The sequence below is a fragment of the Mesorhizobium loti genome, assembly GCA_014189435.1.
Classification (GTDB): Bacteria; Pseudomonadota; Alphaproteobacteria; order Rhizobiales; family Rhizobiaceae; genus Mesorhizobium; species Mesorhizobium loti_G.
Genome location: CP050293.1, coordinates 1,611,698 through 1,840,002, shown reverse-complemented (window position 1 = coordinate 1,840,002; position 228,305 = coordinate 1,611,698). Strand labels below are relative to the sequence as shown.

208 protein-coding genes, 1 tRNA gene, 2 other RNA genes, 10 pseudogenes and 1 riboswitch (2 of these 222 running past the window's edge) are annotated in these 228,305 nt (G+C 63.5%); of the genes and pseudogenes, 80 read left to right on the top strand and 141 right to left on the bottom strand.

Features of this window, described 5'->3' with window-relative positions; genetic code table 11:
* The 21 genes and pseudogenes from HB777_08875 to HB777_08775 form a co-directional block, all read right to left on the bottom strand.
* Positions 1 to 685, bottom strand: the 5' portion of a protein-coding gene (locus HB777_08875) for a proline--tRNA ligase (protein ID QND64009.1). 644 nt of this gene lie to the left of the window's left edge; 685 of the gene's 1,329 nt are visible here — the first part of the coding sequence; the start codon lies at positions 683 to 685; its stop codon lies beyond the left edge, outside the window.
* A gap of 537 nt (positions 686 to 1,222) precedes the next feature.
* Positions 1,223 to 1,507 (bottom strand): DUF1467 family protein, encoded by a 285-nt coding sequence (locus HB777_08870; protein QND64008.1) that lies wholly within the window; start codon positions 1,505 to 1,507, stop codon positions 1,223 to 1,225.
* Entirely contained in the window at positions 1,504 to 1,908 is a 405-nt protein-coding gene (gene mce / locus HB777_08865; protein ID QND64007.1) for a methylmalonyl-CoA epimerase, read from the bottom strand. The genes HB777_08870 and mce overlap by 4 nt, the downstream gene beginning before the upstream one ends.
* Positions 1,909 to 2,018: 110 nt before the next feature.
* Positions 2,019 to 3,689 (bottom strand): ribonuclease J, encoded by a 1,671-nt coding sequence (locus HB777_08860; GenBank protein QND64006.1) that lies wholly within the window; start codon positions 3,687 to 3,689, stop codon positions 2,019 to 2,021.
* A gap of 118 nt (positions 3,690 to 3,807) precedes the next feature.
* Positions 3,808 to 4,628 (bottom strand): annotated as a pseudogene (locus HB777_08855) (biotin--[acetyl-CoA-carboxylase] ligase).
* A gap of 5 nt (positions 4,629 to 4,633) precedes the next feature.
* A complete protein-coding gene (gene nuoN / locus HB777_08850; protein ID QND64005.1) occupies positions 4,634 to 6,070 on the bottom strand; it encodes an NADH-quinone oxidoreductase subunit NuoN in 1,437 nt (478 codons plus the stop codon).
* A gap of 19 nt (positions 6,071 to 6,089) precedes the next feature.
* The gene (locus tag HB777_08845) at positions 6,090 to 7,595 is read right to left on the bottom strand and encodes an NADH-quinone oxidoreductase subunit M (protein QND64004.1); all 1,506 of its coding nucleotides are present in this window, start codon (positions 7,593 to 7,595) and stop codon (positions 6,090 to 6,092) included.
* A complete protein-coding gene (gene nuoL, locus HB777_08840; protein QND64003.1) occupies positions 7,595 to 9,568 on the bottom strand; it encodes an NADH-quinone oxidoreductase subunit L in 1,974 nt (657 codons plus the stop codon). Before nuoL ends, HB777_08845 begins: the two co-directional genes overlap by 1 nt.
* Positions 9,569 to 9,578: 10 nt before the next feature.
* A complete protein-coding gene (nuoK, locus tag HB777_08835; protein ID QND64002.1) occupies positions 9,579 to 9,887 on the bottom strand; it encodes an NADH-quinone oxidoreductase subunit NuoK in 309 nt (102 codons plus the stop codon).
* A gap of 1 nt (position 9,888) precedes the next feature.
* Positions 9,889 to 10,509 carry an NADH-quinone oxidoreductase subunit J gene (locus HB777_08830; GenBank protein ID QND64001.1) on the bottom strand — a complete coding sequence of 207 codons (621 nt, stop codon included), beginning with the start codon at positions 10,507 to 10,509 and terminating at the stop codon, positions 9,889 to 9,891.
* Positions 10,510 to 10,633: 124 nt separating this feature from the next.
* The gene (gene nuoI / locus HB777_08825) at positions 10,634 to 11,125 is read right to left on the bottom strand and encodes an NADH-quinone oxidoreductase subunit NuoI (protein QND64000.1); all 492 of its coding nucleotides are present in this window, start codon (positions 11,123 to 11,125) and stop codon (positions 10,634 to 10,636) included.
* Complete coding sequence (gene nuoH / locus HB777_08820; protein QND63999.1) at positions 11,125 to 12,168, bottom strand: NADH-quinone oxidoreductase subunit NuoH; 1,044 nt, start codon at positions 12,166 to 12,168, stop codon at positions 11,125 to 11,127. The genes nuoI and nuoH overlap by 1 nt, the downstream gene beginning before the upstream one ends.
* Before the next feature lie 2 nt (positions 12,169 to 12,170).
* A complete protein-coding gene (locus HB777_08815) occupies positions 12,171 to 14,252 on the bottom strand; it encodes an NADH-quinone oxidoreductase subunit G (protein ID QND63998.1) in 2,082 nt (693 codons plus the stop codon).
* 73 nt (positions 14,253 to 14,325) lie between these two features.
* The gene (locus HB777_08810) at positions 14,326 to 15,018 is read right to left on the bottom strand and encodes an NADH-ubiquinone dehydrogenase (protein ID QND63997.1); all 693 of its coding nucleotides are present in this window, start codon (positions 15,016 to 15,018) and stop codon (positions 14,326 to 14,328) included.
* A gap of 110 nt (positions 15,019 to 15,128) precedes the next feature.
* Entirely contained in the window at positions 15,129 to 16,433 is a 1,305-nt protein-coding gene (nuoF, locus tag HB777_08805; protein ID QND63996.1) for an NADH-quinone oxidoreductase subunit NuoF, read from the bottom strand.
* Positions 16,423 to 17,067 carry a hypothetical protein gene (locus HB777_08800; protein QND63995.1) on the bottom strand — a complete coding sequence of 215 codons (645 nt, stop codon included), beginning with the start codon at positions 17,065 to 17,067 and terminating at the stop codon, positions 16,423 to 16,425. The genes nuoF and HB777_08800 overlap by 11 nt, the downstream gene beginning before the upstream one ends.
* A 13-nt stretch (positions 17,068 to 17,080) precedes the next feature.
* Entirely contained in the window at positions 17,081 to 18,205 is a 1,125-nt protein-coding gene (nuoE, locus tag HB777_08795) for an NADH-quinone oxidoreductase subunit NuoE (protein QND63994.1), read from the bottom strand.
* On the bottom strand, positions 18,206 to 19,396 hold the full coding sequence (locus tag HB777_08790; GenBank protein QND63993.1) for an NADH-quinone oxidoreductase subunit D: 1,191 nt from the start codon (positions 19,394 to 19,396) through the stop codon (positions 18,206 to 18,208). It abuts the gene before it with no gap.
* Positions 19,397 to 19,999, bottom strand: a complete 603-nt coding sequence (locus HB777_08785; GenBank protein QND63992.1) for an NADH-quinone oxidoreductase subunit C — start codon at positions 19,997 to 19,999, stop codon at positions 19,397 to 19,399.
* A 4-nt stretch (positions 20,000 to 20,003) separates the two neighbouring features.
* On the bottom strand, positions 20,004 to 20,585 hold the full coding sequence (locus tag HB777_08780) for an NADH-quinone oxidoreductase subunit B (protein QND63991.1): 582 nt from the start codon (positions 20,583 to 20,585) through the stop codon (positions 20,004 to 20,006).
* A complete protein-coding gene (locus HB777_08775; protein QND63990.1) occupies positions 20,576 to 20,941 on the bottom strand; it encodes an NADH-quinone oxidoreductase subunit A in 366 nt (121 codons plus the stop codon). The genes HB777_08780 and HB777_08775 overlap by 10 nt, the downstream gene beginning before the upstream one ends.
* A gap of 331 nt (positions 20,942 to 21,272) precedes the next feature.
* Between HB777_08775 and HB777_08770 the strand changes: the two genes are divergently transcribed.
* From HB777_08770 to HB777_08735, 8 genes and pseudogenes are all read left to right on the top strand, one after another.
* Positions 21,273 to 22,472 (top strand): winged helix-turn-helix domain-containing protein, encoded by a 1,200-nt coding sequence (locus tag HB777_08770; GenBank protein ID QND63989.1) that lies wholly within the window; start codon positions 21,273 to 21,275, stop codon positions 22,470 to 22,472.
* A gap of 29 nt (positions 22,473 to 22,501) precedes the next feature.
* Positions 22,502 to 22,706: riboswitch (cobalamin riboswitch) on the top strand.
* A gap of 38 nt (positions 22,707 to 22,744) precedes the next feature.
* Positions 22,745 to 23,173, top strand: a complete 429-nt coding sequence (locus HB777_08765; protein QND63988.1) for a DUF1636 family protein — start codon at positions 22,745 to 22,747, stop codon at positions 23,171 to 23,173.
* 2 nt (positions 23,174 to 23,175) lie between these two features.
* Positions 23,176 to 24,213 (top strand): cobalamin biosynthesis protein CobW, encoded by a 1,038-nt coding sequence (cobW, locus tag HB777_08760; GenBank protein ID QND63987.1) that lies wholly within the window; start codon positions 23,176 to 23,178, stop codon positions 24,211 to 24,213.
* A gap of 18 nt (positions 24,214 to 24,231) precedes the next feature.
* Positions 24,232 to 27,787: pseudogene (locus HB777_08755) on the top strand (cobaltochelatase subunit CobN).
* Positions 27,784 to 29,298: pseudogene (cobG, locus tag HB777_08750) on the top strand (precorrin-3B synthase). Before HB777_08755 ends, cobG begins: the two co-directional pseudogenes overlap by 4 nt.
* Positions 29,299 to 29,300: 2 nt before the next feature.
* Positions 29,301 to 29,933, top strand: coding sequence for a precorrin-8X methylmutase (locus HB777_08745; GenBank protein QND63986.1), 633 nt, complete (start codon positions 29,301 to 29,303; stop codon positions 29,931 to 29,933).
* Entirely contained in the window at positions 29,930 to 30,688 is a 759-nt protein-coding gene (locus HB777_08740; GenBank protein QND63985.1) for a precorrin-2 C(20)-methyltransferase, read from the top strand. Before HB777_08745 ends, HB777_08740 begins: the two co-directional genes overlap by 4 nt.
* The gene (locus tag HB777_08735) at positions 30,685 to 31,449 is read left to right on the top strand and encodes a precorrin-3B C(17)-methyltransferase (protein ID QND63984.1); all 765 of its coding nucleotides are present in this window, start codon (positions 30,685 to 30,687) and stop codon (positions 31,447 to 31,449) included. The genes HB777_08740 and HB777_08735 overlap by 4 nt, the downstream gene beginning before the upstream one ends.
* Here HB777_08735 and HB777_08730 read toward each other — a convergent pair.
* Entirely contained in the window at positions 31,413 to 32,192 is a 780-nt protein-coding gene (locus HB777_08730) for a cobalt-precorrin-6A reductase (GenBank protein QND63983.1), read from the bottom strand. The two genes, HB777_08735 and HB777_08730, sit on opposite strands and share 37 nt — an antisense overlap.
* Before the next feature lie 154 nt (positions 32,193 to 32,346).
* Here HB777_08730 and cbiE point away from each other — a divergent pair, with 154 nt between their 5' ends.
* From cbiE to cobT, 7 genes are read left to right on the top strand one after another with little or no spacing between them, the layout of a single operon-like run.
* Positions 32,347 to 33,576 (top strand): precorrin-6y C5,15-methyltransferase (decarboxylating) subunit CbiE, encoded by a 1,230-nt coding sequence (cbiE, locus tag HB777_08725; protein QND63982.1) that lies wholly within the window; start codon positions 32,347 to 32,349, stop codon positions 33,574 to 33,576.
* On the top strand, positions 33,573 to 33,959 hold the full coding sequence (locus HB777_08720) for a cobalamin biosynthesis protein (protein QND68712.1): 387 nt from the start codon (positions 33,573 to 33,575) through the stop codon (positions 33,957 to 33,959). The genes cbiE and HB777_08720 overlap by 4 nt, the downstream gene beginning before the upstream one ends.
* A complete protein-coding gene (cobM, locus tag HB777_08715) occupies positions 33,956 to 34,720 on the top strand; it encodes a precorrin-4 C(11)-methyltransferase (protein QND63981.1) in 765 nt (254 codons plus the stop codon). Before HB777_08720 ends, cobM begins: the two co-directional genes overlap by 4 nt.
* Entirely contained in the window at positions 34,717 to 35,523 is an 807-nt protein-coding gene (gene cobA / locus HB777_08710) for a uroporphyrinogen-III C-methyltransferase (GenBank protein ID QND63980.1), read from the top strand. Before cobM ends, cobA begins: the two co-directional genes overlap by 4 nt.
* Complete coding sequence (locus HB777_08705; protein ID QND63979.1) at positions 35,520 to 36,833, top strand: cobyrinate a,c-diamide synthase; 1,314 nt, start codon at positions 35,520 to 35,522, stop codon at positions 36,831 to 36,833. The genes cobA and HB777_08705 overlap by 4 nt, the downstream gene beginning before the upstream one ends.
* A gap of 3 nt (positions 36,834 to 36,836) precedes the next feature.
* A complete protein-coding gene (gene cobS, locus HB777_08700; GenBank protein ID QND63978.1) occupies positions 36,837 to 37,613 on the top strand; it encodes an adenosylcobinamide-GDP ribazoletransferase in 777 nt (258 codons plus the stop codon).
* A 39-nt stretch (positions 37,614 to 37,652) separates the two neighbouring features.
* Entirely contained in the window at positions 37,653 to 38,663 is a 1,011-nt protein-coding gene (gene cobT / locus HB777_08695) for a nicotinate-nucleotide--dimethylbenzimidazole phosphoribosyltransferase (protein QND63977.1), read from the top strand.
* Between the two features lie 41 nt (positions 38,664 to 38,704).
* Here the strand turns inward: cobT and HB777_08690 are convergent, their stop codons facing one another.
* From HB777_08690 to HB777_08680, 3 genes are all read right to left on the bottom strand, one after another.
* The gene (locus tag HB777_08690) at positions 38,705 to 39,547 is read right to left on the bottom strand and encodes a hypothetical protein (protein QND63976.1); all 843 of its coding nucleotides are present in this window, start codon (positions 39,545 to 39,547) and stop codon (positions 38,705 to 38,707) included.
* A gap of 268 nt (positions 39,548 to 39,815) precedes the next feature.
* Positions 39,816 to 39,891 (bottom strand) — tRNA-Lys (locus tag HB777_08685).
* A 345-nt stretch (positions 39,892 to 40,236) separates the two neighbouring features.
* Positions 40,237 to 41,145 (bottom strand): PhzF family phenazine biosynthesis protein, encoded by a 909-nt coding sequence (locus HB777_08680; GenBank protein ID QND63975.1) that lies wholly within the window; start codon positions 41,143 to 41,145, stop codon positions 40,237 to 40,239.
* A 101-nt stretch (positions 41,146 to 41,246) separates the two neighbouring features.
* On the opposite strand from HB777_08680, the gene HB777_08675 reads away from it, so the two are divergent.
* From HB777_08675 to HB777_08665, 3 genes are read left to right on the top strand one after another with little or no spacing between them, the layout of a single operon-like run.
* The gene (locus HB777_08675) at positions 41,247 to 42,539 is read left to right on the top strand and encodes an efflux RND transporter periplasmic adaptor subunit (protein ID QND63974.1); all 1,293 of its coding nucleotides are present in this window, start codon (positions 41,247 to 41,249) and stop codon (positions 42,537 to 42,539) included.
* A 4-nt stretch (positions 42,540 to 42,543) separates the two neighbouring features.
* Positions 42,544 to 43,254 carry an ABC transporter ATP-binding protein gene (locus tag HB777_08670; protein ID QND63973.1) on the top strand — a complete coding sequence of 237 codons (711 nt, stop codon included), beginning with the start codon at positions 42,544 to 42,546 and terminating at the stop codon, positions 43,252 to 43,254.
* Positions 43,251 to 44,468, top strand: a complete 1,218-nt coding sequence (locus HB777_08665) for an FtsX-like permease family protein (protein ID QND63972.1) — start codon at positions 43,251 to 43,253, stop codon at positions 44,466 to 44,468. The genes HB777_08670 and HB777_08665 overlap by 4 nt, the downstream gene beginning before the upstream one ends.
* Positions 44,469 to 44,580: 112 nt before the next feature.
* Here HB777_08665 and HB777_08660 read toward each other — a convergent pair whose 3' ends face one another.
* Complete coding sequence (locus HB777_08660; protein ID QND68711.1) at positions 44,581 to 45,069, bottom strand: SRPBCC family protein; 489 nt, start codon at positions 45,067 to 45,069, stop codon at positions 44,581 to 44,583.
* Positions 45,070 to 45,082: 13 nt separating this feature from the next.
* Positions 45,083 to 45,445 carry a helix-turn-helix transcriptional regulator gene (locus HB777_08655; GenBank protein ID QND63971.1) on the bottom strand — a complete coding sequence of 121 codons (363 nt, stop codon included), beginning with the start codon at positions 45,443 to 45,445 and terminating at the stop codon, positions 45,083 to 45,085.
* Between the two features lie 169 nt (positions 45,446 to 45,614).
* Between HB777_08655 and HB777_08650 the strand changes: the two genes are divergently transcribed.
* Positions 45,615 to 45,857, top strand: coding sequence for a hypothetical protein (locus tag HB777_08650; protein QND63970.1), 243 nt, complete (start codon positions 45,615 to 45,617; stop codon positions 45,855 to 45,857).
* Here the strand turns inward: HB777_08650 and HB777_08645 are convergent.
* Together HB777_08645 and HB777_08640 are read right to left on the bottom strand one after the other, a co-directional pair.
* Positions 45,854 to 46,570 carry a hypothetical protein gene (locus HB777_08645; protein QND63969.1) on the bottom strand — a complete coding sequence of 239 codons (717 nt, stop codon included), beginning with the start codon at positions 46,568 to 46,570 and terminating at the stop codon, positions 45,854 to 45,856. The two genes, HB777_08650 and HB777_08645, sit on opposite strands and share 4 nt — an antisense overlap.
* Before the next feature lie 16 nt (positions 46,571 to 46,586).
* Positions 46,587 to 47,699, bottom strand: coding sequence for an endonuclease (locus tag HB777_08640; GenBank protein QND63968.1), 1,113 nt, complete (start codon positions 47,697 to 47,699; stop codon positions 46,587 to 46,589).
* 189 nt (positions 47,700 to 47,888) lie between these two features.
* Between HB777_08640 and HB777_08635 the strand changes: the two genes are divergently transcribed.
* Positions 47,889 to 48,455 carry a BA14K family protein gene (locus HB777_08635; protein ID QND63967.1) on the top strand — a complete coding sequence of 189 codons (567 nt, stop codon included), beginning with the start codon at positions 47,889 to 47,891 and terminating at the stop codon, positions 48,453 to 48,455.
* A 251-nt stretch (positions 48,456 to 48,706) separates the two neighbouring features.
* Here HB777_08635 and ilvC read toward each other — a convergent pair whose 3' ends face one another.
* The 3 genes from ilvC to HB777_08620 form a co-directional block, all read right to left on the bottom strand.
* Positions 48,707 to 49,726, bottom strand: coding sequence for a ketol-acid reductoisomerase (gene ilvC / locus HB777_08630; protein QND63966.1), 1,020 nt, complete (start codon positions 49,724 to 49,726; stop codon positions 48,707 to 48,709).
* Positions 49,727 to 49,749: 23 nt separating this feature from the next.
* Positions 49,750 to 50,403, bottom strand: coding sequence for a TetR/AcrR family transcriptional regulator (locus tag HB777_08625; protein ID QND63965.1), 654 nt, complete (start codon positions 50,401 to 50,403; stop codon positions 49,750 to 49,752).
* Positions 50,404 to 50,554: 151 nt separating this feature from the next.
* Positions 50,555 to 51,013, bottom strand: a complete 459-nt coding sequence (locus tag HB777_08620) for a winged helix-turn-helix transcriptional regulator (GenBank protein ID QND63964.1) — start codon at positions 51,011 to 51,013, stop codon at positions 50,555 to 50,557.
* A 95-nt stretch (positions 51,014 to 51,108) separates the two neighbouring features.
* On the opposite strand from HB777_08620, the gene HB777_08615 reads away from it, so the two are divergent.
* A complete protein-coding gene (locus tag HB777_08615) occupies positions 51,109 to 51,834 on the top strand; it encodes a glutathione S-transferase family protein (protein QND63963.1) in 726 nt (241 codons plus the stop codon).
* 36 nt (positions 51,835 to 51,870) lie between these two features.
* Here HB777_08615 and HB777_08610 read toward each other — a convergent pair whose 3' ends face one another.
* From HB777_08610 to HB777_08600, 3 genes are all read right to left on the bottom strand, one after another.
* Complete coding sequence (locus HB777_08610; protein QND63962.1) at positions 51,871 to 54,681, bottom strand: CHAT domain-containing protein; 2,811 nt, start codon at positions 54,679 to 54,681, stop codon at positions 51,871 to 51,873.
* Positions 54,682 to 54,718: 37 nt separating this feature from the next.
* A complete protein-coding gene (locus HB777_08605; protein QND63961.1) occupies positions 54,719 to 56,005 on the bottom strand; it encodes an FAD-dependent monooxygenase in 1,287 nt (428 codons plus the stop codon).
* 62 nt (positions 56,006 to 56,067) lie between these two features.
* On the bottom strand, positions 56,068 to 56,478 hold the full coding sequence (locus HB777_08600) for a helix-turn-helix transcriptional regulator (protein QND63960.1): 411 nt from the start codon (positions 56,476 to 56,478) through the stop codon (positions 56,068 to 56,070).
* Positions 56,479 to 56,613: 135 nt separating this feature from the next.
* Between HB777_08600 and HB777_08595 the strand changes: the two genes are divergently transcribed.
* Entirely contained in the window at positions 56,614 to 57,507 is an 894-nt protein-coding gene (locus tag HB777_08595) for an SDR family oxidoreductase (GenBank protein ID QND63959.1), read from the top strand.
* A gap of 44 nt (positions 57,508 to 57,551) precedes the next feature.
* Here HB777_08595 and HB777_08590 read toward each other — a convergent pair whose 3' ends face one another.
* The 3 genes from HB777_08590 to HB777_08580 form a co-directional block, all read right to left on the bottom strand.
* Positions 57,552 to 58,589: an aldehyde reductase gene (locus HB777_08590; protein QND63958.1), complete on the bottom strand. Its 1,038-nt coding sequence runs from the start codon at positions 58,587 to 58,589 to the stop codon at positions 57,552 to 57,554.
* A 33-nt stretch (positions 58,590 to 58,622) separates the two neighbouring features.
* Entirely contained in the window at positions 58,623 to 60,542 is a 1,920-nt protein-coding gene (locus HB777_08585; GenBank protein QND63957.1) for a potassium transporter Kup, read from the bottom strand.
* Positions 60,543 to 60,645: 103 nt separating this feature from the next.
* On the bottom strand, positions 60,646 to 61,386 hold the full coding sequence (locus HB777_08580; protein ID QND63956.1) for a pyridoxine 5'-phosphate synthase: 741 nt from the start codon (positions 61,384 to 61,386) through the stop codon (positions 60,646 to 60,648).
* Between the two features lie 135 nt (positions 61,387 to 61,521).
* Between HB777_08580 and HB777_08575 the strand changes: the two genes are divergently transcribed.
* On the top strand, positions 61,522 to 61,926 hold the full coding sequence (locus tag HB777_08575; protein ID QND63955.1) for an STAS/SEC14 domain-containing protein: 405 nt from the start codon (positions 61,522 to 61,524) through the stop codon (positions 61,924 to 61,926).
* Here HB777_08575 and HB777_08570 read toward each other — a convergent pair whose 3' ends face one another.
* A complete protein-coding gene (locus tag HB777_08570) occupies positions 61,927 to 63,054 on the bottom strand; it encodes an AAA family ATPase (GenBank protein QND63954.1) in 1,128 nt (375 codons plus the stop codon).
* Positions 63,055 to 63,487: 433 nt separating this feature from the next.
* Between HB777_08570 and HB777_08565 the strand changes: the two genes are divergently transcribed.
* On the top strand, positions 63,488 to 64,207 hold the full coding sequence (locus tag HB777_08565) for an alpha/beta hydrolase (GenBank protein QND63953.1): 720 nt from the start codon (positions 63,488 to 63,490) through the stop codon (positions 64,205 to 64,207).
* Between the two features lie 112 nt (positions 64,208 to 64,319).
* Here the strand turns inward: HB777_08565 and HB777_08560 are convergent, their stop codons facing one another.
* The 9 genes and pseudogenes from HB777_08560 to HB777_08520 all read right to left on the bottom strand — a co-directional run bounded on the left by HB777_08560 (position 64,320) and on the right by HB777_08520 (position 75,230).
* Positions 64,320 to 64,670 carry a nitrile hydratase accessory protein gene (locus HB777_08560; protein QND63952.1) on the bottom strand — a complete coding sequence of 117 codons (351 nt, stop codon included), beginning with the start codon at positions 64,668 to 64,670 and terminating at the stop codon, positions 64,320 to 64,322.
* Complete coding sequence (nthB, locus tag HB777_08555; protein QND63951.1) at positions 64,657 to 65,316, bottom strand: nitrile hydratase subunit beta; 660 nt, start codon at positions 65,314 to 65,316, stop codon at positions 64,657 to 64,659. The genes HB777_08560 and nthB overlap by 14 nt, the downstream gene beginning before the upstream one ends.
* Positions 65,313 to 65,918: a nitrile hydratase subunit alpha gene (nthA, locus tag HB777_08550; GenBank protein ID QND63950.1), complete on the bottom strand. Its 606-nt coding sequence runs from the start codon at positions 65,916 to 65,918 to the stop codon at positions 65,313 to 65,315. Before nthA ends, nthB begins: the two co-directional genes overlap by 4 nt.
* Before the next feature lie 78 nt (positions 65,919 to 65,996).
* The gene (locus HB777_08545; GenBank protein ID QND63949.1) at positions 65,997 to 69,158 is read right to left on the bottom strand and encodes an efflux RND transporter permease subunit; all 3,162 of its coding nucleotides are present in this window, start codon (positions 69,156 to 69,158) and stop codon (positions 65,997 to 65,999) included.
* Positions 69,155 to 70,413: pseudogene (locus HB777_08540) on the bottom strand (efflux RND transporter periplasmic adaptor subunit). The gene HB777_08545 and the pseudogene HB777_08540 overlap by 4 nt, the downstream one beginning before the upstream one ends.
* Before the next feature lie 229 nt (positions 70,414 to 70,642).
* Positions 70,643 to 71,238, bottom strand: a pseudogene (locus tag HB777_08535) (LysE family translocator).
* Between the two features lie 133 nt (positions 71,239 to 71,371).
* Complete coding sequence (ilvN, locus tag HB777_08530) at positions 71,372 to 71,944, bottom strand: acetolactate synthase small subunit (protein ID QND63948.1); 573 nt, start codon at positions 71,942 to 71,944, stop codon at positions 71,372 to 71,374.
* An 84-nt stretch (positions 71,945 to 72,028) separates the two neighbouring features.
* Positions 72,029 to 73,810: an acetolactate synthase 3 large subunit gene (locus tag HB777_08525; GenBank protein QND63947.1), complete on the bottom strand. Its 1,782-nt coding sequence runs from the start codon at positions 73,808 to 73,810 to the stop codon at positions 72,029 to 72,031.
* Positions 73,811 to 74,081: 271 nt separating this feature from the next.
* The gene (locus HB777_08520) at positions 74,082 to 75,230 is read right to left on the bottom strand and encodes a hypothetical protein (protein QND63946.1); all 1,149 of its coding nucleotides are present in this window, start codon (positions 75,228 to 75,230) and stop codon (positions 74,082 to 74,084) included.
* Between the two features lie 411 nt (positions 75,231 to 75,641).
* On the opposite strand from HB777_08520, the gene HB777_08515 reads away from it, so the two are divergent.
* Positions 75,642 to 77,444, top strand: coding sequence for an NAD(P)/FAD-dependent oxidoreductase (locus HB777_08515; GenBank protein ID QND63945.1), 1,803 nt, complete (start codon positions 75,642 to 75,644; stop codon positions 77,442 to 77,444).
* A gap of 253 nt (positions 77,445 to 77,697) precedes the next feature.
* Here the strand turns inward: HB777_08515 and HB777_08510 are convergent, their stop codons facing one another.
* Positions 77,698 to 78,282, bottom strand: coding sequence for an HD domain-containing protein (locus HB777_08510; protein ID QND63944.1), 585 nt, complete (start codon positions 78,280 to 78,282; stop codon positions 77,698 to 77,700).
* On the bottom strand, positions 78,279 to 79,433 hold the full coding sequence (locus HB777_08505; GenBank protein QND63943.1) for a gamma-butyrobetaine dioxygenase: 1,155 nt from the start codon (positions 79,431 to 79,433) through the stop codon (positions 78,279 to 78,281). The genes HB777_08510 and HB777_08505 overlap by 4 nt, the downstream gene beginning before the upstream one ends.
* Positions 79,434 to 79,551: 118 nt before the next feature.
* Between HB777_08505 and HB777_08500 the strand changes: the two genes are divergently transcribed.
* Complete coding sequence (locus HB777_08500) at positions 79,552 to 80,436, top strand: LysR family transcriptional regulator (GenBank protein ID QND63942.1); 885 nt, start codon at positions 79,552 to 79,554, stop codon at positions 80,434 to 80,436.
* Between the two features lie 4 nt (positions 80,437 to 80,440).
* Here the strand turns inward: HB777_08500 and HB777_08495 are convergent, their stop codons facing one another.
* The 3 genes from HB777_08495 to HB777_08485 are packed head-to-tail and all read right to left on the bottom strand — an operon-like array spanning position 80,441 to position 81,890.
* Positions 80,441 to 80,968 (bottom strand): GNAT family N-acetyltransferase, encoded by a 528-nt coding sequence (locus HB777_08495; GenBank protein ID QND63941.1) that lies wholly within the window; start codon positions 80,966 to 80,968, stop codon positions 80,441 to 80,443.
* A 45-nt stretch (positions 80,969 to 81,013) separates the two neighbouring features.
* Complete coding sequence (locus tag HB777_08490) at positions 81,014 to 81,322, bottom strand: hypothetical protein (protein ID QND63940.1); 309 nt, start codon at positions 81,320 to 81,322, stop codon at positions 81,014 to 81,016.
* Between the two features lie 4 nt (positions 81,323 to 81,326).
* Complete coding sequence (locus HB777_08485) at positions 81,327 to 81,890, bottom strand: helix-turn-helix transcriptional regulator (GenBank protein ID QND63939.1); 564 nt, start codon at positions 81,888 to 81,890, stop codon at positions 81,327 to 81,329.
* Positions 81,891 to 82,045: 155 nt separating this feature from the next.
* Between HB777_08485 and HB777_08480 the strand changes: the two genes are divergently transcribed.
* Positions 82,046 to 83,878 (top strand): ATP-binding protein, encoded by a 1,833-nt coding sequence (locus HB777_08480; protein QND63938.1) that lies wholly within the window; start codon positions 82,046 to 82,048, stop codon positions 83,876 to 83,878.
* A gap of 226 nt (positions 83,879 to 84,104) precedes the next feature.
* Here the strand turns inward: HB777_08480 and HB777_08475 are convergent, their stop codons facing one another.
* Positions 84,105 to 84,896, bottom strand: a complete 792-nt coding sequence (locus HB777_08475) for a GGDEF domain-containing protein (protein ID QND63937.1) — start codon at positions 84,894 to 84,896, stop codon at positions 84,105 to 84,107.
* 105 nt (positions 84,897 to 85,001) lie between these two features.
* Positions 85,002 to 85,985, bottom strand: coding sequence for a tRNA (adenosine(37)-N6)-dimethylallyltransferase MiaA (miaA, locus tag HB777_08470; GenBank protein QND63936.1), 984 nt, complete (start codon positions 85,983 to 85,985; stop codon positions 85,002 to 85,004).
* Between the two features lie 64 nt (positions 85,986 to 86,049).
* On the opposite strand from miaA, the gene serB reads away from it, so the two are divergent.
* Entirely contained in the window at positions 86,050 to 86,871 is an 822-nt protein-coding gene (serB, locus tag HB777_08465; protein ID QND68710.1) for a phosphoserine phosphatase SerB, read from the top strand.
* Positions 86,868 to 87,440: a GNAT family N-acetyltransferase gene (locus tag HB777_08460; GenBank protein QND63935.1), complete on the top strand. Its 573-nt coding sequence runs from the start codon at positions 86,868 to 86,870 to the stop codon at positions 87,438 to 87,440. The genes serB and HB777_08460 overlap by 4 nt, the downstream gene beginning before the upstream one ends.
* Positions 87,441 to 87,479: 39 nt before the next feature.
* Here the strand turns inward: HB777_08460 and HB777_08455 are convergent, their stop codons facing one another.
* From HB777_08455 to HB777_08430, 6 genes are all read right to left on the bottom strand, one after another.
* Complete coding sequence (locus HB777_08455) at positions 87,480 to 88,997, bottom strand: DegQ family serine endoprotease (protein QND63934.1); 1,518 nt, start codon at positions 88,995 to 88,997, stop codon at positions 87,480 to 87,482.
* Between the two features lie 202 nt (positions 88,998 to 89,199).
* Positions 89,200 to 89,388 carry a DUF2065 domain-containing protein gene (locus HB777_08450; GenBank protein QND63933.1) on the bottom strand — a complete coding sequence of 63 codons (189 nt, stop codon included), beginning with the start codon at positions 89,386 to 89,388 and terminating at the stop codon, positions 89,200 to 89,202.
* 6 nt (positions 89,389 to 89,394) lie between these two features.
* The gene (locus HB777_08445) at positions 89,395 to 90,363 is read right to left on the bottom strand and encodes a protease modulator HflC (protein ID QND63932.1); all 969 of its coding nucleotides are present in this window, start codon (positions 90,361 to 90,363) and stop codon (positions 89,395 to 89,397) included.
* On the bottom strand, positions 90,363 to 91,490 hold the full coding sequence (hflK, locus tag HB777_08440) for an FtsH protease activity modulator HflK (GenBank protein QND63931.1): 1,128 nt from the start codon (positions 91,488 to 91,490) through the stop codon (positions 90,363 to 90,365). Before hflK ends, HB777_08445 begins: the two co-directional genes overlap by 1 nt.
* Before the next feature lie 169 nt (positions 91,491 to 91,659).
* Positions 91,660 to 92,178, bottom strand: a complete 519-nt coding sequence (locus tag HB777_08435; GenBank protein QND63930.1) for a dihydrofolate reductase — start codon at positions 92,176 to 92,178, stop codon at positions 91,660 to 91,662.
* Positions 92,178 to 93,179: a DUF4424 domain-containing protein gene (locus HB777_08430; protein QND63929.1), complete on the bottom strand. Its 1,002-nt coding sequence runs from the start codon at positions 93,177 to 93,179 to the stop codon at positions 92,178 to 92,180. Before HB777_08430 ends, HB777_08435 begins: the two co-directional genes overlap by 1 nt.
* Before the next feature lie 143 nt (positions 93,180 to 93,322).
* Between HB777_08430 and HB777_08425 the strand changes: the two genes are divergently transcribed.
* The gene (locus HB777_08425) at positions 93,323 to 94,099 is read left to right on the top strand and encodes a precorrin-6A synthase (deacetylating) (protein ID QND63928.1); all 777 of its coding nucleotides are present in this window, start codon (positions 93,323 to 93,325) and stop codon (positions 94,097 to 94,099) included.
* Between the two features lie 105 nt (positions 94,100 to 94,204).
* Here HB777_08425 and HB777_08420 read toward each other — a convergent pair whose 3' ends face one another.
* From HB777_08420 to modA, 4 genes are all read right to left on the bottom strand, one after another.
* Positions 94,205 to 94,546, bottom strand: a complete 342-nt coding sequence (locus HB777_08420; GenBank protein QND63927.1) for a LysR family transcriptional regulator — start codon at positions 94,544 to 94,546, stop codon at positions 94,205 to 94,207.
* 80 nt (positions 94,547 to 94,626) lie between these two features.
* On the bottom strand, positions 94,627 to 95,739 hold the full coding sequence (gene modC / locus HB777_08415) for a molybdenum ABC transporter ATP-binding protein (protein ID QND63926.1): 1,113 nt from the start codon (positions 95,737 to 95,739) through the stop codon (positions 94,627 to 94,629).
* Positions 95,736 to 96,440 carry a molybdate ABC transporter permease subunit gene (gene modB, locus HB777_08410; protein QND63925.1) on the bottom strand — a complete coding sequence of 235 codons (705 nt, stop codon included), beginning with the start codon at positions 96,438 to 96,440 and terminating at the stop codon, positions 95,736 to 95,738. The genes modC and modB overlap by 4 nt, the downstream gene beginning before the upstream one ends.
* Positions 96,441 to 96,465: 25 nt before the next feature.
* A complete protein-coding gene (gene modA / locus HB777_08405) occupies positions 96,466 to 97,260 on the bottom strand; it encodes a molybdate ABC transporter substrate-binding protein (protein ID QND63924.1) in 795 nt (264 codons plus the stop codon).
* Positions 97,261 to 97,419: 159 nt separating this feature from the next.
* Here modA and HB777_08400 point away from each other — a divergent pair, with 159 nt between their 5' ends.
* A complete protein-coding gene (locus HB777_08400) occupies positions 97,420 to 97,629 on the top strand; it encodes a TOBE domain-containing protein (GenBank protein QND63923.1) in 210 nt (69 codons plus the stop codon).
* 101 nt (positions 97,630 to 97,730) lie between these two features.
* On the opposite strand, the gene HB777_08395 is transcribed toward HB777_08400, so the two are convergent.
* Positions 97,731 to 98,525: a thymidylate synthase gene (locus HB777_08395; protein ID QND63922.1), complete on the bottom strand. Its 795-nt coding sequence runs from the start codon at positions 98,523 to 98,525 to the stop codon at positions 97,731 to 97,733.
* 158 nt (positions 98,526 to 98,683) lie between these two features.
* Positions 98,684 to 98,995, bottom strand: coding sequence for a DUF2853 family protein (locus tag HB777_08390; protein QND63921.1), 312 nt, complete (start codon positions 98,993 to 98,995; stop codon positions 98,684 to 98,686).
* Positions 98,996 to 99,165: 170 nt separating this feature from the next.
* Between HB777_08390 and ssrA the strand changes: the two genes are divergently transcribed.
* Both ssrA and HB777_08380 read left to right on the top strand, forming a co-directional pair.
* Positions 99,166 to 99,525, top strand: a transfer-messenger RNA (tmRNA) gene (ssrA, locus tag HB777_08385).
* 113 nt (positions 99,526 to 99,638) lie between these two features.
* Positions 99,639 to 100,193: an AAA family ATPase gene (locus HB777_08380; GenBank protein QND63920.1), complete on the top strand. Its 555-nt coding sequence runs from the start codon at positions 99,639 to 99,641 to the stop codon at positions 100,191 to 100,193.
* Between the two features lie 45 nt (positions 100,194 to 100,238).
* Here HB777_08380 and HB777_08375 read toward each other — a convergent pair whose 3' ends face one another.
* On the bottom strand, positions 100,239 to 101,444 hold the full coding sequence (locus HB777_08375) for a multidrug effflux MFS transporter (protein ID QND63919.1): 1,206 nt from the start codon (positions 101,442 to 101,444) through the stop codon (positions 100,239 to 100,241).
* Positions 101,445 to 101,631: 187 nt separating this feature from the next.
* On the opposite strand from HB777_08375, the gene HB777_08370 reads away from it, so the two are divergent.
* The 6 genes from HB777_08370 to HB777_08345 all read left to right on the top strand — a co-directional run bounded on the left by HB777_08370 (position 101,632) and on the right by HB777_08345 (position 104,832).
* Positions 101,632 to 102,321 (top strand): TetR/AcrR family transcriptional regulator, encoded by a 690-nt coding sequence (locus HB777_08370; protein ID QND63918.1) that lies wholly within the window; start codon positions 101,632 to 101,634, stop codon positions 102,319 to 102,321.
* Positions 102,322 to 102,439: 118 nt separating this feature from the next.
* The gene (locus HB777_08365; protein ID QND63917.1) at positions 102,440 to 102,979 is read left to right on the top strand and encodes a hypothetical protein; all 540 of its coding nucleotides are present in this window, start codon (positions 102,440 to 102,442) and stop codon (positions 102,977 to 102,979) included.
* A gap of 16 nt (positions 102,980 to 102,995) precedes the next feature.
* Entirely contained in the window at positions 102,996 to 103,193 is a 198-nt protein-coding gene (locus HB777_08360; protein ID QND63916.1) for a DUF4169 family protein, read from the top strand.
* Positions 103,190 to 103,414, top strand: a complete 225-nt coding sequence (locus HB777_08355; GenBank protein QND63915.1) for an aryl-sulfate sulfotransferase — start codon at positions 103,190 to 103,192, stop codon at positions 103,412 to 103,414. Before HB777_08360 ends, HB777_08355 begins: the two co-directional genes overlap by 4 nt.
* 195 nt (positions 103,415 to 103,609) lie before the next feature.
* Positions 103,610 to 103,915: a hypothetical protein gene (locus tag HB777_08350; protein ID QND63914.1), complete on the top strand. Its 306-nt coding sequence runs from the start codon at positions 103,610 to 103,612 to the stop codon at positions 103,913 to 103,915.
* A gap of 35 nt (positions 103,916 to 103,950) precedes the next feature.
* On the top strand, positions 103,951 to 104,832 hold the full coding sequence (locus HB777_08345) for a sigma-70 family RNA polymerase sigma factor (protein ID QND63913.1): 882 nt from the start codon (positions 103,951 to 103,953) through the stop codon (positions 104,830 to 104,832).
* 76 nt (positions 104,833 to 104,908) lie between these two features.
* Here the strand turns inward: HB777_08345 and HB777_08340 are convergent, their stop codons facing one another.
* The 3 genes from HB777_08340 to HB777_08330 form a co-directional block, all read right to left on the bottom strand.
* A complete protein-coding gene (locus tag HB777_08340; protein QND63912.1) occupies positions 104,909 to 108,877 on the bottom strand; it encodes an AsmA family protein in 3,969 nt (1,322 codons plus the stop codon).
* A gap of 84 nt (positions 108,878 to 108,961) precedes the next feature.
* On the bottom strand, positions 108,962 to 109,384 hold the full coding sequence (locus tag HB777_08335) for a hypothetical protein (protein QND63911.1): 423 nt from the start codon (positions 109,382 to 109,384) through the stop codon (positions 108,962 to 108,964).
* A 207-nt stretch (positions 109,385 to 109,591) separates the two neighbouring features.
* On the bottom strand, positions 109,592 to 109,870 hold the full coding sequence (locus tag HB777_08330; protein ID QND63910.1) for a hypothetical protein: 279 nt from the start codon (positions 109,868 to 109,870) through the stop codon (positions 109,592 to 109,594).
* A gap of 113 nt (positions 109,871 to 109,983) precedes the next feature.
* Here HB777_08330 and HB777_08325 point away from each other — a divergent pair, with 113 nt between their 5' ends.
* On the top strand, positions 109,984 to 110,967 hold the full coding sequence (locus tag HB777_08325; GenBank protein ID QND63909.1) for a Dyp-type peroxidase: 984 nt from the start codon (positions 109,984 to 109,986) through the stop codon (positions 110,965 to 110,967).
* Between the two features lie 31 nt (positions 110,968 to 110,998).
* Here the strand turns inward: HB777_08325 and HB777_08320 are convergent, their stop codons facing one another.
* Together HB777_08320 and HB777_08315 are read right to left on the bottom strand one after the other, a co-directional pair.
* Entirely contained in the window at positions 110,999 to 111,520 is a 522-nt protein-coding gene (locus HB777_08320) for a hypothetical protein (GenBank protein ID QND63908.1), read from the bottom strand.
* Positions 111,521 to 111,637: 117 nt separating this feature from the next.
* Positions 111,638 to 113,050, bottom strand: coding sequence for an FAD-binding protein (locus HB777_08315; protein ID QND63907.1), 1,413 nt, complete (start codon positions 113,048 to 113,050; stop codon positions 111,638 to 111,640).
* Positions 113,051 to 113,217: 167 nt separating this feature from the next.
* Between HB777_08315 and HB777_08310 the strand changes: the two genes are divergently transcribed.
* Together HB777_08310 and HB777_08305 are read left to right on the top strand one after the other, a co-directional pair.
* A complete protein-coding gene (locus HB777_08310; protein QND63906.1) occupies positions 113,218 to 113,697 on the top strand; it encodes a thioesterase in 480 nt (159 codons plus the stop codon).
* A gap of 225 nt (positions 113,698 to 113,922) precedes the next feature.
* Positions 113,923 to 114,120, top strand: a complete 198-nt coding sequence (locus tag HB777_08305; GenBank protein ID QND63905.1) for a hypothetical protein — start codon at positions 113,923 to 113,925, stop codon at positions 114,118 to 114,120.
* A gap of 27 nt (positions 114,121 to 114,147) precedes the next feature.
* Here HB777_08305 and HB777_08300 read toward each other — a convergent pair whose 3' ends face one another.
* Positions 114,148 to 114,639, bottom strand: a complete 492-nt coding sequence (locus tag HB777_08300) for an Lrp/AsnC family transcriptional regulator (GenBank protein QND63904.1) — start codon at positions 114,637 to 114,639, stop codon at positions 114,148 to 114,150.
* A gap of 89 nt (positions 114,640 to 114,728) precedes the next feature.
* Between HB777_08300 and HB777_08295 the strand changes: the two genes are divergently transcribed.
* The gene (locus tag HB777_08295; GenBank protein QND63903.1) at positions 114,729 to 115,631 is read left to right on the top strand and encodes a DMT family transporter; all 903 of its coding nucleotides are present in this window, start codon (positions 114,729 to 114,731) and stop codon (positions 115,629 to 115,631) included.
* 22 nt (positions 115,632 to 115,653) lie between these two features.
* On the opposite strand, the gene HB777_08290 is transcribed toward HB777_08295, so the two are convergent.
* The gene (locus tag HB777_08290) at positions 115,654 to 116,547 is read right to left on the bottom strand and encodes a dienelactone hydrolase family protein (protein QND63902.1); all 894 of its coding nucleotides are present in this window, start codon (positions 116,545 to 116,547) and stop codon (positions 115,654 to 115,656) included.
* A 201-nt stretch (positions 116,548 to 116,748) separates the two neighbouring features.
* Here HB777_08290 and HB777_08285 point away from each other — a divergent pair, with 201 nt between their 5' ends.
* From HB777_08285 to HB777_08270, 4 genes are all read left to right on the top strand, one after another.
* Positions 116,749 to 118,122 (top strand): cytochrome P450, encoded by a 1,374-nt coding sequence (locus HB777_08285; GenBank protein QND63901.1) that lies wholly within the window; start codon positions 116,749 to 116,751, stop codon positions 118,120 to 118,122.
* 32 nt (positions 118,123 to 118,154) lie between these two features.
* A complete protein-coding gene (locus HB777_08280) occupies positions 118,155 to 118,949 on the top strand; it encodes a methyltransferase domain-containing protein (protein QND63900.1) in 795 nt (264 codons plus the stop codon).
* Positions 118,950 to 119,105: 156 nt separating this feature from the next.
* Positions 119,106 to 119,255, top strand: a complete 150-nt coding sequence (locus tag HB777_08275) for a hypothetical protein (GenBank protein QND63899.1) — start codon at positions 119,106 to 119,108, stop codon at positions 119,253 to 119,255.
* A gap of 9 nt (positions 119,256 to 119,264) precedes the next feature.
* A complete protein-coding gene (locus HB777_08270; GenBank protein ID QND63898.1) occupies positions 119,265 to 119,702 on the top strand; it encodes a hypothetical protein in 438 nt (145 codons plus the stop codon).
* A 274-nt stretch (positions 119,703 to 119,976) separates the two neighbouring features.
* Here HB777_08270 and HB777_08265 read toward each other — a convergent pair whose 3' ends face one another.
* Positions 119,977 to 122,292 (bottom strand): glucose/quinate/shikimate family membrane-bound PQQ-dependent dehydrogenase, encoded by a 2,316-nt coding sequence (locus HB777_08265; protein QND63897.1) that lies wholly within the window; start codon positions 122,290 to 122,292, stop codon positions 119,977 to 119,979.
* A gap of 198 nt (positions 122,293 to 122,490) precedes the next feature.
* Between HB777_08265 and HB777_08260 the strand changes: the two genes are divergently transcribed.
* The gene (locus HB777_08260; GenBank protein QND63896.1) at positions 122,491 to 123,318 is read left to right on the top strand and encodes a DUF2059 domain-containing protein; all 828 of its coding nucleotides are present in this window, start codon (positions 122,491 to 122,493) and stop codon (positions 123,316 to 123,318) included.
* A 79-nt stretch (positions 123,319 to 123,397) separates the two neighbouring features.
* A complete protein-coding gene (locus HB777_08255; protein QND63895.1) occupies positions 123,398 to 126,010 on the top strand; it encodes a UvrD-helicase domain-containing protein in 2,613 nt (870 codons plus the stop codon).
* Between the two features lie 279 nt (positions 126,011 to 126,289).
* Here the strand turns inward: HB777_08255 and HB777_08250 are convergent, their stop codons facing one another.
* From HB777_08250 to HB777_08230, 5 genes are all read right to left on the bottom strand, one after another.
* Positions 126,290 to 127,339 carry an ABC transporter permease gene (locus HB777_08250; protein ID QND63894.1) on the bottom strand — a complete coding sequence of 350 codons (1,050 nt, stop codon included), beginning with the start codon at positions 127,337 to 127,339 and terminating at the stop codon, positions 126,290 to 126,292.
* Complete coding sequence (locus HB777_08245; protein QND63893.1) at positions 127,336 to 128,133, bottom strand: sugar ABC transporter ATP-binding protein; 798 nt, start codon at positions 128,131 to 128,133, stop codon at positions 127,336 to 127,338. Before HB777_08245 ends, HB777_08250 begins: the two co-directional genes overlap by 4 nt.
* Before the next feature lie 70 nt (positions 128,134 to 128,203).
* On the bottom strand, positions 128,204 to 129,211 hold the full coding sequence (locus HB777_08240; GenBank protein QND63892.1) for a sugar ABC transporter substrate-binding protein: 1,008 nt from the start codon (positions 129,209 to 129,211) through the stop codon (positions 128,204 to 128,206).
* A 98-nt stretch (positions 129,212 to 129,309) separates the two neighbouring features.
* Positions 129,310 to 130,218, bottom strand: coding sequence for a sugar phosphate isomerase/epimerase (locus HB777_08235; GenBank protein ID QND63891.1), 909 nt, complete (start codon positions 130,216 to 130,218; stop codon positions 129,310 to 129,312).
* Positions 130,215 to 131,246, bottom strand: coding sequence for a Gfo/Idh/MocA family oxidoreductase (locus HB777_08230; GenBank protein ID QND63890.1), 1,032 nt, complete (start codon positions 131,244 to 131,246; stop codon positions 130,215 to 130,217). Before HB777_08230 ends, HB777_08235 begins: the two co-directional genes overlap by 4 nt.
* A gap of 197 nt (positions 131,247 to 131,443) precedes the next feature.
* Here HB777_08230 and HB777_08225 point away from each other — a divergent pair, with 197 nt between their 5' ends.
* Positions 131,444 to 132,469: a LacI family transcriptional regulator gene (locus tag HB777_08225; GenBank protein QND63889.1), complete on the top strand. Its 1,026-nt coding sequence runs from the start codon at positions 131,444 to 131,446 to the stop codon at positions 132,467 to 132,469.
* Between the two features lie 184 nt (positions 132,470 to 132,653).
* Here the strand turns inward: HB777_08225 and HB777_08220 are convergent, their stop codons facing one another.
* The 4 genes from HB777_08220 to HB777_08205 are packed head-to-tail and all read right to left on the bottom strand — an operon-like array spanning position 132,654 to position 137,853.
* On the bottom strand, positions 132,654 to 132,968 hold the full coding sequence (locus tag HB777_08220) for a hypothetical protein (GenBank protein ID QND63888.1): 315 nt from the start codon (positions 132,966 to 132,968) through the stop codon (positions 132,654 to 132,656).
* Between the two features lie 54 nt (positions 132,969 to 133,022).
* Complete coding sequence (locus tag HB777_08215) at positions 133,023 to 133,826, bottom strand: DUF4239 domain-containing protein (protein ID QND63887.1); 804 nt, start codon at positions 133,824 to 133,826, stop codon at positions 133,023 to 133,025.
* Between the two features lie 48 nt (positions 133,827 to 133,874).
* On the bottom strand, positions 133,875 to 135,428 hold the full coding sequence (locus tag HB777_08210; GenBank protein ID QND63886.1) for a trimethylamine methyltransferase family protein: 1,554 nt from the start codon (positions 135,426 to 135,428) through the stop codon (positions 133,875 to 133,877).
* A 13-nt stretch (positions 135,429 to 135,441) separates the two neighbouring features.
* Positions 135,442 to 137,853 carry an FAD-dependent oxidoreductase gene (locus HB777_08205; protein QND63885.1) on the bottom strand — a complete coding sequence of 804 codons (2,412 nt, stop codon included), beginning with the start codon at positions 137,851 to 137,853 and terminating at the stop codon, positions 135,442 to 135,444.
* A 310-nt stretch (positions 137,854 to 138,163) separates the two neighbouring features.
* On the opposite strand from HB777_08205, the gene HB777_08200 reads away from it, so the two are divergent.
* Entirely contained in the window at positions 138,164 to 139,642 is a 1,479-nt protein-coding gene (locus tag HB777_08200) for an esterase-like activity of phytase family protein (GenBank protein QND63884.1), read from the top strand.
* Between the two features lie 58 nt (positions 139,643 to 139,700).
* On the opposite strand, the gene HB777_08195 is transcribed toward HB777_08200, so the two are convergent.
* On the bottom strand, positions 139,701 to 140,492 hold the full coding sequence (locus HB777_08195; protein ID QND63883.1) for a L,D-transpeptidase: 792 nt from the start codon (positions 140,490 to 140,492) through the stop codon (positions 139,701 to 139,703).
* A gap of 269 nt (positions 140,493 to 140,761) precedes the next feature.
* Between HB777_08195 and HB777_08190 the strand changes: the two genes are divergently transcribed.
* Both HB777_08190 and HB777_08185 read left to right on the top strand, forming a co-directional pair.
* Positions 140,762 to 142,234 carry an MATE family efflux transporter gene (locus HB777_08190; GenBank protein ID QND63882.1) on the top strand — a complete coding sequence of 491 codons (1,473 nt, stop codon included), beginning with the start codon at positions 140,762 to 140,764 and terminating at the stop codon, positions 142,232 to 142,234.
* A gap of 163 nt (positions 142,235 to 142,397) precedes the next feature.
* Positions 142,398 to 142,973, top strand: a complete 576-nt coding sequence (locus HB777_08185) for a DUF1211 domain-containing protein (protein QND63881.1) — start codon at positions 142,398 to 142,400, stop codon at positions 142,971 to 142,973.
* Between the two features lie 3 nt (positions 142,974 to 142,976).
* Here HB777_08185 and HB777_08180 read toward each other — a convergent pair whose 3' ends face one another.
* Positions 142,977 to 143,258 (bottom strand): hypothetical protein, encoded by a 282-nt coding sequence (locus HB777_08180; protein ID QND63880.1) that lies wholly within the window; start codon positions 143,256 to 143,258, stop codon positions 142,977 to 142,979.
* A 157-nt stretch (positions 143,259 to 143,415) separates the two neighbouring features.
* Between HB777_08180 and HB777_08175 the strand changes: the two genes are divergently transcribed.
* Positions 143,416 to 144,282: an SDR family NAD(P)-dependent oxidoreductase gene (locus tag HB777_08175; protein QND63879.1), complete on the top strand. Its 867-nt coding sequence runs from the start codon at positions 143,416 to 143,418 to the stop codon at positions 144,280 to 144,282.
* Between the two features lie 3 nt (positions 144,283 to 144,285).
* Here HB777_08175 and HB777_08170 read toward each other — a convergent pair whose 3' ends face one another.
* From HB777_08170 to HB777_08160, 3 genes are all read right to left on the bottom strand, one after another.
* Complete coding sequence (locus tag HB777_08170) at positions 144,286 to 144,711, bottom strand: low affinity iron permease family protein (GenBank protein ID QND63878.1); 426 nt, start codon at positions 144,709 to 144,711, stop codon at positions 144,286 to 144,288.
* Positions 144,712 to 144,977: 266 nt separating this feature from the next.
* Entirely contained in the window at positions 144,978 to 145,619 is a 642-nt protein-coding gene (locus tag HB777_08165) for an antibiotic acetyltransferase (GenBank protein QND63877.1), read from the bottom strand.
* Positions 145,620 to 145,769: 150 nt separating this feature from the next.
* A complete protein-coding gene (locus tag HB777_08160; GenBank protein QND63876.1) occupies positions 145,770 to 146,288 on the bottom strand; it encodes a CreA family protein in 519 nt (172 codons plus the stop codon).
* Positions 146,289 to 146,476: 188 nt separating this feature from the next.
* Here HB777_08160 and HB777_08155 point away from each other — a divergent pair, with 188 nt between their 5' ends.
* The 3 genes from HB777_08155 to HB777_08145 all read left to right on the top strand — a co-directional run bounded on the left by HB777_08155 (position 146,477) and on the right by HB777_08145 (position 149,926).
* Positions 146,477 to 147,055 (top strand): SCO family protein, encoded by a 579-nt coding sequence (locus tag HB777_08155; protein ID QND63875.1) that lies wholly within the window; start codon positions 146,477 to 146,479, stop codon positions 147,053 to 147,055.
* A 10-nt stretch (positions 147,056 to 147,065) separates the two neighbouring features.
* Complete coding sequence (locus HB777_08150) at positions 147,066 to 147,938, top strand: 50S ribosomal protein L11 methyltransferase (protein ID QND63874.1); 873 nt, start codon at positions 147,066 to 147,068, stop codon at positions 147,936 to 147,938.
* 143 nt (positions 147,939 to 148,081) lie between these two features.
* On the top strand, positions 148,082 to 149,926 hold the full coding sequence (locus HB777_08145; GenBank protein QND63873.1) for an aminopeptidase P family protein: 1,845 nt from the start codon (positions 148,082 to 148,084) through the stop codon (positions 149,924 to 149,926).
* A gap of 218 nt (positions 149,927 to 150,144) precedes the next feature.
* Here HB777_08145 and HB777_08140 read toward each other — a convergent pair whose 3' ends face one another.
* From HB777_08140 to mraZ, 23 genes and pseudogenes are all read right to left on the bottom strand, one after another.
* A complete protein-coding gene (locus tag HB777_08140) occupies positions 150,145 to 150,441 on the bottom strand; it encodes an AzlD family protein (GenBank protein QND63872.1) in 297 nt (98 codons plus the stop codon).
* Positions 150,438 to 151,166, bottom strand: coding sequence for an AzlC family ABC transporter permease (locus HB777_08135; GenBank protein ID QND63871.1), 729 nt, complete (start codon positions 151,164 to 151,166; stop codon positions 150,438 to 150,440). Before HB777_08135 ends, HB777_08140 begins: the two co-directional genes overlap by 4 nt.
* A gap of 116 nt (positions 151,167 to 151,282) precedes the next feature.
* Positions 151,283 to 151,972, bottom strand: coding sequence for a TIGR02453 family protein (locus HB777_08130; GenBank protein ID QND63870.1), 690 nt, complete (start codon positions 151,970 to 151,972; stop codon positions 151,283 to 151,285).
* Entirely contained in the window at positions 151,972 to 154,176 is a 2,205-nt protein-coding gene (gene ligA / locus HB777_08125; GenBank protein ID QND63869.1) for an NAD-dependent DNA ligase LigA, read from the bottom strand. The genes HB777_08130 and ligA overlap by 1 nt, the downstream gene beginning before the upstream one ends.
* Positions 154,177 to 154,288: 112 nt before the next feature.
* A complete protein-coding gene (recN, locus tag HB777_08120; protein ID QND63868.1) occupies positions 154,289 to 155,962 on the bottom strand; it encodes a DNA repair protein RecN in 1,674 nt (557 codons plus the stop codon).
* Positions 155,963 to 156,081: 119 nt separating this feature from the next.
* The gene (locus HB777_08115; GenBank protein ID QND63867.1) at positions 156,082 to 156,951 is read right to left on the bottom strand and encodes an outer membrane protein assembly factor BamD; all 870 of its coding nucleotides are present in this window, start codon (positions 156,949 to 156,951) and stop codon (positions 156,082 to 156,084) included.
* Between the two features lie 215 nt (positions 156,952 to 157,166).
* A complete protein-coding gene (locus tag HB777_08110; protein ID QND63866.1) occupies positions 157,167 to 158,153 on the bottom strand; it encodes a UDP-3-O-acyl-N-acetylglucosamine deacetylase in 987 nt (328 codons plus the stop codon).
* Positions 158,154 to 158,446: 293 nt separating this feature from the next.
* Complete coding sequence (gene ftsZ / locus HB777_08105) at positions 158,447 to 160,129, bottom strand: cell division protein FtsZ (GenBank protein QND63865.1); 1,683 nt, start codon at positions 160,127 to 160,129, stop codon at positions 158,447 to 158,449.
* 68 nt (positions 160,130 to 160,197) lie between these two features.
* Complete coding sequence (ftsA, locus tag HB777_08100; GenBank protein ID QND63864.1) at positions 160,198 to 161,505, bottom strand: cell division protein FtsA; 1,308 nt, start codon at positions 161,503 to 161,505, stop codon at positions 160,198 to 160,200.
* Positions 161,502 to 162,443, bottom strand: a complete 942-nt coding sequence (locus tag HB777_08095) for a cell division protein FtsQ/DivIB (GenBank protein QND63863.1) — start codon at positions 162,441 to 162,443, stop codon at positions 161,502 to 161,504. The genes ftsA and HB777_08095 overlap by 4 nt, the downstream gene beginning before the upstream one ends.
* On the bottom strand, positions 162,431 to 163,357 hold the full coding sequence (locus tag HB777_08090; protein ID QND63862.1) for a D-alanine--D-alanine ligase: 927 nt from the start codon (positions 163,355 to 163,357) through the stop codon (positions 162,431 to 162,433). The genes HB777_08095 and HB777_08090 overlap by 13 nt, the downstream gene beginning before the upstream one ends.
* A gap of 301 nt (positions 163,358 to 163,658) precedes the next feature.
* Positions 163,659 to 164,624, bottom strand: coding sequence for a UDP-N-acetylmuramate dehydrogenase (gene murB, locus HB777_08085; protein QND63861.1), 966 nt, complete (start codon positions 164,622 to 164,624; stop codon positions 163,659 to 163,661).
* Positions 164,621 to 166,027 carry a UDP-N-acetylmuramate--L-alanine ligase gene (locus tag HB777_08080; GenBank protein ID QND63860.1) on the bottom strand — a complete coding sequence of 469 codons (1,407 nt, stop codon included), beginning with the start codon at positions 166,025 to 166,027 and terminating at the stop codon, positions 164,621 to 164,623. The genes murB and HB777_08080 overlap by 4 nt, the downstream gene beginning before the upstream one ends.
* Positions 166,024 to 167,151: an undecaprenyldiphospho-muramoylpentapeptide beta-N-acetylglucosaminyltransferase gene (gene murG, locus HB777_08075; protein ID QND63859.1), complete on the bottom strand. Its 1,128-nt coding sequence runs from the start codon at positions 167,149 to 167,151 to the stop codon at positions 166,024 to 166,026. Before murG ends, HB777_08080 begins: the two co-directional genes overlap by 4 nt.
* A gap of 1 nt (position 167,152) precedes the next feature.
* Positions 167,153 to 168,304, bottom strand: a complete 1,152-nt coding sequence (ftsW, locus tag HB777_08070; protein QND63858.1) for a putative lipid II flippase FtsW — start codon at positions 168,302 to 168,304, stop codon at positions 167,153 to 167,155.
* Positions 168,304 to 169,704, bottom strand: coding sequence for a UDP-N-acetylmuramoyl-L-alanine--D-glutamate ligase (locus HB777_08065; protein ID QND63857.1), 1,401 nt, complete (start codon positions 169,702 to 169,704; stop codon positions 168,304 to 168,306). Before HB777_08065 ends, ftsW begins: the two co-directional genes overlap by 1 nt.
* Positions 169,705 to 169,712: 8 nt before the next feature.
* A complete protein-coding gene (locus HB777_08060) occupies positions 169,713 to 170,795 on the bottom strand; it encodes a phospho-N-acetylmuramoyl-pentapeptide-transferase (protein ID QND63856.1) in 1,083 nt (360 codons plus the stop codon).
* 19 nt (positions 170,796 to 170,814) lie between these two features.
* Complete coding sequence (locus HB777_08055; GenBank protein QND63855.1) at positions 170,815 to 172,272, bottom strand: UDP-N-acetylmuramoylalanyl-D-glutamyl-2,6-diaminopimelate--D-alanyl-D-alanine ligase; 1,458 nt, start codon at positions 172,270 to 172,272, stop codon at positions 170,815 to 170,817.
* Positions 172,269 to 173,722: pseudogene (locus tag HB777_08050) on the bottom strand (UDP-N-acetylmuramoyl-L-alanyl-D-glutamate--2,6-diaminopimelate ligase). The gene HB777_08055 and the pseudogene HB777_08050 overlap by 4 nt, the downstream one beginning before the upstream one ends.
* A 54-nt stretch (positions 173,723 to 173,776) precedes the next feature.
* Positions 173,777 to 175,486: a penicillin-binding protein 2 gene (locus tag HB777_08045; protein ID QND63854.1), complete on the bottom strand. Its 1,710-nt coding sequence runs from the start codon at positions 175,484 to 175,486 to the stop codon at positions 173,777 to 173,779.
* Entirely contained in the window at positions 175,483 to 175,878 is a 396-nt protein-coding gene (locus HB777_08040; protein ID QND63853.1) for a hypothetical protein, read from the bottom strand. Before HB777_08040 ends, HB777_08045 begins: the two co-directional genes overlap by 4 nt.
* A 4-nt stretch (positions 175,879 to 175,882) precedes the next feature.
* Positions 175,883 to 176,902, bottom strand: coding sequence for a 16S rRNA (cytosine(1402)-N(4))-methyltransferase RsmH (gene rsmH / locus HB777_08035; GenBank protein ID QND63852.1), 1,020 nt, complete (start codon positions 176,900 to 176,902; stop codon positions 175,883 to 175,885).
* Complete coding sequence (gene mraZ, locus HB777_08030; GenBank protein QND63851.1) at positions 176,899 to 177,357, bottom strand: division/cell wall cluster transcriptional repressor MraZ; 459 nt, start codon at positions 177,355 to 177,357, stop codon at positions 176,899 to 176,901. Before mraZ ends, rsmH begins: the two co-directional genes overlap by 4 nt.
* Positions 177,358 to 177,767: 410 nt before the next feature.
* On the opposite strand from mraZ, the gene HB777_08025 reads away from it, so the two are divergent.
* Together HB777_08025 and HB777_08020 are read left to right on the top strand one after the other, a co-directional pair.
* A complete protein-coding gene (locus tag HB777_08025; protein QND63850.1) occupies positions 177,768 to 178,883 on the top strand; it encodes a cystathionine gamma-lyase in 1,116 nt (371 codons plus the stop codon).
* 42 nt (positions 178,884 to 178,925) lie between these two features.
* Positions 178,926 to 179,069: a hypothetical protein gene (locus HB777_08020; protein QND63849.1), complete on the top strand. Its 144-nt coding sequence runs from the start codon at positions 178,926 to 178,928 to the stop codon at positions 179,067 to 179,069.
* A 31-nt stretch (positions 179,070 to 179,100) separates the two neighbouring features.
* On the opposite strand, the gene rnpB is transcribed toward HB777_08020, so the two are convergent.
* The 5 genes and pseudogenes from rnpB to HB777_07995 all read right to left on the bottom strand — a co-directional run bounded on the left by rnpB (position 179,101) and on the right by HB777_07995 (position 182,322).
* Positions 179,101 to 179,510: RNase P RNA component class A (gene rnpB / locus HB777_08015), an RNA gene on the bottom strand.
* Between the two features lie 50 nt (positions 179,511 to 179,560).
* A pseudogene (locus HB777_08010) lies at positions 179,561 to 180,266 on the bottom strand (lytic transglycosylase domain-containing protein).
* Positions 180,267 to 180,474: 208 nt separating this feature from the next.
* Positions 180,475 to 181,230: an N-acetylmuramoyl-L-alanine amidase gene (locus tag HB777_08005; GenBank protein QND63848.1), complete on the bottom strand. Its 756-nt coding sequence runs from the start codon at positions 181,228 to 181,230 to the stop codon at positions 180,475 to 180,477.
* The gene (locus HB777_08000) at positions 181,227 to 181,946 is read right to left on the bottom strand and encodes a DnaJ family molecular chaperone (GenBank protein ID QND63847.1); all 720 of its coding nucleotides are present in this window, start codon (positions 181,944 to 181,946) and stop codon (positions 181,227 to 181,229) included. The genes HB777_08005 and HB777_08000 overlap by 4 nt, the downstream gene beginning before the upstream one ends.
* Before the next feature lie 175 nt (positions 181,947 to 182,121).
* Entirely contained in the window at positions 182,122 to 182,322 is a 201-nt protein-coding gene (locus HB777_07995) for a hypothetical protein (protein ID QND63846.1), read from the bottom strand.
* 179 nt (positions 182,323 to 182,501) lie between these two features.
* Between HB777_07995 and HB777_07990 the strand changes: the two are divergent.
* Positions 182,502 to 186,250: pseudogene (locus HB777_07990) on the top strand (5-oxoprolinase).
* Between the two features lie 110 nt (positions 186,251 to 186,360).
* Here HB777_07990 and HB777_07985 read toward each other — a convergent pair.
* Positions 186,361 to 188,313, bottom strand: a complete 1,953-nt coding sequence (locus tag HB777_07985) for an acyltransferase (protein ID QND63845.1) — start codon at positions 188,311 to 188,313, stop codon at positions 186,361 to 186,363.
* 183 nt (positions 188,314 to 188,496) lie between these two features.
* On the opposite strand from HB777_07985, the gene HB777_07980 reads away from it, so the two are divergent.
* The 4 genes from HB777_07980 (at position 188,497) to HB777_07965 (ending at position 191,199) form a co-directional block, all read left to right on the top strand.
* Positions 188,497 to 189,795, top strand: a complete 1,299-nt coding sequence (locus HB777_07980) for a DUF3419 family protein (GenBank protein ID QND68709.1) — start codon at positions 188,497 to 188,499, stop codon at positions 189,793 to 189,795.
* Positions 189,792 to 190,475 carry a class I SAM-dependent methyltransferase gene (locus HB777_07975; protein QND63844.1) on the top strand — a complete coding sequence of 228 codons (684 nt, stop codon included), beginning with the start codon at positions 189,792 to 189,794 and terminating at the stop codon, positions 190,473 to 190,475. The genes HB777_07980 and HB777_07975 overlap by 4 nt, the downstream gene beginning before the upstream one ends.
* Before the next feature lie 110 nt (positions 190,476 to 190,585).
* Complete coding sequence (locus tag HB777_07970) at positions 190,586 to 190,882, top strand: type II toxin-antitoxin system RelE/ParE family toxin (GenBank protein ID QND63843.1); 297 nt, start codon at positions 190,586 to 190,588, stop codon at positions 190,880 to 190,882.
* An 8-nt stretch (positions 190,883 to 190,890) separates the two neighbouring features.
* Positions 190,891 to 191,199: a HigA family addiction module antidote protein gene (locus tag HB777_07965; protein ID QND63842.1), complete on the top strand. Its 309-nt coding sequence runs from the start codon at positions 190,891 to 190,893 to the stop codon at positions 191,197 to 191,199.
* 600 nt (positions 191,200 to 191,799) lie between these two features.
* Here the strand turns inward: HB777_07965 and HB777_07960 are convergent.
* Positions 191,800 to 193,180, bottom strand: a pseudogene (locus HB777_07960) (serine hydrolase).
* A gap of 229 nt (positions 193,181 to 193,409) precedes the next feature.
* On the opposite strand from HB777_07960, the gene HB777_07955 reads away from it, so the two are divergent.
* Together HB777_07955 and HB777_07950 are read left to right on the top strand one after the other, a co-directional pair.
* The gene (locus HB777_07955) at positions 193,410 to 194,210 is read left to right on the top strand and encodes a glycoside hydrolase family 25 protein (GenBank protein QND68708.1); all 801 of its coding nucleotides are present in this window, start codon (positions 193,410 to 193,412) and stop codon (positions 194,208 to 194,210) included.
* 410 nt (positions 194,211 to 194,620) lie between these two features.
* Positions 194,621 to 195,799 (top strand): lytic murein transglycosylase, encoded by a 1,179-nt coding sequence (locus tag HB777_07950; GenBank protein ID QND63841.1) that lies wholly within the window; start codon positions 194,621 to 194,623, stop codon positions 195,797 to 195,799.
* Positions 195,800 to 195,879: 80 nt separating this feature from the next.
* Here the strand turns inward: HB777_07950 and HB777_07945 are convergent, their stop codons facing one another.
* Positions 195,880 to 197,100, bottom strand: coding sequence for an ornithine decarboxylase (locus HB777_07945; protein ID QND63840.1), 1,221 nt, complete (start codon positions 197,098 to 197,100; stop codon positions 195,880 to 195,882).
* Positions 197,101 to 197,307: 207 nt separating this feature from the next.
* On the opposite strand from HB777_07945, the gene HB777_07940 reads away from it, so the two are divergent.
* Positions 197,308 to 198,225 (top strand): DMT family transporter, encoded by a 918-nt coding sequence (locus HB777_07940; protein QND63839.1) that lies wholly within the window; start codon positions 197,308 to 197,310, stop codon positions 198,223 to 198,225.
* 475 nt (positions 198,226 to 198,700) lie between these two features.
* Here the strand turns inward: HB777_07940 and metF are convergent, their stop codons facing one another.
* Both metF and HB777_07930 read right to left on the bottom strand, forming a co-directional pair.
* Complete coding sequence (gene metF, locus HB777_07935; protein QND63838.1) at positions 198,701 to 199,618, bottom strand: methylenetetrahydrofolate reductase [NAD(P)H]; 918 nt, start codon at positions 199,616 to 199,618, stop codon at positions 198,701 to 198,703.
* Complete coding sequence (locus HB777_07930; protein ID QND68707.1) at positions 199,615 to 200,637, bottom strand: metalloregulator ArsR/SmtB family transcription factor; 1,023 nt, start codon at positions 200,635 to 200,637, stop codon at positions 199,615 to 199,617. Before HB777_07930 ends, metF begins: the two co-directional genes overlap by 4 nt.
* Positions 200,638 to 200,823: 186 nt before the next feature.
* Here HB777_07930 and tsaA point away from each other — a divergent pair, with 186 nt between their 5' ends.
* Positions 200,824 to 201,363, top strand: a complete 540-nt coding sequence (gene tsaA, locus HB777_07925) for a tRNA (N6-threonylcarbamoyladenosine(37)-N6)-methyltransferase TrmO (protein ID QND63837.1) — start codon at positions 200,824 to 200,826, stop codon at positions 201,361 to 201,363.
* Positions 201,360 to 201,674: a DUF2293 domain-containing protein gene (locus HB777_07920; protein ID QND63836.1), complete on the top strand. Its 315-nt coding sequence runs from the start codon at positions 201,360 to 201,362 to the stop codon at positions 201,672 to 201,674. The genes tsaA and HB777_07920 overlap by 4 nt, the downstream gene beginning before the upstream one ends.
* Positions 201,675 to 201,680: 6 nt before the next feature.
* Here HB777_07920 and HB777_07915 read toward each other — a convergent pair whose 3' ends face one another.
* Entirely contained in the window at positions 201,681 to 202,184 is a 504-nt protein-coding gene (locus tag HB777_07915) for a hypothetical protein (GenBank protein QND63835.1), read from the bottom strand.
* A gap of 156 nt (positions 202,185 to 202,340) precedes the next feature.
* Between HB777_07915 and HB777_07910 the strand changes: the two genes are divergently transcribed.
* Complete coding sequence (locus HB777_07910) at positions 202,341 to 203,306, top strand: D-amino acid aminotransferase (GenBank protein ID QND63834.1); 966 nt, start codon at positions 202,341 to 202,343, stop codon at positions 203,304 to 203,306.
* 127 nt (positions 203,307 to 203,433) lie between these two features.
* Positions 203,434 to 204,273, top strand: a complete 840-nt coding sequence (locus HB777_07905) for an SDR family oxidoreductase (GenBank protein QND63833.1) — start codon at positions 203,434 to 203,436, stop codon at positions 204,271 to 204,273.
* Positions 204,274 to 204,336: 63 nt separating this feature from the next.
* Here the strand turns inward: HB777_07905 and HB777_07900 are convergent, their stop codons facing one another.
* The gene (locus tag HB777_07900) at positions 204,337 to 204,954 is read right to left on the bottom strand and encodes an MOSC domain-containing protein (GenBank protein QND63832.1); all 618 of its coding nucleotides are present in this window, start codon (positions 204,952 to 204,954) and stop codon (positions 204,337 to 204,339) included.
* A 4-nt stretch (positions 204,955 to 204,958) separates the two neighbouring features.
* Positions 204,959 to 205,600: a TetR/AcrR family transcriptional regulator gene (locus HB777_07895; protein QND68706.1), complete on the bottom strand. Its 642-nt coding sequence runs from the start codon at positions 205,598 to 205,600 to the stop codon at positions 204,959 to 204,961.
* Positions 205,601 to 205,725: 125 nt separating this feature from the next.
* Between HB777_07895 and HB777_07890 the strand changes: the two genes are divergently transcribed.
* From HB777_07890 to HB777_07880, 3 genes are all read left to right on the top strand, one after another.
* The gene (locus tag HB777_07890) at positions 205,726 to 206,148 is read left to right on the top strand and encodes a hypothetical protein (GenBank protein ID QND63831.1); all 423 of its coding nucleotides are present in this window, start codon (positions 205,726 to 205,728) and stop codon (positions 206,146 to 206,148) included.
* Positions 206,149 to 206,179: 31 nt separating this feature from the next.
* On the top strand, positions 206,180 to 206,578 hold the full coding sequence (locus HB777_07885; GenBank protein ID QND63830.1) for a glyoxalase/bleomycin resistance/extradiol dioxygenase family protein: 399 nt from the start codon (positions 206,180 to 206,182) through the stop codon (positions 206,576 to 206,578).
* Positions 206,579 to 206,692: 114 nt separating this feature from the next.
* A complete protein-coding gene (locus HB777_07880; GenBank protein ID QND63829.1) occupies positions 206,693 to 207,259 on the top strand; it encodes an isoprenylcysteine carboxylmethyltransferase family protein in 567 nt (188 codons plus the stop codon).
* Between the two features lie 10 nt (positions 207,260 to 207,269).
* Here HB777_07880 and HB777_07875 read toward each other — a convergent pair whose 3' ends face one another.
* From HB777_07875 to ettA, 4 genes are all read right to left on the bottom strand, one after another.
* On the bottom strand, positions 207,270 to 208,391 hold the full coding sequence (locus tag HB777_07875) for a beta-ketoacyl-ACP synthase III (protein QND63828.1): 1,122 nt from the start codon (positions 208,389 to 208,391) through the stop codon (positions 207,270 to 207,272).
* Between the two features lie 132 nt (positions 208,392 to 208,523).
* Positions 208,524 to 208,859 (bottom strand): hypothetical protein, encoded by a 336-nt coding sequence (locus HB777_07870; GenBank protein QND63827.1) that lies wholly within the window; start codon positions 208,857 to 208,859, stop codon positions 208,524 to 208,526.
* Positions 208,860 to 208,963: 104 nt separating this feature from the next.
* A complete protein-coding gene (tam, locus tag HB777_07865) occupies positions 208,964 to 209,731 on the bottom strand; it encodes a trans-aconitate 2-methyltransferase (protein QND63826.1) in 768 nt (255 codons plus the stop codon).
* 41 nt (positions 209,732 to 209,772) lie between these two features.
* Positions 209,773 to 211,422: an energy-dependent translational throttle protein EttA gene (ettA, locus tag HB777_07860; protein ID QND63825.1), complete on the bottom strand. Its 1,650-nt coding sequence runs from the start codon at positions 211,420 to 211,422 to the stop codon at positions 209,773 to 209,775.
* 256 nt (positions 211,423 to 211,678) lie between these two features.
* Between ettA and HB777_07855 the strand changes: the two genes are divergently transcribed.
* A complete protein-coding gene (locus tag HB777_07855; GenBank protein ID QND63824.1) occupies positions 211,679 to 212,965 on the top strand; it encodes a diguanylate cyclase in 1,287 nt (428 codons plus the stop codon).
* A 4-nt stretch (positions 212,966 to 212,969) separates the two neighbouring features.
* Here the strand turns inward: HB777_07855 and HB777_07850 are convergent, their stop codons facing one another.
* On the bottom strand, positions 212,970 to 213,572 hold the full coding sequence (locus HB777_07850) for a hypothetical protein (GenBank protein ID QND63823.1): 603 nt from the start codon (positions 213,570 to 213,572) through the stop codon (positions 212,970 to 212,972).
* 81 nt (positions 213,573 to 213,653) lie between these two features.
* Positions 213,654 to 214,661: a ribonuclease gene (locus HB777_07845; GenBank protein QND63822.1), complete on the bottom strand. Its 1,008-nt coding sequence runs from the start codon at positions 214,659 to 214,661 to the stop codon at positions 213,654 to 213,656.
* 184 nt (positions 214,662 to 214,845) lie between these two features.
* Here HB777_07845 and HB777_07840 point away from each other — a divergent pair, with 184 nt between their 5' ends.
* The 3 genes from HB777_07840 to HB777_07830 all read left to right on the top strand — a co-directional run bounded on the left by HB777_07840 (position 214,846) and on the right by HB777_07830 (position 218,699).
* Positions 214,846 to 215,778 carry an alpha/beta hydrolase gene (locus HB777_07840; GenBank protein QND63821.1) on the top strand — a complete coding sequence of 311 codons (933 nt, stop codon included), beginning with the start codon at positions 214,846 to 214,848 and terminating at the stop codon, positions 215,776 to 215,778.
* A gap of 99 nt (positions 215,779 to 215,877) precedes the next feature.
* Complete coding sequence (locus HB777_07835; protein ID QND63820.1) at positions 215,878 to 217,053, top strand: CoA transferase; 1,176 nt, start codon at positions 215,878 to 215,880, stop codon at positions 217,051 to 217,053.
* Positions 217,050 to 218,699, top strand: a complete 1,650-nt coding sequence (locus HB777_07830; GenBank protein ID QND63819.1) for a thiamine pyrophosphate-binding protein — start codon at positions 217,050 to 217,052, stop codon at positions 218,697 to 218,699. The genes HB777_07835 and HB777_07830 overlap by 4 nt, the downstream gene beginning before the upstream one ends.
* Positions 218,700 to 218,929: 230 nt before the next feature.
* Here the strand turns inward: HB777_07830 and HB777_07825 are convergent, their stop codons facing one another.
* Both HB777_07825 and HB777_07820 read right to left on the bottom strand, forming a co-directional pair.
* On the bottom strand, positions 218,930 to 219,370 hold the full coding sequence (locus tag HB777_07825) for a CHRD domain-containing protein (protein ID QND63818.1): 441 nt from the start codon (positions 219,368 to 219,370) through the stop codon (positions 218,930 to 218,932).
* A gap of 165 nt (positions 219,371 to 219,535) precedes the next feature.
* Complete coding sequence (locus HB777_07820; GenBank protein QND63817.1) at positions 219,536 to 220,819, bottom strand: cystathionine gamma-synthase family protein; 1,284 nt, start codon at positions 220,817 to 220,819, stop codon at positions 219,536 to 219,538.
* Positions 220,820 to 220,942: 123 nt separating this feature from the next.
* Here HB777_07820 and HB777_07815 point away from each other — a divergent pair, with 123 nt between their 5' ends.
* Positions 220,943 to 221,401, top strand: coding sequence for an Lrp/AsnC family transcriptional regulator (locus tag HB777_07815; GenBank protein ID QND63816.1), 459 nt, complete (start codon positions 220,943 to 220,945; stop codon positions 221,399 to 221,401).
* Between the two features lie 50 nt (positions 221,402 to 221,451).
* Here HB777_07815 and HB777_07810 read toward each other — a convergent pair whose 3' ends face one another.
* The 4 genes and pseudogenes from HB777_07810 to HB777_07795 all read right to left on the bottom strand — a co-directional run bounded on the left by HB777_07810 (position 221,452) and on the right by HB777_07795 (position 225,739).
* Positions 221,452 to 222,423 carry an ABC transporter substrate-binding protein gene (locus HB777_07810; protein ID QND63815.1) on the bottom strand — a complete coding sequence of 324 codons (972 nt, stop codon included), beginning with the start codon at positions 222,421 to 222,423 and terminating at the stop codon, positions 221,452 to 221,454.
* Positions 222,424 to 222,464: 41 nt separating this feature from the next.
* Complete coding sequence (locus tag HB777_07805; protein QND63814.1) at positions 222,465 to 223,619, bottom strand: ABC transporter permease; 1,155 nt, start codon at positions 223,617 to 223,619, stop codon at positions 222,465 to 222,467.
* Positions 223,616 to 224,493, bottom strand: a pseudogene (locus HB777_07800) (ABC transporter permease). The gene HB777_07805 and the pseudogene HB777_07800 overlap by 4 nt, the downstream one beginning before the upstream one ends.
* Positions 224,494 to 224,947: 454 nt before the next feature.
* Positions 224,948 to 225,739 carry an ABC transporter ATP-binding protein gene (locus tag HB777_07795; protein ID QND63813.1) on the bottom strand — a complete coding sequence of 264 codons (792 nt, stop codon included), beginning with the start codon at positions 225,737 to 225,739 and terminating at the stop codon, positions 224,948 to 224,950.
* A 145-nt stretch (positions 225,740 to 225,884) separates the two neighbouring features.
* Between HB777_07795 and HB777_07790 the strand changes: the two genes are divergently transcribed.
* On the top strand, positions 225,885 to 226,289 hold the full coding sequence (locus tag HB777_07790) for a cupin domain-containing protein (GenBank protein QND63812.1): 405 nt from the start codon (positions 225,885 to 225,887) through the stop codon (positions 226,287 to 226,289).
* Positions 226,290 to 226,306: 17 nt separating this feature from the next.
* Here HB777_07790 and HB777_07785 read toward each other — a convergent pair whose 3' ends face one another.
* The 3 genes in view from HB777_07785 to hydA are tightly spaced (at most 22 nt apart) and all read right to left on the bottom strand, a layout consistent with a single transcriptional unit that may run on beyond the window.
* Complete coding sequence (locus tag HB777_07785; GenBank protein QND63811.1) at positions 226,307 to 226,684, bottom strand: hypothetical protein; 378 nt, start codon at positions 226,682 to 226,684, stop codon at positions 226,307 to 226,309.
* Between the two features lie 22 nt (positions 226,685 to 226,706).
* Positions 226,707 to 227,078: a hypothetical protein gene (locus tag HB777_07780; GenBank protein QND63810.1), complete on the bottom strand. Its 372-nt coding sequence runs from the start codon at positions 227,076 to 227,078 to the stop codon at positions 226,707 to 226,709.
* 2 nt (positions 227,079 to 227,080) lie between these two features.
* Positions 227,081 to 228,305: the 3' portion of a dihydropyrimidinase gene (gene hydA / locus HB777_07775; GenBank protein ID QND63809.1), read on the bottom strand. Its footprint extends 227 nt past the window's final position; only the last 1,225 of its 1,452 coding nucleotides appear in the window; its start codon lies beyond the right edge, outside the window — the gene reads right to left on this strand; its stop codon occupies positions 227,081 to 227,083.

The following is a 228,305-nucleotide window of genomic DNA, read 5'->3' as shown; positions in this document are numbered from 1 at the left end:
AAAGATAGTCGCGGTGGCAGAAGACCTGGCTCTCGCCTGTGTCGGCGAGGATGATGAATTCATGGCTGAGATCGCCGCCGATCGGCCCGGTGTCGGCCCGCATCGGTATGGCCTGCAGCCCCATGCGCGTAAAAGTCCTGAGATAGGACACGAACATCCTGTTGTAGGCCGCCTTGGCGCCCTCGAAGTCGAGGTCGAAGGAATAGGCGTCCTTCATAAGGAACTCGCGCGAACGCATGACGCCGAATCGCGGCCGCACTTCGTCGCGGAACTTCCACTGGATGTGGTAGAGATTGAGCGGCAGGTCCTTGTAGGACTTCACATAGGCGCGGACGATCTCGGTGACCACTTCCTCGTTGGTCGGGCCGTAGAGCATGTCACGGTCCTGCCGGTCCTTGATGCGCAGCATCTCCTTGCCGTAGTCGTCATAGCGGCCGCTTTCGCGCCACAGGTCGGCCGACTGGATGGTGGGCATCAGGATTTCCTGCGCACCGGCGCGATTCTGCTCCTCGCGGATGATGCGGCAGACCTTGTCCAGCACACGCTTGCCGAGCGGCAGCCACGAGAAACTGCCCTGCCCCTGCTGGCGGATCATGCCGGCGCGCAGCATCAGCCGGTGCGAGACGATTTCAGCCTCGCGCGGATTTTCTTTGAGGATGGGCAGGAAAAACTGCGACAAACGCATGGACAGGTCCGTGAGTGAGGATGGCCGCGTCAGAATCGGCGCGGCTTTGGCTTGCTTGACCCGGCTTCATAGCCATTTCATGGCGGAATGGGAACCCAAACCCGGCGTCGCAGTGCCGCACGCGTCTTACTGGACGTTTCGAAAGCAACGCCTGCCGCACTATTGTGCAGTGCAGCACGAGAATGCCCGTTTCGAGGCAAAATTCTTCGTGACATTTTCATTCGCGTTAGGCTAATGTGCCCCGATAACCGAGAGGGCAGAAAAAATCTGCTCTCCTACGCGGTCAAAGTCTTGGGAGGATGCGATCTAGGCGCGGTTACTCGCTGCCGCCGGAAACCGGAAACAGATCGGACGCGTTTAAATTGCAAGGCCTTGTGCCTTGCATTTTTTTGTGCAATCATCCGCTTAGCGCAACGAATTGCCAAACCACCTTACCCTGCGTCAGCGCTCCCCCAACCGCAAAACGGCACCGCATTCCCGTCCGAAACCGCAGGGTTTCGACGGATCAAAACACCGTTGTCGGACAGTCTATTTGGACTATTTGGCTGGCGTCTGGCCGAAATCCGGTACGATGTGCGGGATGTCGTTGAGGCTGTATCCCAGGCCGTGCGTCAGGCCATAGAAAATGCCCATGAGGATCGCGGTGGCGACGGTGGTGCGGATCACGGCGCGCAGCATGTGGGGGCCGCGCGGCGCGCTCGGAACCGTGCCCAGCGTCACATCGTGATCGTCGTCCTGCGTCTTCACGCTGAACGGCAGCACGGCAAACAGCACCACCCACCAGGTCGCGAAGAACAGGGCGGTGAACGAAACCCAGCTCATGATTGCTCCAGTTCGATCAGCGTGCCGAAGAAATCCTTCGGATGCAGGAACAGCACCGGTTTGCCATGGGCGCCGATCTTCGGGTTGCCGTCGCCCAGCACACGGGCGCCGGCAGCCTTGAGCTGATCGCGCGCGACCAGGATGTCATCGACTTCGTAGCAAAGATGGTGCATGCCGCCGGAAGGGTTCTTCGCCAGGAAAGCGGCGATCGGCGACCCCTCGCCCAAAGGCTCCAGAAGTTCGATCTTGGTGTTGCCGACATTGACGAACACCACCGTGACGCCATGCTCCGGCAGCGCCTGCGGCTCCGTCACCTCGGCGCCCAGCGTGTTGCGATAGGCGGCGACGGCAGCTGTCAGCTCCGGCACCGCAAGCGCGACATGGTTCAGACGTCCGAGCATAGGTTTTTCCTCAGGGCAGTAAGGCAGTATGGCAATAGGGGGAAAGCTGACCGTGCCTCGTATCGAAATCCCTACTGCCCTACTCCCTTATTCCCCTACTCCCTTGTTCGTCACCTCGTGACGAACACCGTCACCAGCGGCTTCTTGCCCCAGGCTTCGTTGGCGGCGCCACGCACCGCGCGCCGTACCGCTTCCTGCACCAGGTCGAGGTCTTTTCGGCGCTGGCGGGGGATCGAGTCCACCGCGCCGATTGCCGCATCGATCATCAAATCTTCCAGCGTCTCGCCACGGCCATCGGCCTCGGCGACGCCGATGGCGACCAGATCGGGGTCTCCGGCAAGTTCATATTTGTCGTCGAGCACGACATTGACCGCGACATGGCCGGCAAAGGACAGTTTGCGCCGGTCGCGGATGCCCATAGCCTGATCGGTGCCGATCAGTCTGCCATCCTTGTAGATGCGGCCGAACGGCACCTGGTCGATGATGGTGGCGGGGCCGGGAGCGAGCCGCAGCATGTCGCCGTCGCGCACCTGCGCCACCTGGCCGATGCCCGATGTCGACATCAGCGATCCCTGCGCCACCAGATGCGCCGCCTCGCCATGCACGGGAACGCCGATCTGCGGGCGCACCCATTCATACATCTTGCGCAATTCGCTGCGCCGAGGATGGCCGGAGACATGCACCAGCGCATCACCATCCTCGATGATCTTGACGCCGAGATCGATGAGGCGGTTCTTGATCTCGAGGATCGCCTTCTCGTTGCCGGGAATGGTACGCGAGGAAAACACCACTGTGTCGCCTGCCGTCAGCGACACTGACTTCATCTCCTCGCGCGACAGCTTGGCCAATGCGGCCAGCGGCTCGCCCTGGCTGCCGGTGCAGATGATGACCAGGTTTTCGCGCGGGATGAAGCCAAAATCCTCTTCGGCGATGAACTCCGGCAGACCGTCCATGTAACCGAGTTCGCCAGCCACATCGATGACCCGCTTCAGCGAGCGGCCGAGCACCAGGCACTGGCGGCCGGCATCGCGTGCCGCCCTGGCTATGGAGACGATGCGTCCGACATTGGAGGAAAACGTGGTGACGGCGACGCGGCCCTTGGCAGCCTGGATGACGCCCTTGAGGCCCTCGCCAACGGCCACTTCCGAAGGCGACTCGCCTTCGCGCAGCGCATTGGTCGAATCGCAGATCAGCGCCAGAACGCCCTTGTCGCCATAGGCGCGGAAACGCGCCTCGTCGGTCTTCGGCCCGATCGTCGGCTCCGGATCGATCTTCCAGTCACCGGTGTGGATGACGGTGCCGGCCGGCGAGGTGATCGCCAGCGACATCGGTTCGGGAATCGAGTGCGCAACCGGAATGGCTTCGATCTCGAAGGGGCCGACGGTGAATTTCTCGCCCGCTTTGTAGATCGTCACCGGTATTTTCGGCGCGCCCTGCTCGCCTTGCCGCTTGGCTTCGAGCAAGCCGGCGCTGAACGGCGTCATCCACACCGGCGCCTTCAGCTTCGGCCAGGTGTCGAGCAACGCGCCGTAGTGATCTTCATGCGCATGCGTGATGATGATGCCGCGCAGATTGGCGAGGTTCTCCTCGATGAAGCGCGTGTCGGGCAGCACCAGGTCGACGCCGGGCAGGCTGGCATCGGGGAAGGTCACGCCGACATCGATGACAATCCATTCGCGCGCACTGGGCGGGCCGTAGCCGTAAAGAGCGAAGTTCATGCCGATCTCGCCGACGCCGCCGAGCGGCACGAAGACGAGTTCGGCGTTTTCCGCTTTCGCCATGATTTTTCCCTTCCTGGCCCTCAGGCCAAGTCCATAAAGCAATTCCAGGAAAAGTGTCTAACGGTTTTCCCACCAGAATTGCGCAAAAACAAACACTTAGAGCCGTTTGCGAACAGCTCTAGGCTCTGGCCGAAGCGACCGCGCCGAAATGCACGTCGCCGGCGGCGATCGTCAGAACCGAACCTTCATCGTCGCGGATCACGAAACGGCAGTCTTCGTCAATGGTTTCAAACACCCCACGCACCACATTACCGTCAATCCTGACAGCAACCTCGCCGCCGAGCCCCGCCGCGCGAGCCAACCACCGTCGCCTGACGGCGGCAAGTCCGCGCCCCTCATCCCACACCCTTGCATTCTCGCTCCAGGCATCCGACAGCGCCAGGAATAGTGTTTCCGCGTCGCATGCCGCACCCAGCGCGCCGAGTGATGTTGCGGGATAAGGCAAATCCTCGGGGTATGCCACCACATTGACGCCGATGCCGACCGCCACCGCGAAACGGCCGCCTTCCAGGATGGCCGACTCCAGAAGGATGCCGGCCAGCTTGGCGCCGGAGGCAAGCACGTCATTCGGCCATTTCAGCTCGAAACGGTTTTTTCCTCACTGGCGCCGTCGAGGCCGATGGCGATCCGGCCCTTCGGCACCACGGCGTCGAGCGCATCGGCCAGCGCCAGTCCTGCGACGAAGCCCAGCGTCGCGGCAAGGCGAAGCTCTGCCTTGGTGATGACAAGCAGCGTCGCCGCGAGGTTGCCTTCAGGCGTCGCCCAGACACGGCCGCGCCGGCCACGCCCGCTTTCCTGCTTCTTGGAAACGACCCACAATTTGCCCGGGTCGCCTGCCCTTGCGTGATCCAGCGCCAGCGCATTGGTGGAGCCGACGCTGTCATGCGCCTCGAGCCGGAACCCTTCCGACGCCGAGGTTGGAGCCAGCCGAAATCCCATGCCGTCTAGAAAAACGTCTTGGCGGCGGCTTCGGCATAGGTGCCGATCGGTCCGCCGATCAGCACATAGAACAGCACGAAAGCGCCGGAGACGCCGAGCACGACACGCAATTCCGTCGCCATCGGCACAAAGCCGCCGACCGGTTCGTCGAACCACATGATCTTGATGATGCGCAGATAGTAATAGGCGCCCACCACCGAGGCCAGCACGCCGATGATCGCCAGCGCATAGAGGTTGGCGTTGATGGCGGCGAGGAAGACGTACCATTTCCCCCAGAAGCCGGCGAGCGGCGGGATGCCTGCCAGCGAGAACATCAGGATGGTCAGGATCGTCGCCATGATCGGATTGGTCGACGACAGGCCGGCCAGGTCGCTGATCTGCTCGACATTGCCTTCCTTGCGCCGCATGGCGAGGATGAAGGCGAAAGTGCCGAGCGTCATCACCAGATAGATCAGCATGTAGATGGCAACACCGCGCACGCCAGCCTGGCTGTTGGCGGCAAGGCCGACCAGTGCGTAGCCCATATGGCCGATCGAGGAATAGGCCATCAGCCGCTTGATGTTGGTCTGGCCGATGGCCGCGAAGGCGCCCAGCGCCATCGAGGCGATCGAGATGAAGACGATGATCTGCTGCCAGTCGGAGGCGATCGGCTTGAACGCGCCCATGGTGACGCGCACCATCAGCGCCATAGCCGCCATCTTGGGCGCCGCCGCCAGGAAGGCCGTCACCGGCGTCGGCGCGCCCTCGTAGACGTCCGGCGTCCACATGTGGAAGGGCACCGCCGAGATCTTGAAGGCAAGGCCGGCCAGAACGAAGACGAGGCCGAAAACGAGGCCGAGCTGGCGCTCGCCGCTGCCGAGCGCGGACGCGATCTCCTGGAAGCCGGTGTTGCCGGTGTAGCCGTAAACCAGGCTGATGCCATAGAGCAGCATGCCCGACGACAGCGCGCCGAGGACGAAATATTTCAAGCCCGCCTCGGTCGAACGCAGGTTGTCGCGATTGATCGCGCACAGCACGTAGATCGCCAGCGACTGCAGTTCGAGGCCGAGATAGAGCCCGATCATGCTGTTGGCCGAGATCATCAGCATCATGCCGAGCGTGCTGAGCAGGATCAGCACCGGATATTCGAACTTGTCGAAATGCTCCGCCTTGGCAAAGCGCATCGACATCACCAGCGTCACCGCCGAGCCGACCAGCGCCAACACCTTCATGAAGCGGGCAAAGGAATCCTGGATGAAGGCGTTGCCGTAGGCGCTGCCCTGCCCGGTTTGGAAGATGAGCCAGGCGCCCGCGACCACGAGCACGGCGACCGCAAGGCCGGTCACCGTGTTGGCGGTGTTGGCGCGCGAATAGGCGCCCACCATCAGCAGCGCCAGCGCGCCGACGGCAAGGATCAGCTCTGGCGTCGAGAGCGACAGGCTGGAGAGAAGGTCCGGCGTCATGGTTCGCAAAACCCTTGGGTTAATTCGCCGCCGCGGTCTGCGCGGCGCCGATGGATGCAGTGACATTGGTGACGAGCGATTTGACCGATTCGGCCGTCGCGTCGAAGACGGGTGCGGGATAGACGCCGAAGAAGATGACCAGCACGACCAGCGGGTAGATGATCACCTTCTCGCGCGGCGACAGGTCGAGCAGGCCCTTCAGGCTGTCCTTGGTCAGCGCGCCGAAGATCACCCGGCGATAGAGCCAGAGCGCGTAGGCCGCCGACAGGATGACGCCGGTGGCGGCGAAGAACGCCACCCAGGTGTTGACCCGGAACACGCCAAGCATGGTCAGGAATTCGCCGACGAAGCCGCTGGTGCCGGGCAGGCCGACATTGGCCATGGTGAAGATCATGAACACGGTGGCGTATTTCGGCATGTTGTTGACCAAGCCGCCATAGGCCGCGATCTCGCGTGTGTGCATGCGGTCGTAGATGACGCCGACGCACAGGAACAGCGCACCGGAGACGAGGCCGTGGCTGAGCATCTGGAAGATCGCGCCCTGCACGCCTTCCTGGTTCATGGCGAAGATGCCCATGGTGACGAAGCCCATATGGGCGACGGACGAATAGGCGATCAGCTTCTTCATGTCCTCCTGCATCAGCGCCACCAGCGACGTGTAGATGATGGCGACGACGGAGAGCGTGAAGACCAGCGGCGCGAACATCTCGGATGCCAGCGGAAACATCGGCAACGAGAAGCGCAGGAAGCCGTACCCGCCCATCTTCAAGAGGATGGCGGCCAGGATGACCGAACCGGCCGTCGGCGCCTCGACGTGCGCGTCGGGCAACCAGGTGTGCACCGGCCACATCGGCATCTTCACCGCGAAGGAGGCGAAGAAGGCAAGCCATAGCCAGGTCTGCATGCTGGCCGGGAAGTTGTGCGTCAGAAGCGTCGGGATGTCGGTCGTGCCGGACTGGTAGAACATCGCCATGATGGCGAGCAGCATCAGCACCGAGCCGGCCAGCGTGTAGAGGAAGAACTTGAACGAGGCATAGACGCGCCGCTTGCCGCCCCAGACGCCGATGATGATGAACATCGGGATCAGGCCGGCTTCGAAGAAGACGTAGAACAGCACGATATCGAGTGCGCAGAACACGCCGATCATCAGTGTTTCGAGCAGCAGGAAGGCGATCATGTAGGCCTTGACGCGCTTCTCGATCGATTCCCACGAGGCCAGGATGCAGAGCGGCATCAGGAAGGTCGTCAGGATGACGAACAGCATGGAGATGCCGTCGACGCCCATATGGTAGGAGATGCCGGAGTCGAGCCAGGCCACCTTCTCGACGAACTGGAAGCCGGCCTGCGAATTGTCGAAGCCGGTCCAGATGAACACCGAGATGATGAACGTGAACGTCGTCGTCAACAGCGCGATGGCGCGGATGTTGCGGCGTGCATTTTCGCTGTCATCGTTGATGAACAAGATAAGCAGCACACCAACCAACGGCAGGAAGGTGACCAGCGAGAGGATTGGCCAGGCGGTCATCAGAGCATCATCCAGGTGACGAGTGCGGCAACGCCGATCAGCATGGCGAAGGCATAATGGTAGAGGTAGCCGGTCTGCAGCTTGACGACCCGGTTGGTGACATCGACGACGCGCGCCGAAATGCCATCAGGGCCAAGGCCGTCGATGATGGCGCCGTCGCCGGTCTTCCACAGGAAATGGCCGAGGCGCTTGGCGGGCCGCACGAACAGGAAATCGTAGAGCTCGTCGAAATACCACTTGTTGAGCAGGAAGGCGTAGAGCAAGCGATGGTTGGCGGCGACGCTTCGGGGCAAATCCGGTGACCGGATGTAGAACTTCCAGGCCAGCGCGAAGCCGATCAGCATGGCGATGAAGGGCGACAGCTCGACCCACAGCGGCAGTTCGTGAATCTCGTGCAGGATGTGGTTTTCCGGCAGCGTGAACAGGGACGCCTTCCAGAACTCGGCATAGCCCTCGCCGATGAAGGCGCCGTGGAAGATGATGCCGGCAAACAGTGCGCCTGCCGCCAGGATGAACAGCGGCACCAGCATCACCGGCGGCGATTCATGGACATGGTGCATCACCTCGTGGCTCGCCCGCGGCTTTCCGTGGAAGGTCATGAAGATCAGCCGCCATGAGTAGAAGGAGGTGAAGCAGGCGGCGATGACCAGCAACACGAAGGCCATGCCGGCAACCGAATTGTGGCTGGCAAAGGCGCTTTCGATGATGGCGTCCTTGGAGAAGAAGCCGGCGGTGCCGATAACCGTCACCGGGATGCCGACGCCGGTCAGTGCCAGCGTGCCGATCACCATCATCCAGTAGGTGGTCGGGATCAGCTTGCGCAGGCCGCCCATCTTGCGCATGTCCTGCTCGTCGGAGACGGCATGGATGACCGAGCCCGAGCCGAGGAACAGCAGGGCCTTGAAGAAGGCATGCGTGAACAGGTGGAAGATCGCCGCGCCATAGGCGCCGACGCCGAGCGCGACGAACATGTAACCGAGCTGCGAGCAGGTCGAATAGGCGATGACACGCTTGATGTCGTTCTGGACGAGACCGACCGTGGCCGCGAAAAAGGCGGTGAAGGCGCCGATGAAGGTCACCACTGTCAGCGCCGAATGCGACAGTTCGAACAGCGGCGACAGACGCGCCAGCATGAACACGCCGGCCGTCACCATGGTGGCGGCATGGATCAGTGCCGAAACCGGCGTCGGGCCTTCCATGGCATCCGGCAGCCAGGTGTGCAGCGGCACCTGCGCCGACTTGCCCATGGCGCCCATGAACAAGAGCAGGCAGACGACCGTCATGGCCGCCTGCTTGTCCAGCGCATGACCAAGGAAGGTCAGCACGGCGGCGCCCTGTGGCGAGCCTTCAGCGGGAATGAACGTTGCCGCATTGGCGAAGATGGTGCCGAGATTGACCGAGCCGAACAGCACGAACAAGCCGAAGATGCCGAGGGCGAAGCCGAAATCGCCGACGCGGTTGACGACGAAGGCCTTGATTGCCGCGGCATTGGCCGACGGCTTCTTGTACCAGAAGCCGATCAGCAGGTAGGAGGCGAGACCAACCCCTTCCCAGCCGAAGAACATCTGCACGAGGTTATCCGCCGTCACCAGCATCAGCATGGCGAAGGTGAACAGCGACAGATAGGCGAAGAAGCGCGGCCGGTTCGGATCGTGGTGCATGTAGCCGATCGAATAGATATGAACCAGCGCCGACACGGTGTTGACCACCACCAGCATCACCACCGTCAACGTGTCGATCCGCAGCGCCCAGGACGCTTCCAGTCCGCCTGACTGGATCCAGCGCAGCACCGGCACGGTGAACACCTCGCCATGGCCGAAGCCGACGGTGAAGAAAGCGACCCACGACAGCACCGCCGCGATCACCAGGAAACCGGAGGTGATGTATTCGGACGCCTTGGCGCCGAGCGACGTGCCGAACAGGCCGACGATCAGGAAGCCGAGCAGGGGAAGGAAGACGATGGCCTGATACATGGTGGTTCCGTCAACCCTTCATCATGTTCACGTCTTCGACCGCGATCGAGCCGCGGTTGCGGAAGAAGACGACGAGAATGGCAAGCCCGATGGCGGCCTCAGCCGCCGCGACCGTCAGCACGAACAGCGCGAACACCTGGCCGACCAGATCGCCGAGTGCCGCCGAAAAGGCGACGAAATTGATGTTGACCGCAAGCAGGATCAGCTCGACCGACATCAGGATGACGATGACGTTCTTGCGGTTCAGGAAGATGCCGAACACGCCGAGCGTGAACAGAACAGCCGATACGGTCAGATAATGCGCGATGCCGACAACCATCTCAGAGTCCCTCGCCTGTCTTGACCTTGCGGATTTCCATGCCGGTCGCCGGCGTGCGGCCGACCTGGGCTGCGATCGACTGCCGCTTGACGCCAGGTTTATGGCGCAGCGTCAGCACGATGGCGCCGATCATGGCCACCAGAAGCACGAGGCCCGAAATCTGGAAGTAGTAGAGGTAGTCCGTATAGAGGATGTCGCCGAGCGCGGCCGTGTTGGTCCGCGTCGCGAGATCCGGAATGGGCTTGGAGATCGTCGAGGCAAGCTGCGGTGCGAAGGTGTAGCCGCCCAGCACGACGATCAGCTCCGCCGCCAGGATCAGACCGACCAGCGCGCCGATCGGTGCATATTGCAGGGCGCCTTCCTTCATCTCGGCGAAATCGACGTCGAGCATCATGACGACGAACAGGAACAGCACCATCACCGCGCCGACATAGACGACGAGCAGGATCATCGCCAGGAACTCGGCGCCGGTCAGCATGAACAGCCCGGCGGCATTGAAGAAGGTCAGGATCAGGAACAGCACCGAATGCACGGGGTTGCGCGACGAAATGACCATGAACGCCGACGCCACCGCGACAAAGGCGAAGAGGTAGAAAAAGGCCGCCTCTAGTCCACTCAGCATGGGGTTCCCCCGGGTTCCTATCCGAAACAGGACGTTCGTCCTGTTCGATTTTTGCGACCGCCTCCGGTCGGCAAGTTGCGTGTTTCCTTAGACGAGGCCCCTCGCCCCGTCCATGCGTCAAATATCAGCGGTACGGCGAGTCCAGCGAGATGTTGCGCGCCAGTTCGCGCTCCCACCGGTCGCCATTCGCCAACAGCTTGTCCTTGTCGTAGTAAAGTTCCTCACGCGTCTCCGTCGCGAATTCGAAATTCGGCCCCTCGACGATGGCGTCGACCGGGCAGGCTTCCTGGCAGAAGCCGCAATAGATGCACTTCACCATATCGATGTCGTAACGCACCGTGCGGCGCGTGCCGTCATTGCGGCGCGGGCCGGCCTCGATGGTGATGGCCTGCGCCGGGCAGATCGCCTCGCACAATTTGCAGGCGATGCAGCGTTCCTCGCCATTGGGATAGCGGCGCAGCGCGTGCTCGCCCCGGAAGCGCGGGCTGGTCGGCCCCTTCTCGTGCGGATAGTTGATCGTCTCCTTCGGCGCGAAGAACTGGCGCATCGACAGGAAGAAGGCGCTGACGAAATCCTGCAGCAGCAGCGATTTTGCGGCTTGGGACAGAGCGGACATCACGCAAACCCCGTGATCTTGAGGAAGGCTGCGGTGGCGACCACCATGAACAGCGAGATCGGCAGGAACACTTTCCAACCAAGCCGCATCAGCTGGTCGTAACGGTAGCGCGGCACGAAGGCCTTCACCATGGAGATGCCGAAGAACACGAAGCAGACTTTCAGCACGAACCAGATGACGCCCGGCACCCAGGTGAACGGCGCGAAGTCGAAGGGCGGCAGCCAGCCACCGAGGAACAGGATGGTGGCCAGCGCGCACATCAGCACGATGGCGACATATTCGCCGAGGAAGAACAGCAGGAACGGTGTCGACGAATATTCGACCATGTGGCCGGCGACCAGTTCCGATTCGGCTTCCACCAGATCGAAGGGCGGGCGGTTCGTCTCGGCCAGCGCCGAGATGAAGAAGATAATGAACATCGGGAACAGCGCCAGCCAATTCCAGTCGAGGAAGGTGTTGGGCAGGCCAAGCCGCGTACCAATTCCATCATGCTGCGACAGCACGATATCGGTCAAGTTGAGCGAGCCGGCGGTGAGCAGCACGGTGACGATGACGAAGCCGATCGAGACTTCGTAGGACACCATCTGAGCCGCCGAACGTAACGCGCCGAGGAACGGATATTTCGAGTTCGACGCCCAGCCGCCCATGATGACGCCATAGACCTCGAGCGAGGAGATGGCGAAGACATAGAGGATGCCGACATTGACGTTGGCGATCGCCCAGCCCTCGTTGACCGGAATGACCGCCCAGGCGGAGATCGCCAGCACCGCCGAGACCAGCGGCGCCAGCAGGAAGACGCCCTTGTTGGCGCCCGAGGGAATGATCGGTTCCTTGAAGACGAATTTCAACAGATCGGCGAAAGCCTGCAGCGTACCCCAGGGGCCGACGACGTTCGGGCCGCGGCGCAGCTGCACCGCCGCCCAGATCTTGCGATCGGCGTAGAGGATGTAGGCGACGAAGACCAAAAGCACGACGATCAACACGACCGACTTCAAGAGGATCAGCAGCGCCGGCAGCACGTAGAAGGAGAAGAAAGTGTCCATGCTTATTCCGCCGCCTGCTTGAAGCCGCTCTTGGCCAGCGCCGAGCATTCCGCCATCACGGCCGATGCCCGCGCGATCGGGTTGGTCAGGTAGAAATCCGTCACCGGCGAGGTGAAGGTGCCCTTGTTCAGCCGCCCGCCGAGCTTCGCCACCCTGGCGATGTCCTCGGCATTGCCGGTCGCGACCTGATCGATGCGGGCCAGATGCGGGTATTCGCCATAGAGCTTGGCGCGCAGCTGCGACAGCGAATCGAACGGCAGTTTCTTGCCCAGCACATCCGACAGCGCCCTGAGAATCGCCCAGTCCTCGCGCGCATCGCCCGGCGCGAAACCGGCGCGGTTGGTCTGCTGCACGCGGCCTTCCGTGTTGACGTAGGTGGCCGACTTTTCGGTGTAGGCAGCCGCCGGCAGGATGACGTTGGCGCGGTGTGCGCCCTGGTCGCCATGCGTGCCGATATAGACGACGAAGGCGCCGCCGGTCTTAGCCATGTCTAGCTCGTCGGCGCCGAGCAGGAACAGCAGTTCCATCTCGCCCAGCATGCCGGCGACATCCTTGCCGCCCTCGCCCGGCACGAAGCCGAGATCGAGGCCGCCGACACGTCCGGCCGCATTGTGCAGCACGGCAAAGCCATTCCAGTCCGCGCGGGCAGCGTTGACGGCGGCGGCGAGCTTGGCCGCCTGGCCGAGCACGGCCGCGCCGTCTGCACGCGCCAAAGCGCCCTGGCCGACAATGATCAGCGGATGCGTCGCCTTCTTCAGCGTCTGGAAGAACTTGCCATTACCATCGGCCAGATCCTTCAGCGATTCCGGCCCGGCGCCCAGCTGTTCGTAGTCGTAGCGCGTATCGCCGACATCGCCGATGACGCCGACCGGCAGATTGCCGATCCGCCAGCGCTTGCGAATGCGGGCGTTGAGCACCGAAGCTTCATAGCGCGGGTTGGCGCCGATGATCAGCACCGCATCGGCCTGCTCGATGCCTTCGATGGTCGGGTTGAAGATATAGCTGGCGCGCCCGAGCGCCGGATCGAGTGCGGCGCCATCCTGGCGGCAATCGGTATTCTTCGAACCGAGCGAAGCCATCAGCAGCTTGAGCGCGTAGATTTCTTCAACGGCGGCGAGATCGCCCGATATGGCGCCGATCTTTTCGGGTGCCGCCTTCGAAGCCGCGTCCTTGATCGCGGCAAAGGCCTCGGCCCAGCTCGCGGGAACCAGCTTGCCGTCCTTACGCACATAGGGTCGGTCGAGGCGTTGCGTGCGCAATCCGTCCCAGATGAAGCGGGTCTTGTCGGAAATCCACTCCTCGTTCACCGCTTCGTTGACGCGCGGCAGGATGCGCATCACTTCTCGGCCCCGGCTGTCGACGCGGATCGCCGAGCCAACGGCATCCATCACGTCGATGGATTCGGTCTTGGTCAGTTCCCACGGCCGCGCCTGGAAGGCGAACGGCTTCGAGGTCAGCGCGCCGACCGGGCAAAGGTCGATGACATTGCCCTGCAGCTCAGAGGTCATTGCCTGTTCGAGATAGGTGGTGATCTCGGCATCCTCGCCGCGGCCGATCAGGCCAAGCTCGGAAATGCCGGCGACTTCCGTGGTGAAGCGGACGCAGCGCGTGCAATGGATGCAGCGGTTCATCACCGTCTTGACCAGCGGTCCGATGTATTTGTCTTCGACCGCGCGCTTGTTCTCATGATAGCGCGAGGAATCGACACCGAAGGCCATCGCCTGGTCCTGCAGGTCGCATTCGCCGCCCTGATCGCAGATCGGGCAATCCAGCGGATGGTTGATCAGCAGGAACTCCATCACGCCTTCCCTGGCCTTCTTGACCATCGGCGTGTTGGTGAAGATTTCCGGCGCCTCGCCATTCGGTCCGGGACGCAGGTCGCGCACGTTCATGGCGCAGGACGCCTGCGGCTTGGGCGGCCCGCCCTTCACCTCGATCAGGCACATGCGGCAATTGCCGGCGATCGACAGCCGCTCATGGAAGCAGAAGCGCGGCACTTCCGCGCCCGCGTCTTCCGCCGCCTGCAGCAGCGTATAGTGGTCGGGTACAGTGATCTCTTTCCCGTCGACCTTGAGCTTTGCCATTCGCCTCAAACCCCTGCGGAGTGCCCGCAATCTCTTTTTCCGGGCGCGGTCGAGACCACGTCAGGCATTTCATTCACTTGACGGCGAGCGCCGCCGCTTGGGCTGTCCAATCGTCGCGGCCGATGCGGCCGGTGAGCGACAGATAATCCTCGACCCAGGCAACCTCTTGCGGCGTCCATGCCGCGATCTGGGTATAGGTCCAGATGCCGAGGCCGTTGAGAACCTTTTCCAGCTTGGGCCCGATACCCGATATCGCCTTGAGATCCGCCGGTTTCGCCGGCTTCTCCATGGCATTGGGCTGCCTGAAATCCTCGGGCATCAGCACACCGGCGGCGTCGCCGTCTGCCGGACCGGCATTTGCCACCGGTGCCATGGTGGCGGCTTCCTTGGCGGCAATATCGGTGACTTCCTGCGCAAAGGACTGCGCCTCGGCAATCATGGTTTTCGCCGTCGCCCGCGCCCTGGTGGAGGAAGAGTTCGGGTCGTCGAACTGCGCGATGCGCGCCTCGAAATCATCGACGATCGGCTGCAGCAACCGTTGCGAAGCCTCCGCCGCGCCTGAAATCGCGCCGAGCCAGACGCCGAAAGCGTGGTTGGCGAGCCCGAGGCCAAGCGCCGACATCGCCGCCGCACCCGCCACGGGATGCACGAGAAGGTTGACGGCGCTGGCCATCTCCTTCGGCATCATCCTGGTCAAGTCCTGGTTCATCTTCTCGATCTGGTCCAAATTGGGCATTAGCGGGTTGGGTGTCGAATACGGCGCCATAGAGTTCTCCTCGTCGTTTTTTCGTTCGCCCCGCCCCGGTTGTCCCGTATTTCAAATCGGGCACTTGCCCGTATTTCGCTTCGGGCTTTCGCCCACATTCACAAATTCGTCTATTCCGCCGCCACCATCACCGGCTCGGCCCGGTGCGCGTTGCGCGAAAACTCGTCGATGCGCCGCTCCACCTCGCCGCGGAAATGCCGCATCAAGCCCTGGATCGGCCATGCCGCCGCGTCGCCCAGCGCGCAGATCGTGTGGCCCTCGACCTGCTTGGTCACGTCGAGCAGCATATCGATCTCGCGCTTCTGCGCCTCGCCGCGCACCAGCCGCTCCATCACCCGCCACATCCAGCCGGTGCCTTCGCGGCACGGTGTGCACTGGCCGCAGCTCTCGTGTTTGTAGAAGTAGGAAAGCCGCGCGATCGCCTTCACGATATCGGTCGACTTGTCCATGACGATGACAGCCGCCGTGCCGAGGCCGGATTTGAGGTCGCGCAGCGCGTCGAAATCCATCGGCGTGTCGATGATCTGCTCGGCCGGCACCAGCGGCACCGAAGCGCCGCCCGGAATGACCGCCAAGAGATTGTCCCAGCCGCCGCGAATGCCGCCGCAATGCGCCTCGATCAGTTCGCGGAACGGGATCGACATCGCCTCTTCGACCGTGCACGGATTGTTGACGTGGCCGGAGATGCAAAACAGCTTGGTGCCGACATTGTTGGGACGGCCAAAGGACGAGAACCAGGCCGCACCGCGGCGCAGGATGGTCGGCGCCACCGCGATCGATTCGACATTGTTGACGGTGGTCGGGCAGCCATAGAGGCCGACATTGGCCGGGAATGGCGGTTTCAGCCGGGGCTGGCCCTTCTTGCCTTCGAGGCTTTCCAGCAGCGCCGTCTCCTCGCCGCAGATATAGGCGCCGGCGCCGTGATGCATGTAGATGTCGAAATCATAGCCGGACGTGTTGTTCTTGCCGATCAGCTTGGCCTCGTAGGCCTCCTCGATGGCCCGCTGCAACGCCTCGCGCTCACGGATGAACTCGCCGCGCACATAGATGTAGGCGGCAATCGCGCCCATGGCGAAACCGGCAAGCAGCGCACCTTCGACCAAAGTATGCGGGTCATTGCGCAGGATGTCGCGGTCCTTGCAGGTGCCGGGCTCCGATTCGTCGGCATTGATGACCAGATAGCTCGGCCGGCCGTCGCTCTGCTTGGGCATGAACGACCATTTGAGACCCGTCGGGAAGCCGGCGCCACCACGGCCGCGCAGGCCAGACGCCTTCATCTCGTTGACGATCCACTCGCGCCCCTTGGCGACGATGCCGGGCGTGTTGTCCCAGGCGCCGCGCGCCATCGCGCCGGCCAGCGACTTGTCGAACAGGCCGTAGATGTTGGTGAAGATGCGGTCTTTGTCAGCCAGCATTGTTGGCACTCCCGGCTTCTTCGCCAAGCAGCCGCCTGGCAATCATTCTTACAATCACACCGCCCGCGACCATCATGCCTGCGGCCTTGAGGATCAAGGTCGCAACCGCCGACAGATCCCGCTGCTGAAAGCCGTCACGGAAAGGCGTCAGCGGGTCCGTATAGTCGAACACCGCCTGCGCTATCTCGCTGTCGTAGACAGCCGGGCTGCGCAGGAACGTCGAATAGACGAAATAGCCGAAACCGAGCGCCGCGCCGACAGCGAAACGCGGCGATCTGAATATCTCGGTCCGCGCCGTGTGCACATCATTGACCGACTTGCGAAACATGCTGAGCACAAAATAGCTGATTGCGCCGCCGAGCAGCGAGGCAAGCAGGATCGTCGCCGGGTCGCGGTTTTCATAGATCAGCGAGTAGACAACCATGAACAGCGCGAATGCCGCTGCCCCGAACTTTGGCCAATGCCGTTCGGCGAAAGAGCCGTGGAAAGTGGGGCGCTCGGTCTCGCCTTCGCGATAGATCACATAAGGGCTGGGCTGCTGGCTTACGGCCGGACGAGCTGGGCTTCCGGCGAGCGGACGCCCAGCGTTCGCCGAACGCTGTGTATCCTGCTCTTTTTTGCCGAAGACGCTCATTGGTTGCCCACCTCTAGACCGGCTTTTTGCCGAAGACGCGGATGTATTCGGCGACGCCGCCCTTGGCGAGCGCCTTGGCCTGCTTGACCCAGTCATCGCGATCGATGCGGCCATGGAAGGAGAGATAGCCGTCCACCCACTCGCGCTCGGCCTTCTTCCACGACGCAACCTGCGCGAAAGTGTAGATGCCGAGCGTATGCAGGATGCCCTCGATCTTCGGCCCGACGCCGGAGATCAGCTTGAGGTCGTCGACAAGCGCCGGCTTGGCGATCCCGGCTGGACGGTTCTTGTCTTCCAGCGATGGCTTGGCCGGCTTGGCAGCAGCCTTCGCGGCCGGCGCCTTGGTTTCCGGCGCCTTGAAAGCAGTCGCCGGCTCGACCTTGGTCTCCGGCTTGCTGGCACTGGACGGCGCGACTGGGGCGGTGGCGGGTGCCGGAACGGGCGCAGCGACGATCGCGTCGGGCGCCGCCTGGGCGGCCTTGGTCGCTGCCTTGGCTTCCCTGTCACGGGTCGATTTGAGGATCGCCTTTTCGCTCTTCAGCGTGGTGAGGCCGGAGGCCGGCTCCGAACCGGTGCGGCCGTTCTGCGGCCCCGCCGGCACTGAAGCACCCTTGCCGGCGCCGTAGAGATCGATGATTTCGGCCAGCCGTTCCGGCGTCAGGTCTTCAAAAGTGTCCTTGAAGATCATGACCATCGGCGCGTTGACGCAGGCGCCGAGGCATTCGACCTCTTCCCACGACAGCGTGCCCTTGTCGTTGGTGTGGAACTGGTCGTGATGGATCTTTGACCGGCACACATCCATCAACGCTTCCGAGCCGCGCAGCATGCAGGGCGTGGTGCCGCAGACCTGGATGTGGGCGCGGGTACCGACCGGGTTCAGCTGGTACTGCGTGTAGAAGGTCGCGACCTCGAGGCCGCGGATCCGCGGCATGCCGAGCATGTCGGAAATCGTCTCGATCGCCGCCTTCGTCACCCAGCCTTCCTGCTCCTGTGCGATCATCAGAAGCGGAATGATGGCCGACTGCTCACGGCCCTTCGGGTATTTCTTGATCCATTGCTTCGCGGCCGCGGCATTCGCCCGGTTGAAGGCGAAGGATGCTGGCTGGACGCTGGCTTCTGCGAGACGGCGGACTGACATTTAGCGATCGACCTCACCAAACACGATGTCGAGGGAGCCGAGAACGGCGGTGACGTCGGCCAGCATGTGGCCGCGGCAGAGGAAATCCATCGCCTGCAGATGCGCGAAACCAGGTGCGCGCAGCTTGCAGCGGTAGGGCTTGTTGGAGCCGTCGGAGACCAGATAGACGCCGAACTCGCCCTTCGGTGCTTCGACCGCCGCATAGACCTCGCCGGCCGGCACGCGATAACCCTCGGTGTAGAGCTTGAAGTGATGGATCAGCGCTTCCATCGAGCGCTTCATCGCCTGGCGCTTGGGCGGCACCACCTTGCCGTCGAGGTTCGACACCGGGCCGGTGCTTTCCTTGCCGAGCAGAAGGTCGACGCACTGGCGCATGATCTTCGCCGACTGGCGCATTTCTTCCATGCGCACGAGGTAACGGTCGTAGCAGTCGCCGTTTTTGCCGATCGGAATGTCGAAATCCATTTCCGAATAGCATTCATAGGGTTGCGACTTCCGCAGGTCCCAGGCCGCGCCCGAGCCGCGCACCATGACGCCGGAAAAACCCCAGGCCCAGGCATCGGCCAGCGACACGATGCCGATATCGACATTGCGCTGCTTGAAGATGCGATTGCCGGTCAGCAGTTGGTCAAGGTCGTCGATCGACTTCAGGAACGGGTCGATCCACTTGCCGATGTCCTCGACCAGCTTCTGCGGCAGGTCCTGATGGACACCACCGGGGCGGAAATAGGCGGCATGCATGCGCGAGCCGGAGGCGCGCTCATAGAACACCATCAGCTTTTCGCGCTCGACGAAGCCCCACAGCGGCGGCGTCAGCGCGCCGACGTCCATCGCCTGCGTCGTCACATTGAGGATGTGCGACATGATGCGGCCGATTTCGCAGTAGAGCACGCGGATCAGCTGGCCGCGCTTTGGCACGTCGATGCCGAGCAGGCGCTCGGCGGCGAGCGCGAAGGCGTGCTCCTGGTTCATCGGCGCGCAATAGTCGAGCCGGTCGAGATAAGGGATCGCCTGCAGGTAGGTCTTGGCCTCGATCAGCTTTTCGGTGCCGCGATGCAGCAGCCCAATATGCGGATCGACGCGATCGACGACTTCGCCGTCAAGTTCAAGAACCAACCTCAAAACACCATGCGCTGCAGGGTGTTGAGGTCCAAAGTTGATGTTAAAATTGCGGACGGAGGTTTCAGCCATTTACTGCTTTGCCTTCTCGTCACCCGGCAGGACATAATCCGTACCTTCCCACGGGGACAGAAAATCGAAATTGCGGAATTCCTGCTTGAGCTCGACCGGCTCGTAGATGACGCGCTTGGCCTCGTCGTCGTAGCGCACCTCGACGAAGCCGGTCAGCGGGAAATCCTTGCGCAGCGGATGGCCTTCGAAACCATAGTCGGTCAACAGGCGGCGCAGATCGGGATGGCCCGAGAACAGCACGCCATAGAGATCGTAGGTCTCGCGCTCGAACCAGTCGGCACCGGGGAACACGCCGGTGATCGACGGCACCATGGTTTCCTCGTCGGCCTGCACCTTGACGCGGATGCGCACATTCTGCTTCGGCGACAACAGGTGGTAGACGACGTCGAAGCGCTTGGCGCGCGACGGATAGTCGGCGCCACAAACGTCGATGATCGAGATGAACTGGCAGCGCGCATCGTCGCGCAGGAAGGTCATCACCTCGACCAGATCGCGCGGCTCGACGTGAACGGTGAGCTCGCCATAGGCAATCGCCGCCTCATTCACGCGGCCGATCAGCTTCTCGCCGAGATAGGTCGACAGTTCGCTCAGGGATGCGGTCATGGATTTACCGTTCGATCGTGCCGGTGCGGCGGATCTTCTTCTGCAGCAGAAGAATGCCATAAAGCAGCGCTTCGGCGCTCGGCGGACAGCCGGGCACGTAGATGTCGACCGGCACGATGCGGTCGCAACCGCGCACCACCGAATAGGAATAGTGGTAGTAGCCGCCGCCATTGGCGCAAGAGCCCATCGAGATGACGTAGCGCGGCTCCGGCATCTGGTCGTAGACCTTGCGCAGCGCCGGCGCCATCTTGTTGGTCAGCGTGCCGGCGACGATCATGATGTCGGACTGGCGCGGCGACGCGCGCGGCGCGACACCGAACCGCTCCGAGTCATAGCGCGGCATCGAGGTGTGGATCATCTCGACCGCGCAGCAGGCGAGACCGAAGGTCATGAACATCAGCGAGCCGCTGCGCGCCCAGGTGATGAGCGCTTCCGTCGAGGTGACGAGAAAACCCTTGTCGGCGAGTTCATTGTTGATCTCGAGGAAGAACGGATCGTCCGCCCCCACCGGCCTGCCGGTGTTGGGATCGATCAGGCCCTTGGGCTTCGGCGCGACGAGCGTGCCGGAACTGTCGTTCAATCCCATTCCAGCGCTCCTTTTTTCCATTCATAGGCAAAGCCGATGGTCAGCACCGCCAAAAACACCATCATCGACCAGAAGCCGAGCATGCCGATCTTCGAGAACGACACCGCCCACGGAAACAGGAAGGCCACTTCCAGATCGAAGATGATGAACAGGATCGACACCAGGTAGAAGCGGATGTCGAATTTCATGCGGGCGTCGTCGAACGAGTTGAAACCGCACTCGTAGGCGGAAAGCTTTTCAGGATCGGGATTGCGGTAAGCCACCAGGAAGGGCGCGGCCAGCAGCGCCAGGCCGACAACCAGCGCCACGCCTATGAACAGGACGATGGGCAGGTATGAGCTTAGAAGTGCGTTCATGCTCGGCTTTCCGTTGGCGCCAATCCACTTTGATTACAGCACCGGACCCTAATGCGGAAGCGTGACAGTTTAACCGCTGAACCGTTTTAAGGGCCTATGCTGCAACGCGGCGAGGGTTAGCGCAGCACTTCCAGCGAAGCAAGTCAAACCTTGTTCAAAACACTGACCTGGACGGCATATCCGGGGAAACTGGTCCGATCCGCTCCTGTTTGATTTCCTTCGCTTTTCACTCCACTTTTCTCTCCTGACATGGTTGCCGCCAAAACCCTGCTAGCATGGCCCGGAATCACCCATCCAACCCCCGGTCAAAACACTTCAAAGTGATGCTTGCATGAAGGAAAAGATCTCGCTCCCCACGGCCCGGCGCATCGCACTTGCCGCCCAGGGGTTCCTCGATCCCCGCCCGACCGGCACGCCGGACCGCAGGCATTTTGCCCGCACGCTCTCCCGCACCGGCCTGTTGCAGATCGATTCCGTCAGCGCGGTGGTGCGCGCTCATTATATGCCGCTCTATTCGCGCCTGGGCCCCTACCCGCTCTCGCTGCTCGACAACGCTGCCGTGACGCGCAAGCGCACGGTGTTCGAATACTGGGCCCACGAGGCCTCCTTCCTGCCGGTCGAGACCTACCCGCTGATGCGCTGGCGCATGCAGCGCGCCGAGCGCGGCGACGAGATGTATCTGGGCCTCGCCAAATGGGGCCGCGAACACGCCGCCTATATCGAAGAGATCTACCGCCAAGTCGCCACGCGCGGCCCGATTGCCGCTTCCGCGCTCGAAGGCCAGAAAGGCTCGGGCGGCTGGTGGGGCTGGAGCCACGCCAAGCATGCCTTCGAATGGCTGTTCTGGGCCGGGCGCATCACCACGGCGCACCGCCGTGGTTTCGAGCGCTTCTATGATCTGCCCGAACGCGTGCTGCCGCAGGCGATCCTCGATCTGCCGGTGCCGTCAGCCGAGGACGCGCACCGCGAACTGCTGCGTATCTCCGCCCGCGCCCACGGCGTGGCGACATCAGGCGATTTGCGCGACTATTTCCGCCTGTCGCCGGCCGACATGAAGGGCCGGCTGGAAGAGCTGGTCGAACTGGGCGAGCTGTTGCCGGTGCGCGTCGAAGGCTGGGACAAGCCGGCCTATCTTCATAAAGACGCCCGTCTGCCGCGCAAGATCGAGGCTCGCGCCCTGCTGGCGCCGTTCGATCCTGTCGTCTTCGAACGCTCGCGCAGCGAGCGGCTGTTCGATTTCCACTACCGCATCGAGATCTATACCCCTGCCGACAAACGGCAATACGGCTATTATGTCCTGCCGTTCCTGCTCGGCGACCGGATCGTCGCGCGCGTCGATCTCAAGGCCGACCGGCCGGCCAGCGTGCTGCGCGTCCATGCGGCCTATGCGGAGCCCGGCGCACCGCCTGAAACCGCTGCTCAGCTGTTCGAGGAATTGAAGCAGATGCAGGGCTGGCTCGGGCTCGAACGCATCGAAGTGACGCCTGCCGGCGATCTGGGTCAGCCTTTGGCCGACATTGCTGTGTCGTAGCCGTGCGTTGACACCGCCGCCCGCAAAAGCCTAAATCCCGTCCAGATGGTCCCTTGCCCGCAACGGCAAGGGCTAAGAGGGAATGCGGTGCGGGATTTCGATCCCAAATCCGCGGCTGTCCCCGCAACTGTAAGCGAAGAGCCAAGGCCGAAAGCCACTGGGAGTTCCCGGGAAGGCGGCTACCAAGGCGATGACCCGCGAGCCAGGAGACCTGCCGTCTGCGACTGTAGAATCCGATCGCCCGGCGGGTTTCCGGGCAAGGAGCCCGATTTTTGGACCACGACAGCAGTTTTTCGGCTGGCACAGCGGATGTTTCGTCCGGCCATGATGATGCCTTGGCCGGCGTCACCGTCATCGTCTGCGCCTCCTGCCGCGACGAGACCGGCTCCGACGCCCATCCCCGCGCCGGCGAACTGCTGGCGGACGACACGCGCCGCGCCGCATCCGGCGACAATATCCGCATCCGCAGCGTCGAATGCCTCGGCAATTGCAAGCGGCGCCTGAGCGCCGCCATCCTGCGCGACGGTTGCTGGAGCTATGTCTTCGGCGACCTGACCGCGACCAGCGGCGCTGACCTCGTCACCGGCGCCAAGCTTTTCGCCACCTCGACGGACGGCCTGATTCCGTGGCGCGGCCGACCCGATAGCCTGAAGCGTGGCCTCGTTGCCCGCATCCCTCCCCTCGACCTGCTGAAGGATTGACCATGACCGCTTCCGTGTCCCGCGTTCCCTGCACCGTCGTCACCGGCTTCCTCGGCGCAGGCAAGACGACGCTGGTCCGCCATCTCCTGGAAAACGCCGGCGGCAAGCGTATTGCCATCATCGTCAATGAATTCGGCGACATCGGCATCGATGGCGAGATCCTGAAGGGCTGCGGCATCGACACCTGTCCGGAGGAAAACATCGTCGAACTGGCCAATGGCTGCATCTGCTGCACCGTTGCCGACGACTTCGTCCCGGCGCTCGACAAGATCCTGTCGCTGACACCGAGGGTCGACCACATCCTGATCGAGACCTCGGGCCTCGCTTTGCCCAAGCCGCTGGTCCAGGCTTTCCAGTGGCCGAGCGTGAAAAGCCGGGTCACGGTCGATGGCGTCATCGCCGTGGTCGACGGGCCGGCGCTGGCCGAAGGCCGCGTCGCCAACGACATGGACGCCCTGCAGGCGCAGCGCGCTGAGGACGAGACGCTCGATCACGACGATCCGGTGGAAGAAGTGTTCGAGGACCAGATCGCCTGCGCCGACCTGATCATCCTGTCGAAAAGCGATTTGATGGACGCCGCCGGCACCGCCCGCGCCAACGCCATCATCAACGAACACTCGGCCCGCGCGGTGAAGATCGTGCCGACGTCGCATGGCAAGGTCGATCCCTCGGTGCTGCTCGGGCTCGGTCTGGCCGTCGAGGACGACATCGAGAACCGCAAATCCCATCATGACGGCGCCTTCGACCATGAGCATGACGACTTCGACACGTTCATCGTCGACATTGCCTCGGTCGCCAATCCCGACGAACTGGCAAAACGCGTCGCCACCGTCGCCGAAGAAGAGAATGTGTTGCGCGTAAAAGGCTTCGTCGAGGTCGGCGGCAAGCCGATGCGGCTCTTGCTGCAGGCGGTCGGGCCGCGCGTCAATCATTACTATGACCGCGCCTGGACCGCCACGGATGACCGTCGCTCGCGCCTCGTCGTCATCGGCCTCAAAGGGCTGAACCGTCCGGCGATCGAGCGTATACTCGCCGGCTGATTTCGGACACGGGTCGCGATGCACATCCTCACCACGACATCCGCCTCGCTCGACGACCTCGCCGAGCCGGTCGATCTGCGGCAGACGCCGGCGGATATCGTGGCCCTGTCCTTCACCGACAGCGATCTCGCCGGACTGGCGGCGGCATGGAAGGCCGACGCCGGCCGCCTGCCCTCGATGCGGCTGGCGGCGCTTCGCGATCTGCGCCACCCCATGTCGGTCGACCTCTGGGTCGACAGCGTCGCCCGTCACGCCAAGATCATCCTCGTGCGCATCCTCGGCGGCTACGACTGGTGGCGCTACGGCTGCGACCAGCTCGCCTCGACCGCCCGCGCACGCGGCATAAAACTGGCGCTGCTGCCCGGCGAATGCCGCGACGAGGACCTGCGCCTGATCGAAGCCTCGACGCTGCCCCGCGAGGAGCTGGACGGCCTGCTTGATTATTTTCGCGAGGGCGGCCCGGTGAATATGAGCGCGCTGATGCGGAGGTTGGCGCGGCTGGCGGGACAGGATGCGGACGTTGTTGATCCGGTAGCTGTACCGAAGGCGGGCTACTACGAGCCGGGCCGCGGTGTCGTAGAAAGGCCGGACCTTTCAAACGTCCGCGTTCCTGACAACCTCGGCGTCCCCATCATCCCCATCCTGTTCTACCGCTCGATGCTGCTGGCCGTCGATGTCGCGCCCATTGACGCGCTTTTTGAAGCGCTCAGCCAGCGTGGCATCAACCCGGTCCCCATCTTCGTCTCCAGCCTCAAGGATCCGGCGTCCCTGGCCTTCGTGCAAACGGCGCTCGCCACGCTGAAACCCGCCGCCATCATCACCGCGACTGCTTTCGCGTCCGGCGCCGAACCCGGCATTGAAACCCTGTTCGACCGCGCCGGCGTGCCCGTCTTCCAGGTCATCGTCGCCACCACCCGCCGCGACGTCTGGGAAAAAAACCAGCGCGGCCTGGCGCCCGCCGACCTCGCCATGCATGTCGTGCTGCCCGAGCTCGACGGCCGCATCCTGGCCGGCGCCATTTCCTTCAAGGGCGAGAGCGAGACCGATCCGGCGCTCGGCCACCGCGCCTTCGCCAACCGGCCGGAGCCCGATCGTGTAGCGCAGGTGGCCGACCGCGTCGCGGCCTTCATCCGTCTGCAGGAGACGCCCCGCGCCGAGCGTAAGCTGGCCATCCTGATCCCGGATTACCCCAGCGCCCCCGGCCGCACAGGCTACGCCGTGGGCTTGGATGTGCCGTCCAGCGTGCTCGCCATGCTGCAGGACCTCAAGGGACAGGGCTATGGCGTTGAGGGGATTCCGGAGACGCCGCGAGAATTATTGAATTTGCTGGAGCGTAGCAGTGATGGGCTGGGGCTGGAGGACTATCTCGCCTTATCGAAAGAGTTGCCGACAGCAGCACTAGCTGCGGTAGAAGCTGCTTGGGGGAAGGCGGAAGATGACACAGGTTTGCGCGAGGCGCCCCCTCTGTCCTGCCGGACATCTCCCCCACAGGTGGGGAGATTGGCAGCTTCAGCGCTTCGCCCCCTCTCGCATCGTTGGAGATTGGCGAAAGCGGAGATAAGGGCGCAATCTCCCCACCTGTGGGGGAGATGTCCGGCAGGACAGAGGGGGCGCCTCGCGCCAACCTTCGCTATCAAGCAAACAACACTTCCCCTTCCGCGCCGCCACCTTCGGCAACATCACCGTCGCACTCGCCCCCGATCGCGGCCGCTCCGCCGACCGCCGCGCCGATTACCACGATCCGACGCTCCCCCCGCGCCATGCATTGCTCGCCTTTGGCCTGTGGCTGCGCAAATCGCTCGGCGTCCACGCGCTTGTCCATGTCGGGGCGCATGGCACGCTGGAATGGCTGCCCGGCAAAACCGTTGCGCTGTCGCAAAACTGCTTTCCCGAGATCGTCACCGGTCTCCTGCCCGTCATCTATCCCTTCATCGTCTCCAACCCAGGCGAGGCTGCACAGGCCAAGCGCCGCATTGCCGCTGTCACGCTTGGCCATTTGCCGCCGCCGCTGACCGGCGCCGGGTTGGATGAGGATCAGCACAGACTCGAGCGGCTGGTCGACGAATACGCCCAGGCCGACGGGCTCGACCGTCGCCGCCGCGACCGCCTGGCCAAGCTGATCGTCGACACCGCGCAGAAGACCGGCCTCGCCACCGAAGCCGGCGTTGCCAGGACCGACGCGCCGGACGAGGCGCTGCGCCGCATCGACGCCTGGCTCTGCGACCTCAAGGATTTTGCCATCAAGGACGGGCTGCATATCTATGGCCGCGCTCCGGAGGATGAGCCTGACGCCATGCGGCGACAAAGCGCTGAAGCTGAGAAGACGGCGCTGCTCGCCGCGCTCGATGGCCGCCACGTCAAGGCCGGTCCGGCCGGCGCGCCCGCGCGCGGCCGATCCGACGTTCTGCCCACCGGCCGCAATTTGTTCACATCCGACCCGCGCACCATGCCGACGCCGACCGCCTATGATCTGGGCAAGGCGGCAGCGGAAGAGGTCGTGCGCGGCTACATGCAATCGCATGGCGACTGGCCGCGCTCGCTGGTCATCGATCTCTGGGGCTCGGCATCGCTGCGCACCGGCGGCGAGGAGATCGCTCAAGGCCTGGCGCTGATGGGCTGCCGGCCGCAATGGGATTCGGCGACCGGCCGCATCATCGGCATCGAAGTCCTGCCTCCGGCCACGCTCGGCCGCCCGCGCGTCGATGTCACCTGGCGCATATCAGGCCTGTTCCGCGACATGTTCCCAACCCAGATCGCGCTGATCGATGCCGCAGCCAACGCCGTTGCCGCCCGCGACGAGGACGATTCGGAAAACCCGCTCGCGGCCAAAACCCGCGCTGACGGCAAGATCAGCCCGCGCATCTTCGGCACCTCGCCCGGCACGTACGGCGCCGGCGTCGAGGATCTCATGTCCTCCGGCGACTGGGCGGTGCGCGAAGAGATCGGCCGCGCCTATCTCGACGCCACATCGCATGCCTATGGCGGCGCGGAGGGCGAAGGCATCTCGGCGCCCGGCGCGTTCGAAACCCGCATCGCCGAGGCTGATCTTCTCGTCCACACCGGCGACGACCCCGGCCGCGACATTCTCGAAGGCTCCGCCGACGTCGCCTTCATCGGCGGCTTTTCCGCAGCACTTGCGGCGCTCGGCAGGAATGCCGACGTCATCGTGCTCGACACCACGGACCCGCAAAAGCCGAAGCCGCGCTCGGTCAGCGAGGCCGTATCGCGCGTCGTGCGTGCTCGCGCCGTCAATCCGCGCTTCATATCAGGGCAAATGCGCCACGGCCCGCGCGGCGCCTCGGAATTCGCCGAAACCGTCGACCGGCTGGTCGGCTTTGCCGAAACCACGCATGCCATATCGGGCACGTTGATCGAGGCGGTGCATGACGCTTATCTCGGCGATCCCATGGTCCGGGCCTTCATCCTGCGCGAAAACCCCGCCGCTGCCAAAGTCATCGCCGAGCGTTTGCTGTCAGCGCGCCGGCGTGGCCTCTGGCATCCCCTGCGCAATTCCATCGACGACGATTTGACGGCCCTGATTGCCGAAGCAGAAGCACTTGGGGTGGCCGCATGAACGCCTTCTCGCGCCGCGGCGCTTGTCCGGCCCTGTCGGCGCCGATGCAAACCGGCGACGGCCTGCTGGTGCGGCTCAACCCGGTCGCGGGAAGCCCATCTTCTGGAGGCCGGCCTTCTGGAGGATTGTCGCCGAAGCTTTTGATCCGACTCGCTGAGTCCGCCTTGCGGCACGGCAACGGCATTATGGAAGTGACGGCGCGCGGCAGTTTGCAGATACGCGGGCTGACGGCGCAAAGTGCTGCGCTGCTGGCGGCGGAGGTCGATGCGCTGGGCATCGCGGTGCGTACCGGCGTGCCGGTCGAGACCGGGCCGCTGGCCGGCATCGACCCGCAAGAGATTGCCGATCCCCGGCCACTGGCGGAGCGGATCAGGGCAGCGGTTGAAGAGGCTGGGCTGACGCAACGGCTGGGGCCGAAGGTTTCCGTGATTGTCGATGGCGGCGGGCAGTTGACGATGGATGCGGTGACGGCCGATGTCAGGCTGAAGGCGGTGCGAGCCGACAACGACATCGTTTGGAGAGTATCGGTTGCCGGCGACGGCCAAAACGCGAAGGTTTTGGCAAAGGTCGATGCGGATGCCGCGAGAGACATAGCCGTCGCTGCACTCAGGATGGTTGCTGAAAAAGGCCGCGAAGCGCACACGCGGGATTTGTCGGAGAGGCAATTGATATCTCTCGCAGGTTGGCATTCTGTGGCGCCCCCCTCTGTCCTACCGGACATCTCCCCCACGAGGGGGAGATTGCTCATTCACGCCCGCCTTCGCCAATTTCCACGGTTGAAGGGGGAAAGCCGGCGCCGAACCTGCCAATCTCCCCCCTCGTGGGGGAGATGTCCGGCAGGACAGAGGGGGGCGCCGTAGAGCGCAATCGCCGGCCAATTGGCCTTTTCAACCTCAACGCCTACATCGCCCTCGGCATTGCCCTCCCCCTACGGCAGCATACCGGCCGACAAAATCATCGCCCTCACCCAAAGCGCCCTCGCCCTCGGCACAGCCGAAATCCGCCTCGCCCCGGGCCGCGCCTTGCTTTTCCTCGGTCAACCAACCGCCGCCAACCCCCCGCTTCAGCGCACCGCAGCCACCCTCGGCTTCGTCACCGCCCCCACCGACCCGCGCACGCGCATTGCCGCTTGCCCGGGCACACCAGCCTGCGCCTCCGGCCGCATCGCCACCCGTGACATCGCCGAGACGATTGCCGCTGAAACAGCTGACATCCTCGACTTCACGCTGCACATTTCAGGCTGCGCCAAGGGCTGCGCGCATCCCGGCCCGGCGGCGCTGACGATCGTCGGCGGCGAAAACGGAGCCGGACTTGTCGTGAACGCGACGGCAAAGGCCCTTCCTGCCGGCTACAGGCCGGGCTATGACGCCGCGCGCGGCATCGGTCGCGTCGCGGCGATGATCCGCAGCACACGATATCAAGGCGAGACTGCCGCGGCCTGCCTGACAAGGCTCGGGCCGGCCGGTGTCGCCGAGGCTTACCGACAGGCCCAAACTGAAAAACGGAAATGAGCATGGCCGCCTACGACTATATCCATGACGGCACGGCGATCTACGAGCGCTCCTTCGCCATCATCCGCGCCGAGGCCGATCTGTCGCGCTTCACGGACGCCGAGGCCGATGTCGCCATCCGCATGATCCATGCCTGCGGACAGGTCGAAGCATCAAGCCATTTTGTCTTCTCCAGCGATTTCGTTGCCGCCGCGCGCACCGCTTTGGCCGCCGGCGCGCCGATTTTCTGCGACGCGGAAATGGTCTCGCATGGCGTCACCCGCGCCAGGCTTCCGGCCGGCAATGAGGTGATCTGCACCTTGCGCGACCCCCGCACGCACGACATCGCTGGGCAAATCGGCAACACCCGCTCTGCCGCCGCGGTCGACCTGTGGGGCGAGCGCATGGCCGGTTCGGTGGTCGCCATCGGCAATGCGCCGACCGCACTGTTCTATCTGCTGGAGAAGTTACGCGACGGCGCGCCGAAGCCTGCCGCCATCATCGGCATGCCGGTCGGCTTCGTCGGCGCTGCCGAATCCAAGGACGCGCTGGCCGAGAATTCCTATGGCGTTCCCTACGCCATCGTGCGCGGCCGGCTTGGCGGCAGCGCCATGACCGCCGCCGCCCTCAATTCACTAGCGAGGCCCGGCCTGTGAACGCACTTGCCAAAGGCCGTCTCGTTGGCGTCGGAACCGGTCCCGGCGACCCCGAACTGCTGACGCTGAAAGCCGCGCGCGCCTTGGCGGAAGCCGATGTCGTGGCCTATTTCGCCAAGCGCGGCAACAACAGCAACGCGCGCGCCATCGTCGAAGCCCGGTTCCGGCCTGAAATGACGGAATTGCCGCTGCTCTATCCCGTCACCACCGAAATCGACAAGGATCACGACGACTACCGCTCGCAGATCACGGCTTTCTACGAGGAGTCGGCCGAGAAGGTCGCCGAGCATCTCCAGGCAGGCAAGATGGTTGCCGTGCTGTCCGAGGGCGACCCGCTTTTCTACGGCTCCTACATGCATCTGCATGTGCGCCTCGCCCATCGCTTTCCGACCGAGGTCATTCCCGGCGTCACCGCCATGTCCGGCTGCTGGTCGCAGACCGGTATTCCGATCGTCCAGGGCGACGACGTGCTGACGGTGCTGCCCGGCACGATGAGCGAATTCGAGCTGACGCGCCGGCTTGCCGACACCGATGCCGCCGTCATCATGAAGGTCGGCCGCAACCTGCCCAAGATCAGGCGGGCGCTGGAAGCTACGGCCAAGCTGTCGCGCGCCGTCTATGTCGAGCGCGGCACCATGGCCGGTAGCGTCTCGATGAAGCTTGCCGACAAGAAGGACGACAAGGCGCCCTATTTCGCCATCGTCCTGGTGGCCGGCTGGTCCGGCCGGCCCGGCACTCTCGGAGCGCAAGCATGAGCGGCCGTCTCACCGTCATCGGCCTTGGCCCCGGCAATGCCGATCAGGTCACCCCGGAAGCCAGCCGCGCCGTCGCCGAGGCAAAGTTCTTCTACGGCTACAAGCCTTATCTCGACCGGCTGGAACTGCGCCCGGACCAGACCCGCGTCGCATCCGACAATCGCGAGGAGCTCGCCCGCTCCAAGGACGCATTGGTCAAAGCCGCCGAGGGCCATGACGTCGCCGTCGTCTCCGGCGGCGATCCCGGTGTGTTCGCCATGGCGGCCGCCGTCTGCGAGGCAATCGAGGCCGGCCCGATCGAATGGGGCGCGGTCGATGTCACCGTGGTGCCCGGCATCACCGCCATGCTCGCCGTCGCCGCCCGCATCGGCGCGCCGCTCGGCCATGATTTCTGCGCCATCTCGCTGTCCGACAATCTGAAGCCGTGGGAACTGATCGAACTGCGCCTGCTAGCGGCGGCCGGCGCCGGCTTCGTCATCGCGCTCTACAACCCGATCAGCAAGGCGCGCCCCTGGCAGCTCGGCCGCGCCTTCGAATGCCTCGCCGCGATCCTGCCCGGCACCACGCCGGTGATTTTCGGCCGCGCCGCCGGCCGGCCGGACGAGCGCATCGAGGTCTATTTGCTGGCCGAAGTCGAGGCTGAAAAGGCCGACATGGCGACCTGCATCATCATCGGCTCGCCGGAAACAAGGATCATCAAGCGCGCAGAGAAGCCGGCGCTGGTCTACACACCGCGCTCGTCGGTGGGACGGACAAAATGATCGACCCCAAATTGGTCAACAATCGCGGCCAGCGCTTCGACGGTTTCGGCCGACGGAACGTCCGGCAGCGCCGGCCTACGGACCATCACCACGTCGATCCCAAGCACCCGCGCCGCGGCGATCTTGCCATAGGTCGCCTCGCCGCCGCTGTTCTTGGACACGATGATTTCGATGTGATGCTCCTGGAGCAGCGCTCGCTCGTCGGCCTCCCGAAACGGTCCGCGTGCCAGCAGATATCGGGCGTTCGGCACCGCCAGCCTCGGCTCGACCACATCGACGCTGCGGATGAGGTAATGGTGCTGCGGTGCTGCCTCGAAGGCAGCGACCTCTTGCCGCCCGAGCGCCAGGAAAACGCGGCGCGGCGCCGGTCCAAGCGCTTGCGCGGCATCGCCAGACGTATCGACCAGCGTCCAGCGGTCGCCTTCGACCGGCGCCCAGCCAGGGCGCCGCAGGGCGAGAATACGCACGCCGGCAGCGCGTGCAGCTTGCGCGGCATTGGCGGAGATTTGCGCCGCATAGGGGTGTGTGGCGTCGATCATCAACTCGGTGCCCGTCTCCCGCAGGTAAGCGGCCAACCCATCGGCACCGCCAAAGCCTCCGGTTCGCACCGGCACGCCTTGCGCGACCGGGCTTTCGGTGCGGCCAGCCAGCGACAGCGTAACCGAGAGATCGGCGCGCGCGACCAACTTTCCCGCCAGTTGCCGGGCTTCCGTGGTTCCGCCGAGGATCAGAATTTTCTTCATTTGCACCATGTTGAACCGCGTCGGCGCTGCCCCTCACCCTTACCCTCTCCCCGTGAAGAACGGGCAGAGGGGGGCGTCAGCGTCGGAGCTTCTCCCTTCTCCCCGTCACTATACGGGGAGAAGGTGCCGGCAGGCGGATGAGGGGCAGCGCGACATGACAAAAATCAAGCAGCCAATACCCCAATGGCTCACAGTCGTCGGTATCGGCGAGGACGGTTTAGCGGGTCTCGGCGACGAGGCCAAGCAGCGGATTGCCCAGGCGGAAATCATCTTCGGCGGCAAGCGGCACCTGGCGCTCGTCGCTGCCTTCGCCAAGGGCGAACCGCGCCCATGGCCAGTTCCTTTCGATGCCGAGATGGGCGACGTGCTGGCCCTTGCCGGCAGGCGCGTCTGTGTGCTCGCTTCCGGCGATCCGTTCTTCCATGGGGTCGGCGCCACCCTCGCCCGCAAGGTCGAGCCGCAGGAGATGCATGTCATCCCCGCGCCGTCAGCCGTTTCGCTGGCAGCCGCTCGCCTTGGCTGGGCGCTGCAGGATATTGAAATCGTCTCGCTGCATGGCCGGCCGCTCGACCTGATCCGCCCGCTGCTGCAGCCAAACGCGCGTATCCTGGCACTGACCTCGGATGCCGAAGCCCCTGCGGCAATCGCCCGCCTGCTCGCCGAACTCGACTTCGGCGCCTCGCGGCTGACGGTCCTGGAGGCACTGGGCGGGCCAAGCGAGAACCACCGCTCGGCGCGCGCCGATGCCTTCGACCTCGAAAACATCAATCCGCTCAACGTTCTGGCGATCGAAGTTGAATCCGGTCCGGATGCGCGCGTCCTGCCGCTCACATCAGGCCTTGCCGATCACCTGTTCGACCATGACGGCCAGATCACCAAGCGCGAGATCCGCGCCATCACCCTGTCGGCGCTGGCGCCAAGGCGCGGCGAATTGCTGTGGGACATCGGCGCCGGTTCCGGTTCCATCGGCATCGAATGGATGCTGGCCCACCCTTCGACGCGCACGATTGCCATCGAGGCCGACCCAATCCGCGCCGCCCGCATTGGCCACAACGCCGCCGCCTGTGGCGTTCCCGGCCTTGTCGTGGTCGAAGGCAGCGCGCCCAAGGCGCTTGCCAAGCTGGACACGCCTGATGCGATTTTCATTGGCGGCGGCGGCAGCGATGCCGGTGTCTTGAACGCTGCCATCAAGGCGCTGCGCTCAGGCGGCCGTCTCGTCGCCAACGCGGTGACGCTGGAGATGGAAACCTTGCTTCTTGCCCGTCATGTCTCGCTTGGCGGCGATCTCACGCGGATAAACATCTCCCGGGCCTCGCCAGTTGGCTCGATGCAGGCTTGGCGGCCGGCCATGCCGGTGACCCAATGGAGCTGGGTGAAGCCATGATGGTCGCGGGCATCGGTAGCCGAAAAGGCGTGAGTGTCGAAGACGTGCTGGCGGCGATAGAAACCGCTGTCGAAGCGCATGGCCTGACGATGACGGCTCTTTCGGCACTTGCGACTGCCGTGCTCAAGAAGGGTGAGGATGCAATCGCCGCCGCTGGCCGCGTGCTGAATCTTCCGGTCATCATCGTCGACGACGCAGCACTTCAGGCCGCCTCGCCGGACACGCTCAGCCATTCCGACCTCTCGCAGGATGTTGCCAGCACGCCATCGGTTTCCGAGGCATCCGCCCTTGCCGTCGCCGGCAAAGGCGCGAGGCTGCTCGGCCCTCGTACGGTGCTCGGCCCGGTCACGTGCGCCATCGCCATCAGCGGAGATGCGTCATGACCGTCCATTTCATCGGCGCCGGTCCAGGTGCCGCAGACCTCATCACGCTGCGCGGCGCGAGGCTCTTGGCGAGCTGCCCTGTCTGCCTCCATGCCGGTTCGATCGTCGCGCCCGAATTGCTGCAGCATTGCGCGCCGGGCACAAAGCTGATCGACACCGCGCCCATGTCGCTCGACGAGATCGAGGCCGAGTATGTCGCGGCGCACAAATCAGGCCATGATGTCGCCCGCCTGCATTCCGGCGACCTGTCGGTGTGGAGCGCCGTTGCCGAACAGATCCGCCGGCTGGAAAAGCACGGCATTCCCTACACGCTGACGCCGGGCGTGCCGTCCTTTGCCGCCGCAGCCGCCGCCTTGCGCCGCGAACTGACCATTCCCGAAATCGCGCAAAGCCTGGTGCTGACCCGCGTCTCCGGTCGCGCCTCAAAAATGCCGCCCGGCGAAACGCTGGCCGGATTCGGCCGCACCGGCGCCACGCTGGCCATTCATCTGGCCATCCACGCCATCGATCGCGTCGTCGCCGAGCTGACCCCGCATTATGGCGGCGATTGCCCGGTGGCGATCGTCTTCCGCGCCTCCTGGCCGGACGAGCGCGTACTGACCGGCACGCTGGCGACCATCGAAGCGCTGTTGGCCGCCGATCCGATGGAGCGCACGGCGATCATCTTCGTCGGCCGCTCGCTGGCGGCGGAAGGTTTTGGCGAGAGTTCATTGTACGACGCCCATTACCAGCGGCGTTTTCGCGGACGGGACGGATTGTGAGCGGCAGCACCAAAAACACCACGCTCGAAAAAGCTTTGTCCCGGCTGAATTTCAAGCCGCGCCGGCTGGAAGCCGGCCATGTCTGGCTGGCCGGCGCCGGCCCCGGCGATCCCGGCTGCCTGACCCTGGAAGTGCTGGCGGCGTTGGCTGAGGCGGATGCGCTGGTCTACGACGCGCTGGTCTCACCGGATGTCGTCGCGGTCGCCGAAAATGCCGAGTTATTCTTTGCCGGCAAGCGCGGCGGAAAGCCGTCGATGAAACAGGACGACATCACCGCCCTTTTGGTCCGGCTGGCGCGCGAGGGTCGCCGCGTCGTCAGGCTGAAGGGCGGCGATCCCTATATTTTCGGCCGTGGCGGCGAAGAAGCTTTGGCGCTCGCGCGCGAAAATATCCCGTTTCGCGTCCTGCCCGGCCTGACCTCGGGCCTCAGCGCGCTGGCCGCGACCGGGATCCCGGCCACCATGCGCGGCATCAACAAGGCGGTGATCCTGGCGACCGGCCACGCAGCCGGCACCGATGACGATCTCGACTGGGGCGCAATCGCCCGCACCGGTCAGCCTGTCGTCGTCTATATGGGCATGGCCAATTTGCCCCTGATCGCTGCTGCATTGCTGGACGGCGGGCTGGCGCCGTCGACGCCGGCGGCGGTGATCGTCGCCGCGACGACGCCACAGGAACGAACCGTCGTTGCCACGCTCGCCACCATTGCCGAGGAAGCGGCCGCCGCCGGTCTCGCCTCGCCGGCGCTGATCGTCGTCGGCGGCATCGTTGCCATGCGCGCGGCACTGGTGGGGGAAGCATGACGGCCCGCGCCATCATCATCGGCGCGCCGCGCTCGGGCTCCGGCAAGACCAGCGTCACCATCGGCATCCTGCGCGCGCTGACCCGGCGCGGGCTGAAGGTGCGCGGCGCCAAATCTGGCCCAGACTATATCGACCCCGGCTTCCACACCGCCGCCACCGGTCTGTCCGGCGTCAATCTCGACAGCTGGGCGATGCCGCCGTCGCTGCTCAACGCGCTCGCCGCACAAGCCGCCAACGACACCGATTTCGTCATCCTCGAAAGCGCCATGGGCTTGTTCGACGGCATTCCGGCCTCGCCGGGGCGCACCGGCTCGGCGGCCGACCTGGCGCGGCTCTACGGCCTGCCGGTGCTGCTGGTGCTCGACGTCTCCGGCCAGTCGACCACCGCGGCCGCCGTCGCCAAGGGTTTTGCCACCTATGATCCGGATGTGCGCATGGCCGGTGTCGTGCTCAACCGGCTGGGCAGTGAGCGCCACCGTAAGCTGTGCAGCGAGGCCATCGAGGCGATCGGCCTCCCCGTCGTCGGCGCCATCTTGCGCGACCCCACGCTGAACCTGCCCGAGCGCCACCTCGGTCTTGTCCAGGCCGGCGAATATGACGACCTGATGGCGCATCTCGACCGGCTGGCCGACATGGCGGAAAAGTCGCTCGACCTCGACGCGATCATGGCCCTGGCAACGCCCCTCACCCCGGCGTCTGGCGGTTTCGCCGACGCATTGGCGCCGCCCGGTCAGCGCATCGCACTGGCCGAGGATGCCGCCTTCACCTTCCTCTACCCGCATGTCGCCGCCACTTGGCGCAAGGCGGGTGCCGAAATCGTCCCGTTCTCGCCGCTCGCCGACGAAGCGCCCGACGAGGGTTGCGATGTCTGCTGGCTACCCGGCGGCTATCCCGAGCTACACGCCGGCCGGCTGGCCGCCGCCGCGAATTTCCGCGCCGGCATGGCGCGTTTCGCCGCGACGAAGCCCATCCATGGCGAGTGCGGTGGCTTCATGGTGCTGGGCGAAGCGCTGGAGGATGCATCGGGCGAAACACATGCGATGCTCGGCCTGCTCGGCCATTCCACCAGCTTCGCCAGGCGCAAGATGAATCTCGGCTATCGCGAGGCGCGGCTGCGTGCCGATTGCCCGCTGGGCTCAACTGGTGCATTGATCCGTGGCCACGAATTCCACTATGCGCAGATGACCTCAACCGGCAATGACGAGCCGCTGGCCGACCTTGCCGATGGCCAAGGCAATCCGATCGGCGCCTCAGGCTATCGGCGCGGCCATGTCAGCGGCACCTTCTTCCATGCAATTGCGAGGGGCTAGGGGATGAAGTTCAAGAACCTGGCTCTTTCACCGCGGCAGGTCGTCGACGACGTCGCGCTTTGCCTGGTCTTTTTCACCCGTCTGCCGCTGCCGGTCTTCGACTTTCGCGGCCGCAGCCTTGCCGCCGCGATCTGGGCCGCCCCCGTCGCCGGCCTCGTCGTCGGCCTGATCGGCGCGATCGTCTTTGCCACGGCGGAGCGGTTCGGCCTTGCCATGGGGCCGGCGGCCGCCCTCGCCCTCGTCGCAACCCTGCTCACCACCGGCTGTCTGCATGAGGATGGGCTGTCCGACGTCGCCGACGGCTTTGGCGGCGGCAAGTCGCGCGGCCGCAAACTCGAGATCATGCGCGACAGCCGCATCGGCGCTTATGGCGCGGCGGCGCTGGGCCTGTCGCTGCTGATCCGCTGGAGCGCGCTGTCTGAGTTCGTCGATCCCACACAGGCGCTGTTTGCCCTCCTGGCCGCACACGCGGCCTCGCGCGGCCTGCTTGGCGCCTTCATGCATCTCTTGCCCCCGGCGCGGATCGACGGCCTGTCGGCCGATGCCGGCACCGTCTCGCAGGAAACCGCCATCGCGGGGGCCGTGCTCGGCGCGATCCCGCTGCTCTTGCTTGGGCTGGGCGGCGCTGTTTTCGCGCTCGTCCTGCTTGGCCTGCTGTTTGCCGCGTTCCGTGCCCTTTGCCTCAACCAGATCGATGGCCAGACCGGCGACACGATCGGCGCACTGCAGCAGGCAAGCGAAATCGCGGTGCTTCTCGTCGCTTCCGTAGCGCTTTCCTGATTCCCCTTGGCCTGATTCCCTTTCGGAGACTTTGCCCCCATGTCATTCAAATCCCTCGACGAATTGCGCGCCGCCTGCCTCGACCTGCCTGCCGGCAGCGACGCAGCGGCCAATGCGGTTGCGCGCCGCCAGGACACGCTGACCAAGCCGCAAGGCAGCCTTGGCCGACTGGAGACCATCGCCGCCTGGCTGGCGCGCTGGCAGGGCCGCGACATGCCGAAGCTCGACCGCGTCAAGGTTTTCGTCTTCGCTGGCAACCACGGCGTCACCGCGCAAGGCGTGTCGGCCTATCCCTCGGAAGTGACCGTGCAGATGGTTGCGAATTTCGCCGGCGGCGGTGCGGCCATCAACCAGCTTGCCCGCATGGCCGGTGCGGAACTCGACGTCATCCCGCTCGATCTCGACCATCCGACAGGCGACTTCACGCAAGTGCCGGCGATGGACGGCAAGGCATTTCTCGCGGCGGTCTCCGCCGGCTACGACGCGGTTACAAAAGACCTCGACCTTATCTGCTTCGGTGAAATGGGCATCGGCAACACGACACCGGCGGCAGCCATCTCAGCAGCCCTGTTCGGTGGCGGTGCGGAAAAATGGACTGGACGCGGCACCGGCGTCGACGACGCCGGCTTGAAGCGTAAGGTCGTCGCCATCGAAGCCGGGCTGAAGCGCCACGCCGCAGCCCTCACCGACCCGCTTGCTATCGCTGCAGCACTCGGTGGCCGCGAACTCGCCGCCATCTTCGGCGCCACGCTGGCCGCCCGCCATCTGGGCATACCCGTGCTGCTCGACGGCTTCGTCTGCACCGCCGCCGCGGCCCCGCTGGCAAAGCTGCACCCGACCGGCCTCGCTCACACAATCGCAGCCCATGTCTCGGCCGAATCGGGTCATCGCGGCCTGCTCGAAGCGCTTAGCCTGCCGCCGCTACTCGATCTCGGCATGCGACTCGGCGAAGGCTCCGGCGCCTGCCTCGCCGTCAACATCGTCCGCTCGGCGCTGGAGTGCCATGCCCGCATGGCGAGTTTTGCCGAGGCTGGGGTGTCGGAGAAGTAGCCTTATCTGTTGGTGGAATTAGCTTTGCCAGTGGGCCTCGACTACTTTTGAGCCGTCTGCTCCCAGTTCTTGTTTCGAGCGAGCGTATCAAACTGGGTGACAGCTTTCTTCAAACACCCGAAAAGGTCTCTGAGATAGCCGTCTGTCAATCGCAGCTCTGATCCTTCAATTCTTACTCCCATCGGCACAAGCTCCAACTGGCTTGCACGAAGAAACCCAGCACTATGAGCTATGACGTTTCGCAGAAAGTATGCCCCTTGAAGCGTGGGAACTACGCTGTTGGGGAACTGAATATGCAGCTTGGACTGCAGGTATTTCTGTAAATCGTTGAAATTTTTTCTTCCTATATCTTCAATTTCACGCTCAGCGAGGAAGTCAACGATCCGATCCCTCGCCGAGATAATCTCTCTCGTGTCAACTAATTTTTGAGATTCAAGGAGATTTGGGTTGCCTACGAAAATCTCAGCTAGCGCCGACTGCAAATACCCTTCAAATGCGCTCCATGCAGAGACAAGAAGAAGGTTGTAAAGATAGTAATCAAGATCACTCAAAACGCGAAAATTATAGTCCATTACATCGTGAATTAAATTCATTTCCTTTTCAGAAAACTTAAATTGTATACTTCCATCAGGAAGATGCTTTGCACGTACGTCGTCATTATCATTGCCTTCTTCATCACCGCGATCGATTGCAGTAACAATCTTAGAGAGAATATCGCCAGACGACTTTTTGGCCCTAGCGATCCCTTCGGAAGAACCCTTTAGCAGCAGGTCAATTCGGGTCATATTGAGGGTGAAAACACTTCGGGCACTTTTGTCCTTCAGGGTTGCGACAAGGCTGAACGAATCACTGGAAAGTTCATCGGGCGGCGGTTCCTCGGTCACGTCATAAATCCCCTCCAGCCCAGTACAGTTTCAATTGTAGCAAGATCGTACATTTTCAGTACTTTGAATACAAGATCGTACATTTTCAGTACTTTGAATAGGCTATCAACTCTGCGATCTAAATGAGTTACCCTCAATATGGGTGTGCCGTATTCAGGCCAACTCGGGCGGAGTCTCGACAAGTACACACCGCACCGCCGGAGACAGCTCTTGAGCTGTCCGACGCGACGGCCGTTCTAAGGTCTTTCCACCAAATCCAGGAGATTTTTGGTGGGTGCGCACAGGATTGAACTGTGGACCCGCTGATTAAGAGTCAGCTGCTCTACCAACTGAGCTACGCACCCACTCGGCCGGCAAAAACCGGCGTTGGCGGGCATATAGCCGCCACCACCGGTCCTGTCCAGCCCTGCCGGAATCATTTCCCGACAAATCGCTCCTGGGTTTCGTCATCCCTGGGCGAAGCAGGAGCGAAGCTCCGTCGCGGAGACCCTGGGATCCATTCCGTGACATCGGCCGAAGAACGCAACGACGCAGAAAAGCAGCAATCTGCGAACGAGCAGAAGACGGCCGGCTCCATGAGCCTGGTCTGCACCCTCGGCGTTCTGCCGGACGGTCGCGGCATGGATCCTAGGGTCTTCGCAACGTCGCTTCGCTCCTGCTTCGCCCTAGGATGACGAAACGTAGTGGGCTCAAACGAACAGCTTGCCTTCCGCCACCTTCACCGCGTTGCCGCCAATGCGCGCCGAGGCCAGTTTTCCGCCTTGCACGGTCAGTTCGAGGCGGATGCGCGATGGCCGGCCCATCTCCAGCCCCTGCTCGATCCACAGCTGCGAAGTGCCGTCGGTCGGCGCGTCGAAATGCATGATCGCGCCGGCAAAGGCGGCTGCCGCCGAGCCGGTCGCCGGATCCTCATAGGAAGGCGTGCCAGGCACGATCATGCGTACATGGAAGGCGCTTTCGTAGTTCACCGTCTCGCGGCAGTAGACATAGGGGCTGGCGAAGGCCCACTCGCTCTTGCGCGGCGCCAGTTCCGACCAAGCCTGGTTGTCCAGCCGGACCCGGCCCGCCGCCTCGAGATTGGCAACCGGGATGGTCACATAAGGTACGCCGGCCGACCAGAACGCGACGCGGTGATTCTCGAAGCCGATCTCGTGCGGCGTCAACCCAAGGGCCGCACCGATCGCCTCCGGATCGGCCTCGAGCTTTAGCGGCTCCGGCAGCTTCGCCAGGTCGAACTCGGCAAAGGTGTTGCCGTCGTGCTTGCTGACGGCGCAACGCACCGGGCCGATGTTTTCCTCCAGCACGAAGATGCCGGCGCCGCCCTCTCCCGCCAGTTCGGCCAGCGCGATCGCCGACCCCACAGTCGGGTGGCCGGCGAACGGCATTTCATAGTCGGGCGTGAAGATGCGGATGCGATTTCTGTGCTTGGGATTGTCCGGCGGCAGCACGAAAACCGATTCGGACAGGTTGAATTCGCGCGCGATGGCCTGCATCGCGGCCGTGTCCAATCCCTTGCTGTCCAGCACGACGGCCAAAGGATTGCCGGCCAGTCGCTCGGTCGTAAACACATCGTAGAGCAAGTAATTCCGGGTTTTCATTCCTGCCTCAATCCCAACATGGGCGAAATTTAATTTGATATTTGAACCAGTAAGCCTGATCTGTGCACAGATAGGGACATTGCGCATTATAGGGGTCCAGCGTGGACCAGATTGTCAATCTGCCAAAGACGGAATCGGATTCCGCCATCGAGACGGCGCTTGGGCTCGACAGGCAAGGTCTGCGCAAGTCGCGCCGTCGCGGCTGGCTCTATGCGCTGCTGGCGCTGATCGTGCTCGTCGCCGGGCTTGGCGCCTATCAGTGGTATGCCGGCTCGCCTGCCAGGATTGATTACACCACCGTGCCTGCCGCCAAGGCTGATCTTACCGTCGCGGTGTCGGCGACCGGTACGCTGCAGCCGCTCACCCAGGTCGATATTTCCAGCCAGCTCTCCGGCATCATCCGGTCGGTGTCGGTCGAGGAGAACCAGCAGGTCAAGAAGGGCGACGTGCTGGCGGCGCTCGACACCACCAAGCTGCAGGTCCAGATCGAACGGGCGGAGGCCTCCGCCAAGGGCGCCGCCGCCAATGTCGAGGACGCCACGGTAACGCTCGCCGAAAACGAGAAGGCGCTTGTGCGCGCGGCGGCACTGACCAAGCGCGGCATGGCGACCGACCAGTCGCTCGAGGCGGCCACCGCGACGCGCGACCGTTCCAAGGCGGCGCTCGACAGCGCTCAGGCCAATCTCGCCATCGCCAATGCCGATCTGAAATCGCAGCAGACCGACCTTGCCAACAGCACCATCTATGCGCCAATCGACGGCATCGTGTTGACGCGCTCGGTCGACCCCGGCCAGACGGTCGCCTCCTCGCTGCAGGCGCCGGTGCTGTTCATCATCGCCGCCGATCTCAGGAACATGGAACTGGTGGCAGCGGTCGACGAAGCCGACATCGGCGCGGTCAAATCCGGCCAGCATGCCCGCTTCACCGTCGATGCTTTCCCCGAGCGGCCATTCGATGCCGAAATCCGCGACATCTCCTATGCCTCGGTCACCACCGACGGCGTCGTCACCTACAATGCGCGGCTTGAAGTCGACAACAACGAGCTGTTGCTGCGGCCCGGCATGACCGCCACCGTTTCGGTCGTCACCAAGCAGGCCAAGGGCGTGCTCACCGTGCCGGCCACCGCCTTCCGCTATCGCCCTGCGCAGCAGGCCGCCCGCGGCTGGAACCTGAGCGACCTGTTCACCGGCCGCATGGGCCGCCCCGGCGGCAACCGCCAGCGCCAGGCCGCCACAGTGCCCACCGACGGCTCGCGCACGCTCTACGTGCTGGAGAACGGGCGACCACGTCCGGTCAGCGTCAAGATCGGCTCCACCGACGGCGAACTGACCGAGATCATATCGGGCCTGGACGAAGGCGCTCAGGTCATCACCGCGTCGCAGCAGCGGAGTTGATGCCGTGGCCGCGGGCGCGACCCTCATCACCTTCGACAAGGTCTGGAAGAGCTACGGCCAGGGCGAAGCCAAGGTGCATGCGCTGGCCGGCGTCGACCTTGCCATTCGGCGTGGTGAATTCGTCGCCATCATGGGTCCGTCCGGCTCCGGCAAGTCGACGGCGATGAACATCATCGGCTGCCTCGACACGCCGACGGCCGGAACCTATTCCTTCATGGGCATCGACGCCGGCCGCCTCGACCGTAACCGTCGCGCCATGCTGCGCAACCTCTATGTCGGCTTCGTCTTCCAGGGCTACAATCTGCTGGCCCGCACCACGGCGGCGGAAAATGTCGAACTGCCGCTGATCTATCGCGGGGTCGCCGCCCGCGAGCGCCGCGACCTTGCCATGCAGGCGCTGGCGGAGGTTGGCCTTGTCGGCCGCGAGCACCACACGCCAGCCGAACTGTCCGGCGGCCAGCAGCAGCGCGTGGCGATCGCGCGCGCCATCGTCACGCGCCCGACGCTGCTTGTCGCCGATGAGCCGACCGGCAATCTCGACACCGCGCGCACGCACGAGATCATGGAGTTGCTGACCCGGCTGAACACCGAGCTTGGCCTGACCATCGCCATGGTCACGCATGAAGCCGACGTCGCCGACTATGCCGAACGCACCATCCGCTTCCTCGACGGCCACGTCGCTTCCGATTCCAGGAAGCTGGAGACGGCACAATGATCTGGGAAACCGTTCGCCTCTCGCTCCGCTCGATCCGTCGCAACGTGCTGCGCTCGTTTCTGACCTTGCTCGGCATCGTCATCGGTGTTGCGGCCGTCATTGCCATGCTCACCATCGGCTCCGGCACCACCGAAAAGGTCAAGGCCGACATCTCCAAGCTTGGCAGCAATCTGCTGGTCGTCCGCTCCGGCCGTCCGGCCGGCCCCGGCGCTCCGGGCGGGCTCGACCAGGTGGTGCGTCCGCTGGCAGAAAAGGACCTGGCAGCACTCGTTGCGCATCTGACCGGCGCGCGCGCCATTTCGCCGGCCTCGCAAAAGCAGGTCCGCGTCATCTTCGGCACCGAGAGCCTGACCTCGGGCGTCACCGGCACCGACAGCGCCTATCTCGATGCGCGCGACTGGAAGCTGGTGTCGGGTCGCCCGTTCAGCGATTCCGAAACCCGCTCGGGCACCGGCGTGTGCCTGATCGGCGAGACGGTGCGCCAGCAATTCTTCGGCGCCGGTGACCCCGAGGGCGAGATCATCCGCGTCAACCGCACCTCCTGCAAGATCATCGGCCTGCTCGAGCCCAAGGGCTATACCGGCTTCGGCCAGGACCAGGACAATGTCGTCCTGATGCCGCTGCATGCCTATCAGCGCCGTATCGCCGGCAACCGCGACATCGACAACATCTACATCGCCGCCGACGACCGCACACCAACCAGCGAGTTGCAGCCGCGCGTTGAGGACATCTTGCGCGATGCGCGCCGCATCACGCCCGAGCGCGAGAGCGATTTCGCCATCCGCGACATGACCCAGATCGCCGACGCCATGGCCAGCGCCACCACCACCATGACCGGCATGCTGGGCGCCGTCGCCGGTGTCAGCCTGCTGGTCGGCGGCATCGGCATCATGAACATCATGCTGGTATCGGTCACCGAACGCACGCGTGAGATCGGCATCAGGCTCGCCATAGGCGCGCATGAAAAACACATCCTCATCCAGTTCCTGGTCGAGGCGACAGTGCTGTCGCTGCTCGGCGGCATCATCGGCATCCTGATCGGCCTGGCACTGGCCGGCCTTGCCTCGGTGACGCTGACCATCCCGTTTGCGCCGAGCCCGGCGGTCATCCTGCTCGCCGTCGGCTTTTCTGCCCTGATCGGCATGGTGTTCGGCTTCTTCCCGGCATTGCGCGGCGCCAGGCTCGACCCGATCGACGCGCTTAGGCATGAGTAAGCCCAGGCCAACTCCGCCAAGGCGACCTCCATCCACAACCTTGGATGCTTGCTGACAACGCTGTCGCAGTCCGATCAACGACCGGTCAACGCTGTTCCACGCGCGGACGGCTTCATGACCGTCCCTCGCCCGCGCCCAGCGTGACGAGAAGCTCGTCCAACTGCTCGAACTGCTCGTCCATCGCATCCGCCGCCCCGGTGCCGGCAGCGTCGAGAGCTTCTTTCGAGGGATAGAGCTCGTGCAGGACCAGCAGCGTCTTGCCACCTTTTTCCTCGAAGGTCACCGTGGTGACGGGTCCACCGTCACCACCTTCGTCATTGGTCCAGACGAGGCGCGAGTGCGGTGTCACTTCGATATACCTACCGAAGAACTCGGCAGGGTTTGAGGCATCGTGGCCGAACACCAAGCGGTACCCGCCCCCGACACGAACATCCATATCGCAGGAACGCAGGAACATGCCCATCGACTTCGGCGCCCACCACCGCTTGAACAGCTCGGGCTTGGTCCACGCCTCGAAAACGATGCGCGCCGGGCCGTTGAAGGTTCGCGTAACGACGAGCTCACGCTCAGACTTCCGTTCCACCGTCGTGCGGTTCTTCATGGGGCTGGGCTTACTATCTCTTCTTTCGTCCATCGACTTTCTCCTTCCGTTTCAATTCCTCGACAACCTTGTCCAACTCGTCGAAGCGTGCGTCCCAGAGCCGGCGGTGCCTCTCGATCCATGCCGCCTCTTCCTCCAGTCCGTGTAGGCCGAGCTTGCAGGTCCGCACGCGCCCGACCTTCTCTGTGGTGACGAGCCCCGCCTGCTCCAAAACGCCGACATGCTTCTTCATGCCCGTGAGGGTCATGTGGAATTTCTCGGCAAGCTCCGTGATCGAAGCGTCCGAACGGCCGAGCTGCTCCAGAACGCCGCGTCGGGTGGCGTCCGAGAGCGCGGCGAACGAGGCATCTAAGCGGATCCGAGAATACTGAACCATCTGGTTCAGTATTAGCAGACGGATTGGCGGCATGCAAGGGGAGGCCCAGCGCGCGCTGCATTGCCGGCGGCCTTCACTGCCAAATCGACCTCATTTCGATGCAGATTCGATCGACTCGGCGATCCCCAGGCTTTAAGGCAAAGATATCTCTGGTCGGGGCGAATAACGCATGAGCAAGAAGGCGCGACTGATTCTGGCGATGATCATCATCGAGGTCTTCCTTGCAGGCATCTGGTGGTATCTCGCCCGCTACGGCATGGCCAATCCCGATCGCGTCACATCGGATTTCCAGGCAGTCGTCGGCCAGACGATGGGAATGGCGATGGGCGGCTTGCTGGGCATCGGCTTTATCCTGTTCCTCGTCGCCGCCCGCAACGATCGCAAGGACGCGCAGAACAAGACGCCCCGTTAATCGACGCCCGAAAAATGCCACTCGATCAGCGGCATCATGTGCGGTGACAGCCCAACCGGCAGGTCGGCGGCGTGCCGGATGATCACCGGCCCCTCGATCTCCGGCTCGGTCTCGGCCGCTACGAAGGCTGAGATGCGCCGGGCGATCTCGTCGGCGGGCGCTGTCTCGTGATAGCGGCGGAAGATCACCGTGCCGCTGTTGGTCGACAGGGCGTGCCAGCGCTTGCCGCGTTCGGCACCTGACAGGTCGAGACCGGTCTCCTCGCGCACCTCGCGGATCATGTTGAAGTCGACATCGACCAGACCATCGCGAAAATCGACAGGCTCGAACGAGCCGGCGGCGAAATAGACGCGGCCAGCATTGACCGTATGCGGTCCCATGCGGATCGCCACCAGCGCATTGTCGCCGGCCACCAGCACGGCATGGGCATAGGCATGCTCGGCGCCGGAATTGTCGCGCCGTTTTCGCCACAGCATGAACGTCGAGTAGTTGACCGCATGGCAGCGGCCGACGAGACGGTTGTCGCGGTAGACGAGTAGCGACAGCAGCACCACCGTGCCGTCGAACAGCGCTGGATTGGCAGCGATTTCGCGCTGCCAATTCTCGGCGATCGCCTCTGCATTATCCCTGGCGAAGGGATGCGGGCCAGGATCGAGCCGGACTTCGATGCCGTCGACCGGCAGGATGACATTGCGGGGCAGGTCGAAGCTCATCTCGTTCTAACGCAGCTCAGGCCATGTCCAGGGTGATCGCCACCGGGCAATGGTCCGACGCCTTCGGCCGGTCCCAGCCGGCGCGCGGAAAGCGCTCCACTTCCTGCCCCGGCGGAAAGATGGTGCGCCAGGGCTGGCCGTTGCGGATGATGTCGGGAACGGCAGTCGCGTTGCTGGCGGCGAGCCCTTTCGACAACAGGATGTAGTCGAGCTGGCACAGATGCCGCTCTTCCGGTCCGCGCGTGTGGTAGAAACTCCAGCGGTTCATCTCCGGCCGCCGCTCGACGACATTTTCGCAGAAGCCACCTTCTGTCAGTACGTTGATACAGGACACGGCCTCGTCGACCACCTCGAAGTGGTAGCCGTCGAACGCGTCGCCGGCGATCTTCACGCGCTGCCGGTAGTCGTTCATGTCGCCGCAGATCGCCCAGCGCTTGTCGGCGGCATGCTCCCCACCGAAACGCTCCTCGATGATCCGCCGCACGGCCTGCGCCTCCGCAGCACGCACCGGCATCGTCGCCTCGCGCCCGTCGAGCCCGTTGCGCGGCGAGCCCATCGACTTGAAATGCACGAGGTAGAGCGTCAGCGGCACGCCGCCCACGGTGACATCGACCTCCAGGCAGTCGCGCCGGAAGATGCGCTCATTGGCCTGGTTGCCGAGGGCCGCCAGCTCCGGCGTGTGCAGCCCGAACTGCTCGTAGGTGACATAGGCATGGCTGGTCATGCGCACGAATTCGATCGGCTGGCCCTGCGCGGTTTCGTTGCGCATCATCACGGCAACGTCGATGCCGCGCGAATCATTGCCCGATGTGGTGTATTTCTGCCGGTAGCCCTGCCCCACCATCTTGAACAAATAGCCGTATTCGAAGGCCTTCAGCGCCTCGATATTGTCGACCTCCTGCATGCAGATGATGTCGGCGCGGGTGGCCGCGATCGCCAGCGCCGTCAGCTGGCGCGTGTCGTCGGACTGGGCGATGGCGCGCGCCTGCTCCAGCATCTTGTATTCCGCCTCGCTCTGGATATCGAACAGCGCCAGCGTTCGATCCTCGTTGAGCTGGTTGCGATAGCCGGAAAAATCGAACCTGTTCATCAGGTTCTCGACATTGAAGGTGGCAAGGCGCAGCGACATGCCCTGACCTTTGCCCGCAAGTGCCGGAGAAAACAAGGTCGCAGGACCACCAGCTGGGATCGATTGGTCCTGGAGGTTTTCGCGCCATGGTTGACGGAACCTTTCCGTTCATCCGCCGTTCAGATGCAAACATCCATTGTTGCCCCATTCCTCGGGTGGGCGTGGGGCCTGTAACTCTTGGAGAGTGCAATGAATTCGCTCTTTTCTTCCACGGTCAAATCCGGGCTGATAGCCCTCGGTATCCTCTCCGGCGTCACGGCACCGTCCGCCGCCGGACCGATCATGCAGCCGAACATGTCGATTCCCACCAGCTCGGTGGCGCCGACTATTACACCGGTCCGTGACGGTTGGGCCGGCGACGGCCCTAACCGGCAGTTCAACGGCGACAATTGGAGATGGCGCCGTCATGACGGGCGTCGCAATTGGAACCGCGACAACTGGAATGGCGGAGGCAACTGGAATGGCGGCGATGACTGGCGTTGGCGTCACGGTCGCCGCCATGGCCGCCATTACGATGATGGAGCAGCCGCGATCCTGGGCCTTGGGCTGGGGCTTGGCCTCGGCAGCATGTACAACAACAACAATTATTACGACGGGCCGCCGCCGCGCCGCTACTACCGCACCTATCGGACGCAGCGGGTTTCCAATGCCCATGTCCAGTGGTGCTATAACAGGTACCGGTCGTATCGCGCCTGGGACAACACGTTCCAGCCCTACGGTGGCCCGCGCCAGCAATGCTGGTCGCCCTATAGCTAAGCCGCCCTGTCGGCGGAGGCATCCAACGGCGCCACTCCACCGTGGCGCCGTTTTTTTATCTGTGGGCAAGGCGCATCGGTGTGCTGGTGCATGGCCTCGACAAGCTCACTGCGAGCAACGCGCAGTGAGCCCGATTTGAGGTACGACTGAGTCCGAACCTTGGTTCTTGGCCCTGTCGACCAGCTTGTTCTAGATCCCCCGCGCGCCCGCAGGGCAAAGCCCGAGGACGCGCAAAGGCAACAACGTGTAGCTTAGTTCTTGGCCTTGTCGACCAGCTTGTTCTTCGAAATCCACGGCATCATCGCACGCAGCTTGGCGCCGACTTCCTCGATCTGGTGGCTGTCATTGTTGCGGCGGATGCCCTTGAAGCGCGACATGCCGGCGCGGTATTCCTGCATCCACTCCGAGGTGAATTTTCCCGTCTGGATGTCCTTCAGCACGCGCTTCATCTCGGCCTTGGTCTCGGCGGTGATGATGCGCGGACCCGAGACATATTCGCCCCATTCGGCGGTGTTCGAGATCGAGTAGTTCATGTTGGCGATGCCGCCTTCATAGATCAGGTCGACGATCAGCTTGACCTCGTGCAGGCACTCGAAATAGGCCATCTCAGGCGCGTAACCGGCTTCCACCAGTGTCTCGAAACCGGCGCGGATCAGTTCGACCAGACCGCCGCACAGCACAACCTGCTCGCCGAACAGATCGGTCTCGCACTCCTCGCGGAAATTGGTCTCGATGATGCCCGAACGGCCGCCGCCGACGCCGCAGGCGTAGGACAGCGCCAGGTCGAGCGCATTGCCAGAGGCGTCCTGGTTGACGGCGACCAGGCACGGCACGCCGCCGCCCTTCTGGTATTCGCCGCGCACCGTGTGGCCGGGGCCCTTCGGCGCGATCATGACGACGTCGACCGTCGACTTCGGCTCGATCAGGCCGAAATGCACGTTGAGGCCGTGCGCGAAAGCGATCGCCGCACCATCGCGGATGTTCGGCGCGATCTCTGATCTGTAGATGTCGGCCTGCAGTTCGTCGGGCGTTGCCATCATCATCAGGTCGGCCCATTTGGCAGCGTCCGCCACGCTCATCACCTTGAGCCCATCGGCTTCGACCTTCTTGGCGGTCGCCGAGCCGGCCTTGAGGCCGATGGCGATCTCCTTGGCGCCGGAATCCTTGAGGTTGAGCGCATGCGCCCTGCCCTGGCTGCCGTAGCCGATGATAGCGACCTTCTTGCCCTTGATCAGATTGAGATCGGCATCACGATCGTAATAGACGCGCATTTTGTCTTCCTTCCCGTTATGAATCAGAGGCCTTGCGGCCGGTTTTTGCTCTTGAAAAGAGCGAGAAACTGCTGCGTCGCCCGCGCGGCATCGCCGCCGATCGCCGCCTCAGTCAATTCCAGCCGGTCGCCGAGCAGCAGACGGATCTGCACATCGCGGGCGACCAGCCCGAAAAAGGTGCGGAACGCCGTTTCGGCATCCGCGAAATCCAAAAGCCCGGTCTGTCGGCCGGCCTCAAGCACAGGCTTCAGCCGTTTGGCCAATGCGAAGCGGCCGTTCTCCAGCACCACGGCGCCGAGATTGTCTTTGCCGGAACCGGCATGGCTGACCGCCACCCGGTTGAGCGCGATCGACGTGTCGCTTGAAATCACCTTAAGCCAGTCCGAGGCGAAGCGTTCGAGGCTTGCGGTCAGCGAGGCCAGATCAAGCCCCTTGCCGTCGACCTGCGCCACCCGCACTTTCGAAGCCTGCCATTGCACCGTCGCCGTCAGCAGTCCGTCACGATCGCCGAACCATTTGTAGAGCGTTTCCTTGGAGCAGCTGGCGCGGCGCGCCACGGCGGTCATGGTCAGCTGATCGCCCTCCTCGACCAGCAGCCGCAACGCTGCGTCGAGCACGGCCTTCTGCCGCTCCGTCAGCGCTTCGCTGGTGTCGATGTCGGGCACGATGTGCAACACGCTCTTCTCTCTAAAGGCAGGGCCACCGGTCACCCCGACAAGCCGTACCGTACGTTACGGTTCGGCATATTGCGCAATCCGCGGCCGCGCGCAAGAGGACGAGCGCAAAATATCTGCAAGTGGATGGGCGTTGCCGCGCGACAAGCCTCGCTTAATCGCTGGTTGGCGGATGGCGCAGCCGGCCAAGCAGAGCCGAGACCATGGTCAACTCATCCGCCGACAGTTTGGCGCCAACCAGTTCGGCGATCGAGCGTCCGTAGACAGCCCACATCTGGCGGCGTGTCTCTCGCCCGTTGGCCGTGATGCGGATGGTTTGGCCACGGCCGTCATCGGCCACCGGCAGTTTCTCGACGAGCCCATCGGCCTCGAGCCGGGCCAGCAGGCGCGAAATGTTGTATTGCGCAAAAAGGGTGCGCTCGATGAGCTGGAACGGCCGCAGCCCGCCCTCACCCGCCTCGGCAAGCTCATGCAGTACATCGTACCAGGCAAGCGGCGGCAGGCCGGCGGCCTTCAACGCGTCTTCGGCGCTCTCCATCAACTGGCGCGATACGCGCATCAGGCGAGCCCAGGCCTTTATGGCTCCGGGTGAAGGCGTGGCTTTCTCGGTCATGGCCAAGCATAGGCAATAGATGCAGATGCATCAAGCTTGACGATCGGTGCGCATGCATCTATATAGATGCAATTGCATTAACTTTGGAAAACCCCATGAAACACAAGCTCATTCTCGTCAGCCATCATCTCTGCCCCTATGTGCAGCGCGCCGCGATTTCACTGGCCGAAAAGGGCGTGCCGTTCGAGCGCGTCGATATCGACCTCGCCAACAAGCCGGATTGGTTCAAGGCGATCTCGCCACTCGGCAAGGTGCCGCTGCTGCGCGTGCAGCGAAATGGCGAGGAAACGGTGATCTTCGAATCGGCCGTCATCCTCGAATTCCTCGAAGAGACGCAGGCCAACCCGCTCCACCCTGCCGACCCCTATGCCCGCGCCCGGCATCGCGCCTGGATCGAGTTCGGTTCGGCAACCCTCAATGCCATCGGCCGGTTCTATTCAGCCTCGGCCGAGGCCGGCTTCCTTGCCGAATCCAGCGCGCTGTCAGCCATGTTCAATCGTCTCGAAGCCCAACTGGCGGACGAGCCCGGCGGACCCTGGTTCGCCAGCAAGCACTTTTCGCTGGTCGACGCCGTTTACGGTCCGGTCTTCCGCTATCTGGACGCCTTCGACCGGATCGGTGATTTCGGCATCCTGGACGGCAAACCGCTCGTCCGCGCCTGGCGCAAGGCGTTGAGTGAACGTCCGTCGATCAAGCACGCCGTGGCGCCGGACTACCCGCAAGGCCTGCATGCCTTCCTGGAAGCGAAGGGATCGTACCTTTCGAGCCTCATTGGCCGAAGCGATCCAGTCAAACCGCTTGTACAAGCCCTATCCGCCTGAGCGGATCGATCACCAGCAAGCGTCCGCTCGCAACCGTCAGTTCTCGAACATGACGAAGGCGGCCCAGACCCTCGGGTCCTGCGCGCCGGATATCTTGCCGTCGCGGGCATCGCGACGGGCCTGGCGCAGCGCTTCCGGATAGGTCTGCCCGGCGGCAAGATACCCGTAGAAGCTGACCATGAAGGCAGCGGTTCCGGCGTCGTCCACCGGCCATAGCGCCAGCAGCGAGCGCTTCGCACCGGCGATGTTGATTGCCGTCGGCAGGCCGCGCAAACCGCCGACGAATGTCTCCTGGCCACGGGCCGTCTCGCAGGCGGACAGCACAAGCAGGTCGAGGTTCGACAGGTCCCACATCATCAGCTCCATGCCATAGAGCCGGCCGTCATCATCATCGCGCTTCATCGATTGCCGGTTTCCCGACCGCGACAGCACCACCTCGCTCTGCCACAGCGCATTGACGGCGCCAACGCCGCCCTCTTTCTCGTCGCGATAGGCGCCGTGCGTGGCCAGATGCGCAACCGTCGCCTGCTCCATGTCCTTGCGCAGCGCCCTTTCACCGGCCGCCGTTCCGGTAAGCATCTCGACCGAATATTGGTCCCCGCGCAGGATCGACGCGATCGCGTCGACCTCCTTGCGGGTGCCCGGCAGCGGCTCGGCGCCCTTTTCCGTGCCGCGCGCATAATCCAGGCCGCCGGCCAGCAAGGCCTTGCCGGTCTTGGGAAAGCTCTGATCGACGCCGGCGTTCAACAACGATTCCGGCCGCGTCAGCATGCGCACCAGGAAGCGGTCATCAAGCGACGCGCCCGTGCCGTCCTGCAGCAAGGGAAACGGCACCGAGAACAGTTTGCCGTCCGGCACCACGAAAAGCGTGTCGGCGCCGCGAAGCGACGGCTCCAGGGGTGCGATGAGACCTGCATAGAGCCCGGTGAACGTGGCGTTCAGATCGACCAAAGTCACAGCGCCACGCTCCTGCGCGGAACGGGTCGATCTAAGGTTCGCCATGCGCGTTTCATGAGCAGCCGGGATCAGTCGGCGCGGATCGCCGAGATCATAGAGGCTCGGCTGCTGATCCTTGCGCGTGACGATCGCATAGAGGCGCTCGTCTTCCAGCGGATCGGCGCTCTCGCGGTCCGCCTGCCACTTGCGGGTGATGAAATAGTCGACGAGCGCCTCGTTGGGCTTCAGCAGCGTGCCGGCGGATGGCAGCGGTTTGTCCACAGCGCTCTGTCCGAAACTATATCTGGTCGTGACTCTCGTGATCGCCTTTTCGTACGCCGCCTGAGCCTGGTCGGGCTGCATGGCACCTGGATCGTCGGCACTGTCGCCACTGGAAGCAGCCTCCTGGTAGGCCAGGGACAGCCGTATCCCGGCCTGGATCAAATGCCGTGTCTCCATGTCGTTCGGATCGATCAAACGCAACAGTCTGCGCAACTGATCCCGCTTGTCGTTTTCGAGCGTCGGCCAGCGGCGCACCGCTTCAGCGAATGCCGGCACTGCCGTTGCGTTGTTTTTTGCCAGCTGCGCATAGTCGTAGAGCATGTCATCGGCCAAGGCCCGGCTGGCTTCAGCGACGACCGGGTTGGCGGCCGTGCTCACCTGGAACCAATTCCAACGCAACATGTCGTCGTTGAGAGCCGCAAAATCGGCGGCTGCGGCCTCGGGATTCGACTTCGCCTTGAGGTTGGCCATAGCCTGCCGCGCGGCAAAGGTCAGCGGGTGCACCGAGCCGTATGTCGATCCGGCGATGCTATAGGCCCGATCGAGTTGGTTCATGCTGTTTTCGGTATCGCCCATGGCGGCGAAATGCGCGGCGAGCAGGTTGGCGATCTTGATCGCCAATATCTCGGGATAACTCGCATCGTTGGTCAGCGGCAGCAAGCGTGCGAGCGTCGGCGCGTCGAGCGGCTGTGCACCAGAGAGCGCCCTGGTGTAGAGCAGCCATGCATCGGCCTGCTCGACCAAATTGCCTTCCTGCTTGAGAACGACGGCAATGTCCCGGTCCTGCTGGAAATAGCGCAAGGCCTCGTCGTACTTGGCGAGGTCGAGATAGTCCTGAGCCGTGTTGTTGGCGCTGACCAGAACATTGAAATGATTTGGCCCGTAGTAGCCGATGCGCTTCTCAATCACGTTCAGATCATACTGCAAGGCGCGGGTTGGCGCGCCCATCTGGCGCAGCATATCGGCCAGATTGTTCTGCAGTTTCCAGGTGAAGCGATCATCCTGACCAAGCACCCGCTCCGCAATCTCCAGATTGCGCTGGTCAACATTGATCGCCGCAGCGATTTGACCGAATGCGGCGATCCCTGTCGCCAGCACATCGTTGGCATACATGAGTTCCGGGGATTCCGTGCCATGGTAATGGGCGTAAAGATTGGTTGCCGTAGCGCACATGGAAACGAAGCCCTGGTAGTCTTTCTCGGCCTGCTTCAGCATCGCGTAGTTGAGATAGAAATCGGCGCGCTTGGCGACATCCTGCTGCATCGCCCTGGTTTTCAGGCCTTCGGCAAAAATCTCCTCGGCGTTGTCGAGAATCTGGTTGTTGAGGAACGTCGCACCGGCGTTCGAGTAACTCTCGACCGTAAAATCATAGAGGTGGCTTCTGGCGGCATCGAGCAGCGCTGCCCGCAATTGCGCATAACCGTCGTCGAAGCGCCCCACCTCCATCATCAGCTTGTAAGCCGCGTCGATCCGGGCCTTCAGCGCCTCTTCACTGCCTGCTGGAGCCTGCTGACCGGCCTGGCCTGGCGTCTGGGCTTGCGCCATCGGCAAGGGCAACACCACGACCGACGTGGCCAGGACAAACGCAACGACCTGCATCAGGCCTCGCGATTTTCGGACTTTGGACATGACAGTGTTCATGCGGATCGGTCTGAGGCGAAAAACTCTAGGATGCGGTCGTATCATGACCCGGATTTTGTCCGAAATTCCACCGCGTTTCCTTAAGTCCAATCCGCTTGAACGGATCGATAACGGTTCCGGCCACCATCGAGGCAAGGAATTGCGGCGCCGGCGGGATTTTTGCCACCGTCGCCACCAGCCTGTCGCGGATGAAGGGCAAAGCCACCGAATCCGACTGGTAGAAAGGCGTGAATGCCAGCGACAGCGCCTGGAAGATGCGGACATGCCAGCGCCGCGCCTTCGCATAGGCTTCAAGGGCGGCCTCAACACTCGCCGCGCGTGCCAGCGCATGGCTGAGCGCGGCGGCGTCGAGCAGCGCCATATTGGCCCCTTGCCCGAGCTGCGGGCTGGTCGAGTGTGCCGCGTCGCCGATGATAGCCAGCCGCCGCCCAACCGGAAGCTTCATCGTATGGTGGCCATAGCGCGCCAGCGAGAGCTGGTCGAAACTGTCGATCTGGCTGGTGTACGCTTCGCTCTCGGGCCACAGCCGGACCACTCTCTCCTTCCAGGCGTCGAGACCCCGGGCGCGCACCTCGTCGGCATCCGACGGCTTCAGGCTCCAGAAGAATGCCGCCATCTTTTCAGCGCCCGGCTCCGGCCTGCCGATCGGCAGCACGCCGATCATCACGCTCGCTCTGTCGTAGCGTTGCAGCAGCGCATGCTCGTCAAAACCTTCGCCGCGCCAGCCGAGCGAGGCCCAGAACGCGCCATAGGTGAGCGGTTGTGGCTCGCCTGGAGCACTTGCGCTGCGTCGCAGTTTCGAGCGCGAACCGCTGGCGTCGACGACCAGGTCGAACGGCCCCACCCTTCGTCCGTTGCCACAGATCAGCGTCGTCCGTTCGCCCGTCTCCAGCGCCTCGACTTCAACCCCGGTCCCGATAGCGATCGCCTCGCGTTGCGCAGCGCGGAAAAGCACGCCGAACAGGGCCGCCCGGTGCACCGCCAGGCCGAAGCGGCCACCGCGTTGCGCATCGTAGCGGACATCGAGCACGGTGCGGCCGCTGCGGGCGTCGGCGCCGTGCAGGCGATCGATGCGGCTGCCCAGCGTCAGTATGTCGTCGAGCAGACCAAGATCGGCCAGGACCGTCAGCCCGGTCGGCTGCAGGATCAGCCCAGAGCCGACCGGCTTCGGCTCGTCGAAGCGCTCGAAGACGGTGACCCGATGGCCGGCACGCTTGAGATAGAGCGCCATGGCCAGCCCCGCCGGCCCGGCGCCTGCAATTGCGATGTCGTAGGAAATGCCAATGCCCCCAAAGCCGAATGGCCGGGACAATCCTTCAGCGGCCGGACGAAATCAAGTTGCGGCTCCGGGCTTTTTCCGGCTCACGGACCGGCTCACCCTTGAGCGGCATCAAAGCCGGCGCGCGCGTCGCGCACGGCGTCATGGTTGAGTTCGGCCCACAGGATCAGCTGATGCAAGGCGCCGAACATCGAATGTCCGAGATCGGTCAGGCTGTATTCGACGCTCGGCGGCTTGGTCGGGAACACTTCGCGATGCACATAGCCGTCGCGCTGCAGATCGTAGAGCGTCTGCGTCAGCATGCGCTGTGAAATGTCGGGTACCAGCCGCCGCAACTCGCCGAAGCGGTATGGCTGCTCGGCCAGCGCCATCATCAGCAGCGAGCTCCATTTGCCGCTCACCCCCTGGATGACATCACGGACCGGACAATTGGCAAAATTGCCGCCGCCGGAGATCGCCTTGTAGACCTCCATCTTCGATCTCAGATTGACGATCTTGCTGTCCACCGCTGGTTCCCTGCGTGTGCCTACCTCCCGAAAAACTGCCTTCTTTACGGCAAGAGGTCAATTCCTATTTTAGTGCTGGTCTCTTTTTGAGACTGACACTCGAACCGCGCTTCCGGCGCAACGTCAGGATCCTCCATGACCGAAACCCTTCTCGTCACCGGCGCTTCCGGCCAACTCGGCCGTAGCGTCATCAACCACCTGCTGGACTCACTCGAGGTTCCGCCCCAGCGGATCATCGCCACCACCCGCAATCCGGAAAACCTCGCCGACCTGGCGGCGCGCGGCGTCACCATCAGGACCGCCGACTTCGACGACACCGTATCGTTAGAGGCCGCATTCAAGGGCGCCGACAGGGTGCTGATCATCTCGACCGGCGAGATCGACCTGCATCACGGCAAGCGCCTGAAGCAGCACGAGAACGCGGTTGCGGCCGCGAAGAAGACCGGCGTTTCGCACCTGCTCTACACCTCGATGCCGAATCCGGAACCGGTTTCGCCGATACTGTTTGCCAATGATCACTACGGCTCAGAGCAGGCGATCAAGGCAAGCGGCATTGCCTACACCATCTTCCGCAATGGCTGGTACCAGGAGAATCTGTTCATGGCATTGCCGCAGGCCATCGCCTCGGGACACTGGTACACGTCCGCCGGCGACGGCCGCATTGCCCACGGCGCGCGCGACGACATGGCGGCCGCGATCGCCGCCGGCCTCGCTACCGCTTCAAACGAAAGCAAGACCTACACGTTGACCGGCCCGCAGGCCTATACCGTGGCCGAGATTGCCTCGCTGGTAAGTGAGGTCACCGGCAAGCCACTCAATGTCGTGCCGGTTTCGGATGAGGCCTTGACCGAAGGCGTGAAGGCGGCCGGCGTTCCCGAGGACTTCGCCCGCATCATCGTGTCGTTTGACGCCAACACGCGCGCCGGCCGCATCGCCATGGTGACGGACGCGGTCGAGACGCTTTCCGGCCGGAAGTCAAAAACGCTGAAGCAGTTCCTCGAGGCGAACAGAGCTGCCCTGGCCGGTTGAGGGCCAGCGGTGCCGGAAGCCGGGATACCCGGCTTTCGGCATCGTTATTTCGATGTCTTGAGCAGCCCGAGCCGGATCAGGCTTTCGCCGGTGGCAACCAGCGCATCCTCGCGTGATCGCGGCGCCCAGCCGAGCATGCGCACCGCCTTGGCGCTGGTGGCATTCTTGACTTTACCCAGTTCTGGCGCGAGCTGTGCGGCTTCCCCATCGAACAAGCCCACGATCCGCACCAGCCAATCGGGAAGCTGCCTGGTCGAGATGCGCGCCGCCGTATCGCCCAATCGCGTTTTCAAAGTCTGGGCGACCTCCCGCATCGTCATGAAATCGCCGGCGACGGCCAGGAACCGCTCGCCCTTGGCGGCGGGATTGGTCATGGCACGCACATGCAGGTCCGCCACGTCGCGCGCGTCGACCACGCCGAAGGACAGTCGCGGCAGCCCGGGCATCGCACCGTTCAACATACGCTGGACAAATTCGGTGGAGGTCGAATGGTCCGAGCCAAGAACCGGTCCAAATATCCCCACCGGATTGACGACCGCGAGCTCCAGCGGGCCGCCCTCGGCAATGAAATCCCAGGCGGCACGTTCGGCCAAAGTCTTCGACTTCACGTAGGCGCTGACCTTGCCGGCCGGATCGGTCCAACTCTCCTCGGTGAGCGGCTGGCCGCCCAGCGGCAGCTTGCCATAACCGATCGCGGCGAAGGATGACGTCAGGACGACGCGTTTGACGCCGGCGGCCCGCGCCGCCCGCAAAACCCGCAGCGCGCCTTCACGGGCTGGGACGATCAGATCATCCTCATGTTTCGGCACGCCAGGCGGAAACGGCGAGGCCACGTGAAGGACATAGTCGCAGCCGGCAACGGCATCCGGCCAGCCGGCATCGGCCGTCAGATCGGCGACGGCAAACGAAAGAGCCGCCCCGGGCTCGGCGCCGCCAGCCTTTAGCATAGCCAGAACATCGGCTTCACGCTTGGCTGAGCGAACGGTCGTGCGGACGCGGTAGCCGGCCTTCAGCAGTTCGAGAATGCAATGAGCGCCGAGGAAGCCGGAGCCGCCGGTAACAAGCACCAATTCGCCGCTCATGCCCGCCTCCTCAGCCGTTCATCGGCAAGAAACTCAGATGGCCACCTGCGTGCCGATCTCGACGACGCGTCCGGTCGGGATCTGGAAATACTCCGTCGCGTCGGCCGCCGTGCGCGCCAGGCCGATGAACAACCGATCCTGCCACACCGGCATGCCGGAATTGGGCGAGGCCTTGAGCGAACGCCGCGACAGGAAGAACGAGGTCGTCATGATGTCGAATTTCCAGCCCTGCTTGCGGCAGATCGCCAGCGCGCGCGGGATGTTGGGCTGTTCCATATAGCCGAAGGTCAGCGTCACCCGCATGAACAGCTCGTTGACCGTCTCCATCTTGACCCGGTCGCTGTCGGGCACCACCGGCTGCGGCGCGGTCACCACCGAAAGGATGACGTTCTGTTCATGCAGCACCTTGTAGTGCTTCAGGCTGTGCATCAGCGCGGTTGGGGCGCTCAAGGGATCGCTGGTCAGGAACACGGCGGTGCCGGACACCAGCTGCGGTTTCTTCTTCAACAGATTGCCGGCAAGGAAATCGAGCGGGATCTCGTTGCGGCGGGTCTTGTCGAACAGATAGCGGCTGCCGCGCACCCAGGTCCACATGGCCAGCACGATGGTGAAGGCCACGGCCAGCGATGCCCAGCCGCCCTCGAACACCTTGACGATGTTGGAGGCAAAGAAGCCGACGTCGATGAAGCCGAACAGCGCCGTCAGCGAGACCGCCAGCCACAGCTGCCATTTCCAGATGCGCGTCATGACGACATAGAGCAGCACCGTCGTCACCAGCATGTTGCCGGTCACCGAGATGCCGTAGGCCGACGCCAGCCTGCTGGACTCGCCGAAGCCGACCACCAGCATCATCACCACCAGCGCCAACAGGAGATTGACGCGCGGCATGTAGATCTGGCCGGACTGTTTCTCCGACGTGTGCAGGATTTCGAGGCGCGGCAGCATGTTGAGCTGCACCGCCTGCCTGGTCAGCGAGAAGGCGCCTGATATCACCGCCTGGCTGGCGATGACCGTGGCAGCCGTTGCCAGCACGACCATCGGGATCAGCGTCCAGCCTTCGTTCATCTCGAAGAACGGATGGCCGACGACGCCGTTCTTGGCCAGCACGAAGGCGCCCTGCCCGGCATAATTGAGCAGCAGGCAGGGAAACACGATCGCCAGCCAGGCCAGCACGATCGGCTTGCGGCCGAAATGGCCGAGATCGGCATAAAGTGCTTCTGCGCCGGTGACGGCGAGGAAGATGGCGCCGATGGTCACGAAAGCGACGTCGGGCGAATTGATCAGGAAGGCGACGATGTAGTGCGGGCTCACCGCCCACAGGATTTCGGGATCGGCGATGATGTGGTTGAGACCGGAGAGGCCAATGGCCAGGAACCATACCGCAGTCACCGGGCCGAACACCAATCCCACCCCGCCCGTGCCAAAGCGCTGCACCGCGAACACCATGGCCAGGATGACCAGCGTCAGCGGCACGACATAGGGCTGGAAGGTCGGCGTGACGACGTTCATGCCCTCAACCGCCGACAGCACCGAAATCGCCGGCGTGATGACGGCGTCACCGAAGAACAGCGATGCCCCGACGATGCCGATACCGAGCATCAGCGCCGAGCGCTTCGGGAAACTGCCGCGCGCCAGCGCCATCAGCGACAGCACGCCGCCCTCGCCGCGGTTGTCGGCGCGCAGCACGAACATGATATATTTGATGGTGACGATGATCGTCAGCGACCAGATGATCAGAGACAGCACGCCGAGAATATCGCCGCGCTGGGCGACATTGCCGCCCGACGACGCCACCAGCGCCTCGCGAAAGGCGTAGATCGGACTGGTGCCGATATCCCCATAGACCACACCGAGCGCGCCTAGCATCAGAACCTTGGTGCTGTGCTGTTCGACTTCCGAATGGCTCGATTGTTCGACGGGTTCTGCCTCACTACCAGTATTGGTAAGGGCCATGGACGACACTCCGATAAGCGCGCGGTGCTCTACGCTTGCTGCGATGCAATATCAAGTGCCGTTGCGTGATGACTGCCATGCCTGCCACGCGAGGCTGCCATCGCTACCACCCGCAGGCCTTGAGGAACCTACCCACCGTGCCGGCCATGCCATACTCCAACGCGTCGGCTGTCAACCCATGTCCGATCGACACTTCGGCCAATGCCGGAATGCGCTTGGCAAGCGCCGGCAGATTGCTGACCACCAGATCGTGCCCGGCATTGACCTGAAGCCCGGCGGCAAGCGCGGCGTCAGCGGTTTTTCCCAATCTTTCCAGCTCCTTGGCCGCTTTGGCGGAATCGGAATGATAGCTGCCGTAGGGACCTGTGTAGAGCTCGATGCGGTCGGCGCCAGTGTCGCGTGCGGCCGCCACGCAATCGGGGTCCGGATCGGAAAACAGCGACACGCGAAAGCCTCCCTTCTTCAGACGCCTGACGATCGGAGTGAGGAACGCGGCGTGGGTCGCGAAGTTCCAGCCATGGTCCGATGTCGCCTGGGCCGGATCGTCCGGCACCAGCGTCACCTGTTCGGGCTGGTGCTTTTCCACAAGCAACAGGAAATCCTCGGTCGGATAGCCCTCGATGTTGAATTCCGCGCGCGGAAACTCGTCGTCGATCAGCGACCGTATCGCGGGCAGATCGGAGCGTCTCGTATGCCGCTCGTCGGGGCGTGGATGCACCGTCAACCCATGCGCCCCGGCCGCAAGCGCAATGCGGCCGAGACCGATGACATCAGGCCACGGCAGGTCGCGCCGATTGCGCAGCATGGCGACGGCGTTGAGGTTGACGGAGAGCTTTGCGGGCATGCGGGCGGCCTCGGAGATCGTTCGACGTGCCCACCTATAATGCCTTTGGCGGGAACAGTAATGCCTTTGGTGGGAACAGACTGGGGGTTTCGGGTGTTCCAAGCCTGATGAACATGTCCGGGAAAGGAACCGCCCATGAATTTCCTCGATTCCGTGCCGGCGATCCGTCGTATCGAGACCAGCCGTGACGACCTTTTCGCCATCGACATCGTCGGGCACGTCTCCGCGGCCGACGGCGAAAACCTTTTCGGGCTGATGGAGGCTGCCTATGCCCTTCACCTGCGCATCGATGTGCTGGTGCGCCTCGTCGACCATGATGGCGTCGACTGGACCCATATCGCGGACGAGACCCTGAAGCAGGGCGCCATCCATGCTTTGGAACATGTCGGCCATTGCGCAACGATCGGCGAACCGGACTGGATAGCGGATGCACAACGCTTCCTGCCGCCCTCACCGCCCATCGAATTCAGGCATTTCAAGGCCGACGAGGAAGCCGCGGCATGGCAATGGCTCGGCGCTCAGCCGACGGAAGAGCGATAGCTACCTGACGATCGTCAGCCGCTCGGCCGCCCGCGTAATGGCGGTGTAGAGCCAACGCTGGCGGGTTTCCTTGAAGGCCCAGCTTTCATCGAACAGCACGATCTCGTTCCATTGCGAGCCCTGCGCCTTGTGCACGGTCAGTGCGTAGCCATAGTCGAAATCGTCGAAACGCTTTTTCTGCTGCCAGGGGATGTCGGCATCGGGATCCTCGAAGGCCGCCTTGAGCAGTTTGATCTTGGCGACGCCGCGGTCCGGATCGTCCTCTTCCGGCGACACCAGAAGGTTGATGCCGGGCTTCACCGTTTCGCGCGACGAGGTCATCACCTTCCACAGCGAGCCGTTGAGCAGCCCTTTGGCAGGATCGTTGCGCAGGCAGACCAGCTTGTCGCCGGCCTGCGGATAGTCGGCATTGAAGCCTTTGAGCTCGCGCAGCCGCTGATTGTAGCGGCGTCGCGTACGGTTGGTGCCGACCAGCACCTGGTCCGCTTTCAGCACCAGCTCCTGGGTGACGTCTTCCTTGCCGATCACCTGCGCCGTGCCATAGTCGCCACGCATGAATTCGCGGCCCTCGCGCACGTCGAGCGCCAGCCGCAGGATCGGGTTGTCGCGCGCCTGCCGGTGGATTTCGGTCAGCAAAAAATCCGGCTCGTGATCGGTGAAGAAGCCGCCGCCCGAGATCGGCGGCAACTGACCGGGATCGCCGAGCACCAGGATCGGCGTGCCGAAACTCATCAGGTCGCGGCCGAGTTGCTCGTCGACCATCGAGCATTCGTCGATGACGACCAGTTTGGCCCGCGTGATCGGGCTCTGCCGGTTGAGCGAGAAGGTCGGCGACATCGACGTCTTGCCGGTGACCTCGTCCGCAACCGATTCTTCGCCCTTCGGCCGATAGATCAGCGAATGGATGGTGCGCGCATTGACCGCGCCCTTGGAGCGCAGCACTTGCGCCGCCTTGCCGGTGAAGGCGGCGAACTGCACCTGGCCGTCGACATGTTCGGCGAAATAACGCGCCAGCGTCGTCTTGCCGGTGCCGGCATAGCCGAACAGCCGGAACAGCTGCGGCTTGCCGGTCTTGAGCCATTGGGCGACCGCCTTCAGCGCGTCGTCCTGTTGGGGAGAGAATTCCATCAGCGCGAGAGACCGGATTCGCAAGGGAAAGACAAGACAGCCGCCACCACCATCGATGTGTCGGACGCCTCAGCGCCGCCGACGGGTCAGGCTATCAGGCACAAACAAGAACGTAAAGAGAACAAAAGAGCGACTGGGCCTCAGTTTGAATTTCAGCTCCAGGTGGGAAGCCGCCTCTCAACCTGTCGCAAAAGTCGGTCGCGAAAGGCCGACTTGCACACCTGACTTTTCCGACAGTCACCAGATTAATAGTTTCTTAAATACGAATCCAACTCGTAAAACTTTATCTTTCCTACCGCCTGAAGACGACGCTAATAACTCGCTGTTTTGAGAATAAATATCCGGGTTAACGATAGCATTCAAGGCGCAAGAGCGCCAACACAAGCCTCCGAAAGGGACTACTTTGCAAAATTTCGTCTTCAGAAATTCCATCATGCATCTGCTGATAGTAGTTACATTGTTCAGTTCGCATAATATCCTTCACGCTCAAGAGAATTACAAATCCATAGAGTTGTTCGATAGCATCCGACATCGTGCGATTCCAGTGGCTCTCTATGTCTCCGCAACCAGCAAAGATGCGAAGGCGCTAGTAATTATTTCTCATGGCTATGAGGGAAAGAACACGGCTTACTCATTTATCGCAAATGACCTTGCCGCCAAGGGATATGTTGTGGCATCAATACAACAGGAGCTCCCCGGTGACCCTCCTCTTGCGACGGATGGCGTCTTAACGGTTACTCGGAAATCCAACTGGCAAAATGGCGTCGATAATATCCGCTTCGTGATTGAAGCATTGCAGCGGCAAGGCATTGCTACGAAAGGCAAGGGCTCGATTGTCATCGGCCACTCAAATGGTGGTGATTTGTCGATGCTTTTTGCCATGGAGTACCCTGAACTTACCTCCGCCGTCTTGTCATTGGACAACCGTCGCATGCCACTTCCACGGACAGCAAAACCTCGTGTCTGCTCCATACGTTCGAGTGATCAGCAGCCAGATGAGGGCGTTCTCCCGGACACGAAGCAGCAGCTTGATCTCCAAATGGTCATCGGCAGTGTCCCAGGCCTTGAACACAATCAGATGTGGGATGGAGCCACCGAAGAGCAAAAATCCAAGATGCTTGCTTTGATTGCTGAATGCTTGAAGGGCAATTAGTGCGCTGACCAGCATTTTTGCGACAAGGCTAAAGGTCCGCACGGGTCGCGAGCCGAAATCCAAACTGAGAGACGACCAACAAACGAGACTACCGCGACCGGTCTGGCCGAAACTACCTACCCGGTCGGCCGGGATCGTTCTCCAGCAGGACCGGCTTGCCGTGTGGGGTGGCGTGCGCGGCGCGCTCCCAGGATTCCGCCATGGCGTCGACGTCCGACCTCGCGGCCAGTCCTTTCGAGGCCAGCAGGCTTTCCAGCGCCGCCAGCCAATGTTCGTAATAGTCATGGCCGTCAGCCGCGGCGCCTGGCTTCTTCACTTCGGTCGATAGCGCCTGCGCCCATTCGCTCCACGAAAACAGGCCCTTGTCGTGCAGCGCAACCGTCATGGCGAAGGCTTCGGCCTGCCATGGCTCGGCAAACACCGGTTCGTCGAAACCCGCCGGCAGTTCTTCACGCCGGCTCAAGATAGCTCTCCCAGGCGTCGATCGACACGGTCAGCGTCGGGTCGGCGCCCTCGCCCCAGATTTCCGATCCTTCGAAAACCACGGTGTAGACCCATTGCGGGTTTTCGCCGTGCCCATGCGCATTGCTGTCCGGAAAGACAAAGCCATCGCGCACGGCCTCGATTTTTCCGTGCTTGCCGCGTGCGTAGCGTGGCAGCCGCGTGTGGCCGGTCGGGTTGAAGTTCCTGGTCCGCACGGGGTCGCCGGCCTTGAACCGCGCCGGCGTGGCAACCGGCCGGTCGCAAGGTCCGCCCTTGGCCAGCACCGCCGGCACGTTTTCCGCCTTCAGCACCCTTTTGGGTGTCGCGGCCGGATCGACCGCCGTGCCTGCCTTGAGATCCTGCGCCGTGATGAACCCATGGCGCTTGAGCAGCATCTCCAGCGCCTTGATCCAGATCTGATAATAGCTCGACGCATAATAGTCGGCCGGATGCAGCGATTCCCGCGCATGCCGGCTCTCGTCGATGTTCCAGGCGCCCATGGAGCCGGCAGTCAGCGTCACGCCGAGCGCCCGCCTTTCCCATGCGGCATGAAAATACGGCTCGTCTTTTTCCGGCGCGACGGGGCCGAATCCCATTTGTCCGCCAAGATCATGCGGCCCGTTCATGCCGGCTGTCTCGCCAGGCCGGTGCCGATCATCGCATCGCGGCTCACCAACTCGGCCAGCCGCTCCTCGCTCCAGCCCTCGGTGCCCTCGGGCCGCATCGGCACGACGAGATAGCGCAGTTCCGCGGTCGAATCCCAGACGCGTATTTTTGTCCCAGCCGGCAGCGTCAGCCCAAATTCTTCCAGAACGCCCCGCGGATCGATCACGGCGCGCGAACGATAGGGCGGCGCCTTGTACCAGACCGGCGGCAGGCCGAGCACCGACCACGGATAGCAGGAGCACAGCGTGCAGACGACGAGATTGTGCGTATCCTGCGTGTTGAACACCGCCTGCATGTGCTCGCCCTGGCGACCGGTGTAATCAAGCGATTCGATCGCCGCCGTCGCGTCGCGCTTCAGCCAGTCGGCGTAGGCTGGATCGCTCCAGGCTTTCGCCACCACCCTGGCGCCGTTGCGCGGGCCGATTTTCGTCTCGTACGTATCGACGATGACGTCGATCGCGGCCGGATCGATCAACCCCTTCTGGGTGAGGATGGTTTCCAATGCGCGCACGCGGGCGGCAAACGGATCGAATTCGTTGTCGTGGTCATGATCGTGTGACATCGCGGCAAATTACGTTTCCGGTGATGTCACCGCAAGCGCAACGCCTTGGGCCAGCGGCACATGGCGCTGGCCCTGTCTCTATTCGGCGGCCGCCCGCTGCGGTTCGGGCAGCATGTCTTCCCTGGGCTTGAACAGCGAGGGCTGGTCGACATCTTCGACCGGGCTCGGCTCGCCCTTGCGCTTCGACCAAAGCCCGACCAGCCAGCCCGAGAAATTCTCCATGTAGACGTAGATCACCGGCGTCACGAACAGGGTCAACGCCTGCGAGGCAAGCAGACCGCCGACGACGGCAACGCCCAGTGGCTGGCGCAGCTCGGCGCTGGCGCCGGTGCCGAGCGCGATCGGAAACGTGCCCATCAGTGCCGCCAGCGTCGTCATCATGATCGGCCTGAACCGCATCAGGCACGCCTTGTGGATCGACTCCTTGGCGGACATGCCTTCTCGTCGCAGTTCGAGCGCGACGTCGACCATCATGATGCCGTTCTTCTTGACGATGCCGATCAGCATCAGGATGCCGATCACCGCGATGACAGACAGGTCCATACCCGCGAAGCGCAAGGCAACGACCGCTCCGAGCACAGCCGACGGCAGGCCGGTGAGGATTGTGAGCGGGTGGATGAAGCTCTCGTACAGGATGCCGAGCACGATGTAGATAGTCAGGATCGCACCGCCGACCAGAAGACCCTGGTTGGCCAGCGAATCCTGGAAGGTCTTGGCCGTGCCGGCAAAGGTGGTCGAGATCGCCGTCGGCATGCCAATCTGCTCTTTGAGCGCGTTGATGCGCGTTACGCTGTCGCCGAGCGCTACGCCCTGCGGCAAATTGTAGGAGATGGTCACGGCCGGAAGCTGGCCGAGCTGGTTGACCGTCAGGGCGCCGGCCGTGCGGTCGACCCGGGCGAAAGCGCCAAGCGGAACCAGACTGCCGCTCGCCGTCCTCATCTGGATGGCCAGCATCCGCTCGGGCGACCACTCGATCTTGGGATCGAGCTCGGTGATGACTTCGTAGCTGTCAGCCGAACCGAAGATCGTCGAAACCTGGTCGGTGCCGAACCCGCCATAGAGGGCGGAGCGCAGCGTGTCGGTGTCGATTCCGAGCTGGGCTGCCTTGTCGCGATCCACCACCAGCGTCGCCTGCAGCGCATTGTTCTGCAGGTCGCTGGTGACATCGGTGAAGTTCGTATGGTCGGCCGCCATCGCGTCATTCAGTTTCTGCGCCCAGATATCGGTCAGGCCGGTATCGAGGCCCTGAACCACCAGCTGATAGGCGCTGGCCGACGACCGCGACCCGAGCCTCAAATTCTGCACCGGCTGCATGTAGGTCTCGATGCCCGCCACGCCGGCCAGTTGCTTGCGCAGGTCCGCAAGCACCTTCTCGATATCGGGGCGCTGGTCCTTGCCCTTGAGCTGGACGAAGAGCTGCCCCTGGTTGAGCGCGTTGTTGCCGCTGCCCGCCGACCACGCCACATGGTCGACATAGGGCGAATGCGAGAAGACGCTGGCGACCTGCCCTTGCAGCTTGGACATGGCGTCGAACGAGATGTCCTGGCGCGCGATGGTGGTCACCGATATCTGGCCGATGTCCTCCTGCGGGAAGAAGCCCTTCGGCGAGATCTGGATCAGCCACACCGACGCTGCAGCGGTGCCGACGAAGACGAGGAACACCAGGAAGGTGTGCCGCAGGCAGAAACTCAGGACCCGGTCGTAGCCGCGTGTGACAAGGTCATGCTTGTGGCCGGGGCCATGCTTGTCGCGATCGGCCTTGGTCACCGACAGCAGCCGCGAGCACAGCATCGGCGTCAGCGTCAGCGACACGAACATCGACGCCAGGATGGCGACGGTCACCACGACGGCGAACTCGTTGAAGATGCGCCCAATGACGCCGCCCATCAGCAGCACCGGGATGAACACCGCCACCAGCGAGATCGAGATCGAGATGATGGTGAAGCCGATTTCGCGTGCGCCCTTCAGCGACGCATCGAAGGCCGACAGCCCATCCTCCTCCATATGGCGGAAGATGTTTTCCAGCATGACGATGGCGTCGTCGACGACGAGGCCGACGGCGAGCGTGAGGCCCATCAGCGAGATGTTGTCGATGGAAAAGCCAAACAGGAACATTGCGCCGAGCGTGGCGATCAGCGAGATCGGCACCGCCACGGCCGGGATGATGGTCGCCGTCACCCGACGCAGGAACACGAAGATCACCATGATCACCAAGGCAATGGTGAGCAGCAGCGTGAACTGCACGTCGCTGACGGCCTGGCGGATAGAGGCCGAACGGTCGTTGAGCAGCTTGATCTGTGCAGCGGCCGGCATCTGGTCCTGGAAGGACGGCAGCATCGCCTTCACCTTGTCGACGACGTCGACGGTGTTGGCGTCGGGCTGGCGCTGCACGGCCATGATGATCGCGCGGGTGCCATCGTACCAACTTGCCGTCGTCGTGGTTTGCACCGAATCGACGACGCGGGTCACCTCGCCCAGCCGTACCGGGTGACCGTTCTTGGTGGCGATGATGATGTTGGAGAAGCCGGCCGCGTCGGTCAGTTGCGTGTTGGCGGTGATGGTGAGCTGCTGCTTGTCGTTCTGCAGTACGCCGAGCGGCGTGTTGCTGTTGGCCGAGGCAACCGCCGCCTGTAGCTGATCGATCGAGATGCCGCGCGCGGCAAGCGCGGTCGGGTCGATCTGGATGCGCACCGCGTATTTCTGCTGGCCGAAGATCGAAACCTGCGCCACCCCGTCGATGGTCGACAACGACGGCGAGATGACGTTTTCCGCGAACGCATCGAGATCGGTCAGCGGAACCGTGTCGCTGACCAGCGACATCAAAAGGATCGGCGCGTCGGCCGGATTGACCTTGCGATAGCTCGGCGGCGCCGTCATCTGCGGCGGCAGCGATTTCTGCGTGCGCGCGATCGCCGCCTGCACGTCGGCCGCGGCTGCGTCGATGTCGCGGTTGAGCACGAACTGGATGGCGATCGAGGTCTGGCCAAGCGAGTTGGTGGTCGAGATCGAATCGATGCCGGCAATGGTCGCGAACTGCTTGATCAGCGGCGTCGCCACCGATGTCGCCATGGTTTCCGGCGAGGCGCCGGGCAGCGAGGCCGAGACGTTGACCACAGGGAATTCGGCGCTGGGCAGTGCCGCCACCGGCAGGAACTTGTAGGCAAACAGCCCGCCCAGCACGAGGGCGAACGACATCAGAAGGGTAGCGACGGGCCTGCGAATGCAGAATTCGGAGATCATTGTGCCGCCTCGCCGGCGTTGGTCGCCTCGGCCACCTTGGGCGCGGCAGCACTCGCCGTGGCCTTGCCTTCATGCACGGCGGCGCCGTCCTTCAGCCTTGTCTGGCCTTCGGTGACCACCTTCTCACCGCTTTTCAGCCCCTGGCTGATGGCGCTGTTCTCGCCTTCGGTCAGCGCCACCTGCACCGGCCGCATCTCGACGGTGTTGTCCGGCTTGACCACATAGACGAATGGCCCCTTCTGGCTGGGCTGCACCGCGACCGTCGGAACCGATGTCATCTGCGGCATGATGCCGGCGTCGAGCACGACATTCACATACTGGCCCGGCCATAGCGAAAGGTCGGCATTGGGAATGCTTGCCCGCGTGGCAATCGTGCCCGACGCGGTGTCGACGCTGGAATCGACGAAATCGAGCGTGCCCTTGCCGATCGGTGTCGGGTCGCCGTCCTTGGTCAGCGTCACTGCCCCTTGCTGCGGATTTGCAAGTGCCTTGTGCAGCAGCGCCAGATTGCTTTCCGGCAGATTGAAGTTGACCTGCAGCGGGTCCATCTGGGTGATGGTGACAAGCGGCGTCGCCGTGCTGCTGTTGCCATTGCTGGTGGTGACGAGATCGCCGACGGCGACGCTGACCGCGCCCAGCCTGCCGGAAATCGGCGCCGTGATGGTGGCAAAGCCAAGCTGGACATTGTCGGCGTCGATTGTCGCCTTGTCGGCATCGACAGTCGCCGCGGCAGCCTTCGCCGCAGCGACGGCCTGATCGTAGGTCTGCTGCGTGCCGGCCTGCTTGGCGACCAGATCCTTGGCGCGCTGGAGGTCGGACTGGGAGCTGGCGAGCATCGCCTGGTCCTTGGCGAGCGTCGCCTGATCCTTGGCAAGCTGCGCCTTCAGCGCCCGGTCATCGAGCGAAAACAGAACGTCGCCAACCCTGACCATCTGCCCGTCCTTGACGTCGATCGAGACGATCTGGCTGGACACACGCGCATTGATGCTGACAACGGCTGGAGAGGAGACGAAGCCAATCGCGTAACGCCGGATCGGGAAATCGGCGGTCGAGGCGACGGCCGAGAGGATGGAGGCCGAGCGCGCCGCGCTGGAGTCTTTTTGGCGGAAGCCGCTGCCGGTTTGTCCGATGCAGCCACCTGCTTTGCGCCAACCAGTTGTTGAACCTTGCCCAGCGCATCAGGCGAAAGATAAAGCCACCCCGCCGCGCCCAGGCAAGCGACGGCAAGCAGCGAAAGAACGACTTTTCCACGCATGGTCAAAGGCCCTCTCCACCCGACACGTCGTGGTCCGATGGATCTATTCTAGCGCAAATCACGGCCCTTTGCCGCGATTTCGCCGAATAGATAGGACACGCCTTTGTCGGAAAAGGGCCAAAACACGGCATTACGAAGATTTAATGTGCACTGCACAATGGATGTGCAACACGGCCTGGCTCCCGATCCGGACGGTCCGCCGAGAGTCCGGATCCTGTGCGCCCCAGGCCTATTTAAGCATCGGCCAAAGCGTCGCCGCCAGCAGCACGCCCATGGCGATGTTGAACCATTTCAGCCGCACCGGGTCCGACAGGAAACCGCGCAGCGCGGTGCCGAAACCCGCCCACACCGAGACGCTCGGCAAATTGACGACGGTGAACGCCACGGCGATCAACACCATCGACAGGAACGGGTGCTCGGCATTGGTATAGACGGCCATGGCGGTTATCGCCATCACCCATGCCTTGGGATTGACCCATTGGAACGCAGCCGCATCGATGAAGCGCATGGGCCGGGCGTTCGTCTCGCCCTTGCCGGTCAGCGTGCGCGACATGGCGACCTTCCAGGCGAGATACAAAGGTAGGCGCCGCCGGCGATCTTCAAACCGGTGTGCAGCGCCGGAAACGCCGTCAACACAGCGCCAAGGCCAAGGCCGACCGCAAGCAGCAACACCAGGAAACCCATGCTGATGCCAAGCATGTGCGGAACGGTCCTGACGATGCCGAAATTCACCCCCGATGCCAGAAGCATGAGATTGTTCGGCCCCGGCGTGATCGACGTCACGAAGGCGTAGACGAGCAGGGCAAGGAATGCATCAAGCGACATAATATCCTCCCTGATAAGTCAGCATTATTGTCTCTTCTCGGCGACCGCACAAAGGCCACGGACCGCCTATAGCGGGGCCAGAAGCCTCCCTTTTTTGAAAGCGCGATGCCGTCCGGCGCTTGCCGCCGAAGCCCTACATCGCCTGTGGGCCGCGGTTCAACGCCGCCACGCCGGTGCGGCAGATTTCGACCAGGCCGAGCGGCTTCATGATGGCGATGAACTGGTCGATCTTGGAGCCCTTGCCGGTGATCTCGAAGATGAAATGCTCGGTATTGGCATCGATGACGCTGGCGCGGAACGCGTCGGCCAGCCGCAATGCCTCGACGCGAGCCTCGCCGGTGCCGGCCACCTTGACCAGCGCCAGCTCGCGCTCCAGCGGCCGCTCCTGGCCGGATTCATGCGAACGCACGGTCAGGTCGACGACCCGGTGCACCGGCACGATGCGTTCGAGCTGATGCTTGATCTGCTCCAGCACATGCGGCGTGCCGCGCGTCACGATGGTGATGCGCGACAGGTGCTTCTCATGTTCGGTCTCGGAGACGGTCAGGCTCTCGATGTTATAGCCGCGCCCGGAAAACAGGCCGATGACCCGGGCAAGCACGCCCGGCTCGTTGTCGACCAGCACGGAGAGCGTGTGGTTTTCCGGCTTTTCCGTTTCCTTGGCGATGAAATAGGCCGAACCGGTCGGCTGTAGCTGTGCGTTCATGACATGAATCTCGATTTCAAGCTCTTGAGCTAATTCTCTGTTTGCGCACGGCTTCTCGCGACAGCCCTGCCTCGTCTTTGCCGGCTACACCAGTTCCCTGCCCTTGGCGTCGATGGCGTTGGCCACCGCCTCGTCGGTCGCCTCGTCGGGCAACAGCATCTCGTTGTGCGCCTTGCCCGACGGGATCATCGGGAAGCAGTTGGCGAGCGTCGCCACGCGGCAATCGAACAGCACCGGCTTCTTCACCGCAATCATCTCCTTGATCGCGTCGTCCAGTTCGCCCGGCTTCTCGCAGCGAATGCCGTGGCCGCCATAGGCTTCGGCCAGCTTGACGAAATCGGGCATCGCTTCGGTGTAGGAATGCGACAGCCGGTTGCCATGCAGCAGCTGCTGCCACTGCCGCACCATGCCCATATACTGGTTGTTCAAGATGAAGATCTTGATCGGCGCATTGTGCTGAACGGCAGCGCTCATCTCCTGCATCGTCATCTGCACGGAAGCGTCGCCGGCAATGTCGATGACCAGCGCATCGGGATGCGCGATCTGCACGCCGAGGGCCGCCGGCAGGCCATAGCCCATCGTGCCCAGCCCGCCCGACGTCATCCAGCGGTTCGGCTTCTCGAAATGATAGTGCTGCGCCGCCCACATCTGGTGCTGGCCGACCTCGGTGGTGATGTAGGTGTCCATGTCCTTGGTCAGCGCATAGAGCCGCTCGATCGCGTATTGCGGCATGATCACGTCGTTGTTCATCTTGTAGGCGAGCGAGTCGCGCGCACGCCATTTGGCGATCTGCTCCCACCAGGGGTAGAGCGCCTTCTTGTCGGCCTTGGCATTTGCCCGCCACAACCGCACCATATCCTCCAGCACCCGGCCGACATCGCCGATGATCGGCACCTCGGTGTGGACGTTCTTGTTGATCGACGACGGATCGATGTCGATGTGGATCTTCTTCGAGTTCGGCGAGAACGCGGTCAGCCGGCCGGTGATGCGGTCGTCGAAACGCGCGCCGATACAGATCATCACGTCGCAATCATGCATGGCCATGTTGGCTTCATAGGTGCCGTGCATGCCCAGCATGCCCATCCAGTTCTTGCCCGATGCCGGATAGGCACCGAGGCCCATCAGCGTCGAGGTGATCGGGAAACCGGTGAGATCGACCAGTTCGCGCAGCAGATGGCTTGCTTCCGGGCCGGAATTGATGACGCCGCCGCCGCTGTAGATGATCGGCTTTTTGGCGCCGGCCATCAGTTCGACTGCCGCCTTGATCTTTTCCAGGTCGCCCTGGACCTTCGGCTGGTAGCTGGTGCGCGGCGCGATCTGCGGCGGGACGTAGAATCCCTTGGCGAACTGCACGTCCTTCGGGATGTCGACGACGACCGGACCGGGACGGCCGGTGGTCGCGACATGGAAAGCCTCGTGGATGGTCGCGGCGAGTTCGTTGACATCCTTCACCAGCCAATTGTGCTTGGTGCAGGGGCGCGTGATGCCGACCGTATCGCATTCCTGAAAAGCGTCCGAGCCGATCAGCGAGGTCGGCACCTGCCCGGTCAGGCAGACCAGCGGGATCGAATCCATCAACGCGTCCTGCAGCGGCGTCACCGCGTTGGTGGCGCCGGGGCCGGAGGTCACCAGCATCACGCCGGCCTTGCCGGTCGAGCGCGCATAGCCTTCCGCCGCATGGCCGGCGCCCTGCTCGTGGCGCACCAGGATGTGCTCGACCTCGTCCTGCTGGAAGATCTCGTCATAGATCGGAAGGACAGCGCCGCCGGGATAGCCGAAGACATGCTTGACGCCATTGTCCTTCAGCGCCTGCACCACCATTTCGGCGCCTGTCATTTCGCGCCGCTCGTTCTGTCCGTTGCTCATCGGTCTGGTCCCGTACTGTCGCCCTTTGGGCGTTGCCATGTGGGTGTTATTGGTCGTTTAGTCGTGTTTCAGGCAATAAAAAAGGCCCCCGAGGGAGCCTGTGTCTTGCGCATGGGGGGTTTTCGCCCGGCGGTTACACCGCCTTGCCCACGCGCTTTCCTACGAGAATGAGTGCCGTTTTCATGGTGGCGGACACTAAGGGCGAGAAAGGCAGCCTGTCAACGGGAAAAATCGCGCCGGCGCGCACAACGTGCCGGCGCGGCTGCAGTGGTCAGCCCGGCGCCTTGCAGCGGGAAACGCGCGGATCGCATTTGGACACCTTCTTGGCCTGCATCTTTGCCGGTGGACGGTGGGGCGCCACTTTCGCCGGACCATGGTGCTGGGGCGTGTGCATTGCCAGCGCCTGCTGATGTGGCTTTTGCGGCCCGGCCACGCGTACAAGGCGCTGCCCGGACAAAGCCTGGTTGGACGGCGTTTTTACCGCAATCCGTCCATTGCCTGCGTTCTTGTTGGCATCTGCCTTCACGCCGCCGGCGACCATCCGCCTGCGCACGGCATCACCCGATTTGGCGATGGCGGGATTGCCCGCTACCACAGCGCCCGGAGAAATGGCCTTGTCGCCGGTCAGCATCTTGGGGCCATGGCCCGCCACGGTCTGCCCGTTTCCATTGGCCGTCCGGGCGGGCGTTCCATTGCCGGCCAACCTCTTGATCTCCGCGCCCCTGGAAGCATCGAGCCGTGCACTGGCAAACACCCCTTTGCGAGGTGGAACCACTCTTGCTGCCTTGATCGATTCGATGACGGGCTTCGGGAACTGCTGCAGCCTGGGCCCGGCATTGATCGCCACAACCTGATTGCCGAGCCGCACATGCGGCGCGTTGTTGACCACGACAGTCTGGTTGATGATCGTCGTGTTGCGCACGATGACGACGTTTTCCTGAACCGGCCGCACCACCCTGACCAGATCGACCGCGCTGATCGCCGCCACCGGCACGAAACACCACCAGGCATCGTCGAAGGCGCCGTCGACGTCGGGTGGCGCCGGAGCCCAGCCGACATCGTTGCCGCCCTGGCGCCAGACCACCCAGGCTGGCGCCCATTGATCGCCGGCGATCCACACCCAGCCGAAATCGGGATCATAGGCCCAGCGGCCATAGTGATAGACGACATCGCCGAATGGCTCGGTGGATTGCCAGTACCAGCCATCGTCGGTCCAGATCCATCGACCTTCGGTGTAGGGCCGCCATTCGGTACGGACTGTCGGAACCCAGACATCGCCGAAGCGGCTGGAGGTTCGCCATCCGCCATAGTTTGAAAGCCTTTCGCGGATGGTGACGGAAATTTCCGCCGCGTGCGCCTGACTTGCGGGCAGAACCAGCGGGCTGGTCAAGGTCGCGCTCATGGCCATGACCAGAGCCATGGCAGCGGCGCGTCCGCGCCGGCCAATAGAATGAACCAAAAATACTTGCATAACGGGCTCCAGAGTTCCGCATCGAGAAAATCCCCAGGAACCGCCCTGTTGCCCGCCACCGCTTCCCGGCTTCTCACCGATCGGTTGTCGTCAGCCTCGGTGACCGCATTGCGGCATATGGCCATCAATTTTGCGCGACCGGCGCGGCATTGTCCCGGCGTTCGGAATCGGAGCGCCCGTTCTCGACGCTTGCGTGTTCCGAAGCCGCCTGTTGATATCGATTTACGGATAAGCCTTTGAAACCGCTTGAAACTATGGTGGGGCGTGACGAGAGCCGCCATCTTTGCCGATACTTGATCGTCCGGCCGGCAAGTCCGGCGGAACCACCATGACGATCTGGATTTCACGGGAGGAAACCTGATGCTCGACAAGGCCCCTAGCAAGAAACTGTCCGACCTGCTCGACCAATTCGGCGCCGCCCTGGCCGCCAATGACATCGAGAAAGCGGTCGATTGCTTTCAGGAGGATTGCTACTGGCGCGACCTCGTCACCTTCACCTGGAACATCAAGACCATGGAAGGCCGCGACCAGGTCCGCGACATGCTGAAAAGCCAGTTGTCGAAAACCAGGCCGTCACACTTCGCCATCGCCAAGGGCGAGGACGCGACCGCGAGCGGCGGGTTGATCGAGGGCTGGATCAGCTTCGAGACGGAGGTGGCGCGCGGCTTCGGCCATATCAGGCTGAAGGACGGCAAGATCTGGACGCTGCTGACCACCATGGCCGAGTTGAAAGGCCATGAGGAGCCGGCGGGCTTCGCGCGGCCGATGGGCGCCAAACATGGCTCGGGCAAGAACCGTCCGACATGGAAGGAAGAGCGCGAGAAGGAGGCCGCCGAGCTCGGCTTCAAGACGCAGCCCTATACGGTCATCATCGGCGGCGGCCAGGGCGGCATCGCGCTCGGCGCACGGCTGCGGCAACTCGGCGTGCCGACCATCATCATCGAGAAGAACGAGCGGGCCGGCGACAGCTGGCGCAAACGCTACAAGTCGCTCTGCCTGCATGACCCGGTCTGGTACGACCATCTGCCCTATATCGATTTCCCGAAGAACTGGCCGGTCTTCTCGCCCAAGGACAAGATCGGCGACTGGCTGGAAATGTACACCAAGGTGATGGAGCTGAATTACTGGTCCTCGACCGAGGCCAAAAGCGCTTCCTATGACGACAAGAAGAAGGAATGGACCGTCGTCGTCCACCGCGATGGCAAGGACATCACGCTGAGGCCCAAGCAGCTGGTGCTGGCGACCGGACAGTCCGGCAAGGCCAATCTGCCGAAATTCAAGGGCATGGAAACCTTCAAGGGCGACCAGCACCACTCCTCGAAGCATCCGGGTCCCGACGCCTATGCCGGCAAAAAGGCCGTTGTCATCGGATCCAACAATTCCGCCCATGACATCGCTGCCGCACTTTGGGAAGCCGGCGCCGACGTCACCATGGTGCAGCGCTCGAGTACCCATATCTCCAGATCCGACACGTTGATGGAAATCGGACTGGGTTCGCTGTATTCGGAGCAGGCGCTGCAGAATGGCATCACCACGGCCAAGGCCGACCTGATCTTTGCCTCGCTGCCCTACAAGATCCTGCACGAGTTCCAGATCCCGGCCTATGCCGAGATGAAGAAACGCGACGCGACATTCTACAAGGGACTGGAAAAGGCCGGTTTCATGCTCGACTGGGGCGACGACGAGTCCGGCCTGTTCATGAAGTACCTCAGACGCGGTTCCGGCTATTACATCGATGTTGGCGCCTCGCAGCTGGTCATCGACGGTTCGATCAAGCTGAAGAGCGGCGTCGACGTCAAGGAGATCAAGCAGCACTCGGTTCTGCTCAGCGACGGGTCGGAACTGCCTGCGGACCTCATCGTCTACGCCACCGGCTACGGCTCGATGAACGGCTGGGCCGCCGATCTGATATCGCGCGAAACCGCCGACAAGGTCGGCAAATGCTGGGGCCTCGGCTCGAACACCACCAAGGATCCCGGCCCCTGGGAAGGCGAGTTGCGCAACATGTGGAAGCCGACGCAACAGGAAGCGCTGTGGTTCCACGGCGGAAATCTGCACCAGTCACGCCACTATTCGCAATTCCTGTCGCTGCAACTGAAGGCGCGGCACGAAGGCATCGCGACGCCGGTCTATGGGCTGCAGCAGGTTCACCACAAGGGATAGTAAAACAGCCGAGGTGCGGCCAACACCGCACCTCCAACCCTGTACCGCTGTCAGTTGCTGATCTGCACGGCCTCAACCGGTCCGGCCGCTCTGGCGGCTTGGAGACGGCCCGGTTCTCCACGAGCAATGCTCGGCGGGCTTTCAGAAAGGCCTGCGGCACGCTCGCGCTCTCGGCAATTGTCGGGCCTGTGCGGCATCACCGCTCCTTGCCCATCGAAGCAGAAGCACATCTGTTGCCTCCCGGTTGTCGCCGTCAGGCGCGATCGCGAAAGTCGCTGACAACCCGCTGCAGCAGCGGCACGTAGTCGCGAAACGTCCGCGTCTTCATGTTGGCGATCTTGCCGCTCTCATCCCAGATGCGGACTCGGACCGCTTCCTCGTGGAACGGGTTCTTGCGGAACTCGGCCACCTCCTCGGCGCTCATCGGCCCGCCTTGCAGCGACAGCGTGTGGACCGAGGCCTGCGAGAGCTTGCCGAAATAGGTCGGGTCGGTGGCGCAGAGATAGCGCTTGGCCGCGACATGCAGCCTGACGCACTCGACGATGACAGGCGGAAAGAACGGCGCCAGCACCTCGCCGCCAGCCTCGTCATGATGCTTGTCCTCGACATCCTCGGGCGAATAGGTGCCGAACTCGCTGGTGTAGTGGCCGATGTCGTGCAGCAGGGCCGCCGCGACCAGCTCGTCGGGCGCGCCGTCCTTTTCGGCGAACCAGGCGCCCTGCAGCATGTGCTCCGACATGGTCACGGGTTCGCCAAGATAGGATTCCGCGCCCCGGCGCTCAAAGATGTCGGCGATGAATTCGACGATGGTGTCCGCGTTCAGGTCCTGGCCGCTCATTCCGCCGCCTCCTCCTTGAACCCGTGCTCGATCGCCGCGAGCGTCGACAGCAGGCCATCCTTGTCGGCGTAACAGCCCTGCAGCCAGCGCTTGCCGGTGCCGGAAAACGCCTTACGTGCATGCATGACGCGCGTGTTGTCGACGATGAACGCCTGCCCCGCTTCGAGCTTGAACGTCACCTCGAAGGACGGATCCTCGATCAGTTCCGCGAAGCGGCGATAGGCGGCGTAGTACGCCTCCATGTCGGCGAACGGCACATCGACCGTCGGCGCCAGCGAGCGGTTGTTGAAGCGGATGCAGATCAGCTCGCCATCGGGTCCGAGCTCGATCATCGGCCGCTTCGCCTGCAGCCGCACGCCCGATGAGCCGGCATATTCGAAGCGCGCCGGGCATGAACTCAACAGCCGGAAGCCTTCGGGGTTCTCGGCCTGTAGCGCGGCCGCGACGGCAAAACCGTCGACGACACTGGACTCGCCGCCCTCAACTGTATTTTCGATGCAGGACAGGATCTGCAGCGTCGGCACCGGGTCGCGATAGGGATTGTCGGTATGTGCCTGCAGGCCGAGATTGGTGTAGGCGAGATTGCTCGGATTGACCTCCGCGCGCACTTCGAACCAGCGCCCGTAGTTGGTTTCCCTGATATAGCCGAAAAGATCGGACACGTTGCACAGCGCCCCGGATTCGGTCGGCAGGTCGTCCATCACCGCGAAGCCATAGGTTTTCACCGCCGACAGCCATTGCCCCAGCACGGCGCGATCGCGGCTGGCCGCGACATAGCCGGCGCGCGGCACCGAATTCTGCATCGAGGCCTTGGTCCATCGCACGGTGGCCTCGCCTGTCCAGCCGGGCTGACGGGCCGCGTTACGATCATAGGCATTGGCGCTCAGCCATGCCGCTGGGAAACTCACCGTTTTTTGCTCCGGCACGAAGCTGACTTCCAGGGCGCCGCCCTTGACCGATGCCGCGCCAATCCTCGTGTCGGCGGGAATGTCGAGGATGGTGATGAGCCGTTGGCCATTGCCGGCGCTGCGCGTCTTGTCGTCCAGCGCATTGTCGCGCAGCCACATGGCGTGAAAGCGGGTGCGCGACCCGTCCTTCCAGCCAAGGTCGATTGTTCTGCCTTCGTCGCCGATCAGCGCGTGGGTGAGCATGGAGATCCGTTCCTGTCCGCTACGCCTGCGGTCCGATCCGCAGGTTTCGATTGCATGTTGAGCGCGCGACAGGCATAACTCCAATTATCATTTTTTGGCCAATGACCGTAAATCTATAATGGCTAGAACGATCCCACCCTTGCCGCCGCTTGACTGGCTGCGCAGTTTCGAGGCCGCGGCGCGGCTGTCGAATTTCACCGCGGCGGCAGCCGAGCTTGGCCTCACCCAGGCAGCCGTCAGCCAGCACATCCGGTTTCTCGAGGAGCGGCTGAAGACACGTCTGTTTTCGCGGCTGGCGCGCGGCGTCGCACTGTCGCCAGAGGGGGCGGCCTACCTGCCTCACATCCAGTCGGCTTTCGCCACCATCGGCAACAGCACCGCGGAACTTTTCGAGCCACGCGCCGTCCAGACCGTGACCATCCGGGCGCCGATTTCCTTTGCCTTGCTGATGCTGGTTCCGGCGATGCCTGATCTGGCTAAGGCGCTGCCGCGCGTCCAGCTCGATCTGGTGACGATCCATCGCCCCGCTGACTACGACTTGCCGGGCTCCGTGCTCGACATCCGTTTTGGCAACGGATCCTTCCCCGGCCGCGAAGCCGACAGGCTGACCACCGAGCGGCTCGTGCCGGTGGCGGCGCCGGGCTTGGCCGGTGACGGGGACTGGACCTCACTGCCGCTGCTTCTGGTTGCCGGCGCGCGCGAGATGTGGGCGGAATGGTTCGCCGCCGCCGGACTGGCCGGCCACCCCAGACGATCGCACCGCTTCGATAGCTTCGTCGCCGCCATGGAAGCGGCCAAGGCCGGCGCCGGCGTGCTCTTGGGCTCGCGGCCGCTGGTCGATGCGGCGCTCGACAGCAAGACGCTGGTCAGGCTTTCCGACTTCGAACTCGTGAGCACATCGGGACATTTTCTGACCAAGGCGTCGACCGCGCGCCTGACCGGAGCCGAGCAGGACTTTCGCCAGTGGCTGCTGTCGCGCCTCTCCGGTTCGGCGCTGGCATGATTGGTTACGAGATTGGCCCGATCCGCTTCCAGTAGATGAGCGTGCCGGTCAGCCCCCCATGAGGCTTCAGGGCATAGTCCGGTATTTCGCCGGCCAGCATGAAGCCCAACCGCTCATAGAGGCCGGAAGCGCCCTCCTCGGTTGCCGTATCCAGAACCAGCAGCGTGCGCCCCTTCTCCACCGCGAGGCTCTCGGCGGCCCGCATCAGGCGCGTTCCCACACCCCTGCCCCGGTGGTCGACTGATGTCATCAGCTTGGCGATCTCAGCCCGGTGCGGCTGGTTGGGCGGGAAGTCGAGCAGCAAGGTCACGGTGCCGACCAGGACATTGCCGTCCCAGGCGCCAAGCACCGTCCTCTCCCCTCTTTCCGCCGCGGCCAGCGATTTCTCCCAGAATGCCTTTGCCGCCAGCGGCGCCAACGGATGCATGAAGCTGACAGATCCGCCGGCCGCCACGGTTGCGACCAGCAATTCGGCCAGCATGTCCTGCGTCTCAACAGCCGGGGTCAGTGTTGCGATCTCGATCGAGTTCATGCGCATGATGTCCTGTGATTTGCGATAGATGCAGGCGCCATTCCATCAATCCAGATGGCGCACGCGGCGGCGCTTTCGCGCCGCCTTGATGGCGCTGATGCGTTCGGTGTCTTCTTCCCTGAGATGCCGCCCGCGCTCGAGAATCTCGAGCGTGTACTCCTCATAGGTCAGGCCCAGCCGCTCGGCTCTGTCCATGCGCAGCAGCATGACCTCGCGGCTCGGCGCCTTCCACGCCTTGGCATGGGCGGCCTGCCAGGCAAGGAAGATGTAGGGGTCACCCTTGCCCCATGGCGGCCCCTTGTACTCATCGAGAGGCGGCCCCCCATTGTGGGAGCGCTTTGGTCTTCTCGCCATGATGTCAGCCCCTGACCAGCGCGACGAGATAGTCGGCGCCGGACTCCAGGGCATGGAAGGTACAGTCCGACGGCGCCCCAAGCGCCAGGCAATCGCCTGGCTCGAGCCTGTGCACCACTTCGCCTTCGACGAATTCGAGCCGCCCGGAAATCAGCCATATCTGCTGCTTGATGAAGGCATAGGAGGCGGCCGGGAAGCTGACTTTGGCGCCCGCCGGCAGCTGCACCTTGATCAGCTCGAGCGGCATGTCGGAAGCCGGCGAAAGGTGCCGTCTGACATAGCCGGTATCGGGATCGCGCCACTCCGGCTGGTCGGCCTCGCGCAGCAGCCCGCCACCCTGCAACTCCGCGCGCGCGATCAAGGTTGACAGCGTCATGCCGAAGGCCGACGCGATGCGCACCAGAAGAGCCGCCGTCGGGCTGGTCTTGCCGCGCTCGATCGTGCTCAGCATCGCCTTCGAGACCCCGGAACGCTCCGCCAGTTCGGCCAGGGACCAGTCCCGCATGACCCTTTCGGCGTGTATCCTTCGGCCGATCGTTGAAGAAATATCGTTCGCTATACCATCCATATGTCCATTATAATGAAATATCGACGTGGGAAAAGAGCCGCCTCGCGACAATTTTCGCGGGCTCCTTAATCCTCTCTACACCATCCGACCTCATCGGGCCTTAACCCCATTCCTGTAGGATCGATGCTCCAGGGGAAATGGGGATTGGCCTGTCCATGTATGTCGAACGCGAAGCCTCCGTTGGAGAACCGACATCGCAGGAACGCCGCCACGCCGAGCAGAACGACAGGCGCATTCTGGGCAACGTCGTGCAATGCGACGGAGCGCGCGCCACCATCAGCGCCTATGCGGACGACGGCGATGGCGCGGTGACCGGCCTGTGGACCGTCGGTAAGATGATTTCCATCAATCTTGGATCCACGCGAACCGTCGGCCTGGTCTACGCAATCGGCAAGTCGGATCGCGCCTGGAGCAATGAGGGCCAGAACGCGATCGAGGTCAGCATCGAACTGGTCGGTGAAGTGCGTGACGGTGCAGAGCCCGGCGCCAGACCGGTCTTCGACCGCGGCATCACAACCTATCCGCATATCGGCGCCGTTGCGCACCGTATCCGCACCCGCGACCTGCAGGCGGTCTATGATCTCGCCGGCCGTCATTCGATCACCATCGGCACGCTCGCGCAGGACGAGACGATCGCCGCCAACATCGCCATCGACGATACGCTGGCGCGTCACTTCGCCATTGTCGGCACCACCGGCGTCGGCAAATCCACTGCCGTCTCGCTGCTGCTGCGCAAGTCGATCGCGGCGCGGCCCGACCTGCGCATCCTGATCCTCGACCCGCACAACGAGTTCGCGGCGTCGCTGCCCGAATACTGCGTCAGGGTCGATTCAAAAACCCTGGATCTTCCGTTCTGGATGTTCACGCTGGAGGAATTCGCCGAGGTGTTGTTCCGGGGCCGCGAGACCGAGCCCGAAGAAATCGATGCCTTGCGCGACCTCATTCCGGCCGCCAAGAACCTTTACCGCAATCCGAATTCCGGCACCTATCTGCGGCGCGGCAGCGACGCGCTGACCGCCGATACGCCGGTGCCTTACCGCATCGCCGACCTCCTCAAGCAGATCGACGAGCGCATGGGCATGCTCGAAAGCAAGACCGATCGCCCGACGCTCAGATCGCTGAAGACGCGCATCGAATCGGCAGCCGCCGACCCACGCTACCGCTTCATGTTCAACTCGCGCCTAATCGAGGACACCATCCACGAGACGATCGGCAACATCTTCCGCGTGCCGCATCATGGCCGCCCGGTGACCTGCTTCGAGATGGCCGGCATGCCGTCCGAAGTGGTCAATTCCGTCTGTTCGGTGCTGGCGCGCCTGGCCTTCGACCTCGCTCTGTGGAGCGAAGGCAAGCTGCAGCTTCTGTTTTTGTGCGAAGAAGCGCACCGCTATATGCCGGCCGATCCGCGTCTCGGCTTCGCACCGACCAGGCATGCGCTTTCGCGCATCGCCAAGGAAGGCCGCAAATATGGCTGCTATCTCGGCGTCGTCACCCAGCGCCCCGGAGAACTCGACCCGACCATTCTGTCGCAATGCTCGACCTTCTTCGCCATGCGGCTCGCCAATGAGCAGGACCAGGCGATCATCCGCTCGGCGATTGCCGACTCTTCGGCCTCGTCGCTTGCCTTCCTGTCTTCCATGGGCCAGCGCGAAGCCATCGCCTTCGGCGAAGGCGTGGCGACGACCATGCGGCTGAAGTTCGAAAAACTGCCGAGCCACCTGCTTCCCGGCACGGCCAAGCGCGAAGAGGCCGCCTCGTCGAAGTCAGGCGACGATGTCGATCTGGTGGCGATCGTCGAACGGCTGCGCAACGTGCCGAAACCAACGCAACAGTCGATGGCCTTCGCGGAAGTCGTCGATTCAGGCCGCCAGGCGGGCGATCCCGACTACCGCAAGCCGCCAGCCGCGCGCACGCCATCGGACGACGATTTCGACATGCGCTACGGTCTCAAGCCCGCAACCTTCGGCCTGCGCCCGCAAAACGATTGAGTTTGCGCTAAGTCCATCTGCCGACAATCCCGAGAATCCGCGCCATACTTCGGTTGGCTCTGCTTCGTTCGAAAAGCTCGGGTAAATCCCGAAAGGGAATTCATCAGGCCGAGTCGAATGGCGTGGTTTTCGAGAAGCCGGAGCGGAGCGGACATTCAGTCCGTGAGCACCGGAAGTCGAGAAAGCCGCGTCAGGCGACCGGCCTCATGAATTCTTCTTCGGGATTTCAGGCGCAGACGCGGTTGCGGCCTTGCCTCTTCGCCTCGTAGAGCTGGCGATCGGCGCGGCGATAGAACTCTTCCGCCGTTTCCTTGCGGTCCCAGACGGCAAGCCCGACGCTGGTGGTGATCTTGAGGCGGACATTGCCGGACAGCACCGACATGTTGGCGATCGCCTTGCGGATGCGCTCGGCAAACTTGCCCAGAAGCTCGGCGTCCATGTTGGGCGTGACCACGGCGAACTCCTCGCCTCCCAATCGCGCCACCACGTCGTGGTAGCGTGTCATGTCCTTGAGACAGTTCGCGACGGCCTTGAGCACCTCGTCGCCGACGTCATGGCCGTGGGTGTCGTTGACCTGCTTGAAATGGTCGAGATCGAGGATCATCAGCCCGACAGGCTTTTCGATGCGCCTGAACTCCTCGAGATACTCCTTCAGCGCATCATCGAAATAGCGCCGGTTCTGCATGCCGGTCAGGCCGTCGGTCAGGGCGGCATGCTCGAGCGTCTCCGAGCGCGCGCTGAGCGAAACCGTCATGGCGCGCAGCTTGCCTTCTTCCGTCGCCTGTTTGCGGATCAGCGGGTAGATGAAGAAAATGCCGAAGAACAGCGCCGTTGCCAAGAGCACGCCGGTCGCGAACAAAAGCTTGTTGAGATAGATGACCTTGTCCAGACCCGAAGCCGTATGCAACTCGTTGGCGAAGGATTGCAGAAGCCCATAGGCATGCAGCGTCACCAGGCCCGCGGCCAGGATCACGAAAATAAAGACGAAAAATGCTGATTCCGCCTTGTGGAAACGCATCTGCTCCCCGTTGGAAAAGTGCCCACTGACCTTATGGCATGGGCGGGCTTACGGAGGGTTAACTTGGACAACCGCAACGAGAACCTTTCCTTGCAGGTAAACTTTTCAGGTTGCAATGGAAACAAACGATCCGATCGTGGTTTCCAGATCATCACCAGGACGCAATCTCAGCCATTCCGGCCCCAGCTGATGCCTGAACCAGGTCGTTTGCCGTTTGGAATATTGCCTGGTCGCGATCTTGGCGCGTTCGATCGCCTCGGGAAAGCCAATCTCTCCGGCCATCGCGGCCTGCAGTTCGCGCACACCGATCGCTTTCATCGCCGGCAATTCGGGATCGAGGCCAAGCGCCGATAGCCGCTTGACCTCGTCCAGCGCGCCCTTGTCCAGCATCTGGTCGAAGCGTTTTTCGATGCGGCCGACCAGCGCCGCCCGGTCCGGCTCGATCACGAAGAAACGCGCGCTCCCCCTGTCGATGAGCGGCTGGCCGCGTTCTGCCTGCCATTCCCGGATCGAACGGCCCGACGCGTCGAGCACCTCCAATGCCCGCACGATGCGCTGGCCGTCGGTTGGCTTCAGCGTCATGGCGGTCGCCGAATCCTCGCGCAGCAGCAGGCCGTGCAGCTTGACGGCGCCCTGCTCCTTCAACTCGTAGCGCCAGCGGTCTCGGATCCGCTGCGGAATGTCGGGCATTTCCGAAATGCCCTCGGCCAGCGCGCGAAAATAGAGCCCGGTGCCGCCGACGAAAATGACCGGCCGTTCGGAGAGCGTGCCGTCAGGCCGTTGCGAGAACGTGCCGTCGTCGATCAGCTTCATCACGTCGCGCAGCCAGGCGCCGGTGGAATAGGCCGTGGCCGGGTGGACATGGCCGTAGAGGAAATGCGGTGCGCGGGCGAGGTCGGCTGCCTCCGGCCGGGCGGTCAACACGTCGAGCACCGAATAGCCCTGCATGGAATCGGTGTTGACGATCACGCCACCCTTGCGCTCGGCCAGATCGAGCGCCAGCGCCGACTTGCCGCTGGCGGTCGGCCCGGCTATCAGGATCGCGTTCTTCACGCGGCCCTCGCCCGCCTGTCCGTCGGAATGTTCCATGCCGCTTGTCGCCACGCTTGTTTCCCGCCCCACTGAGCGCGCTTTGTCGCTGTCGCTTGCGAATATGGCGTCACGGTTGGTCGGCGCAAGCGCTGTTGTCTGGCTGGCTGAAGGGATTGCGTGCGATCTCATCCTGCCTGAGGCTGCCGACGCTGCCGATACGAGTGCCGCCTTGCGCACGGCGCTCGCCACCGAGGCGGTCGACGTGATCGTCCAGCAGGCCGAAACCCGCCGCAAGAAAATCCTGATCGCCGACATGGATTCGACCATGATCGACCAGGAATGCATCGACGAACTGGCCGACGAGATCGGCGTCAAGGATCGCGTTGCGACGATTACCGCGCGATCGATGAATGGCGAGATCGCCTTCGAACCGGCCTTGCGCGAGCGGGTGGCGTTGCTGAAAGGGCTCGACGCCGCCGTGGTTGATCGCATCGTCGCCAATCGCCTGACGTTGGCCTCGGGCGGCCGCGCGTTGGTCCGGACCATGCGCGCCAATGGCGCCTGGACGGCACTCGTGTCCGGCGGATTCGAGGTCTTCACGACGCGCATCGCGGCCATGCTCGGCTTCCAGGAGAACCGCGCCAATCGCCTGCTCGAACAGGATGGTCGCTTCACCGGCCTGGTCGGCGAGCCGATCCTCGGCCGCGCCGCCAAAGCCGACGCACTGATCGAAATTTCAGGACGCCTCGGCCTGACGCCCGCCGACGCCATCGCCGTCGGCGACGGCGCCAATGATCTCGACATGATCCGCCTGGCCGGTACCGGTGTCGCGCTTCACGCCAAGCCGACGGTCGCGGCACAGGCAAAGGTCCGCATCGACCATGGCGACCTGACCGCACTGCTCTATGTGCAGGGCTACAGGCAGGAAGAGTTTGTGCAATGAAACCAATGCGTACCGAGCGCCTGATCCTGCGCAACTGGGAGGATCGCGACCGCGACCTGTTCCACCGCATCAACTCCGACGAACAGGTTATGGAGTTCTTTCCATTCCGCCGCGACCGCGCCGCCGCGGATGCCAAGATGGACGAGGTCCGCGCGTGGATCGATGAGGACGGCTATGGCTTCGCTGCGGCCGAGATTGCGGCCACGGGCGAGTGCATCGGCTTTGTCGGGATAACCGGGACGGAAGATATCGACGTCTTGTCAGCCGGCACGATCGAGATCGGCTGGCGTCTCGCACCGGAATTCTGGGGCAAGGGCTACGTCACCGAAGCGTCGGAAGCCTGGCTGGCCTACGGCTTCGAAACGCTCGGCCTTGGCGAGATCGTCTCCTTCGCCGTCGAAAGCAACCGCCGCTCCACCGCCGTCATGCAACGCCTCGGCATGACCGCAGATCCGTCCGCCGACTTCGACCACCCCAGCATTCCCGACAGCCATCCCGCGCTCAAGCGACATGTGCTCTACAGGCTGTCTCGCCAGGACTGGCAGGCAAGAAAAAGGGCGGCTCGCTAGCCGCCCTTTTTCTTTCGGAGTTGTCGGCTCTTCCGGACCTCAGTCCATGCGGATCGTCACGAACCTGAGTTCGCCGGTCTTCGATGCCAGCATCAAGAGCGCATTCTTGCGCCCCTGTTCCTTCAAGGCGCCGATCCGGTCCATGACGTCCTTGGGCGTGGCGACCGATTCCTGTGCGATCTCGGTGATCACCTCGCCCGGCTGGATGCCGCGCTCTGCGGCGGCGGAGTCCTTGGTGACGTCGGTGATGACGACGCCCGAAACATCGGCCGCAATGCTGAACTTCTTGCGCGTCTCGTCGTTCAGTTCGCCGACCGTCATGCCGAGCACCGAAGCCGTCGAAACCGCCGGAGCCTTGTCACCCTTGTCCTGGTCGGTGTTGCTGCCGTCCTCGCCGCTGGCGAGCTTCTCGCCATCCTCGAGGCGGCCGAGCGTCACTTTCACGGTCTGCTCGACACCCTTGCGCACGATCAGCACATCGACCGCCTTGCCGACCGGGCTTTCGGCCACGACGCGCGGCAGGTCGCGCATTTCATGGATGTCCTTGCCGTCGAACTTGATGATGACGTCGCCGGCCTGGATGGTGCCATTGTCGACCGGACCGCCCTTGATGACGCCGGCAACCAGCGCGCCCTTGGCGGTCGCCATGCCGAGGCTCTCGGCGATGTCGTCGGTCACCGGCTGGATGCGCACGCCGAGCCAGCCGCGCCGCGTCTCGCCGAACTGGCGCAACTGGTCGACGACGCCCGAGGCGAGCTGCGAGGGAATGGAGAAGCCAATGCCGATCGAGCCGCCGGAAGGCGAAATGATCGCGGTGTTGATGCCGATGACCTCGCCCGCACTGTTGAACAACGGTCCGCCGGAATTGCCACGGTTGATCGCGGCATCGGTCTGGATGAAGTCGTCATAGGGGCCGGAATTGATGTCGCGGTTGCGGGCCGAGACGATGCCGACCGTCACCGTGCCGCCGAGGCCGAACGGATTGCCGATCGCCATCACCCAGTCGCCGACGCGCATCTTGGTGGAATCGCCGAACTTCACGGCTGTCAGCTTGTGGCCCTTCGGATCGACCTTCAGCACCGCGACATCGGTCTTGGTGTCGGTGCCGACCAGCGTCGCCTTCAAGGTGATGCCGTCGGAGAAATTGACCTCGATGTCGTCGGCGTCGGCGATGACATGGTTGTTGGTGACGACGATGCCTTGCTCGGCATCGATGACGAAGCCGGAGCCCAGCGACTGCACCTTCTGCGCGCCGTTATCCTTGTCGCCGCCGCGGTTCTTGAAGAAATCGTCGAAGAAATCCTGGAAGGGCGAGCCCTCGGGCAGCTGCGGCATCGGCACCGCACCCGGACCTTCCGTGCCCTTCACCGTTTGCGAGGTCGAGATGTTGACCACCGCGCCGAGCAGGCCTTCCGCCAGGTCGGCGACCGAAGCAGGTCCATCCGCGGCAAATGTCGGTGTCACGAAGGACGGGACAGCGACGGCGCTGACAAGAAGTGCCGCCGCGCCGGCGATGAACGCCCGCCGTGCCGCGCGCAAAATTGTATTGGATGTCATCGAGAAGCCTCCCGGTATTCTTGAAAAGAAAAGCGCTTCGACGAAAACGCCGCGTCGCGCCATGTTGGCAAAAAATACGGCACGTTTGCGGCTATGACTATCGGCAGAAGATAAATCATCAATTATCCCGGGATCGAAGCTCGTATCCCGGATCGAAGCTCGTATCCCGGGATCGAAGCTCGTATCCCGAAGCTCGCCGCCGTCATCCGCCTCGCACCAGCCAGACGATGCCGACACCGATGGCGATCGCCGCCAGCCCGGCAATACGCAACGCGTTCTCGGGCAGCGACAGCACTTCGGTGGCAAGCTTCCTGGCAAGGCCGGGAAAGCCGCCATAGACCAGACCTTCTATCACAAGGACGAGGCCCATGGCGGCGAGAAAATCCTGCACCGGCCGCTACTGGCCGGTGCTTGGCTGTGCCGCAGGCGCGGCAGGTGCCGTCGCCGGAGCGGTTGGGGCCGGCGAAACCGGCTTCGCCGGCGCCTCGCTGCCGTCGGGATTGCGGAAGAAGCGGAAGAACTCCGAGTTCGGCGACAGCACCATCGTCGTTCCGGTGTTGTCCAGCGCCGTGCCATAAGCATTCATCGACCGGTAGAAATCGAAGAAAGCCGGATCGCGCTGATACGCTCCCGCGAAGGTGGCACTGCGCTGGGCTTCGCCCTCGCCGCGCAGGATCTCCGACTCTTTCTGCGCCTCGGCGACGATCTCGACCACTTCGCGATCGGCGCGGGCCGTGATGCGCTGCGCCGCTTCATTACCGCGTGCCCTCAACCGCGCGGCTTCCGCCAGGCGTTCCGCCTTCATGCGGTCGAAAGTCTGCTGCGAGACCTCGGCCGTGAGATCCGTGCGACGGATGCGGACATCCTCGATCTGCAGGCCGAGCGACGTGGCGTCGGGCCTGAGCTGATCGCGCACTTCGCGCATCATCACGGCGCGCTGTTCGGAGAGTGCGGCCTCGAAATCGCGCAGACCGTAGACGCGACGCAAGGCAGCGTCGAGACGCGTCCTGAGCCGCGCTTCGGCCAGTTCGATCTGACCGGACACGGCAGAACGGAAGACGCGCGGATCCGAGATACGATAGGCGATGAAGGCGTCGACCTCATAGAACTTGCCGCCCGACACCTGGACACGGATGTTGTCGAGGTCGAAGCGCAGCACCCGGTTCTCGATCAGTTGCACCGTATCGGCGTCGAAGAACGAGAACGGCGCCTTGAAGTAGATGCCGGGCTCGCTCTTGACCTCGACGATCTCGCCGAACCTGAGCACCAGCGCCTGCTGGCGCGCATTGACCACGAAGACCGACGAATAGAGCAGGAACAGGATGACGGCCGCTGCAACGACGATGATGGGGAGACGGTTGGCCATCACTGGGTACCTCCCGTCACGCCACCAGCAGCGGCTGGTGCCGGCGCTTTCGGCTGCAATGCCGGCAGCGGCAGATAGGGCACAACACCCTGCCCGTTGCCTTGCTCGACGATGACCTTGTTGGAATCCTTCAGAACCTTCTCCATGGTTTCGAGGTAGAGGCGCTTGCGTGTCACGTCGGGCGCCTTGGCATATTCGTCATAGACCGAGATAAAGCGCTGCGCCTCACCCTCGGCTTCCTGCACGACCCGGTTCTTGTAGGCGGCCGCGTCTTCGCGGATCTGTGCGGCCTCGCCGCGTGCCTGGCCGAGCTTCTGGTTGGAGTACTGGTTGGCCTGCTCGACGAACTTGTCTTCGTCCTGCTCGGCGCGCTGCACCTCGTCGAACGCATCAGCCACTTCGCGTGGCGGTGCCGCATCCTCGATCGAGACGGCGTTGACGTTGAGACCGGCCTTGTAGCCGTCCAGCGTCGTCTGGATGATCTCACGCACTGAGGCGGCAATGCCCTGGCGGTCGTCGCGGAAGATGTCCTGCGCCGGCCGGCGGCCGACGGCTTCACGCATGGCGCTTTCGGCAACCTGCCGCAGCATGCCGTCGGGATCGGACACGTCGAACAGATACGCGCTCGGATCGGAGACCTGATAGGCCACCGAGAACTGGACGTTGACGATGTTCTGGTCGCCGGTAAGCATCAGCCCGGAGGTGTTGCCACTCGTCGCGCCGCCGCCGCCGATATCGACGAGCTGCTCGGAAATCTTGGCGGTCTCGACGGTTTCGAGCGGCCACCAATGGAAATGCAGGCCGGGCTGCGACAGTTCGGCCTTCGGCTTGCCGAAGCGCAGTTCGACCGCGACCTCGTCGGGCTGCACGGTGTAAACCGCCTTGAACGCCCACAGCACCACAAGTGCCGCCGCGATCAGCGCGAAAATAGCCGGGCTTGCGCCGCCGCCACCCGGCAGAGCGCGCCGCAGCCGGTCCTGGCCGCGACGGATGATGTCTTCGAGATCGGGAGGCGAGCCCTGTGGGCCGCTCGGTCCCTTTGGTCCCTGCCCCCAGGGCCCCTGATTGTTGCCGCCGCCGCCGCCCCATGGGCCGCCGCCACCGCCGCTCTTATCGTTCCAGGGCATGAATGTCCTTTCGCTTGGAATTCCCTCAAGCGCCGGTATTACGGCGCAAAATCCAGTATTGTTCTTCTATAGGGACGCCACGAGGCGCTTTCAACGCGATGCGTTGCCGACTTCGTCCGATTTGGTCCGGTCGCGACCCTTTGTCTTCCTTCAATGCCCTTTTTATCGTTCAATGTCTCTCGCGGCGGCGCTCGTAAACCGAATAGCGCGTCGCGTGGCTGTCCTTTTCCCCGGCCGGAACGTCCTGCGAGCTGACAACGCGCCAGGAATCCGGATCGATCGGCGGGAAATGCGCATCGCCATCGACCGCTGCCAGCACATGAGTGACGTGCAGCCGGTCGGCCAGCAGCAGCGCCTGGGCATAGATTTCGCCGCCGCCGATGATGCAGACCTCGTCCACACCGACCATGCAGCGCCCGCGCACCGTCGCCAGCTGGATCGCGGCTTCGAGCGAATGCGCCACCTCGACGCCTTCGGCGCGCCAGGCCTTGTCGCGGGTGACGACGATGTTCAGCCTGCCCGGCAATGGCCGGCCGATACCCTCATAGGTCTTGCGGCCCATGATGATGGGCTTGCCCATCGTGTCGGCCTTGAAGCGCTTGAGATCGGTGGAGAGCCGCCAGGGCAGCCCGCCGTCCCGCCCGATCACGCCGTTCTCGGCAATGGCAACGTAGATTGCGACGTGCATCAATTATCGTCCGTTGGATCGAGGATCAGGATATCGATGTCGTGCTCGGGATAGAAATCATCCGCCGTCATCTCGAATGTCGTCGGCCCGACCTTTTTGACATTGTCGCCGCAGAACGAGACCAAGGCTTTCGGATTGCCCTTGTCGACCGTCAGCTTGAATTTGCCGATCGTGCCTGCCGCCCAATTGCCGCCGGTGGTCAGGATATAGGCGATGCGGCTTTCGTTGTACTGCGGATAGCCGTCTGGACCATCCTTTGCCGCCTTGCGCACCGCGTTCTCGAACGTGTCGTCCATGCAGTAGCGCGTCTTGTAGGTGGCGTACTGCCCCTGGAACTTGCCGTCATAGAAAAAGCTGACCGAAGACGTGCCGCCGACGCTCGGCTTGTAGCGGTGGGAAACGTGGACGTCCTTGTTGGCCGGAAAGGTCGAACGCCACCAATAGGTCGAACGCAATTGCCAGAACGGCGTGTAGACCTTGTTCGTCTCGGTGCCGTCGCTGCCGGTGTCCTCGATGATGATGCCGCGGTTGACCCAGTCATCGGTAACCGCCTGCGGCAGCTTCGCCAGTGCCGCCTTCGCCGCGTCGCCGAATGGATAGAACGGCACGTTCTGCGCTTTCAGCTCGGCGCTGACGTCGATGCCGAGCGCCAACGCCTTCTGCTCGAGTTGCGGCTTTGCCGGCGCGCCATCGATCGTCACCTCGAAGCCGAGGAAATTGTCACTCTGATTTTCAGGGATCGCCGGGATCTCTTCGGGATTGCCCGATATATCGGGCATCGGGAAGGCAACGATGGCGTCGACGTCCTTGTCCGTGTTGTTGTGGAAGACGTAATCGACCGTCACCTTCTCCGGTGAGATGAAGAGGTCCTCGCTTTGCATCGCCACGGCGTCGCTGCGCGACAGGATCAGGCCGCCGGTGCCAAGTTCGGCAACCGAATCATTGGCGCGTGCGGGCGCGGCCGACAGGGCCAACGCGGCGGTCAGAACATATCGCAACATGGAAGCCCCCTCGGCTAGAATGCCCTGGCGACCCTAGCGGTTTCAATGTGGCGTTTCAAAGCCCTTCCGCATCCGCGGGCACATCAAAGGGGTCTGGACTACGGTCTGGACTAACAGGTTCCGATCGGGCAGGAGTTCGCTCCATGCGCAAGCTTCTCGTCATCGGCATCGGCGCCGGCAATCCCGACCACATGACCGTTCAGGCCATATCAGGCCTGAACCAGGCAGATGTGCTGTTCATCCCTGACAAGGGGGAGAAAAAGAACGATCTTGCCGAGCTGCGTCGTCAGATCTGCGACCGCTTCGTCACCAACCCGAAATCACGCCGCGTCGAATTCGACGTGCCGGTGCGCGACCTGCCATTAGAAGATGGGCCGGCCCCCTCCTATCGCTCGACCGTCGATGACTGGCATGAGGCGATCGCCGCGATCTACGAGGGCTTGATCCGCGACGAGATTGCGGGCGACGGCTGCGGCGCCTTCCTGATCTGGGGCGATCCTTCACTCTACGACAGCGCGCTGCGCATCCTCGAACGCGTGCGACTGCGAGGCAATGTGGCGTTCGAGCTCGAGGTGATACCCGGCATTACCGCCGTCCAGGCGCTTGCCGCCGGCCACAAGATGGCGCTGAACCGCATCGGCGATTCCGTCCTCATCACCACCGGCCGCCGCCTGACTGAGGAGGGCATGCCGGACAATGCCGCCAGCGCGGTCGTCCTGCTCGACGGCAAATGCGCCTTCAACACGCTGGACGACAAGGATGTCGTGATCCACTGGGGCGCCTATCTCGGCACGCCGGACGAGATTCTCATCTCGGGCCGGGTCAGTGATGTCGGCGCCGAGATTGAGAGAGCCCGCGAAGAAGCCCGCCGGAAAAAGGGCTGGATCATGGACACGTATCTGCTCCGCAAACCTGAATAGGAAGGCAATAGGGGAGTAAGGCAGTAGGGCAGTAGGTGAAGGATGTTTCGTGCTGGAGGACGGCACACGAATGCCTGGTTATTTCTCTGCCCTACTGCCTTCCGCTCACCCCGCATCAATCTCCGCCTGCAGTGCCTCCATATGCGTCGCCGCCGCGGCGGCGGCCGCACGCTCGATGGCGCGGAAGCGGCTGACCACTGCCAGCCCCACGGCCGTCAGTTGCGCGCCGCCGCCCTTGCGGCCACCGGTCTGCGCCGCCACCAGCGGCTTGCCGAACACCCGGTTCATGTCCTCGACCAGGTCCCAGGCATGCTTGTAGGACATCTCCATGCCGCGCGCGGCGGCCGAGATCGAGCCGAAAGTGGCTATCTGTTCCAAAAGCTCGATCTTGCCCGGTCCGATGCGCCCGTCGGGATCGAGATTTATCCGCAAGCTCAGCGACGGCATTTTTGCTCCTCCGCGGTCACGTCCGATCCCATACTAGAATCTCCCCGGCGACACCGCTATTCCGAAAAACCATAGCGCCCTCATCCATCCGCCTCAACGGGCAGTCCGGCGCCGGTGTTCGTCCGGTCGAAGCTCACCGTCTTGACCACCGCGAAAACCTTGCCGCCGAGCCGAAGTTTCAGCGCCTGCCGCGACTGTTCCGTAATGCGGGCCAGCACGATTGCACCGTTGCAGTCGATGCCGACGTCGACCGTCGCCGCTTCGCCCGGGCTGATCACGACAATCGTGCCAGGCAGGATATTGAGCGCGCTAAGGCCTGTCGGTTTCTCGGTGGCGATCATCACATCGCGGGCACGGATACGGATGCGCACCGGCGCACCTGTTTTTATCGCCAGGCGTGGCACACGAATCTCGCCTGCGGCCGATCCGAGCACGGTCATGCCAAAATTCTCGTCATGATGCTGCACCTTCGTGTACAGCACGGCGCCGCCCTCCCCACGCTCCTCCGCGGGCAACAGGTCGAGCCTTTGCATCACAGCTTCGGTCGGTCCGCTGGCGATGACATGGCCTTGCGCCAGCATCACCACGTCGCTGGCCAGCCGCGCCACCTCGGCGACGGAATGGCTGACATAGACGATCGGGATTTTCGTCTCGTCGCGCAGCCGTTCGATATAGGGCAGGATCTCGGCCTTGCGTGCCTCGTCGAGCGAGGCCAGCGGCTCGTCCATCAGCAGGAGCCTGGGGCTGGTCAGCAGCGCCCGGCCGATCGCCACGCGCTGTTTCTCGCCGCCCGAGAGCTTTGCCGGCCGCCTGTTCATGAGCGCACCGATGCCGAGCAGGTCGACAACGGCATCCATGTCAGCGTAGCGCTCCGCCGGCGGCGTGAACCAGCGGCCGTAACGCAGATTGCTGGCCACGCTCATATGCGGAAACAGCCGCGCATCCTGGAACACCATGCCGATACGCCGCTTGTGCTTCGGTACGAAAATGCCGGCAGCTGTATCAACCAGCACGCGGCCGTCGACCTCGATAAGTCCCTTGTCGGGCCGGATCAGCCCGGCGATCATGTTGATCAGCGTCGTCTTGCCCGAGCCCGATGGGCCGAACAGCGCCGTCAGCCGCCCGGCGCTTTCGAAGCGGGCGTCGATGGCGAAACCGCCCAGCCGATGGCTGATGTCGACGAGAACACTCATTCGATATCCATCCGCCGGCCGACACGCCGCGCCAGCACTTCCGAAGCCACCAATGCGGCCATCGAAATGACGATGGAAATCAGCGTCAGACGGAGCGCGCCCTCATCGCCGCCCGGCACCTGCGTGAAGGTGTAGATCGCCGATGGCAATGTCTGCGTCTCGTTGGGAATGTTGGAGACGAAGGTGATGGTCGCGCCGAACTCGCCCATCGCCTTGGCGAAGGCCAGGATGGCGCCGGCGATCAGCCCAGGCAGGATCAGCGGCAGCGTGATGGTGGCGAACACCCACAACGGATTGGCGCCGAGCGTTCCCGCCGCCGCTTCCATCCTGCGGTCCACCGCCTCGATCGACAGCCGGATCGCGCGCACCATCAGGGGAAAACCCATGACGCCGCAGGCCAGCGCCGCACCCGTCCAGCGGAAGGAGAAAACAATGCCAAAATGCTCGGCCAGGAAGGCGCCTGCCGGACCGCGCCGGCCGAAGGTGAGCAGCAGCAGATAGCCGGTCACCACGGGCGGCAGGATCAGCGGCAGATGCACCAGCCCATTGAGCAGCGTCTTGCCCCAGAACTGTCCCCGGGCAAGCAGCAGCGCGATCAAGATGCCCGGCGGCAGGCTGGCGAGCATCGCCACCGTCGCCACCTTGATGGACAGCCGGACCGCATTCCATTCGTCGGGAGTGAGGTCCAGCAGCCAGTTCATAATGCGAGATGAAGCCCCTTGGAACTCAGTTGCTTGGCGCGAGCACGGTAAAACCCTGATCCTTGAAGAGCTCTGCCGCCTTGGCCGACTGCAGGCATTTCAAGAAAGCCGGCGTATCCTTGTCCTTCGAATCGGCGGTCTGGGCAACCGGATAGATGATCGGCGGATGCGAATCCTCCGGGAAGGTGCCGACCACCTTGACGCCCTTTTCGGCATGCGCGTCGGTGGCGTAGACGATGCCAAGGGCCGCTTCGCCCGTCGAAACCAGCTTCAGCGCCGCGCGCACATTCTCGGCCTGCGCCACCTTGCCCTCGACCGAGGACCAGACGCCGAGCGATTCAAGTGCGGCCTTGCCATATTTGCCGGCCGGCACCGCCTTGAAATCGCCCATGGCGAGCTTGCCGTCGCCGATCAGCTTGGCGAGGTCGAAGCCCTTCTCGATCCTGGTTTCAACCGCCGAGTCCTTCGGCGCCACCAGCACGATCTGGTTGCCGAGCAGCTTCACTTCGGTGTCCGGCTTCGTCAGCTTCTTGTCGGAGAGATATTTCATCCAGTCGAGGTCGGCCGAGATGAAGACGTCGGCCGGCGCCCCGCCCTCGATCTGCTTGGCCAGCGCCGAGCTTGCGGCATAGGAAACGGTCGCGGCTTCGCCGACATCGGCCTCGCAGGCCTTGTTCACCGCGTCGAGCGCGTCCTTGAGGCTGGCCGCGGCAAACACCACCACCTTGTCTTCCGCGTGCGCTGCCGGCACCGCCGCCATCACCATCGCCGCAAAACCGCCAATGGCGATCGCCCTCAACCCGAAACCTTTGCGCGTCATGGAAAACTCTCCCTGGTTTGAAATCCGATTGGCTCGAAGCCTGCTGACCGATATATCCGCATGAATATAACAAGGGAAGGCCCGGCGTCCCGTGAAAGCGTCTGTATGACACCAATTGTTCTGTTAAGACCGGCAACGAAACCCCGGAAGGAAACTCCGATGAAGATCAGCGCCCGCAATATCCTCAAGGGAACGATCACCGAGATCGTCAAGGGAGCCACCACCTCGCATGTCAGGATCGACATCGGCGGCGGCGCCATCGTCACCGCCTCGATCACCAACGAGGCCGTCGCCGATCTCAAGCTCGAAAAGGGCAAGCAGGCCTATGCCGTGGTCAAGGCCTCGGACGTCATGGTCGGCATCGACTGAAATTTGCGGCTTAGACGGCGATCGGCGCCTTGCGTACGTGAGCACCGGAAGCGCAGGAAGCTGGCGTTTGCAGGCCGGCATCACCTGAATATCAACATACCTTAGACGGCGATGGGCGCCTTGATCGACGCATCGGCGACGTAGTTTTCCAGCCGGAAATCCTCGAAGCGGAAGGCGAACAGGTCCTTCACCTCCGGATTGATCCACATCGTCGGCAGCGCCCTCGGCGTGCGCCGCAACTGTTCGCGCGCCTGCTCGAAATGGTTCGAGTAGAGATGTGCGTCACCAAGCGTGTGGACGAAATCGCCGGGCTTCAGCCCGGTCACCTGCGCCACCATCAGCGTCAGCAAGGCGTAGGAAGCGATGTTGAACGGCACGCCGAGGAAGATATCGGCGGAACGCTGGTAGAGCTGGCAGGACAGCCGCCCTTCCGAAACGTAGAACTGGAACAGGCAGTGGCAGGGCGGCAGCGCCATCGCTTCCACCTCGGCCGGATTCCAGGCCGAAACGATCAACCGCCGCGATTGAGGATTTTTGCGTATCTCCTTGAGAAGATTCGCGATCTGGTCGATCGAGCCGCCATGGCCATCCGGCCAGGAGCGCCATTGCTTGCCGTAGACCGGGCCGAGATCGCCATTCTCGTCGGCCCATTCGTCCCAGATCGAAACGCCGTTGTCGGTCAGGTATTTGATGTTGGTGTCGCCGGCCAGGAACCACAGAAGTTCATGGATGATCGATTTGAGATGCAGCTTCTTGGTGGTGGTGACTGGAAAGCCGCGCGCCAGGTCGAACCGCATCTGGTGGCCGAAGACGGAGCGCGTTCCGGTGCCGGTGCGGTCGCCGCGATCGGCGCCGTTGTCCAGCACGTGCTGCAGGAGGTCGAGATACTGGCGCATCGGTTCCGGCTCGATTCGGTTGTCCAGCCATCATAGCTGACGGACAGGCAATCGAACACCACAAAGCAGCGCGAGCCCTGCCCGAAGCCAGCCAGTCCCCAGCAACATCACCGGCTGGCGCCTAGACCGCGCCAGCCCTGCAAATTGGCGCGCGATCGTCAGAGGGAGCCGAGCTTGCCCAGGTCCTTCGCGACGAGGTAATAGAAGGTAACCCGGCTCTTGGTGTTATCGGCCGCCATCGCCTTGCAGGTCTTTTCGATCACCGCATCGGCCTTCGCTGCGTCGCTGATGCCGAGCTTCTTGGCGACCCAGTTGTCCCTGACACGCCCGAGTTCCTTTGGGTCGGTGCAGGATACCAGCGAGGAATCACGGTTCCTGAGCGCGATACCCAGGTGCTTTACGATCTTTTCGACCACATCCGCACTGGCGCCAGCGTCGTATTTCTTCACGTCTGCAAGATAGTCGGCCATCAAAATTCCCCTCGTCGGCGCCACGGATCCGATCGATGAGGGCTGTGGCGCGCTGCTGCAACTTGTGCGCTAGGTCGATAACTCCTCACCGTGGCAAAGCTTCGGTTGAGACCGCGCCCAAGTCAACCCTATGGAGATGCGGTTTTGACACGGGGACAAAGTGCCATTGCGGCCTTTCATTTCCTGCGATCGCCCCCTATATTCGGTTTGTCGGCTTGACCGACTATGGCGATAAATGGGCGATGAAATAAGCCGTTCGGACCCGGGGGCGGTACCCGGCGCCTCCACCAAAAGCCGCTGTTGATGACAGAGCGGTTTTTGCTGGGGGCGAAATAGGATCGACGAAGGTGTAAAGATCGTACTTTTGCCCGGCATGGTACCACCGTCATCGGGCTAAACCTGTAGTTGCAAATGACAACTATGCGGAAGCACGTCTCGCCGCGTAAGCGGTGCGATAGCTTCAAATCAAGCCCTAGAGGTTCGCACTTCTAGGCGGGGTTCGGAGGTACCTGGCAACAGAAACCTCCACTTCTCCCCTCCTCAACATGCGCTACGCACAACGGCAGCTCCCGCTGGCCGGTCCTTCCAACGGCTATGGGCCGCGAAGGCGCACCGCCGTGTGCCTCATCTCCATGGACAAAACATGCAAAACGATTCCGATCGATTCTTCGTGCTGACCGGTGGTCCCGGCTCTGGCAAGACCACCCTGATCGAAGCCCTGCGCCGGGCAGGCTTTGCCACCTCCGTTGAAGCCGGCCGCGGCATCATCCGCGACCAGTCCGACATAGGCGGACCCGCTTTGCCCTGGCACGATCGCGCGCTGTTCGCCGAACTGATGTTGTCGTGGGAGATGCGCTCGTATCAAGTGGCGCACGAACAGACCGGGCGTCCTGTCTTTTTCGATCGCGGCGTGCCGGACACGCTTGGCTATCTCAGGCTGAGCGGCCTGCCGGTTCCCAAGCATGTCAGCTCCGCCGCCGAGCGCTTCCGCTATCATCAGCGCGTCTTCGTCGCCCCGCCCTGGCCGGAGATTTTCGCGCAGGATGAAGAGCGCAAGCAGACGCTCGACGAGGCCGAGCGCACCTATCATGCACTGGCTGGCGTCTACACGGAGCTGGGCTATGAACTGGTCCCGCTGCCTCTGGTTCCGGTGGAGGCGAGGTTGCGCTTCGTGCTGGCCGAGGCAGGATTGGCATGAAAAAGGCCGGGGCGAACCCGGCCTTTTTCATGTGTTGGTGGTTGCTTATTCCGCTGGTGCCTCGACGGCTTCGCGCGAGCGGCCGAGCGTGACCTTGGCCAGCGTGAAGGAAATCACCGCGCACAGCGTGATGCCGGCCACCATCGGCAGCGGCGTGCCGTCGAAGAACACGCCGGCGACACCCATGGCGAGTGCGCCGATGGCGAAATGCAGCGTGCCCATCAGCGCCGAAGCCGTGCCGGCGATCTCGCCATGCTCTTCCATGGCCAGCACCGAGGTGGTCGGGATGACCAGGCCGAGGAAGCCGTAGCCGACGAACAGCAGCGCCGCCATCACGTCGAGCCGGTTGATGCCGGTCGCCATCACCGCGAACAGCACCACCATCGTCGTGGCGTAGCCGGTCACCGCGACGCGCACCACGCGCCGCAGCCCGAACCGCTCGGCCAGCAGTCCCGTCATCTGCGACATGCCGATAAACGCGACCGCATTGATCGAGAAGAACACGCTGTAGACCGAAGGCGACAGGCCGTAATGGTCGATCAGGATGAACGACGAACTCGACAGATAGACGAAGAAGCTCGCAATGCCGAAGCCGGCGATCGCCGTCAGGCCGAGGAAGTTACGGTCGCCCATCAGCAAGCGATAGGCCAACAGCGCGGTGCCGAAGGACGACCCGGCGCGGTCTTCCACCGGCCGCGTCTCCTTGAGCGAGGTCGCCAGAAGGACGGTGGCCAGCAGGGCAGCGCCCGTCACCGTCCAGAACACGGCGCGCCAGCCGAAATTCTCGATGATCACGCTGCCGGTCAGCGGCGCCAGGATCGGCGACACCGAGAACACCAGCATCAGCAAGGACATCAGCTTGGCGGCCTCGTTGCCGGTGTGCAGGTCGCGCACGATGGCGCGCGGAACGGCCATGCCGGCGCTGGCTCCAAGTCCCTGCAGGAAGCGGAAAGCGATCAGCCATTCGATGGTCGGCGCCATTGCCGAACCGATGCCGCCGACCATGAACAGCGCAAGGCCGCCATAGAGCGGCAGCTTGCGGCCGACCATGTCGGAGATCGGCCCGACGACGATCTGGCCAAAACCCATCGACAGGAAGAAGATCAACAGGCTCATCTGCACGGCAGCGGTGCCGGCATGCAGATCGGCGCCGATCGACGGCAGTGCGGGCAGATACATGTCGATGGCGAACGGGCCGATGGCGGACAACAGGCCGAGCACGACCGCAATGCGGAGGAATTTGGGACTCATGATAAAGGCTTCTTTCAAATCTGGTTGCCGCCGCCATGCGACGTCTAACCTAGGACGTTCCATCCCATGAGATTCCGACACTCCAGGAGCGAATTCCATTCGTCTCGTCGAGCGAAATCTCTATATCTTCTGTCCACAAATTTAGACACTCTTGTCTAATTCGTCAATCACCTCTATATAGATTTTTATGAAGCTGCACGTTTCTCCTGACATTTTCCCGCCACGCGGCCATGAGGCCAAGCGCCTCTCGATCGTCGATTCCGCCGCCACCGTGTTTTGCCGCGAAGGTTACGCCGGAGCCAACATCGATCTGATCGCCGCCGAAGCCGGCGTCTCGCGCCAGACCGTCTACAATCATCATGGCGACAAGGAAAAACTGTTCGTCGCGGTCGTTCGGGATTTGACCGAACGCTGCAATGCCGGCATCTTCGCCACCATTGCCACCTTCCCTGATCAGCCCAGGGATCTCGAAGCGGATCTGATCGGCTTTGCGGTGCGCTTGAACCAGAACTGCATCTGCAACCGCGACGGAAAATTCCTGCGCAAGCTGATCCAGACCGAAGGCGAGCGCTATCCCGAACTGTTTGCCGAGTGGCGCGAACAGGGGCCGGGCAGGACATGGCCGGCAATCGCCGCCCGCTTTGCCCGCCTCGCCTATGGCGGTTACCTCATGATCGACGATCCGGACGTGGCGGCACGCCAGTTCCTTGGCCTCGTCAATGCCGAACTGCAGACGACCTTCATGCTTGGCGGCTCGCCGCGCGAGGACGAGGTGCTGCAATCCGCGACCAATGGCGTGCGCACCTTCCTGCGCGCCTTCGGCAAGCGCCGCTCCGCAGCCTCAGCGGAAAAGCAAAGCGCGCTGGCCAGCGCCTGAGCGATCAAATCGTCGGCAATAGTCCTCGCTTCCGCGCGGCGGCGGTTTATATCAGGTTTACGCCGCCCTCAAGCTTGATTACAGCTATGCGGACGATTCAACGGAACCCGACCGCCACATGGCCGACGACCACATCCGCTACGACATTCTGGCCCAGGAGGCGTTGCGCGGCGTCATGCGCAAGGTCCTGGCCGAGGTCGCGCGCACCGGCCTCCCCGGCAACCATCACTTCTTCATCACCTTCCTGACCGGTGCGCCGGGCGTGCGCGTGTCGTCGCGGCTGCGCGAGCGCTATCCAGAGCAGATGACCATCGTCATCCAGTTCCAGTATTGGGACCTGAAGGTGACCGACACCGGCTTCGAGGTCGGCCTGTCCTTCTCCGACGTGCCGGAAAAGCTCGAAATACCGTTCTCGGCCGTACGCGGCTTCTACGATCCGTCGGTCAATTTCGAACTCGAATTCGACGTCAAGACGGACGGACCAGCCGAGGAACCAGCCGCTCAAGCCACGCCGGAGCCGCTGACCATCGTCTCCGAGAAAAAGCCGAAGGCCGAGAAGAAGGCAGCTGCAGCCGAGGCGGAGAAGAAGCCCGCAGCCGCGGACGCCGCCACCAAGGGCGCCGAAGTGGTCTCGCTCGACGCATTCCGCAAGAAATAGGCCTGCGGTTCACGCCATGGCCGACATCGTCAACCTTCGCCAGGCCCGCAAGCAGAAGGCGCGGGACGAGAAGGTACGCGTCGCCGAACAGAACCGGGCGTTGTACGGCCGCTCCAAGGCAGAGAAGCAACGCGACGGCTTGATCGCCGACAAGGCCGAGAAATTCGTCGCTGGGCACCGCCGCGAGCCGTCCGGCGCCGAAAACGACCAGTGAGCGCGGTTGAAAAGCGCTCGGTGACCATTCGCGGTCACCGCACCAGCTACTCGCTCGAAAAGCCGTTCTATGACGATCTGGTCGCGATCGCGGCGGCGCGGCAATTGACGCTCGCCGCTCTTGTTGCCGAAGTCGACGAGACGCGGCCGCGCGACACCAACCTGTCCTCGGCGTTGAGGCTCCATGTCCTCGATTGGGCGAAGCGCGGAACGAGCCTCTAAAGTCTCTCGACCACGTCTTCCTTTTTCCTGCGTCTGGTGCCGAAGCCAAGCAAGGTCGAACGTTCGCGCTCCTCGGCCTGCCGGCGTCGTTGCGGGCGACACGAATTATGTCCCAGTGCCCGAATCCTTTCGCCTCACGATAACGTCTCGAAGATGAGCAACCTCAAAGGCGCAGGGCAACCAGGAGGAACAACGATGAAACGCCATCTGATACGCTACAAGACGAAACCGGAACGGACCGACGAGAATGAGCGGCTGGTCAAGGCCGTGTTCCAGGAGCTGCGGGAAAAATCGCCGGAAGGCGTTCGCTACATGACGTGGCGGTCCGGCGACGGGACCTTTGTCCATCTGGTCGAGACGGAAACCGAAGCCCATGCCGACATGATCACCGGGCTGGCGGCATTCGAAGCCTTTCAGAATGGCATCAGGGATCGCTTGATCGAGCGTCCGCAGCGCGAGGAAATGACAGTTGTGGGCCACTATCGGATGCTGGACCAGTAACGGCGAACAGTACCACGTCACCAAACGGCAGGCGCATGAACATCCCTGGCGAGATCCGCGAACCTTTTGACCGCCTGTTCGGCGAAATGCGCCCCAAGCTGCACCGCTATTGTGCCCGCATGACAGGCTCTGTCATCGACGGCGAGGACGTGCTGCAGGAAGCGCTGACCAAGGCGTTCGAAGCCCTGCCCAACGCCGGCCCGATCTCCAACCCGGAAGGCTGGCTGTTTCGCATTGCCCACAATGCGGCGCTCGATTTCCTGCGCCGTCGCGCCCGTGAAAAGGCCTTTGCGGATGAGGATCCGGACATGATCGCCGACCCGGCAAACCCCACAGTCGACCGTCAGGCCGCGGCGGCCGGCCTGCATACCTTCATGCGCCTTCCCGTCGCGCAGCGCAGCAGCGTCATCATGATGGACGTTCTGGGCTATTCGTTGCAGGAAATCAGCGCCACGCTCGACACCAGCATTCCCGCGATCAAGGCGGCGCTGCATCGTGGTCGCCATCGGCTGCGCCATCTTGCGGACGAACCGGACGATCGCCCTGTTCCGAGATTGAGCGACGCAGAGCGTCTATTGCTCGATGCGTATATCGATCGCTTCAACGCCCGCGACTTCGACGCGGTGCGCGACATGCTGGCGGATGAAGTCCGGCTGGAGCTGGTGGCCAGGACGCGGCTCAACGGCCGCAAGGAAGTCAGCACCTATTTCAGCAACTATTCCCGGGTCCAGGATTGGCATCTTGTACCTGGTTTCGTCGAAGACAGGCCGGCGATCCTCGTCCGCGATAGCGATGATCCGGCGGCGCGGCCATGCTATTTCATCCTGCTGGCCTGGCAAGACGGCAAACTCTTGACCATCCGGGATTTCCGCCACGCCCGCTACATCGCCGACGGCGCCGAGTTGTTCGTGCTTTGAAACGATTTCGGCGCGGAAAGGCCTCTCCTACTGCCTACTGCCTACTGCCTACTGCCTACTGCCTACTGCCTACTGCCTACTGCAGCGACTTCAGCAGATTATCGAGCGTGAACGGATTGGACTTCGGCTTGGCCGGCGGCGGATTGTCGTTGGCCTCCGGCAACGGCGCCCGCTCCACCTTCGGAGCCTGCTGCACGGCTTTGCGCTCAGCCTCGAGCTTTGCCTTTTCCTGCGAAGCGATACGCATCGCCTCTTCCGCCTTCTGCCGCTCCTGCTCGTCGGCCTGTGCCTTGGCCGCTTCGTCGGCGGCCTGCTGTTCGGCAGCGGCCTTGGCGTCCGCATCCGCCTTGGCTTTGGCATCGGCATCAGCCTTGGCTTTCGCCTCCGCGTCGGCCTGAGCTTTGGCGTCGGCGTCGGCTTTCGCCTGGGCGTCCGCTTCAGCCTTGGCCTTGGCGTCGGCCTCGGCTTTCAGCCGCGCCGCTTCCTCTTGCTTGCGCAATTCCTCGGCGGCGTTGTCCCGTTCGGTCTGCAGCGCCGCGTAGTAGCGCACCTCGCGCCGCAGCCGCTGCTTCTCGAGCAGGGCCGCCTGCATCGCCTCGACGCGCTGCTGCTCCTTTTCCAGCGCGCGCTGGGTCAGGAACTGCGCCAACGGCTCGCTGTCGAACTCCCGTTTCACGGCGCCGAACGGCCCCTCGGCGGTGAAATTCACGATCGGCTCGGAGCCAACCAGTGCCTCGTCGCCCGGCCGATAGGTGATCGCGCCCTTGGCGGAAACCATGGCTGTGTTGAGGTCCGCGGTGATGTCGGCGGACAAGGTCGCCGCCGGATTGTCCAGGCTGATCGGCGGTGCCCTGAACGTACCGCCGGCAACCGTGAAGGCGATGTCGGTATCCTTGGCGGCAAGACTGCCATCGGAGGCGATGTCAGGCGCGAAACCGGCGGTCTTAGCCGCATCGATGTCTCGCCCGATCGCATCCGCCTTGGCGAGGAACGCGGGGAACGCGTCGGGATTGACGCCGGCGACCTGCAAGCTCTTCAGCGTCGCGGTGCCGGAGCCGGACAAGGCGGCCACCATCCCTTCGACCGATTTGCCGCTGCTTGACAGCGCCGTCGAGAAATCGCCGATGCCGCTGATGCCGGCATCCGGCAGCACGTTCGCCAGATCGGCACCCGCCAGTTTCATCTGGCCGGTGAAAAGTCCGGTGCCGTCATTGTTCTTCAGCTCGAACAGGCCGGTCAGCGCCCCGCCCAGCAATTTCGCCTTCAGATCCGAAACGCGAATGCCTTCCTCGTCGAGCTTGAGCGAAAAGGCGGCGTCATACGCGGTGGCGAACCGACCGGCGGCAAGCGCTGCCGTCGTCAGGTCGAGGTCGGCGGTGAATGGCAGGCTGGATTTCTGGCTGAACGGTGTGGCCGGCCACGCCCCGCTCTTATCAGCCCCGTTCTTGTCGGCAAGAAAGGCGGAATCGCCGAACAGCGCCACCGCCATCGGATCGAGGTCGAGTTCGTCGAGCGCCAGCGCTCCGGCCAGATGCGGCACGCCGGCCTTGCCGTCGACCCCCTCCTTCACATCGACATTGACGTCGCCGGACACCGCCGCTTCGTTGATGGCGCCGCTGAGTTCGTCCAGCACCAGCAGACCGTTGCCATAGTCGCCCTGCGCCGAGAGCGACGTCGACATGCCCGCCCCCATGCCCGGCAGGCCGATGCCCGATGTCATCAGCCATGGCTCGATGTCGGCGGCATCGAGGCTGAGCTTGCCCTTGGCGGCCAGGCCTTGCGGCGTATCGGCGATCGTGCCTTCGAAACCGGCCTTGAAGTCGTCGCTGGCAAGGCTGAAACTCGTCGCCAGGCCGCCGCCAAGCGTGCCCTTGGCCTGAATGTCGGTGCTTGCCTCGCCCAGCATGCCGAGCGGCAGCGCCGGCAGGCCGTAAAGCGCCAGCAGCGCGGTGGCATCAGGGTTTTTGGCGTTGAAGGTCAGCGCCACCGGCGCTTCGAGAAGCTTGTCCACCGCCCCCTTCCCCGACAGCGAGGCGGAAAAGGCCGAGCCGCCGGCCTTGCCTTGCCCGCTCACCGCCAGGCCTGTGGTGCCGTCGCCATTGTCGGCCGCACTCGCCACCAGGTCGACGCGCGCATCCTGGAACAGTTCGGGATAGGCCGCGGCACGGCTCGCCAGCCCTTTCAGCACGGCATTTTCGGGATAATGCTGGGCGGCGACGTCGATCAGCGGCTTCAGGTCGACGGCAACCACCGACGCATCGAGCTTGCCGGTCGGGCTCGCCGGGAAATCCTTGATCCTGCCGGTGGCGCTGATCGAGGCGCCAGCCAGCCCGCCCACCGACAGCCGGTCGATTTCGAGCAGTCCGTCGCGCAGCCTCAATGCGGTGTCGACCGTGTCTGCGGTCAGTCCGCCGGCGCTGACCGGCCCGGCCTTGATCTGGAAATCGAGGTCGCGGTCGGCAAAGCGATTGGCGCCCTTGTCGCTGACGAAGATCGAGGCGAAGGCAGCCAGCCCGTCGACATCGAGGTCGCCGCCTTCGAGCCGCATCAGCACCGAAGGCTTGGCGTCGTCGGGCTGGCTGGAATCGATGCGGCCGGAGAACTTCGCCTTGCCGAGGATCAGTTCGAGATCGCTGAACGCCTGACGCTTCTGCGAGAGCTCGACCTTGGCCCTGAAGCCAGCGGCGGGCAGACGGCGGATCGCCTCGTCGACATCCTTCGACAGCCAGGCGGCAAAGCCGGAGGGTTGCGCCACGGCCAGCAGCAACGAGCCATTGAAGCCGAAATGGCCCTCCACGTTGAGCACGAGCTTGCCATCGGCTTCCAGCGTGGTGCGGCCGGGCAAGGTCGCGGCAAATGATTTCACCGACCAGCCGCCATCGACCGGCTCGGCGGAAAGATGCACGTCGCGCACCGTGGTGTCGCCGGCCACCACCGCCGGCAGCTTGACCTCGAGGGTGCCGGGTATGGTCGGCTTCGGCAGATCGAGCAACGCCTGCTCCAACGCCGCAATGCGCTGATCCAGTGTCAGGCCGACGCCGGCCTGAGCACCCACCGCCTCGTCGAGCTGCACCTGCGCGCCATTGGCCTCGATGGCGAAGTTCGGCTTCAGCCCGAGATCGACCGAGGCCTTGCCGTCTGCGGTGTAGGGGTTGTCGAGCGGCCCGGTCTCGAAGCGGAATTCGTCGACGCCCAACTTCTGGTGGTCGAGCGAAAACTTGCCGTTCAGCCGAAAGCCCGGATCGGGCTTGCCGGCCGAGACCTTCACCGTCTCGCCATCGGTGCCGCGCAGCTCGGCGCTGTTCTTGTCGGCGCCGGAAATCTTGAACTGGCCGGAATAGACGGCTGCCCCATCGACGATGCCGGCATTGCCGTCGGTCTCGATGACCAGCGGATAGGCGTCCGGATCGGCCTTCAGCCGCAGCCGCATCTGCCCGTTGCCTTCGGCCTTGCCGGTGGAGGCCGTAACCGTGGTGCGAAGACCGTCGAGCCGCAGCGTGCCGTCCATGCGCCATGGACCGGCCAGCGACTTGGCCGATATGGTCGAATTGATCTCGGAAAACAGATGGCTGCGCCCGCCGGCGGCATGGCGCAGTTCGATCTGCCCTTCCGTCACCGTCAGCTTCTCGATCGAGATCTGATTGAGGTCGAAGGGCGAGGACGGCCGCATCGCCCAGTCGACGGTGCCGTCATTGGCGATATCGATGGTCGCTTTCGGCCGCACCAGCCGCATGTCGAAGATCAGCACTTCGCCGCGCAGGAAGGGCGCCAGCTCGGCGTCCATCGAAAACGTTTCGACGGTCATGGCCGGCTGGCCATTGGGGCCACCGGCAACCGCGACATTCGAGAAGGTCACCGAGGGGAACGGCAACAGCCTTGCCGTGGCGTCGCCCTGCACGGTCACCTTGCGGCCGAGAATGGCGCTCGCCTCGCGCTCGAATTCGGCGCGATAGCCGGTCCAGTCGATAAAATACGGCACCACCAGCGCCGCACACAGCACCAGCACAAAAAGGCCACCGAAGATCACGAACAGGCGTGCGAGCATCAGCTCCGAACGGGTTGATTGAAATTCTGCCGCACTCTACCCGCATCCGCGTGTCGATAAAGAGGCAATTCGGGAGTTTGAAATTTACAGGCTTTCAGAAGGCGCGGGGCTTCCTAGCCTGTCCCATGCTTCTTTGTACTCAGGAAGCGCATAGGATTTTGGCTGCAACCAATACGACACCGTGCCGCGTTCATTGACGCCGCGGTGAGCTGCGGCTTTCACTTCTTCCATCGTGAGGACATAGCAAATTGGTGCTGCGGTGTTTGCATTGATGGTTACGACCCACCAATATGACCGAAGGTTGTCTAGAGAATTGCCAAGCGGCACTGGGGCTCTCTTGGAGAGCGCCTTAGATTGAATGGGCAGGACACGGCTCTCGTCGTCAGTTGCCGCATACAGGTCTGCACCCCTTGCGTTACGCACAGTAGGCATAACGTGCCAACCACGGCGCGATAACTCCCGTGCCACATGATACAGGCCAGCGTTGCCGGTTAGCTGATGCCGCATCGATAAGACCCCTCAGTTAGGCCACCCGCTTCTTGTACGGCCCACACTCGGCGCGACGCTCTGACATCAGCGCGGTTCTTTCCGCCCTTCGCGCGGCTTTCGCAGTCGGGTCTTGCCGTCGTCAATCACGTCGTCGGCTTTCTCGCCGGTAGCAAGGTGCGTGACACGAACGGCGTTGCCGATCACGTCGGCGGGCGCTTCCAGCCATTAGGTCCGGTAGGCATATAGAGCCTTTACTTCGTCGAGTTCGCGTTTGGCGGCATCGTGACGTTTCAACTCTTCGTTCCAGTTGCCATCACCACGCTTTTGAGCGCGCAGTAATTCGCGCTCCATGGCTCGGAGTTTTCCCGCTGCCCTTCGTTGCAATTCTCGTATCTCTGCAGGCAGCGGATGCTTGTTCCGGCCATGGTGCACATTCTCCTTTTGAGAGCCATGGAAGTGCTGATGGTCGCCTTCTGTGTGTGTAATAAAATCGAAGTCTGACATGCAAACCTCCCATGCCTTTCAGTAGGGATATAGGAGTTCGGCCTGTCACGCGACAGTCGATTGACGAAGTTCGTGATGATCTGAAACAACGCATTCAAAATCGGAGAATTCGGATGTCTGGGAAGAACTGGGATCGCGTACCGATCGATGCGCAAAGCGTCGACGCTCCGCTGTCGCTTTCGGCGGTATTTCTTGTCGTCACCGTCGCCAGCGAGCCGAGCGCGCTCGCCAAGGTTGCCTCGGTGCTCGGCGAACTCGACGACCTGGTCAAAAATGTCGGGTTCCGCGACCTTGGCGGCCGCCTGTCGTGCATCGCCGGCATCGGTCGCGATCTCTGGGACCGTCTCAGCCCCGGCCGGCGACCGCTGGAGCTAAAACCGTTCGCGCCGATCAAGGGCGCGGTCCATTCGGCGCCGTCGACGCCGGGCGACCTTCTCTTCCACATCCGTGCCGAGCGGCCCGACATGTGCTTCGAGTTCGAGCGCATCCTGCTCGACAGGCTCGGTTCCGCCGTCACCGTCGTCGACGAAGTGACGGGCTTTCGCTATTTCGATGCCCGTGACCTGCTCGGTTTTGTCGACGGCACCGCCAACCCGACCGGCCTCGATTTGCCCGCCTCGGCGCTCATCGGCGATGAAGACGCCGACTTCGCTGGCGGCAGCTATGTCGTCGTCCAGAAATATCTGCACGACATGCAGGCCTGGGCGCGCATTCCGACGCCCGAGCAGGAAGCGATCATCGGCCGCACCAAGATCGACAACATCGAAATCGACGATGACGATGCGCCGCGCAAATCACACAAGTCGCTGGCCACCATCGAGGATGCCGACGGCAACGAGTACGACATTTTGCGCGACAACATGCCATTCGGCAGGCCCGGACAGAACGAGTTCGGCACCTACTTTATCGGCTATTCCAGGTATCTCTGGGTGATCGAGAAGATGCTGCAGCGCATGTACATCGGTGAGCCGCCGGGCGCTTATGACCGGCTGCTCGATTTCTCCACCCCGCACACCGGCACGACGTTCTTCGCGCCAACCCGCCCGACGCTGCAGGCCCTTGTCGAGGACGCGCAGAAGCAACTTCCCGTGCGGTAAGGTGACGGCTGACGGCCTCTATCGGCGAAGATCAGCGTGCGTCGCGCTTCGCTTGTGCCACCTTGCCCGCCTTGCGCTGCCGGCCGAGTTCCGCCGGCCGGACCAGCTTCGGCGCCCGCTTGTTGGCCACGGCGCGCATGCCCTTGTGAGCCGTCCGCGAATTGAGCGCGGGACCGTCCGCCGGCGCATTTTGCTTCATGGCCAGCGCCTTGCGCGCATTCCCAACCAGCGAAACGCGAGCCGCCAGTTGGCGACGCCGTTCGGCCTCGCCATTCAGCCGCCGCATCGCCATGGCCAGCACCGCCAGCTTTACCTGCGAGCCGCCATCGGACTTTGAGGGCGCAGCGCCTTTCGGCGCTCCCTTGCCACGGATCTCACGCCGGCGGCGGTGTGCTTCGGTCTGTGCCTTATCGCGCCGCTCCCGCAACAGCTTGACCAGACCGGCAAGATCGGCGTCGGAAAGCTCCTGTACCGCCGGATGGTGCGATTTCTCCACCAGCTCCTGTTCGTCGGCGCTCAGCGCGCGCGCCTCTTCCTTGCGTGAAATCGCCATGGCACTTTTCCTCCGCTGGCATGCCTGTTGGCTTCAGGCCACGCTGCTCAGCGAAGTCTCGGCCCGAATGGTGGCATGGTCAAGACGAGCCGCCTGCGAACCTGGCGTCGGAGCCCCTTAGTTTCCAGGCAAAATCTTGCCCGGGTTCATGATATCAAGCGGATCGAGCGCCTGCTTGATGGTGCGCATGATGTCGACGCCGTGGCCGAGTTCGTGGCGCAGGAAGCCGATCTTGCCCTGGCCGATGCCGTGCTCGCCGGTGCAGGTGCCGTCCATGGCGATCGCCCGCATGTTGAGCCGCGCGACGAATTTTTCCGACAGTGCGATCTCTTTCGGATCGTCTACGTCCATCAGCACCAGCACATGAAAATTGCCGTCGCCGGCGTGACCGACGATCGGCGCGATCAAGCCCATCTCGGCGATATCGGCCTCGGTTTCCATGACGCATTCGGCAAAGCGCGAGATCGGCACGCAGACATCGGTCGACAGGCCCTTGGCGCCGGGCCGCAGCGTCAGCGACGACCAGTACGCGTCATGCCTGGCCTTCCACAGCTTCGTCCGCTCCTCGGCAACGCTGGTCCACAGGAACGGTCCACCGCCATTTTCCTCGGCGATCATGCCGAAGGTCTCGGCCTGCTCGGCCACGCCGGCATCGCTGCCGTGGAACTCGACGAACAGGCACGGGCTCTCGGGATAATCGAGCTTCGAATAATTCTTCATCGCCCGCATCTGCAGCGCGTTGACCAGTTCGATGCGCGCCACCGGAATGCCCATCTGGATCGTCGCGATGACCGCGTTGCAGGCCGCCTCGACGCTCGGAAACGGGCAGACGCCGCCGGAGATCGCCTGCGGGATGCCTTGCAGCTTCAAGGTCAGCGACGTGATGATGCCGAGCGTGCCTTCCGAGCCCACCAGCAGCCGCGTCAAATCATAACCGGCCGAGCTCTTTTTCGCGCGTTTGCCGGTCGTCACCGTCTCGCCGTCGGCCATCACGGCCGTCAGCGACAGCACATTCTCGCGCATCGTGCCGTAGCGCACGGCATTGGTGCCGGACGCCCGCGTCGCCGCCATGCCGCCAAGCGATGCATTGGCGCCGGGGTCGATCGGAAAGAACAGTCCGGTGTCGCGCAGGTGGCGATTAAGGTCCTCGCGGGTGACGCCGGGTTCGACAGTGCAGTCGAGATCCTGCGGATTGACCGCAAGGATGCGGTTCATGCGCGATGTGTCGACCGATATGCCGCCGCCCGGCGCGTTGGTGTGGCCCTCCAGCGAGGAGCCGACGCCGAAGGCGATCACCGGCACGCGGTGCGCGGCGCAGGCCCGCACGATCTCCTGCACCTCGGCCGTTGTCTCGGGAAAGGCGACGCCGTCAGGCGCCTGCGTCGGAATATAGGTGGTGGTGTGCGCATGCTGGGATCGGATGGCCTGGCCGGTCTGGAAGCGCTCGCCAAGCTGTTGCTTGAGGATGCCAAGCACCGCCGCGATCCCCTCCTCGTTGCGTTCGACCGGATTGAGGTCGCTCAGAGCCATGAATTCCTCCGCGAATGGACCAGCGTCCACGCTTGTTATGCGATTATGGATGCTGCCTAAAGCAATTCCAGGAAAAGTGTGTAGCGGTTTTCCGTCCGGAATTGCGCCAGGACTAAAGAGAACCTCACCCAACACGCTCTGTCCAGCGCCAGAACAAGGAAGTTTCGATGCCCATCCCTGCCCCCTTCGTCTCCAAGCCCATGGACATCGAGAAGGACTGGATCGATTACAACGGCCATCTCAACATGGCCTACTACAACGTGCTGTTCGACCGCTGCTCGGACGAGGCCTTCGAGGCGATGGGCATGGGGCTGGATTACGTGAAGGAGCGGCGGCTCACGGTTTACACCGCCGAAGTCCATGTCTGCTACGTCCAGGAACTGCATCTGGATCACAAGGTCCGCATCTCCCTCCAGCTCATCGACCATGACGACAAGCGGCTGCGGACCTATCAGGAAATCCGCCATGTCGACGGCTGGCTCGCCGCCACCTCCGAAATCCTGTCCCTGCATGTCGATATGTCCGGGCCGAAGGTCGCACCCTTCCCCGCCGATGTGCTTGCCAAGGTCGAAGCGATGCGCGCCGCCCATTCCGCACTGCCGATGCCGGAGCGCGCCGGCCGTTCGATCGGGATTAAGCGCAAATAGGGCGACGACCGGACCTCAAAGCCACACCGGCAATCCAAAATCGCAGAACCCTTCAAATCGGCAGGCAGCAGTGCTTGAAGCGACTCGGCGCCCGCGTTAACCTTACCGAGGTTTTAACGGGAACAAGCCAATTGAGCCGTTGCGCGACTCAGCGGGTCGGTCGAAAACGATCCGCATCGAGGTAGCGACACGGGCGGCGGGGCGAAGCCGGTTCGAGGAACGTGCATGAAAACCGACATCAAGGTCGAGGTGGACAGGCTGGCCGCCGATCCGCGCATCACCGACTATGATTTCTGGCGTTCCCTCAAGAACGTCAACAACGAGATCTTCCACATCGCCAACAGCAACGAGCCGATCCCGTTCGACATGATCCGCTGGCGCGCCATCCTGAAGCAGGCGCGCATGAAGCGCGGCCACGCATAAAACCCTCGAACCGACAATCTCCTACACCTAGCCTGGCCCCTTAAGCTTGGCGTTGATGGCCCCCAGGGCCGAGCGCGCCACCACCGGCGACGACTGGATGATGGCGGTGTTGGTCATCGCATAGGGAATGATCCGGTCGATCACCCGCTCGAGTTCAGCCACCGAGCCGACATGCGCCAGCGCAATGAAACAGTCCTCGCCGGTCACCCGGTCGCATTGCGCGATCTCCGGCAGCTCGCGGATGATTTCGGCCACGACAGCCAATTGCCCCGGCACCGGCCGGATGCGCAGCCATGCCGACAGCGGCAGGCCAAGCGCGGCGGGGTTGATCCTGACCGAATAGGCCTCGATGACGCCGCTTTCCTGCAGCCGCTTGATGCGCTCGGCCACGCTCGGCGCCGACAGGCAGACCGAGCGCGCAAGCTCCGCCGTGCTGGTGCGCGCGTCCTTTTCCAGCAGGCGCAGGATCTTCATGTCCGCGGCGTCGAGGTCAGCGCTTTCAGTTCGAAGGCGTTTCATCGAAAACTCCTTTCTTCCGGGAGAAAGATAGCTGAATGAGCTGATTGTTACCCATATAAACAGGCAAATCCGCCTGCGATACTGATCCGATGGATGATCAAACGCAAGCGCTCGTGGCGACCCCTGCCCTCGGCAACTCCAGCCTCGGCAGGCTGACGGAAAAACTGCCGCCGCATGTCTGGTTCGGCGTCAGCGCCGTCTTCCACTATCTCGGCCCGGCCTTCGCCGTGCTGCTCTTCCCGCATGTCGGCGTGCTCGGCATGGCATGGCTGCGCATCGCCACCGCCGCGCTGATCTTCGCACCGCTGACCCGTCCATGGCGAACGTTCGCCCGCGCCGATCGCTCGACGCGGCTGCTGTTGCTGGCCTTCGGCGCCTGCCTGGCGGTGATGAACTGTTCGTTCTACCTGGCGCTCGACCGCCTGCCGATCTCGCTGGTGGCGGCGATCGAATTCGTCGGCACCATCGGCGTTGCGGTGATCGGACTCAGGAGCCCGCGCAATCTCGCCGCCCTTGCCGTCGCCGTCACCGGCACCTTGCTGCTCATCGACGTCAAATGGTCCGATGATCCCGTCGGGCTGTTCTGGGCTTTCCTCAACGGCGCGCTGTTCGTCGGCTACATCGTGCTCGGCCACCGCATCGCCGCTTCAGGTGCCGGCGGTGGCATCGCAAGCCTTGGTGCCGCCATGGCCATCGCCTTCATCGTCGTGCTGCCGATCGGCCTCACCGACGCCCTGCCCGCCTTTTTCTCACCATTGCTGTTGCTCGCCGCCATCGGCGTCGGCATCTGCTCTTCGGTCATTCCTTACATCTGCGACCAGCTCGCAATGTCGCGGCTGCCGCGCGCGAGCTTTGCGCTGATGCTGTCGCTGCTGCCGGTCACCGCAACGCTGATCGGCGTCATCGTGCTGCATCAGATTCCGAGTTTTACCGATTGCCTCGGCATTGCGCAGGTGGTCGCCGGCGTCGCCTTCCACAAGCCGGCGCGCTGAAACAACCGGCGCCGCGGATCGGCTACGCCAGCTTCTCCTTCAAGAAAGCGATCGTTCTGCCCCAGGCGAGGTCCGCCGCCTTCTTGTCGTAGCGCGCTGCGGACGTATCGTTGTTGAAGGCGTGGTTGGCGCCTTCATAGACATAGACCGTGTATTCGACATGCGCCGCGTCGAGCTCCTTCTTGAAGGCGTCGATGCCGGCATTGGTGCGCTCATCCAGCCCGGCATAGTGCAGCAGCAATGCGGCCTTGATATCAGGCACGTCGGCGGCCTTCGGCTGCATGCCATAATAGGCAACGCCGGCACTGAGATCGGGCGCGTTGACGGCAAGCGTGTTGACCGTGCCGCCACCCCAGCAGAAGCCGACGGCGCCGACCTTGCCGTTGCCGTCCTTGTCAGCCTTGAGGAAAGCGACGGTCGCTATACCGTTGGCGATGGTCTGCGCCGGCTCCAGCTTGGCGAACATATCGCGCGCCTTGTCTTCATCGTCAGGCGTGCCGCCGAGCGGCGACAGGAAATCCGGCGCCAGCGCCACGAACCCTTCCAGCGCCACGCGTCGCGCCACGTCGCGGATATGCGGGTTGAGACCCCTGTTTTCATGCACGACGATGACCGTGCCGAGCTTGCCCGCCTGGTTCGCCGGCTTGACCAGATAGCCCTTCATCTCGCCTCCGCTGCCGGCATATGTGATGTCCTCGCCCTTCAAGCGTGGGTCGTTGTCGGCGACGATTGCCGCTTGCGCGGAATTTGCCGCCAAAAGCGGCGCGATCACGGCCGCCGCCGCACCCGATCCGGCAAGCCGGGTCAGTTGCTCCATGAACCGGCGGCGATCGAGCGTCAGATGCGTGTACTCGTCATAGGCATCGATCATCGCCTGGGTGATGGCAGGCCTGGTATTGGCGTCGGGTTTCGTCATCGATGTGCTCCTCGGCTTCGGAAAGTCTCGTTGCGGCGCAAGATAGGGTCGAGGCTTGCATGGTCCAGTCACGGTTGGGTGACGGTGCCCGCCTGGCAGGCCACAACGAGCGCATCCCCAGCAATATTAGTCGACCCCCATAAATCTATGGACCGGCGCGGCGATATCCCTAGGATGCCTGATGGGTTTGGGGGAAATTGCATGCTGCCATATAGGTTGGGCAGGCGCCGGTCGCTTGGCTTCATAGCTCGGTTTCTCGCCGATCCGTTGGTCGCCGTGCGCGATGCGCACCGCGAGCATGGCCCCTTTCTGCGGATCGACTACCCGCACTCCACCCGCGCCAATCCAAAGCGGCTTTTCGTGACTGCCGATACCGGGCTATGCAGGACCTTGTTGTCCGGGACTGAAACCTGGGTCAACGTCCAGATCAACATGGCCGGCAGGAAGAACCATGCTTCTTCGCGCCTCGTCTATGGCATGACGCGACTGCGCGGCCAGCGTCACGAACACTACCGCAAGATGTTCCTGCCGCCGCTCAAACGGTCCCCGGTGCTCGCCATGGCGCCCAAGATGGCGTCGATCGCGGAATCGCTTGTTGACGGTTGGCCGGTCGGTGTCCCCTTGCCGCTGACAAAGATCAGCGCCCAGATGGCAAAGCATCTCGCCATCGGGCTGTTGTTCGGTGACGATTCCGCCCGGGGATTGCCGGTCGCCGACATGATCGGCAGCCTGATGAGCGCAAGCTGGATCGTACCCGGCCCGGCCTATGTGCGCTGGATCCTCGAAGCGCCGAAACTCGAACACGCCATCCTCACCTGGGCAGCGGAAAAGCGGGGCAACCCGGATGCCCAGGATATTCTGGCTCTGCTGGCCAATAATCTCGACGAGGCCGGCAATCCGCCGAGCCCCCAATTGATCGGCGGCATCATCAGCTTCTTCTTTGGCGCGGCATACGACACCTGCCTCAACGCGCTCTCCTGGGCCACGATCCTGCTGACCCAGCACCCCGCCATCATGGCCCGCCTGGCCGCCGAACTCGATGTCGCGCTGGATGGCGGACTTGTGACAATGGGCGCTCTCGACCAGGTGCCGCTGCTCGAACATGCGGTCAGGGAAGCCATGCGGCTGTTCCCGCCGGTGCCGCTGCTGATGCGCAAGGCAGCAGGAAAAACCACGCTCGGCGGCGAGGACATAAAGCGCGGTGAAAGGGTCCTCATCGGCGGCATGCTGATCAACCGTGACCCCTCGCTCTACCCGGAACCGGATCGCTTCAACCCCGACCGTTGGGAGAACCTGAAGCCGTCGCCATTCCAGTATCTTGTGTTCGGCGCTGGCGGCCATATGTGCCCCGGCACGACATTCGGCTATCAGATGATGCGCATAGCGCTGGCGACCATCCTCTCGAAGCGTGCGGTCGAGCTGCCGGCCGGCTCGACCATCGGCCATCGCCTTGCCGTGACGCATCGGCCTCATGGCAAGGTCGAGATCATCTTGCGCCCGCGCGGCGACCTTGTTCGCCAGGCCCGCGCCAACGGGCGTTTCCGCGATCTCGTCGCCCTTCCTGATATGCTCTAAGCATTGTCACTCAAAAGCTGACGGAACGAACGATGCCAAAAGATCGCATGATGGTCCGCATCTACGACCGGGCCATGAAGAGCGGCAAGCAGCGCCGCTACTACGGCGGCAGCGGCTTCTACAATTTCGGCTATTGGGCGACGGGCGCGGCATCGCAGCGCGAGGCGAGCGAAGCGCTGGTCGACACGCTGCTGGCGCGGTTGCCGAAAAAGGACGGCAGCATCCTGGACGTCGCCTGCGGGCTCGGCGCCTCGACCAGGCGCTTGCTGCTCAGCTATCCACCGCAGGCGGTCACCGCCATCAACATCTCCGCTGCTCAAGTCGAGACGGCGCGCCGCAACGCCCCCGGTGCGACGGTGCTCCAGATGGACGCCGTCAAGCTCGCCTTTGCCGACGAAAGCTTCGATGCGGTGATCTGTGTGGAAGCTGCTTTCCATTTTGGCACCCGCGCGGCCTTCCTGGCGGAAGCCTTTCGCGTGCTCAAGCCCGGCGGCGCGCTTGTCCTCTCCGATATCCTGTTTAGAGGGTTCACATCCGGCATCTCCGACCGCATCGGCGTGCCAAAGGCCAACCTCTTTCCGGACATTGCGTCCTACCGGGCGCAGTTCGACGCGTTGGGTTTCAAAGACGTAACCGTCGAGGACGCTACCGATGAATGCCTCGGCGGCTTCCGCCGCAGCCTCGTCGCCTGGCCGGCATCCGAACATCGCAAAGGCGCCATGAGCCTGACCATGAGCCTCAGCAGCACAGCGGTCTGCCGGCTGATTGCGGGCTATTTCGGCGCCATCACCAAGGCCTATCTCCTGGTTTCGGCACGAAAGCCGTGACGCGGAAGAACCGGCTGCATCACATTTTGGTCATTTTCGACAATCTTGATGCAGTTGCCACAATATAAGGGGAAGCTGCATAAGGGGAAGCTGCCGGTGGCGGTCTCGTCCCTGCCTCGTGGTTGCGCTTATTCTGACCAAGAAGGAACAACACCCATGACCTTCTCCACCCCGATCCTCGTATCGGCTTTCGTGCTCGCCGCTGCAGCCCTGCTGGCACTGCGCTCGGCCGCTTCCACCAGCCGATCGATGGTCAAGGTGCGCAACAACCAACGCCAGCCTGCAAACACGAAAAATCGGGGTTGAGGTGAGACCATGAACGTCCAGGACATCGTCAACACCGTCTCGCAGAAAGCGGGCCTCGACCAGGCGACGACAGAGAAAGTCGTCGGCACCATTTTCTCGGTGCTTGAGCACGAGGCTGAAGGCACCAGCGCTTCGGCTTTCTTCGCCAAGATCCCCGGCGCTGACGACCTCGCCCACCAATATGACGTCATGGCCGCCGCTCCGGCCGGCGGCGGTGGCGGCTTCCTGTCATCGCTGCAGGGCGCGCTTGGCGGCGTGCTTGGCGAGAAGGCCGGCGCGCTGATCAACGGCCTCGCCGCGCTCAAGGCATCCGGTCTCGATATGGCGCAAATCCAGAAGGCCGGCGAAACGCTGGTCCAGCAGGCCGAAGCCGCCGCCGGCCCTGACCTCACCAACAAGGTGCTCGGCTCGGTGCCCAGCCTGAAGAGCCATCTGGGGCTTGGCTGATAAGGGAGGGCCAGCCGATCGTTGGAAACATCAACGTCGGCGCCGCCCCTCATCTGCCTGCCGGCATCTTCTCCTCGTATAGTGACGGGGAGAAGGAGCAGTTTCAGCCCTGGCACTATTCCTGCAACGTCGGCGATTGGCGAAACGATAGCCAAGGCGTCTTTCTCCCCGTCATTATACGGGGAGAAATGCCCGGCAGGGCAATGAGGGGCGGCGCCACCGTTGCCGGGATCGCATATCCGCCAGGCCGCTCATCCAAGCAGAACGCCTTCCCCTACTTCGGCAGCGCATAGGCCATCACATAATCCCCCGGCTTGGTGCCGACCGAGCCGTGACCGCCGGCGACGATGACCACGAACTGGCGGCCGTCGGCGACCGTATAGGTCATCGGCGTCGATTGCCCGCCGGCCGGCAGCCGCGCCTGCCACAGCTGCTTGCCCGATGTCAGCTCATAGGCGCGCAGATAGTCATCGACCGCCGCGCCCAGGAAGGCGACGCCGCCGGCGGTGATCATCGGCCCACCGATGCCCGGCACCCCGACCTTCAGCGGCAGCGGCAGCGGCGTCATGTCGTAGACGGTGCCGTTGCGATGCTTGTAGGCGATCTTGCCGGTCCTCAGATCCACACCCGCGACATAGCCCCAGGGCGGCGCCTGGCAAGGAATGCCGAGCGGCGACAGGAACGGCCCCATCACCACGGCATAGGGGGCGCCCTCGTTGCGGTTCAGTCCCTGCTCGCTGCCGCGACCCTCGTCCGGCGGTGGCACCTGGTCGCGCGGAATGAGCTGCGACTTGAAGGCCAGATAGGTCGGCATGCCGAACAGCACCTGCCGGACCGGGTCGACAGCGACGCCACCCCAGTTGAAAGTACCGAAATTGCCGGGATAGATCAGCGAGCCCTGGACGGAAGGGGGCGTATAGCGGCCCTCATAACGCAGGCCCTGGAATTCGATCCGGCAAGCCAACTGGTCGAACATGGTGAGGCCCCACATGTCGGCGCCGGTGAGCGGCTTCGGCATGAAGGTGAGATCGGAGACCGGCTGCGTCGGCGATGTGTGATCGCCTTCGATGGCGCCGCCGGGCGCCGGCACTTCCGTGACCGCGATGACCGGCTCGCCGGTGCGCCGGTCGAGAACATAAAGGTCGCCCTGCTTGGTCGGCCCGACCAGTGCCGGCACCACCGTGCCGTCGGCCTTGGTGATGTCGATCAGGCTCGGCTGCGCCGGTACGTCCATGTCCCAGAGGTCGTGGTGCACGGTCTGCCGCACCCAGCGCAATTGCCCGGTGTTGAGGTCGAGCGCGGTGATCGACGACGAGAACTTCTCGACATTGGCGCTGCGCCCGGCGCCGAGCTGGTCCGGCGTCTGGTTGCCGAGCGGCACGTAGAGCAGGCCGAGCTTCTCGTCGGCACTCGGCGTCGACCACATGTTGGGCGAGTTGGCGGTGTAGGTCTGGCCGGCCGGTAGCGGCGTCGTCTGGTCCGGATTGCCGGAATCCCAGTTCCACACCAGCGCGCCGGTGGCAGCGTCGTAGGCGCGGATGACGCCGGACGGCTCCTGCGTCGAATAATTGTCGTTGACCGCGCCGCCGACGATGATCTTGCTGCCTGATATCAGCGGCGCCGAGGTCGAGTAATAATAGCCCGACTTCGGATAGGGCATGTTGGTCAGAAGGTTCAGCGTGCCGCCTTCGGCGAAAGCCGGACAGATCTGCCCGTTGGCGGCGTCGAGCGCGATCAGCCGCGCATCCGAGGTCGGCAGGTAGACACGGGTCGCGCAGGGCTGGCCGGCGGTTATCGCCGCATCGGCGTAATAGGACACGCCGCGGCAGGTCTGGTGCTGGCGATCCTTGTCGAGCTTGATCTTGGGATCGTAGCGCCATTTCTCCTTGCCGCTCGCGGCATCGATGGCGATGGCGAAATTGTGCGGCGTGCAGATGTAGAGCGTGTCGCCGATTTTCAGTGGCGTCACCTGATAGGTGGTCTCGCCGATGTCGTCGGGACCCTTCACGTCGCCGGTGCGGTAGGTCCAGGCCGGCTGCAGCTTGGCGACATTGTCCGGCGTGATCTGGTCGAGCGGTGAATAGCGCTGGCCGAACTGCGTGCGCCCGTAATAGTGCCACTCGCCGGCCGGCACATCGTTACCGAGATTGGCGCTGGGGATCACCTTGTCGGTGTCGAGTTCTCCAGCGATGTCCTTCGGATCGGCTGTCATCGAATAACCGGCGACGGCAAGCGATGCCAGCACGGCAAGGATAAGCGGCGCGCGCGCATCAGGGCCGGCAAGACCCCGCCTCGCCCATGGCGTCAGCAGCCACAGCGCCACCAGCACGATGATGCCGCCGCGGGGGCCAAGTTCCCACCAGTCGAAGCCGGTTTCCCAGACCGCCCAGGCAAGCGTGCCGAGCACGATCGCCGCGTAGAGCCACAGCGCGGTCGATCTGCGCCGGTAGAGCAGCCAGGCAGCGATCAGGAAGGCGAGACCGACAATGATGTAATACCAGCTGCCGCCCAGCGAAGCCAAGCGGATGCCACCGCCGCCAAGCGCCAGACCGATGAGCAAGAGAATGAGGGAGGTGATGGTGACAGCCAAGATGATACTCCTTCGACTGTTGCGCGCTCGCACGCGCGGCCACGGGCAACCCGGCGTAACCTTCCTGCCCTGGACACAACTTTCTCCTGACCGCCGCGCCTGTCAAGTTGGCCACACGCCAAGGTGGCAATCCACCTTGCCTGTATCAGGGTTTTCCAGCAGTCTGCGTTGGATCATCTCGCCTCTGGAGCAAGCAAAATGACGTCATTCGTTGCGCCGCTGACGCGATTGGTTCTTGCGCTCTGCTGCCTTGTCTCTCTTTCCGTAGCCGCGCCGGCGCAGACGCTTCATGAGATCAACAAGGCGAACGGCTTTCACGAGATGCTGACGGGCATAGGCCCGGGTTTCAGCGCGGCCGTGAAATCGGCACCGGAAACGCCGCCGCAAAAGGTCCAGGACGCGCTTGCGGAGGCCATGGAAGGTGCGTTTGACGCAAACAAGATGGAGGCGGCCATCGAATCGCGAATGGCCGACAAGCTGACCGCCAAGGATCTGTCCGACCTGAGCTCTTTCTACGCTTCGCCGCTGGGCAAACAGGTCACGACGCTGGAAATCCAGGCCTCCACCCAGGAAGAGAGGGAACGCAAGAAGATCGAAGGCCCGAAAATCCTCGGCGAGCTTCAGTCCAGGGATCCGGCCCGGCTCGAGCTGTACAAGAAGATCGCGGATGATCTCAGCGCTGTCGACACCGGCGAAGCCGTCGCCTTGAACATGGGCTATGCGATGCTTTCCGAAATGCTGGGAGCGGCCGGAAAGGCCCTGCCCGACGACCAGATCATGGCCTTGCTGCGTCAGCGGTCCGAAGGGCTTCGCCGAGACATCGAAAAGGACGTCATGGACTCCGTAGCCTACATTTACCGGGATCTGCCGCTTGAGGAGCTCAAACTTTACGAGGCTTTCCTGGCGTCGCCCGCCGGCAGCCGCTATTACGACCAGATGCAGGTCGCCCTCGGTGCCGTGATGACCGACGAGGCACGCTCGTTCGGGCATCGGTTTTTCGTCGCCCTCGGCTACCGCAAGGCCTGAACGGCGATATCAGGCACTTTACCGGAACAAAACGTAGACACTTCTGGTCTTTCGCTCCCGAATCACTACATTCGGGGCGATGTCCGGCTTTTCCGAAGACATGCCCTTTTTCGACGAACCCAACGCGCGGCCCTCGGCCCCGTCGGGCATTGCCGCGCGCGCCATGGCAGCCCGCAGCGGCCACAACAACGCGCCCGACTATCTCAAGGGTCTCAACCCGGAACAGCGGCTGGCTGTTGAAACAACGGAAGGCCCGGTTCTGGTGCTGGCCGGCGCCGGCACCGGCAAGACCCGCGTGCTCACCACCCGCATCGCCCACATCCTCGCCACCGGCAAGGCCTTCCCGTCGCAGATCCTGGCCGTCACCTTCACCAACAAGGCCGCGCGCGAGATGAAGATCCGCATCGGCGTCCTGATCGGCGAAGGCAATGTCGAGGGCATGCCCTGGCTCGGCACCTTCCACTCGATCGGCGTCAAGCTGCTTCGCCGCCATGCCGAACTTGCCGGCTTGAGATCCGATTTCACCATCCTCGACACCGACGACGTCGTGCGGCTGATCAAGCAGCTGATCCAGGCCGAGGGTCTGGACGACAAGCGCTGGCCGGCCAAGCAGTTCGCCCAGATGATCGACGGCTGGAAGAACAAGGGGCAAGGTCCGGCCGACATCGCCGAGGGCGACGCGCGCGCCTTCGCCAACGGCAAGGGCCGCGAACTCTACAAGGCCTATCAGGAGCGGCTGAAGACGCTGAACGCCTGCGATTTCGGCGACCTTCTGTGCCATCCGATCCGCATCTTCCGCGCCAACCCGGACGTGCTGAAGGAATACCACAAGCGCTTCAAATACATCCTCGTCGACGAGTACCAGGACACCAACACCGCCCAGTACATGTGGCTGCGGCTTTTGGCGCAGTGGCCCGAAGGCAAGCCGATCTCCCCCCAAGTGGGGGAGATGTCCGGCAGGACAGAGGGGGGCGCCTCGCGCGACAGGTCCGCTGTTAATATATGCTGTGTCGGCGACGACGATCAATCCATCTATGGCTGGCGCGGCGCCGAGATCGACAACATCTTGCGCTTCGACAAGGATTTTCCCGGCGCCACCATCATCCGGCTGGAGCGCAACTACCGCTCGACCGCGCATATCCTTGGCGCCGCCTCCCACCTCATCGCCCACAATGAGGGCCGCTTCGGCAAGACGCTGTTCACCGACCGCGACGAGCCGGAGGACGGCAAGGTGCATGTCCACGCCGCCTGGGATTCCGAGGAGGAGGCCCGCGCCGTCGGCGAGACCATCGAGACCTACCAGCGGCAAAAGCACAATCTCAACGACATGGCGATCCTGGTCCGCGCCTCCTTCCAGATGCGCGAGTTCGAGGACCGTTTCGTCACGCTCGGCCTCAATTACCGCGTCATCGGCGGCCCGCGCTTCTACGAGCGCATGGAAATCCGCGATGCGCTGGCCTTTTTCCGCGTCGTCGCGCAAGGCGCCGACGACCTCGCCTTCGAGCGCATCGTCAATGTGCCCAAGCGCGGCCTTGGTGAAGCCACCATCCGCCAGATCCACGACACCGCGCGTGCGATGCGCATCCCGATGCTGGAAGCCGCCGCCAAGCTCGCCGAAAGCGACGAACTGAAGCCTAAGCCGCGCGCGGCCTTGCGCGAAGTGTCGGCGAATTTCGAGCGCTGGCAAAAGGCGCTGGAAACCACGCCGCACACCGAACTCGCCGAGACCATCTTGGAAGAGAGCGGCTACACCGACATGTGGAAGAACGACCGCTCGGTCGAAGCGCCCGGCCGGCTGGAGAACCTGAAAGAGCTGATCCGCTCGATGGAGGAGTACGAATCGCTGCGCTCCTTCCTCGAACATGTCGCACTCGTCATGGATGCCGAGCAGAATGCCACGCTCGACGCCGTCAACATCATGACGCTGCATTCGGCGAAAGGCCTCGAATTCGAGACCGTCTTCCTGCCCGGCTGGGAGGAAGGCCTGTTCCCGCATCAGCGCGCGCTGGATGAAGGCGGCCGCTCCGGGCTGGAGGAAGAGCGGCGGCTCGCCTATGTCGGCCTGACCCGCGCCAAGAAGAACCTGCATCTGTGGTTCGTCTCCAACCGCCGCATCCATGGCCTGTGGCAGTCGACCATCCCGTCGCGCTTTCTCGACGAGTTGCCGGAAGCCCATGTCGAGGTCGCCGAAAGCGGCAACTCCTATGGCGGCTACGGCAATTCCTATGGCGGCGGTTCTTTTGCCTCCGGCCGCGGCGGCCAGGGCGCAGGACGGCAGAACCCCTATGGCGCCTCGCGCTTCGACACTGTCGGCGCCGACACCGAAAAGTCAGGCGCCTTCTCCAACACCTATGCGACGCCGGGCTGGCAGCGCGCGCAGGCCAACCGCACCGAGGCCACCGACCGCAACTGGGGCTCGCGCTCCGGCCATCAGGTCGAACGCATCGGCTATGGCGAGACGGATTCCGGCTACGGCGCCGGCCGCACCTCGGTCAAAGGCCGCACCATCGACGGCGAACTGGTCGCCAAATCCGTCGCCGACAAGCCGTCAGCCTTCAGCGTCGGCGACCGCGTCTTCCACCAGAAATTCGGCAACGGCAACATATCGGCCATCGAAGGCAACAAGCTGACCATCGACTTCGACAAGGCCGGCCAGAAGCGTGTGCTGGACGGGTTTGTCGCGGCGGTTTAACGCCCACTTGCCCCTTCGTCCTACAAGCGACCACTCTCTGGCGGAAGCCCCCCACCTTCGTCATCCACGGGCGGAGCAGGAGCGAAGCTCCGTCGCGGAGACCCGAGGATCCATGCCGCGACCTTGACCAAGGAATGCAGCGGAGCAAAACTCTGCACCGTAGCGACGCTTTGAAGTCGCGGCATGGATCCTCGGGTCTGCGCCGCGTCGCTACGCTCCTTGCTTCGCCCGTGGATGACGAAGCGATGGGCGTCTGCGCCGATCGTCAAGAAACAGCCCTCACCTATACCGCGCCTGGTTCCACTTGTGCCCCAGCAGCGACAGGATGATGATCAGGCCGTTGAAGAACTGCACGTAGAAGCCGCTCAATCCCGCCGCCACGACGCCGGTCTGGATGAACGACACGGTGACCGCGCCGATCGCTCCACCAACCACGGTGCCGATGCCGCCCCAGGTGGGCGTGCCGCCGACGAACACCGAGGCCAGCACCGGCAGGAGATAGCCGTCGCCGGCGGTCGGCCACCAGGTGAAGTTGATCATCACCGAAAAGGTGCCGGCGATCGCCGCCCCGATGCCGACGAAGACGAACACTTTCACCCGCACGCGCTTGACGTCGATGCCCATCTGCTGGGCGCTGTCGGGATTGTCGCCGACCACCCTGACCTGCGCGCCGAAGCGGTGGCGGTTGTAGAGCATCGCCGACAGCACGACGAAGCCGATGGCCCAGAAGATCTGCACCGGAATGCCCAGGAACTGGCTGGAGAAGATCGTGTAGGCCCAGCTGTCGCTGAGGCCGGTCAGCGCCATCGACTTGCCTTCGTTGATGATCTGGATCAGGCCGCGCAGCAGGAAATTCATGCCGAGCGTCGCGATCAGCGACGACAGTCCGCCATAGACGACCAGCGAGCCTACCAGGAAGCCGAGCAGCATGCCGGTGATCAGCGCCGCGACGATGCCGAGGAACGGATCGTAGCCGGCCTGCACGACCAGCGCGAACACCCAGGAGGCAAAACCCATCGTCGCCGGAAACGACAGGTCGATCTCGCCGCAGGTAACGACGAAGACCAGCGGCACCACCACGAACAGCGCCACCGGCAGCGTCGTCAGCACCGAACGGTAGAGGTACCAGGTGGTGAAGACGGTCGGGTTGGCGACCATGAACACCGCCATCATGACGATGAACACGCCGAGCGTGCCGAGCGAAGCGCGGTTGTCTAGGATGAAGCCGCGCATCCAGTGGTCGGATGGGTGCTTCCACTCCTTCTGGGGACCGGGGCGAGGAAGGCCGGCAACCGGCTCGTGCAGATCGGGCTCCATGGTCTTGCTCATCGTGCTCTCTGCTCCGCGTCGCCTGCATCGTGCAGTCCGGCCAATCCGCCCGGATGCGCGACCTCTTCCATGAAATTGATGAGTTCTTCCGCCGTTTTGACCTGGCTGCGGTCGGTCGTGAGCGCGACCTTGCCACGGTCCAGCACCACGAAGCGGTCAGCGATATCGAAGACATGATGGATGTTGTGGCCGATAAACAGGATCGAGCGGCCGCTCGCCCGCACCTGGCGCACGAAGTGGAAGACCTTGGCGGTTTCGGTCAGCGACAGCGCCGTCGTCGGCTCGTCGAGGACGATCAGCTCCGCCTGCTTGTAGATGGCGCGGGCGATCGCCACACCCTGGCGTTCGCCGCCCGACAGCTGGCCGACGATCGACTGCGGCGTGAACACCTTCGAGGTGAAGCCGATCTCGCGCATCAGCCGGCTCGCCTCCTCGATCTCCTTGTTGACCTTGATCCAGCCGAGAAAGCCGGTGAGCTCGCGGCCCATGAAGATGTTGCGCACGATCGTCTGCTGCACGGCCAGCGCCCGGTCCTGGAACACCGTCTCGATGCCGGCCTCGCGCGAGCGCGCCGCGCTCCACCCGGTCACCGCCTTGCCGCGCACCAGGATCTCGCCGCTCGTCGGCTTGACCACGCCCGACAGGATCTTGATCAGGGTCGACTTGCCGGCGCCATTGTCGCCGATCAGGCCGACCACCTCGCCGCGGTCGACGCTGAGATTGACCCCGCCCAGTGCATAAACCTGGCCATAGGATTTGCTGATGTCGCGCAGTTCGATAAGGCGTTCGGCCATCGGATCCTCGCTTGATTGTCGCCAGCGGTCCCGCCGGCCGGGGCCTGATCCCGGCCGACGGCTTGGGAGGTCAGCGCAGCGCCTGCTTGGCAAGCTCTGCGACGATCTCGTAATTCTGCGGCGTGACGAAACCGGCGCCGGTGTCGACATTCATCGGCGCCAGCCCCAGCACCACCTGCTGGCAGAGGCTGAGGATCGGCAGATAGCCCTGCAGGAATGGCTGCTGGTCGGCGGTCAGCTGCACCCAGCCGCCCTTGAAACCCTCGACGATCTGCGGGCTGGTGTCGAAGCCGAAGTTGAAGATCTCGCCGGGCTTCCGCCCCGCCGCCTGCATGTAGGTCGGCACGTTGCCGAGCATCTGGCCACCGGGATAGCCGACCGCCTTGACACCGGGATTGTTGAGCAGTGCTGCGGTGATCACCGGAATCGCGAGGTTCGGATCGGCTGCCCATTCGGGCACCGAATTGATTTGAATGACGTCGATGCCGGCCTCCTTCAGAGCGGCGACTGTCCCACGCTCGCGTGCGCCGCGACTTTCGTTGTCGAACGGACCGATCATGATCGCCTTGTCGCCGCTCTTCAGCTTGGCCAGCTTGAACGCCTCGGCGCCGAGCGCGCGGCCCTGCGGCTCCTGCTGGGCGCCGACATAGCCGCCGCCGAACGCCGCCGTCACCGTCGGCAACGGCACGTTCTGGTACATCATCTTGATGCCGTCCTTATGCGCCTGTTCGGCCAGCGGCATGATCGACGCGTCGCCCGGATGACCCATCATGGCGATGCCGTTAGGCTTGACCGCGACCGCCTCACGCAATTGCTGCACCATCTTTTCGATGTCCCAGCCCGAGAAGATGTAGTCGACCTTAGGCCCGAGATCGGCCGCCGCCTGCTTGGCGCCATTATAGACGATGGTACCGAAGGCGTCGCCCTCGGCGCCGCCGACGAAGAAGCGGATGTGGACGTCCTTGCACCATTGGGCGTCGAGCGCCTGTGCGGGCAAGGTGGAGATTGCAGCGGCAAGCGCCGTGGCAGCGGCCACGACGGTCGAGCGCAGAAGTGTCGTTCTGATCGCGATGCTCATGCACGTTCCTCCCATTGTTTCCCTCGTCAGCCGAGGGGCTTTCTGTCGATTACTTCGGCAGTACCACTTGACGGCCGGCTCCTCCCGCCGGCCGATCCTCACACCGGGTTGGGCAGATAGGCCGCTCCTCCCCGGCATAGCTTGAGATACTCGAGCGCGCGCACCTGTCCGGTGATTTCGAGATCGCCGCGATAGACCGGATCGTGCCAGCCTTCGATGTCGATGGCGCCCTTGTACCCGGCCAGCCGCAATTCGCTGATCACCCGCGTCCAGTCGCTGTCGCCGAAGCCGGGCGTGCGCATTTGCACGAAGGGCAAACTGCCGAACACGCCATGCTCGCGGATGACGTCCCAGCGCACCGTCGCGTCCTTGCCGTGGACGTGGAAGATGCGCGGCGCCCATTTGCGGATCTGCGGCATCGGGTCGATGAGATAGACGAGCTGGTGGCAGGGCTCCCATTCCAGCCCGAGATTGTCGTCGGGCACTTCGTTGAACATCAGCTCCCAGGCGTCGGGATTGTGGGCGATGTTCCAGTCTCCGGCCGCCCAGTTGCCGTCCATCGCGCAATTCTCGAAGGCGATCCGCACGCCCTTGTCGGCGGCGCGCTTTGCCAGGGGCGCCCACACTTCGCGAAAGCGCGGCAGGCTGTCGGTCAGCTTCTTGCCGCGCAGGCGGCCGGTGAAGCCGCTGACCATCGAAGCGCCGAACAGATGCGCGTTGTCGATCACTGTTTCCCAGGCCTTGAGCACGCCGCGATCGACCTCGCCATCCTCCAGCGGATTGCCGAACACGCCGAGCGAGGACACGGTGACGTCGGCATCGCCGATCGCCTCGCGGATATCACCGGCCAGCCGTGGCAAATCCTTGCCGCCCAGCGTCTGCCAGAAGAAGGGCTGGATGCTCTCGAAGCCGAGCGGCAGGATCTGTTTGATGTAGGCCGCCGGGTCGTCGAGATTGGCCCGCACCATGGTGCCGATCCGGATGTCGAGAAGCGGGTTTGGCATCATTGTGCGTCCTCTGCGATCGCCACGCGGCGTCCGGTTTCGGCGCTTTCGATAGCGCCAAAAACCATGGCCAGGCTCTTGATGTTGTCGCTCCCACGCGTTTCCGGCTCGGTGCCGGTCTCGATGGCGTGGATGAAATCCCTGATGATGCCGAGATGGCCGCCGATGCTGTCGGATGCGTCGAGCAGCGGCACCTCGATCGTCTGCGTTTTGTCGAAAATCCCGTCGCGGCCCGGCACAACCACTTCTGCCTTCAACGCATCATTGCCGTCCCAGGTCAGGCTGCCGCGCTCGGCGACGATGCGCCAGCTACCTTCCCAGCTGGTGCGGAAGCCGTCGGCGCACCAGGAGCCGGCATAGGTAAAAACCTTGCCGCCGCCGAGGTCGAAGACGGCGCTGGCCGACGATCCCTGTCGGTACCAGGAATTGGCCGGCTCCCATTCCTGGCAATAGACGCCGGACGGCTCGCCGGCGACCATGTAGCGGGCGGCGTCGAATGTGTGGATCGCCATGTCGAGCAGCAGGACATGGGCCATCTCCTCGCGAAAACCGCCGAAATGCGGCGCTACGAAGAAGTCGGCATGGATGCTGGTCGGCGCACCGATGGCGCCGGACGCGAGAAAGCGCCTGATCCGCCTGACATTGGCGACATAGCGGCGGTTCTGGACGACGGCATGAATGCGTCCGGCGCGGCGGGCAGCCTCGACGATGGCACGCGCATTCTCCCGACTGTCGGCGAGCGGCTTTTCCGTCAGCAAATGGCAATTGTGGGCAAAGGCGGAAAGCGCAACCGCGCGCCGGGCGGCGGGAACCACCACATCGAACACCGCTTGCGGTTTGGTCTGGTCGAGCACGGCGTCGAGACTGGTGCCGATGACGGCATTGGTGAGGTTGTATTCGCGCGCCCTCGCCCGCGCCCTGTCGGCGTCGAGGTCGACAAGGCCGACAATGGCGAGCCCGTCGACTTGCCTCGCGGCATCGAGCCAGGCTTTGCTCATCGCTCCGCAGCCGACCAGGACGGCATTGATCATCCGGCGCTCCTCCTCCGCTCGGTCCCTCCAGACCGATCGTCACGGCGTTGACGGCAGGACCGTAAACGTTTTTCCGTAAACGTTTACGAGAACACACCCGAAGGCGTAGAATGTCAATTGGCCGCTCGCGAAAATCGTCTTCTCACCTTGGCCTGAGCGGCTACCGGTGCTAGCCAAGCAAGGGGGAGAACAGTCACTTGGCGTCCAGCATTCACGACCTTGCCCGTCACCTGAACATTTCGATCGGCACCGTGTCGCGGGCGCTGAACGGTCGCGCCGACGTCAACGCCGACACACGAAAGCGCGTGCTCGAGGCGGCCAGGACGCTCAACTATTCGCCGAACCAGTCGGGCCGCAGTCTGCGGCAAGGCGCCACCCATTCGATCGCGTTCATGCTGCAGCCGCATCCGGGCGACCAGCAATATGGCGAACCGTTCTTCATTCCGTTCCTGATCGGGCTGCAGGCCAGGCTCGCCGAAAGCGGGCTCGACCTCATCGTGGTGATGGGCGCGCCGGGCGACTACCAGCAGGAGCGCCTGCGCCGTGTCGTCGAGACGCGCCGCGCCGATGCGGTGCTGCTGGCCTGGACGCGGCGCGAGGACGAGCGCATCGATTATCTCACCCAGACCGGCTTTCCGTTCGCCACGCTTGGGCGCAGCCGTTCCGGGGCCAAGTCCTACCCTTCCCTCGACCTTGATTTCGAGAAGGCCGGGGCCGACGCGGTCGACCGCCTCGTGGCGCGCGGCCACCGCCGCATCGCCGCTATCCGCCCGTCGCTCGACCTCAACTTCGGCTATCTGTTCCTGGCCGGCTACCGCAAGGCCTTGCGGCGGCACGGCATCGAGGTCGACCCCGAGCTGATCGCGTCCGGCTTCATCAACGAGGCCGGCGGCTACGCGGTGACGCCGCAGGTCATGCGCGCCAAGGACCCGCCGACCGCCATCATCTTCAACAATGACGCGATGGCGCTTGGCGGCTGCAAGGCGCTGGCCGAGATGGGCATCAGGCCGGGTCACGACATGGCGGTGACCGTCATCGTCGACACGCCGCTCTGCCGCTATTTTTCGCCGGCGCTGACCGCCTTCCGCCCAGCGCTGGAGCCGATGGGACAGCGGCTGGCCGAAATGCTGCTGGCCTCGCTTCCCGCCTTCGCAGGCCCGGAGGGTCCACGGATCATCCGCGAAGTCTGGCCGCTGGAACTGGTCGCGCGCGACAGCGATTGACCGAAGCCGCAGGACCAGGCGGATTTATCAAACGCTGAGCCAGGGTGTGTTGAGATTCAGGTCAGGCCGAGCCGAAAATGATGGCTTTCGAGAACCGGAGCGGAGCGGACATTCGGGTCCGTGAGCACCGGAAGCGCAGAAAGCCATCGTTTGCAGGCCCGCCTCACCTGAATATCAACACACCCTAGTCCACCTTCTTCTCGCCCTTCTCGCCGGCCTTGACGATGTCACCCGTGGTGAACAGGATTTCCTTCAGTTCCGCCCGCCAGTCCTTCTTCTGGCGCAGCAGGAATTCGAGATCCATGCCGAAATGCTTGAACTCCTCGCCCTGCGCGTTCTTCATGATGGCGCGCGCCTGCGGGTCCTTTTCCACCGACATGCGCTGTTCGTACCAGCCGATCGCTTCCGCCTCCTCGATCAGCGAGGTGATCATGCGGGCAAAGGTCCGCACCTTCTGCGTCAGCTCTTCAGGCGGTTCGTGATACTGGTCGAATCCCATGTCGTCCTCCGTTGGCCATTCCCATGAATGCCCGGGAATGCCGCCGGTTCCGCATCATCGCTGCAATTCAGCCAGCGCCCTCTCCAGCGGCGCCGATGAAATCTGGATCGGGCCGGAGAACGGCACGTCCATGTCCAGGATCAGGTAGAGCGCCCCGGCGATCAGCGCGGCCGAAACCACGAAGGTCGAAACCGTTATCGCGTTGCGGGGCGCCCTGAAGCCGAAGCTGGCGAAGATCAGCGCCAGCCACGCAACCAGCATGGCGATCAGCGGCCAGGGGATCGCGCCCTCCGACTGCTCGATGAGCACCCAGCGCAATTCAAGAACTTTCTGCAGGCGCTGGCGGGCATCCTGCAAGATGGAGCCGCGCGCCGCGTCCGCCGGCGCCAGCGCGCTCAGCCGGGTGCCGATCTCCGTCAGCAGGCGTTCGGACAGCTGGTTAGCGACAACGGGGGTCTCGCTGGTTCGCGACGAGCCGGCCGCCACCCTCTGCACATAGGCGGTGAGCGGTTCGCGCACCGCGTCGGCTTCAGGGCCATACTGACGCAAGATCCTGTCGAGCAGGATCATCTCCGTCGCATAGGCGTGCACATTGTGGTCGATCGATTCGAAGGTGTTCTTGGCCGAGTTTATCATCAGGCCGAGCACCAGCGAGGTCATGACCCCGAACAGATTGGCGGCCAGCCGGACCACGGTGTTGGTATCGTCGTCGCGATGCCTGGCCGGCAGCCTGGGCCAGATCGCCATGCTGACCAGCGGCGCTGCCACCAGGCACAGGAAGATCACCACTGCAATCAAGGCCTCGCGCATGCCGCACATCTCTGCACGGCATGCGCCGATTGCCAATGACCCCGGCACCGATCACATCGCGAAAGTTGCGGCAGGCGCTTACGCGACTGCCGTGTTTTACGACACCGGCGCCGCTCCGCCCTCTGCCGTGCGCCGCGCGATGAACTCATCCAGCACGCCTGATGTGGCAACAGCCGTCGCCGGAGGCACGAAATCGGCAAGGGCGCGCCTCCAGACCCCGGTGGCGCGCTCGCTTGCCGTCTTCGAGCCGCTTTGCGTCCAATTGCCGAAATTCGACCAGTCGGCCACCAGCGGCTCGTAGAAAGCAGTGCGGTAGCGCGCCATGGTGTGGCCGGCCGAGAAGAAGTGCCCGCCCGGCTGCACCTCGGCGATCGCTTCGAAACCGATCGTATCGGTGTCGCCGGGCGTCGCGGCACAAAGTTCAGCCACCGTCTGCAGCGCCTCGATATCGGTGATCAGTTTCTCGAAGGAGACACTGAGGCCACCCTCAAGCCAGCCGGCGGCATGGATGCACATCGTCGCTCCGGCCAGCACCGAGCCCCACAGCGCGAACTGCGTTTCGTGCGCGGCCTGCGCATCGGAGATGTTGGCCGCGCTGCCGCCGCCGGACCGCCAGGGCAGCCCGGTGAAGCGCGCCAGCTGACCGGCGCCCAGCGTCGCCTTGACATGCTCGGGCGTGCCGAAGGCCGGCGCACCGGATTTCATGTCGACATTGGAGGAGAACGAGCCGTAGACGACCGGCGCACCCGGCCGCACGATCTGCGCTAGCGTCAGCCCGGCCAGCGCCTCGGCATGCTGCAGCGTCAGCGCGCCGGCGACCGTGATCGGCGCCATGGCGCCCGCCAGGCAGAACGGCGTGATGACGGAGACCTGGCCCGCGCGGGCGAAGTCGATGATGCCTTGCGCCATCGGAATGTCGAGCTGGCGCGGCGAGTTGGTGTTGATGACGGTGTAGCAATGCGCGCCCGCCAGAAACTCGTCCTGCGACAGGCCGCGCGCCAGCCGCAGCATCTCGAAGCCGTCCTCGACCTGCGGCGTGCCGCGCGCGAAGATGAACGGAAACTTGTCCGACAGCGTCAGCTGCGCGCGGTTGACGGCGTAGTGGCGGAAGCGGTTGTCGACATCCTGCGGCTCGATGCAGGGTCCCAGCATATGCAGCACGTCGAAATGCTGCACCAGCCGCATCAGATCCTCGAAATCGGCGAGCGTGCCCGGCCGCCGGCCGCGCTCGAGGTCGGTGACGTTGGGCGCCCCGCACCCGGCCAGGAAGGTCATCGAGCCGAGCTCGAGCGTCAGATCGCGGGCGCGCGAACCGGCATAAGCGTGGATCGACTTCGGCGCCGAGGCAAGTGCCGCCGTCACCATGTCGCGGCCGATGCGCACCATGTCGGTGTCAGGGTCGACCAGGGCGCCGGCACGGGCGAAATGCTCGCGCGCCTGCGGCAGCAGCACCTTGATGCCAAGCTCTTCCAGCACCCGCAGTGCCGTGTCGTGGATCGAAGCCACCTGATCATCCGAAAAGATCGGCTGCGGCAGGAACGGGTTCTTCAGCGAATGATAGTTGGGCCGGCGGCTGCTTTCGCTGCCGGCTTCGCCCGTGCGTCCACGCCGGCGTTCGCGCCTTGTGTCCCGTGCCGCGTCATCGACCATCAGAAAATCCTCCTCATTGCCGCATCGCCTTGCCCAGGGGATCGTAGGGCGAGGCCGCGACGACACGCGCCGGCCGCTCCTCACCCACGACATGCACCGAGAGCGCGGTGCCCTCGCCTGCGAAATCGCGGTCGACAAGCGCCAGCGCCAGGCTCTTGCCGACCGTATAGCCATAGCCGCCCGACGTGACGAAGCCGACGCGCCGGCCCTGGTGCCAGACCGGCTCGAAGCCGCTGGCGTCGGCGTCGAGCGCATCGATGTCCAAGGTCACCAGGCATTGGCCGCTGCCCGCCTTCCGCTCCTTCAGCGCCGCTTCGCGGCCGATGAAATCGCCCTTGCCGAAAGCGATGAAGCGGTCGAGGCCGGTCAGGCCGGGCGTATACCCTTGCGTGAATTCGCGCGACCAGATGCCGAAGCTTTTTTCCAGCCGCAATGCGTTGAGCGCATAGTAACCGATTTCGGCAAGGCCGAGATCCTCGCCCGCGGCCAGCAGCGTTTCGCGCAGAGTGGCATGCATGGTCGCGGGGCAACTGATCTCGAAGCCGAGTTCGCCCGCGATCGACAGCCGCGCTACACGTGCCTGCACCATGCCGATGTCGAATGCGCCGCAGGCCATGAATGGCAATGCTGCGCCGGACACGTCCTGATGCGTCGTGCGCTCCAGGATCTTGCGCGCATTCGGCCCGGTCAGCAGGAAGCCGCTCATCGTGTCGGAAAGGTCGGTGACGGTGACGCCCTGCGCTGCATGGGCCTCGAACCAGCGCATGTGGAATTCCCGGAGATAGTAGGAGCCCATCAGCCAGTAGTCGCCGCCGCCCCAGTTGAACACGGTGAGGTCGCCCTTCAGCCGCCCGTCATGGCCGAGCATTGGCGCCAGCCTCGCCTGTCCCGCTTTCGGCAGCTTGCAGGCGAGCAGCCGGTCGAGCCACGCTTCAGCGCCAGGCCCCGAGACCGCATAGCGCGAATAGGCCGAGATATCGACCAGACCAGCGGCACGGCGCACCTGCAGCGCCTCGTCGCCGACGATGTCGAAGGCATTGGAACGGCGCAGCGTCGTGTTCTCGCGAAAACCCATCGGCGCGAAATAGGCGGGGATTTCCAGCCCCCAGGACGCCGTCCATTCGCATCCCGCCGCGCTCATCCCATCATAGGCGCCGGGGCGTTTCAGCGGCCGCCCAGCCGGCAGCCGCTCATTGGGAAAGGTCATGACGAAGCGGCGCGAATAGAACTGGCGCGTCGTCTGCCTGAGATATTCGCGGTTGGCGGCGAAGGCACCGTAGCGGGCAATGTCCATGCCGAAGATGTCGGCCTGCGGCTCGCCATATATCATCCATTCGGCCAGCGATTTGCCGACGCCGCCGCCCTGGCTGAAACCGGCCATGACGCCGCAGGCGACCCAGTAGTTCTTCAACCCGCGCACCGGCCCGACGATCGGGTTGCCGTCCGGCGTGAAGGTGAAGGCGCCGTTGACCCATTTGCGGATACCGGCCGTCGCCAGGCAAGGGAAGCGCTCATGCGCCTTGGCGAGTTCCGGGCTGATGCGGTCGATGTCTTCCGGGATCAGCTCGATGCCGTAGTCCCACGGCGCGCCATCCATGTTCCAGTGCTTTGGGTTCTGCTCGTAGACGCCAAGCAGCACGCCCTTGCGCTCTTGCCGCAGATACGAAAAGCCATCGAGATCGACGGCGATACCGATTTCCCGGTCGAGTGCTGCGATCTCGGGAATGTCCTCGGTGATGAAATAGTGGTGCTCCATCGGCGTCACCGGCAGGTCGACGCCGGCCATGCGGCCGAGCTGCTTTGCCCACAGCCCGCCGGCATTGACGACATGCTCGGCGATGATGGTGCCCTGCTCCGTGACGACGTCCCAGCGCCCGTCGGCGCGCGCCTTCAGCTCGACGACCCGGTTGCGCAGGATGATGTCGGCGCCGCGCTTTTTTGCAGCACCGGCATAGGCGTGCGTCGTGCCGTACGGGTCGAGATGGCCTTCGTTGGAATCATAGAGGCCGCCGAGAACGCCGGTGACGTCGACGATCGGGCAGATCGCCTTGATCTCGTCGGGCGTGACCAGGCGCGCTGTCTCGATGCCGACCGACTGGAACACCGCCCAGGCCGATTTCAGCCATTCCCAGCGCGCGGGATCGCTGGCGATGTTGACGCCGCCGGTCATGTGCAGGCCGATATCTTGGCCGGATTCGGCCTCGATCTCGCGGTAGAGATTGATGGTGTAGTCCTGCAGCGCCGCCACGTTGGGGTCGGCGTTGAGCGCATGGAACCCGGCCGCCGCGTGCCAGGTCGAGCCGGCCGTCAGTTCGGCACGCTCGATCAGCGCCACATCGCTCCAGCCGAATCGCGTCAGATGGTAGAGGACCGAGGCCCCGACCACGCCACCCCCGATGACGACTGCGCGGTAGTGCGACTTCAAGGCTTCCCCTCCACGGTTGGTCCGAAGGCTGGACCATATACGCACTGGACATAAGTGTCTAGTGCGGTGCGAGCACACCGCTTTTCGTCAACCAGAGCCTGACGGAGTGATCAATTCTTCCCGCCAGGCGCACGTTTTTAGCGGCGCGTGAAGAAGACGGCGGGCATGCACGGCGCGCTGTCACGCAAGCATCATGTTCGCGCCGTAGACCGCGTTTCGGGGAGGCGCGCGCGGCATCATCGATGTCGCACCTCTTTCAGCTTTTCGTCCCGCGGCCGCTCCGGCACATCTGTCACAAAGAGGATTATCCATGAAACACCTGTACCGAACCGCGTCGCTCGGCGTCGCGCTGGCCTTGTTCTCCGCCTTGACGCCGGCGCTCGCCGACAGCACCGCGACCGTCGGCGGCCTCGTCAACAAGGGGCTGGTCGGCGTCGGCCGCATCCCGGCCGCTCAGCGCGACAAGTTCGGCGAGACGTTCGGCTCCGGTTCCGGCATGGCGATCGACACATCAGGCTGGACGCATGACGCCGCCGGCTACAAGGGTTCGCTCTGGCTGCTGCCGGACCGTGGCTACAATGTCGTCGGCACCACCGACTACCGGCCGCGCCTCAACACGATCGGCATCGAATTTGCCCCGGTCGCACCGGGCGCGGCACCCGCAGCCGGCCAGGAGCAGACGGGCGTCAAGGCGACGCTTGCCGACACCATGCTGCTCACCGATGACAAGGGCGCTGATGCCACCGGCCTCGATCCGCTCAACGGCGTGCGCGCGGCAAGCGGCGACATGCCGATCCTGCCGCAGGCCGACAATGGCAAGCTGGCGCTCGACAACGAGGCGATCGTGCGGCTGCCCGATGGTTCGATGTTCATCTCCGACGAATACGGCCCGAACATCTATCGGTTCTCCGCCGACGGACATCTGTTGTCGGCGACCCAGCCACCGGCTGCGCTGGTGCCGATGCGTCACGGCGCGCCGAACTTTGCCTCGGACAATCCAGGCCCAGGTGCTGCCGAACCCGATCCGAAGGATCCCGATACCGGCCGCCAGAACAACCAGGGTCTTGAAGGCATGGCGATGACGCCGGACGGCAAGTTCCTGATCGCCGTGCTGCAGTCGGCGCCTCGCCAGGATGGCGGCGATTCCGGCTCGACCCGCCAGAACACCAGGGCGCTGGTCTACGACGCATCCGACCTCGGCCATCTCAAGCTGGCGCATGAGTATGTCGTGCCGCTGCCGGTGTTCAAGGATGCCAAGGGCAAGACCAAGATCGCCGCGCAAAGCGAGATCGTAGCGCTCTCCGACAACACCTTCCTGATGCTGACGCGCGACAGCGGCAACGGCCAGGGGCTGAAGGGCGACACCTCGCTGGTGCGCCAGATCTTCGTCGTCGACGTCTCGGCCGCAACCGACATCGCCGGCGGCGCCTTCGATGCCGCCGACAAACCGCTGGCGCCCAAGGGCGTGCTCGACCCGTCGGTGACGCCGGCCAAGCTGACGCCGTTCATCGACATCAACGACAGTGCCGAACTCGGCCGCTTCGGCCTGCACAATGGCGCGCCGAACGACAAGAACAATTTGTCGGAGAAGTGGGAGGCGATGTCGGTGGTCAGCGTTCTCGATCCGAAGCTGCCCGACGACTACTTCCTGTTCGTCGCCAACGACAACGACTTCCTCGCCCAGGACGGCTTCCAGGTCGGCGCGCCCTACAAGGCCGAGGACGGCGCCGATGTCGACACCATGTTCCTGGTCTATCAGGTCACGCTTCCGGGTCTGGCCAAGAAGTAACGACACCTGCTCAGGCGGACGCGCCGTGCGCGTCCGCCTGAGCAGGTCGCGAAGGCTCTTACTTCAACATTTCCGCGTCCCTTGGCACGCCCGCATCGATCGGCTCGGCCGTCCTGTTCGACACGGCCATGATCTTGCCGGCGGCCGACAAATTGGGGCGCACGAAGACCTGTGCTGGGCCGTTGATCCGGCTGTAGAGGTCGATGATGTCCTGGTTCATGAAGCGCACACAGCCCGACGATGCGTTCTTGCCGATGGAATCCCACTCCGGCGTGCCGTGCAGCCGGTACATCGTGTCCTTGCCGTCGCGGAACAGATACAGCGCGCGGGCGCCGAGCGGGCTCTGTGGGCCAGGCGGCATGCCGTCCTTGTATTTCGCCAGTTCCGGCCGGCGCTGGATCATTTCCGGCGGCGGCGTCCAGACCGGCCACTTCTTCCTCGCCTGAACCACGGCGCTGCCGGTCCATCCGAAGCCGGCCTTGCCTAAACTGACGCCATAGCGGATTGCGTTGCCGCCGTCGCGCACCAGATAGAGGAAGTGCTCGGAGACATCGACGACGATCGTGCCGGGTTTTTCTCCGGTCGGATCGGACACGATCTGGCGCACGAACTTCGGATCGAGCTTAGCGACCGGGATTGCCGGCAGCTGATAGCCCTCATCGGTGCGCGCCGCATACATGCTTGCGGTATCGCCGAAAGCCGGATCGCTTGGCGGTGCCGCCACCGGCGGCGGCGGCCCCACATCCGTCGTGGTGCACGCCGAAAGAGCCACGGAAGCCGCGCCCAAGGCAGATGCACCGAGGAACGTGCGCCGGCTCAGGCGCTCAGAAAACAGCGGAATATCGGACATGTACCCCCCGGTCTATCCAGATCTGTAGGCCAGATCTGTAAGAATGCGGCCCCACGCATCAAGGATCAATATCCCATTCCGGAAGCTTTGAGAACATGATTAGATCAAGGCATGACCTGTTCCGTTGAATCGGCAATCATCGCGGACCGGACTAAGGCAATTCCAGGAAAAGTGCATAGCGGTTTTCCCGGGAAAAGCGCATGGCGCTTTCCCTTGGGAATTGCGCCGAAACAAAGAGATAGAGTCAAACCTTCGCCGAGTTGCCAGCCATGGACGAGAAAATGCCCACGCGCCGGCGCACCGGCGACCTGACCAGCGGCCCGATCCCGCGCACGCTGTTGCTGTTCGCCCTGCCGGTGCTCGGCTCCAACGTGCTGCAGTCGCTCAACGGGTCGATCAACGCCGTCTGGGTCGGCCGTTTCCTCGGCGAATCGGCGCTGACCGCCACCTCCAACGCCAACCTCGTCCTGTTCCTGATCCTCGGCACGGTATTCGGCATCGGCATGGCGGCCACCATCCTGGTGGCGCAGTCGGTCGGCGCCCGCGACCTGCCGGAGGCGCGCCGCATCGTCGGCACCAGCGCCACCTTCTTCTTCCTGGTCTCGGTGGTGTTCGCAGTCTGCGGCTGGATCTGGGTCGACGCCATCCTGGGCGCGCTCGGCACACCGGCCGATGCCTTGCCGCTGGCGCGCTCCTACCTGCGCATCATCTTCGTCGCCGTGCCGATGATGAACCTTCTGTCCTTCGTCATGACCGTGCTGCGCGGTGCCGGCGATTCGCGCACGCCCTTCTTCTTCATGGCGCTGGCCGTCGTCCTCGACATCGTGCTCAACCCCTTGCTCATCCGTGGCATCGGCCCGTTCCCGGAACTCGGCATCGCCGGATCGGCCACATCCACGCTGATCGGCCAGACGGTGAGCGTGATCGCTATCCTGATCGTGCTCTATGTGCGCAAGCATCCGCTGCGCCTGGCCGGCGCAAACCTCGCTCTGCTGCGGCCCGACCCCGCCTTGCTGCGCATCGTCGTCTTCAAGGGCGTGCCGATGGGCCTGCAGATGATCGTCATCTCCGCGGCTGCATTGACGGTGATGGGCATGGTCAATTCCTACGGCTCGCAGGTCGCCGCCGCCTACGGCATCGCGGCCCAGCTGTGGACCTACATCCAGATGCCGGCGCTCGCCATCGGTGCCGCGGTCTCCTCGATGGCGGCGCAGAATGTCGGCGCCGGGCGCTGGGACCGGATCGGCCGCATCGCCGCCTCCGGCGTCGGCTTCAACCTGGTCCTGACCGGCGCACTGGTTGCCGTGCTGTCGTTTTTCGACCGCTCGGTGCTGAGCCTGTTCCTGAGCAGCGACAGCGCCGCGATCGACATCGCCGTCCACATCAACAATGTCGCCTCGTGGTCGTTCATCCTGTTTGGCATCACCATCGTGCTGTTTGCCACGGTGCGCGCCACGGGCGCCGTGATGCCGCCGCTGATCATCCTGGTGATCTCGGTGCTGGTCGTGCGCACCGGCTTCGCCTATTTCATGCGCGGCGTGATCGGCGAGGAAGCGCTGTGGTGGAGTTTCCCGGCTGGTTCGGTCACCTCGCTTGTACTGGCCGCGGCCTACTACCGCTTCGGCCGCTGGCGCACCATGCACATGATCGAGGACAGGCCGGCCGCCGGCGAACCGCCGGACACCGGCCTTGGCGTGCCACGCGGGCGCGCCCATCTTTCGCCTGAAACACCGAACGGCTGAGAGGCAGGCAATATCGGGTGCCATCCGCAACGTCCAGAACAGCGGCGGTGTGATTGTCTTCCGTTCTGAACTGTCAGGAGTTCGCTCCCGTTCATCCGGTCACATCAGCGGTAGCCGCCCGTCCCGCCATCGCGTAGATTTCGCCGACAGCGAGGGGGTATCGATGGGCAAAGGCAGGGTCGAGGCATTCACCGACGGCGTGGTGGCCATCATCATCACCATCATGGTGCTTGAACTGAAAGTGCCGCATGGCGAGGATTTTTCCGCCCTGGTGCCGTTGTGGCCGATCTTCTTCTCTTACGTGCTGTCCTTCATCAATGTCGGCATCTACTGGAACAATCTGCACAACATGTTCCACACCGTGCAACGCGTCGACGGCCGCGTGCTGTGGGCGAACCTCAATCTGCTGTTCTGGCTCTCGCTGATGCCGGCAACGACGGCCTTCATGGGCGAGAATCATTTCGCGCCGGTGCCGGTCGCCGTCTACGGCGCCGACCTCGCGCTATGCGCTGTTGCCTTCAACATTTTGACCATCACTCTGCACCGGATTCACGGCAGCGACAGCGCCTTTGCCAGGGCCCTGGGCAGCGACCGTAAAGGCAGGATCTCGCTCGCCCTCTACCTCGCGGCCGTCCCGCTCACCTTTATCAGCCAATGGATTGGCGTCGCGATCTATGTGCTGGTCGCCACCGTATGGCTCGTGCCGGATACGCGTTTCGCTCGGGTGATCGAAAAGTAGCCGCTACTTGCGCATCGCTTTCAGCTTTTCCGCCACCGAAGCGGCAAGGTCGGCATAGCGCTCCTCCAGCCGTTCCGCGGCCTTGATGATCGAGAAATCATGGCCGAACTTTTCCAGCGCCATGCGCAGTTTCTCGACGAACTCGGCTTGTTTCTCCAGGGCGGAAAAGAGCGTCTTCACCTGCGCTTCGCTGATGTCGGGATTGGCCAGCATCTGCGGCACCTCACGGCCCATCTGGTCGCCGGTGGCGGTCTGTTCCTTCAGGATTGCAACCCAGTCCGTCAATCAGGAAATCTCCATTTGCCTCGGCAAAAGTCTTCTTTTGTCTCGGCAACATGCGCAGCCTCGACCGGACTGGTCAACCCGACTAGGTGAGCAGAGGCTTGCGCAAGCCCGTTCCAGCGCTAAGTTCGGCGCCATCGAGAGAAGGAACCCATCGCGCATGATCACCGACACCGAAATCCAGACCGCCCTGCCCGCGCTTGGCCGAGGCAACGCCGCCGTCATCACCGGCGGCGCCAGCGGCATCGGTCTTGCGGCCGCCAAGCGGTTTGCGATGATGGGCATGAAGATCGTGCTGGCCGACATTGGCGGCGCGCGCCTTGACGACGCCGCGCGCGCCGTCTCTGCGATTGCCGGCAACGATGCCGTGCTTGCCGTCGCCGCCGACGTTTCGAAGGCGGATGAAGTGGACCGCCTCGCAGAACGGGCGTTCGGCGCCTTCGGTGACGTGTCGCTGCTGATGAACAATGCCGGCGTCGGCGACAACCCCGGAAAGCCCTGGGAAAACCGCGATGCCTGGAAACTGCTGCTGGACATCAATTTCTGGGGCGTCGTGCATGGCGTCGAGGCCTTTGCGCCGCGCATGCTGGCCTCTGCCAGGCCGGGCCTGATCATCAACACCGGCTCCAAGCAAGGCATCACCACGCCGCCCGGCAACCTTGCCTACAATGTCTCCAAGGCCGGGGTGAAGACCTTCACCGAAGGTCTGGCGCATGCGCTGCGCAACGAGCCCGGCGCCCATGTCTCGGCCCATCTGCTGATCCCCGGCTTCACCTTTACCGGCCTGACCGAAGGCGCGACGGAAAAACCGGCCGGCGCCTGGACCGGCGAACAAGTCGTTGATTTCATGTTGGAATCCCTGACCAGGGGCGATTTCTACATCCTGTGCCCGGACAATGAGGCGGCGCGGCCGCTGGATGAAAAGCGCATGGCCTGGGCAATCGGCGACATCATCGAGAACCGCCCAGCTTTGTCGCGCTGGCATCCCGACTACAAGGAACCTTTCGCCGCGTTCATGAAGGGCTGACCTTCAGGCCGCGTGCTTCTTCGGGGTGCGCTTCTGCGCCACGGCCTTCTTTGCCGCCATGGCGGCGATATGCTCGTCGTGCCGCTTGGCGGCACGCTCGCATTTGTCGCGGATTTCCTCGACTTCGGATTCGGTCAGGTGCTCGATGCCGATGAAGCGGTTGTGGCCCGCGCTGACCCGGATCAGTTCGTCGAGCTTGGCCTGGATCGCCGCACCGTCGCGATTCTGGGTGTTCTGGATCAGGAACACCATCAGGAAGGTGATGATGGTCGTGCCCGTATTGATGACGAGCTGCCAGGTGTCCGAAAAGCCGAAGAATGGCCCGCTTGCCGCCCAGACGACGACGATCAGGCAGCAGACGGCAAATGTCAGCGGCAGGCCGGTTATATGGGCGACCCAGTTGGCTATCTTGGTGAAAAGCTTTTCCATCTTGTCGAAATCCCTCAACGCTGCGGCGCAATGAGAAACAACCGGCGACCGTTTCAGGTTCCCGGCGCAGACAAATACGTCAGGCACAATTGAATGCACGCATAAGGAGAACAAGGCAGAAAACACACCTTATGGGTTGAATGGCACTGTAACCCTGCAGGCAAGAGAGCCTGTTCCTTCCGCTTCACAGCGGTTTACCTCCAGCCCCTTCCGCCGCGCCACCCCCGCATGGCGGAAGGGGTTTCAGTCCGACATGTCGTGCAAACTCAGACTGCGTCGTTTTCCCAGCGATCAAGGAAGGCTTCGATCGGCATCGCCTGCATGTCGGGAACCGCTCTGGCGAGCTTTTCGACCGGCCAGTCCCACCAGGCGAGAGCTTCGATCCGCGCCGCAACATCCGGCGCGAAGCGTGGCCGGAGCGCCTTCGCCGGCACGCCAGCGACGATTGCGTAGGGCGGCACGTCCTGCGTCACCACCGCGTTGGCGCCGACCACCGCGCCATTGCCGATGGTGATCCCGGGCATGATCACCGCGCCGTGGCCGATCCAGACATCATGGCCGATGGTCACGGCTTTCGCCTGCCGCCGCGCGCGGAAGGCCGCGTCGACACCCAGCCAGCGAAAATACTCGTTCGGCCGGTAGCTCACCTTGTGCTGGGTCAGCCGCTCGATGGGATGTTCCAGCGCATTGATGCGGCTGTTGGCGGCGATCGAGCAGAATTTGCCGATCGTCGTGTAGATGGCTTCCGAATGGCGCTCGAAATAGGAAAAGTCGCCGACGCTCACCTCGCGCAGCACCACCCGCTCGCCGATCGAGGCATAGCGGCCGAGCTTGCACGCCTTCAGCTCCGCGGTCGGATGGATGCGCGGCTCGGGATCCTTCGGCACAAGACTTTCAGTACGGTCCATGCCGGCGGCTTTACCCCTAGGCGATTGGTCCCGCAAGCGGGGCCAATCGTCCGTCAGATCGGTTCCCGGCAAAGATTGGCCCCTAGGCGAATGGTCCCGCAAGCGGGACCATTCGTCCGTCCGACCCGTTCCGGGAAAGAATTAAACCGCCTATTGCGGCTTGCCTTTGCTCCACACCACGTTCTGGCCGTAGAGCGGCACGGTGGTGACCGACATTTTGGCTGAGCCGTTCTGCACCTGGCGCGAATGCGAGAGATAGATCAGCGTCTCGTTGGCCTTGTCGTAGATACGGTTCACCACCTGCTTCTTCCAGATCAGGCTGATGCCTTGCTTGAACACTTCCTCGCCGCCCTCGCCCATGTCGATGTCGCCGATGGTGATCGGACCGGTCTGGCGGCAAGAAATCGAGGAATCGGACGGATCCTCGAACCAGTTGCCCTTGTGCAGGCGATCGATGATGCCGCGATCAAAATAGGAGACGTGGCAGGTCACGCCCTCCACCTTGGGATCCTTGATCGCCTCGACGATGATGTCGTTGCCGAGCCAGTCGACGCCGACCTTGCCGACTTCCTCGGCGGCGGCAGCGCCAGTGCCAAGGACAACGCACGCGACCAACGCGCCGCCGATCAGTTTTCGCCCAATCAGTCCGTGCCCAATCAATCCTCGCAAAGGAGCCTCCTGCGGTTCGAGTTGCCGGTCACAGGTGGGGCGAGCAGCCCGGCTTTGCAAGCAGATACGTCAACACCCCGGCGGTTGCGGCAACGCGGCACTTTGCCTGCGCGGGGCCGAACCGCTAAGACTGTCGCACAGGCGCGGCATTGAGCCGGCGCGACGATTTCTGCGGACGGACTTTTCTGATGATGCGTTCTATCCTGGTCGGCATTCTCGTCCTGATGGCGGCCGGCATCGGCTGGCTGACCTTCGACTGGTACCGCGGCCACTATGGCGGTGAGCCCTTCGGCGCTGCCTTTACCCTGGTCGACCAGAAAGGCGCGCCGATCACTGAAGCTGCGTTCAGGGGCCAGCCCAGCGTCGTCTTCTTCGGCTTCACCCATTGCCCCGAGGTCTGCCCGACCACGCTGTTCGAACTGGCCGGCTGGCTGAAGACGCTCGGCGACGACGGCAAGGATCTGCACGCCTATTTCGTTTCGGTCGATCCGGAGCGCGACACGCCCGATGTCATGAACGCCTATGTCAGCAATTTCTCCGACCGCATCACCGGCATCACAGGCGATCCGGACAAGGTCCATGCCATGGCCAAGTCGTTCGGCATCTACTGGAAGAAGGTCGACACCGGCGACGGCGACTACACGATGGACCACACCGCCTCGGTGCTGCTGCTCAACGCCAAGGGCGACTTTGCCGGCACCATCGCGTATGGCGAAAGTTCGGACACGGCCGTCGCCAAACTGAAGCGGCTGGCGGCGAAAGGCTGATCACCATTTCATGACCCAGACGCGCCTCTACTTCACCACCGGAAAGATCGAATCCATCAGCATTTTCGCGGCGCTCGAGGCGGCCTTCGAGGAAGAAGGCCTGCCGATCGCCGTCCTGGAGGTCGACGAGGACAAAGACATCCACGAAGTGTCGCTCTATGCCGATGGCGACATCGAAATGGTCGAAACCCGCTTGAAGGACATCCTTGCCGGGCTCTCCCTGTCGAAGCCGATCGAGCGCGAGGCCCTGCCCGACATCGACTGGGTGGCGCATTCGCTGGAAGAGTTGAAGCCGGTGCGCGCCGGCCGTTTCTTCGTCCACGGCGCGCATGACCGGCGCAAGCGCCACAGCGGCGAACTCGCCATCGAAATCGAGGCCGGCCTCGCCTTCGGCACCGGTCACCACGGCACCACCGCCGGCTGCCTCGAAATGCTGGAGAAAGTGGTGCGGCGCGAGCGTCCGCGCAATGCGCTCGACCTCGGCACCGGCAGTGCGGTGCTGGCGATTGCCGTCGCCAAGCTGGCGCATATTCCGGTGCTGGCGACCGACATCGATCCTGTGGCGGTGCGGGTGGCCGCCGCCAATGCGCGGCTCAACCACGTCAAGGCGCTGGTGGAAACGGCAACCGCGCCGGGCTTCCACCACCCGATCTTCGGCAAGCGCGCGCCTTTCGATCTGATCGTCGCCAACATACTGGCGCGGCCGCTGATGCGGCTGGCGCCGCAGATGGCCGGTCACATCGCACTTGGCGGCTCGATCGTCCTGTCGGGCATCCTCGAGCGCCAGCGCGACGCCGTCATCTCGGCCTATGTCGGCCAGAATTTTCGCCACGTGCGCACCTTGCACCGCGAGGGCTGGGTGACGATCCACCTCAAACACTGAAGCAGGCGACCGTCCGCGATCGATTGGACCAAGTTCCGCCGGTTGTCAGTCAAGCGATGCTGTAGCAGGTTGCGCCCAGCCGGAAATGGATTCCGATTTCCGCGGCCGTACGCTACGGTTGCGCTGACTGCAGGAGGCCTACAATGTTCCAGACTTTCGATTCCGCGGGCGACCCGGCCGTCGGCAAGTCACGCGTGGCGCTGCTGCGCCAATGGCTTGAAGCCAACGGGCTGGATGGCTTCATCGTGCCGCGCGCCGACGAGCATCAGGGCGAATATGTCGCCGACCGTTCGGCGCGGCTGAAATGGCTGACCGGCTTCAGCGGCTCGGCCGGTGTTGCCATCGTCCTGCGCGACCGCGCCTTCGTCTTTGTCGACGGGCGCTACACGCTGCAGGTGCGCAGCGAGGTCGATCTCGACGTCTTTTCGATCGAAAGCCTGGTCGATAACCCGCCGGCTGTCTGGCTCAAAGACAATCTTGGCAAGGGCGCACGGCTCGGCTTCGATCCATGGCTGCACACGATCAGCGAGGTCAAGGCGCTGCAGGCCTCAGCCGACAAATCAGGCGCCGCGCTGGTGCCGCTCGACAAGAACCCGATCGACATCATCTGGAAGGATCAGCCGCAGCCGCCCGTTGCCCCGGTCGAGCTTCACCCGATCGGCTTTGCCGGCGAACTCGCCAAGGACAAGCTGGCGCGGCTGGCGATTGCGATCGCCAAGGACGGCGCCACCCATGCCGTGCTGACCGACCCTTCCTCCATCGCCTGGGCTTTCAACATCCGTGGCGGTGACGTGCCGCACACGCCGCTGGCGCTCGGCTTCGCCATTCTCGCCGCCGACGGATCGCACCAGCTTTTCATGGATAAGCGCAAATTCTCGCGCCAGGTCGCGGCCTACCTCACCCAGCTCGCCGAGCCGCATGAGCCCGGCGAATTCGAAGCGGCAATCGTGGCGCTTGCCAAGAGTGGCGCGAAAATCGCGCTCGACCCGGTGCTGGCGGCCGACAGGTTGCGCATGCTGGTCGAGGAGAATGGCGGCACGGTGATTGCAGCAGTCGACCCTGCCCGCATCCCGCGCGCCACCAAGAACCAGGCCGAGATCAATGGCTCGCGCGCGGCGCATCGGCGTGATGGCGCGGCTGTGGCGAAGCTTTTGTGCTGGCTGGAGCGGCAAAAACCCGGCTCGCTCGACGAGATCACGGTCGTCACCAGGCTGGAGGAGTCGCGGCGGCAGACCGGCGAGGAAACGCAGATGCCGCTGCGCGACGTCTCCTTCGACACCATTTCGGGCGCCGGACCGAACGGCGCCATCATGCATTACCGCGTGTCGCGCGCCACCAGCCGCAAGCTGCAGTCCGGCGAACTGTTCCTGCTCGATTCCGGCGCGCAGTATCAGGACGGCACCACCGACATCACGCGTACCGTGCCGATCGGCCAGCCGACGCAGGAGATGCGCGAACGCTTCACCCTGGTGCTGAAAGGCATGATCGGCATCTCGACGCTGCGCTTTCCCGCCGGCACGCGCGGCTCGGAGATCGATGCCGTCGCCCGCATGGCGCTGTGGAAGCACGGTTGCGACTTCGCCCATGGCACCGGCCATGGCGTCGGCTCGTATCTGGCCGTGCATGAAGGGCCGCAGCGCATTGCCCGCACCGGCACCGAAAAGCTGCTGGAAGGCATGATGCTGTCCAACGAGCCCGGCTACTACAAGGAAGGTTCCTACGGCATCCGCATCGAGAATCTTATCCTGGTGACGCCGGCGCAAGAGATCGAGGGCGGCGACATCGCCATGCACGGCTTCGAGACGCTGACGCTGGCACCGATCGACACCAGACTGGTGCAGTCAGACCTCTTGACGCGTGACGAACTGCACTGGCTCGACGCATACCACGCGCGCGTGCTGGCCGAGATCGGACCGATGCTGGATGGCGAGACGCTGGCCTGGCTGGAAAAGGCGACCGCGCCACTGCCGCACGACGCCAAGATTTAGGGGCTGGTCTTGGAAAGCTGGCGCTGCCCCTCATCCGCCTGCCGGCACCTTCTCCCCGTATAGTGACGGGGAGAAGGGAAGCGCTCCAACGTTGCAACGTCGACGATTGGCGAAATCGTCGATGATAGCGTCTTTCTCCCCGTCACTATACGGGGAGAAATGCCCGGCAGGGCAATGAGGGGCGGCGCCAACCTTTCCAAACAATCGCGCCGGCAGAACTACCCGACGAATTGCCGCGCCACGATCAACACCGCCGCGCCCGCCAGAAACATCGCCATCAGCCCGCCGCGCAGCGAAACCACCGCGGTGACCACCAATGCCGCCCATTCCGCCGGCCCGGCATTCAACAACTCGGGCGCCACCAGCGTCGTCAGCACCGCCGCCGGCACGGCGTTGAGGCCGGCTTCCACACGCGGATGGATGTTATGGAAGCGGGAGATGACGAGATGCCCGCCGACGCGCGTGAGATAGGTGGCGATCGCGCCGGCGATGATGATCCAGAATGTCGTGCTCATGGCCGTGCCTTCACGCCGCTATGGTGGGGTGGCAGGATGACCGCCAGCAGCACGCCGGCAATCGCGCCGATCGAGACATGCCAGGGCGAGCCCACCGTCTTGTAGGCGACGATGGAGGCGGCGGCGCTGGCGATCACCACAGGCAGCCACAGCGGCCGCTTGCGAAAGCCGAGGACCAAGCCGAGAAAATAGATCGGCAGCAGGAAATCGATGCCCAGCGCGTGCGTGTCGGGGATCAGCTTGCCGAACACGGCGCCGAGCGCGCTTTCGACGATCCAGAACAGATAGACCGGCAGGCCAAGCCCCAGATACCAGGCGAAGCCGACCGTCTGGCCGGATTGCGCCCGCGCCTCGGCCACCGCGAATTGCGGATCGGTGAGGATGAAATAACCAAGTGCCTGCTGGATGACAGGCCAGTGTGCGATGCGCCGGCCGATTCCGGCGGAATAGAGCACATGGCGGAAATTGACGGCAAAGATCGACAGCACGATCAGCCACGGCGCCACATGCTGCCCGAACAGCTGGATCCCCACCATCTGGCTGGCGCCGCCATAGACCAGCGCGCTCATCAGGAAGGCTTCCAGGACCGAGAAGCCATTGTCGACGGCGAGCGCGCCGAACAGCACCGCAAACGGCGCCGACGCCACCACGACAGGCATCGAAAGCCGCACGCCTTGCCAGAAATCGCTTCTATCGCCGCTCTCGGAAATTGCTTGCGCCGACATGACCTCTCCTTAATCAGAGGCCTGATGTAGGAAGCGTTGCCTGCCTTGTCACACGAATTCGCTTGAGCCAAACGATCAGCGGAAATGATCGTCGGGTTACCGGAGCCGGAGGCTAGTCAAGCGGGAACCTTGCCCTCGATCGCCCTGCCCCAATCAAGCAGTGGCTTGGCGCGCAAGGTGAAATCGACGAGTTCGTCGACCAGATCAGCCGTATGGATTCCCGCCGGATCGATGACATGCTGGACATAAAAATGCCGGTGGCGGATGGCGGCGACCAGATCGGGATCGCCGATTTCCTCGAATCCACGTGGCGTACGCTTCATCCGGCCTTCGGTCTCGAGTTCAAGACGGTTCTTCTTCAACGCCGCCACAAGGGCGCGAAACCTGTCCGGCTTCGTCGCGATGGCTTTGCGCATCGCCAGCAACAGCGCCGGCTCCGGCTGCCACCAGGCAATGTCGGCAAAGCAGCGCTCAAGCCCGATATGCACGTAGAACACGCCCTGCTCCATCTTGGTGCCGTCGGGCGACAGGATGGCCGACAAATGCCGGTTGTAGGGCCGCTTGTCCTTGGCGAAGCGAACATCACGATTGATGCGGAACAGCGACTTCTTGCGGTCGCCGCGCAGGCCGAGGCCCGCTTTTGCGAAGCGCTCGGTCAGCGTGTCGACGAGATCGCCAAAGGGATCGCGCAGCTCCTTTTCGAACAGGTCGCGGTTTTCCAGGAACCATTCGCGGCTCTGGTGGAAGTCCAGCGCCTTCAGGAACGGAATGGCCTTTGGGCCGAACCCTTTGAATGCGCCTTCCATCACGCCTTGCCGATCCGCGCCAGCCAGGCATCCTCGTCGATCACCTCGATGCCGAGTTCGCTGGCAAGCTTCAGCTTGGAGCCGGCACCAGGCCCGGCCACCACCAGATCCGTCTTGGCCGAGACCGAGCCGGCAACCTTGGCGCCGAGGCGCTCCGCCATCGCCTTGGCTTCGGAGCGTGTCATCTTCTCCAGCGAGCCCGTGAACACGACCGTCTTGCCGGCAACCTCACTGTCGGCCGAGACGGTGACGATATACGGCTTCGGCTTGACCTGCTCGAGCAGCTTGTCGAGCACGTCGTCATTGCGCTCATTGCCGAAAAAATCGCGCAGCGCATCGATCACCGTGTCGCCAATGCCGTTGACCGACGGGAAGACACTGTGCGGATCTTCCGCTGCCGCTGTTTCCTTGCCGACACGGATCAGCTCCTCGATGGTCGAGAACGTCCGGGCAAGCACGGCCGCCGTCGTTTCGCCGATATGGCGGATGCCGAGCGCGAAGATGAAGCGGTCCAGCTCCGGCTCGCGGCGCGAATCGATGGCGGAGAACAGCTTGTCCAGCCCTTCATAGTTGCGATCCTCGACGCTGCGCACATTCTTGCGCGTCTTGCCCGATGCGGCCTCGCGCTGCCTGGCCTGCTCCTCGCGGCGCTCGGCCAGCGCCCTGGTGACGGCCGGGCGGCGGTCCCTGAGTGTGAAGATATCGGCGGCGGTCTTGATCAATCCCGCATTGAAGAAGGTGTCTATGTTTTCGGCACCGAGGCCTTCGATGTCCAGGGCGCCACGTGACACGAAGTGGCGCAAGCCTTCCACCGCCTGGGCCGGACAGATCAGTTCGCCGGTGCAGCGCCGGCGGGAATCTTCCTTGCCGGTCTTCTCGTTGATCTCGCGCGTCGCCGGCGAGCCGCAAATCGGACAGGTATGCGGGAACTCGTAGGGCACGGCATCAGGCGGCCGCTTGTCGATGACGACGCTGACGATCTGGGGGATGACATCGCCTGCCCGCTGGATCACCACCGTATCGCCGATGCGCACGTCGATGCCGTCGCGGATAGGCTGGCCGGTCGAGTCCAGGCCCTTGATGTAGTCCTCATTGTGCAGCGTGACATTCTCGACCACGACGCCGCCAACAGTGACCGGCGCCAGCCTTGCCACCGGCGCCAGCGTGCCGGTGCGGCCAACCTGGATGTCGATCTTCTGTACGGTGGTCATCGCCTGTTCGGCCGGAAATTTGTGCGCGACCGCCCAGCGCGGTTCGCCGGTAACGAACCCCCATCGGCGCTGCAATTCCAACTGGTCGACCTTGTAGACGACGCCATCGATGTCGTAGCCAAGCGACGAGCGCTGCTCCTCGATGAGGCGATACTGCGCGACCAGTTCGTCGACCGATTTGGCCCGGACCATCAGCGGACTGATCTTGAATCCCCACTCGGCGAATTTCTGCACCGCATCATATTGGGTCGGGGCCGGATCCGCTGTCGTGTAGCCCCAGGCATAGGCGAAGAATTTGAGGTTTCGGCTGGCAGTGACAGAAGCGTCCTTCTGGCGCAGCGACCCGGCCGCCGTGTTGCGCGGATTGACGTAGTCCTGGCCGCCGACCGCGGCCGACCGCTGCTTCAACGCCTCGAATTCCGCATAGGTCATGTAAACCTCGCCGCGGATCTCGATGATTTCGGGCCAGCCCGATCCCTTCAGTTTCGCGGGGATGTCGGCGATTGTCCGCAGATTGGCGGTGATGTCCTCGCCGACAGTGCCGTCGCCGCGCGTTGCGCCCTGCACGAACACGCCGTTCTCGTAGCGCAGCGAAGCTGACAAGCCGTCGATCTTCGGCTCGGCCGTGAAGGCGATGTCGAGATCCTTGTCGCGATCGAAGAATCGCCGGCCGCGTTCGAGGAAATCGGTGACGTCCTCGTCGGTGTAGGCCTTGGCGAGGCTGAGCATCGGCACGGCATGGCGCACCTTGGCGAAGCCTTCCGCTGGCGCCGAGCCAACCCTGCGCGACGGCGAATCCTCGCGCACCAACGCCGGAAAGCGCTCCTCGATGGCAAGGTTGCGCCGTGCCAGCGCATCATACTCAGCATCGCTTATTACAGGCGCATCTTCGGTATGATAGCGCCGGTCGTGTTCGGCGATCTCCTCCGCCAGGCGCTTCAGCTCGGCTTCGGCCTCGCTTTCACTGAGCGAATCGACAGGTTTTTCAGCCATGCTTTCCTTCCCCGAACGGTGGCCCGCCACAATAGATCAGGATTTTGGGAAAAGCATTCCTGAACAGCGGGATGGAGCCATATCCTGACTCGATCCCTGACACCCGTCGTTCTTATGCCGCCGTGGTATTTTCACGCAGCAGCCGCTCGGCGGCGGCGCGCGCCTCGTCGGTGATGGTGGCGCCGGCCAGCATGCGCGCGATCTCTTCCTGTCGCGCCGGCCGGTCCATTTCGGCAATGCCGGTGGCAACCCTGTCGGTGGTGCCGGATTTGGAGATCAGGAAATGCGTTGCCGCGCGCGCCGCCACCTGTGGTGCGTGCGTCACCGAGAGCACCTGGACGCGCTTCGACAGCCGCGCCAGGCGCTGGCCTATGGCGTCCGCGACAGCGCCGCCCACGCCGGTGTCGATCTCATCGAACACCAGCGTCGGCGCCGAGCCACGGTCGGCCAACGCCACCTTCAGCGCCAGAAGGAAGCGCGAAAGCTCGCCGCCGGACGCCACCTTCATCATCGGCCCGGGCCGCGTGCCGGGATTGGTGCGCACCCAGAATTCAATCTGGTCGATGCCCTCTTCCATGCGGTTCTCGGCATCGCTCTTCATTTCCACAATGAAGGCAGCGCGTTCGAGCTTCAGCGCCGGCAATTCCGCCATGACCGCCTTGGTCAGGCCGACCGAAGCTGCATGACGAAGCGAGGACAGCTGCGCGGCGGCGATGTCATAGGTCTCGCGCGCGGCAGTGGCCTGCTTTTCCAGCCCGTGCAGGCGTTCCTCGCCGGCATCGAGATCGGCGAGATCGGCCGACATCGTGTCGCGCAGCTGCGCCAGATCGTCGACGGCGACGCTGTGCTTGCGCGAGGCCGCGCGCAATGAAAACAGCCGCTCCTCCGCCTTCTCCAGCCGCTGCGGATCATATTCGGTGGCGCGAAGTGCTGCCTCGACGCCCGATTGCGCCGCGTCGAGCGACAGCATCGCCTCATCCAGCGACTTGACGACGTCGTCAAGCAGGCCGGGCGCCTCCGTCACCTTGCGCTGCAGCCGCCGCAGAAGGCTGGCCAGTTGCGGCAAGGGCGAGGACGGGCCGGACAGCACATCCTGCGCGTCATGGATTTCGGAAGCGATCTTTTCGGCCCGCATCATCGACGCGCGCAGTTCGGCCAGATCGGTCTCCTCACCCGGCTGCGGATCGAGCTTGGTCAACTCCGCCACCGCCGCGCGCAGATAATCGGCCTCGCGCGCGGCCGCCGCCACCTTGGCACGGTGGCGCGACAACTCCTGCTCGCAGGCGCGCCAATGCCGCCATGCCTCGCCCGTCGAGCGGACGGCGCCGAGATGGCCGCCGAAAGCGTCGAGCACCTCGCGGTGCGCGCCGGGATCGACCAGAGCGCGTTCGTCATGCTGGCCGTGGATCTCGACGAGCGCGCGGCCGACATCGCGCATCAGGGTGACACTCGAAGGCTGATCATTGACGAAGACGCGGGTGCGGCCGTCCGCCGTCTGCAGGCGGCGCAGGATGATGTCGCCGTCATCCTCGATGGCGTTTTCGGCAAGCAGCGCACGCACCGGATGATTGCGCGGCACGTCGAAGACCGCGATGACCTGGCCTTGCGCCGCGCCATGGCGCACCAGCGACGCGTCGCCGCGCGCACCGAGCGCCAGCGACAAGGCATCGAGCAGGATGGATTTGCCGGCGCCGGTTTCGCCGGTCAGCACCGAAAGACCCGGCTGGAAGTCGATATCCAGCTTCTCGATCAGGACGATATCGCGGATCGACAGTCTGGAAAGCATCAGAACCCGAATCTAGAACGGCACGCGACCATTTGCAGTCGCAGCGCCGCACTATCTTTTTGTTTGAGCGTCGGATCAATCCGAAAAGCGCTGTGAACGCTTCAGTCGATGCTCAGACGTCAGGCGCCGGTGATCATCTTCCCGGCCTTGGATATCCACGACCCGGCGTTTTCGCGCGGTGCAAGCCCATTGCTCTGCAAGAGCTTGTAGGAATCCTTGTACCACGAGCTGTCGGGGTAGTTGGTGCCGAGCACCGCGGCGGCGGTCTGCGCCTCAGAGGTCAGACCCATCGCGTAATAGCTTTCGGTCAGGCGAGCGAGCGCCTCCTCGACATGACGCGTGTTGGAATAGTTCTCGACCACGGTGCGGAAGCGCTTGACGGCGGCGATGTATTCACGGCGCTCGAGATAATAGCGGCCGATCTGCATCTCCTTGCCGGCCAGCTGATCGTTGGCGAAGCGAATCTTTTCCTTGGCGTCGTCGGCATATTCCGATGTCGGCCAGCGCGTCACCAGGTCCTGCATGGTCTGAAGGGTCAGGCGCGCTTCCTTCTGGTCCTGCGTCACGTCCTTGATCTGGCGGTAGTAACTCAAGCCGATGATGTACTGCGCATAAGCAGCGTCATCGGTCGACGGATAGAGCGTGAGGTAGCGCTTGGCCGAGCCGATCGCCTCGTCATAATTGCCCTGGCGATAGTCGGCGAAGGCGCCCATCACCATCGATTTACGGGCCCACTCCGAATAGGGATGCTGGCGGTCGACCGCGTCGAACTTGCGGCTCGCCTCCTGCAGGCGTCCGGCATTGAGATTGGCGAGGCCCTGATTGTAGAGAACATCAGCCGGTTCTGTCTGGTCGACATAGGTCGACAGGTCGATATCTTTCTCCGACGACATGCAGGCCGACAGGAAGAGCGATGGAACAACCACCGAAAGCGCCAGGAAAACAGCTCTCTGCGGCGCTTTCAATTGACCAACTCGCTTGAAGAACATGATTGGATTCCGCCCTTTCGGCGTTATTTTAATGTCCGCTGCATGCCGTTGTCCCAAAACTGGTCCCCACTTCCAGGCAACATGCACTAATCGACGGCAGCAGCCATAAACCATAACCGCCTTGCCGGGCAACGCTATCGCCGGCCAATCGCGCATTTTTGTGGCGACAAGCGGGCGGCCCGACACCCATGTGATTTCGCCAGCTGGTGGTGCATTCATGCAACACCTCTGCCCGCCATGAAATCCGAAAAAGTTAAGAGAATCAGATCATCCAAGGCGCGTAGAGCGGCGCGTTGACGGCGTTCATCTCGGCGCTGCGGCCAGCGCTCGCGGCGCGTCGTCTCGACGATCTCGAACGCGGTCCGATCCGACAGCAGGCGGCGCAGGGCCGCGGCGTTCATCCTGTGGCCGCCGCGATAGGAGCGGAAGCAGCCGATGAAGCGGGCGCCGGCCAGCGCCAGGTCGCCCATGGCGTCCAGCGTCTTGTGGCGCACGAATTCGTTGGGATAGCGCAGGCCGCCCATATTGATGACGCGGTTGTCGTCACCGATGACCAGCGAGTTCTCCAGCGAGGAGCCGAGCGCGTATCCGGCGGCCCACAGCCGCTCGACATCCTTCATGAAGCCGAAGGTGCGGGCGCGCGCGATGTCGCGGCGGAAGATATCGGCATTGAGGTCGGAGGCGAACAGCTGACGGCCGATCGCCGGGCTTTCGAAGTCGATCTCGATCTCGAAACGGGTGCCGTCATAGGGCCGAAACTCCGCCCAGGAGGCGCCGTTCTCGATGCGGACCGGCTTGATGACCCTGATATAGCGGCGCTTGACCGAGAGCGTCTCGATGCCTGCGTGATCGATGGCTTCGACGAACGCCATGGCGCTGCCGTCGAAGATCGGAACCTCGGAACCATCGATCTCGACGGCGACATTGTCGATGCCGAGCCCGAACAGCGCCGCCATGATGTGCTCGACCGTGGCGATATGCTCGCCGGCGGGATCACCAAGCATGGTGCACAGGTCGGTGGCGCCGACTTCCGAGACCAGGGCGCGGAACTCGCGGCCCTGCTCCGCACCGTTGAAAAGCTGGAAAACGATGCCGGTGTCGGCATCCGCCGGCAAAAAGCTGATGGAGACTTCCTTGCCGCTGTGGACGCCGGTGCCGGTAAGCGACGCGCGCGTCTTCAATGTCGTCTGATAGTCGTGCAAGACAATCCCCATAAGCCCGTAATGCCTAGGTCCGCTTCTCCAGCCCGAGGGCGCGGCTCTTGTGTGAATCGGCAGGCAGGGCGACTTCCCCCGAAATCCCGGCAAACCGACGATGGTAGGCAGCGAAGATAATGTCCCGTCAGGGAGACTCCAAATCACGGTTTCTTACTCTATGTAACCGCGAGCTGGAATGGGTACGGCTTGGCAAGTTATTGAAATAACACCATTTAAAACGGCAACAGGCAAGCGACACCTCGCTTGCCTGTTAACAAATGTTACAGTCCGTTTACCAATCAGTTGGCCTGGCGGCGCAGGAACGCCGGAATCTCCAGCTGATCGTCTTCCTGAGTCGACCTCACCTGCGGTGTCAGGCGGCCCTGGTCGTCGAGCTGACCACGGCGCGGCGCGTAGAGCTGCGCGTCCTGGCTGGCGAGACGGCGCACTTCGGGCGCTGCCTGGCGCAGCTTGGGTTCGCGCGGCTGCGCCGGCTGCAGCCGTGCAGGCTCTTCTTCGCGGCGGGTCAGGCCGTTGGTCAGGCGCTTCAGCAAGCCCATCGGTCCGCTGTTGTTCTCGTGGTCGACCGGGCGGCTCTTGGCATCCACCTCGGCCTTGACGACGGGCGGAAAGTCCTCGACGCGCGGCATACGCTGCGGCGCCATGGCAACCGGCTGCGGGGCTTCGCGCAGCATCTCGCGCGGCTGCGGAGCAGGCTGCATCATCTGCTGGACCACGGGCTGCGGCATCGGCTGTGCTGGGGGCGCCTGGAAGATCTTGCTCTGCGGGCGGAAATCTTCAGCGTGAGCGACCGGAGCCGGGCGCGCCTGTGCCATGGCCGCGGCATTGGCTTCGGCCAGTTGGATCGCTTCGGCGACCGGGTCGGTCGCGCGTGGCTCGTATGCCGCCTGCTGGACAGGCGCCGGGCGAACCTCCGCGATCTGAGCCGCCGGACGGCTGACCGGCTTCGGCGGTGCCGTGCGGATCGAGATCGGCGCAGCGGCGATTTCAGCCGCCGACTTGTCGATGCCGGTGGCAACCACCGAGACGCGGATGACGCCCTCAAGTTCCTCGTCGAAGGTGGCGCCCAGGATGATGTTGGCGTCCTGGTCGACTTCCTCGCGGATACGGGTTGCCGCTTCGTCGACTTCGAACAGCGTCAGGTCGCGGCCGCCGGTGATCGAGATCAGCAGGCCCTTGGCGCCCTTCATCGAGGTCTCGTCGAGCAGCGGATTGGCGATCGCGGCTTCGGCGGCGGCCATCGCGCGGCCCTCGCCCGAAGCTTCGCCGGTGCCCATCATCGCCTTGCCCATCTCGCGCATGACGGAACGGACGTCGGCGAAGTCGAGATTGATCAGACCTTCCTTGACCATCAGGTCGGTGATGCAGGCAACACCGGAATAGAGCACCTGGTCAGCCATGGCGAAGGCGTCGGCAAAGGTGGTCTTGTCATTGGCCAGCCGGAACAGGTTCTGGTTGGGGATGACGATCAGCGTATCGACGCATTTCTGCAGTTCCTCGATGCCGAAGTCCGCCGTCTTCATGCGGCGCTGGCCTTCGAAGTGGAACGGCTTGGTGACGACGCCGACGGTGAGGATGCCCTTTTCACGGGCAGCACGGGCAACGACCGGAGCGGCACCCGTACCGGTGCCGCCGCCCATGCCGGCGGTGACGAAGCACATATGGGTGTTGGTGAGATGGTCGAGAATCTCATCGATGCATTCTTCGGCGGCCGCGCGGCCGACTTCCGGCTGCGATCCCGCACCGAGCCCCTCGGTGACGTGAGCGCCGAGCTGGATCAGGCGGCCTGCCTTCGACATTGTCAGCGCCTGCGCGTCGGTGTTGGCCACCACGAACTCGACACCGCGCAAACCGGCGGTGATCATGTTGTTGACGGCATTGCCGCCGCCGCCGCCGACACCGAACACGGTGATGCGCGGCTTAAGCTCGGTGATGTCCGGCTTTTGCAGATTGATGGTCATTGTCTCCGTCCTTTGCCTTTCACGCCGCTTCGCCGCCGCGGCCGCCTATGGGGCTGTCCCCGTCAATTTTAGAAACTGTCTCTCAACCACTGACTCATGCGATGCAGTTTTCCGCCCGTTCCGGTCATTCTCAGACCGGAAATTCCTTTCGCCGGATGGCTCTCGAAACTCGCCATCTGCGGATAGATCAGAAGCCCCACCGCGGCCGAGAAGGCCGGCCCCTTCGCCGCTTCCGGCAGGCCGGCCACGCCGAGCGGACGGCCGATGCGCACGTTACGTCCCAGGATGCGGCGCGCCGCTTCCGGCAGGCCGGCAAGCTGGCTGGCGCCGCCCGTCAGCACGACACGCTTGCCCACCGCATTGCCGTAGCCGGACTTGTTCAGCCGGTCGCGCAGCAGTTCGAGCGTCTCGTCGATGCGGGCGCGCACGATGCGCGTCATCACCGAGCGCGGGATCTGCAAAGGCACGTCGCCATCGTCGCCGATCGGCTGGATCGAGACCAGGTCGCGGTCGTCGGCGCTGCCCGGCAGCGCAGAGCCATGCATCACCTTCAGCCGTTCGGCGGCATCGAGCGAGGTCGACAGCCCCTTGGCCATGTCCAGCGTGACATGATTGCCGCCGATGGCGATGGCGTCGCCATGCACGAACTTGCCTTCCGAAAACACCGAGATCGTCGTCGTGCCGCCGCCCATGTCGATGCAGGCCGCACCCATTTCCAGTTCGTCGTCGACCAGGGCCGCCAACCCGCTGGCATAGGGCGTCGCCACCATGCGCTCGACCGACAGGTGCGAACGGTTGATGGAAAGCTCCAGATTGCGCATCGGCGCGGCGTCACCGGTCAGCACATGCATGTCGACGCCGAGTGCGTCGCCGACCATGCCGCGCGGATCACGCACGCCGCGTTCCGCATCCAGCGAGAAGCCGACGGGAAGCGAATGGATCACCTCGCGCTCGGCCTTCAGCGCCTGCTTGGCGCCGGCGCCGAGAACGCGCTTGATATCGGCCTCGTCGGCCTCGTGGCCGCCCAGGTTGATGGTGGCGGAGAAGGCTTCGCTCTTCAGCCGGCCGGCGGTCATGTTGACGATCAGCGAATCGACCGTCAGCCCGGCCATGCGTTCGGCCGCGTCGACGGCGAGACGGATGGCATGCTCGGCGCGGTCGAGATCGACGATGACTCCCGACTTCACGCCTTGCGACTTCTGGTGGCCGATCCCGATCACCTGGATCCGGTGCGAGCGGCCGCGCAACAGCTTGCCATCATCGCATGGCTTCAGCTTGGCCACCATGCAGCAGACCTTGCTCGAACCGACATCTAGCACCGTCAGGGTGCCGGACCGGCGCGACGAGGCATCGCCTTGACCGCCAAGCCAGCTCATATCTTCGTCTCCGGCTTGCGCTTCAGGCTCTTGGGTTTTTCGTTGAGCGCGGCTTCGCGCTGCGTTGCCGCCTCCGGCGTCAACTGCACGACCAGCCGGTCCGTCAGGCGCATGTCGACGGCAGCGATATCGCGCGACAACAGGCCCTTGTCCTGGTCCATCCTGACGAGTTCGGCGAGCGCCTGATCCTCGTCATCCTCGGGAAGCTTGACGGTGATGCCATTGTCCAGCTTCAGGTCCCAGCGCCGTTCGCCGACGCGGATGTAGCCTTTGATCCGGCTCGCGAGGTCAGGATATTTTTCGATCTTGGCGATGAAGCCGGGCGCACTCACCGGCGCGCCGGTACCGATCAGCAGCGGCAGCAGCACCTGCTTGCCGCCCGAGAACGGCGCGATCACGGCGCCATCCTTCTCGATGACGGACAACTCGTCGCCCTGCTGCCAGAGCGCGAAGGCCTCGCGTTCCTCGACGCGCACTTCCAGCGTGTGCGGATAGACCTTGCGGACCGCCGCACCCTCGATCCACGGCAAACCGGAGATCCGCTCGCGCGCCGCTTCGGCGTCGAAGCCGATCAGCGACGTCCAGCCATCGAGTTCGAGCCTGTCGAGAATATCGATCTCCGAGGTCTGGCGATTGCCGACCACCTTGACCTGATCGACGGCAAAGCCGGTGCGGGCGGTGATGCTCTGCACGATGCCGTCGACATGGCCGCCGAGATAGGCGCCGTAGGCACTGCTCGAGGCAATCAGCACGGCCGACATCATGGCCGCGGAAAAGCGCGGTGCCTGGAATTCCCCGACACCCAGGCGCGCCAGAATGCGCACAGGGCGGCGCAGCATGCGCGGCAGCACGAAATGGCCCGATGACAACGGCAGGCCGAATGGCGCCGGCCCAGCCGCGCCCCTCTCCCTACCTTGTCCCCATTTCAACGCAGACACGAAGCGTCCTCCACCATCCAACTCAACAAATCGCCAAACGAGTGCCCGGCCTGGGCGGCGATTTCAGGCACCAAGGACGTCGGCGTCATACCCGGCTGGGTGTTGACCTCGAGCCAGACAACCTCGCCGTTTTCGGAATGCCGATCGTCATAACGGAAGTCCGACCGGGAAACGCCCCGACAGCCGATCGCTTGGTGAGCCTTGAGCGCCAGTGTTTGTATTTTTTGGTAAATATTCGGTGAAACTTTTGCGGGGCATTCGTGCTTTGATCCCCCGGCGACATATTTTGAATCATAGTCGTAGAAGGAATGGCCGGTCGGGATGATCTCGCAGACCCCCAGCGCCACATCGCCCATCACCGCGCAGGTCAGCTCGCGGCCGTGGATGTAGCGCTCGACCATGACGGTGTCGCCATATTTCCACTCGGACGAGCCGATCACCTGCGGCGGATGCGACTGGCCTTCATGCACGATGACGACGCCGAAGCTCGAACCCTCATTGACCGGCTTGACCACATAGGGCGGCTTCATCGGATGTTTGTTCTGGATGGCGAAGCGGCTGGTGACCTTCGATTCGGCGACCGGGATGCCGACCGACTTGGCAACCCGCTTGGCCTGCTCCTTGTTCATGGCCAGGGCCGAGGCGAGCACGCCGGAATGGGTGTAGGGAATGCCGAGATATTCAAGGATGCCCTGGATGGTGCCATCCTCGCCAAAAGGGCCATGCAGCGCATTGAAGGCGACGTCGGGCTTGAGCTCGGCAAGCACCGAGCCGACATCGCGCCCGACATCGACGCGCGTGACCTGGTAGCCTTCCTTCTCGAGTTCATCGGCACAAGCCTTTCCCGAGGACAGAGACACGGGCCGCTCGGACGAAAACCCACCCAGCAGGACGGCCACATGCTTGTTTTTCATTCCCCGGCATCCCCTCTCGCAGCGGACCAAAAACCAAGATTTTCCGCAACATTGAGTCCGAGTCTCCCGGCAGGTTGCCCCCCAGACGGAAAACGCTGAAAACGCGTCGAACGACTCAAATCAGGAAACGCTTTCGAGCAGAGAATCAGAGAGTTGATTCACTGGCAAGTGCTTACGATTCCGAGAGATTCACTTTCTGAGAAAATGGATGCGAAAAGCGTGTCGTTGAGTCTTCGGAGCAACGGTTGGGGACCGTTTTGGCCTCGTTGAAGTTCATGCATCACATGAACTTCGAAGCAGGCTAGAGGAGTTGCCCGAGAAACTCCTGAACCGCATGCCCCGGCCGGAAATTGCCGATGCGCTTGATTTCCCATTGCAGCCGGATGCCGGAATTCTCCAGCACCCGCGTGCGCACCGTCTCGCCGAGATATTCAAGGTCGTAGCCGGTCGCGGTTCCCGTGTTGATCATGAAGTTGCAATGCATCGGCGACATCTGCGCGCCGCCGATCATCAGGCCGCGGCAACCCGCCTTGTCGATCTCCTTCCAGGCCGAGGTACCGTCGGGATTCTTGAAGGTCGAGCCGCCGGTCTTCTCGCGGATCGGCTGCACGGTCTCGCGGTGGTTCTGCACGGCCTCCATCGCCGCCTTGATCGCCGCTCTGTCCTCGGCAAAGCCTTCGAACACGGCCGAGGTGAAGATCAGCCCGGCAGGCGCCGCCGAATGGCGATAGGCGTAGCCCATATCGGCATTGCTCAGCGTCTGCACATTACCCTTGCGGTCGAGCGCACGCACTTCCACGACGCGCTCGCGCGTCTCGACGCCATTGGCGCCTGCATTCATCCGCAGTGCACCGCCGATGGCGCCCGGAATGCCGTGGTAGAAATGGAAACCGCCAATGCCTGCCTCGAGCGCCACCGCGGCAACCCGCTTATCGGGCGTGGCCGCTCCTGCCTTGATCCTAATTGGCGAGATGACCTCGGCCTCGCCGAACCCCTTGGCCGAAAGCCGGATGACAAAACCCGGAATGCCGCCGTCGCGGACCAGGAGGTTCGAGCCGACACCGACGATGGTCAGCGGTATGTCCTCTGGAACAGCCTTGAGGAACGCGGCAAGGTCTTCCTCGTCGGCCGGCTGGAACAGGGCCTCGGCAAGCCCACCGGCGCGGAACCAGGTGATCTTGTCCATCTCGGCATTCGGCGTGATGCGGCCGCGTAGGCCGGCAAGCCGGTCGCCAAGTCTGTCGATCAGGGCCTGGCCGTGCATCATGAGACGGTCCCGCCAAGCTCCTTGGGCAACGCATAGGCCCATTGGGTGATGTTGCCGGCGCCAAGGAAGACGACGAAATCGCCCGGCTTGGCCAGATCACGGATGATGGGCGCAATCGCCGCCGGACCCTCGATGTAGCGAGCGTCGCGATGGCCGCCGGCGCGGATGCGCGACACCAGCGCGTCCGAGCTGACGCCCTCGATAGGCTCCTCGCCGGCCGCGTAGACCGGCGCCACCATCACCGTGTCGGCGTCGTTAAAGCAGGCGGAAAACTCGTTGAACAGATCATGCAGCCGGGTGAAGCGATGCGGCTGGGCGATGGCAATGACGCGGCCCTGGGTGGCGCTGCGCGCCGCCTTCAGCACCGCCGAGATCTCGACCGGATGGTGGCCGTAGTCGTCGAATATTTCGACGCCGTTCCACGAACCGGTGTGGGTGAAGCGGCGCTTGACGCCGGCGAAGGATGACAGGCCCTTTTTGATCGCTTCGGCGGAGAGGCCAAGCTCATGCGCGACCGCGATCGCGGCGGTCGCGTTCGAGACGTTGTGACGGCCAGGCATCGGCAGGCGCAGGCCTGAAATCGTCGTCTGGCCGCCGGTCTTGCGGTCACGGATCACCACATCGAATTCCGAAGTCGCGCCCGCCATGCGGTGGTTGGTGAAGCGCACATCGGCCTGCGCGTTCTCGCCATAGGTGACGACGCGGCGATCCTCGATGCGGCTGACCAGCGCCTGCACCTCGGGATGATCGGTGCACATGACGCCAAAACCGTAGAACGGCACGTTCTCGACGAACTGGCGGAACGCCTCGCGCACCTTGTCGAAACTGCCATAGTGATCGAGATGTTCGGGATCGATGTTGGTGACGACCGCGATCTCGGCCGGCAGCTTGAGGAAGGTGCCGTCGCTTTCGTCGGCCTCGACCACCATCCATTCGCCGTCGCCCATGCGCGCGTTGGTGCCATAGGCATTGATGATGCCGCCATTGATGACGGTCGGATCGAGCCCGCCGGCATCGAGCAAGGTCGCCACCATCGAGGTCGTCGTCGTCTTGCCATGCGTGCCGCCGATCGCCACCGCCTGGCGAAAGCGCATCAGTTCGGCCAGCATTTCGGCCCGGCGCACGATCGGCAGCAGCTTTTCGCGCGCGGCCTTCAGCTCCGGGTTGGATTTCTTGATCGCCGTCGAGACGACGACAACCTCGGCCTCGCCGAGATTTTCGGCCTTGTGGCCGACGAAGCATTCGATGCCCTTGTCTCGCAGCCGTTGCACATTGGCGCTTTCGGCCTGGTCGGACCCTTGCACCTTGTAGCCGAGATTGTGCAGCACTTCGGCAATGCCGCTCATGCCGATGCCGCCAATGCCGATGAAATGCACAAGGCCGATGGTCTGCGGCATCTTCATGCGTGCGTCCCCTTCCTGAAATCCGAAACGGTTTTTTTCGACGCAATAGCCTCTGTGAGATCAGCGAGCAACCGTGCCGCGTCCGGCCTGCCGGCCGACTTCGCGCCCGCCGCCATAGCCACCAGCCGCTCGGGAGCGTCCATCAACCCGCCGACGAGCGCTGCGATGCGCTCGGGCGAAAGCGAGGATTGCGGGTGCACTTCGCCGCCGCCGGCAGCGGCAAGGGCCGCCGCGTTCGCCGCCTGGTCGTGATCGAGCGCATAGGGGTAAGGCACCAGCAACGCCGGCCGGCCGATGACGGCGATCTCCGAGACGGTCGAGGCGCCGGAGCGCGAGATCACCAGATGCGCGGCCGCCATGCGTGCCGCCATGTCGGTGAAGAAGGGCGAGACCTCGACGGCGACGCCAAGCGCGGCATAGGCCGCCTTGACCCGCGCCACATCATCCGCGCGCGCTTGTTGGGTAATCACCAGCCGCTTGCGTTGGGCATCGGAAAGCAGCGCGATGGCCCCCGGCACGGCATCGGAAAAGAACTGGGCGCCCTGGCTGCCGCCAAACACCAGCAGGCGGAACGGCTGTTCCCCGGTCGACGCCGCATAAGCCATCCTGGCCGCTTCCAGCACGGCAGGCCTGACCGGATTGCCCGTCGTCACCGTCTTGACGCCGGCAGCACTGGTGTCCTGCGGCAGGAAGCCGCCGGCGATGGCATCGACACGGCCGGCCAGCGCCCGGTTGGCGCGCCCCATCACCGCGTTCTGCTCGTGGATCACCGTCGGCACCTTGCGCCGTGTCGCCGCGTAGAGCGGCGGCAAGGTCGGATAGCCGCCGAAGCCGACAACGGCATCCGGCTTGATCCTGCCGATGACGGCGGAAGCCTGGCGCACGCCGCGCCAGATTTTCCAGAAGGCGCCAAGCAGGGCAAAAGGATTTTTCGAGCCCATCGTCGCCGACTGGATCGGATGGATGGCGGCGGCCGGGAAATGGCCGGCGAAACGCTCGGCACGATCATCGGTCGCCAGATGCACCGACCAGCCGCGCTCGTTCAGCTCATGCGCCAGCGCCTCGGCCGGGAAAAGATGCCCACCGGTTCCGCCCGCCGCGAGAAGGATGACACCCCTCGCCATGTCACTCCGCCGGCAGAGCGCGCTGCGACAGGCCAAAGCCCATCTGCTTGCGCTTTTCAGGCCGCTTGCGCGTCAACGCCAGCACCATACCCATCGAAATGGCGATGGCGATCTGCGAGGAGCCGCCATAGGAGATGAAGGGCAGCGTCATGCCCTTGGCCGGCACCAGCTGCAGGTTGACGCACATGTTGATGACAGCCTGCAGGCCGAAGACAGTAACCAGACCACCGACCGCATAGCGGGTGAAATCGTCATGCTCCTTCAGCGCCGTGTTGAGACCGCGCAGCACGATGAAGGCAAAGATCGACATGATGAAGAAACACATGATCAGTCCGAACTCTTCGCCGGCGACCGAAAAGACGAAGTCGGCATGGCTGTCGGGGATGACCCGCTTGACGGTGCCCTCGCCCGGCCCGACGCCGAACCAGCCGCCGTTGATCAGCGCTTCGCGCCCCATGTCGACCTGGAACGTGTCGCCTTCGCCGGTGAGGAACTTGTCGATGCGCAAGGCGACATGCGGAAACACCGTATAGGCGGCAAAGACGCCGCCGACGCCGGCAGCCCCCAGTGCGACGATCCACAGCCATGGCAGCCCCGCCATGAAGAACATGATGCCCCAGGTGCCGGTCGTCAGCATGGTCTGGCCGAGGTCGGGTTGCGCCACCAGCAGCGACACGACCAGCACCAGCAGCAGCATGGCGAACAGATTGCCCGGAATGTCGGGCTGGCGCTTGTGCTCGGCAAACAGCCAGGCGCACATGATGACGAAAGCGGGTTTCAGAAATTCAGACGGCTGGATCGACAGGCCGGCAAGCGAAACCCAGCGGCGCGCGCCCTTGACCTCGACGCCGATGTAAAGCACCGCCACCATCAGCACCAGCATCAGGCACAGCATGATCAGCGCCATGCGCCGGATCTGCCGGGAATCGAGGAAGGAGACGGCCAGCATCACGCCGAGCGCCGGCACGGTGAAGATGATCTGCCTGGTGGCGAAGTGGAAGCTGTCGAGGCCGATGCGTTCGGCCACCGCCGGGCTGGCGGCGAAGGACAGCACGATGCCGAGCCCCATCAGCGACAGGAACGCCGCCAGGAACCAGCGATCGATCGTCCACCACCAGGTCGCAACCGGACTTTTGTCGAGACGGCTCTGCATTATCGTGCCCCTCCGATGGGTTTCACGCCCTCGATAGCATTCGCAGCTTGCCTGAAGGCTTCGCCGCGGACTTCGAAATTCTTGAACTGGTCGAAACTGGCGCAGGCCGGCGACAACAGCACCACCGCCTCGCCGCTGTCGTCCTGGGCCGCATCATGCGCGGCATGCTCGACCGCCGCGGCCAGCGTGCCTGAAATCTCGTAAGGCACGGCCTCACCCAGCGTCGCCGAAAAGGCGGGGGCGGCCTCGCCGATCAGATAGGCCTTTGCGATGCGCGGGAAGAAGCCGCGCAACGGCTCGATGCCGCCTTCCTTTGGCAGGCCGCCGGCGATCCAGTAGATGCGTGCAAAGCTCGACAGCGCCGGTGCCGCCGCATCGGCATTGGTCGCCTTGGAATCGTTGATGAACAGCACATGGTCCTTGCGGCCGACCTGCTCCATGCGGTGCGCGAGGCCGGGAAAGCTTTCCAGCCCCGACTGGATCTCGCCAAGCTCCAGCCCGACCTTGAGGCACGCGGCAACCGCTGCCAGCGCGTTCTGCGCATTGTGCTGGCCGCGCAGCGAGCCGATGCCCTCGAGGAAGGCGACGCGGCTGTAGCGGCCGTGCACCGCTTCCATCAGATTGGTGCCGTCGGCGAAATAGCCGTCGGTCAGCGGCAGCCGCTTGGAAATACGGATGACATGCCGCCCCGCCCGCTCCAGCCGCTCGGCGATCTGCGCGCACCAGGAATCGTCGATGCCGACGATTGCCGTCTCGCTGCCGGCCACCAGCCGCTCTTTGATCGCGGCGTAGTGCTGCATGGTGCCGTGGCGATCGAGATGGTCGGGCGTCAGATTGAGCAGGATGCCGGCGGTCGGGTTGATCGAGGGCGCGAGGTCGATCTGGTAGGACGAGCATTCGACGACATAGTGCCGATCGGGCTCCGGCGGATCGAGCGTCATCACCGCGCGGCCGATATTGCCGCCCATCTGGGTGTCACGCCCGGCTGCTTTCAGGATATGCGCGGTCAGTGCCGTTGTCGTCGACTTGCCGTTGGTGCCGGTGATGGCGATGAAGGGCGAAATTGGCGCACTCAGCATCCGCTCGCGGCAGAAAAGCTCGATGTCGCCGATGATCTCGACGCCTGACCCGCGCGCCAGCTCCACCGTCCAATGCGGCTTGGGATGCGTCAACGGCACGCCCGGAGACAGCACGAAGGCCGAGAATTTCGCCCAGTCGGCACCACGCAGGTCGGCGGTTGCGATGCCGGCAGCGGCCGCCTTGGCAACGCTTTCGGGATTATCGTCCCAGGCCAGCACGTCCGCCCCGCCCTCGATCAGCGCGCGCGCCGTCGCGATCCCCGAGCCACCGAGCCCGAAGAGCGAAACGCGCTTGCCTGCAAAGGATGCGGCGGGGATCAAAGGGCCTCCTATCTCAGCTTGAGGGTCGACAGGCCGACCAGCGCCAGGATGACGGCGATGATCCAGAAGCGGATCACCACCTGGCTTTCGGTCCAGCCGAGCTTTTCGAAATGATGGTGGATCGGCGCCATCAGGAACACCCGCTTGCCGGTCATCTTGAAATAGCCGACCTGGATGATGACGGACAGGATTTCCACGACGAACAATCCGCCAACGATGACCAGCACGATCTCGTGCTTGGTGGCGACCGCGACCGTGCCGATCAGGCCGCCCATGGCCAGCGAGCCGGTGTCGCCCATGAAGATCGCCGCCGGCGGCGCGTTGAACCAGAGGAAGCCGAGGCCGGCGCCGATGACGGAGCCGAGCACGACCGCCAGTTCGCCGGTGCCGGGCACGAAATGGATCTGCAGATATTCGGCGAAGACCGCGTTGCCGGAGAGATAGGCGATGACGCCGAAGGACGCCGCCGCGATCATGATCGGCACGATCGCCAGCCCGTCGAGGCCGTCGGTCAGGTTCACCGCATTGCCGGCGCCGACGATGACGAAGCAGGAGAACGGAATGAAGAACCAGCCGAGATTGACGATGAATTCCTTGGCGAAGGGGAATGTCAGCGACGACGAGAACGGCGCCTGGCCATTGTGCATGATCACCCATGCAGCGATGCCGGCGATGACGAATTCAAGCGCCAGCCTTGCCTTGCCGGAAAAGCCGAGATGCGACTGCTTGGTCACTTTGAGATAGTCGTCGTAGAAGCCGATCGAGCCGAAGCCCAGCGTCACCAGCAGCACCACCCAGACATAGATGCTCGACAGGTTCGCCCACAAAAGCGACGAGCCGATAATGCCCGACAGGATCATCAGCCCACCCATGGTCGGCGTGCCGGCCTTCTTGAAATGCGTCTGCGGCCCGTCGGCGCGGATCGGCTGACCCTTGCCTTGCCGCAGCCGCAGCGAATTGATGATGGTCGGTCCGAAGATGAAGACGATCAGCGCCGACGTGATCAGCGCCCCGCCGGTGCGGAAAGTGATGTAGCGAAAGACATTGAAGACCGAGACCTTGTCCGCAAAATCGACGAGCAGTGTAAACATGCGCTTTTCGTCCCCCGACCTAGGTCTGTTTTCTGGCTGTCGATTCAGCCGGGAATTTGCCCAGCAGTGCATCGACCAGTTTGGCAAAACCGATGCCCTTCGACGATTTGATCATCACCACATCGCCCGGCTTCAGCGCGGCAAGCAGCACCGGCTTCAGCTCCTCGACACCGGCGCGGTATTCCGTCTTGATCTCGGCCGGCAGTATCTCGGCCAGCGCCTGCATTTCCGGGCCGCCGAGAAAGACGGTCTGCGTCCCGGTGCCGACGATGAGCTCGGCAAGGGCGGCATGCAGCTTGGCCGAGTGGTCGCCGAGCTCGAGCATGTCGCCGAGCACGGCGATGCGACGGCCCTCGCCCGTCACGGGCGTCGCGTTGAGCAATGCCATGGCAGCAGCCATCGATGCCGGATTGGCGTTGTAGCTCTCGTCGATCAGGGTGATCGACCCTCCCGGGTGGCTCGAAGTCGAGCCACCGGAATGGCGCAGCACATGGCGCTTGCCGCGCCCGCGTTCGGCCGAAAGATCGGCCAGTGCTGTAGCCACCTTGTCGAGATCGGCGCCGACCAGATGCGCCGCGCCCAGCACCGCCAGCACGTTCTGCACCATATGGCGGCCGGGCGCGCCGATCCGCGCCGTCACATCGTGGCCGCTGATCCTGGCGGTGATGTCGGAATGATCCGCATGCAGTTCGCATTTGGTGAGCTTGAAGGTCGAGCGCGCATTCTCGCCGAAGCCGTAGACGTGCTCGACACCGGCGGCCTGCGCCATCTTGTCGAGAATCTTGAAGCGCGCGTCGTCGCGGTTGAGGACGGCGGCCCCTTCAGGCTCCAGCCCTTCGAAAATCTCGGCCTTGGCCTTGGCGATCTCATCCAGATTGCGGAAGAAGCCAAGGTGGGCGGCCGCGATCATGGTGACGATGGCGACATGCGGCCTCACCATTTTCACCAGCGGACGGATCTCGTCGGGATGGTTCATGCCGATCTCGAACACGGCATAGTCGCATTCATCGGGCATGCGCGCCAAGGTCAGCGGCACGCCCCAGTGATTGTTGAAGGACTGCGCCGAGGCATGCACCTTGCCGACGGCCTGCAGCACATGGCGCAGCGCTTCCTTGGTGGTCGTCTTGCCGGCCGAACCGGTGACCGCGATGATTTTCGCGCTCGAGCGGGCCCGCGACGCAATCCCGAGCTTTTCCAGCGCGACCAGCACGTCCTCGACGACGATGATCGGCGCCGTCAGCCGGCCGAGCGACGGCAGCTTGCCTTCAGCCACCACCAGCACGCCGGCGCCGGCCTTGATGGCGGCGGTTGCGAAGTCATGGCCGTCCATCGCCTCGCCCTTGATGGCGAAGAAGGCGTCGCCCGGCTGCAGGCTGCGGGTGTCGATCGAAATGCCTGAAATGCCTTCCGGCATCGGCCCGAGCGGCCGCCCGTCCATGGCGGCAACCAACGCCTCGGAGGTCCACAGCAAGCTCATGCGGCACGCTCCGTGAGCGCTGCGCGAACTTCCTCATGATCGGAGAAATGCAAGGTCTCGGAGCCGATCGTCTGGCCCTCCTCATGGCCTTTGCCGGCCACAATCAGCGTGTCACCGGCATTGAGCAGGGCGACCGCCTCGTGGATCGCCTGGCGCCGGTCGCCGATCTCGATGGCGCCCGGAGCAGCCGCGAGGATGGCGGCACGGATCGTTTCCGGCACTTCCGAGCGCGGATTGTCGTCGGTGACGATGACGACATCGGCAAGCCGCGTCGCGATCTCACCCATGATCGGCCTTTTTCCCCGGTCGCGGTCGCCGCCGCAGCCGAAGACGACGATGACGCGGCCGGTGGTGAACGGCCGCACCGAGGCCAGCACGTTTTCCAGCGCGTCGGGCTTGTGGGCATAATCGACATAGACCGGCGCGCCATTAACGGTCGTGCCGACGAGGTCGAGCCGGCCCGGCGCGCCCTTCAGTTTCTCCAACGCCATCAACGCCTTGGCGACAGGTGTTCCCGTGGAAATGGCAAGACCCGCCGAAACCAGGGCGTTCGAAATCTGGAAATCACCGGCCAGCGGCAGGTCGATCTCGTAGAGCACGCCGTCGGCCTCGACCTCGGCGCGCTGGCGGTGGCGCTCGTGCTCGACCCGCTTCAGCCGGAGAAAATCGCCATGGCGGCCGACAGTCAGCACATTGAGCCCGGCAGCCTGTGCGGCCTTGATCGTCGGCGCCGACCACGGATCGTCGGCGAAGATCACGGCCGGCGCGCCCTTCGGCAGCAGTGTGTCGAACAGGCGCAATTTGGCGCGGTGGTAGTCCTCGATGGTCGGATGATAGTCCATATGGTCGCGGCCGAGATTGGTGAAGCCGCCGGCCGCCAGCTTCACGCCGTCGAGGCGGCGCTGGTCGAGCCCATGGCTGGAGGCTTCCATCGAGGCGTGGCTGACGCCGGCATCGGCCAATTCCCGCAGCAATTGATGCAGGGCGACCGGATCGGGCGTCGTCAGCGAGCCATAATCGTTGCGGCCCGGCGCCACGACGCCGGTGGTGCCGATCGAAGCGGCGGCATAGCCGGCCTGCTCCCAGATCTGCCTGGTGAAGGCGGCGACCGACGTCTTGCCGCTGGTGCCGGTCACCGCGACCATGGTCTGTGGCTGCTTGCCGAAATAGCGGGCCGCACTCAGCGCCAGCGCCAAGCGCGGATCGTCGACCGCCAGCACCGGAACCGACAGCCCGGCAATGGTGCTGCCCTTGCCCGCCACGATCGCGGCCGCACCGCGCGCGGCGGCGTCGGCGGCATAAACGGCACCATCGGCCTTGGTTCCGGCGAGCGCAAAAAGACAACGCCCGGTTTTACCTGGCGGGAATCCGAAGAAATCCCTGTAACCTCCAGATCGACGGAAGCTATTCCCTCGACGGGCAGGATACCGGCTAGATCTCTGAGCTTCATCGAGTCCCGTTCACCGCAACAAAATAGCGCGCAGTTACCGGCGCGCCCTAAGAATCACTGATAGGAAACCAGCGTTGCACCATTTTCATGGCTGAAATCTGGCTTCACGCCAAGCATGGCAGCCGCACGTCTGATGATGTTTCCCGCCATAACCCCCGCATTCGAGGCCGCGACGTCTGTCATGCCAGGCTTTTCCGGGTGCGGGGCATCGGCAATCGTAAACACGAGGTATTGCGGATCGTCCATCGGGAAGGCGGCGACGAAGGTATTGAAATTCAACTCCTTCGAGTAGCGGCCGTTGATAACCTTCTCGGCTGTTCCGGTCTTGCCGCCAACGCGGTAGCCGGGGACTCTGGCGTTTCTGGCCGAGCCCTTCTCGGCGTTGAGCGAATAAAGGTAGCGCATGCCCTCGACGGTCTTGTCGCTGACCACTTTCTTGGCCATGGCCATCGCTTCTTCCTGTGAGCGGACCAGGAAGGTAGGATTCATCAGGAAGCCGCCATTCATCAGCGCCGCGCAGCCGACCGCCGCTTGCAGCGGCGTCGTCGACACGCCATGGCCGAAGGCGATGGTGAACGAATTGACCTGTTTCCAGACCTTTGGTTCAGTCGGGCGGGCGACTTCCGGCAGCTCGGTCTGCATCTTGTCCAAAATTCCAAGGCGATGCAGGAATTCGCGGTGCCCCGCGATGCCGACCATCTCGGCCTCCCTGGCAGACCCGATGTTGGACGAATAGAGGAACACCTCCGGCAACGACAGCACACGGTTCTTGCCGTGGAAGTCGTGAATGGCCTGATGGCCGACCCGGATTGGATGCGAAGCATCGAAGCGGCTCGCCATCGTCGCCTTGCCGGAATCGAGCGCCATGGCTGAGGTGAAGCTCTTGAAGGTCGAGCCCATCTCATAGAGACCCGCCGACATCCGATTCAGCCGGTCCTTGTCCTGTGCATTGTAAGGATTGTTCGGATCAAAATCCGGCACCGAGGCCATCGCCACCACTTCGCCGGTCTTGACGTTGAGCACAACGGCGCCAGCGCCCATGGCGCGATAGCGCTCCAGGCCGGCGGCGATCTCGTCGCGCACCACATGCTGGACGCGCAGATCGATCGAAAGCTTCACCGGCTTGAGATCCTTGGCCACCGCGAGGCCCGATGCCTGCAGGTCGCTCAGGCCCTGCTCGTCGACATACTTCTCCATCCCGGAGATGCCCTGGTTGTCGATGTTGGTGAGGCCGACAATGTAGGACGAGGTCTCGCCGCTCGGATAAAAGCGGCGCTTCTCGGTGCGGAAGCCGAAGCCGGGAATGCCGAGCTGCATGATGTCGGACTGTTGCTTGGGCGTCAGCTGCCGCTGCAGCCAGACGAAACCGGCGCCGCTCTTCAGCTTGTGGTAGGTCTGCTCATAGTCGATGTCCGGAAGCACCGTCGACAGCTTCTCGATCGCCTCGTCGGCGTCGACGATCCGGCGCGGTTCTGCAAACAGCGACGCCGTCTTGATGTCCGTCGCCAGCACTTCGCCATTGCGGTCGACAATGTCGGGTCGCGATGCCGTCACCCGGCTCTGCGGACCGCCAGACATGTCGGGGGTCTGGAAGCCGAGATAGACCAACCGCCCGGAAATGGTCGAGAAGATGCCGAAGAACACCGCCATCGTCATCACGATGCGCGTCCTGCCCTTGCCGCCGGTCGCCTTGCGGGCGCCCTCGACCACGATCGATCCATCTTCACTCGTCCTGGCGCGACGCTTCAGCAGTTTGCCGATCATTGGGCGATGCCTCCGGTCACCACGGGATCCCGGCTACCCGGAGGCGCTTGGTCGGAATTGTCGGCCATACCGCCCTGGCGTCCGTTCAGGATGTCCTGAATGTCCAGGGCTTTGGCCGGCAGATCACCGATGCCGACGATCTGACGAGCACTGACCGGTTCCAATGCGAGCTGTGATTTGTAGAGTTCGGTCAGCTTCTGCAGCCGCGACGGCTGGGTGAGCAGGCTCCAGTCCGCCTTGAGCAGGTCGATCGTATCCTCCTCATAGCGGATCTGCGCATGGATTTTCTGCACCGACGCCAATTGTTCCTCGGCCTCGCGCTTGGCCTTGTAGGTAAGGGCCGCCGCCGCAACCATGACGGCGATCAGGACGATGTCGCTGGTACGAAACACTTAGCTACCTCTCCCCCGGCCGGTCGATACCGGGAAGCTTTGGAAGGCCGAAAATCGAAAAGTCGCCGCTGCGTGCCGGCGCCTCGGTGCGGATCGCTGCGCGCAGCCTGGCCGAACGGGCGCGCGGATTGGCCGCCACCTCGGCGTCGCCGGCCGTCACGCCGCCACCCGCCTTGCGGAAAATCGCGGTGCGCGCATGAGCCTCAGGCAAGTGACGCGAGCCGGTCGCGACGTCGGCCCGGTCGGCGATGAAGCGCTTGACGATGCGATCTTCCAGCGAATGGAACGTCACCACGGCGAGCCGTCCGCCCGGCTTCAGCGCGCGTTCGGCGGCAAACAGGGCCTTTGCCAGTTCGCCAAGCTCGTCATTGACGAAGATGCGCAGCGCCTGGAAGACGCGCGTCGCCGGATGGATCTTGTCCTTCGGCGCACGGCCGATATGCGTCTCGATGGCGTCGGCCAGTTCCAGCGTGCGTTCGAACGGACGCTTTTCGCGGCGAGCCTCGATCATGCGGGCGATGCGCCCGGCATGACGCTCCTCGCCGAGGAAGCCGAAGATGCGGGCAAGGTCGCCCGGCTTGAGGCTGTTGACGACGTCGGCGGCGCTCAAACCAGCCTGCGCCATCCGCATATCGAGCGGCCCGTCGGCGCGGAACGAAAACCCGCGCTCGGCCTGGTCGAGCTGCATCGAGGACACACCAATGTCGAGCACGACGCCGTCGACGCTTTCGACGTGCTCGTCCAGCGTCGAGAACGGCGCCTGCACCAGCCGCAGCCGGCCGCCCGACTGCACTTCCAGATCGCGCCCGGCCGCAATGGCATCCGGATCGCGGTCGATCGCCACCACGGAAGCGCCCGTCGCCAGAATAGCCCTGGTGTAGCCGCCGGCGCCGAACGTGCCGTCGATGATGATGTCGCCCTGCGCCGGCGCCAACGCTTCGAGCACTTCGCCAAGGAGGACCGGAATGTGGCGGGCCGATCCGCCAACGGCGTGAGGAAGGTCATCGCCGTGGCTCGCCGTCATTCCGGTCGCTCCCCAGGCTTCGTCCCCTGCCGAAGCTGCAAAAGCCGGGCCCGCGCCTGCGCCCCATAGGCGGCAAGCCGTCCCGGCTCCCAGATCTGAAAGAAATTGCCGCGCCCGACAAAGGCCACTTCCGCCGAAATGCCGGTGTGTTCGCGAATGAAATCGCTCATCGTGATGCGGCCGTCCTGGTCGAGTTTCAAGAAGGTGCCATCGCCATGGCAGAAGAACGACATATCGTCCGCCGTCTGCAGGAAGGGATCTTCGAGCGCGATGCGCTGCTCGTAGCGGTCGAGCAGGTCGAGCCCGCCGACATCCATCGCCGGCAGGTCGAGGCAACGCAGTGCGTAGAGTTCCGAATAGCCGCGCTTCTGCACGACGGCACGGAAATGCGCAGGAACGGACACCCGTCCCTTCGCATCGATCCTGCTCACCGTGTTTGACAGAAACCGGTCCATTAAACGCTACAGCCGCTTGCGCCGCCGCACCCCTCTCCATCTTGTCGCACGCGCCGCCGCAGCGCGTTCCCTGCCCCGCATCAACCTCGTTCGCACGGGCAAAAACCGGCAAACGCACAGCCGCCGCGGCTGCCCGATTGGCGTACGCTTTACCCTGACGCGGAACGAAGGCTTTGATGTCGAAATGGGATATCATGGGGCACTATGGGCGTCAACGGGAATAGGCTTCACAAACACGCGCGCCGCGACCAATGAGAACAGCCATGACGGCACGTCTCGTCTTTATGGATCATTAAGCCTAACGAAGCGTTTAGAGCCGCCTGGCCCAACCGGACGCGCCTTGCCGCGAGCCGCTACCCAGCATAGCGTCTCGCCGCATCCGGTCGGTCACCAACAGGGTTTGAAATTCGATGTCTGAAACAGCAAAGTCACGCGCTGCAGCACTTCCTCATTTGCGTCGCGGCGGGCTTGCCATGGGCGATTCCATCCCGCTGCCCCTGACCATGGCCGCCATTTTTCACGCGCCCGGCGACGCCACCGGCTTCAACCAGTACGGCCGCTTCAGCAATCCGACCTGGGATGCGGTCGAGCATATGCTGGCCCATCTGGAGGACGCGCCCTGCGTCGCCTTTCCATCAGGAATGGCGGCGATCTCGGCGGCGTTTTTTGCCGTGCTCAAAACTGGCGACCGTATCCTGATACCTTCCGACGGCTATCACACGACGCGGGCTTTGGCCGATCGCTTCCTCAAGCCGCTCGGCATCACCTACGATGTCAGGCCGACCTCGACTTTCCTCGATGGCGGCTTCGATGGCTATCGCCTTGCCTTTGTCGAAACCCCTGCCAATCCGGGGCTGGATATCTGCGATATCGCGGCCGTCGCCGACGCTGCCCACAAGGCCGGCGCGATCCTTGTGGTCGACAACACGACCATGACGCCGTTCGGCCAGCGGCCGCTCGACCATGGCGCCGATATCGTCGTTGCCGCAGACACCAAGGCGCCCAACGGCCATTCCGATGTGCTGTTCGGCCATGTTGCCAGCCGCAATGCCGACATCATCGCCGCCGTGACCGGCTGGCGCGAGGTTTCCGGCAGCATTCCCGGACCGTTCGAAGCCTGGCTGGTGCATCGCGGCCTCGAAACACTGGATGTGCGCTTCGACCGCATGTGCTCCTCGGCGGAGGTGATCGCCCGGCGGCTGCAGGGTCACCGCGCAATCAGCGGCCTGCGTTATCCCGGGCTGGAAGGCGACCCGTCGCACAACCTAGCCCGCGCCCAGATGGAGCGCTTCGGCTTTCTCATCTCGTTCGAGCTCGCCTCGGAGGACAAGGCCGAGGTTTTCATCAACAATTGCGACCTGATGCAGGCCGCGACATCCTTCGGCGGCGTCCATACCTCCGCCGAGCGGCGCTTGAAGCGAGGTGATGCGGTCCCCGCCGGTTTCGTTCGCCTCTCGGTCGGCTGCGAACCGGTGGAAGAGCTCTGGAAGGCGATCGAGACGTCACTGGACAAGATCAGCGGCTGACCAGACCGATTACGGGCCGAGATCGTCGGCTTCGATGTTGCGATGGCCATGCTGCACGCCGATGATTTCGACCGCGTGGCCACCGACACGATACGAGGTGAGATAGTCGCCGATGACGAGCTGATGACGGATGCCGGGCTGAACAGGCTTGAATCAACAGGCGCACCCGAGGGCGCAACCTGCTGATCTCAAAGACTTCTCTTCGATCATGGAGAGAATTGCCAGCTGGCCTGTAAGCCGGGTTCTGTATGGCCCTCGCCCCTTGCGAAGCGAGAACGTGGCGGCCATTCATCTTGGGCGCATGTTGCCATGCGCCTCACGCAACCTACCCGGACGGTGAGCCGGAAACAGCCCTCGAGGGTTTCCCCTCGCACCGCCCCTATTCGGTCTTGCTCCCGGTGGGGTTTACCGTGCCGCTCCTGTTGCCAGTCGCGCGGTGGGCTCTTACCCCACCCTTTCACCCTTGCCCCGAATCCGGCAAGCCGGATCGTGGCGGTTTGCTTTCTGTGGCACTTTCCCTGGGGTCGCCCCCGCCGGCCATTAACCGGCACCGTGTTTCCATGGAGCCCGGACTTTCCTCACCCGCGGCCTTTCGGCGTTTGCGGGTGCGGCCGCCCAGCCAGCTGGCAAGGCGTATAAAGGGGTTCACGCCCGAAAACGCAAACGAAAAAGCAGACTTATGCGGGCGATCCAAGCGCAGCCATCTGCACCTTGACCTTGCCGCAGTAGGCGGCTGACACCGGGTTCATCCGCGTTGCAGCGTGTCCGGCATTGTATTTCAGAGATCGTGCCGCAGGTCGTGCCGCCGCCGAGGTTGCGCGCCATGGCAAGGTATTTCATGCCGTATTTGATGTTGGTGTCGGGATCGAACAGACCCTTGGCGGAACCGTTATAGCCCATCATCCGCGCCGTTGCCGGCTTGATCTGCATCAGGCCGATCTCGCCGGCGCTGCCGACGATGTTGGGCCGGTAGTTGCTCTCGATCTTGATGACCGCCGAGGCGAGCGACACCGGCACGCCTTCGATCGCCGCATAGCGGGCAACGATCGCGGAATACTGGCCGCTGCTGGCCACTGCGGCTGTCGACGCCGCGGCGTTCCTGAGACCGATCGATGCCGTTCTCGTCATGTCGACGATCTTGCGGCCGCGCTTCGTGTGTCTTTTGGTGGCGGACTTCTTCGGCTTGGACCAGCTTGCCTTTTCCATTTTCGCGGAAGCCCGCTTTGTTGCCTTGGCGTCGTGGCCTGCCTTGCCGCTTTTTGCGGATACCAAGGGAAACCCTTGATCGGCCCGCGGGCTGAATGACGCGGCATGCGCCGCGCTGAAGGCAAAAGTCATTACGCCGGCAGCAAGAGCTGCCGTTAAAGCGGTCAATTTCAGCATGTGATCCTGTTCTGTCTGGGCCGCGTGAAGATGTTCACGCAGCAACGCCTAATCAATATCGGAACATCCGGGGGGCATTGGGTCCGACAACTTGCACGTCAGCCGTTTGACGTTCGAATTGGTGCCAAACAAGGCCAGGCAAGTCACTTTGAGTGACAGCTTGTAATTTAAGGATTGGAAGGATTGCTTGGGAGAGGCCTCCCGGAGGTCAGGACCTTATGGAAGCAAGCAGCCTTTGTAGCGTCCGCAGCGTCGAGCCGTCGGCAACGCCATCCACCTTGCGCGGCCGGAAATGCCGCTGGAAGGCCCCGACGACGATCTCTGTCTGCCGGTCGAAAATGCCCGATATCTCGACGCCATAGCCGTAGAGCGCCAGCATCGACTGCAACATCTCAACATCGCCGCCGGCGTCGCCAGCTGTCAGCGTGGCTCCTCGCCGGACGGGTGCGGCCGCCACGAGATGGCCGACACCGGCATCGAACAGCGTCCGCCACGGAAACTTCTCGCCCGGGTCGATCTTGCGCCCCGGCGCCACGTCGGAATGCGCCAGCACACGCTCGGCGGCGATCGAATGCCGACCGGCAATCCCCTTGCACAGCCCGACCACCGCATCGATCTGCCGCCTGGGGAAACCGGGATAGCCCAGCGAATGTCCCGGATTGACGATCTCGATGCCGACCGAACAGGAATTGATGTCGGCGCGTCCGAACCACGAACTCTTGCCGGCGTGCCAGGCGCGGTCGCTTTCCCTGACCATCTGCACGATGTGGCCGTTCTCATGCACGAGATAATGCGACGAGACCTCGCTCGCCGGATCGCACAGCCACGCTTCGGCTCCGGCGCCGGTCGCCATGCCGGTGTAGTGCAGCACGATCATATCAGGCTTGAGTGTGTCGCGCCGCGGACCGAAATTCGGCGATACCCTGACCTCGGCACGTGGCTCGTCGGGCAGGAAGCCGCTCATGCGTGGCGCAGGCCCCGCTCGATCATCTCATAGGCGGCATTGATCGCCGCCACCCTGGTCGTCGCGATCTTGATGAATTCCTGCGGCAGGCCGCGCGCGATCAGCCGGTCCGGATGATTGTCGGAAACCAGCTTGCGATAGCGCTTCCTGACCTCTTCGAACGGCTTGCCGCGCTCGATGCCGAGCACGACATAGGGATCCCCGGCGCCGAGATTGACGTGCCGCGCCATGATGCTCTCGTAATGGGCCTCGTCGATGCGGAAAATCTCGGCGATGCGGTGCAGGAAGAGGCCTTCGTGCTCATGCACCAGGCCGTCGGCCTTGGCGATGTGGAACAGGCCGTCGAGTATGTCTTCCAGCATCACGCAGTTGGAATGCCCGGAACCGCACATCTGCGCCATCCGCTCGGCATAGGTCTCGAAACCGGCCACGTCGCGCTGAGCGAGATCGAACAGCCGCGCCACATTGCGCGTCTCCTTCGGCGGCACATCGAAGATTTCCTGGAAGGCGCGCACCTCGTCCTGGGTGACGATGCCATCGGCCTTGGCCATCTTGGCCGACAGCGCGATCATGGCCACCGAGAAGGCGACACGCCGGCGCAGATCCGCATCGCCGGAGAAAACCGTGCGCACGGCCTCGACGACATCGGCGACACCCGACGAGGCTGAAGATGAAACGCGGGTGATGAACTCGCCGAGGCGATCCCAAATCGACATGGCCTGCTTCTTAGTGCCACCGCTCCCAGCTATCAAGCCGGGACAGTGCCGCAGGCTTTGCGCGACAAATCGGTCCGACGCCAACGAGGGATGTGGTCGCGGCGCTTGGACAGTATGAGAAAGGCCGACGTGGGCCGGCCCTTCTCATTCATCACACGAAGTACTGCTTACTCAACTACTGCGCGGGCGCAGGAGCCGGTGTTGCCGGAGCCGGTTCGGCAGGCTTCGGTGCATCAGGTGTTGCCGGCTTCATCGGCTGTTCGGCGGCCGGCGGGTTGGTGCTCTGGGTGGTGGTGTTATCCTTGCCGCTGTCGCTGCAGGCGGCAACGCCAAGCAAGGCCAACGCGGAAACGGACGCAAGAATGAGCTTTTTCATAACATCTCTCCTTCAACAGACGCTCACGTTACAGTGAACGCTCGAAGAGGAAATGCATCAGGTAGCCATGGGTTTCGTAACGTTGCGTGTCCGCATGTAACATCATGCGCATGGCCGTTGCCGGCCAAGCCATTGCGAACTAACAGATTGCATCGACAAAAATGCCGGGAGCATGCCGCATGACCATAAAGTGGGATTTCTGGATCGACCGCGGCGGCACGTTCACCGATGTCATCGGCCGCGACCCGCAAGGCAGGCTGCACCCGCGCAAGCTTCTCTCCGAAAATCCCGAAGCCTATACCGATGCCGCTATCCAGGGCATTCGCGACCTTCTCGGTCTGTCCTCCGGCGACGCGATCCCGCCCGGCCTGATCGGCGACATCAAGATGGGCACCACGGTCGCCACCAATGCGCTGCTGGAGCGCAAGGGCGACCGCGTGCTTTTGCTCATCACCAAGGGCTTTCGCGATGCGCTGAAGATCGCCTATCAGGCGCGCCCGGACATCTTCGCCAAGGAGATCATCCTTCCCGAGCAGCTCTACGAGCGCGTCATCGAAATCAACGAGCGCGTGCGCGCCGACGGCTGTGTCGAACAATTGCTCGACATCGCCGCCTGCCGGCCGGCGATCGAACAGGCCAGGGCCGATGGCATCGACGCCGTGGCCATCGTTTTCATGCACGCCTGGAAATATCCCGACCACGAGAAAGCGGTGGCAAAAATGTGCCGCAAACTTGGTTTCAGCCAGGTCTCGGTCAGCCATGAGGTCTCGCCGCTGATCAAGCTGGTCGGCCGCGGCGACACCACGGTGGTCGACGCCTATCTGTCGCCGATCCTGTCGCGATATGTGCAAAGGGTGGCGGGAGAGCTGGGCGTAGCGCCAATCTCCCCCCCTTGTGGGGGAGATGTCGGCGAAGCCGACAGAGGGGGGGCGCTGTCCCGCCTACGCCTCATTCTGTCACGCCCCCCTCTGCCCTGCCGGGCATCTCCCCCACAAGGGGGGAGATTGGCCAATCCCCTCATCTCATGTTCATGATGTCATCGGGCGGCCTCACCGCTGCCGACATGTTCCAGGGCAAGGACGCGCTGCTGTCGGGACCGGCCGGCGGTGTTGTCGGTATGGTCGAGACGGCGAAGCTCGCCGGCTTCGGCAAGGTCATCGGCTTCGACATGGGCGGCACCTCGACCGACGTCGCCCATTATGACGGCGAATACGAACGCGCCTTTGACACCGAGGTCGCCGGCGTGCGTATCCGCGCGCCTATGATGCGCATCCACACCGTCGCCGCCGGCGGCGGCTCGATCCTGCATTACGAGGCCGGCCGCTTCCGGGCCGGTCCGGATTCGGCTGGCGCCAATCCCGGCCCTGCCGCCTACCGGCGCGGCGGACCGCTCGCCGTCACCGACGCCAATGTCATGCTGGGCAAACTGCAGCCCGATTTCTTCCCGACCATTTTCGGACCCGGCCAGGACCAGCCGCTCGATGTCGAGACGGTGCGGGCAAAATTTGCGGCACTTGCCGCCGAAATCGGCGATGGCCGTGAGCCCGAGGCTGTCGCCGAAGGCTTCGTCACCATTGCCGTTGAGAACATGGCCAACGCCATCAAGAAGATCTCAGTCCAGCGCGGCTATGACGTCACCGAATATCTCCTGAACTGCTTCGGCGGCGCCGGCGGCCAGCATGCCTGCCTGGTCGCAGACGCGCTCGGCATGGAGGCGGTGCTGATCCATCCCTTCTCCGGGCTGCTGTCGGCCTATGGCATCGGCCTGTCCTCGGTCTTCGCCTCGCGCCAGCAGGCGCTGCTCAAGCCGCTTGCCGAAGAGTCCAGAACGGAGATCGGCAACCTCATCGCCATCCTGAGAAAGGCCGTCGTCGCAGAACTCGCGGCGCAAGGCATCGCCGAGGATACGGTTGCCGCGAAGCCGGTGCTGCACATTCGCTATGACGGCACCGACACGACACTGCCGGTGAATTTCGAGGCAGACTCGATTTTCCAGGCCAAGCGCGATTTCGAGATCGCCCACAAGGCGCAGTTCGGTTTCGTCTACGACGACAAGCCAATGATCGTCGAGACCGTCGGCGTCGAAGGCACCGACACCGGCGGCACCGGCCGCGACGAAACTGAATCGCAAACCGAAGACCTTGCCGTAAATCCTTCGCAGACCCGCGAAATCTTCACCGAGGGAGAGTGGCGCGCTTCAGGCGTCTTTCGCCGCGAGGCGCTGAAGCCGGGAAACAGGGTTGCGGGTCCTGCCTTGATTATCGAGCCGAACCAGACAATCGCCATCGAGCCGGGCTGGCAGGCCGAAATCACCGCCAGGAACCATGTGCTCCTGCGCCGCGTCGAGAAAAAGCGCCGGCAGGCAGCGCTCGGCACCGAGGCCGATCCGGTCATGCTGGAGGTCTTCAACAACCTCTTCATGTCGATCGCCGAGCAGATGGGCGTGACGCTGCAGAACACCGCCTATTCCGTCAACATCAAGGAAAGGCTGGATTTCTCCTGCGCCGTCTTCGACCGCACCGGTGCTCTGGTCGCCAATGCGCCGCACATGCCGGTGCATCTGGGTTCGATGGACCGTTCGGTCGAAACCATCATCCGGCTGAACTCCGGCGACATCCATCCCGGCGACGTCTTTGCCCTCAACGCGCCCTACAATGGCGGCACGCATCTGCCCGACATCACTGTCGTGACGCCGGTTTTCGACGATATCCAACACGAAATCCTGTTCTGGGCCGCCTCGCGCGGCCATCATGCGGATATCGGCGGCACGGCACCCGGCTCGATGACGCCGCTTGCCACCACGGTCGACGAGGAAGGCGTGCTGTTCGACAATTTCCGCATCGTCGACCGTGGCCGCTTCCGCGAGAAGGAGCTGGAAACGCTGCTCACCGATCATCGCTACCCGGCCCGCAATCCGCATCAGAACATCGCCGACCTCAAGGCTCAGATCGCCGCCAACGAGAAGGGCGTAGCCGAACTGCGCAAGATGGTCACGCATTTCGGCCTCGATGTCGTCGAGGCCTATATGGGCCATGTCCAGGACAATGCCGCCGAAAGCGTGCGCCGCGTGCTGGAGCGGCTACCCGACAGTTCACAGTACGAATACCCGACCGACACCGGCCAAGTTATCAAGGTGAAGATCACGGTCGATCGAAATAAGCGCGAGGCGACCGTCGACTTCACCGGCACCTCGCCGGTGATGAAGAACAATTTCAACGCGCCCGAACCCGTCGCCCGCGCCGCCGTGCTCTATGTCTTCCGCGTCATGGTCGAGGACATGATCCCGATGAATGCCGGGTGCCTCAGGCCAATCAACATCATCATTCCCGACGGCTCGATGCTGAAACCCGCCTACCCCGCCGCCGTCGTTGCCGGCAATGTCGAGACCTCGCAGCATGTCACCAACGCGCTGTTCGGCGCCATGGGCGCCATGGCCAATGCGCAAGGCACGATGAACAACCTGACCTTCGGCAACAAGACATACCAATATTACGAGACGATCTGCTCCGGCTCGCCGGCCGGCCAGATGAACTCCGGCCGCGGCTTTGCCGGCACCTCCGGCGTCCACACCCACATGACCAATTCGCGCCTCACCGATCCCGAGGTGCTGGAGCTGCGCTTTCCCGTAATGCTCGAGGATTTCCACATCCGCGAAGGCTCAGGCGGCAAGGGCAAATGGAGCGCCGGCAACGGCACTAGGCGCACCATCCGCTTCCTGGAAAAGATGGAATGCGCGATCCTCTCCTCGCACCGCAACCGGCCGCCGCAAGGGCTGGACGGAGGCGGCGATGGCGAGGTCGGCTCGACCAAGGTCCGCCGCAAGGACGGCACGATCGACATGCTGAAAGCCTGCGACCAGACCGTGCTGCAGGCCGGCGACGCCGTCATCCTGACGACGCCGACGCCGGGGGGATTTGGCCGGCGGTGAGCTGTTCCTGCAACGCGCAAGATCACGCGGCACTTGGCGGCGGTAAGGGAGTGATGCAAGCGGGTTTTGCAGCACCCGGGCCAACACCAGATGAGATCGACGCCTTTTCCCTAGTGGCGTCGAATATCTAGGCTGATATCGGGATCGCTTAGAAGCTGGCGACCGAAGAGGTAGGCGCCCACGGCTGAAAGATGGCCACCCGCTGTTGCCAGCCAGCCTTGGCCGGCGAGATAGGGCGCGCAGTCATTCTGTTCCGATATGGCGCAGTACAGTCGCTTGGAATCGATTGTCGTGAAGCGCCCGTTTTCCTTGCTGTGCATGGTGTCAAAACTGCTCTTCGCCTCCGCGAGAGTGATCGGAATGGCGCCTTTCGAAGCGTCTCCGTTGGCAATGAGATTCCTCGCCTTCCAATCTTCGATGTCGACAAACTGCGGCATATCGCTGAACCAGAATATCCGGCCACCCACTGGCTGCCAAAATCGCAGCGCATCATCGATCCGCTCGGGCGTGTAGATAACGTTCGGGAACTGCATGTTCGCGATGACGAGAGCGAGGATTCTGTGAGTTTTGGCGTACTCTTTGACCCAATCAAAAATCCGGCGGCAGTCCGCACTCATGAGGCTTGGAGCCGCTGAGCACCCGGCACCGGTCATCTGGGCAACATCGACGCCATTGAGCTTGAAAGCGGCGGCCTTGTCGGCGGCGTGGCTATCACCGATCACGAGAATTGACGCACCTTCGCCCGATCCGGTGCATTTCCAATCGCGAAGGAACTGTTCGATTGGCGGGCTCATGTCCGCGCGGAAATGGCACACTCCCATGCCGATCGCCTTGCTTCGCGTGCTGCCTTGATCGTCAATGACACCCACAGCCTCAAAATATTTGGCGGCAAGTTCACCATACCGAAAGGAGTATCCTGCCGTCGCGTTACCACCGGTTCCAAAGCCGATGAGCGCCACTGCGGCGGCTATTCCGGCCGCAAATATCGACGCTCGACCGAATCGCCCTCGGTTGCGGAAGGGTGCCTCTACAAAATGCCACGTGGCGATCGCCAATATGGCGCTGACAAGCAAAATCCAGAATGACATTGCTGGCGAGAGCGCGCCCATATGCTGAATTCTAGCCAAGGCTAGCAGCGGTTGATGCCAAAGATACAACGAGTAGGAAATCAACCCGATATTGGTAACTCCTGGCGCCGCCAGTGCTCGGCCGACGCCGCTCCTAGCCGTGGCTGACACAAGCACAAAAGCAGTTCCGAGACATATAGGCACGGAAAGCAAATTCGGCGCTACCGGGCCTGGAAGTACAAACAGGGAAAGACCAATTAGCGCGATGCCGAAGATCGAAACCGTCTCCCGATATGGGACATTCTTGATTGTCACGAATGCGCAAACCGACCCGATGAGGAGTTGCCATGCCCTGGTGTCAGGGCGATAGAACGCCGCGTCGGGCGACATCATTGAAACTATCTGCCCCAACATCAGGGAAGCCGCCGCAAGCCCAGCGATCCCGAACGCGAGCGTGCGGTCTGACGCTCTGATAGTGAGCAGAATGAGCAGCGGGAACAGCACATAGAATTGCTCTTCGACGCCCAGGCTCCAGAGATGGAGTAAGGGCTGCTGGTCTGCCGCAGTAGAAAAGTAGTGGGTTTGCGCCAAGAACCAGAAGTTGGCGCTGAAAGTGAAGGTGGCGACCACGGAGCCTGCGAATTCCTCCATCCGAATAGGCGTCAGCAGGAACCATGCACCAACGGTGGTTGAGGCCACAACGAAGACTAGGGCAGGCACGATCCTGCGAACACGGCGTTCGTAAAAACCAAGAATTGATACGGTTCCGGTCCGACGTCGCTCATCGCACAGCAGGCTGGTAATCAGGTAACCGCTGATGACGAAGAAAATGTCTACGCCAAGATATCCGTTGGCGAAGCCACCAATACCGGCATGAAAGAACAGCACGGGCACAATGGCGACGGCCCGAAGGCCGTCCACTTCTGGGCGATAGGCGAGTGTCTTGGTTGCTGTTTCGGGGAGCGGTCGCGGCTCAACGAGTTCCAATGTAGTCAAGAAAATCGGCTCCCCTAGAACGAACAGAAGAGCATCTACACCTCAGAGCGTGGCAAAGCCATCTGGCACCCTTCCAATGGAAGTGCGCGAATTGGTACCAAGTGAAGTTGCGTGGAGGTGCCAAATGATCTTGCGCGCTTACACTTCCATGAGTCGCAAGCCGGCTGCTGTCATCCATCTGTCATCGCTGAGCGCTACCCGCTTGCGGCAAAGCAAATGGGGAATCACTTTGCCATGACGGACGTTTCCGCAGATCTGGTTTTTCGCCGCGGCAAGGAAGTTGGAAAGGCCGTCTACCAGAACCGCCCGCTGTCGAAGGCCGGCATTTCAGCGCGGCTGTTCGCCTTCCTGTTTTCCGGCCTCGTCTATCCGCAGATCTGGGAAGACCCTGATGTCGACATGGAGGCAATGCAGCTTGGCCAGGGTCACCGCGTCGTCACCATCGCCTCGGGCGGCTGCAACATCCTGGCCTACCTCACCCGCTCGCCGGCACGGGTCGACGCCGTCGACCTCAACGCCGCGCACATCGCGCTGAACCGCATGAAGCTGGAGGCGGTACGCCATTTGCCTTCGCAGGGCGACCTGTTCCGCTTCTTCGGCGCCGCCGACACCAGCCACAATTCGGCAGCCTACGACCGTTTCATCGCGCCGCATCTCGATCCGGTCAGCCGTCACTATTGGGAGCGGCGCAACTGGCGTGGCGCCAGGCGCATCGCCGTTTTCGACCGCAATTTCTACCAGACCGGCCTGCTCGGCCTGTTCATCGCCATGGGCCACCGCACGGGAAAATTCTTTGGCGTCGACCCCGCCGGCATCATGCAGGCCAAGAACATCGGCGAGCAGCGCCGCTTCTTCAACGAGGAGCTGGCGCCGGTCTTCGACAAGAAGCTTTTGAAATGGGCGACGTCGCGAAAGGCCTCGCTGTTCGGCCTCGGCATTCCACCGGCGCAGTACGATTCGCTGATCACCTCCGGTGATGGCACCATGGCCAGTGTGCTGAAAGCCCGGCTGGAAAAGCTCGCTTGCGATTTTCCGTTGGAGAACAACTACTTCGCCTGGCAGGCCTTCGCCCGACGCTATCCGAACCCCGGCGAGGCCGCCCTGCCCGCCTACCTCGAAAAACAGAATTACGAGACCATCCGCGGCAATGTCGACCGCGTCGCCATCCACCACGCCAATCTGATTGAATTCCTCGCCGGCAAGGACGCCGGCGCGGTCGACCGCTTCGTCCTGCTCGATGCGCAGGACTGGATGACCGATGACCAGCTCAACGCCCTGTGGGCGGAAATCACCCGCACCGCTTCGGCCGGCGCCCGCGTCATCTTCCGCACCGCCGCCGAGCCCAGCCTGTTGCCGGGCCGCGTCTCCAGCTCGCTGCTTGACCAGTGGGACTATCAGGACGAGGCTTCGCGGGAATTTTCGGCCCGCGACCGCTCGGCCATCTATGGCGGCTTCCACCTCTATGTGAAGCGCGCCGCATGAGCACCACCGAGCTGCCGGCCAGCCCCGAATTCAAGGCCAATCATGCCGAACTGATGGACGGCGTCTACCGCTGGCAGCGCCACATCTATGACCTGACCCGCAAATACTACCTGCTTGGCCGCGACCGGTTGATATCAGGCCTCGACGTGCCTGTCGGCGGCAGCGTGCTTGAACTCGGCTGCGGCACCGGGCGCAACATCATCCTGGCTGCCCGCCGCTATCCCGACGCCCGCTTCTACGGCCTCGACATCTCGACCGAAATGCTGGAGACGGCCAGCGCTGCGATTGCCCGCGAAGGCCTGGTCGATCGTGTCACGCTCGCCCAGGGCGACGCCACGGCATTCGATGCCAAGGCGCTGTTCGGACGCAATGGCTTCGATCGCGTCTTCGTGTCCTATTCGCTGTCGATGATCCCCGGCTGGGAAAAAACTGTATCGGCGGCACTTGCCGCTCTGTCGCCGAACGGTTCGCTGCACATTGTCGACTTCGGCCAGCAGGAAGGCCTGCCCGGCTGGTTCCGGACCTTGCTGCGCGGCTGGCTGAAAAAGTTCCACGTCGCGCCGCGTGAATCGCTGCGCGAGGTCCTGGAATCGGGATCCCGGCGAACCGGCGCAAGCTTCCGTTTCCGCACGCTTTATCGCGGTTATGCCTGGCTGGCGGTGATCGGGATCGCCATCTGAATATTGCCGCAGGAAAGGCATGCGACGGCGAGGCAGCCGCAATCCGTTGGATTTGCATTGCCATATGACCCCAGGAGCGGTACATTATCTCACATGCATGGAAGCATGTGATGATCGTCGGCTTTAGGGATGAATGGCTGCGGGCCTTCTTTGTGGAAGACACCCATTCTCGCAACATTCCGTCCGACCTCGAAAGCCGTTTGTTCCGCAAGCTCCAGATGATTGACGACGCGATGATCGATCAGGACTTGCGTGTGCCGCCCAGCAACCATTTCGAGAAGCTGCGCGGCAATCTCGAAGGCTTCCATTCGATACGCGTCAACAAGCAATGGCGGCTGGTCTTCCACTGGAACGGCGGCCGCGGTGAGGCGTCGGACATCTATCTCGACGACCACAGCTATAGGTGAGGTGAGACATGTTGATGACCGCACGCAAGCCAGCAACGGTTGGCGAAATTCTCACGGAAGAATTCATGCAGCCGCTCGACCTGACGCAGCAGGCTTTGGCCGAGGCGATGGGGGTCCAGCGCAAGCATGTGAACGAATTGTGCAACGACCGCCGCAACGTGACGGCGGCGACCGCGCTCATTCTGGCGCGGGTATTCGGCAACAGCCCGGACTTCTGGTTGAACGTACAGCGCCGCAGCGATCTTTGGCAGGTCATGAACTCGCCCGACGAGCGGGCGCGGGTTGATCGCGCCAAGCCTTTGGCGACAGCAGCATAGACAACACTTTGCGGCGATCTGCGGCCAATAGCCGAGCTTGGCCGCGTCAGCCCAGCCGCGCCACCGCGTGTATCGGTTGATCGCGCCGCGTTGTCATGACGAGGCCTTGGCAGCTGTCCAGGACAATCGACGCAACGCATGAAAAATGGTATATCAGCCCGTCTCTATTTCCCTCAAGGAGGAGAACATGAGTGCGCGGGGACTCTTTTCATTGGCTTCTTGCATGATTTCTTTGAGCTCGTCTGCAATGAGCAACTCGAGCTTGAATATGCCAATTAAGTGGAATGTTTCATACTCTGGCAATACGGAAAAACAAAGCCGACCGACAAAACAACTTCTTCAGACTGCGCAGCAGGATGTCTGCTGTCCTGGCGGTTATCCCTGGTATCGTAATTCAACAAATATGTGTTACGGGAGCTATGAAGATTGCCACGACACCGATGGCGGAGGTTGGTCCTGCAGACAGGTTAACGCCTGCTAGGATCATGACCATTCAATTTCTAGGTTTTCCCGGGAAAAGCGCATAGCGCTTTCCCTTGGGAATTGCGTCAAAACAATGAGTTAGAGCGGTCCGCCGTTTCCGTGAAACGGTGAACCGCTCTAGTGTAGCGCCTTGACCAGCGCCCCCACCATCGTCTGCGGCCGATAGCCGAGCTTGGCCGGCGTCAACCCCAGCCGCACTACCACCAGTTGCTCCGAGGGAATGATGGCGACCGTCTGCCCGTCATGTCCCTCCATCCAGGTGGTATCCTTGGGCAGGCCCGCGGCAACTCCGGCGCCGGGGTTTTCCTCATCGCCCGGGGCCTCGATCCACAACTGGCCCTTGCCGTAGACTTTCGAAGCCGGTGCCGGCTCCCGCATCCAGTCGACGAAGCCTGCCGGCAGGATCTGGTTGCCGTTCCACACCCCACCCTGCAGCAGGAACTGGCCGAAGCGCGCCCAGTCATGCGCGGTTGCGTAAAGATAGGACGAGCCGACGAAGGTGCCCTGCTCGTCGGTCTCCAGCACTGCGCTGTGCATGCCAAGCGGCTCGAACAAGGCGGTGCGCGGCCACGTCAGCGCCTTGGCCTTGTCGCCGATCGCGTCTTGCCAGAGGCGCGACAGCATCACCGCCGTGCCGCTCGAATAAGAAAACACCTTGCCCACCTCGGCCGCCAGCGGCTTGGCTTCGGCAAAGCCCGCCATATCAGGCTCGAGGTAGAGCATGCGCGTGACGTCTGCGACGTCGCCATAATCCTCGTTGAACTCCAGCCCGCTCGACATCGCCATCATGTCGGCAAGGCTGATGGCAGTGCGGCCATCCGCCTTCCACGGCCCGAACAGCCCCTTGTCGGTGATGGCCATCTTGCCGTCCTTGACCAGCGTGCCGAGGATGGCGGCGTTCACCGTCTTGGTCATCGACCAGCCGAGCAGCGGCGTCTTGGCGGAAAAACCATCGCCATAGCGCTCGGCGACGACGCGACCATTCTTGACCACCACCACCGCGCGCATGCCGGTGCCGTTCAGCGCCGCATCGTCAAGCAGCTTGGCAATCACCGGATCCTGCGATGCCTCGACCCGCTCGCCTTCCGGCCACAGATCGCCCATGGTGGCTGCCGACGGCTCGGCATGGATCGCCGTGCGTCGTACCTTGCCGACATCGCCATCGGGAACCGAGGCGCAGCCCAGGCCATCACGGGCGACGGCGACACTCTTGCCGAGGAAGCCAAGCAGGCCGGCCGAGACCGTTCCCCTGTTCTTGTCCACCGAGACCCGCATCAGCCGCAGCAGCGGGGTGCCCGGGCGCCTGCACGTCGACGGCGAGCACCTCATTGGCGTCGCGGCCGGCGATGAAGACGTTCGAGCAGACGATCTTGGCCGAATAGCCGGAGCCGACACGGATCAATTCCGGCGGCGCGATGTAAAGCCAGGCAAAAAGTGCTGCGATCGCCAGCACGATCAGGCCAAGCAGCCATTTGACGATCTTGACGACAAACCGCATCTGTTTCCTCCCAGGCTCTCGCCTGAGCCTTATGTCATCGATTTGCCGCCATTGCTTCCGCAAATCATGGTGCTTGTCGAGCGCCGTCAACTGATTATCAACCATGATCGGCGATCACAGGATGTGCTGAGCGATGCGTGGGGCGATCGCTTGGTGGGGGCTCGACCAGGCGGCGGGCATCAGTGCACAGACCCATCAGCGACCGGCTGAATCCGGCTCGGGATTTGCGATGCGTCGTCTTGCGGCCCTTTTCATGCTGACACTGCTTGGCGCCTGCTCGACCGTGGACGATCTCTCGCCGCTGTCGCCGTCCGCGTCGAGCAGCCCGACGGTTGCCGTGCGCGCGCCGCGCTTCGCTGATTCCAAGCCGCATGAGTGGGAAAGCGGCGCGCCCTGGAACTATGCCGTCCACGGCACCGATGTCTCCAAATACCAGACCTCGGTGGACTGGCCGGCGGCCAGGGCCAGCGGCATCTCCTTCGCCTTCATCAAGGCGACCGAGGGCGGCGACCGTTTCGACGAGTATTTCAACGAGCATTGGACCCGCACGAAGGCGAACGGGATCCCGCGCGCCGCCTACCATTTCTACTATTTCTGCACCCCGGCCGCCGTGCAGGCGCGCTGGTTCATCCGCAACGTCCCTGTCGATCGCTCGGCAATGCCGCCGGTTCTCGACATGGAATGGAACCCGCAATCGCCGACCTGCAGGCTGCGTCCCGACGCCGCCACGGTGCGCGCGGAGATGACCACCTTCCTTGAAATCGTCGAACGCCACTACGGCAAGAAGCCGATCATCTACACCTCGGTCGACTTCTTCGACGACAACGAACTGTCGAGCTTCCGCGGCTATCCCTATTGGCTGCGCTCCGTCGCCGGCCATCCGCGTGAGAAATACGGCAGCCACCCCTTCACCTTCTGGCAGTACACCGGAACCGGCATCATTCCCGGCATGCCCGGCAAGGCCGACATCAATGTCTTCAACGGCAGCGAAGCCGCCTGGAACAAGTGGCTGCGGCAGAACACCCGTTGACGCCGGCAGCGACGCCGCCGGGAACAAGGGGCTGCCGCAGAATTCCCGTTGAACCGGGTTCAACGGCAGCGAAGCCGTCTGGAATAGGGGCTGCGGCAGAACAACCGTTGAACCGGGTTCAACGGCAGCGAAGCCGTCTGGAATAGGGGCTGCGGCAGAACAACCGTTGACACCGGGTCAACGGCAGCGAAGCCGTCTGGAATAAGGGCTGCGGCAGAACAACCGTTGACACCGGGTCAACGGCAGCGAAGCCGTCTGGAATAAGGGCTGCGGCAGAACAACCGTTGACACCGGGGCTGCCGCCTGCTTTTCGACACAGCCAGCGGTAAAAAGTGCAACCGCCGGTAATTCAGGCGTTGGGCTTCCGGGGGAAGCACGACAAATGCCTCATTCGTTTCGAAAGGAAGCTGATGCGACTGCGTTCTCGAGCCCTCGCGGCGCTGTTCCTGTGCGCCACGGCTTGGCCTGTCATGGCGCAGGAATGCGGCGGCGACTTCGAAACCTGGAAGCAGGCCGTGGCAGTGGAAGCCAAGGCGGCTGGCGTCGGCCCCGTCGGTCTCGACGCGCTGGAGGATGCCACCATCGACGACAAGGTTCTGGCACGTGATCGCGCCCAGGGCGTCTTCACCCAGACCTTCATTGAATTCTCCAACCGCATGATCTCGGCCTACCGACTGAAGCAAGGCGCGGCAAACCTGAAGAAATACGCCGACGTCTTCGCCCGTGCCGACCAGCAGTTCGGCGTCCAGGCGCCGATCATCGCCGCCTTCTGGGCGCTGGAGACCGATTTCGGCGCTGTGCAGGGCGATTTCCACACACTGAGCGCCCTGGTGACGCTGTCGCATGATTGCCGCCGCCCGCAACTGTTCCGGCCTCAGTTGATACCGCTTCTGGAACTGATCGATCGCGGCGTGGTGCCGGCCGACGTCAGGGGTGCCTGGGCCGGCGAGATCGGCCAGACCCAGATCCTGCCTTCCGACTACCTGGCGCGCGGCGTCGACGGCGACGGCGACGGCAAGGTCGACCTGCGCGGCAGCGTGCCGGACGTGATCATGACCACCGCCAACAAGGTGCTGTCGCGCGGTTGGAAACGCGACGAGCCCTGGATCGAGGAAGTCCGCGTGCCCGAAGACATGCCGTGGGACCAGACCGGGCGCACCAACAAGCTGCCGCTGTCACAGTGGGCGCAATGGGGCGTCACCAACCCCGACGGCACGCCGCTGATCGACAACGGCCTCAAGGCCGGCCTGGCGCTGCCCATGGGTCGCAAGGGGCCTGCCTTCCTCGCCTATGACAATTTCGACGTCTATCTCGAGTGGAACCAGTCCTTCACCTATGCGCTGACCGCGGCAAACCTCGCCGCCCGGCTGGCGGGGGCAAAACAGTTCGACCCGCGCAATCCCGAGACCGGTCTCAACAACGAGCAGATGAAGGCGCTGCAAACCAAGCTCGAAGCCAGGGGCTACGATGTCGGCACCGTCGACGGCATTTTGGGCACCAACACCCGAGAAGCCATCCGCAAGGAGCAGATGCGGCTAGGTTTGCCGGTGGATGGCTGGCCAACGCCGGAGCTTTTGGGGAAATTGTAGGCAGTAGGCAGTAGGCAGTAGGCAGTAGAAAATTACTTCGAAAGCAGTGCCTGCCACCCCTATTCCCTATTCCCTATTCCCTAATCCGCCATCGTCTCCAGACTCGCAAACCCCTGCGGCGCGTCGCCTTCATCGAACGGTGTCGTCACCTCGACAAAGGTGTCGGGGTAAAAGCCGTTGAAGCGGGTCCTCAGCGACAGCGAATAGGCGCCGATATGGCCGATCTCGATCCAGTCGCCGGTGTCGACGGTTTCCGGCAGCCAGAACGGCCGCGACAGGATGTCGACGGAATCGCAGGTCGCGCCGCAGACCTTGAACGGCACGATGTTCTTCTCCTCGCCATTGCGCGAGCGGATCGCCGGATCGGGAATGAAACGCGCTGGCAACGTGATCTTGCCGGTCCATGAATCCGACAGCGAGGCCCAGATGCCGTCGTTGATGTAGAGCCGCTTGCCCTTGCGCAGCAGCACCCGCACGATCAGCGACAGGCAGCGCGCCACGATCACCCTGCCCGGCTCGGCCACCAGCGGCATCTGGTCGAACTGATACTCCTTCAGATCGCCCGACAGCCGCGACATGATCTGGCCGAGCGACGGCATCTCGATCAGCTTGCGGTTGGGATCGTGGCCGTATTCGGCGGGGAAACCGCCACCGACATCGAGCCCGGCAATATCGAAGGTCAGCCGGTTGCGCACCCAATCGGCTGAGGCCAGCGCTCGTTCATAGGTGTCGGGATCCTCGATCTGGCTGCCGACATGGAAGCACAGGCCAACCTTGTAGCCGGTACGGTTCAGCCGCTCGGCGAGTTCGACGGCATAGGCCGGCCCGGCGCCGAATTTCTTCGACAGTTCGTAGGCGGCCGATCCTTTCGTCTGGATGCGCACGAACACGCTGATCGAGCCCGGATCGATGTCGAGAGCCCGCACCACCCGTGTCAGCTTGGTGATCTCGTCCTCATGGTCGAGCGAAATGACACGGATGGCGTATTTCTCCAGCGCCAGCTTGATGTCCGACTGCGCCTTGACCGGATGCATGTAGAGCATCTCGGCATCGGGAGAGACTGCGCGTACGGCGGCGAACTCGCCCGGCGAAGCGACGTCGAAAGCGTTGACGCCGGCCTCGACCAAGGTCTTCAGCACGATCTGCTCGCCATTGGTCTTGACCGCATAGGCGGTCTTGCCGGGGAACATGCCCATGAACTGCCTGGCATCCGCCATCAGCACCTGCGGGCGGAAGCAATAGACCGGATCGTCCGGGCGAAGCGCCAGTGCCGCCTCGCGGGCATTCTCGAATCGCTGCATGGACGAATCCTCACTTCGGCTGCGCACAATTAATCCAAGCTAGCGGCTAATGAAAACAATTCTGTGTCTCGCGGCGCTGACGCAGCGGCGTTAGGTTTTGGCAGGAACGTTTGCCATCAATCAGGTTTCGGGTGGCCCTTGTGGCCGAACCCGATATGGCTTCTGCCTGACCGACTGGCATTCAGGCCGTCTGGGGGGACGTTTCACATGGCGATAGCCGCGACATCAGCACCACGCGGGCCGATGGTGCTCAAGGACTGGGGGCAACTCCTGCTGCTCGGTGCGATCTGGGGCGGCTCGTTCTTCTTTGCCCGCATCGCGGTGGCGGAACTTCACCCGCTGGTGCTGGTGCTGTTTCGCGTCGCCATCGCGGCAATTGCGCTACAGATCTATCTCGGCCTGCGTGGCCCGTCCTTCCGCCTCGCGCTTCCGCATGCAGGCCTGTTCTTCCTGCTGGCGCTCACCAACAATGTCGTGCCCTTCTCGCTGATCTTCGCCGGCCAGACAGAGCTTGGCGCCGGCGTCGCCTCGGTGCTCAACGCGACGACGCCGTTCTGGACGCTGATCCTCGCCAATGCACTGACATCGGACGAAAAGCTCTCCTGGAACAAGCTCGCCGGCATTGCGCTCGGCATCGCCGGCACGGCTGTGATGATCGGCCCCGGCCTGCTTGCCGGGCTCGGCGGCCCGGTCTGGGCCAAGTTCGCGCTGATCGGCGCTTCGCTGTCCTATGGCGTCGCGCTGATGGTCGCCCGCCGCTTCAAGGGCGTGCCCTCGCCGGTCATCGCGACCGGACAGTTGACGGCCTCGACCATCATCATGATCCCGATCGTGCTCTTGACCTACGGTCCATTGGGTCTGTTCTCGGCCTCGCCGCCGGTCTGGGCGGCGGTGCTGGCGCTGGCGCTTTTGTCCACCGCCTTCGCCTACATCCTCTATTTCAACCTCGTCGCCTCGGCCGGCGCCACCAACGCCTCGCTGGTCACGCTTGTCGTGCCGGCCAGCGCGATGCTGCTCGGTTTTCTCTTCCTTGGCGAACGGCTGGAACTGTTCGAGATTGGCGGCGTGTTGCTGATCGGACTCGGTCTCATCACGATCGACGGACGGCTGCTTGGTCGACGTTAGAGCGCCGCGCGTCCATTGGGCGCTCAAAGGACGCTCCAACCACTTTGATTGCTCCCCGCATCGCGAAAGTCGAATTCGACTTTCGCAGGGGTAGCGCTGCCATGACATGGTAACGACACACCGCCGCCATAATTTATTCACAGGTCTGAAGCCGGTTTTTGCCTAGGAGTTTCAATACCTAACGGCAAAAGCGGGGTCGCAAATCTCACAATTACGTCGCAATGCAGCACATTTTCCGCTTGCCTGTGGCACAAATGAACCTAGACTCCATGGCATAGCTCTTTAAGAGGAGGCTATGTCATGGGACTTACGAGGCCTATCAACGCATTGATGATCTGTGCTGCGTTCGCCTTTATCGGAGCCCTCATTATGGGCTTCCTTCCCTGACCGCCAAAGCGGGGAAGACCAGCACCCAAATAGTCTAACCAATTCAAAAGGCCGGGTTTTTCCCGGCCTTTTGTCGTTCAGCCCTATCTCATGCCGCGGCAGAACCCGCCGTCTCCGCGTCGTGCGACCGGATGCCGATCATGTGGCAAATGGCAAAGACCAGGTCGGCCCGGTTCATGGTGTAGAAGTGGAAATCGCCGACGCCGCGCTCGACCAGGTCCATGACCTGTTCGGCCGCCACCGCCGAGGCCACCAGCGCATGCGTCTGCGGGTCTCGGTCAAGGCCCTCGAACCGCTCCGCCAGCCAGCCGGGCACATGCGCGCCCGCCCTCGCGGAAAAGTTCGCGACCTGCCTGAAACTGTGGACCGGCTGGATACCCGGCACGATGGGAATGTAGATGCCGGCGCGGCGGACGCGCTCGACATAGCGCTCGTAGAGATCATTGTCGAAGAAGAACTGGGTGATCGCCCGCGTCGCGCCATTGTCGACCTTGCGTTTCAGCATCTCGATGTCGGTGGCGAAATCGGGGCTTTGCGGATGCTTTTCCGGATAGGCCGCGACGGAGATGTCGAAATCCGCGATCGCCTTGAGCCCGGCGACGAGTTCCGCGCCATTCTCGTAGCCACCGGGATGCGGCCGATAGGGCTCGCCGACGCCGGAAGCCGGGTCGCCGCGCAGCGCCACAAACCGGTTGATGCCGATCGACTTGTAATCCTGGATGACCGCATCGACCTCGTCGCGCGTTGCCCCGACACAGGTCAGATGCGCCGCGGCGGGAATAGCGGTTTCCGTCAGGATGCGCTTTACAGTGCGTGCGGTGCGCTCCCGCGTCGAGCCGCCGGCGCCGTAGGTCACCGAGACGAATTTCGGCTTCAGCGGCTCCAGCCTTGTGACCGTCTCCCACAGCCTTGCTTCCATCTCGTCTGTCTTCGGCGGGAAGAATTCGAAGGAAACCCGGACCTTGTCCCCGATGTCGGGGCGGCGGGAAAAGCGGAACTGGTTCATGCGATTTCCCCTATCGAGTTCGCTTTGGTCTGCCTTGTGTCGTTGGAAGGATCGGCAATCAGCAGGCGCCGATCGCGGCCAAGCCAGAGTTTCACGGTGAGCCTGGCCTCATTGCCGCCGCGCGGCTCGAATTCCTGGGCATCCTCAAGATCGAGGCCGGCTTCCGAAAACCAGTCGGCGATCTGCCGGTCGGAAAAGCCGAGCCGCATATGCGCGTGCTCCTCGCGCAGGAATTCCAGCGCATGCGGCGCGAAATCGACGATGACCAGCCGCCCCGCTGGACGCAGAAGCCGCGCCGCCTCGCGGATGGCGCGGGCGGGATCGTCGAGATAGTGCAGCACCTGATGGATGGTGACGAGGTCGAAGGCATCGCGCTCGACCGGCGGCGCGAAGATATCGCCCTGCCGCACCTGCGCATTCGAAACGCCGGCCTTGTCGAGATTGGCGCGCGCCACGGTCAGCATCTCGCGCGACATGTCGATGCCGACACCACGCCGATAGAGTGGCGAGAAGATTTCGAGCAACCGCCCGGTGCCGGTGCCGAGATCGAGCATCGACTGGAACGGCCGCTTGCCGACAAGTTTCAGCATCGCGGCCTCGACGGCGCGGTCCGGAACATGCAGCGAGCGGATATGATCCCAGCTTGCCGCATTCACGGAAAAATACTCGACCGCCCGGTCCTGCCGCTTGCGCTTGACCGAGGCCAGACGCTCGAGATCGCGCTCGACCTGCGGATCGGCACCGCGAATGCCGGAAACCAGCCCCATGACGAAGTCACGCGCGGAATCCGCGTCCGACAGGCGGAAGAAGGCCCACGAACCTTCCTGGTAGCGGCCGATCAACCCGGCCTCCAGCAAGAGCTTCAGGTGCCGCGAAACGCGCGGCTGCGACTGGCCGAGAATTTCGGTAAGATCGGAAACGGTGAGGTCGCCGCGCGACAACAGTGCCAATATGCGCAGCCGGCTGGATTCGGCCGCCGCCTTCAACGTGTCCACCATGGTGTCGAGCGAGACATGCATCAGCGTATTCTCTTTGAAAAGATATAAACATATGTTTATGTCGATTTTCAAAACCTTGCAAGCGCTATGTCGCTTCCGGACAAGAAAATGCCGTTTGTGTGATTTCTCCATGCATGTCGCCCAAAAGTGGGCCGCGGCTTTCGGACAACGACATACACGAACAAAAAGATGCGAGACGAGAGCAGGATGACCGAAACGCGTGAGATGTTCGAGGAGCGCGAAGGCGAGCAGAGGCTGGAGATCGATCCGGCGCTGATGCGGCCTGATGGCGGCGTGGTCTTCATCGGCCGCATCGCCTCGCCATGGACGACGCGAGAGACTTGCCCGAAGAACATGCGCAGTGCACGCGAGACCGGACAACCGGCAGTGCTGACAATAGACGCGCCCTATCGCCGTGGCCTGCAGGGGCTGGAGCGCGCCAGCCACGTCATCATCCTGTCCTGGCTGCATCACGCGCCCAGGACTCTGATTGTGCAGAAACCGCGCCATGCGGCTGAAGCGAAAGGCGTATTTTCGCTGCGCTCCCCTGCCCGCCCCAACCCCATCGGGCTGCACATCGCCAGGCTGATTGCCGTCGACATCGGCACCGGCCGCATCGATCTCGACGCCATCGACGTGCTCGATGGCACGCCGGTCATCGACCTAAAACCCTATTTCGCCTCGACCGACGCCATTGCCGAGGCGACCATCGAAGGGCGCGACGAGCTCGATCGGATCCGGCGATGACAGCGCCAACCGGCCGCCGCCGCGCCATCGCCAAGGCGCTGACCGTACTTCTGCCGCTGGCGCCCTATGCCGACATGGAGAAGATCCGCACCGACGCCGGCGCGGTTCACATGAAGACGTTGCCGCCGGGCATCGCCGTATGGCTGGCGGCCATTGCCCATATCCGCCACATGCACACCGACTACGAAAAGCTGCTCGCCGAAGGTTACGACCGCGACTCGGCGCGTTTCTTCGTCATCGAGCAGACCAACATCGTGCTCACCCGCTGGCGCGCGACACGCCTGCTCGACGCGGATGACGAGGAGGATTGACCACGGTTACTTCCGCTTCAGAACGGCGACTGCGTTGTAGGGCTGGCCGTCGGCCTGGCCGACCCAGGTCCAGGACAGATCCCCCTTGAAAAACCTGACGGTGATGTTGCCGCCGTCTATGCACTTGTCCTGACCGTAAGTGATGCTCTCGTGGTATTCCGCCGATATGGCGTCCCTGGACGTCTGCGACAGCGATCCGCCGCAGCCGAGCGACGGATAGTCGATCGACGCACCGCCATCGTTGATCGTCATGGCGATCGCCCAGTCGGCGCCGGCGTCACCCGCCGGGCTCTGGTGGCCGCTGCCGACCCAGATGCCGCTCAGCGACGGCACATTCCCCGCGCAAGGCAGGTTCTGGAAGATCGGAGTCAATTCGCTGTCGGTTTTCTCGCAGCGATAGGTCTGGCCGCTCTGGCACAATTCCTCGCCTTCGCGCGCGCACTGGGCGCTGGCTTCGCCCGCGGCGGCGAACATCATCATGGCTGCTGTGACGGCCCCAAGCCTGCCCATCTTCCCCTCCCGTTCAGACTTGGAACGATAGGGCAATTCCAATCCGATGTATCGGTCAGATCTCATGGAGGACGAACAGCGCCGGGCGGGTGGCTCTATGCCTTCTGCCCAGCGCCGATAGCCTGCTCACCTCGCCTTGCGCGACAGGGGGCCCCGATGAGCCAGACGACGGCAATACAGGACGAGAAGCAACTGCCCGTGGTTGGCGACCGCCATGTCGACCCGCACTCCTACCCCGACGGCATTGCCTTTCTCGACGGTCAGTACCTGCCGATGTCGCAGGCCAAGATCTCGGTGCTGGACTGGGGGTTTCTGCATTCCGACGCCACCTACGACACCGTGCATGTCTGGAATGGCCGCTTCTTCCGCCTCGACTTGCATCTCGACCGCTTCTTCGGCGGGCTGGAAAAGCTGCGCATGGCGATCCCCTTCGACCGCGACGGCGTGGCCGAAATCCTGCACAATTGCGTGGCGCTGTCCGGCCATCGCGCCGCCTATGTCGAAATGCTGTGCACGCGCGGCGCCTCGCCGACCTTCAGCCGCGACCCGCGCCAGGCGGTCAACCGCTTCATGGCGTTCGCCGTGCCGTTCGGCTCGGTCGCCAACGCCGAGCAATTGCAGCGCGGCCTGCGCGTTGCCATCAGCGACAAGGTGCGCATTCCGCCGGCCTCGATCGACCCGGCGATCAAGAACTACCACTGGCTCGATCTGGTGCGCGGTCTCTATGACGCCTATGACCGCGGCGCCGAGACAGCGCTCATCCTCGACTTCAACGGCAATGTCGCCGAAGGTCCGGGCTTCAACGTCTTCTGCGTCAGGGATGGCAAACTGTCGACGCCTGCCATCGGCGTGCTGCCCGGCATCACCAGACGCACCGTCTTCGATCTCTGCGCCGAAGAAGGTCTTGCCGCCACCGCGACCGATGTCAGCGTCGCCGCACTGCGCGAGGCGGACGAGGTCTTCATCACGTCAACCGCGGGCGGCATCATGCCGGTCACGGTCATTGATGGCGCCCTGGTCGCCGATGGCAAGGTCGGGCCGATCACCAGCCGGCTGATGGCACTTTACTGGCAGAAGCACGACGATCCGGCATGGTCGTCCCAGGTGAATTATCCCCGATAATTCAGGCGCTTTTTCAAAAGATCCCCGTCGCCTCTGGAAAATCAGGGGATCGACCGTATATGCCCGAAAGCGGAGAAGCCTCCGCTTTCACCCGAAATCACGCCCGCAGGGGCAAGGACTCCACATCATGACAAACAAGGTTTGGTTCATCACCGGATCGTCGAAAGGCTTTGGCCGCGTCTGGGCCGAAGCGGCACTCGCCCGTGGCGACAGCGTTGCGGCAACCGCCCGTGACGCCGGCACGCTCGCCGACCTCGTCGAGACATACGGCGACAGGATTGCCGCGATAAAGCTCGACGTCACCGACAAGAAAGCCGTCGATGCCGCTGTCGCCGAGGCGCACAAGCGCTTTGGCCGGCTCGACGTCGTCATCAACAATGCCGGCTATGGCCATTTCGGCGCCATCGAGGAGGTCAGCGAACAGGAAGCCCGCGACCAGATCGAAACCAATGTGTTCGGCGCGCTCTGGGTCACCCAGGCCGCGCTGCCGATCATGCGGGCGCAGCGGTCCGGCCACATCATCCAGATCTCGTCGATCGGCGGCGTCAATGCCTTTGCCTCGCTCGGCCTCTACCACGCCTCGAAATGGGCGCTGGAAGCCTTCAGCCAGTCGCTCAGCATCGAGGTCGCGGAATTCGGCATCCATGTGACGCTGGTCGAACCCGGCGGCTTCTCCACCGACTGGGCCGGCCCGTCTGCAAAGGTGTCCCAACCGATCGAGGCCTATGCGCCCGCCCGTGCCAAGATGGCCGAGCGCCGCGCCAATTCGGTCGCCGGGGATCCCGAGGCCACCGGGTCGGCCATGCTGGCCATTGTCGATGCGGTCGAGCCACCGCTCAGGGTGTTCTTCGGCGACGGCGGCCTGCCGATGATACGCCAGGAATACGCCAACCGGCTCGCCACCTGGGACAAGTGGGACCACGTGTCCGTCATGGCGCAAGGCGCGAAGAAAAACCGCAAGGGCTAACGCCCAGTGAACTTGGCTACGCCGCCACGGCGGCGTAGCCCCTGCCCTCTGCTTGCCGCACAGTTATGCCGAATAGATCCATTGCTCCGGCACGCGCACCGACATCTCCTCGCCGGCCTTGATGGTTCCCGGCTTCTCGACCCAGGCAACGACACCACGCAACCGCTTCGCCGCTTTCGGGAACAACAGCGCGCCGGCTTCGACGTCGGCCATTCCGGCATTCTCGGCGATCGACCGGCCGGCGATGCGGCAAGGACCGTTCTGCGCGTCGACCTTGAGGGTCACGCCGCCCTTGAAGAACAGCAGCGTGCCGGCCGGCAGCATCGATAGATGCGGCACGCCTTCGATCACCAGATTGGCGCCGATCCACTCCGGCTTGATCTCGGCCAGGCCCATGCGTTCGGCGACAACCGCCAGCTCGTCCGCCGCCACTATGGACAATTGTCGTTCGTTGCGCATTTCGGTGCCGCGCGGATACCAGGGCTCGCGACCACCCGAGCGCCGTGTCGGTCCGGCATGGAAATCGCCTGATATGCCGTCGAAACCCAGCTGCAATTCGTCCACCGGGCGGGTCTGAAAATGATCCGCTGGCGCGACGTAGAGTGCTACCGCCTTGGCGGCAAGCTTTCGCGCGGGGATGATTTCGGCCGGCTTTTCAGCCTCGGGGAAGAGATCCAGCATGGCTTCATTCCTTGGATGATGCCGCCTGGTTTTGCCCTTCGGCTGGCAAGGCCGCAAGAGCGGTTCGGGCCAAAACGCGCAACTCTTCGACCGAAGCGCCGTCTCGTGCCTGGATTGACATGCCGTTCATGACGCCGGCCAGGTATTTGGCGAAACCGTTGACCGGAAGGTCCGCCGGCAGGTCGCCCACCGCCCTGCCCCTGGCCAGCCGCTCTGCGATCGCCGCTTCACTCGCCTTGCGATAACCCTTGAGTTCATCGGCAATGGCTTGCGCCTGTGGCGAGGCTGCCAGCGCGCCGCTGACGAATAGACAGCCACCAGGCTTGCCGGGTCGGGAATATGCCTCCGCCGCGCCGAGCAACAACCGCCGGATCGCCTCCCGCGTCGAAACCGGCGCGCTCAGCGCTTCCAGCGCAAAGCCAATCTCGGTCTCGTGGTAGCGCTTCAGCGCCTTGCGGAACAACGTCTCCTTGTCGGTGAAGGCGTTGTAGATCTGCGGCGGCGTCAGTCCCATCGCTTCGCGCAACATGGCCAGCGAGGTCGCCTCATAGCCATGCTCCCAGAACAGATGCATCGCCGCATCCAGCGCCCGGTCGGGGTCGAACGCGCGTGGCCTGCCTCCCCTGGGTTTTTCCGAATTATCCATAGTGATCGATACGAAACCTGTTGACACATCTTCTCCATATAACGTACCAATCGATACGAAACATGGCAAGCCGGAAGACATGTCAGTCGGAAGGGCCATGGAAAACCAGCAAGATGGAGAGCCAAATGCCGATAACCGTGACCGCGCCGGAAGGCATACTAACCCCGGCAGGAGAGCGCGAGATCCTGCCGCGTCTCAGCGCCGCCCTCATCGAAGCCTCCGGCGCCACCGGCAATTCGTTCTTCACCGCCATCGTCGGCGGCACGGTCCACATCTTGCCGCCTCACCACATCTATGCGGGCGGCGCCAATCGGCCTGTCGTCATGGTGGAATTGAAATTGCCCAACATCGGACTTGGCTCGGTCGAAGTCCGCAGGACCTTCATCACCGCAGCCGCCGGGATTGTCGCCGAACTCTGCGTGCCGGGGCACCAGCCTGAAAACACCTGGATCAACATCGTCAACGCGCCCGACGGCGGCTGGGGTATCGGTGACAGGCAATATTCAGGCGAAGCGCTTGTCGCCGCCGCGACCGCCGCCGCGCATTGACTTGGCCCGCTCAATGACAGGAAGCGAACCGATGCAGCTCTCCCCTTCGCTGTTCTTTACCACCAATTGCGAGCCCGCACTGGCCTTCTACGAACAGTGCGGCCTCGGCCGGGGAACGATCCTGCTGCGCTGGGGCGACAACGACATGCCGGTGCGGACCGAAGCCATGCGCGGAAAAGTCCTGCATGCGCGGTTCGAAGGTCCGGGCGTCCTGTTTCACGCCTCCGACAATGACGACGCCGAGCCGATGAAGGGTTCCGCCCTTTGCCTGGAGTTCGACGACATAGCCGCCATGCAGGAGCTTTTCGGCCGCATGAGCACAGGCGGCCGGATCACCGTGCCTCTGGCGCGACAAGTCTGGGGAACCCGCTTCGGCATGCTGGTCGACGCTTTCGGCGTGCAATGGATGTTCAGTTGTTCCAAGGGATAGGCCCGCGGATCACGATCTTCTTACCAGGAATGAAGCCCGTCCGGCGTCGCGCCGCATTGCCGCCGCGCTGTGCCGGTTTCATGGTGATATCAGGACAGTTTGCGGAGGCTGATCATGCGACCCGTGACGGCAATCACGTTGCTTTGGTTGATCTGGGCAGGAACCTGGGCCGTCGCCGCTTTGTGGTCCGACCCTGCCCAGAAGCGCGCCGGATTGAGGGCGGAGGCCCGCTATCGGGGTCTCTGGCTGGCCGGCGCGGTGCTGCTGTTCATTCCGGCGCACGGCTATGAAGGCCGGCTCAGGCTGTGGATGCCTGATCCCCCCGAAGCCTGGATCTGTGTCGCCCTGATCGCCATCGGCATCGCCTTTGCCTGGTGGGCGCGCCTGCATCTCGGCAGGCTGTGGTCGGGCACGATCACCGCCAAGGCCGGGCACCGGGTCGTCAACACCGGCCCGTACGGCCTTGTCCGGCATCCGATCTACACCGGATTGCTGCTGGCGATCCTCGCCACCATGGCGGCCAAGGGCACCGTCTGGGGCATAGCCGGAACCGCCCTGCTCATCATCGGCATCGTCGTGAAGGCAAGATTGGAAGAAAGCTTCCTGCGCGGCGAACTGGGCAGCGCCTATGACGACTACGCCAGGCGCGTGCCGATGCTGTTGCCGTTCGCGCCAGCCTGACACGGCAAGCTCAAAGCATCCGCAACAGCGCGCCGCCTATCGAATATCCCGCGCCAAAGGCGCAGATCAGGCCGAAATCGCCGGGCTTCATGTCGGCATGGTTTTCCGACAGCGCCACGATGGCGCCGGCGCCCGCCGTGTTGCCCAGCCGTTCCAGCACCATCGGCGCGCGGTCGTGGTCGACCTCGTGGCCGAACGACAGTTTCAGGATCATCGCATTCATGCGCGCATTGGCCTGATGCAGCCAGAAGCGCCTGATCGCCTGCGGCGTCAGCCCGTGCTCGGCCAAGAATTCGACGATGAATTTTTGTCCGGCGACGGTGACTTCCTTAAACACCTTGTTGCCGACCTGCTTGATGAGATTGCCTTCCAGATTGATCATGTAGGGATCATCCTGGGCGGTGCGGGTGTGGTAGCCCAGATTGGTGCGGATGTTGTTCGACATCTGCGTCCAGACACGCGTGTCGAGCACCTCGAAACGCCCCGGCCGCTTATCGCCCTTGGCCAGGCCTTCCACCACCATCGACACCGAAGCGTCGCCGAAGATGAAATGCGTCTGCCGGTCGCGGAAATTGAGGTGGCCGGTGATGATCTCCGGCGTCGTCACCAGAATGCGTTTGTGCGCGCCCGACCGCACCAAATTGACGGCGATGTGCAGGGCGGCGGCCGCCGACGAACAGCCAAGCCCCATGTCGAAGCCGGCGCCCTTTGTCCCCAGCGCCTCCTGCATTTCGATGGCGACCGCCGGATAGGGCCGCTGGTGATGCGAGGCCGAGCAGATCACCAGGTCGATATCGGACGGCTTCAGCCCGGCGTGGTCGAGGGCCTTCTTGGCCGAGGCGATGCCGAACTCGGCTTCGAGCGACAGCGCATCGTCAGGCCGTGCCGGAATGCGCGGCGTCATGCGGGTCGGATCGAGGATGCCTTCCCGCTCGATGACATGACGGGTGCGCACGCCCGAGGCGTGGACGATGAAGTCGCTATCCGATTTCGCCAGCGGCGGCTCGTCGGTGCCCAGGCGGCGCGCATTCTCCGTGTCGACCCAGGCATTGAAGCTGGCGACCAGTTCCTCATTGGTGATCTTGGCTTCAGGGATTTCAACGCCGATGCCACTGATGATGACGCGATGCATATATCCAGTCCGTCCCATCCGCAGGCGTTGCGGGCTTCATGTGGGCGCCGGAACGCTCCGGCGCAACAGTTTTCTCACCGCGGCGGTTTACGCCGGCTTAAACCAAAGGTTTGCGCCGGCTTAAGCCCGACTTCACCAGGCGCAGAGCTTGGTGTTGGTCTGCGGGTTGTTCCAGCAGGCGCCGTCGTCGCGGCTGCGCACGAACTGCCCCGGCAGCGGCACATTGCGGCGGCCGAGATTGACGAAGCCATAGGCAAAGCCCGGCCCGTCGATTTCCAGCACATAGGTCGGATAGCCCGGCGCCGAGATGCGGAAGCTGCCCGCATCGTCGATCGCGCGGTAGCTGCATGCGAAATAGCCGTCATCGCTGGTGAAGCAGCGCGCCCGTTTGGCTTGCGCCGAAATCGAGAACGCCAGAAGCGCCGCCGCGCACACGCCGCCGCCGAAAAGCATCTTTTTCAATGTCATCATCCACCCCCTGCCACGGGCCATCGTGACCCCAACGCGATGAAATGCGCATGGCGGCGAAACCGGGTCAAGCGGCCGCATCGGGCGCCGCGCAATGTGGATAATCAGGCCCGCTTGGCGACGATGAAGATGCGCGGAAAGCGCAAAAGCACCTTGCCATCAGCCGTCTTCGGATAGGCCTTGGCGATCTTGGCGGTGTAGCTGTCGAGGAATATCGTCCGCTCCTCGGCATCCAGCGGATCGAGGAACGGTTTCAAGCCAGTCGATTTCACCCATTCGACGATCGCTTCGGCGTTGGCCAACGGGTGGTTGTAGATGGTGTGCCAGATATCCAGCCGATCGCTGAGCGGCGACAGGAGGTCATAGTAGAACGATACCGGCGGCAACGGGCCGCGCGCAGCGCCCTTGAGCTTTTCGGCGAACGGCATTTCGGCGGCGGCCTCCCGCATCAGGCGATGGGAGTCCTCGCCCATATTGTCGGGCATCTGGACGGCAAGCGCGCCGCCTGGCGCGAGAAACCCCATCAGTCGCTGGAAGACCTTGGGATGCTCGGGCAGCCACTGGAACACCGCATTGGCAAAAATCACGTCGACCGGCTCCGCCGGCTGCCACCTGGAGGCATCAGCGAGATCGAAGCTGACCTCGGGCAGGCGCGCCCTCGCCTTCTCGATCATGTCGGGCGAAGTGTCGAAGCCGCTCACCCGCGCATCCGGCCAGCGCTCGACCAGCAGTCCGGTCGAATTGCCGGGCCCGCAGCCGATGTCGACCACCCGGCGCGGGAAGTCGACCGGCACCTGCGCGACCAAGTCCCGCGCGGGTCGCGTGCGCTCATCCTCGAATTTCAGATATTGGGCGGCGGACCAATCAGCCATTTGAGCTCCTCATGCTGGTTGAGATCGCCGCCCGGAACCCCTTACCGCGTCAGCCTCTTGTAGGTCATGCGGTGCGGGTTGACGGCATCGGGGCCGAGGCGGCGGATCTTGTCCTGCTCGTAATCCTCGAAATTGCCCTCGAACCATTCGACATGGCTGTCGCCCTCGAAGGCGAGGATGTGCGTCGCCAAGCGATCGAGGAACATGCGATCGTGCGAGATGATGACCGCGCAGCCGCCGAAGTTTTCCAGCGCGTCTTCAAGCGCCGCCAGCGTTTCCGTATCGAGATCGTTGGTCGGTTCGTCGAGCAGCAGCACATTGCCGCCGGTCTTCAGCATCTTGGCCAGATGCACGCGGTTGCGCTGGCCGCCGGAGAGATTGCCGACCTTCTGCTGCTGGTCGCCGCCACGGAAGTTGAACGACGCGCAATAGGCGCGCGTGTTGGCCTCGAACTTGCCGAGTTTGACCACTTCGGCGCCGCCGGAAATCTCTTCCCACACGGTCTTTGACGGATCCAGCGCATCGCGGCTCTGGTCGACATAGCCGAGCTTTACCGTCTCGCCGACGCGCACGGAACCCGCATCCGGCTTTTCCTGGCCGGTGATCATGCGAAACAGCGTCGTCTTGCCGGCGCCGTTCGGGCCGATGACGCCGACGATGCCGCCGGGCGGCAGCTTGAATTCCAGGCCGTCGATCAAAAGCGTGTCGCCAAAGCCCTTCGACAGGCCTTCCGCCTCGATCACCACATTGCCGAGCCGCTCGCCATGCGGAATGACGATCTGCGTATCGCTCGGACGCCGCTTGTCGGCTGCATCCAAAAGGTCCTGGAACGCCTGGATACGCGCCTTGGACTTGGTCTGGCGGGCCTTCGGGCTCGACTGGATCCATTCGCGCTCGCGGCCAATGGCGCGCTGGCGGGCGTCGTCCTCCCGGCCTTCCTGCTTGAGCCGCTTGGCCTTGGCTTCAAGGTACTTGGTGTAGTTGCCCTCATAGGGAATACCGCGGCCGCGATCGAGTTCGAGGATCCAGCCGGTGACATTGTCGAGGAAGTAGCGATCGTGGGTGATGATCATCACGGCGCCCGGATAGGCACGCAGATGCTTTTCCAGCCACGCCGTGGTCTCGGCGTCGAGATGGTTGGTCGGTTCGTCGAGCAGCAAAAGGTCGGGCTGACGCAGCAAGAGCTGGCAGAGCGCGACGCGGCGGCGCTCGCCGCCCGAAAGCTTGGTGACTTCCAGATCCTTGGGCGGGCAGCCCAGCGCTTCCATCGCCATCTCGACCTGCTGTTCGAGATCCCACAGGTTGAGCCGGTCCATCTCGTCCTGGAGCTTGGCCGACTCGTCGGCCGTCTCGTCGGAATAATTCATCATCAATTCGTTGTAGCGCTCGATGATGGCGGTCTTGGCGGCGACGCCTTCCATGATGTTTTCGAACACGGTCTTGTCCGGATCGAGCGCTGGCTCCTGCGCCAGGTAGCCGACGGTGGCGCCTTCGGCCAGCCAGGCTTCGCCGTTCCACTCCTTGTCGAGCCCGGCCATGATCTTGAGGATCGTCGACTTGCCCGAGCCGTTGGGGCCGAGGATGCCGATCTTGGCGTCGGGATAGAAGGAGAGATGGACATTCTCGAGCACCTTCTTGGTGCCATAGGCCTTGTTGAGGCCGGCCATGTGATAGATGAACTGGCGTGCCACGCGCGCTTTCCCTGAAAAAACTGACTGGATTGTCGAATTGAATGGAGGTTGGCCGCTATGTAGGCGATGCGGCGGCGAACGGCAATCGCTTTTGCCGCATCTGGCCGCTCACACGCGGAAGTGTCCGCCAACCGCTGAAGTTTTCCACGGTCACAGAGCGCGGTGAAAGCTCCGGTTAACCCTTCCGCGTCAAAACAGGATCGGGGTGAAATCGCTGATTTGTCGCGATTTCAGGAGAAAGATCGGATCGACGGCATTGCTGAACAGTTTCCTGCTCCTTGCCGAAGCGGTCGTCTACTTCAGCGTCATGGTGACGCTTTTCCACTTTAGACGGCGCATCGGCCTCGGCGTCTTCGTCTGCGCGCTCGGCGTCATGCACTTCCTCGAGACCTATCTCGCCAGCGTTTTTTACGTCGCCTTGCCGTTCGGCATGGTCTCGCCGGGCTCGGCGGTGCTGTTTTCCGGCAAGCTGGTCATGCTGTTGCTGCTCTACATGAAAGAGGACGCCGCCACCGTGCGTCAGCCGATCTACGGCCTGCTGCTCGGCAATGCGCTGATGATCGGGCTGGTGCTGCTGCTGCGCCTGCACGTCATCGCGGCACTTCCCGACGGCAGGCTGCCCGACATCGGCTTCATCGACGAGATGGGCTGGCTGATGGTGTGGGGCACGACGCTGCTGTTCGTCGACGCCATCCTGATCATCCTGCTCTACGAAAAGCTCGGGCGCACCCTGCGCAAGGCACCGTTCGCGCGCATCCTGATTTCGGTCGCTTGCGTGCTGACCTTCGACCAGGTCGGGTTCTTCACGGCGCTGCATTTCGTTGCCGGCGCGCCGATCGCGGTCTTTTTCGGCGGCTGGTTCGCCAAGATGGCGGCGGCGCTGATCTTCAGCACCATGCTTGTCGCCTATCTCAAATGGTTCGAGGAGCGCCAGATCGCGGCGCCGCGCGGGCTGACCGATATCTTCGATACGCTGACCTATCGCGAACGCTACGAAGCGCTGGTCGAACATGTCGGCCGCGACGGCCTGACCGGTCTGCTGCATCGCGGGCGCTTCGACGCCGACGGCGAAGCCGCTGTCGACGTCAGCCTGCGCACCGCCAGGCCGCTCAGCCTGCTGATCATCGATGTCGACCATTTCAAGTCGATCAATGACCGTTTCGGCCATGCCGAAGGCGACAAGGTGCTGAAAGCGGTTGCGACGCTGCTTCGCGAGACGGCAAGCGCCGAGGACCAGGTGTTCCGCATCGGCGGCGAGGAATTCGCCATCCTCAGTTCGCGTCCGCACCCGGTCGCCAGGCTGTTCGGCGAAAGCATTCGCCACGCGGTCAAGGGCTCGGCCGCCACCAGCCGGTTCGAGCTGACCGTCAGCGCCGGTGTTTCCAGCGTCAGCGAAACGACGCGCTGCCTTGCAGACCTGTTCGCGCTTGCCGACCAGCGCCTCTACAAGGCGAAGTCGACCGGGCGCGATCGCGTCGTCGGCGAGCCGGGCGGCCACGAAGCCGACGCCGCCGTTGCATGGACCAAATCCGCACAGATTTAGTTCGCTACGACTTCTTCTGCCGCCGAAAGCCTGTCACGGTCGAAACCGCCATCAGCGCGATCGCCAGCCATTTCAACGCCGTGATGATCGGCCCGGCCTCGATGTCGTAGGCAATGAACAGCAGGATGCCCGGCACCAGCAGGCCGCATAGGATCAGCATGATGCGATTGATCTGCCAGGACACTTTTGACGCCAACGCCTCGTCGCCGGGCGCGGAAACAAGTGTTGCTCGCATTGTCTTGCCGCCCACCAGCATGGCCGAAAGGCGCATCGAGATCGGCAGGCCAAAGCCGATGATCAGGAAAGCGCAAGCGGCCAGCAGCAGCGAAAACTTCAGCGCGCTGGTTTCCGCCGGTATGGGAAACAGCAGCGTCGCCAGCGGCAGGAAGACACCGAAAATACCGATAGCCGCGATCGTGATGAAGATCACCGCATTGACGATCGTGAACAGTTGGTAGCTGCCGACGCCGATCGGTTCGCAGAGCGTTCGCATGCGTGCCCACTCGGCGTCGGTGTAGGAAAATCCCGGCCATTCCATGCGGGCATCGTTGATCGAGACCATGCCCCTGGCCCAGAAAGCCAGCCGCGCGAGCGCGCTGCTCGTCATGCCATCCATTACGACCCCCGCCCGAATGATGCGCTCGCAGCATAGCACCAGAGCGCGACAGTCCCGAGTCTTTGTTGATTGTTACTGGAAGCCGATCGCGTCGACCGTGCCGGTCGGGCAACCGGCCTTGTTGGTCGGCACCGAAGCCAGCAGCAGATCCTTGAGCGAGCTGTTGGGGCCAATCGGACCGGCGAGGCCGAGCGTCAGTTCGCCGATCAGCCGCCTGCCGCTCGACGGATCGATGACGCAGGAAACACGCACGCGATCCCCTGCTCCCGCCCCGAAGGCAGTGTCGAAAGCGCCGCGGATCTGGTCCGCCGTCAGCTTGCCGCCGATGTTCTTGGCAAAGAGATCGCGCACCGGCGAGCTGTTCACCGCGCGCATCAAATTGAGCGCATCGGAGAAGTACTCCTGCTGGCTTTTGCCGTAGCAGGTGCCGTGCTTGATCCATTCATGCCGTTCGAGCTTCGAAGCTGTTCCCGGCATCACCTGATCGAGTTCCGTGCGGGTGTTGGCGTCCAGGTTGACGGGCGGCAGGTCCTTCCAGTGGGCCGGATTGTCGTTGGCCTTGTCGCCCGCTGTCGCCTGGCAATAGAAATTGCCGTTCGGCTGCGGCCACAGGCCGTGCAAGGTGAAATGCGTGGCGTCGAAATCACCAGCACTCTGCGCCCTGCATTCGGTCTTGCTCGACTTGGTTTCGCAGAAGGCCGGCTGCCAGCTCAGCGCGAAGACGTATTCGGGTTTTCCCGATGCCGCCGGCTTGCCCTGCCCGCCCGGTGCGGCCGGCACCGTCGCGGCGCTGCTGCCCGAGACATGGCCGCAGGTGACCTTCACCCAGCGGCGCTCCGGATCGGCGCCCGGCACCAGGATGAGGTAGTGCGTCGGCGCATCCTTGTTGCCGGCAAGCAGCTGATAGCTCTGCCCGGCATCGGTCGAGATATTGCCGGGGTTCTTGCCGTTCTTGATGGCTTGCGTCGCCGGACAGGCAGCGTCGGCTACGAAGCTGCCGCTCATCTTGACGTCGGCACGCGCCGCCCCGGCCAGCGACGCCGCCAACATGGCCAATCCGAAAACGACACCAATGCGCATGGAGAATCCCCGGCTGAAGAAGTGGGCGACAGACTGAAGCTGTCTCCATGTCAGAATTGCGATATTTTGCTGGTCAAACGCAAGAAACATCGTCTGCGAAAAGCAGGCAAGGCGGATTGACGCAAAACCGGCACCGGCGCAAACAAAGTCTCGGCAGTAGAGGACGCGTTGGAGATCGAGCGGCATGTCATTCAGCCAGCAGCGCGTGGTTGCCTCGCCGACCGGTGCCGATCTCAATCTTTTCGTCAGGCAAGCCGATGGGCGGGCACGTGCCGTCGTCCAGATCAATCACGGCCTGGCCGAGCACGCCGCGCGCTATGACCGCTTTGCCGATTTTCTGGCGCAGCGCGGCTTCCACGTCTATGTCCACGATCATCGCGGCCATGGCGCGACCAAGGCGCCCGACGCGCCGCTCGGCAGGTTCGCCGACAGGGACGGCCCGGCCAAGGTGATCGCCGACGTCGATGCCGTCCATGATCTTATCGCCAGCGAACACCCGAACCGGCCGGTCATCCTGTTTGGTCATTCGATGGGTGCGTCCGTGGCGCTGAACTACCTGTTGCACCACTCGCCGCGCGTTCATGCCGCCGCAATCTGGAACTGCGATTTTTCGCAAGGACTGCTCGGACAGCTGGCGCTTGGCATCCTCGCCTGGGAACGGATGCGGCTCGGCTCCGACGTGCCATCGCGCCTGCTGCCGAAGCTCACTTTCCAGGCCTGGGGCAAGGCGGTGCCCAACCACCGCACCCTGTTCGACTGGCTGTCGCGCGACGAGGCGGAAGTGGCAAAATACATCGCCGATCCGTTATGCGGCTGGGATGCCTCGGTGTCGATGTGGCGCGACGTCGTCGGCATGGCGATGAACGGCGGCAAGGATGCCGGCTTTGCCGGCATCAGGCGCGAACTTCCCGTCAGCATCGTCGGCGGCGAAAAGGATCCCGCCTCGGATTACGGCAAAGGCATCACCCATCTTGCCAATCGCATGCGCAAGATGGGCTTTTCGAATCTGGTTTCAAAGGCTTACGCCGACACCCGCCACGAAAGCCTGAACGAGGTGAACCGCGACATCATCATGGGCGATTTCGCGGCTTGGGCGGACGATATCCTGAAAGCGTGACGGATTGGCCCATCGCAAGAGCCGTGACAGCCGTTGCAGGGCTTGATAGAGGCTCTGCTCTCGTAGCAATCAAGGTGATTGCGGCAACCACGGTGATCCATGGCTGAGCCCCCGCTGAAAGGCGTCCGCGTCGTCGAACTCGCCCGCATCCTTGCCGGGCCATGGGCCGGGCAGTTGCTTGCCGATCTCGGCGCCGATGTCATCAAGGTCGAGAGCCCCGATGGCGGCGACGACACCCGCAAATGGGGCCCGCCCTTCGTCATGGGCAAGGAGGGCGAGAACCTGTCGGCCGCCTATTACCACTCCTGCAACCGCGGCAAGCGCTCCATCGCCATCGATTTCTCGACGCCGGAAGGCGCCGAGACCGTGCGCCGGCTGGTCGCGACTTCGGACGTGCTGATCGAGAACTTCAAGCTCGGCGGCCTGAAGAAATACGGCCTCGACTATGACAGCCTGCGCAAGATCAACCCACGCCTCGTCTATTGCTCGATCACCGGCTTCGGCCAAGATGGGCCCTACGCGCCGCGCGCCGGCTATGACTTCATCATCCAGGCCATGGCCGGCATGATGTCGATCACCGGCGAGGTTGGCCGCGAGCCGCAAAAGGCGGGCGTTGCCATCTCCGACATCTTCACCGGCCTCTATTCGGTCATCGCCATCCAGGCGGCACTGCGCCACGCCGAACAGACTGGCGAAGGTCAGCACGTCGATATGGCGCTGTTCGACACCCAGATCTCGGCGCTCGGCAACCAGAACCTCAACTATCTCGTCTCCGGCAAGTCGCCAGTGCAGATGGGCAATGCGCATATGAACATCGCCCCCTACGAAGTGGTGCCGGTCAGGGACGGCCACATCATCCTGGCGGTCGGCAATGATGGTCAATTCGCCAAATTCTGCGCTGCCGTCGGACTGGACGATTTGCCTGCAAATCCCGACTTCGCCACCAATCCTGCCCGGGTCGCCAACCGGGTCAGGCTACGCGAGCGCATGATCGAGGCGCTGAAGATTTGGGATCGCGATCCGCTGCTGGCCAAGCTCGAAGCGGCCAGCGTGCCGGCGAGCCCGATCAACACGATCGGGCAGATGTTTGCCGACCCGCAGACCATCGCGCGCGGCATGCGGCTCGACCTCGACGATGGCCATGGCAATCTTCTGCCTTCGGTGCGCGCGCCGATGGTGATGTCCGGCACGCCCCTGGTCTATGAGCGCCCCTCGCCGCGCCTCGGCGAGCACACGCAAGAAATCCTTGCCGAACTGGAGAAGTCTGGACAATGAAGACCGGCGGACAACTGATCGTCGACGCGCTCGAAGCCAACGGCACCGACCGCATCTATTGCGTGCCGGGTGAATCCTACCTGGCGGTGCTCGACGCGCTGCATGATTCAGCGATCCGCACCATCGTCTGCCGCCAGGAAGGCGGTGCCGCCATGATGGCCGACTGCCACGGCCGCCTGACCGGCAAGCCCGGCATCTGCTTCGTCACCCGCGGCCCCGGCGCCACCAACGCATCGGCCGGCATCCACATCGCCATGCAGGATTCGATACCCGTCATCCTGTTCATCGGCCAGGTCGCCAGCCACGCCAAGGAGCGCGAGGCTTTCCAGGAAGTCGACTATGTCAGGTTCTTTGGCGACATCGCCAAATGGGTGGTCGAGATCGACGACGCCTCGCGCATCCCCGAATTCGTCACCCGCGCCTTCGCGGTGGCGACATCGGGCCGCCCCGGCCCGGTGGTCATCTCGCTGCCGGAAGACATGCTGACCAGTGTCGTCGAAGCGCCCGTCGCTTTGCCGCACACGCCGGTCGAAACCCGGCCAGGCGAAGCCGAGCTCGACACGCTGGAAAAGCTACTGGCCAAGTCCAAGCGGCCGTTCATCATCCTCGGCGGCACGCGTTGGGATGCCGAGGCGGTGGCGCGGATGCGCACAATCGCCGAGGCGTGGTCGCTGCCGGTCGGCTGTTCCTTCCGCCGCCAGATGCTGTTCGATCATCTGCATCCGAACTATGCCGGCGATGTCGGTATCGGCATCAACCCGAAGCTGGCCACGACGATCAAGCAGGCCGACCTCATGCTGCTGATCGGCGGCCGCATGGGCGAGATGCCGTCCTCCGACTATACCCTGCTGAAAAGCCCCTACCCCGACCAGACGCTGGTCCATATCCATGCCGACGCCAGCGAACTCGGCCGCGTCTACCGGCCGACACTGGCGATCAACGCCTCGCCTTCTGCCTTCATCGAAGCTTTCGCCAAGCGCAAGCCGGCCTCGGAACCGACCTGGGCAACCGAGACGCCAAAGCTGCATGCCGCCTATCTCGACTGGTCGACACCGCCGGAAAGCGGCCCCGGCTCGGTCCAGATGGGGCCGATCATGAATTACCTCGAAAAGATGCTGCCCGATGACGCCATCCTCACCAACGGCGCCGGCAATTACGCCACCTGGGTGCATCGTTTCCACCGTTTCCGCCGCTTCGCCACTCAAGGTGCGCCGACCTCAGGCTCGATGGGCTATGGCACACCTGCTGCGGTCGCCGCCAAAGAGCTGTTTCCGGACCGCACCGTGGTTGCTTTCGCCGGCGACGGCTGCTTCCTGATGAACGGGCAGGAATTCGCCACCGCCGTGCAATACGACCTGCCGATCATCGTCGTCGTCGTCAACAACGGCATCTACGGCACCATTCGCATGCATCAAGAGCGCGAATATCCCGGCCGCGTCGTGGCCACCGATCTCAAGAACCCCGACTTTGCGGCCCTCGCCCGCGCCTATGGCGGTCATGGCGAAACCGTCGAGAAGACCGCCGATTTCGCCCCTGCCTTCGAACGCGCACGCGCCAGCGGCAAGCCGGCGATCGTCGAAATCCGGCTCGACCCCGAAGCGATCACGCCGACCAAGACGATGACCCAGATACGCGACAAGGCTTGAGCGCCGACGGTAAAGGCCGAGTTCTACGGCGCCCCCCTCTGCCCTGCCGGGCATCTCCCCCTCAAGGGGGAGATTGGCCTTCATCAATGCCGGCTCTCTGTTTTGCAGTGCTGAAAATTGGCGAAGGCAGTCGCGAAATCCAATCTCCCTCCTTGAGGGGGAGATGTCCGGCAGGACAGAGGGGGGCGCTGTCCCGCCGACTTCCAAAGCAATCGCTATTCTGTCCGCGCTTACTTCGCCGCCTCGATCTGCCCTCGGATCTCGCCGTCCTTGTTGGCTGCGGTGTGGACGTTGACGTAATATTTGCCGGCCTCCAGGTCAGCCGCCTGGGCATCGGTCAGCGTTTCCGATCCCTTGATCGGGCTCTTGAGTTTCTTGAACGGGATGACCGGTCCGGCGTTCGCACCCATCGCTGCCGGGCCGTGAATGTGCGCAGCCGTCGCCGGCCCGCTAAGACCAGAATATTTGACGTTCCAGCTGAGTTTCTTCTTGGCAGTGTCGAACGTTAAAGTAGCCGTGCCCTTGCCCTTCGTGGTGACGGGCGGGCTCTGCTGGCTGCCATCGAGCGTCGCCTTGAACTTTTCCATGTCGGCCAGGGCCGGCGAGACAAGGAAGATAGAAACAGAAACGGCGAGTGCCGAAACGATCGGCGAAAACGAATGCATGCGCATTTTCAAAAACCTCCGTTGGATGTGACACCCTTGCGGCTCTCCGGCGCATGGATGCATCAGCACAACGGTCGGACGGCCAAAAGTATCCTTCGGCGCACGCATATGTGATGGCAGGCAAAGAGCCCGATTGCCTGCCCGCCCCCGACTTCAGGGGAAAAGCGGCGGTCAGACCGCCGCCAGCGCCTGCGTCAGGTCGGCGATCAGATCGTCCGGATGCTCGACGCCGATGGACAGCCTGACCGTGGTCTCCAGCACGCCGATGCGCTGGCGCACCTCGAAGGGAATGCCCGAATGGGTCATGGCCGCGGGGTGGCTGGCCAGCGATTCCGTTCCGCCCAGGCTCACCGCCAGCTTGAATATCTGCAAATTGTTGAGAAAGGCGAAAGCCGCCTTCTCCCCGCCCTTGATATCGAAGGAGAAGGTCGAGCCGGCGCCGGTGCATTGCGCCCTGTAGGCGCGGCCCGCCGGCGTATCCTCGCCCAGGAACGGCAGGTAATGCACCTTCTCGACCTTGGCATGATCGCGCAGGAATTCGGCGACCGCGCGCGCATTGTCGTTGGCCCGCTCCATGCGGATCGACAGCGTCTCCAGCGAGCGGCCGAGCATCCAGCAGGAATGCGGGTCGAGCTGCGTGCCGATCGCGCCGCGCAGCGCCTTGATCGGCTTGGTGACCGCCTTGCTGCCCATCGCGGCGCCCGCGATCAGGTCGGAATGGCCGCCGACATATTTGGTCAGCGAATAGACGGAGACATCGGCGCCGTGTTCGATCGGTCGCTGGAACACCGGGCCGAGCAATGTGTTGTCGCAGGCGATGATCGGCGTCGACCCCTGGCGCGTGCCGATCTCGTCGGCGATCTTCCGCATCAACGCGATGTCGACCAGGCTGTTGGTCGGGTTGGACGGCGTCTCGATCAGGATGACCGAAACGCGGCCTTTCGCGACGGCCGTTTCGGCGGCCGCGCGCACCGCTGCCTCATCAACGCCATCCGCGAAGCCGACAGCGCCGATGCCGAAACCGGAAAGCGTGCGCGTCAAAAGCGTCTCCGTGCCGCCGTAAAGCGGCTGCGAATGCAGGATGACGTCGCCCGGCCTGATATAGGCGAGCAGCGTCGTGGCGATCGCCGACATGCCTGATGAAAACAGGATGCAGGCATCCGTCCCCTCATAGATCGCCAGCCGGTCCTCGACGATCTCGCTGTTGGGGTGGTTGAAGCGCGAATAGACCAGGCCGGACGCCGTGCCGCTCGGCGGCTCCTTGCGGCCGGAGGTATAATCGAAGAAGTCGCGTCCCTCTTCCGCCGACTTGAACACGAAGGTCGAGGTCAGGAACACCGGTGGCTTGACCGCGCCCTCCGAAAGCTGCGGATCGAAGCCATAGCTCAGCATCAGCGTCTCCGGGTGGAGCTTGTGGTTGCCGATATGGGTCTTCGAAGGGCGTGGCGCGGGCATGGCTTTTTCCTGCTTTTGAAAGAGTGTCGCACGGCAATTTATGCGATCCTCATCGCGCAGTCCTTGCTATTTTCGGGCTCGCATGGCTGCATCCTCGCAATGAATTGCCTGAGGCGGCCAAAAATGCAGCAGAAGATAGCCGACGATTTCGACCGCAAGATCCTGCGCGAACTGCAGGCCGACGCCCGTATCACCAACAACGAGCTTGCCGAGCGGATCGGCCTGTCGCCGTCGCCCTGCCTGAGGCGGGTGCGGCGGCTGGAGGAGACCGGTGTCATCAGAGGCTACACCACGCTGGTCGATCCCTCAGCCTTCGGCTGGAACATGGTCGCCATCGCCACCATCCGGCTCAGCCGCCAGAACGAAGACGAGATCGTGATGTTCGAGGACGCGATCCGCGGCTGGGAAGAGGTGCTGGAATGCCACCTCGTCACCGGTTCGCGCGACTATGTGCTGAAGGTGGTGACGGGAAACCTCGAACAGTATGAGCGCTTCATCAAGGAAAAGATCGCACGGCTGAAATGCGTCGCCTCGATCGAAACCAGCTTCGTCATGAACACCATAAAGGAACGGCGCCTCTGACTTTTTTGCCAGAGGCGCCGCTTGCAGGATCGATGTGTGGCTGACTAGGCTTACTTGACCGCCTTGTCGGTGATGGCGGTGGTGTAGGCGCCGGTCGGCTCCTTGGTGATGATCTTCTGGTCGAGCAGCGCCTTGGCGGTGCGCTCGTAGGTCGCCGGGTCGAGCTTGCCGTCGGCATTGTCGACCAGCTTGGCGACTTCGCTCATCATGCGCTTCTGGTGGTTCTCGTCCTGGCCACCGCCGTCCATGACGATACCCGCGGCTTCGTCATTGTTGTCGATGGCGTATTTCCAGCCCTTCATCGAGGCGCGCACGAAACGCACCATCTTGTCTTCGAAGGCCGGATCCTTGAGCTTGTCTTCGGACGCATAGAGCCCGTCCTCAAGCAGGTCGTTGCCCATGGCCGAGTAGTTGAACACGGTCAGCTGTTCCGGCTTGTAGCCGGCGTCGATCAGCTGCCAGTACTCGTTGTAGGTCATGACCGAGATGCAGTCCGCCTGCTTCTGGATCAGCGGCTGCACGTCAAAGCTCTGCTTCAACACGGTGACGCCATCGGCGCCGCCTTCGGTCTTCAGGCCGAGCTTGTTCATCCAGGCGTAGAACGGATACTCGTTGCCGAAGAACCAGACACCGAGCGTGTGGCCCTTGAAGTCGGCTTCGGTCTTGATCGGGCCGTCCTTCGGGCAGACCAGCTCCATGCCGGCCTTCTTGAACGGCTGAGCGATGTTGACCAGCGGCACGCCCTTTTCGCGGGCGGCCAGCGCACCGCCCATCCAGTCGACGATGACGTCGGCGCCGCCGCCGGCAATCACCTGCTCGGGCGCGATATCGGGACCGCCCGGCTTGATGTCGACGTCGAGACCCTCGGCCTCATAGAAACCCTTGGCCTTGGCGACATAGTAGCCGGCAAACTGGGCCTGCGTGACCCATTTCAGCTGCAACGTCACCTTGTCGGCGGCCATTGCCTGGAACGCGGCAAGCGACATCGCGCCGGCCAGAACAGGAATAACAAGTCTTTTCATCTTTTTACCCTCTGAAGTTAGCACCCTTAAACCCACCGCCCCTATCCACCACGGACAGAGGGATGCCAAAACGTGACGGCTCTTTCGACAAGAGCGACCACGCCATAAAAGACCGAACCCGCAAGTGCTGCAACTGCGATTTCGGCCCAGACCATGTCGATGTTCATCCGCCCGACCTCGGTCGAGATGCGGAAGCCCATGCCGACGACGGGCGTGCCGAAGAACTCGGCGACGATGGCGCCGATCAGCGCCAGCGTCGAGTTGATCTTCAGCGCGTTGAAGATGAAGGGCGCGGCGGCCGGCAGCCGAAGCTTCAGCAGCGTCTGCCAGTAGCCCGACGCGTAGGTGCGCATCAGGTCGCGCTCCATATGGCCGGAGGCGGCAAGGCCGGCAACCGTGTTCACCAGCATCGGGAAGAAGGTCATGATGATGACCACCGCCGCCTTGGAATGCCAGTCGAAGCCGAACCACATGACCATGATCGGCGCGACGCCGATGATCGGCAGCGCCGAGACCATATTGCCGATCGGCAAGAGACCGCGCCGCAGGAACGGCACGCGATCGGCGAGCACCGCGGTGATGAAGCCGGCGCCGCTGCCCACGACATAGCCAAAGATCACCGCCTTGAAGATGGTCTGCCGGACATCGGCGCCAAGCACTGGCAGCGAACCGGCGATGCGCGCGCCGATGGCGCTTGGCGGCGGCAGCAGGATGAAGGGTATGCCGGCGCCGCGCGTCACCGCTTCCCAGATGATCAGGATCCAGGCGCCGAAGATTGCGGGGATGATCAGGCGCAGCGCGGTGCGAGCCCATTTGGCGAAAGGACGCAATGATGACAGCACCGCCACGCAGCGCCAACCAAGCAGCCAGGCAGCCGTGAGCAGCAGGAAATAAGGCGCCCGCGCCAGACCTTCGAAGCCGGCTATGCCTCCAATCAGCAGCCAGGCGACCAGATGCGCGCCGATGAAAAGCACAACAGCTTCGGCGGTGGACGGTATTCTGGCCATCGAGATCAAAGCGGCGAGAAGCAGCACACCGACGATCAGCCAGTTCGTCGCTACATATGGATATATCAACGTCCCTGCGGGCTGCGCCAGTGCATCTACTTTCGGCGCGGCGATCGCGCCGAGAGCCACCGCGATCAGACACAGCACGATCGCCAGCACCGCTTGCCATGAGGGTTTCAGCCAGTTCATGCCGGCCTCCCGCCCATGGCGCGGTCGACGAAGCGCCCGGCAATGCCGACCACCATGACCAGAAGTGCGGCGACCACCGAACCGGCGACCAGTGCCGACCAGATATCGATGGACTGGCTGTAATAGGCGCCGGCCAGCAGCTTGGCGCCTATGCCGGCGACCGCACCGGTCGGCAGTTCGCCGACGATGGCGCCGACCAGGCTTGCCGCCACCGCCACCTTCATCGAGGTGAACAGGAACGGCACCGAGGCGGGCACGCGCAATCTCCAGAAGGTCTGCGCACGACTGGCATTGTAGGTGTGCATCAGGTCGAGATGCATGATCTCGGGCGAGCGCAGGCCCTTCACCATGCCCACTGTCACCGGGAAGAACGACAGATAGGTCGAGATCATCGCCTTCGGGATCAGGCCGCTGATGCCGACCGCCCCCAGAACGACGATGATCATCGGCGCCACCGCCAGGATGGGGATGGTCTGCGAAGCGATGATCCACGGCATCAGGCTGCGGTCGAGCGTCGCCACATGCACGATGCCCACCGCGATGATGATGCCGAGCGCCGTGCCGAAGGCAAAGCCGAGCAGCGTCGACGACAGCGTCACCCACGCATTGTAGACGAGGCTGCGGTTCGAGGTGACGGGCCGCAGGAAAGTGTTCTCAAAAAGTTCACCGCCACCTGATGCGGCGCCGGCAATGTCGGCTTCGGCTGCGACAGCGTCTTGCCGATGAATTCGCCGAACGTGGATGTTTCGCCGGCACGGCGGTCGAGATCGCGCTGGAACGGCGTGTTGAGGATGACGGCGAAGACATACCAGAGCACGACCACGCCAGCGAGGATGGAGGTCACGGGGACGAGCTTGTCGCGGAAGGTGTCCATCTAGCAGGCCTCGCCGGACGAGCACCCTCCTCTCCCCAACGGGGAGAGGGTGGCCGGAGCGAAGCGGAGGTCCTTTCTCTTCGTCATCCTAGGGCGAAGCAAGGAGCGAAGCGACGCGGCGCAGACCCTAGGATCCATGCCGTGACCTCTGCGCTCCGCAACGGTGCGGAACATGGCTCCCTGTGCCTCGCCCTGCCTCGCAGACATTCTGGACCGCTTGCACCTTCCGGCAGGCGTCACGGCATGGATCCTAGGGTCTACGCAGGCCGCTTCGCGCCTGCTCCGCCCTAGGATGACGAAGGCGTGGTTGGCCACTCCCTTTACGCAGGCCGCTTCGCCGTTGCTTCGCCCTAGGACCACGAAGGCGCTGTGGGCCGCCCCCTCACCCGACCTCCGCTTGGCTCCGGCCACCCTCTCCCCGTTGGGGAGAGGAGGGAGCCCGTCGTTCGCCCCCTCAATCATCATAGCTATGCCCTGCCCGCAGCCCGTCGCGCACGCGCGCCGCGATCGCCAAAAACTCCGGCGTCTCGCGGATGTCGAGCGGCCGCTGCTTCGGCAGCGTCGATTCGATGATGTCGCTGACGCGGCCCGGGCGCGGCGACATGACGACGATCCGTGTCGACAGATAGACCGCTTCCGGAATGGAGTGGGTGACGAAGCAGATGGTCTTGTTGGTGCGTCCCCACAGCTCCAGCAATTGCTCGTTGAGATGGTCGCGCACGATCTCGTCCAGCGCACCGAACGGCTCGTCCATCAGCAGGAGGTCGGCGTCGAAGGCCAGCGCGCGGGCGATCGAGGCGCGCTGCTGCATGCCGCCCGAGAGCTGCCAGGGGTATTTCTTCTCGAATCCCGAGAGGTTGACGAGGTCGAGCGTGCGCTTGATGCGCTGCGCCTGTTCCGCCTTGGACAGACCCATGATCTCCAGCGGAAGCCCGACATTGCGCTCGATGGTCCGCCACGGAAACAGCGCCGCCGCCTGGAAGACATAGCCGTAGGCGCGTTTCTCGCGCGCCTGTTCTGCCGTCATGCCATTGACGGAAATCGTCCCCGAGGTCGGCTTCTCCAGATCGGCGATGACGCGCAGCAGGGTGGTCTTGCCGCAGCCCGAAGGCCCGATGAAGGAGACGAACTCCCCCTTGCCGATGGTCAGGTCGACATTGGACAGCGCCTGCACCGGCCCGTCATTGGTCTGGAAGGTCAGCCCGAGTTTGCTTGCCGCGACGACGGCTGGCGAAGTGCCTGTCATCGGTCGCCGCCTGCCTGTTCCCGCCCCTGCGGCGTCGGCTGGAATCCGATTGCTTTTATCGCGATGTTGTTTTCCACTTACCCTGTCCCATTTGGCCCTGTCCCACTGACCTTGTCCCACTCAATCGACGCCCGGAGTTTCCCCGATGTCGCCCAAACCGACTTGTCATCTTATCCGCCCTGAAAGCACTTATGAAGGCAAGCAAGGGCTGACCTATTTCGCCGGCATTGCCGCGGAGACCGTCGGCGCCTCCGGCATCTGCATGCACTTGCTCACCTTGCCGCCCGGCGCCCGCGCCAAGGCGCACATGCATGAGAGCCATGAAACGGCGATCTATGTCCTCTCCGGCGAAGTCCATACCTGGTACGGCGACCGGCTCGAGCATCATATCGTCGTCAAGGCCGGCGACCTTTTTTACATTCCCGCCGGCGTGCCGCATCTGCCGGCCAATCTGAGCGGCGCCCCGTCCTCGGCCGTCATTGCCCGCACCGATCCCAACGAACAGGAAAGCGTCGTCCTGCTGCCGGAGCTGGACGCGCTGGTCGCCTGACGCTGACGGGATCGCTGTCATTTGCACCGCGAAACGTCTCCCATGACGTTGCCGTCCTCATCGGCGATCGTCAGTTTCTTGGCGTTCTTGGCGCTGTGCTTTATGGTAAACTTGGTCGGCTCCTGTCCCTCTTCGCCTTCCGCCTCACATGTCGCCGTCACCACGAGCGATCCGTCAGCCTGCGCTTGCGTCTTCGTGAACGTGCAGGCGCTGGCGGCGGTGATCAATTCCTTGTCGGTCAACAGCAGCATCTGATCGGCGGCGACTTCCTGACCGTTGCGGTTGATGCAGCCATATTTGTCGCCATAGGGTTTCGACAGATCGATACCTGCCGCCGACGCCTGACCGGCAGCCAGCACGACAACCATCGCAACAGAAAAACAAAAACCGCGCATGCTCATCCCCCAATGCCTGACATCACGAACATGATTGCAACGGCCCCATTTCCTCAAGGCCTGGAATGGTGACGAAGAAACCATCCTCTCCCTTGTTGGTGACCACGACGGTTTCGATTGTCGTTCCCGCCTCTCCTTCGGCGGAACAGGTCGAAGTCAGCGATTGTGCGCCCAGCACCGGCGTCAATTGCTGTGCGAACCGGCAGCCGCTGCCATAGGTCTCGATGCCCTCGGCGGTCAGCACGATATAGGCGTCGCTGTCCTGATAACCGGCCTTGACGCCGGCACAGCCGACATCATTGCCCCAGGAGCCGGCCAGCACGCCGCCTGCCGCTGCCGGGCCTGCGACACTTGCCGCCAAAACCAACGAAATGAGCGCGGCCGAACGCGCCAAGCTCAAACCCCGGTCGCCGGGATACCGGTGCGTTCCACCTTGCGCGGCGCGGAAATCTCTTTCCAGGTCGACAGCGCCCGGTTGACCGCCGCATTCGGCTCGCGGCCAACGAACTCGCCATGACCGGGCTTGGCCTTGATTTCGCTCTCCTGAATCGACAGTTCGCCGCGCGAGAACACGAAGCGCGGCAGGCCGGTCACCTCGAACCCTTCGAAGACATTGTAGTCGATGACGGACTGCTGCTTCTTCGAGGAAATCTTCTTCTTCCGCTTCGGATCCCAGACGACGATGTCGGCATCCGCGCCTTCGACGATGGCGCCCTTTTTCGGATACATGTTGAGGATCTTGGCGATGTTGGTCGAGGTCACCGCGACGAACTCGTTCATCGTCAGCCGGCCGGTGTTGACGCCGGTGGTCCACAGCACCGGCATGCGGTCTTCGAGGCCACCGGTGCCGTTCGGGATCTTGGTGAAATCGCCGACACCGTTGCGCTTCTGCTTGGTTGTGAAGGCGCAATGGTCGGTTGCCACCACCTGCAGCGAGCCCGCCTGCAAGCCGGCCCACAGCGAATCCTGGTGCAGTTTGTTGCGGAAGGGCGGGCTCATCACCCGGCGCGCCGCATGATCCCAGTCCTTGTCGAAATATTCGCTCTCGTCCAGCGTCAGATGCTGGATCAGCGGCTCGCCGAACACCCGCATGCCCTTCTGCCGCGCCCGGCGGATGGCTTCATGGCTCTGCTCGCAGGAGACATGCACGACATAGAGCGGCACGCCGGCCATGTCGGCGATCATGATGGCACGGTTGGTCGCCTCGCCTTCCACTTCCGGCGGCCGCGAATAGGCGTGCCCCTCGGGGCCGTTGTTGCCGGCGGCCAGCAGCTTCTGCGACAAAGCGGCAACCACGTCGCCATTCTCGGCATGCACCAGCGGCAGCGCGCCAAGGTCGGCGCAGCGCTGGAACGACGCGTACATCTCGTCGTCATCGACCATCAGCGCGCCCTTGTAGGCCATGAAATGCTTGAACGAGGTGATGCCCTTGTCGACGACGGTGGCCATCTCGTCGAACACCTGCTTGCCCCACCAGGTGATCGCCATGTGGAAGGAATAATCGCATGACGCCTTCGAGGTCTTGTTGTCCCACATCTGCAAGGCTTCGAGCAGCGATTGCTGCGGCGCCGGCAGGCAGAAATCGACCACCATCGTGGTGCCGCCGGCAAGCGCTGCCCGC

Excerpts from the sequence above, each read along its gene's own strand:
- HB777_07820 (QND63817.1), bottom strand. The coding sequence starts at position 220,819 with ATGCCCGCGCCACGCCCTTCGAAGACCCATATCGGCAACCACAAGCTC.
- modB (QND63925.1), bottom strand. The coding sequence starts at position 96,440 with ATGAACTGGCTGCTGGACCTCACTCCCGACGAATGGAATGCGGTCCGG.
- HB777_08360 (QND63916.1), top strand. The coding sequence starts at position 102,996 with ATGGCCGACATCGTCAACCTTCGCCAGGCCCGCAAGCAGAAGGCGCGG.
- HB777_08140 (QND63872.1), bottom strand. The coding sequence starts at position 150,441 with ATGAGCACGACATTCTGGATCATCATCGCCGGCGCGATCGCCACCTAT.
- HB777_08485 (QND63939.1), bottom strand. The coding sequence starts at position 81,890 with ATGGATGGTATAGCGAACGATATTTCTTCAACGATCGGCCGAAGGATA.
- HB777_08330 (QND63910.1), bottom strand. The coding sequence starts at position 109,870 with ATGTCAGACTTCGATTTTATTACACACACAGAAGGCGACCATCAGCAC.
- ilvC (QND63966.1), bottom strand. The coding sequence starts at position 49,726 with ATGCGCGTCTATTACGATCGTGATGCCGATCTCAATCTGATCAAGGGC.
- HB777_08290 (QND63902.1), bottom strand. The coding sequence starts at position 116,547 with ATGACGAAACCCGACGCCAATACCAGGCCTGCCATCACCCAGGCGATG.
- HB777_08735 (QND63984.1), top strand. The coding sequence starts at position 30,685 with ATGAGCGGCCGTCTCACCGTCATCGGCCTTGGCCCCGGCAATGCCGAT.
- HB777_07910 (QND63834.1), top strand. The coding sequence starts at position 202,341 with ATGAGCCAGACGACGGCAATACAGGACGAGAAGCAACTGCCCGTGGTT.
- HB777_07945 (QND63840.1), bottom strand. The coding sequence starts at position 197,100 with ATGCAGCGATTCGAGAATGCCCGCGAGGCGGCACTGGCGCTTCGCCCG.
- HB777_07835 (QND63820.1), top strand. The coding sequence starts at position 215,878 with ATGGCTGAGCCCCCGCTGAAAGGCGTCCGCGTCGTCGAACTCGCCCGC.
- HB777_07830 (QND63819.1), top strand. The coding sequence starts at position 217,050 with ATGAAGACCGGCGGACAACTGATCGTCGACGCGCTCGAAGCCAACGGC.
- HB777_08025 (QND63850.1), top strand. The coding sequence starts at position 177,768 with ATGTCTGAAACAGCAAAGTCACGCGCTGCAGCACTTCCTCATTTGCGT.
- HB777_08510 (QND63944.1), bottom strand. The coding sequence starts at position 78,282 with ATGAGCGGCCAGGACCTGAACGCGGACACCATCGTCGAATTCATCGCC.
- HB777_08430 (QND63929.1), bottom strand. The coding sequence starts at position 93,179 with ATGTTGCGATATGTTCTGACCGCCGCGTTGGCCCTGTCGGCCGCGCCC.
- HB777_07920 (QND63836.1), top strand. The coding sequence starts at position 201,360 with ATGACAGCGCCAACCGGCCGCCGCCGCGCCATCGCCAAGGCGCTGACC.
- HB777_08250 (QND63894.1), bottom strand. The coding sequence starts at position 127,339 with ATGAGCAAGACCATGGAGCCCGATCTGCACGAGCCGGTTGCCGGCCTT.
- HB777_08320 (QND63908.1), bottom strand. The coding sequence starts at position 111,520 with ATGGCGATTTCACGCAAGGAAGAGGCGCGCGCGCTGAGCGCCGACGAA.
- HB777_08280 (QND63900.1), top strand. The coding sequence starts at position 118,155 with ATGCCAAAAGATCGCATGATGGTCCGCATCTACGACCGGGCCATGAAG.
- HB777_08620 (QND63964.1), bottom strand. The coding sequence starts at position 51,013 with ATGACCGAGAAAGCCACGCCTTCACCCGGAGCCATAAAGGCCTGGGCT.
- HB777_08745 (QND63986.1), top strand. The coding sequence starts at position 29,301 with ATGGCCGCCTACGACTATATCCATGACGGCACGGCGATCTACGAGCGC.
- HB777_08520 (QND63946.1), bottom strand. The coding sequence starts at position 75,230 with ATGGCTCTGGTCATGGCCATGAGCGCGACCTTGACCAGCCCGCTGGTT.
- HB777_08155 (QND63875.1), top strand. The coding sequence starts at position 146,477 with ATGATGCGTTCTATCCTGGTCGGCATTCTCGTCCTGATGGCGGCCGGC.
- HB777_08565 (QND63953.1), top strand. The coding sequence starts at position 63,488 with ATGCATCTGCTGATAGTAGTTACATTGTTCAGTTCGCATAATATCCTT.
- HB777_07805 (QND63814.1), bottom strand. The coding sequence starts at position 223,619 with ATGAACTGGCTGAAACCCTCATGGCAAGCGGTGCTGGCGATCGTGCTG.
- HB777_08635 (QND63967.1), top strand. The coding sequence starts at position 47,889 with ATGAATTCGCTCTTTTCTTCCACGGTCAAATCCGGGCTGATAGCCCTC.
- HB777_08190 (QND63882.1), top strand. The coding sequence starts at position 140,762 with ATGGACGAGAAAATGCCCACGCGCCGGCGCACCGGCGACCTGACCAGC.
- cobT (QND63977.1), top strand. The coding sequence starts at position 37,653 with ATGTCATTCAAATCCCTCGACGAATTGCGCGCCGCCTGCCTCGACCTG.
- HB777_08720 (QND68712.1), top strand. The coding sequence starts at position 33,573 with ATGATGGTCGCGGGCATCGGTAGCCGAAAAGGCGTGAGTGTCGAAGAC.
- HB777_08580 (QND63956.1), bottom strand. The coding sequence starts at position 61,386 with ATGCCCGCAAAGCTCTCCGTCAACCTCAACGCCGTCGCCATGCTGCGC.
- HB777_08730 (QND63983.1), bottom strand. The coding sequence starts at position 32,192 with ATGAAGAAAATTCTGATCCTCGGCGGAACCACGGAAGCCCGGCAACTG.
- HB777_08045 (QND63854.1), bottom strand. The coding sequence starts at position 175,486 with ATGATCGGCAAACTGCTGAAGCGTCGCGCCAGGACGAGTGAAGATGGA.
- nuoK (QND64002.1), bottom strand. The coding sequence starts at position 9,887 with ATGGTTGTCGGCATCGCGCATTATCTGACCGTATCGGCTGTTCTGTTC.
- HB777_08495 (QND63941.1), bottom strand. The coding sequence starts at position 80,968 with ATGAACTCGATCGAGATCGCAACACTGACCCCGGCTGTTGAGACGCAG.
- HB777_07895 (QND68706.1), bottom strand. The coding sequence starts at position 205,600 with ATGGATAATTCGGAAAAACCCAGGGGAGGCAGGCCACGCGCGTTCGAC.
- HB777_07845 (QND63822.1), bottom strand. The coding sequence starts at position 214,661 with ATGCGCATTGGTGTCGTTTTCGGATTGGCCATGTTGGCGGCGTCGCTG.
- HB777_08315 (QND63907.1), bottom strand. The coding sequence starts at position 113,050 with ATGGCTCTGAGCGACCTCAATCCGGTCGAACGCAACGAGGAGGGGATC.
- HB777_07825 (QND63818.1), bottom strand. The coding sequence starts at position 219,370 with ATGCGCATGCATTCGTTTTCGCCGATCGTTTCGGCACTCGCCGTTTCT.
- nuoH (QND63999.1), bottom strand. The coding sequence starts at position 12,168 with ATGGACACTTTCTTCTCCTTCTACGTGCTGCCGGCGCTGCTGATCCTC.
- HB777_08640 (QND63968.1), bottom strand. The coding sequence starts at position 47,699 with ATGTCGCTGCGCCTTGCCACCTTCAATGTCGAGAACCTGATGAACAGG.
- HB777_08380 (QND63920.1), top strand. The coding sequence starts at position 99,639 with ATGCAAAACGATTCCGATCGATTCTTCGTGCTGACCGGTGGTCCCGGC.
- mraZ (QND63851.1), bottom strand. The coding sequence starts at position 177,357 with ATGGACCGGTTTCTGTCAAACACGGTGAGCAGGATCGATGCGAAGGGA.
- nuoL (QND64003.1), bottom strand. The coding sequence starts at position 9,568 with ATGTATCAGGCCATCGTCTTCCTTCCCCTGCTCGGCTTCCTGATCGTC.
- HB777_08650 (QND63970.1), top strand. The coding sequence starts at position 45,615 with ATGAGCAAGAAGGCGCGACTGATTCTGGCGATGATCATCATCGAGGTC.
- HB777_08455 (QND63934.1), bottom strand. The coding sequence starts at position 88,997 with ATGACATCCAATACAATTTTGCGCGCGGCACGGCGGGCGTTCATCGCC.
- HB777_08830 (QND64001.1), bottom strand. The coding sequence starts at position 10,509 with ATGCTGAGTGGACTAGAGGCGGCCTTTTTCTACCTCTTCGCCTTTGTC.
- HB777_08595 (QND63959.1), top strand. The coding sequence starts at position 56,614 with ATGACCGAAACCCTTCTCGTCACCGGCGCTTCCGGCCAACTCGGCCGT.
- HB777_08135 (QND63871.1), bottom strand. The coding sequence starts at position 151,166 with ATGTCGGCGCAAGCAATTTCCGAGAGCGGCGATAGAAGCGATTTCTGG.
- HB777_07970 (QND63843.1), top strand. The coding sequence starts at position 190,586 with ATGATCGTCGGCTTTAGGGATGAATGGCTGCGGGCCTTCTTTGTGGAA.
- HB777_08800 (QND63995.1), bottom strand. The coding sequence starts at position 17,067 with ATGAGCGTCTTCGGCAAAAAAGAGCAGGATACACAGCGTTCGGCGAAC.
- HB777_08590 (QND63958.1), bottom strand. The coding sequence starts at position 58,589 with ATGAGCGGCGAATTGGTGCTTGTTACCGGCGGCTCCGGCTTCCTCGGC.
- ftsZ (QND63865.1), bottom strand. The coding sequence starts at position 160,129 with ATGACCATCAATCTGCAAAAGCCGGACATCACCGAGCTTAAGCCGCGC.
- HB777_08480 (QND63938.1), top strand. The coding sequence starts at position 82,046 with ATGTATGTCGAACGCGAAGCCTCCGTTGGAGAACCGACATCGCAGGAA.
- HB777_08270 (QND63898.1), top strand. The coding sequence starts at position 119,265 with ATGAACGTCCAGGACATCGTCAACACCGTCTCGCAGAAAGCGGGCCTC.
- nuoF (QND63996.1), bottom strand. The coding sequence starts at position 16,433 with ATGCTGGCTGACAAAGACCGCATCTTCACCAACATCTACGGCCTGTTC.
- HB777_08335 (QND63911.1), bottom strand. The coding sequence starts at position 109,384 with ATGCGGCATCAGCTAACCGGCAACGCTGGCCTGTATCATGTGGCACGG.
- cbiE (QND63982.1), top strand. The coding sequence starts at position 32,347 with ATGACAAAAATCAAGCAGCCAATACCCCAATGGCTCACAGTCGTCGGT.
- HB777_08655 (QND63971.1), bottom strand. The coding sequence starts at position 45,445 with ATGGTTCAGTATTCTCGGATCCGCTTAGATGCCTCGTTCGCCGCGCTC.
- HB777_07995 (QND63846.1), bottom strand. The coding sequence starts at position 182,322 with ATGAAAAAGCTCATTCTTGCGTCCGTTTCCGCGTTGGCCTTGCTTGGC.
- HB777_08435 (QND63930.1), bottom strand. The coding sequence starts at position 92,178 with ATGCACGTCGCAATCTACGTTGCCATTGCCGAGAACGGCGTGATCGGG.
- HB777_08255 (QND63895.1), top strand. The coding sequence starts at position 123,398 with ATGTCCGGCTTTTCCGAAGACATGCCCTTTTTCGACGAACCCAACGCG.
- HB777_08020 (QND63849.1), top strand. The coding sequence starts at position 178,926 with ATGGCCATGCTGCACGCCGATGATTTCGACCGCGTGGCCACCGACACG.
- rsmH (QND63852.1), bottom strand. The coding sequence starts at position 176,902 with ATGACGGCGAGCCACGGCGATGACCTTCCTCACGCCGTTGGCGGATCG.
- tsaA (QND63837.1), top strand. The coding sequence starts at position 200,824 with ATGACCGAAACGCGTGAGATGTTCGAGGAGCGCGAAGGCGAGCAGAGG.
- HB777_08780 (QND63991.1), bottom strand. The coding sequence starts at position 20,585 with ATGGGATTGAACGACAGTTCCGGCACGCTCGTCGCGCCGAAGCCCAAG.
- HB777_07950 (QND63841.1), top strand. The coding sequence starts at position 194,621 with ATGCGACTGCGTTCTCGAGCCCTCGCGGCGCTGTTCCTGTGCGCCACG.
- HB777_07940 (QND63839.1), top strand. The coding sequence starts at position 197,308 with ATGGCGATAGCCGCGACATCAGCACCACGCGGGCCGATGGTGCTCAAG.
- HB777_08175 (QND63879.1), top strand. The coding sequence starts at position 143,416 with ATGATCACCGACACCGAAATCCAGACCGCCCTGCCCGCGCTTGGCCGA.
- nuoI (QND64000.1), bottom strand. The coding sequence starts at position 11,125 with ATGTCCGCTCTGTCCCAAGCCGCAAAATCGCTGCTGCTGCAGGATTTC.
- HB777_07810 (QND63815.1), bottom strand. The coding sequence starts at position 222,423 with ATGAAAAGACTTGTTATTCCTGTTCTGGCCGGCGCGATGTCGCTTGCC.
- HB777_07890 (QND63831.1), top strand. The coding sequence starts at position 205,726 with ATGCCGATAACCGTGACCGCGCCGGAAGGCATACTAACCCCGGCAGGA.
- HB777_07785 (QND63811.1), bottom strand. The coding sequence starts at position 226,684 with ATGCGCGGTTTTTGTTTTTCTGTTGCGATGGTTGTCGTGCTGGCTGCC.
- HB777_07930 (QND68707.1), bottom strand. The coding sequence starts at position 200,637 with ATGCATGTCTCGCTCGACACCATGGTGGACACGTTGAAGGCGGCGGCC.
- HB777_07900 (QND63832.1), bottom strand. The coding sequence starts at position 204,954 with ATGCTGGATCTCTTCCCCGAGGCTGAAAAGCCGGCCGAAATCATCCCC.
- modA (QND63924.1), bottom strand. The coding sequence starts at position 97,260 with ATGACGCGCAAAGGTTTCGGGTTGAGGGCGATCGCCATTGGCGGTTTT.
- HB777_08370 (QND63918.1), top strand. The coding sequence starts at position 101,632 with ATGAAGCTGCACGTTTCTCCTGACATTTTCCCGCCACGCGGCCATGAG.
- HB777_08810 (QND63997.1), bottom strand. The coding sequence starts at position 15,018 with ATGGCGCCGTATTCGACACCCAACCCGCTAATGCCCAATTTGGACCAG.
- HB777_08665 (QND63972.1), top strand. The coding sequence starts at position 43,251 with ATGATCTGGGAAACCGTTCGCCTCTCGCTCCGCTCGATCCGTCGCAAC.
- HB777_08365 (QND63917.1), top strand. The coding sequence starts at position 102,440 with ATGGCCGACGACCACATCCGCTACGACATTCTGGCCCAGGAGGCGTTG.
- HB777_08345 (QND63913.1), top strand. The coding sequence starts at position 103,951 with ATGAACATCCCTGGCGAGATCCGCGAACCTTTTGACCGCCTGTTCGGC.
- HB777_08295 (QND63903.1), top strand. The coding sequence starts at position 114,729 with ATGGATGATCAAACGCAAGCGCTCGTGGCGACCCCTGCCCTCGGCAAC.
- HB777_08325 (QND63909.1), top strand. The coding sequence starts at position 109,984 with ATGTCTGGGAAGAACTGGGATCGCGTACCGATCGATGCGCAAAGCGTC.
- HB777_08575 (QND63955.1), top strand. The coding sequence starts at position 61,522 with ATGAATTTCCTCGATTCCGTGCCGGCGATCCGTCGTATCGAGACCAGC.
- HB777_08245 (QND63893.1), bottom strand. The coding sequence starts at position 128,133 with ATGGCCGAACGCCTTATCGAACTGCGCGACATCAGCAAATCCTATGGC.
- HB777_08350 (QND63914.1), top strand. The coding sequence starts at position 103,610 with ATGAAACGCCATCTGATACGCTACAAGACGAAACCGGAACGGACCGAC.
- HB777_07955 (QND68708.1), top strand. The coding sequence starts at position 193,410 with ATGCGTCGTCTTGCGGCCCTTTTCATGCTGACACTGCTTGGCGCCTGC.
- HB777_08475 (QND63937.1), bottom strand. The coding sequence starts at position 84,896 with ATGCGTTTCCACAAGGCGGAATCAGCATTTTTCGTCTTTATTTTCGTG.
- cobS (QND63978.1), top strand. The coding sequence starts at position 36,837 with ATGAAGTTCAAGAACCTGGCTCTTTCACCGCGGCAGGTCGTCGACGAC.
- HB777_08305 (QND63905.1), top strand. The coding sequence starts at position 113,923 with ATGAAAACCGACATCAAGGTCGAGGTGGACAGGCTGGCCGCCGATCCG.
- mce (QND64007.1), bottom strand. The coding sequence starts at position 1,908 with ATGCTCGGACGTCTGAACCATGTCGCGCTTGCGGTGCCGGAGCTGACA.
- nthA (QND63950.1), bottom strand. The coding sequence starts at position 65,918 with ATGTCACACGATCATGACCACGACAACGAATTCGATCCGTTTGCCGCC.
- HB777_08145 (QND63873.1), top strand. The coding sequence starts at position 148,082 with ATGTTCCAGACTTTCGATTCCGCGGGCGACCCGGCCGTCGGCAAGTCA.
- miaA (QND63936.1), bottom strand. The coding sequence starts at position 85,985 with ATGGAACATTCCGACGGACAGGCGGGCGAGGGCCGCGTGAAGAACGCG.
- HB777_08200 (QND63884.1), top strand. The coding sequence starts at position 138,164 with ATGAAACACCTGTACCGAACCGCGTCGCTCGGCGTCGCGCTGGCCTTG.
- HB777_08420 (QND63927.1), bottom strand. The coding sequence starts at position 94,546 with ATGCCGTCGCTGAGCTTGCGGATAAATCTCGATCCCGACGGGCGCATC.
- HB777_08390 (QND63921.1), bottom strand. The coding sequence starts at position 98,995 with ATGGCCGACTATCTTGCAGACGTGAAGAAATACGACGCTGGCGCCAGT.
- HB777_08300 (QND63904.1), bottom strand. The coding sequence starts at position 114,639 with ATGAAACGCCTTCGAACTGAAAGCGCTGACCTCGACGCCGCGGACATG.
- HB777_07885 (QND63830.1), top strand. The coding sequence starts at position 206,180 with ATGCAGCTCTCCCCTTCGCTGTTCTTTACCACCAATTGCGAGCCCGCA.
- HB777_07795 (QND63813.1), bottom strand. The coding sequence starts at position 225,739 with ATGACAGGCACTTCGCCAGCCGTCGTCGCGGCAAGCAAACTCGGGCTG.
- tam (QND63826.1), bottom strand. The coding sequence starts at position 209,731 with ATGGCTGATTGGTCCGCCGCCCAATATCTGAAATTCGAGGATGAGCGC.
- HB777_08490 (QND63940.1), bottom strand. The coding sequence starts at position 81,322 with ATGGCGAGAAGACCAAAGCGCTCCCACAATGGGGGGCCGCCTCTCGAT.
- HB777_08275 (QND63899.1), top strand. The coding sequence starts at position 119,106 with ATGACCTTCTCCACCCCGATCCTCGTATCGGCTTTCGTGCTCGCCGCT.
- HB777_08705 (QND63979.1), top strand. The coding sequence starts at position 35,520 with ATGACGGCCCGCGCCATCATCATCGGCGCGCCGCGCTCGGGCTCCGGC.
- nuoN (QND64005.1), bottom strand. The coding sequence starts at position 6,070 with ATGACGCCGGACCTTCTCTCCAGCCTGTCGCTCTCGACGCCAGAGCTG.
- hflK (QND63931.1), bottom strand. The coding sequence starts at position 91,490 with ATGCCCTGGAACGATAAGAGCGGCGGTGGCGGCGGCCCATGGGGCGGC.
- ligA (QND63869.1), bottom strand. The coding sequence starts at position 154,176 with ATGGCTGAAAAACCTGTCGATTCGCTCAGTGAAAGCGAGGCCGAAGCC.
- HB777_07870 (QND63827.1), bottom strand. The coding sequence starts at position 208,859 with ATGACATTGAAAAAGATGCTTTTCGGCGGCGGCGTGTGCGCGGCGGCG.
- HB777_08815 (QND63998.1), bottom strand. The coding sequence starts at position 14,252 with ATGGCAAAGCTCAAGGTCGACGGGAAAGAGATCACTGTACCCGACCAC.
- modC (QND63926.1), bottom strand. The coding sequence starts at position 95,739 with ATGAGTGTTCTCGTCGACATCAGCCATCGGCTGGGCGGTTTCGCCATC.
- nuoE (QND63994.1), bottom strand. The coding sequence starts at position 18,205 with ATGTCAGTCCGCCGTCTCGCAGAAGCCAGCGTCCAGCCAGCATCCTTC.
- HB777_07915 (QND63835.1), bottom strand. The coding sequence starts at position 202,184 with ATGGGCAGGCTTGGGGCCGTCACAGCAGCCATGATGATGTTCGCCGCC.
- cobW (QND63987.1), top strand. The coding sequence starts at position 23,176 with ATGACCGCTTCCGTGTCCCGCGTTCCCTGCACCGTCGTCACCGGCTTC.
- metF (QND63838.1), bottom strand. The coding sequence starts at position 199,618 with ATGAACCAGTTCCGCTTTTCCCGCCGCCCCGACATCGGGGACAAGGTC.
- HB777_08525 (QND63947.1), bottom strand. The coding sequence starts at position 73,810 with ATGAGCAACGGACAGAACGAGCGGCGCGAAATGACAGGCGCCGAAATG.
- HB777_08400 (QND63923.1), top strand. The coding sequence starts at position 97,420 with ATGAAGATCAGCGCCCGCAATATCCTCAAGGGAACGATCACCGAGATC.
- HB777_07850 (QND63823.1), bottom strand. The coding sequence starts at position 213,572 with ATGACGAGCAGCGCGCTCGCGCGGCTGGCTTTCTGGGCCAGGGGCATG.
- HB777_08785 (QND63992.1), bottom strand. The coding sequence starts at position 19,999 with ATGACCGCATCCCTGAGCGAACTGTCGACCTATCTCGGCGAGAAGCTG.
- HB777_08115 (QND63867.1), bottom strand. The coding sequence starts at position 156,951 with ATGTTCTTCAAGCGAGTTGGTCAATTGAAAGCGCCGCAGAGAGCTGTT.
- HB777_08235 (QND63891.1), bottom strand. The coding sequence starts at position 130,218 with ATGATGCCAAACCCGCTTCTCGACATCCGGATCGGCACCATGGTGCGG.
- HB777_08770 (QND63989.1), top strand. The coding sequence starts at position 21,273 with ATGAAGGAAAAGATCTCGCTCCCCACGGCCCGGCGCATCGCACTTGCC.
- HB777_08285 (QND63901.1), top strand. The coding sequence starts at position 116,749 with ATGCTGCCATATAGGTTGGGCAGGCGCCGGTCGCTTGGCTTCATAGCT.
- HB777_08130 (QND63870.1), bottom strand. The coding sequence starts at position 151,972 with ATGGAAGGCGCATTCAAAGGGTTCGGCCCAAAGGCCATTCCGTTCCTG.
- HB777_08860 (QND64006.1), bottom strand. The coding sequence starts at position 3,689 with ATGGCGAAAGCGGAAAACGCCGAACTCGTCTTCGTGCCGCTCGGCGGC.
- HB777_08790 (QND63993.1), bottom strand. The coding sequence starts at position 19,396 with ATGGCTGAAACCTCCGTCCGCAATTTTAACATCAACTTTGGACCTCAA.
- HB777_08375 (QND63919.1), bottom strand. The coding sequence starts at position 101,444 with ATGAGTCCCAAATTCCTCCGCATTGCGGTCGTGCTCGGCCTGTTGTCC.
- ilvN (QND63948.1), bottom strand. The coding sequence starts at position 71,944 with ATGAACGCACAGCTACAGCCGACCGGTTCGGCCTATTTCATCGCCAAG.
- HB777_08500 (QND63942.1), top strand. The coding sequence starts at position 79,552 with ATGGCTAGAACGATCCCACCCTTGCCGCCGCTTGACTGGCTGCGCAGT.
- HB777_08680 (QND63975.1), bottom strand. The coding sequence starts at position 41,145 with ATGAAAACCCGGAATTACTTGCTCTACGATGTGTTTACGACCGAGCGA.
- HB777_08055 (QND63855.1), bottom strand. The coding sequence starts at position 172,272 with ATGAGCTTGCTGTGGACCTCCGAGGCGTTGGTTGCCGCCATGGACGGG.
- HB777_08170 (QND63878.1), bottom strand. The coding sequence starts at position 144,711 with ATGGAAAAGCTTTTCACCAAGATAGCCAACTGGGTCGCCCATATAACC.
- HB777_07790 (QND63812.1), top strand. The coding sequence starts at position 225,885 with ATGTCGCCCAAACCGACTTGTCATCTTATCCGCCCTGAAAGCACTTAT.
- HB777_08505 (QND63943.1), bottom strand. The coding sequence starts at position 79,433 with ATGCTCACCCACGCGCTGATCGGCGACGAAGGCAGAACAATCGACCTT.
- HB777_08150 (QND63874.1), top strand. The coding sequence starts at position 147,066 with ATGACCCAGACGCGCCTCTACTTCACCACCGGAAAGATCGAATCCATC.
- HB777_08260 (QND63896.1), top strand. The coding sequence starts at position 122,491 with ATGACGTCATTCGTTGCGCCGCTGACGCGATTGGTTCTTGCGCTCTGC.
- serB (QND68710.1), top strand. The coding sequence starts at position 86,050 with ATGGCGTCACGGTTGGTCGGCGCAAGCGCTGTTGTCTGGCTGGCTGAA.
- HB777_07975 (QND63844.1), top strand. The coding sequence starts at position 189,792 with ATGAGCACCACCGAGCTGCCGGCCAGCCCCGAATTCAAGGCCAATCAT.
- HB777_08230 (QND63890.1), bottom strand. The coding sequence starts at position 131,246 with ATGATCAATGCCGTCCTGGTCGGCTGCGGAGCGATGAGCAAAGCCTGG.
- HB777_08220 (QND63888.1), bottom strand. The coding sequence starts at position 132,968 with ATGGGATTCGACCAGTATCACGAACCGCCTGAAGAGCTGACGCAGAAG.
- HB777_08090 (QND63862.1), bottom strand. The coding sequence starts at position 163,357 with ATGAAAAACAAGCATGTGGCCGTCCTGCTGGGTGGGTTTTCGTCCGAG.
- HB777_08240 (QND63892.1), bottom strand. The coding sequence starts at position 129,211 with ATGAGCATCGCGATCAGAACGACACTTCTGCGCTCGACCGTCGTGGCC.
- HB777_08660 (QND68711.1), bottom strand. The coding sequence starts at position 45,069 with ATGAAGAACCGCACGACGGTGGAACGGAAGTCTGAGCGTGAGCTCGTC.
- HB777_08645 (QND63969.1), bottom strand. The coding sequence starts at position 46,570 with ATGAGCTTCGACCTGCCCCGCAATGTCATCCTGCCGGTCGACGGCATC.
- HB777_08005 (QND63848.1), bottom strand. The coding sequence starts at position 181,230 with ATGAGCGGCTTCCTGCCCGACGAGCCACGTGCCGAGGTCAGGGTATCG.
- recN (QND63868.1), bottom strand. The coding sequence starts at position 155,962 with ATGCTTTCCAGACTGTCGATCCGCGATATCGTCCTGATCGAGAAGCTG.
- ftsW (QND63858.1), bottom strand. The coding sequence starts at position 168,304 with ATGCAGAGCCGTCTCGACAAAAGTCCGGTTGCGACCTGGTGGTGGACG.
- HB777_08845 (QND64004.1), bottom strand. The coding sequence starts at position 7,595 with ATGACCGCCTGGCCAATCCTCTCGCTGGTCACCTTCCTGCCGTTGGTT.
- murG (QND63859.1), bottom strand. The coding sequence starts at position 167,151 with ATGGCGAGGGGTGTCATCCTTCTCGCGGCGGGCGGAACCGGTGGGCAT.
- HB777_08775 (QND63990.1), bottom strand. The coding sequence starts at position 20,941 with ATGAACGCACTTCTAAGCTCATACCTGCCCATCGTCCTGTTCATAGGC.
- HB777_08460 (QND63935.1), top strand. The coding sequence starts at position 86,868 with ATGAAACCAATGCGTACCGAGCGCCTGATCCTGCGCAACTGGGAGGAT.
- HB777_08060 (QND63856.1), bottom strand. The coding sequence starts at position 170,795 with ATGTTTACACTGCTCGTCGATTTTGCGGACAAGGTCTCGGTCTTCAAT.
- HB777_08445 (QND63932.1), bottom strand. The coding sequence starts at position 90,363 with ATGGCCAACCGTCTCCCCATCATCGTCGTTGCAGCGGCCGTCATCCTG.
- HB777_07875 (QND63828.1), bottom strand. The coding sequence starts at position 208,391 with ATGCATCGCGTCATCATCAGTGGCATCGGCGTTGAAATCCCTGAAGCC.
- HB777_08615 (QND63963.1), top strand. The coding sequence starts at position 51,109 with ATGAAACACAAGCTCATTCTCGTCAGCCATCATCTCTGCCCCTATGTG.
- HB777_07965 (QND63842.1), top strand. The coding sequence starts at position 190,891 with ATGTTGATGACCGCACGCAAGCCAGCAACGGTTGGCGAAATTCTCACG.
- HB777_07905 (QND63833.1), top strand. The coding sequence starts at position 203,434 with ATGACAAACAAGGTTTGGTTCATCACCGGATCGTCGAAAGGCTTTGGC.
- murB (QND63861.1), bottom strand. The coding sequence starts at position 164,624 with ATGATGCACGGCCAGGCCCTGATCGACAGACTTGGCGACCGGCTTGCC.
- HB777_07840 (QND63821.1), top strand. The coding sequence starts at position 214,846 with ATGTCATTCAGCCAGCAGCGCGTGGTTGCCTCGCCGACCGGTGCCGAT.
- HB777_08080 (QND63860.1), bottom strand. The coding sequence starts at position 166,027 with ATGAAGATGCCGCAGACCATCGGCCTTGTGCATTTCATCGGCATTGGC.
- cobM (QND63981.1), top strand. The coding sequence starts at position 33,956 with ATGACCGTCCATTTCATCGGCGCCGGTCCAGGTGCCGCAGACCTCATC.
- HB777_08185 (QND63881.1), top strand. The coding sequence starts at position 142,398 with ATGGGCAAAGGCAGGGTCGAGGCATTCACCGACGGCGTGGTGGCCATC.
- HB777_08310 (QND63906.1), top strand. The coding sequence starts at position 113,218 with ATGCCCATCCCTGCCCCCTTCGTCTCCAAGCCCATGGACATCGAGAAG.
- HB777_08870 (QND64008.1), bottom strand. The coding sequence starts at position 1,507 with ATGAGCTGGGTTTCGTTCACCGCCCTGTTCTTCGCGACCTGGTGGGTG.
- HB777_08515 (QND63945.1), top strand. The coding sequence starts at position 75,642 with ATGCTCGACAAGGCCCCTAGCAAGAAACTGTCCGACCTGCTCGACCAA.
- HB777_07815 (QND63816.1), top strand. The coding sequence starts at position 220,943 with ATGCAGCAGAAGATAGCCGACGATTTCGACCGCAAGATCCTGCGCGAA.
- HB777_08340 (QND63912.1), bottom strand. The coding sequence starts at position 108,877 with ATGCTCGCACGCCTGTTCGTGATCTTCGGTGGCCTTTTTGTGCTGGTG.
- HB777_08395 (QND63922.1), bottom strand. The coding sequence starts at position 98,525 with ATGCGCCAGTATCTCGACCTCCTGCAGCACGTGCTGGACAACGGCGCC.
- HB777_08545 (QND63949.1), bottom strand. The coding sequence starts at position 69,158 with ATGATCTCCGAATTCTGCATTCGCAGGCCCGTCGCTACCCTTCTGATG.
- HB777_08210 (QND63886.1), bottom strand. The coding sequence starts at position 135,428 with ATGGTCGATGACGCGGCACGGGACACAAGGCGCGAACGCCGGCGTGGA.
- HB777_08585 (QND63957.1), bottom strand. The coding sequence starts at position 60,542 with ATGGCCCTTACCAATACTGGTAGTGAGGCAGAACCCGTCGAACAATCG.
- HB777_07880 (QND63829.1), top strand. The coding sequence starts at position 206,693 with ATGCGACCCGTGACGGCAATCACGTTGCTTTGGTTGATCTGGGCAGGA.
- HB777_08610 (QND63962.1), bottom strand. The coding sequence starts at position 54,681 with ATGTCCAAAGTCCGAAAATCGCGAGGCCTGATGCAGGTCGTTGCGTTT.
- HB777_08165 (QND63877.1), bottom strand. The coding sequence starts at position 145,619 with ATGGACCGTACTGAAAGTCTTGTGCCGAAGGATCCCGAGCCGCGCATC.
- HB777_08570 (QND63954.1), bottom strand. The coding sequence starts at position 63,054 with ATGGAATTCTCTCCCCAACAGGACGACGCGCTGAAGGCGGTCGCCCAA.
- nthB (QND63951.1), bottom strand. The coding sequence starts at position 65,316 with ATGAACGGGCCGCATGATCTTGGCGGACAAATGGGATTCGGCCCCGTC.
- HB777_08195 (QND63883.1), bottom strand. The coding sequence starts at position 140,492 with ATGTCCGATATTCCGCTGTTTTCTGAGCGCCTGAGCCGGCGCACGTTC.
- HB777_08425 (QND63928.1), top strand. The coding sequence starts at position 93,323 with ATGCGCAAGCTTCTCGTCATCGGCATCGGCGCCGGCAATCCCGACCAC.
- ftsA (QND63864.1), bottom strand. The coding sequence starts at position 161,505 with ATGAGCTGGCTTGGCGGTCAAGGCGATGCCTCGTCGCGCCGGTCCGGC.
- HB777_08000 (QND63847.1), bottom strand. The coding sequence starts at position 181,946 with ATGTCGATTTGGGATCGCCTCGGCGAGTTCATCACCCGCGTTTCATCT.